This is a genomic window from uncultured Microbulbifer sp. (assembly GCF_947489355.1).
In the GTDB taxonomy this organism is placed as follows: domain Bacteria; phylum Pseudomonadota; class Gammaproteobacteria; order Pseudomonadales; family Cellvibrionaceae; genus Microbulbifer.
The window spans coordinates 1-165,261 of sequence record NZ_CANLDD010000003.1; the positions used below are offsets into that span (position 1 = coordinate 1).

106 protein-coding genes, 1 tRNA gene and 4 pseudogenes are annotated in these 165,261 nt (G+C 52.2%); 58 read left to right on the top strand and 53 right to left on the bottom strand.

What is annotated here, in order from left to right:
- Positions 1–638 precede the first annotated feature (638 nt).
- Complete coding sequence (locus Q1A48_RS02845; protein WP_299940915.1) at positions 639–1,091, top strand: hypothetical protein; 453 nt, start codon at positions 639–641, stop codon at positions 1,089–1,091.
- 189 nt (positions 1,092–1,280) lie between these two features.
- On the opposite strand, the gene csrA (Q1A48_RS02850) is transcribed toward Q1A48_RS02845, so the two are convergent.
- Positions 1,281–1,469, bottom strand: coding sequence for a carbon storage regulator CsrA (gene csrA / locus Q1A48_RS02850; protein ID WP_299940917.1), 189 nt, complete (start codon positions 1,467–1,469; stop codon positions 1,281–1,283).
- Between the two features lie 498 nt (positions 1,470–1,967).
- Between csrA (Q1A48_RS02850) and Q1A48_RS02855 the strand changes: the two genes are divergently transcribed.
- The gene (locus Q1A48_RS02855; protein WP_299940920.1) at positions 1,968–2,168 is read left to right on the top strand and encodes a hypothetical protein; all 201 of its coding nucleotides are present in this window, start codon (positions 1,968–1,970) and stop codon (positions 2,166–2,168) included.
- Positions 2,169–2,392: 224 nt separating this feature from the next.
- Here the strand turns inward: Q1A48_RS02855 and Q1A48_RS02860 are convergent, their stop codons facing one another.
- The gene (locus Q1A48_RS02860) at positions 2,393–3,472 is read right to left on the bottom strand and encodes an FAD-dependent oxidoreductase (protein ID WP_299940922.1); all 1,080 of its coding nucleotides are present in this window, start codon (positions 3,470–3,472) and stop codon (positions 2,393–2,395) included.
- Between the two features lie 156 nt (positions 3,473–3,628).
- Between Q1A48_RS02860 and Q1A48_RS02865 the strand changes: the two genes are divergently transcribed.
- Positions 3,629–4,507: a LysR family transcriptional regulator gene (locus Q1A48_RS02865; RefSeq protein WP_299940923.1), complete on the top strand. Its 879-nt coding sequence runs from the start codon at positions 3,629–3,631 to the stop codon at positions 4,505–4,507.
- 126 nt (positions 4,508–4,633) lie between these two features.
- On the opposite strand, the gene Q1A48_RS02870 is transcribed toward Q1A48_RS02865, so the two are convergent.
- On the bottom strand, positions 4,634–5,122 hold the full coding sequence (locus Q1A48_RS02870; protein WP_299940926.1) for a GFA family protein: 489 nt from the start codon (positions 5,120–5,122) through the stop codon (positions 4,634–4,636).
- Between the two features lie 654 nt (positions 5,123–5,776).
- On the opposite strand from Q1A48_RS02870, the gene Q1A48_RS02875 reads away from it, so the two are divergent.
- Positions 5,777–6,388 carry a hypothetical protein gene (locus Q1A48_RS02875; protein ID WP_299940929.1) on the top strand — a complete coding sequence of 204 codons (612 nt, stop codon included), beginning with the start codon at positions 5,777–5,779 and terminating at the stop codon, positions 6,386–6,388.
- 567 nt (positions 6,389–6,955) lie between these two features.
- On the opposite strand, the gene Q1A48_RS02880 is transcribed toward Q1A48_RS02875, so the two are convergent.
- The 7 genes from Q1A48_RS02880 to Q1A48_RS02910 form a co-directional block, all read right to left on the bottom strand.
- Complete coding sequence (locus tag Q1A48_RS02880) at positions 6,956–7,408, bottom strand: hypothetical protein (RefSeq protein WP_299940931.1); 453 nt, start codon at positions 7,406–7,408, stop codon at positions 6,956–6,958.
- 79 nt (positions 7,409–7,487) lie between these two features.
- Complete coding sequence (locus Q1A48_RS02885) at positions 7,488–9,221, bottom strand: sodium:solute symporter family protein (RefSeq protein ID WP_299940934.1); 1,734 nt, start codon at positions 9,219–9,221, stop codon at positions 7,488–7,490.
- Positions 9,222–9,224: 3 nt separating this feature from the next.
- A complete protein-coding gene (locus Q1A48_RS02890; RefSeq protein WP_299940937.1) occupies positions 9,225–9,485 on the bottom strand; it encodes a DUF4212 domain-containing protein in 261 nt (86 codons plus the stop codon).
- A gap of 276 nt (positions 9,486–9,761) precedes the next feature.
- Positions 9,762–10,067 (bottom strand): hypothetical protein, encoded by a 306-nt coding sequence (locus Q1A48_RS02895; protein ID WP_299940940.1) that lies wholly within the window; start codon positions 10,065–10,067, stop codon positions 9,762–9,764.
- 171 nt (positions 10,068–10,238) lie between these two features.
- Entirely contained in the window at positions 10,239–10,553 is a 315-nt protein-coding gene (locus tag Q1A48_RS02900) for a hypothetical protein (protein WP_299940943.1), read from the bottom strand.
- Between the two features lie 386 nt (positions 10,554–10,939).
- Complete coding sequence (locus tag Q1A48_RS02905) at positions 10,940–11,554, bottom strand: 3'-5' exonuclease (RefSeq protein WP_299940946.1); 615 nt, start codon at positions 11,552–11,554, stop codon at positions 10,940–10,942.
- 575 nt (positions 11,555–12,129) lie between these two features.
- Positions 12,130–12,216 (bottom strand) — tRNA-Leu (locus tag Q1A48_RS02910).
- Between the two features lie 246 nt (positions 12,217–12,462).
- Between Q1A48_RS02910 and rnr the strand changes: the two genes are divergently transcribed.
- Entirely contained in the window at positions 12,463–15,210 is a 2,748-nt protein-coding gene (gene rnr / locus Q1A48_RS02915) for a ribonuclease R (RefSeq protein ID WP_299940949.1), read from the top strand.
- Positions 15,211–15,222: 12 nt separating this feature from the next.
- Positions 15,223–15,996 carry a 23S rRNA (guanosine(2251)-2'-O)-methyltransferase RlmB gene (rlmB, locus tag Q1A48_RS02920; RefSeq protein WP_299940952.1) on the top strand — a complete coding sequence of 258 codons (774 nt, stop codon included), beginning with the start codon at positions 15,223–15,225 and terminating at the stop codon, positions 15,994–15,996.
- A 166-nt stretch (positions 15,997–16,162) separates the two neighbouring features.
- Here the strand turns inward: rlmB and Q1A48_RS02925 are convergent, their stop codons facing one another.
- The gene (locus tag Q1A48_RS02925; RefSeq protein WP_299940955.1) at positions 16,163–16,993 is read right to left on the bottom strand and encodes an alpha/beta fold hydrolase; all 831 of its coding nucleotides are present in this window, start codon (positions 16,991–16,993) and stop codon (positions 16,163–16,165) included.
- 258 nt (positions 16,994–17,251) lie between these two features.
- On the opposite strand from Q1A48_RS02925, the gene rpsF reads away from it, so the two are divergent.
- The 6 genes from rpsF to Q1A48_RS02955 all read left to right on the top strand — a co-directional run bounded on the left by rpsF (position 17,252) and on the right by Q1A48_RS02955 (position 22,008).
- Entirely contained in the window at positions 17,252–17,707 is a 456-nt protein-coding gene (gene rpsF / locus Q1A48_RS02930) for a 30S ribosomal protein S6 (protein WP_299940958.1), read from the top strand.
- A gap of 12 nt (positions 17,708–17,719) precedes the next feature.
- A complete protein-coding gene (rpsR, locus tag Q1A48_RS02935) occupies positions 17,720–17,950 on the top strand; it encodes a 30S ribosomal protein S18 (protein ID WP_067084304.1) in 231 nt (76 codons plus the stop codon).
- Between the two features lie 43 nt (positions 17,951–17,993).
- Positions 17,994–18,836 carry a hypothetical protein gene (locus tag Q1A48_RS02940; protein WP_299940969.1) on the top strand — a complete coding sequence of 281 codons (843 nt, stop codon included), beginning with the start codon at positions 17,994–17,996 and terminating at the stop codon, positions 18,834–18,836.
- A gap of 34 nt (positions 18,837–18,870) precedes the next feature.
- The gene (gene rplI, locus Q1A48_RS02945; RefSeq protein ID WP_299940972.1) at positions 18,871–19,317 is read left to right on the top strand and encodes a 50S ribosomal protein L9; all 447 of its coding nucleotides are present in this window, start codon (positions 18,871–18,873) and stop codon (positions 19,315–19,317) included.
- 109 nt (positions 19,318–19,426) lie between these two features.
- On the top strand, positions 19,427–20,869 hold the full coding sequence (dnaB, locus tag Q1A48_RS02950; RefSeq protein ID WP_299940974.1) for a replicative DNA helicase: 1,443 nt from the start codon (positions 19,427–19,429) through the stop codon (positions 20,867–20,869).
- 47 nt (positions 20,870–20,916) lie between these two features.
- A complete protein-coding gene (locus tag Q1A48_RS02955) occupies positions 20,917–22,008 on the top strand; it encodes a crosslink repair DNA glycosylase YcaQ family protein (RefSeq protein WP_299940976.1) in 1,092 nt (363 codons plus the stop codon).
- Here the strand turns inward: Q1A48_RS02955 and Q1A48_RS02960 are convergent.
- The 6 genes from Q1A48_RS02960 to Q1A48_RS02985 all read right to left on the bottom strand — a co-directional run bounded on the left by Q1A48_RS02960 (position 21,998) and on the right by Q1A48_RS02985 (position 29,097).
- The gene (locus Q1A48_RS02960; protein WP_299940978.1) at positions 21,998–22,648 is read right to left on the bottom strand and encodes a DUF6515 family protein; all 651 of its coding nucleotides are present in this window, start codon (positions 22,646–22,648) and stop codon (positions 21,998–22,000) included. The genes Q1A48_RS02955 and Q1A48_RS02960 overlap by 11 nt on opposite strands.
- A 107-nt stretch (positions 22,649–22,755) precedes the next feature.
- Positions 22,756–23,631 carry an agmatinase gene (gene speB / locus Q1A48_RS02965; RefSeq protein WP_299940981.1) on the bottom strand — a complete coding sequence of 292 codons (876 nt, stop codon included), beginning with the start codon at positions 23,629–23,631 and terminating at the stop codon, positions 22,756–22,758.
- A 68-nt stretch (positions 23,632–23,699) separates the two neighbouring features.
- Entirely contained in the window at positions 23,700–24,893 is a 1,194-nt protein-coding gene (gene nspC, locus Q1A48_RS02970; protein ID WP_299940984.1) for a carboxynorspermidine decarboxylase, read from the bottom strand.
- Positions 24,894–24,963: 70 nt separating this feature from the next.
- Positions 24,964–26,157, bottom strand: a complete 1,194-nt coding sequence (locus Q1A48_RS02975) for a saccharopine dehydrogenase family protein (protein WP_299940987.1) — start codon at positions 26,155–26,157, stop codon at positions 24,964–24,966.
- Positions 26,158–26,214: 57 nt separating this feature from the next.
- Complete coding sequence (gene speA / locus Q1A48_RS02980) at positions 26,215–28,137, bottom strand: biosynthetic arginine decarboxylase (protein ID WP_299940991.1); 1,923 nt, start codon at positions 28,135–28,137, stop codon at positions 26,215–26,217.
- A gap of 243 nt (positions 28,138–28,380) precedes the next feature.
- Complete coding sequence (locus Q1A48_RS02985) at positions 28,381–29,097, bottom strand: DUF6515 family protein (RefSeq protein ID WP_299940994.1); 717 nt, start codon at positions 29,095–29,097, stop codon at positions 28,381–28,383.
- Positions 29,098–29,385: 288 nt separating this feature from the next.
- Between Q1A48_RS02985 and panC the strand changes: the two genes are divergently transcribed.
- Together panC and panD are read left to right on the top strand one after the other, a co-directional pair.
- The gene (gene panC / locus Q1A48_RS02990) at positions 29,386–30,234 is read left to right on the top strand and encodes a pantoate--beta-alanine ligase (protein WP_299940996.1); all 849 of its coding nucleotides are present in this window, start codon (positions 29,386–29,388) and stop codon (positions 30,232–30,234) included.
- 14 nt (positions 30,235–30,248) lie between these two features.
- Positions 30,249–30,635 carry an aspartate 1-decarboxylase gene (gene panD, locus Q1A48_RS02995; protein ID WP_299940999.1) on the top strand — a complete coding sequence of 129 codons (387 nt, stop codon included), beginning with the start codon at positions 30,249–30,251 and terminating at the stop codon, positions 30,633–30,635.
- Positions 30,636–30,923: 288 nt separating this feature from the next.
- On the opposite strand, the gene Q1A48_RS03000 is transcribed toward panD, so the two are convergent.
- Complete coding sequence (locus Q1A48_RS03000; protein WP_299941001.1) at positions 30,924–31,241, bottom strand: heavy metal-binding domain-containing protein; 318 nt, start codon at positions 31,239–31,241, stop codon at positions 30,924–30,926.
- Between the two features lie 968 nt (positions 31,242–32,209).
- On the opposite strand from Q1A48_RS03000, the gene acs reads away from it, so the two are divergent.
- The 8 genes from acs to Q1A48_RS03040 all read left to right on the top strand — a co-directional run bounded on the left by acs (position 32,210) and on the right by Q1A48_RS03040 (position 40,733).
- Complete coding sequence (acs, locus tag Q1A48_RS03005; RefSeq protein WP_299941004.1) at positions 32,210–34,147, top strand: acetate--CoA ligase; 1,938 nt, start codon at positions 32,210–32,212, stop codon at positions 34,145–34,147.
- Positions 34,148–34,319: 172 nt separating this feature from the next.
- Positions 34,320–34,736: a hypothetical protein gene (locus tag Q1A48_RS03010; RefSeq protein ID WP_299941006.1), complete on the top strand. Its 417-nt coding sequence runs from the start codon at positions 34,320–34,322 to the stop codon at positions 34,734–34,736.
- 621 nt (positions 34,737–35,357) lie between these two features.
- Entirely contained in the window at positions 35,358–35,765 is a 408-nt protein-coding gene (locus Q1A48_RS03015; protein ID WP_299941023.1) for a DUF6632 domain-containing protein, read from the top strand.
- Positions 35,766–35,902: 137 nt separating this feature from the next.
- Entirely contained in the window at positions 35,903–37,402 is a 1,500-nt protein-coding gene (locus Q1A48_RS03020; RefSeq protein WP_299941025.1) for a catalase, read from the top strand.
- Positions 37,399–37,872, top strand: a complete 474-nt coding sequence (locus Q1A48_RS03025) for an ankyrin repeat domain-containing protein (RefSeq protein ID WP_299941027.1) — start codon at positions 37,399–37,401, stop codon at positions 37,870–37,872. The genes Q1A48_RS03020 and Q1A48_RS03025 overlap by 4 nt, the downstream gene beginning before the upstream one ends.
- A 164-nt stretch (positions 37,873–38,036) precedes the next feature.
- On the top strand, positions 38,037–39,023 hold the full coding sequence (locus Q1A48_RS03030) for a serine/threonine protein kinase (RefSeq protein ID WP_299941029.1): 987 nt from the start codon (positions 38,037–38,039) through the stop codon (positions 39,021–39,023).
- A gap of 1 nt (position 39,024) precedes the next feature.
- Entirely contained in the window at positions 39,025–39,852 is an 828-nt protein-coding gene (cysE, locus tag Q1A48_RS03035) for a serine O-acetyltransferase (RefSeq protein ID WP_299941031.1), read from the top strand.
- Between the two features lie 80 nt (positions 39,853–39,932).
- Positions 39,933–40,733: a GNAT family N-acetyltransferase gene (locus tag Q1A48_RS03040; protein ID WP_299941033.1), complete on the top strand. Its 801-nt coding sequence runs from the start codon at positions 39,933–39,935 to the stop codon at positions 40,731–40,733.
- Between the two features lie 12 nt (positions 40,734–40,745).
- On the opposite strand, the gene epmA is transcribed toward Q1A48_RS03040, so the two are convergent.
- The 7 genes from epmA to Q1A48_RS03075 form a co-directional block, all read right to left on the bottom strand.
- Positions 40,746–41,699 (bottom strand): EF-P lysine aminoacylase EpmA, encoded by a 954-nt coding sequence (epmA, locus tag Q1A48_RS03045; protein ID WP_299941035.1) that lies wholly within the window; start codon positions 41,697–41,699, stop codon positions 40,746–40,748.
- 54 nt (positions 41,700–41,753) lie between these two features.
- Positions 41,754–42,326 (bottom strand): elongation factor P, encoded by a 573-nt coding sequence (gene efp / locus Q1A48_RS03050; RefSeq protein WP_299941037.1) that lies wholly within the window; start codon positions 42,324–42,326, stop codon positions 41,754–41,756.
- A 306-nt stretch (positions 42,327–42,632) separates the two neighbouring features.
- Complete coding sequence (gene ppc / locus Q1A48_RS03055; protein WP_299941039.1) at positions 42,633–45,296, bottom strand: phosphoenolpyruvate carboxylase; 2,664 nt, start codon at positions 45,294–45,296, stop codon at positions 42,633–42,635.
- A 366-nt stretch (positions 45,297–45,662) separates the two neighbouring features.
- Entirely contained in the window at positions 45,663–46,016 is a 354-nt protein-coding gene (locus Q1A48_RS03060; protein ID WP_299941040.1) for a hypothetical protein, read from the bottom strand.
- A gap of 132 nt (positions 46,017–46,148) precedes the next feature.
- Complete coding sequence (locus tag Q1A48_RS03065) at positions 46,149–47,522, bottom strand: response regulator (RefSeq protein ID WP_299941042.1); 1,374 nt, start codon at positions 47,520–47,522, stop codon at positions 46,149–46,151.
- A 272-nt stretch (positions 47,523–47,794) separates the two neighbouring features.
- Positions 47,795–47,947: a hypothetical protein gene (locus Q1A48_RS03070; RefSeq protein WP_299941044.1), complete on the bottom strand. Its 153-nt coding sequence runs from the start codon at positions 47,945–47,947 to the stop codon at positions 47,795–47,797.
- A 1,231-nt stretch (positions 47,948–49,178) separates the two neighbouring features.
- Positions 49,179–49,442 (bottom strand): helix-turn-helix transcriptional regulator, encoded by a 264-nt coding sequence (locus tag Q1A48_RS03075; protein WP_299941046.1) that lies wholly within the window; start codon positions 49,440–49,442, stop codon positions 49,179–49,181.
- Between the two features lie 307 nt (positions 49,443–49,749).
- On the opposite strand from Q1A48_RS03075, the gene Q1A48_RS03080 reads away from it, so the two are divergent.
- The 6 genes from Q1A48_RS03080 to Q1A48_RS03105 all read left to right on the top strand — a co-directional run bounded on the left by Q1A48_RS03080 (position 49,750) and on the right by Q1A48_RS03105 (position 58,113).
- Positions 49,750–50,037 carry a hypothetical protein gene (locus Q1A48_RS03080; RefSeq protein WP_299941048.1) on the top strand — a complete coding sequence of 96 codons (288 nt, stop codon included), beginning with the start codon at positions 49,750–49,752 and terminating at the stop codon, positions 50,035–50,037.
- 654 nt (positions 50,038–50,691) lie between these two features.
- Positions 50,692–51,210, top strand: coding sequence for a sigma-70 family RNA polymerase sigma factor (locus tag Q1A48_RS03085; RefSeq protein ID WP_299941050.1), 519 nt, complete (start codon positions 50,692–50,694; stop codon positions 51,208–51,210).
- Positions 51,207–52,145, top strand: coding sequence for a FecR domain-containing protein (locus Q1A48_RS03090; RefSeq protein ID WP_299941052.1), 939 nt, complete (start codon positions 51,207–51,209; stop codon positions 52,143–52,145). The genes Q1A48_RS03085 and Q1A48_RS03090 overlap by 4 nt, the downstream gene beginning before the upstream one ends.
- Before the next feature lie 186 nt (positions 52,146–52,331).
- Positions 52,332–55,340, top strand: coding sequence for a TonB-dependent receptor (locus Q1A48_RS03095; RefSeq protein WP_299941054.1), 3,009 nt, complete (start codon positions 52,332–52,334; stop codon positions 55,338–55,340).
- A 412-nt stretch (positions 55,341–55,752) separates the two neighbouring features.
- Positions 55,753–56,484 (top strand): Slam-dependent surface lipoprotein, encoded by a 732-nt coding sequence (locus Q1A48_RS03100; RefSeq protein ID WP_299941056.1) that lies wholly within the window; start codon positions 55,753–55,755, stop codon positions 56,482–56,484.
- Between the two features lie 120 nt (positions 56,485–56,604).
- Positions 56,605–58,113, top strand: a complete 1,509-nt coding sequence (locus Q1A48_RS03105) for a surface lipoprotein assembly modifier (protein ID WP_299941058.1) — start codon at positions 56,605–56,607, stop codon at positions 58,111–58,113.
- 141 nt (positions 58,114–58,254) lie between these two features.
- Here Q1A48_RS03105 and Q1A48_RS03110 read toward each other — a convergent pair whose 3' ends face one another.
- Both Q1A48_RS03110 and Q1A48_RS03115 read right to left on the bottom strand, forming a co-directional pair.
- Positions 58,255–59,544: a S41 family peptidase gene (locus Q1A48_RS03110; RefSeq protein WP_299941060.1), complete on the bottom strand. Its 1,290-nt coding sequence runs from the start codon at positions 59,542–59,544 to the stop codon at positions 58,255–58,257.
- 164 nt (positions 59,545–59,708) lie between these two features.
- Positions 59,709–60,407, bottom strand: coding sequence for an aspartate/glutamate racemase family protein (locus Q1A48_RS03115; protein WP_299941062.1), 699 nt, complete (start codon positions 60,405–60,407; stop codon positions 59,709–59,711).
- A gap of 349 nt (positions 60,408–60,756) precedes the next feature.
- Here Q1A48_RS03115 and Q1A48_RS03120 point away from each other — a divergent pair, with 349 nt between their 5' ends.
- Positions 60,757–61,293, top strand: a complete 537-nt coding sequence (locus tag Q1A48_RS03120) for a PadR family transcriptional regulator (RefSeq protein WP_299941065.1) — start codon at positions 60,757–60,759, stop codon at positions 61,291–61,293.
- 511 nt (positions 61,294–61,804) lie between these two features.
- Here Q1A48_RS03120 and Q1A48_RS03125 read toward each other — a convergent pair.
- Positions 61,805–62,686 carry a LysR family transcriptional regulator gene (locus tag Q1A48_RS03125; protein ID WP_299941068.1) on the bottom strand — a complete coding sequence of 294 codons (882 nt, stop codon included), beginning with the start codon at positions 62,684–62,686 and terminating at the stop codon, positions 61,805–61,807.
- A gap of 124 nt (positions 62,687–62,810) precedes the next feature.
- On the opposite strand from Q1A48_RS03125, the gene Q1A48_RS03130 reads away from it, so the two are divergent.
- Together Q1A48_RS03130 and Q1A48_RS03135 are read left to right on the top strand one after the other, a co-directional pair.
- On the top strand, positions 62,811–63,587 hold the full coding sequence (locus Q1A48_RS03130) for a ferredoxin--NADP reductase (protein ID WP_299941070.1): 777 nt from the start codon (positions 62,811–62,813) through the stop codon (positions 63,585–63,587).
- A gap of 137 nt (positions 63,588–63,724) precedes the next feature.
- Entirely contained in the window at positions 63,725–64,276 is a 552-nt protein-coding gene (locus tag Q1A48_RS03135; RefSeq protein WP_299941073.1) for a lipocalin family protein, read from the top strand.
- Here Q1A48_RS03135 and Q1A48_RS03140 read toward each other — a convergent pair.
- The 10 genes from Q1A48_RS03140 to Q1A48_RS03185 form a co-directional block, all read right to left on the bottom strand.
- Complete coding sequence (locus Q1A48_RS03140; protein WP_299941074.1) at positions 64,265–65,956, bottom strand: hypothetical protein; 1,692 nt, start codon at positions 65,954–65,956, stop codon at positions 64,265–64,267. The two genes, Q1A48_RS03135 and Q1A48_RS03140, sit on opposite strands and share 12 nt — an antisense overlap.
- On the bottom strand, positions 65,953–68,172 hold the full coding sequence (locus Q1A48_RS03145) for a hypothetical protein (protein ID WP_299941077.1): 2,220 nt from the start codon (positions 68,170–68,172) through the stop codon (positions 65,953–65,955). The genes Q1A48_RS03140 and Q1A48_RS03145 overlap by 4 nt, the downstream gene beginning before the upstream one ends.
- Positions 68,165–69,355, bottom strand: coding sequence for a BatA domain-containing protein (locus tag Q1A48_RS03150; protein ID WP_299941080.1), 1,191 nt, complete (start codon positions 69,353–69,355; stop codon positions 68,165–68,167). Before Q1A48_RS03150 ends, Q1A48_RS03145 begins: the two co-directional genes overlap by 8 nt.
- A 1-nt stretch (position 69,356) precedes the next feature.
- Positions 69,357–70,259, bottom strand: coding sequence for a DUF58 domain-containing protein (locus Q1A48_RS03155; protein ID WP_299941083.1), 903 nt, complete (start codon positions 70,257–70,259; stop codon positions 69,357–69,359).
- A 5-nt stretch (positions 70,260–70,264) separates the two neighbouring features.
- Entirely contained in the window at positions 70,265–71,263 is a 999-nt protein-coding gene (locus tag Q1A48_RS03160) for a MoxR family ATPase (RefSeq protein WP_299941085.1), read from the bottom strand.
- Positions 71,264–71,265: 2 nt separating this feature from the next.
- Positions 71,266–71,991, bottom strand: coding sequence for a DUF4159 domain-containing protein (locus tag Q1A48_RS03165; RefSeq protein ID WP_299941087.1), 726 nt, complete (start codon positions 71,989–71,991; stop codon positions 71,266–71,268).
- 152 nt (positions 71,992–72,143) lie between these two features.
- On the bottom strand, positions 72,144–73,775 hold the full coding sequence (locus Q1A48_RS03170) for a TldD/PmbA family protein (protein WP_299941089.1): 1,632 nt from the start codon (positions 73,773–73,775) through the stop codon (positions 72,144–72,146).
- 27 nt (positions 73,776–73,802) lie between these two features.
- On the bottom strand, positions 73,803–75,134 hold the full coding sequence (locus tag Q1A48_RS03175) for a TldD/PmbA family protein (RefSeq protein ID WP_299941092.1): 1,332 nt from the start codon (positions 75,132–75,134) through the stop codon (positions 73,803–73,805).
- Positions 75,135–75,172: 38 nt separating this feature from the next.
- Positions 75,173–76,804, bottom strand: a complete 1,632-nt coding sequence (locus Q1A48_RS03180) for a TldD/PmbA family protein (RefSeq protein WP_299941094.1) — start codon at positions 76,802–76,804, stop codon at positions 75,173–75,175.
- Between the two features lie 229 nt (positions 76,805–77,033).
- Positions 77,034–78,416 (bottom strand): nicotinate phosphoribosyltransferase, encoded by a 1,383-nt coding sequence (locus tag Q1A48_RS03185; protein ID WP_299941096.1) that lies wholly within the window; start codon positions 78,414–78,416, stop codon positions 77,034–77,036.
- A gap of 290 nt (positions 78,417–78,706) precedes the next feature.
- On the opposite strand from Q1A48_RS03185, the gene Q1A48_RS03190 reads away from it, so the two are divergent.
- The 6 genes from Q1A48_RS03190 to Q1A48_RS03215 all read left to right on the top strand — a co-directional run bounded on the left by Q1A48_RS03190 (position 78,707) and on the right by Q1A48_RS03215 (position 84,469).
- Positions 78,707–79,162, top strand: a complete 456-nt coding sequence (locus tag Q1A48_RS03190; protein ID WP_299941099.1) for a hypothetical protein — start codon at positions 78,707–78,709, stop codon at positions 79,160–79,162.
- A 331-nt stretch (positions 79,163–79,493) separates the two neighbouring features.
- Positions 79,494–80,156, top strand: a complete 663-nt coding sequence (locus Q1A48_RS03195) for a PspA/IM30 family protein (protein WP_299941102.1) — start codon at positions 79,494–79,496, stop codon at positions 80,154–80,156.
- Entirely contained in the window at positions 80,156–80,809 is a 654-nt protein-coding gene (locus Q1A48_RS03200) for a YqiJ family protein (RefSeq protein ID WP_299941104.1), read from the top strand. Before Q1A48_RS03195 ends, Q1A48_RS03200 begins: the two co-directional genes overlap by 1 nt.
- 15 nt (positions 80,810–80,824) lie before the next feature.
- A complete protein-coding gene (locus Q1A48_RS03205) occupies positions 80,825–82,498 on the top strand; it encodes a flotillin domain-containing protein (RefSeq protein ID WP_299941106.1) in 1,674 nt (557 codons plus the stop codon).
- A gap of 280 nt (positions 82,499–82,778) precedes the next feature.
- Positions 82,779–83,147, top strand: coding sequence for a hypothetical protein (locus Q1A48_RS03210; RefSeq protein ID WP_299941108.1), 369 nt, complete (start codon positions 82,779–82,781; stop codon positions 83,145–83,147).
- 887 nt (positions 83,148–84,034) lie between these two features.
- On the top strand, positions 84,035–84,469 hold the full coding sequence (locus Q1A48_RS03215) for a DUF2214 family protein (protein ID WP_299941111.1): 435 nt from the start codon (positions 84,035–84,037) through the stop codon (positions 84,467–84,469).
- 140 nt (positions 84,470–84,609) lie between these two features.
- On the opposite strand, the gene Q1A48_RS03220 is transcribed toward Q1A48_RS03215, so the two are convergent.
- Entirely contained in the window at positions 84,610–84,948 is a 339-nt protein-coding gene (locus tag Q1A48_RS03220; protein ID WP_299941113.1) for a DNA-3-methyladenine glycosylase I, read from the bottom strand.
- Positions 84,949–85,043: 95 nt separating this feature from the next.
- Here Q1A48_RS03220 and Q1A48_RS03225 point away from each other — a divergent pair.
- From Q1A48_RS03225 to Q1A48_RS03235, 3 genes and pseudogenes are all read left to right on the top strand, one after another.
- Positions 85,044–85,733 (top strand): annotated as a pseudogene (locus Q1A48_RS03225) (transposase).
- A gap of 471 nt (positions 85,734–86,204) precedes the next feature.
- On the top strand, positions 86,205–86,870 hold the full coding sequence (locus tag Q1A48_RS03230) for an ATP-binding cassette domain-containing protein (protein ID WP_299941116.1): 666 nt from the start codon (positions 86,205–86,207) through the stop codon (positions 86,868–86,870).
- 23 nt (positions 86,871–86,893) lie between these two features.
- Positions 86,894–87,016 carry a class IIb bacteriocin, lactobin A/cerein 7B family gene (locus Q1A48_RS03235; protein ID WP_299941119.1) on the top strand — a complete coding sequence of 41 codons (123 nt, stop codon included), beginning with the start codon at positions 86,894–86,896 and terminating at the stop codon, positions 87,014–87,016.
- 1,058 nt (positions 87,017–88,074) lie between these two features.
- Here the strand turns inward: Q1A48_RS03235 and Q1A48_RS03240 are convergent.
- Positions 88,075–89,469 (bottom strand): IS4 family transposase, encoded by a 1,395-nt coding sequence (locus Q1A48_RS03240; protein WP_299941122.1) that lies wholly within the window; start codon positions 89,467–89,469, stop codon positions 88,075–88,077.
- A 493-nt stretch (positions 89,470–89,962) separates the two neighbouring features.
- Positions 89,963–90,511: a transposase gene (locus Q1A48_RS03245; protein ID WP_299941125.1), complete on the bottom strand. Its 549-nt coding sequence runs from the start codon at positions 90,509–90,511 to the stop codon at positions 89,963–89,965.
- 14 nt (positions 90,512–90,525) lie between these two features.
- Here Q1A48_RS03245 and Q1A48_RS21725 point away from each other — a divergent pair.
- A pseudogene (locus Q1A48_RS21725) lies at positions 90,526–90,708 on the top strand (hypothetical protein); the annotation flags it as partial.
- A gap of 268 nt (positions 90,709–90,976) precedes the next feature.
- On the opposite strand, the gene Q1A48_RS21730 reads toward Q1A48_RS21725, so the two are convergent.
- Together Q1A48_RS21730 and Q1A48_RS21735 are read right to left on the bottom strand one after the other, a co-directional pair.
- Positions 90,977–91,351 (bottom strand): transposase, encoded by a 375-nt coding sequence (locus Q1A48_RS21730; RefSeq protein ID WP_366523371.1) that lies wholly within the window; start codon positions 91,349–91,351, stop codon positions 90,977–90,979.
- A 59-nt stretch (positions 91,352–91,410) separates the two neighbouring features.
- Positions 91,411–91,737, bottom strand: coding sequence for a transposase (locus Q1A48_RS21735; protein WP_366523372.1), 327 nt, complete (start codon positions 91,735–91,737; stop codon positions 91,411–91,413).
- On the opposite strand from Q1A48_RS21735, the gene Q1A48_RS03250 reads away from it, so the two are divergent.
- The 4 genes from Q1A48_RS03250 (at position 91,702) to Q1A48_RS03265 (ending at position 95,352) form a co-directional block, all read left to right on the top strand.
- On the top strand, positions 91,702–92,067 hold the full coding sequence (locus tag Q1A48_RS03250) for a microviridin/marinostatin family tricyclic proteinase inhibitor (protein ID WP_299941128.1): 366 nt from the start codon (positions 91,702–91,704) through the stop codon (positions 92,065–92,067). The genes Q1A48_RS21735 and Q1A48_RS03250 overlap by 36 nt on opposite strands.
- Before the next feature lie 1,004 nt (positions 92,068–93,071).
- Complete coding sequence (locus tag Q1A48_RS03255) at positions 93,072–93,242, top strand: hypothetical protein (RefSeq protein WP_299941130.1); 171 nt, start codon at positions 93,072–93,074, stop codon at positions 93,240–93,242.
- Between the two features lie 77 nt (positions 93,243–93,319).
- The gene (locus tag Q1A48_RS03260) at positions 93,320–94,315 is read left to right on the top strand and encodes an MvdC/MvdD family ATP grasp protein (RefSeq protein ID WP_299941133.1); all 996 of its coding nucleotides are present in this window, start codon (positions 93,320–93,322) and stop codon (positions 94,313–94,315) included.
- Positions 94,315–95,352, top strand: a complete 1,038-nt coding sequence (locus Q1A48_RS03265) for an MvdC/MvdD family ATP grasp protein (protein ID WP_299941136.1) — start codon at positions 94,315–94,317, stop codon at positions 95,350–95,352. Before Q1A48_RS03260 ends, Q1A48_RS03265 begins: the two co-directional genes overlap by 1 nt.
- 494 nt (positions 95,353–95,846) lie before the next feature.
- Here the strand turns inward: Q1A48_RS03265 and Q1A48_RS03270 are convergent, their stop codons facing one another.
- The 3 genes from Q1A48_RS03270 to Q1A48_RS03280 form a co-directional block, all read right to left on the bottom strand.
- Positions 95,847–96,449 carry a DNA-3-methyladenine glycosylase I gene (locus Q1A48_RS03270; RefSeq protein WP_299941139.1) on the bottom strand — a complete coding sequence of 201 codons (603 nt, stop codon included), beginning with the start codon at positions 96,447–96,449 and terminating at the stop codon, positions 95,847–95,849.
- A gap of 214 nt (positions 96,450–96,663) precedes the next feature.
- Positions 96,664–97,653, bottom strand: coding sequence for an SDR family oxidoreductase (locus Q1A48_RS03275; protein WP_299941142.1), 990 nt, complete (start codon positions 97,651–97,653; stop codon positions 96,664–96,666).
- Between the two features lie 190 nt (positions 97,654–97,843).
- Complete coding sequence (locus Q1A48_RS03280) at positions 97,844–99,952, bottom strand: prolyl oligopeptidase family serine peptidase (RefSeq protein ID WP_299941145.1); 2,109 nt, start codon at positions 99,950–99,952, stop codon at positions 97,844–97,846.
- An 86-nt stretch (positions 99,953–100,038) separates the two neighbouring features.
- Here Q1A48_RS03280 and dtd point away from each other — a divergent pair, with 86 nt between their 5' ends.
- On the top strand, positions 100,039–100,479 hold the full coding sequence (gene dtd, locus Q1A48_RS03285) for a D-aminoacyl-tRNA deacylase (protein ID WP_299941147.1): 441 nt from the start codon (positions 100,039–100,041) through the stop codon (positions 100,477–100,479).
- Positions 100,480–100,645: 166 nt separating this feature from the next.
- Here dtd and typA read toward each other — a convergent pair whose 3' ends face one another.
- The 6 genes from typA to Q1A48_RS03315 form a co-directional block, all read right to left on the bottom strand.
- Positions 100,646–102,454: a translational GTPase TypA gene (gene typA / locus Q1A48_RS03290; RefSeq protein ID WP_299941196.1), complete on the bottom strand. Its 1,809-nt coding sequence runs from the start codon at positions 102,452–102,454 to the stop codon at positions 100,646–100,648.
- 145 nt (positions 102,455–102,599) lie between these two features.
- Complete coding sequence (locus Q1A48_RS03295; protein ID WP_299941149.1) at positions 102,600–102,725, bottom strand: hypothetical protein; 126 nt, start codon at positions 102,723–102,725, stop codon at positions 102,600–102,602.
- A gap of 235 nt (positions 102,726–102,960) precedes the next feature.
- A complete protein-coding gene (locus tag Q1A48_RS03300; RefSeq protein ID WP_299941152.1) occupies positions 102,961–103,095 on the bottom strand; it encodes a hypothetical protein in 135 nt (44 codons plus the stop codon).
- A gap of 334 nt (positions 103,096–103,429) precedes the next feature.
- A complete protein-coding gene (locus Q1A48_RS03305) occupies positions 103,430–104,653 on the bottom strand; it encodes a bifunctional alpha/beta hydrolase/OsmC family protein (protein WP_299941155.1) in 1,224 nt (407 codons plus the stop codon).
- A gap of 315 nt (positions 104,654–104,968) precedes the next feature.
- Complete coding sequence (locus Q1A48_RS03310; RefSeq protein ID WP_299941158.1) at positions 104,969–105,400, bottom strand: DUF6632 domain-containing protein; 432 nt, start codon at positions 105,398–105,400, stop codon at positions 104,969–104,971.
- Positions 105,401–106,318: 918 nt separating this feature from the next.
- Complete coding sequence (locus Q1A48_RS03315; RefSeq protein WP_299941161.1) at positions 106,319–106,588, bottom strand: TfoX/Sxy family DNA transformation protein; 270 nt, start codon at positions 106,586–106,588, stop codon at positions 106,319–106,321.
- A 644-nt stretch (positions 106,589–107,232) separates the two neighbouring features.
- On the opposite strand from Q1A48_RS03315, the gene csrA (Q1A48_RS03320) reads away from it, so the two are divergent.
- A complete protein-coding gene (gene csrA, locus Q1A48_RS03320) occupies positions 107,233–107,421 on the top strand; it encodes a carbon storage regulator CsrA (RefSeq protein ID WP_299941164.1) in 189 nt (62 codons plus the stop codon).
- A 294-nt stretch (positions 107,422–107,715) separates the two neighbouring features.
- On the opposite strand, the pseudogene Q1A48_RS21740 reads toward csrA (Q1A48_RS03320), so the two are convergent.
- Positions 107,716–107,895: pseudogene (locus Q1A48_RS21740) on the bottom strand (DUF433 domain-containing protein); the annotation flags it as partial.
- 320 nt (positions 107,896–108,215) lie between these two features.
- Between Q1A48_RS21740 and Q1A48_RS03325 the strand changes: the two are divergent.
- From Q1A48_RS03325 to Q1A48_RS03375, 11 genes and pseudogenes are all read left to right on the top strand, one after another.
- Positions 108,216–108,524 (top strand): annotated as a pseudogene (locus Q1A48_RS03325) (IS3 family transposase); the annotation flags it as partial.
- A gap of 611 nt (positions 108,525–109,135) precedes the next feature.
- Positions 109,136–109,753, top strand: a complete 618-nt coding sequence (locus tag Q1A48_RS03330; protein WP_299941167.1) for a hypothetical protein — start codon at positions 109,136–109,138, stop codon at positions 109,751–109,753.
- Positions 109,750–148,011, top strand: coding sequence for an Ig-like domain-containing protein (locus tag Q1A48_RS03335; RefSeq protein ID WP_299941170.1), 38,262 nt, complete (start codon positions 109,750–109,752; stop codon positions 148,009–148,011). Before Q1A48_RS03330 ends, Q1A48_RS03335 begins: the two co-directional genes overlap by 4 nt.
- Before the next feature lie 302 nt (positions 148,012–148,313).
- On the top strand, positions 148,314–149,168 hold the full coding sequence (locus tag Q1A48_RS03340; RefSeq protein WP_299941172.1) for a peptidylprolyl isomerase: 855 nt from the start codon (positions 148,314–148,316) through the stop codon (positions 149,166–149,168).
- 11 nt (positions 149,169–149,179) lie between these two features.
- Entirely contained in the window at positions 149,180–150,073 is an 894-nt protein-coding gene (locus Q1A48_RS03345) for a peptidylprolyl isomerase (RefSeq protein WP_299941175.1), read from the top strand.
- 68 nt (positions 150,074–150,141) lie between these two features.
- Positions 150,142–155,979, top strand: a complete 5,838-nt coding sequence (locus Q1A48_RS03350) for a hypothetical protein (RefSeq protein WP_299941179.1) — start codon at positions 150,142–150,144, stop codon at positions 155,977–155,979.
- A 415-nt stretch (positions 155,980–156,394) separates the two neighbouring features.
- Positions 156,395–162,850: a hypothetical protein gene (locus Q1A48_RS03355; protein WP_299941182.1), complete on the top strand. Its 6,456-nt coding sequence runs from the start codon at positions 156,395–156,397 to the stop codon at positions 162,848–162,850.
- Position 162,851: 1 nt separating this feature from the next.
- Entirely contained in the window at positions 162,852–163,652 is an 801-nt protein-coding gene (locus Q1A48_RS03360; RefSeq protein ID WP_299941185.1) for a hypothetical protein, read from the top strand.
- Between the two features lie 11 nt (positions 163,653–163,663).
- Positions 163,664–164,137 carry a hypothetical protein gene (locus Q1A48_RS03365; RefSeq protein ID WP_299941188.1) on the top strand — a complete coding sequence of 158 codons (474 nt, stop codon included), beginning with the start codon at positions 163,664–163,666 and terminating at the stop codon, positions 164,135–164,137.
- Between the two features lie 179 nt (positions 164,138–164,316).
- Positions 164,317–164,706, top strand: a complete 390-nt coding sequence (locus Q1A48_RS03370; RefSeq protein ID WP_299941190.1) for a hypothetical protein — start codon at positions 164,317–164,319, stop codon at positions 164,704–164,706.
- Position 164,707: 1 nt separating this feature from the next.
- The coding region (locus tag Q1A48_RS03375; RefSeq protein WP_299941193.1) for a hypothetical protein at positions 164,708–165,261 on the top strand (554 nt) is incomplete at its 3' end.

The following is a 165,261-nucleotide window of genomic DNA, read 5'->3' on the forward strand; positions in this document are numbered from 1 at the left end:
AACTGGGAGCGTCCCCATCAGCACAACGATGGTATACCACCTGCAAAGGCGGAAGAAAATCTTAACTTACTGTCCGGTAAAAGTTGACCACTACACTCTGCAAGAAACCGAAAAGCTGGTCGGTGTTGGAGTGTGAGTAGAGCAGCAAGTTGGCAGGTTAAGGCTGTATATTCACTCCCAGCTGATAGAGCAGCCCCCAATTAATACACCAATATTCAATTTTTATCCATAATGGCTGCCAGTGAGTTTTCAACTAATCCCTGAGTACTGGAAAACCCGCTACTGATCGCCCGCGAGACGTTGCGTGGCAGTAGGGATGCCCGTACCTCTCAATAATCTGGTTTTGGAAGGATCACCCTATCCTGCCCAAAAGTTGGCGTGCCCAATTGCTATGGCTGCAACGGTTGGCAAATGACCAATCACCCGGCAGCACTGCCCGCATTTACTGGCAACAACCGTGTAGTCCTGGCCAGAGTGATGGGGCAGAGGTTGAGGGCTTTGCATCGAGTCAGTTGGGAGGGCAACATAAATTGACAATAGGTGTCAAAGCCGGTAGAAACCACAGCAAGGTTTCAAAAACCTACAGTTGCTCAACCGTGCTTACTGGTGGTGTTCTCTCTTAAAAACCGGGAGTAAAAATGGACGAATATACGCATGTTGTGATAGATAAAAATAACGTTGGCCTGGATGTACTCAGGCAGCGGATCAGGGCGCGCGGTTTATTAACGGCAGAAGCCAGTGGCTATCAACTGGCAGATGGTTCCATTAAGCTAGAGCACCACCTGCATGTATTTTTGTGGGATAGCACTCCCGCTGGAGAAATAGGTCGCCGGGGGATTATTGTGAACAGTGAACCGGGCACAACTTTTAGGGTGATAGTAAGATGCCCGCACTTCACAAAGGATGGCATATTTTTTTCAGGGACATTACAGGGCGATAATGGCCATAATGGACCACCGAAAGGAATATCTACCAATGGCGCCTGGGGCTATAAAGGGAACATTGAGTCAAGATTTTGTTTTATCGAAGGCCTTCATACCCGTGATACACCGGGATATGAAGGCTGGGAAAGGGGGGATGGATGGCCGTAACCCGGGCACTGGCCACCCAGGCGGGCTACTGGGAAAATCCCATTTCAGCGTTGGGTTTTCGAGCCTAGCAGAATGCCTGTGGTGTATGCGTGTCTAATGGCAATTAGCGCCGCGCCACAGCGTATATCTCGGCCAGAATAATACCCACCACCGCACACTTTGGGCAGCAGCGGTGCCGAAATCCGCAGTTCAACGGGTTTCCGTGTCCTGCATTTGTTCCTTCTGGATACGCAGATACACTTCTTCCCGGTGTACCGGCAGGGATTTGGGGGCCGCGATGCCCACCCTGACCTGGTTACCGGTAATACTCAATACGGTGACGGAAACATTGGTTCCGATTCTGAGGTTCTCGCCGGGCCGGCGTTTTACAACCAACATAAGCCTTTCCTTCCGGGTTGCAAATCCCGGGATGACTTTTTTTATGATGGGAATACTGGGAAAGTAACCTGTGAAGACACTACAGGGAGGTGCACGGGAACGGTAGGCGGTAAAGCGAAACAGGCGCGTGCAACGCTTCCAGAGCCTGGGCAACCACCCCTGGCGTCTGATAATGTCCCACTTTATTGAAGACGAGCGGGTTTCTAGCGTATGATCCATAGAGCCACTTTGATAGTGATGTTATCAATTTGGTTAGCTGGCCCTTTGGTGTTGGCGCACCTTGGGTCAGCGCCTTTTACTTACGCTTAGGTCACGTACCGTTCTCCTGTTGTAGGGAAGGCTCTTTGAGAAAATGCCCGGGTTGGAAACTGCCTGGGCTTTTTGGGCCCCTTGCGCTACTGGCTCGCAAAAACCGGCCCAAATACTGATAGAAACCTTTGGATTCTACGCCGCTTTGACATGAAAGAAAACGGAATGCAATCCAATAAGATTATTTGGATGCCTATATTTATAACCCCAGGGGCTCGGGAAAACTGCCATTTCCTTTTTAAAAGTGCCGGTTACAGGGGTACGCTCTACCGCCGCTTACGCCAGAAGATCACTGGACAACATCACCATTTTTCGGGTGTCGAAATTGCCCTGGAGTCCAACGCTTCTATCTGTGATGCAAGCCTGGGCTTTATCCCTGGCGAGCGCTGATCTCTCAAGTACGCCAGATAGCAATTATTCCGTGTGCTGAACACTGTAACAAGTAGGCCCGGCGCCGCCCGCTAAGGCCGCGCCAAGTATGGACACAGGGGGGCATTTAATGGGGCAACTGGCAGTGCTGCTGCTGGCCAGGTTGCAGGAACGCTTTGATAACGAGCACGGCGTAAGGATGCATTTGGTTGGGTTGCTGGCGGGTTCTCAGTAGCCGCCAGGTGCTAGCTGGCATTGGGTGTTGTACCAAACCCTTTGTAGATTTTGTTAATAAACAGGTCTTTCTGCTTTAACCCCACTAAAAATCTCGCAGTAGTCACCGCAAAGGGTAATTGCACTACCCCCTGTTTTTGGCCCACGGGAATCAGGGCCATAAGCGGATTGCGCTTATAGGCTTTTACAGCCTTGCCTTTGAGCTTGTTAACGATCACCTTTGCAAGGTGTTTACCCTGCTCTACGGCAAGATAACCCAGCTTGGCCTCGCCGACATCGGCAATATCGCCTAGCGCATATAAGTTGCCCATGCCTTCAACCTGCAGTTTCTTATCGACTTTAACAAAGCCGTTTTCATTCAGGATATGGGCAAGTTCCGCTTTAAGGAAATCATTATTGGGCAATACGCCGGTTGCTTCATACACCAGGTCGGCATCACTGATGTGGCCTGTATTCTGGTCAATGTACTGATCATCCTGCTTCTGGTACCGGCGATTGAATTCAATCTCAACCCCCAGGCTTTTTAGTTGCTGTTGTGCCCTGGCTTGTGCCTTTTGTTTAAAGCCATTCAATAACACATCATTATTGTGCGCCAATACGAGCTTGATGTCCGGATGCGCATGGGCAATTTCTCCGGCCAACTCGACACCCACAACGCCACCACCAATGACCATTACTTTTCGCGCTTTTTTAAGCCGGGTATGCGCCGCCATCAGTTCATTATTGCGCGCCTGAAAACCCATGGACTCGTCTGTTTTGGCAATCGGTAAACTGGGGTAGCGGGTGCCCGAAGCTATGATGCCGTGCTTAAACTGGATCTCTGCGCCATCAGACAATACCGCACGCTGAGGGCCAAGGGTTTGAACGCGACTTTGAATAAAATGCCCTTGCAGGAAGTCCTTGTAATGCTTACGTGCCCGATTACCCGTCATGCCAGGATCAGCCAGATTTCTGAGGGTAGCGAACGTCACCTCAAAGTACTCTTTTTGGTCCACCAGGGTGGTGTGAATGCCCTGTTTCTCCAACGTCTGGGCCACAGAGACCCCGGCAAAGCCACCACCTACAATCAATACATCAGTTTGAATCGTCATTTCACTGCACCTGAACCTGCAATCCTACTCTGGAAGCCCTAGAATAGGCCGTTGCATTTATGTGGTAAATGCGCAAATATAAGACACTGATGTGCATATATGCACATTAGGTGTCAGGGAATACCAGTGCCAAAAGAAGGGTGAGCCAGGTGATGTATGGAGAAGTGGACTGAACTGCGTACGGCCTACAAACTGGCCAAACTCGGTACCTTAAGCGCCACCGCCCAGGCAATCGGCGTGCACAGGTCAACGGTGATGCGCCATATTGATGCCCTGGAAGAGAGCCTTGGTATCGTGCTTTTTCAACGCAACGATAAGGGGTATCTCCCAACCGAAGCGGGCCTGGAGATCATGCGTCTTGGGGAGGTGACCGATAACCAGTTCAACAATCTGTCTGACCGGCTGCAAAGCAGGGAGAAACCCCTGCAGGGCACATTGACCATCACCATGGTCAATGAAATGGCCAGTGTATTGATGCCCACCATCAATCAATACCAGGCCCAACACCCAGGCATGCGGATGAATATCATTGGGGATTTGCGCAATTTCAAGCTTGAATATGGAGAGGCAGACATTGCAATCCGCGGCGGCCCGAAGCCCGAAACCCCGGACAATATTGTTTTACCATTAACCACTGTTGAGATTGTGTTATGTGCCCATAAAAGCTATATAAAAAAGCACGGCCACCCGGCAAAAGCTAATCTGCAAAAGCACAGGTTTATCGCTTTGATTGAGCGCCCGATACACTTGCCATGGAATGACTGGATTTACAGCAACGTAGATGAGGACCGAATTATTTTAACCACGTCTGCAACCCAGATCCTAAGCCACGCGCTTTTTTCTGGTATTGGTATTGGCGGCATGCCAAAGACCCTGGTAACAACGAACCGGGATCTGGTTGAAATTCCTGTGGGTGAAGACTGGAAACTATCTCTCTGGACACTGGTCCATCGGGATATGATCAATATGCCCAAGATCAGGACATTTATTGACCTCCTGAAGCAACAAACCGATTGGGAGATTAATCCACTGTAGAAGCTGAAGTGATTCCGCAGTTTTTGCGATCAGTGAAAATCCTGGGTTGGTTATTCCCGAACAGGAATCAACACTGGCCCCCTCTCCATCTTTTAATACGGGGAGACGGTTAATGCCGGATCAGAACTATACACCGGGCTGATGGCGTTTATGCCATTGCGCCAGGGATTCCTGGGGGTATGTATCAAAGGTTTCATCGCTATTGCGGATATCAGGCTCAATCCAGGGCCTGGCATACTTTAGCATCATATGGGTGCGCTGGGGCGGTACGGGCAGTTCGGTATCTATGGCCGAGGCAAAAGGATGCACCAGCTCTGGCCAGCGCGGGTCCCAAACCCAAAGGGCACTGCCACACCTGCAACAGAAGGAGCGCTGCGCAGGGCTCTTATTGTTTTCTCCTGTAGCAGAATCCCTGATTTCTGCCTGGTAGATTGATAAAAACGCCTTACCTTCAATCTGCAACGAGTTGAAATCACCTCCCAGATTAATGGCATATCCCCCGCCCCCGGCGGTTTTTCTGCATATTGAGCAGTAACAGCGGTTAAAGGGATACGGTTGTTTCATATTTAAACTGAAGCGCACCGACTGGCAATGGCAGGAGCCCGTATATTTCATATTCAAATCCTGAGTATTTGCTCATCATTATAGAATCAATAAATTTCTGGTGTTTCTTTGTAACCAAAGCAACGGATAGTCTATCGCCATAGTTTAGTGTAATTGGGTCAGACGGATTGCACACCTTTAAAGGAGCACGATGACATCCTCCCATACATTTGTGACTACGCAGATTGAAAAGGGCAAACATCTATCCTGATAAAGTTACGCAACTGGTATCACAGCAATCTTTTGGCGTTCCGGAATGGAGTAACAGCGATGACTTTATCCGGATCGTGTTAACTGAACCAGGCTGTTGCGTTCGTAAAAATCAACAACCGATATAGCAATCCCATTACGCTCAGCGACTTCACCGCTGGTTAATGCCTCTACCACCTGAAGTTTTCTCAAGTCTTGCTTGATCACAACTTAAGTTGAGACGTTATAAGTCTGGACGCACCCTGATCGGGTACTGCGTTTCACAGCAGAGGGAGGTTGACGATATGAAAAAATTGGATATGGGAATGCACCTCTGGAAGTAATCCCCTGGTTTCACTGGAGATTGAACGTTCAGTATGTTAGACGTGCGGAGACAAAGACTGTTAATATATTGAATAACTGTAGTGGCTATAACAGTGACTATATCAATACCAGACTGAATTTAAGGCGATCGACTTGTCTTTACCTGATTACTACGAAAGAATTTTTAACGAATTAGAAAAGAATGATCCAATCCAGGCAAGTTTGGAAAACTTGGCTTTTTGGGCGGATGGGCGCAACCCTGACTTGCGTTGGCTTAAATTACCGGCGATGCTTGGGGCAGACGAACAGGAACTTGCCCAGGCTTGGTTTAGCGCAGAGGTTGCTAACATGGATAATATTCATTCTTTTTCTGTTCTATATTTTAGTTTGCGTGAATTTAAAGACATCGCTGGGCGGGAGTTTTCCGATGTAGGGTTGGTAGTATATCCAACAGCTTCAGACAGCTGGCCCTCCAGTCGAGACTGTTTGTATTCAAAATCTGATTTGAGTTCGAGATATTTGCGGAATATCGGTGCGGTATGTAACGGTAATTCGAGGCCGAACTATTTAAGCAGTGATGGCTATGTTGGGTTTAGTTTATGTTATGTTTCTTTATTGGCCAGGGAACTGTGTAAAAGCGAGCTGATTCTGCGATACAGCGACATAAATCCCATTAAAGTAGCAGTTGGTTATACTTCGGGCGATATTCTCGAGATTATGAATATATCCAGTGGTTCAATTTCTTATGTGCGACAGTATGCCTGACACTACAGTGAACCATACTTTGATTTTTTGGGCTTGTGTTGGACCTGCATTTTTTTTCTGCTGATTATAGTGGGGACGATCTGGCCGGGGTAGTGGAGTAGATACTTAGTGTGCTAGATGGGTTGTTTTGCGGAAGCAAGATAGATAGCGCGCCAAATGGTCGGGTGGTACTGAGAGGGGGGTAATTACGCTTCTCTCGCTCAATGATACACTGTCCCAACAATGCGTAGATAGGCACAAACTGTGTTTTTTGCTTAGATCAAAAAAGGGGAGAAATCAACGTCTATGCATATAGTTAAGAATCCTGTAACCAAAGCTGTGACTCAGACCAAGATGATCGACGGACGCCAAGTCAAAGTTGTTGATAAGGATCAGGCAAAAGCAATTAGCGAGCGTCTAATCACTAAGCTCGCCCGTGCCATGGAGATACTGAAGGACTGTTAAAGGGAGGGCCGTAATGGTCAAGGTGGACGGCCTGGCACAGATGAGTTGGATGCAGGGGCCGGTCTGGAAGACTTAGCTGAGGTGTCCGGTTTGGACTTGACCACAATAGCATTAACCGTATCGTTATCCTGAGCTTTTTGGTTGCATGAAGCGGGTGGTTGTTTCGCCGCTATAAAGGCTGTCTTTACTTTTAACGACGACCTGAATAGCGAGGGTATTAGCGGGTAAAATAATCGACCAGCGATGGCCGTCATCGCTGTGTAAGGCTTTTGGTTTTGGTGTGGGGTTGTCGTTGGTGACAAAGCCAATGAGCGCTTTTTGCAGTGGAAATTTACTGTCGATAATCATCGAACGGGTGGTACTTCCGGCGTGTAAGCGGATAGTGAAATTCCCATTTTCCATGTCACATAAACCGCTTTCGTAGCGGCAATTAGAGCGGCTAACGAGGGTGTAGTGTTGTCCGGCAACGGCAGTGCTTGGCTTTTCTTTGACTAAATAATCAACACCAAAATAAGCAATAAGCGCCAATATCGGGGTGACCAGTAGCGCGACAACAATATGCTTATTCAACATCATAACGAAAAACACTTTTCTGAATCGAGAAATAAAAATACTTGCCGGAGAGGGTGAGCCGGCAAGTATCCGGCCAGTTTAATTAATGATCGACGGCTTCACCAACCCCGTTGGGAGTCCGTATATAATCAATTAAATCGAGGACCTCTGGTGGCGGCTTTGCCGTCACGTGAGAGACTACAAAGGCCACGCTGAAGTTGACGATAGCGCCTACCACGCCAAAGGCGTTAGGTTCGATACCGAAGAACCAGTTCGCTGGCATTTCGCCCAGAAAGGCTGTGTCGGCAATGAACATAATGCCTTTATGTTGGAAAACATAGAGTAGGGTGACACTAATACCGGCGACCATGCCGGCGACAGCCCCTTGGTTGTTAATACTCTTGCTAAATATGCCCATCATTAGTGCCGGGAATATTGATGAGGCGGAAATACCAAAGGCCAGGGCGACGGTGCCCGCGGCAAAATCCGGTGGATCAAGCCCCAGATAACCGGCAAAACCAATCGCACTGGCCATCGATAAACGGCTGGCAAGGAGTTCGCGCTTTTCACTGATATTGGGCAACAATACCCCTTTGAGTAAGTCATGGGAAATCGCCGAAGAGATTGCCAATAACAGGCCAGCAGCGGTTGATAGGGCTGCGGCTAATCCGCCTGCGGCGATAAGCGCTATCACCCAGTTAGGCAGTTGAGCGATTTCCGGGTTGGCTAAGACGATAATATCCTGGTCAACTTTGACCATCTCGTTAGTGGTCTTGTCGGCACTATAATCGATTAAACCATCGTTGTTTTTATCCTCATAGGCCAATAACCCAGTCTTTTCCCAGTTCTTAAACCAGTCTGGACGTTTGTCGTAGGCGAGGTTGCCAGCGCTGTTGGCCGGTTGAATCGTCTCGATAAGATTAAGACGAGCCATCGCGGCAACTGCGGGAGCCGTGGTGTAGAGAATAGCGATAAAGGCCAAAGCCCAACCTGCCGAGGTGCGCGCATCTTGTACCTTTGGCACGGTGAAGAAGCGAATAATAACGTGGGGTAGGCCAGCGGTACCAATCATCAAAGACATGGTATAAGCAAACATATTTAATGTACTGAGTCTGGCCGTGGTAGTGTATTCGTTAAAGCCCAAGTCGGTCACTACCTGGTCGAGTCGATCAAGCAAGAAGGTTTCGCTGCCCGCTAAAGTGCTGCCGAGACCCAGTTGCGGAATAGGATTGCCGGTTAGAGTGAGGGAAATAAAGACAGCGGGAATAGTATAGGCCAGTATCAATACACAGAACTGTGCGATCTGTGTATAGGTAATGCCTTTCATACCACCGATAACCGCATAGAAAAATACAATCACCATGCCGATCATCAAACCGGTGCTGTAGCCGACTTCCAGGAAACGAGAAAAAGCCACGCCCACGCCTTTCATCTGACCAATAACATAGGTCACAGAGGCAATGATTAAGCAGATAACAGCAACAATACGGGCGGCACGGGAATAGAACCGGTCGCCGATAAATTCAGGGACGGTAAACTTACCGTATTTACGTAGATAAGGGGCGAGCAGTAAAGCCAGTAGCACGAAGCCGCCGGTCCAACCCATCAAAAAAACTGAGCCACCGTAGCCCATAAAAGCAATAAGCCCGGCCATTGATATAAACGATGCCGCACTCATCCAGTCCGCCGCTGTGGCCATACCGTTAGCAACAGGGTGGATGCCACCGCCGGCGACATAGAATTCTTTAGTTGATCCAGCGCGAGCCCATATGGCGATGCCCATATAAGTTAAAAACGTGGCGCCTACGACGATATACGTCAGTAATTGTAATTCCATAGACTACTCCTCGTCGAGGCCGTATTTTTTATCCAGTTTGGCCATCTTTTTTGCGTAGACAAAGATAAGAATGACGAAGGTATAGATCGACCCCTGCTGGGCAAACCACAAACCGAGCTTGTAGCCACCAAGACTATAAGCGTTGAGATCTTCGAAAAAAATAATGCCGGCAGCAAAGGAAACGGAAAACCAAATGGCGAGTAATACGGTGACTAATCGTAAGTTTTCCCGCCAATAGGCCTGGGCAAGTTGTTGTCTGGGCATAAAAATATACTCTTGTTATTTGTTGAGGGTGTTTAAAACTCTGCGTCACCCAACTAGCCCCAAAGCCTGTTATATTTATCCAGGTGATCACCGATATCCGTAGCGATGATATTGTGCGCGTATCTCACTCATACTCACTATCTCGTAATCAACTGCGGGATTGTTTGCGTGGACCGATCACTTTGTTGAACGAAGCCGCTACGCGACAAGCATACCTCCGCTGAAATAAAGATAATTCCTCTACGTGCTCACATCCGAGCACTGCTTGATTAAAAACTATGATTCGTCAGATATTCTTTCCCAAATTGAATCAAAGCCTTCCTCTTGCATCAGTACGCCTACTTCATAAGAGATGTCTGGCCCCATTGATGTATTATCAATACTGCCAAGAACAATATTCTTTTCTTCTCTATCTTTTGCCATTACATCCAGCATTTTCCATATAAAATGGCTGAAATGTTCGGCTTCACTCTCAGAGTTTAGTCCTTTTTCTAATATTGACAGCACAAGCTTATCGGACAATTTCTTTGCGTAGTATGAAACTAGCTCTCTGACGTGCGGATATCTTACTGTCAATATCATAATGCATCCTCCACTGAACGGATTACTGACATACGATCTGCTACCCATTTTAATTTATCAACCAAAGAACTGGTTTTCATTTTTTTGGTAACTGTTAATAGGTAATGGCCTTTCGCTGATTTAGAAACTCTTTGATCGGGTTGAAATGACATACCAATTGGAATGTCTGCTTCAGATAGTACCCAAAAAAATATCTACGGGTTTACCAAATATTCTTGATGCCATTTTGTGAGCATTCTCCAAATGCTGCCAAGTTGAAGAAAAAGATAGCCCCATTTGGCTATCAGGAAGAACCCACTGACCATCAGGTGACAATTTATAATCGCATACCCTAATGCCCATAACTGTCCGATAAGGTCCATCATCTCGATCAGCATATATTGTAGGATGAGTGCCGCGAGGCGTCGGCCTTGCAAAATAGCCGTCCAATTGGCTGATTACTTCCCTCAAATCTGTCAGGCAGTTAAACTGGAGAGCTTTACCCATATATATTCTTTTTATTCAGAAAATTTAATATGTATTTTGCTGGTTCTTTTTTTTGAAAAATATCTAAGGGATGAGCGCGATGGCTACCATTATCCTGATTGCACCTCCAGAAGTAAATTGGGGTTAGTGCCTTGTGTTGCTATTTAAAATTTATCGGCCACTGTTCTCTTGCACTAAGGTGCCATTTACGATGACCTGAGCTACTCCCCCAGAAGCAATCCGGCAATTGTGGTTTTGGGATGATTAGTGTATTAATTCGATATAGGCCACTTAAGCTTGCTAACTAATAGGAGTCTGGTACAACATACATCCTCCAATTCTAACTTCATTGCGGAGGTTGTTGCGTTTTGATGGGGAGTAACTTTTGTGCTGGTGAGTATGAATAGCTATTTTCGCAAGAGAGATGCAACTTTTTGCTTGGGCATTTTAGACAGTTTTTCAACATATTCAAATGACGGATTCACTATGCCATACTCAACCTCAAGATCCTCTAGCATTCTTAGCCACAAGTGAGCTGTCATTTCTGCATCAGCAAGGGCCCGATGAAAAACGCCGCTACTAGGTAAATTCTTTAGTCGAATGAGTGTTCCCAGCTTATGATCTTGGGCATTTTGATATATTCTTCTGGCTAAAAGCAGAGTGCAACTGAATTGCCCATTATAGGATTTTTTAGCTATAGCCATTTCGCTGTCGAGGAAACGTCGATCAAATGAGGCATTGTGAGCCACAAGGTTATTCTTACCGATAAACTCAACAAACTTCTTTATTACTTCTGATCCAATATCAGCATTGCGTAACATCGAGTTGGTAATGCCCGTATACTGCTGGATAAAAGAATTAATTTTAAATCCTGGATTCATCAGCTGCTGAAAGCGATCAGTTATTTTTCCTGCTTCTATTAAAACAGCCCCAATTTCTATTGCTCTGTCACCCATATCCGGAGACAAGCCAGAGGTTTCAAAGTCTAGTACCACTACGGTATCTGCATTATTTTTTTTCATGCTCAGGGATTATCTTTGTGACGCCTTCCATAATCGCAAAGGCTATCTTTAATTAGGGGTATTCAACGTCCTGCGTCAGTCAAATAGTTCTACAGGCTGATGTGTCGCTCCATTCGGGGTGAGTGGCTGATACCGATAGATTTGCTGCCGCAACACCAGCTCAACTTTCTGCCCTTGTGAGTTTCGTACCCGCTCTGGCGTCGATAAGCAGTTGATCCATTCGTTTTCGATCCGCTCATACCTCGGCCAGTAGTCGAAACTATTTGTCTCTACCTTCTCAAGGCGTACTTCCTTGGTACAGGGAAGTAGGGTCACGCTGAATTGCTTGGCTCTGCGGGCCAGTTCCTTTTCAGCCTGTCACTTGCCAGGCATCACCGGGTGGTTTACTCCTTTCCTCTTACTGGGGTGCGCTTTCCGGCTATATCGGGCCATCCAGGGATATTTTTGATGAAGGTGGATTGCGGCGACCTCTGCGGGGCGAGCGGGGATCAGAAAGGGTAAGAGGCAAGAGTTAATGCACTTTGCACCAGATTTGCACAAAATCACACGTAACTTTTTGGTTTATAAGAAATAGATGGTGCCCAGGAGAGGACTTGAACCTCCACGACCGTTAGGTCACTAGCACCTGAAGCTAGCGCGTCTACCAATTCCGCCACCTGGGCCAATCAACGCGTACTGCGTTGAGGACGCGAACTATAGAGTTCCGACAGGAGGGTGTCAACGGCGTGCGGCGCTTTTTTCTACACTTTCTGTTAAGGTCGGGAAGCGCCGTAAAATCGCTTATACTGCGTGCAATTGCAACGAAAATTAGTGAACTATTCCTTACTTTTCTACCGCCTGCTTTTGGCCGGACGATCCCCGGATGTCGCCAGTGGTTGGTGGCCCCTCCCCCAACAACGGATGCTGTTTTGACTCAAAAAAATACCCCAGACCCCCTCAACGTAGACCCCCATGCCCAGCGCGAGGCGGAGAAATACGAAAAACCGGTACCCAGCCGTGAATTCCTGCTGCAGCTGCTGGAGCAACAGGCCGGCCCTGTGTCCTGGGAGGATGTCGCGGAGCTGCTGGGGCTGCAGGATGAGGATCGACGCGAGGGGGTGCGCCGGCGCCTGATTGCCATGTCCCGCGATGGGCAGATCGCCAGCAATCGCGCCGGGGACTTCGGCGTGCTGGACAAAATGAGCCTGATTCGCGGGCGGGTGATCGGTCATCGCGATGGCTTTGGCTTTGTCATTCCCGGTGATGGCGGTCCGGATCTGTTTCTGTCCCATCGCCAGATGCGCAAGGTATTTGATGGTGATGAGGTGCTGGTGCGGGAAACGCCGGGCGGCTTTCGCGGCAAGCGCGAGGGCGCGGTGTTGCGGGTGATCAAGCATAACACCGAGCAGTTGGCCGGGCGCCTGTACCTGGAGAAGGGTATCTGTTTTGTGCGCCCGGACAACCCGCGCATCAATCTCGACATCATGGTGGCGGCGGAAGACACCGCGGGTGCCGGGCACGGCCAGTATGTGGTGGTGGGGATTGTCACCCAGCCCGGGCGCGACCGGGTGCCCCAGGGGAAAGTGGTTGAGGTGCTCGGTGACCACCTGGCACCGGGTATGGAAATTGAGGTTGCCATCCGCAACTACGGTGTTCCCCACAGCTGGTCCGACGCGCTGCAGGCCGAGGCGGCAGCGATCTCTGAAGAGGTCCTTGAAGAAGACAAGCGCGCACGGGTCGATCTGCGCCAGCTCCCCCTGGTGACCATCGACGGTGAGGATGCGCGGGATTTCGATGATGCGGTGTTCTGCGAGCTGTTGCCGAACGGGAACTGGAAGCTGCTGGTGGCTATTGCGGATGTCTCCCACTATGTGCGCCCGGGCAGTGCCCTGGATGAAGAGGCACACAAGCGTGGCAATTCGGTCTATTTCCCCGATTTTGTTGTCCCCATGCTGCCGGAAAAACTGTCCAACGGGCTCTGTTCGCTCAACCCCGAGGTGGACCGGTTGTGTATGGTGTGCGAGATGCAGACTGATCGTGCCGGTGACATTCTCGACTACCGCTTTTTTGAGGGTGTGATGCGCAGCCACGCGCGCCTTACCTATACCCAGGTGGGCCAGCTACTGGCCGCGCGCGACGACAAGCGCAACAACGGCCTGCGCAAACAGTTTGCGGCGCTGGCGCCGCACCTGGACAGGCTGCACGACCTCTACCTGGCACTGCGCGGTGCCCGCGATCGTCGCGGTGCCATCGACTTTGAGACCACCGAGACCCGTATCGTTTTTGATAGCAATCGCAAGATTGAGCGCATCGTGCCCGTTGTGCGCAACGATGCCCACAAGCTGATCGAGGAGTGCATGCTGGCGGCGAATGTCTGTGCTGCCAAGCTGATGGTGTTGTCGGAGTTGCCGTCGCTCTACCGTGTACACGATGTACCGAAAGAGGAAAAGCTCAGTAACCTGCGCGAGTATCTGGGTGAGCTGGGCCTGCGCCTGCCCGGTGGCACTGAGCCCCAGCCCAAGGATTTCCAGGCACTGTTGGAGCAGGTCGAGGGGCGTGCCGATGCTCATATCATTCAAATGATGCTGTTGCGCTCCATGAACCAGGCGGTATACCAGCCGGAAAACCGCGGGCACTTCGGCCTGGATTACCGTGCCTATGCGCACTTCACCTCCCCGATCCGCCGCTACCCGGATTTGCTCCTGCACCGCGCCTTGCGCTGGCTGATCCACAATGGCAGTGCCAACAAGCGCGCTGTGGCGCAAAAAGTCCACGCGGAACCCGGCGCCGGGCGCATCGAGCGCGGGGATATCCTGCCCTACGATATGCCGGCCATGGTGCAGTTGGGTGAGCAGTGTTCCATGACGGAGCGCCGCGCCGATGATGCCACTCGGGATGTGGTCGGCTGGCTCAAATGCGAGTATTTGCAGGACCACGTAGGCGATGTCTACTCGGGGGTGATCAGCGCGGTGACAGGCTTTGGCCTGTTTGTCGAGCTGGATGATTTATATGTGGAAGGGCTGATTCACGTTACGGCGCTGCCCAAGGATTACTACCGTTTCGAGCAGGCACATCAGCGCCTGATCGGCGAGCGCAGCGGCAAGCGTTACCATTTGGGCGATTCTGTCACGGTGCAGGTGGCGCGGGTCAACCTGGAAGAGCGCAAGGTCGATTTTATCCTGCAGGAGTTGGTATCGCGCACCCGCAAAAACAGAGCCAAGGGCGGGAGCAGCGAGACCGGAGCCACCAAAGTCAGTGCGCGTGCGATGGAAATGGCAGTGGATCACCAAGTGGATCGCGAGCGCCGCGGCAAACAGAAGAAGGATGCGCAGCGTACAACCGGGGGCGGTCCCTGGGGTGGGTCTGCAAAAACCGCCGTGGCAGTGCCTCCTTTCCGCAAGCGCAAAGTTGGGGCCAGCGAGGCGGTGCCGGTAGAGGCCTCTGAGGAACAGGAACAGTCCACCCGCAAAAAGGCGGCAAGCGAAGGGGCTGCAAAAAAGTCAGAGGAAGATGCCGCACCGAAGCGTCGCGGCGCCAGGCGCACACCGCCGCGCAAGGGCGGAAAACGCCCCGCCGTGGCTGCGCGTAAAGCGACGCAGAAGACGGGAAAAGGCAAGGCAAGTACCGTTAAAGCAAAAAAGAAGAAGGCTTCTTCCAACAACAAAAAGAAAAAATGACCGGGGGATAGATTGAAACAGGAAGTGGTATACGGCCTGCATGCGGTACAGGCACTGCTGAAAGGCACCCCGCAAAATGTGCAGGCGCTGATGTTACTGCGGGGGCGCAATGACCAGCGTCTGCAGAAGATTATCCAGCAGGCCGAAAAAAATGCGATTGCCCTGCAGTTTGTTGATCGCCGTACGCTGGATGAAAAAAGTGGAGACAATGCCAATCACCAGGGCGTTATTGCGCTCTGTGTCGGGGAAACCAGAGTCCATGATGAAAAGTACCTGCAGGAAATGCTGGAGCAACTCGCTCAGAAGGGCGAGGCGCCTTTCCTGCTGGTATTGGATGGGGTGACCGACCCGCACAACCTGGGAGCCTGCTTGCGTTCAGCAGAGGCTGCCGGTGTCCATGCGGTGATTGCCCCCAAGGATAAATCCGCCGGCCTGACCCCTACCGCTAGGAAAGTGGCCTGTGGTGCGGCGGAGGTACTGCCATTGATCACCGTGACCAACCTTGCCCGCACCTTGCGCCAGTTACAGCAGGCGGGCGTATGGATCTTTGGTGCGGCGGGTGAAGCCCCGCAGGGCCTCTACCAGAGCCAACTCACGGGGCCGCTGGCACTGGTACTGGGGGCCGAGGGCGGCGGCTTGCGCAGGCTCACCCGCGAGCACTGTGACCACCTGATGAAAATCCCCATGGCGGGGGAAGTCAGCAGTTTGAATGTGTCGGTCGCCGCCGGTGTCTGCCTGTTTGAGGCGGTGCGCCAGCGCAGTACCCACGCCCCCGGAAATCCTTAAACCCCCCCACAGACTGCGGAATAGCGCCCTTTGAATGACTGGTGCAAGTTGTGTGATTGCCTGTATACAAAGGGAGTAAAGGTGCCGGCCTTGGCGCCGCCCCGTGCAGGTTGGGCCGCTGTGGCGCGCCAGTTTGCAGCGGCTGTCATTAAGCGCCTGTTTCTGCTCAGCTTGAAACGGATTGCCGGGCCAGCCATTGGTCTACGGCGGCAACCACCGGGCGCGGGTTTTTGATCCAGCTCAGGTGTGGATTGCCGCTGGGATAGGTGGCCGCCATCTCCCGGGTCTCGCCACCGACAATGGCGGCCAGCTTACGTGCGGCCTGCACGGGGGCGAAAGTATCGCCGGCCAGGGCAATATGCAGGGTGGGTTGCGCCGTTTGCCGGCGCGCACCAAAGCACTTTTCCGGAGCGAAACGGCCAGTGTAGATAGCCCTGGCCCAATCCTTCATTAACCCGCGCGCCTCGCGCCAGCCAAAGCCCATGTGTGCACCGGGGAAGTAGCCCAGCAGGCTGGCGGTGAGGCTGGCGATCGGGGCAAAGGCGAGCAGGGCGTAGCGCTGGGGGCCGCGCCAGCAGCGGTAGTGGATATGGCCCGAGGCAATGCTCACAACCCGGGCGTCGCCGGTCAGGCCGGCCCTGGCTGCCAGGGTTCCGGTCTGCCCGCCGATACTGTGGCCGAGAATCAGCGCCGGTCCTTTTGTGTATTGTTGCTCCAAAAGCTGCAGCAATTGCGGAATAAACGCAAACACCAGCGCGTTATAGCCGTAGTCTGCGCCACGGTGCGGGCGCGGGCGGCTTTCGCCGGTGCCGGGCAGTTCGGTGATGGCGGTGCTGTAGCCCAGGCATTGCAGCTCCTTCTGCAGAAGCCGGTAGCGATTGGCGGGAACGCCCATGGCGGGGATAACCAGGGCCAGGGGGCTTTCTGCACCGTTGCGGGTGATGGTCACGGGGACCCGAAAGGGGCCAAAGGGCAGCGCGTGGATTTCCTGGGGCATGGTACTTCTCGCTTCAATCTGCGGGCACTATAGGCCAGTGTCCGCCTCCGGCCCATGACCAGACGGCACACCCTGCTGGCCCAATCCGCCAAGACACATGCCCGTGGATGCTGGCCGTAACACAAATCGGCGAACTTGCAAGCGGGGTCGCGAGTGCCTAGAATACGCCGCCCGCGGTGGGCCCGATCTCCCTGAGCCCATCGTACTCCTTGCCTTAACCGGAATTCCGGAAGGCTGTTTAACCCGTAAGGAGCAAAAATGCGTCATTACGAAATTGTATTCCTGGTTCACCCGGACCAGAGTGAACAGGTGCCTAGTATGGTGGAGCGCTATACCTCTACCATCAACGAGACTGGCGGACAGGTCCACCGCATGGAAGACTGGGGCCGCCGCCGTCTGGCATACCCGATCAATAAGATCCACAAGGCCCACTACATTCTCATGAATGTTGAGTGCACCGAAGAGGCTCTACAGGAACTGACCACCAACTTCCGCTACAACGATGCGGTCATTCGCAATCTGGTCATGCGGGAAGACGGGGCGATCACAGAAGAGAGCCCGATCATGAAGGCGGAAAAAGAGAGCCGTGAGCGCAAGGCGGCACGCACCGAGCGCACCGAGCGCCGCGAACGCCGCGAGCGCACCGAGGAAGACAAAGCTTCCTCCGACGCTGCGGAAGAAACCGCTTCCGATAACGCTGAAAGCGAAGAGTAAGGGGATTATCAGATGGCACGTTTTTTCCGTCGTCGCAAGTTCTGCCGTTTCACCGCTGAAGGTGTCAAGCGTATCGACTACAAAGACCTCGATACCCTGAAAGCCTATGTGTCCGAGACCGGCAAGATTGTTCCGAGCCGTATCACCGGTACCAAAGCCAAGTATCAGCGCCAGCTGGCCACCGCGGTCAAGCGCGCACGCTACCTGGCCCTGCTGCCGTACACGGACAGTCACGAAGCCTGAGCCGCAGTTTGTTTAGGCTCATTAATAGAGAAGCTATCTGAAAATGCGCGCCGTAGCTGAATTTATTATGCGCGGGCGCGTGCGGGCAGTCATTCTCACCATGCTGGGAATACCGCTTGTCAGCCCGGCGATTCTCGCTCTGGTGAGTTTGCGCCGCGGCAGCAGTGACGGCCTGATGGTATTGGCCTGGGCGCTGCTGCCGATTGTTGTCGCTGGTATGAGCGGCCATGTGCCACTTTTGGTGGCGGGCATATCCGCAGGCTATTTTGTCGCGGTGCTCTGCGGTGCTGTGGCGCTGCGCAGCCGCAGCTCATGGATTGCCGCCCTGTTGACCGTAATTGCCGTCTCGGCGGTGAGCATAGGGCTCACTTCCTACTTCAGCGGCGGTCTCCTGCAGGGCTTTCTGCAGGCAGTGGAGCGGGCTGCGGAACAGCCGAACAGCGTTCCCATGGAGGAGCTCAGGCAGGTGTTTTCAGGTGAGTTGCAGATCACCGGGTATCTCAGCCTGATATTGGCCATGAGTGCCACACTGGCCCTGATACTGGGGCGCTACTGGCAGGCGCTGCTGTACAATCCCGGCGGTTTCCGCCAGGAGTTTCATCAGCTGCGTCTGCCGCTGTGGCTGGCGGCGGCGAGCATGCTGCTGTGGGTGTTGGGCCTGGTCACGCCGGGCTACGCCTTCTGGGGAGCGGTGGTCGCCTTCCCCATGGTGGTGGCGGGTATCGCCCTGATTCACTGGCTGGTCGCCAGTCGCGGTTGGGGTATTGGCCCTCTGGTGGCGATGTATGTGATGCTGGTGATTGGTGGGCTGCCCCTGGCCGGATTCCTGTGCGGTCTGGCCCTGGTAGATAGCTGGATAGATATTCGCGGGCGCTTTGCCAAGTAGCGCACCGCACAATAGAGAAATTGAGGAAACCGAGATGGAAGTTATTCTGCTCGATAAAGTAGGCAAACTGGGTAACGTGGGAGATCGCGTTGACGTTAAAGCCGGTTTTGGCCGCAACTTCCTGCTGCCGACGGGTAAGGCAATTGCGGCTACCGCCGCCAATATTGCCGAGTTCGAAGCCAAGCGCGCTGAACTGGAAAGCGCCGCCGAAGGCAAGCTGGCAGAAGCCGAGAGCCGCGCCACCAAGCTGGCCGATCTGGTTGTCACCATCGCCGCCAACGCCGGCGACGAAGGCAAGTTGTTCGGTTCTATCGGTACCCGCGACATCGCCGAAGCGATCACCGCCGGTGGCGTTGCGGTCGCCAAGGCGGAAGTGCGGCTGCCACAGGGTACCCTGCGCGAAGTGGGCGAGTACGCGGTGGACGTACAGCTGCACTCCGATGTGACGGCTGTCGTAAAAGTTGTGATCGAAGCCGAATAGGTTTTTTCGGCCGGCGGTTGGTGTCTGGGATACCAGCCGCGCTACAATCGGGCGCTGCACCCTTTGCCGGGTCAGCGCCCGTTTTGTTTCTGCTATCCAATAGGTTTCAATGAACGACGAATACGCCCCGCCGGAACAGGAGGTGCACAGCGATGCGCATTCGCCACTGCCCCATTCGGTAGAGGCCGAACAGTCTGTGCTCGGTGGCCTGATGCTGGACCCGGGCCGCATCGATGCCGTTGCCGAGCAACTGGGGGAGGAGGATTTCTTCACCGCCAGTCATCGCAGGATCTTCGCGGTGATGCGCGAGCTGACCGAAGGCGGGCAGCCCCTGGATATCGTCACCCTCGCCGAGGCGCTCACCAGTCGCGACCTGCTCGGCGATGTGGGCGGCCCCGCCTACCTGGCGGAACTGGCCGAGAACACCCCCTCCTCGGCAAATATCGTCGCCTACGCCAGGATCGTGCGCGAGCGCGCCATGTTGCGCCAGCTGATCGCCGCCGCCGGTGAAATCAGCCGCACCAGCTTCAATCCCGGTGGGCTGGCCTCTGCCGATCTGCTGCAGATGGCGGAGCGCCGCGTGGCAGAGATCGCCGAGGGGCGCGCCAAAGAGGGCGGTTTCGTCGCTGTGGACGCGCTGCTGAAAAAGACGGTGGAGCGCATTGATGAGCTGTTCAAGACCGAGGGGGATATCACCGGCCTGAGCACCGGCCTTACCGAGCTGGACCAGCGCACCTCCGGCTGGCAGCCCGGCGAACTGATTGTCCTCGCCGCGCGCCCGTCCATGGGCAAAACCGCGCTGGCACTGAATTTTATTGAAAGCGCCATGCTCAGCCAGGAGCGCCCGTCACTGGTCTTCAGTATGGAGATGCCTTCGGACAGCCTGGTGATGCGGATGCTGTCGTCCATCGGCCGTATCGACCAGGGCAGGATCAGGAACGGCAAGCTGCAGGAGGAGGACTGGCCCAAGCTCTCCAGCGCTGTGCAGAAGATGAAAGGCAGGGCCCTGTATATCGACGATACCCCGGCGCTCAGTCCCAGTGAGGTGCGTGCGCGCACCAAGCGCACGGTGCGCGATCACATCAATAAGCTGATGCTCGCGCATCCCGAGCTGAGCCGCGAGGAGGCCGAGGCCAGGAGCCTGCCGGCGGTGGTTATGGTGGACTACCTGCAGCTGATGCAGGTGCAGGGGGCCAGCGAGGGGCGCACCCAGGAGATCTCCGAAATCTCCCGCTCCCTGAAGGCCCTGGCGAAGGAATACGACTGCCCGGTGATCGCCCTGTCGCAGCTCAACCGCGGCGTGGAGCAGCGTCCCAACAAGCGCCCCATGAATTCGGACCTGCGCGAATCCGGGGCCATTGAGCAGGATGCGGACGTGATCCTGTTTATCTACCGGGATGAATACTACAACGAGGACAGCCCGGACAAGGGTATGGCGGAGTTGATTATCGGCAAGCAGAGAAATGGGGAGACCGGCACCTGCCGGGCGGCTTTTGTCGGCAAGTTCACCCGCTTCGATAACCTGGCACCGGAATACTACCAGGGCGAGTAAGCCCGCCACGGCAGTTTCCCGCCAGCCGGGCCCGAGGGAGTCATAGTGTGTTATCTGACCAACAGATCCGCGCCCTGGTGCTGGAGTGCCAGTTTATCCACAACCCTTGGCCAGGGGATCTTTCCGCCCTGCTGAAACATCTGGGTGCGCTACAGCTCGACGCCATCCAGCGCATTACCCGCGCCCACCACCACCAGCTCTACAACCGCCTGCCCCATTATCGGGAAGCGCAACTGGCCGGGGCCGAGCGGCGCCGCGAGATCTTTGAGTACTGGTCCCATGCCGCCGCCTACCTGCCCATGGCGCACTATCCCTACGCCCGCGTGCGTATGGACCGTATCCGCGCCGGCCAGCGCCACTGGTATGAGAAAAATGCCAGGCTGTGTCGTTATGTGCTGGATCGCGTGCGTAAGGAGGGTCCGCTGCGTGCCAGCGACTTTGTGCGCACCAAAAGTGGCTGGTGGGACTGGTCCGATGAGAAAAAGGCCCTGGAACAACTGTTTCACGAAGGTGAGTTGATGGTCAGCCACCGCGACGGCTTCCAGAAAGTCTTTGATCTGCCCGAACGCCTACTGCCGGCAAAGGTGCCAACCAGCGCCGCCTCAGCGCTGGAATACGGCTGCCATCTGGTGCGTACCTTCCTGGGGTGCCAGGGCATTGGTCGCGCCGAAGAAGTTGCCTACCTGCGTCGGGAAGACAAGCCCCTGATACAGCAAGCAGTAGAGGCCATGCTGGCAAGCGGTGAGCTGTCGCCGCTGGGGAGGGAACTGATACTGACCGAGCAGCTGGAGAAGCGTCCTGCGCGCATGTCGCGCAAGGTGCGCCTGCTATCGCCTTTCGATCCACTGGTGTTGCAGCGCAAGCGCCTGCGCCGCCTGTTCGGTTTTGAATACCAGTTGGAATGCTATGTGCCCGCGGCCAAACGCCGTTTCGGCTATTTTTGTCTGCCGATTTTGTACGGTGATCAGTTTGTGGGTTTGGTGGATTTGAAAGCGGACAGGGAAGCGGGGGTGCTGCGTACAGAGGCGCTGCATTGGGTGAAAAGGCCCGGTGCATCGCTCGAGGCGAGCCTTCAGCGGGCCTTGCGGCAGTTTGCCCGTTTCCAGGCGCTGGAAGCCGGGGTGGCACTTACAGCTTGACCACCACATAGACTTCGTGGCCGTCGCGCTGGGTGGGCAAAAAGTGGTTGCCGCCGTAGCGGTAATACTGGATGCCGTTAATCACTTCGGCGGCGTAGCCGGTGGGCAGGGTTTCAACCACCTGGCCGGGTAGGAAGCCATTGGGGCCGGGGTTCGGGGTAGCGGGCGCGGGCGCAGGTGCGGGGGCCGGCACGACCGCTACCGGTGCGGGAGCCGGTACCGGCGGTGCCACCACCACATAGGTGCGGGTGGCCGGCACCCACTGGTAATAGGCGTTGCCGTACTGGTAGTAAGTCACGCCGCCCAACTGCACCTGTACGACGCTGGCTGGCAGGGTCACCACAGAGGCGCCCAGGGGTGCGGCAACCACCACATAGCCCCTGGGACCGTGGCGGTAGAAGTGACCGCCATGGTAATAATAAGGGCGCCCGCCGACGGCAACACGCACGTGTCCCAGGGGTAATGCCGGTGCGACAAAGCCGATGGAAACACGGGGGCCGCGGTAGTAGCCGCCGCGGTGGTGGTGATGGTCTCCCCCGCGCTCATAGCCGCTCGCATCCGCAGAGGGGCTAAAGGCGAAGGCGAATGTGGCCAGTGCCAGGAATGCACTGGCGCCAAGTATACTGTTCAGCAGTTTCACGGTTTCTCCAGCGAAGTGGTCACTCACATCCAGGATGCTACCTCGTATCGTGGTAGTAAAGACAGGTTATTCGGTTAAGAATTGTCAATCATCTCATGATGGGCTGCTCAGGAACGATTGCGCTGAATAATCCCCATCAGCCGGTACAACAGCTGCGCAGCGGCGAAATCATAGGCGTGGAAGCCCTCGATCGGCGCAAATTCCAGTAGATCGAAGCCTATGATTTGCCTTTGTCGTGCGACGGACTCGAATAGGTTGAGGGTCTGGTACCAACCCAGGCCGCCCGGTACCGGGGTACCGGTGGCAGGGAATACCGAGGGGTCCAAGCCGTCCACATCCAGGGTGAAGAAGACTTTGCTGGGGAAGTTTTCCGGCAACTGGAAGGTCTGCACGTTGTTGGGCACCAGTTGGTGGGCGTCCAGGTAGCCTACCTTGTAGTCCCTGCGCGCCTGCACTTCCTCTTCACAATAGGCGCGGATACCCAACTGGAACAGCGGTACGCCGGCCTCCACCACCAGGCGCATCACGCTGGCGTGGCTGTGCCTGTGACCCTCGTAGCGGTCACGCAGGTCCGCGTGGGCGTCGATCTGCACCACGCCGAAGTCGGTCTCACCGGCGTCGAGCAGGCCCTGGATAATGCCCCAGGTCACCGAGTGCTCACCGCCGATACCCACAGGCATCTTGCCTAAATCCAGCACCGCTTTGGTGGCCGCGGCAATATTGCCCATCACCTGCTCCGCAGGACCGGACACCGATACCGGTGAGCGGGTGTAGATGCCCAATTCGCAGGGGGAGGAAAAGTTGTCGAAAGTCTCCAGCTGCCAGGAGGCCTCCAGGATGGAAGCCGGGCCCCTGCCTGTGCCACCCCCATAGGAAACGGTCTCTTCATAGGGAATGGGTATGATATGGAAAAAGGCATCTTCCGGCTTCGGCTGTTCGATTTCGGAGCCGAGAAAAATGGGGTAATCCCTTTCTGACAGCATGTGTAGTTCCTCTGGCGGCAGGTTGCGCTTGTGAGTGGGGGCTGTTGGGCCATTTCCCGCTGGGGTGCTTAGGAGAGGCGCTCTTTGAAATCCCGGTAGCTGAATTCTTTGATCATTTGCAATTTGTCGGTATCGGAGTTCCACAGGGCGATGGCCGGCAGGGGAATGCCGTTAAAGGTATTGGTTTTGACCATGGTGTAATAGGCCATCTCCTCGAATACCAGACGGTCGCCGGCCTTCAGGGGGTCCTGAAAACTGTACTCGCCGATACTGTCGCCGGCCAGGCAGCTCTGTCCCCCCAGGCAGTAAGTGTGGGGCAGTTCGCCGGGCCGCGCTGCGCCGGTAATCTCCGGGCGGTAGGGCATCTCCAGTACGTCGGGCATATGGCAGGTGGCGGAGGTGTCGAGGATGGCCTGGTTCTGGCCGTTCCAGCCGGTGTCCACCACCTCGGATACCAGGATGCCGGAAAACAGGGAGATGGCTTCGCCGGGCTCCAGGTACACCTGTACAGCGTATTTTGCCGAGAAGGCGCGCACCGCCGACACCAGCGCCTCCACCTGATAGTCGCGGCGGGTGATATGGTGGCCGCCGCCGAAGTTGATCCATTCCATCTGCGGGATCAGGTCGCCAAACTTCTCTTCCACCGCGGCAATCGTGCGCTCCAGGGGTTCGAAGTCCTGCTCACACAGGGTGTGGAAGTGCAGGCCGCTGATGCCTTCGAGGGACTCGCCGTCAAACAGCGCGCGCACGATGCCCAGGCGCGAACAGGGTGCGCAGGGATCGTAGAGATCGGTGTGGCCCTCGGAATGCTCGGGATTGATGCGCAGGCCGAAGCGCAATTGCGGGCGCTGCTTTTGCATATCCAGGCACAGTGCCCGGTAGCGCTGCCACTGGGAGAAGGAGTTGAAGATCACATGGTGGGCGAATGCCAGTACCTCGCGCAGCTCGCCCTCCTTGTAACCGGCACTGAACACATGGACTTCCTTGCCCCGGTCTCGACCGCCGTATTCCTCAAACCCCAGTTTGGCCTCATACAGGCCACTGGCGCAGGTGCCGGACAGGTATTCGGCGACGATGGGGCCGGTGCTGAACATGGCGAAGGCTTTGAGGGCGGCGAGTACCTTGGCACCGCTGCGCGCCTGTACATCGGCGAGTACCGCCAAATTATCGCGCAGGGCGATCTCGTCGATCACAAAACAGGGGGAGGGTACGCGATAGGGATCGAAACTGCCGAAGTAGTCTATGCGGGGAGTGAGGTCCATGGGGGCGCTGTATCCTGGTGCGGCGGACAGGCCCCTGGCCCGCCCGGGGGATTTGCGGGGGGGTGCGAATTTACTGGAAGGGTTTGTCCAGCCAGGTTTCCTGCCAGGGCAGGCCATACCTGTTCAGGTCGTGCATAAAGGGGTCCGGGTCCATCTGCTCCATATTCCACACGCCCGGTTTCATCCACTTGCCTTCCAGCATCATCTTGGCGCCGATCATGGCGGGTACACCGGTAGTGTAGGAGATGGCCTGGGACTGCACTTCTTTGTAGCAATCCTGGTGGTCACAGGTGTTGTAGAGGTAGTAGATCTTCTCTTCGCCGTCTTTGGTGCCGCGGATTATATTGCCGATGCAGGTCTTGCCCTTGGTCAGCGGGCCCAGGCTGGCGGGGTCCGGCAGCAGCTCTTTTAGGAACTGGATAGGCACAATCTGCTGGCCCTGGAATTCCACCGGTTCAATGCCGGTCATGCCCACATTCTGCAGGACTTCCAGGTGCTTCAGGTAGCTCTCGCCAAAGGTCATCCAAAAACGCGCGCGCTCGATCTCCGGGAAGTGCTTGGACAGGGACTCCAGCTCTTCGTGATACAGCAGGTAGATATCCTTGTCGCCGATGCCTTCGGGAAAGTGGAAGACGCGCTTCTCTTCCATGGGCTTGGTGGTTACCCACTGGCCGTTTTCCCAGTAGCGGCCGTTGGCGGTGATCTCGCGGAGATTGATTTCCGGGTTGAAATTGGTGGCGAACGGCAGGCCGTGGTCACCGGCGTTGCAGTCGAGGATATCCAGGGTGTGGATACGATCGAAGTGGTGCTTTTTGGCGTAGGCGGTAAATACGCTGGTGACACCGGGATCGAAGCCGCTGCCCAGCAGTGCCATCAGGCCGGCCTTCTCGAACCGGTCCTGGTAGGCCCACTGCCACTTGTACTCGAATTTGGCCTCTTCCGGCGGTTCGTAGTTGGCGGTGTCCAGGTAATGCACGCCGGTCTCCAGGCAGGCATCCATGATGTGCAGGTCCTGGTAGGGCAGGGCCACATTGATGAGCAGGTCCGGCTGCACTTTCTCGATCAGTTTGACCAGCTCCGGTACGTTGTCCGCGTCCACTTCGGCGGTGTCGATTTTGCGCGGCAGCTTCGCTGCAATCTTGTCGCACTTGCGTTTGGTGCGGCTGGCGAGGGTGATATTTTCAAATACCTCCTCAACCTGCGCGCATTTGTGCGCAACCACCTGGCCGACGCCGCCGGCGCCGATGATCAGTACCTTGGCCATCATGATCTCCTGTATCTGCGGCGTTGGCCGCCGCTATCATCTCAAAGGCGTTGGGCCTTATTTTTCAAAGTAGGTGTATCCGCTCATGCTGGCGGTGTACGTGTGCAGAATCTGTTTGCGCTGGGCGGCGGTAATCAACCCCTTTTTCACCGCGCGTTCGGCCAGTCGGCGAAAACGCTCGAACAGCGCCTTGGGCTGGTATTCTACGTAACTGAGTACATCGGAAATACTATCGCCGTGAATTTCGCGGCTGAAATCGATGCTGCCGTCCTCCTGGATACGCACGCTCACTACATGGGTATCGCCGAACAGGTTGTGCAGGTCGCCGAGGGTTTCCTGATAGGCGCCGATTAAGAAAGTGCCGAGGATATAGTCCTCCCCTTCTTTTAGCGCGTGTAGGGGCAGGGTTTTCTGCTCTTTCTCGCGGCCGATAAAGCGGTCGATCTTGCCGTCGCAGTCGCAGGTGATATCGGCGAGGATGGCCGAGCGCGTCGGCGCCTCGTCCAGGCGGTGGATCGGCAGCAGCGGGAACACCTGGTCGATTGCCCAGATATCCGGCAGCGACTGGAATACGCTCATATTTGCGTAGTAGATATCCGACAGCACCTCCGGCAGTGCCTGTAAGTCTGCTGGAATTTCCTCCGCCTCATCGAGAAGCTTGCGAATTTCCTGGGCGCCTTGCAGGAACAGGTTTTCCGCATTGGCGCGCTCGCGCAGGCTCACCTGACCGTGCAGGTACAGAGAGCGCACCTCGTCGCGATAGTAGAGGGTGTCGTTGTAGCTCTCCTGCAGGTTTTTGGGGGTGATATTGCGCACCGCGTCCTGCAGGTTCATCAGCATCTGGTGATCCCCCTCGCTGATTCTGGTGTGCGCCAGCTCCACCGGTTCGAAACGGGTGGTGTCGAGAATGTCGAACAATAGCACCGAGGAGTAGGCCACGGTGGCGCGGCCGGATTCGGTGATGATGACCGGGTGTGCCACGCCCTCGCTATCGAGGGTGCCCATAATGGCCTCGACCACATCCACGCAGTACTCGTCGAGGGAATAATTCTTGGAATGAATATAGTTGGTTTTGGCGCCGTTGTAGTCCACCGCCAGGCCGCCGCCCAGGTCCAGGTAACCCATGGGTGCCCCCTCTTCCACCAGGTCGGCGTAATAGCGGCAGGCTTCCAGCACACCGGTGCGGATATCGCGGATATTGGGCACCTGCGAGCCCAGATGGTAGTGCAGCAGCTTGAGACAATCGAGCATCTTGTGTTTGCGCAGTTGGTCGACCATGGCGATCAGATCGTTACTGCCGAGGCCGAAAATGCTGCGATCACCACTGGTGGCATTCCAGTAGCCACCCACTTTGGAGGCGAGTTTCAGCCGCGCGCCGATATTGGGGCGCACCTGCTCCCGCTCGGCACAGCGGATAATGGTTTCCACTTCCGAGGGGGTTTCCACTACGAAGAAAACCTGCACGCCCAAACGCTGCGCCTGCAGGCCCAGATTGATAAATTCCTCGTCCTTGTAGCCGTTGCAAACAATCAGGGACTCGGTGTTGTCCAGGATGGAGAGTGCCGCAATCAGCTCCGCTTTGCTGCCGGCCTCCAGGCCATGGTTGAAGGGGCGGCCGGCACTGGCGATTTCCTCGATCACCTGGCACTGCTGATTGACCTTGATGGGGAAGACGCCGCGGTACACATTGTTATAGCCGCAGCAGGATATAGCGCGGGCAAAGGAGGTATTGATCCGGGCGATCTGTGCATCGAGCAGGTTTTCGATACGCAGTAACAGCGGCATGCCAAGGCCGCGCTCGGTGGCGCCGCGGGCGATGTCCATCAGGGAAACGCTGTGGGCTTTCCCGTTGGGGCCCTCCACCTGAACCGAAACCTCCCCTTTTGCATTTAAATCAAAATAACCGGCGCCCCAGTTGCGGATACCGTAGAGATCGGACGAATCCTCACAGGTCCAATCCTTAATTTGTTGCTGTTTCATGGCACCGTTCTGTTGAGCCTTGGCGGGCGCGAATCTTGGGCCCAGCAGCGCTGGAAAGCAATAACTATAGATAAAAAAACGCTATTTTTTACCGGTGCAGAAGCAACGGTATATCCGGGCTGCCCAGGTGCTATTTTAACGCTGTGACAACACCGGGAGTTTGTTCAAAGTTGGCGGGTATCAGGGCAGGAGACAATAAAAAGGCGGCCCAAAGGCCGCAGGCGTGGGGGGATGGTATCAGGGTTAAAGCAGGCCGGGCCTGGGGACCACCCGGTAGCCGCGTTGCACGTCGTCCCAGAGGTAATAGGTATCGTAAGCGACGTAGTAGTTGTGGCCGCCGACCACTACTGTGAGGGCGGAAGCTGGCAGGCTGTGTATTACGGCTCCATGGGGGGCATGGGTAACCACATAACCGTGAGATGCCGGACGGTAAAAGATACCGTCGCTAAAATAGAAGCCCGCGGCGCCAATACTGAGGCTGACGAAGTTGTGCGGCAGGTGGCGCCAGCGATATCCGTATCCATAGTGTGCCGGACGCCAGTGGGGGCGGTGCCCGTGGTAGCCGTGACGGTAGTAGGGCCTGTAGGCGGCGCGAAAGGCGCGCCTGTGCCCTTTTCGATGTCCCTTCCTGTAGCCTTTGTTGTAACCGGATTTATAGGCGTGGCGCACTTCGCGGCGGTGTTGGCGCTTTTCCTTACGCTGCTGCCTGCGTTTTTCCTTCTTGCGCTCCTGCTTGCGGCGTTTCTTTTCCTGCTGGTGGTTGTGGTGCTTGTTGTGGTGCTTTTTCTCACGGTGTTTGTCGTGGCTGCGCTTTATATGGCGCTGTTCGCGCTGAGCTCTTCCCTGCCCGTGTTGATCGAGGTCCATTGCGCGCTGGAACCCCCTGGGAACTTCGGACAGTGCGGGGGTTGCTATCAGCAGCAGGCCCGCGATGGCGATGGCGGTAGCGAGGTGTCTCATGGCTGCACTCCCGAGCGCGGATGGCTCTTTTATGTGGTTTGCGGTCTTTTGTGTATCATGGCGGGAAGTTTGCCTTGACGGGTCTGAACACTTCCTGAACTGCTGTGATTTACACTCGGGGAGGGGCAAAGTGGCATGACTGGTGGTCCAGCTAGTGAGGTTTTCCCCGTGCGGGGCGTTGGACTGTACGTTGGGGGGAAACCCGGAAATAACGCCAGTTTTGCCTTATTGAGACACTTGGTCGCGGCGAGTATGATGCCGCGCTGATCCCCAGTGAGCAGGAGAGAGATGCAAGTCTTCCACCACGTAGCAAGCCTGCGAGAGGCGCTGGCCAGGGCCCGCAGGGACGGCAAAACCGTCGGGTTCGTGCCCACAATGGGCAATCTGCACGATGCCCATGTTGAACTGGTCAGGGTGGCCCGGCAGCACTGCGACCTGGTAGTGGTATCTATTTTTGTCAACCGCCTGCAATTTGGCCTGAACGAGGACTGGGACAAGTATCCGCGCACCATGGAGCGGGATATGGCCAGGCTGCGTGATGTCGAGTGTGATTGCCTGTTCCACCCGGATGAGAGTGAAATCTATCCCAACGGGATGGACCAGCAGACCCGTGTGGTCTGTCCGGCCATGACCGATGTGCTGTGTGGCGACAGTCGCCCCGGTCACTTTGAAGGGGTAACCACCGTGGTGGCCAAGCTGTTCAATATTGTGCAGCCGGACAAGGCGGTGTTTGGCATTAAGGATTTCCAGCAGCTGGCCGTTGTTCGCCGTATGGTAGAGGACCTGTGCCTACCCGTGGAAATCCTTGCGGCACCGGTACATCGCGAGGCGGATGGCCTCGCGATGAGTTCCCGCAACGCGTACATCACCGCGGAGGAACGGTCCAGGGTGGCGGTCTTGAATCAATCGCTGAACTGGGTCAGAGATGAGATACTGGCGGGACGCAGGGATTTCGCCGCCCTTGAAACAGAGGCGCGCAAACGTCTGGAAGACAGCGGGTTTCGTGCCGACTACTTCTCCATCTGTCACAGCAGGGATTTGCAGCCGGCCGCAGATGACGACAAACAGATTACGATTCTGGGTGCGATGTATACCCGCGCAGCGCGCCTGATCGACAATGTATCCCTGGAGCTCTGAGGGGGCACCTGAGCATGCAATTCGAAATGCTGAAAGGCAAACTGCATATGGCCGCAGTCACCCAGGCCGAACTCTGGTACGACGGTTCCTGCGCAATTGATCAGGATCTGGTGGAGCTGGCCGGTCTGCGTGAGTTCGAAAAGATCGATATCTACAACGTGAGTAATGGCGAACGCTTTCACACCTACGTGATCCTGGCCGAGCGCGGCTCTGGCATTATTTCCATGAACGGCGCTGCAGCGCGCCGCGTACAGGTGGGCGATAGAATCATTATTGCCTCCTATGCACAGATGTCGGAGAAAGAGGCAGATACTTTCAAGCCCAGGCTGGTTTACCTGGATGAAAAAAATCAGGTGGCGCGTAGCACCAATACTATCCCGGTGCAGCTCGCTGAGGTCTGAGTTTTCTGCTGAGCGTACTAAGCGCACTAGATGGCACTTGGCATTTACTTATTATCTGAAAGCAACACAACCTCTTGCTGAAATCTCTGATCAAGGTAGGACTCTTTCAGGGTATAGCAGGCTGCTGAAAAAGTCATTTCAACCCAATTGTCAGTAGTCTGTATTCTATATGGTTGTAAATTAAAAACTCTATAAAACAAGAATTTTTGAAATATTTTTCTTAAGAGTGGAAGCGAATTTTGGCTAAAGTCAGGGTTTTTATCAGCCTGCTAGCCCACAGTTATTAGATTATCTGCCTAGCTTAACAGCTGTACCAAAAGCCAATATTTCTGATGATCCTTCCGTAATTGAACTCGTGGTAAACCGAATTCCTACTACAGCATCTGCTCCCAGTTCCTTCGCTTTTGATAGCAAGCGTTTTATCGCAATACTTCTAGCCTCTGTCAGCATTTCTGTATAACCTTTTAATTCCCCGCCAACAATTCCCTTTAACCCAGCCATAATGTCTCGACCAACATGTTTCGATTGAACGACATTACCGCTAACGACTTCTAGAATTTCTGTGATTTCATGATTGGGAACAGTCTCGGTTGTAGTGTAAATCATCGGTTTTCCTCAATAAAATAATGCTGTGTCTAATGATAAATTGGGGGTTTGGGTGTGGCTTTTCTATCAAAGTGCTTTTCCTATACCCAGCCTGAGCAAGAGGGAATGCGTTGCAAGTTATTTAAGAATGGATTGGCTACTATCTTTCGATGATCATAACGCCTGACCGATAAAAAGTACAACCGATACAATGCGTTTGGGCCAGAAGAGAGTGTTCTCGCTAGAAAGACGAAGGTGATAGCCCGGATACAGGGGATAAGTTTATATCGGGCCCACAACTGGTGCTTCATCACTATCAGCAGTAGAGCATTTGATACAGGGTCGATCAGGTTTTTGTTCGTTGACCTCGCAAAGTCACCGCAGATATCAATGATTACCGGTTTAAGCTTGGAAAAACTGGGAGAAGTCACTTGGTTTGGCTACCTGGATAACGAAGGATTTTCATTGTGATTTCCAGGTATACGGAAATTGAGTTTTGCGATGGCAAGTAGTATTGGGGTAAAAAGATAGGTATAAAATCACCAGTGGTATCGAGCACAAGCATATGCCGGAGCTATATGAATTTTTACGGATGGAGCTGCACAGGCTGGTGGATATTAAAGGAGTTGGTGGCGAGTTGGCCGCTGACTTTGCCCGGTTTTTTCCATCCTGAAGTTTGCTATATAAAAACCAAAATTTCCAAATAACTTACTGCTGGGTTTATTCAACATTTCTTGACTGTAAATCACGGTGATTGGAATGCCTCGAGCATAAATGCTCTATACCTACTAAAGACCTGACATAGCTTGCCGGACAGCCTCGCAAGAATTACACTCGCCATATAATTGATACTGTGCCCATGGGGTTTGGGTCATGTAGTGGTGATTATTTAAGGGTTGCAATGCTATAAAGGGGCATGAAAAAAGCTTCTTGAAAAGTTCAGGCTCACCGGGGCGACAAACGCCGCGCCCATAATAAAGGAGAAGATAATGTCAGAAGTACATACCCGCCCCATACCTACAGAATGTGCTGAAAATGCGCTCATCGGCGCCGATGACTATGAGAGGATGTACCGTCAGTCGGTAGAGAATCCGGAGGCATTCTGGGCCCAGCAGGCCAAGGATTTCCTGCACTGGAAGCAGCCCTTTACCCAGGTATTCAATGAGGATTTGTCGCGCGGTCACACTGCCTGGTTTGCGGATGGGACCCTGAATGTCACTGTCAATTGTATTGACCGCCACCTGACCAACCGTGCGGACCAGACAGCAATCCTGTGGGAGGGGGATGATCCGGCGGATAGCCAGGCGATCAGCTATCGCACCCTGCACGAAAAGGTGTGCCGGCTGGCCAACCTGCTGAAGGCGCAGGGGGTTAAGAAGGGAGACCGGGTCTGTCTCTATATGCCGATGATCCCGGAGGCCGCCTATGCGATGCTCGCCTGTGCCCGTATCGGTGCGGTGCACTCTGTGGTGTTTGGCGGTTTCTCGCCGGCTTCCCTGAAAGACCGTATTCTCGACGCCGACTGCCGCCTGGTAATAACCGCGGATGAAGGGATCAGAGGGGGGAAACACATTCCCCTCAAGGCCAATGTGGATCGCGCTCTGAGCGACTGTCCCAATGTGCACAGGGTGATCGTAGTGAAGCGCACCGGTGTCCCGGTAGACTGGGACAGCAAGCGCGATATCTGGTATGCGGAGTCCGTTGCCGGGATGGACAGCGAGTGCGCGCCGGAAATTGTGCATGCTGAAGACCCGCTGTTTATCCTCTATACCTCTGGCTCCACCGGCAAACCCAAAGGGGTGTTGCACACGACAGCCGGTTACCTGCTGATGGCCACCATGACCTTCAAATATGTATTCGATTACAAGGAGGGAGAGGTATTCTGGTGTACTGCCGATGTCGGTTGGGTTACCGGCCATAGCTACATCGTCTATGGCCCCCTCTGTGCCGGTGCCACCACCCTGATGTTTGAGGGTGTGCCTACTTACCCGGATGCCTCGCGGTTCTGGCAGGTTGTGGATAAGCACAAGGTCAATGCATTTTATACGGCGCCCACGGCCATTCGCGCCCTGATGGGAGCCGGTGATGAGTTTGTCACGAAGACCGACCGCAGCTCTCTCAGGCTGTTGGGTAGCGTGGGTGAGCCCATCAACCCGGAGGCCTGGGAGTGGTATTACACCGTGGTCGGTGATGCGCGCTGCCCAATTGTGGATACCTGGTGGCAGACGGAAACCGGTGCCCTTATGATTTCTCCGCTGCCGGGCGCCATGGCGTTGAAGCCCGGTTCCGCTGCCAGACCTTTTTTCGGTGTCCAGCCCGCACTGCTGGATGGCGAAGGTAAAGAGATTGAGGGGCAGGGCGAGGGCACACTGGTCATCAAACGCAGCTGGCCTTCGATGATCCGTGGCATTTACGGTGATCGCCAGCGCATGATTGATACGTATTTCTCTATCTACCCCGGTTATTACTTTACCGGTGACGGCGCACGCAGGGATGGGGATGGCTACTACTGGATTACCGGGCGTATTGACGATGTGCTGAATATTTCCGGTCACAGGCTCGGCACAGCGGAAATTGAAAGCGCACTGGTTCTCCACGAAGATACCGCTGAGGCGGCGGTGGTAGGCTATCCCCATCCTGTTAAAGGGCAGGGTATCTATGCATTTGTCACCTTGAAGTCGGGACACCAGCCCAGTCAGGCCCTGCGCCAGGCGCTGATTGATCTGTGCGCTATGGAGATAGGTCCTATCGCCAAGCCCGACATTATCCAGTGGGCGCCGGGCCTGCCCAAAACACGCTCGGGCAAGATTATGCGGCGTATTTTGCGCAAGATAGCCTGCAGTGCGCTGGATAACCTGGGGGATACTTCCACCCTTGCGGACCCCTCGGTTGTTGACGAACTGATTGCACATCGAGAAAATCGCTGACCGCGTTTGCTACACAGTCACTAGCAAAGGCCGGGCATCGCCCGGTCTTTTCGCAGGTTACCGCGTAAAGATTTGTCAGCCACTCGGGGGCAAAAGACGTTGGTGAATTGCACATCACAATAACAAGCCTGGTGCTATCCGGGTCAGTGCTTCGCAATGAAGGAGAAACAGCTTGGATCAGGGACAGTACCTTTGCGAACACTACCGCTTCGCCGCCGACCAGCGCCTGAAAGTGTTCAACTTTTTTGTCGTTTTGACCATGTTTGTCGAGGGGGGCATTTTTACCGCAGTGGAAAAAGATTTTCACCCTTTGATACTGGCCCTGTTGGGGGGGCTTGTCATTATTGTGGTGACGGTGTTCTGGCTAATGGATATACGCAGCAGGCAACTGCTCAAGCTTGCCGTACCTGCGTTAAAAAGACTGGAACAGGAATACCCGGAAGAGGCCAGAATTTTTTCCAACGATGCTGTGCGCAGGGGAGATGTGGCCCGCTACACATTCGCATTTCGCGTTCTCCTGGTCGGCCAGCTGCTTTTCGGCCTGTGTGTCGCCACCTATGGTCTGCACCACTGGTTTATCACTCCCTGAAGGGCTGTGGATTGCATTCCTTCACAGGGGCTTTGCGCACCTGAGTACAGGTAAAATTTGATCCACCAGATTCGGTGTACACATAAGGGCATAGCAATCTGCCTGCTACTTTCTGCAGAGCGCTTGTGAGTACCCAAAAGGCCACCGGGGGTGGGTTTGCGCGCAGTCGTTGTTTCCATCTGCTGTTTCTTTGTGTATGTGCAGGGGTGTAGCCTGATTCTGCGTCGGTAGTACCCGCCTGGCGTTTAATCCTTTAATGCAGACGCTTGCCAGGCCGGGCGGAACCCCGGCCTTTCTGTATTGCGGGAGGGGCGCGATACCATCCCCTGTACTATCTTGCACAATACGGTGAGGCGGGCTAAACCATGTTACCGCCAGGAGCCAGTGTACAGGCACTTATTGCCTTTCGCGCCAATGACTGCGAGTTGCTACGCGGAGTTTACCGGACTGCTGCACAGGCTGCTGGCACGGGCGATAACGTAGCAGGTGTCTGACGGAATCACTCCCACTTTCTTACGTCGCTATTTTCAAGCTAGACAGCAGCAATACCATGGGGATTTGTTCCCTGCCCGATGGGAGATGGTAACGGTCCGTGCCCCTGAATTGACAGCGGAGAAAAAGATGAATGGAGCAGCAAGAGCCAAGTACCTTTCCATTGCCCTGGTTGTCATTGGCCTGATTTTTATCTTCGCTGTCTATCCCATGATGACGTGGATATCGCCCTCGGGTTGGCGCTGGATGCCGCCGCAGCCTGAATATGAACAGATCTTAATGGGAACCTACGCAACGCTGGGCATATTCCTGATTCGGGCTGCAAAAAATCCCACCGCCAATGCGAGCCTGATCTGGTTCACGATCTGGTCAAACCTGGTGCATGCCACCATTATGTTGTTACAAGTGCTGGCCGACCCAACCGAGCGGGCTCACCTGGTTGGCAATATCCCGACTTTTTATGTGGTAGCGGGCGTTCTCTGGTATTTGATGCCCAGCCGTGGCTTGAAAAATCAACAGGTCAGCGACAATCCCTGAGAAGCAGTGATCTCTTGATTATACGCGACAATTGATTCGCGCTATAAGACCGATAACAAGGTCTAATTTCCCGTTGATGGTGTACCCCGATACGCTTTGTTTTCGTAACAGAGAACACCGGCGGGGTAAGCGATCCAATGAAATATCTTCCTTTATTTGCATTTACTATCGGTCTGATAGGGGGTGCCAATGCAGAGACACTCACCCGTGATAATGGCGCTCCTGTGGGCGATAACCAGAACGCGCAGACAGCGGGGGAAAATGGCGGCAACCTGCTACAGGATGTGCAGCTCATACAAAAATTGCAGCGTTTTGCCCGTGAAAGAATTCCGGAGCGGGTCGTTCATGCGCGCGGTACCGGGGTCCATGGTGAGTTTGTGCCGACGGCGGATATCAGTAACCTGACTCGCGCAGCGGTATTTGCACCCGGTAGCAAAACCCCGGTGTTTGTGCGCTTCTCCACCGTTATCCATTCGAAAGGATCCCCGGAAACCCTGCGTGATCCGCGTGGTTTCGCCACTAAATTTTATACCGAAGAAGGAAACTGGGATCTGGTCGGTAATAATCTGCCGGTATTTTTTATTCGCGACGCGATTAAGTTCCCGGATATGGTCCACTCACTAAAACCCTCACCGGTCACCAACCAGCAGGACCCCAATCGCTTTTTTGATTTCTTCCGTCATGTTCCGGAAGCCACTCATATGCTGAGCTGGGTATATTCCGATTACGGAACTCCGGCAAACCTGCGCCAGATGGACGGTTGGGGGGTGCATGCTTACAAGCTTGTGAATGAGAAGGGCGAGGTTCACTATGTAAAATTTCACTGGAAATCCCGCCAGGGCATCAACAACCTGACCGCTGAGGAGGCAACGGAAATCCAGGCGAAAGATTTCAGTCACGCTACTTCCGATATGTACACGGCGATTGAAAAAGGCGATTTCCCCCAGTGGGACCTGTACATAAAAGTATTGAACCCCGCGCAATTGGAGGACTTTAATTACAATCCGCTGGATGCCACCAAAATGTGGTTGGATGTGCCAGAGACCCAGGTTGGCACCATGACCCTGAACCGAATGCCCACAAACTTCTTCCAGGAAACTGAGCAGTCTGCTTTTGCCCCGGCCAATACAATACCGGGTATCGAGCCCTCTGAAGACCGCCTGCTACAGGGACGTGTTTTTTCCTACTCCGATACGCAGATGTATCGACTCGGCACAAATCATCAACAGTTGCCGATCAACCGCCCCCGTGTGGTAGTGCAGAACTGGAATCAGGATGGTGCGGGCAATTACGGTCAGCAAACGTCGGAGGTGAATTACCAGCCGAGCCGTATTGACGCACGAAAGGAAGATTCTAAAGGTCTTTACAGCAGCAAGCCACTGACCGCTAGCACACAGCAAAAAGCAATTGAGAAAAAGCTTCCCTTTGCCCAAGCCGGCGTTTTTTATCGCGGCCTAAGTCCGAAGGAGCGTCAAAACCTGATTGAAAACCTCGCGGGAGATCTCGGCAAAGTGCGCGATGACAACACCAAACACATCATGCTGAGTTATTTTTACCGGGCCGATAGGGACTACGGCGAGCGTCTGACCAAAGCTGTGGGCGGCGACTTGGATCAGGTCAGGAAAGTGGAGCCATGAGATCGGTTTTTCTCATCGTCTTTTTTGTCGCTTTAGGGGCTTTTGCGCAGGAACCGGCTGATAAAGATGCTGGCTTTGCCCAGCTTTCCCAATACTACTTTGCCGCAGCCCGTATCGGTGATACCGATGTGTTGCGGGAATTCTCCCGGGCGGGTTTCCCTCTGGACCTGAAAAACGCCAAAGGCTACACGGCGTTGATGATTGCCACCTATAACGGCAACGGGCCGGCGGTGGACTACCTTTTGGCGCGAGGTGCGGATGCCTGTGTGAAGGACCGCCGGGGCAACACTGCCCTGATGGCCGCAATATTTCGCGGGGAGTTCGCCATTGCCCGCACCTTGCTTAAGCAGGATTGCGATACCGCACAGGCCAATAAAGCCGGCCATAGCGCAGAGGATTTTGCCCGCGTGTTTGGGCGCGAGCGGGTGGCGCAGTTACTCGAACAGCGCCGCATGACACCTGAGGGCTGACCAATGACGCGCCGACTAATCGTATTCTCCCAAGGTGCCAAAAGCGTCTCCTCAAGGAGATTCAGTGGAGCCTGTTACATCAACAGATGACTGCTCAATCAGTGTTTGTCCCCGCCCCCGCCCCCGCGTTAGCATAGCCAACTGCAATTCAGCTGGTACCCGTTATGCCCCAGAACCCCCATCCCTACGAAGCGCTGACACCGGATGTGGTCATTGACTGTGTGGAGCGCAGCGGGCTGATTTCCGATGCGCGGATTTTCCCTCTCAACAGCTACGAGAATCGTGTTTACCAGGTGGGCATTGAGGACAATGAACCGCTCATTGCCAAATTCTACCGCCCCGGCCGCTGGAGCGACGCACAGATACTGGAGGAGCACCAGTTCACCCTGGAGTTGGCGGCAGCGGAGATTCCCGTAGTGGCGCCGCTGCAATTTGATGGGCATACCCTGCTTGAGTTCGCCGGATTCCGCTTCGCCCTGTTCCCCCGCCGCGGGGGGCGCCAGTTGGAACTGGACAACTTCGATCACCTGGTGCAGGTGGGAACCATGCTCGGGCGCCTCCATGCGACCGGCAGTGCAACGCCATTTATCCATCGCCCCGCCCTGACCCTGCAGCACTTCGCCATTGACAGCCGCGAATTTATCCTGCGTGGAGACTTTTTACCCCCGGAAAACCGCGAGGCCTACGCCACAGTGACCGGTCATATCATCGAGCAGGTGGCACCGCTGTTTGAGCGCGACTGGGACCTGTTGCGCCTGCACGGTGACTGCCACAGCGGCAACTTTTTGTGGCGCGATGACATCCCCTGGTTTGTGGATCTGGATGACTGCCTGATGGGCCCGGCCATCCAGGATATCTGGATGCTAATCTCTGGTAATCGCGCCGAGCAGACTGCCTATCTGGATGTGGTGCTGGAAGGCTACGAAACCTTTTATCATTTTGATCCCCAGCAATTACAACTGGTGGAGCCGTTGCGCTGCCTGCGCCAGATGCACCACGCCGCCTGGCTCGCGCGGCGCTGGCGGGACCCGGCGTTTCCCCAGGCATTTCCCTGGTTTAATACCCCCCGCTACTGGGCGGAGCATATACTGGCGCTGCGCGAGCAGCAGTCGGCGTTGCTGGAGCCGCCACTGACACTGGGAGCGGTCTAATATGGAAAAACCCCCTATGGACGCTATTTGCGCTGAGACTGACACGGACCTGTTGTGGGAGAGGATTCGCACCGAGGTGGCGCTGCAGGTCGAGCGGGAGCCGATTCTGGCCAGTTTCCTGCACGCCACCATTTTAAATCACAGTACCCTGGAGGCCGCGCTCAGCTTTCACCTGGCCAACAAGCTGGATAATGCCGTGGCGCCGGCGCTGTTGATCCGCGAGGTGATCGATGAGGCCCTGGCCGCGGACCCCGGTATTGGCACCGCCGCGCGCGCAGACCTGAAGGCCACCTATCTGCGCGATTCCGCCTGCCATTCCCCTTGCGAGCCCTTACTGTATTTCAAGGGGTTTCACGCCCTGCAGGTGTATCGGGTAGCCCACTGGCTGTGGCAACAACAGCGCCGCTCGCTGGCGATGTTCCTGCAGCACCGGGTGTCAGTGGTTTTCGGTGTCGATATTCACCCGGCCGCGCAGATGGGGGAGGGCATACTGCTGGACCATGCCACCGGCATCGTAATCGGCGAAACCGCGGTGGTGGAGCACAATGTCTCCATCATGCAGTCAGTGACCCTGGGGGGTACCGGTAAGGAGACTGGCGACCGCCATCCGAAAATCCGCTGCGGAGTCCTGATCGGCGCCGGCAGCAAGGTGCTCGGCAATATCGAAGTGGGAGCCTGTGCCCAAGTGGCCTCTGGCAGTGTGGTGCTGAAGCCAGTGCCGGAGAAAACTCTGGTGGCGGGTGTACCGGCCGGGATAGTAGGGCCGGCGACCTGCGCTCAGCCGGCCATGTCGATGGATCAGTGCGCGCTTTCGGCAGCGGAAAAATAGCAGATTTACGCCCGTTTACATATTGCGCAGGGGGCTTTCTGCTTCTGGGGAAGTGATTAATTGGAACTATCCTTGTATCCATGAAATACAGTCTCAGCGCCAAAAACCTCGTTTGCCGGAACCTTGAAACCTATGCCAGCTATAAAGCGGGCCTGATCAGCCCCGACCACACGCGGGAAATTACCGGCATAGTGCGCAGTGACAGTGGACTGTTGTCGGACAGGCTCAACCAGGTGGTCTCCAACACGGTGATGCCACCGCGCATCCTGCAGCGTTTTGCGGTGGACTACTTTGCGGAGCGCCACAGTCCCTTCACACTCTGGCACAGTGCCACCAAGCCACTCGATGAGCGTGCGCTGGTACAGTTGGGTCTGCACAGAGAGCCATCCCAGGTGGCGATGGCGGCGGAGGTACAGTTCCTCACACCGGATTCGGCCTTGGCGCCGGAACTGCGCGAGCAGTTAACCTTCTCCCAAGCGAAAAAGGAAGGCCTGTGCGACTATGCCCAGGTGCAGGCGGCGGAGTGCGGCAGTACCCGGGAGGCGGCGCAACTGAAAAAGTTTTATGGCGCGCTGGTGGATATCCCCGAGCAGAGGCGCGCGCGCTTGCGGTTTTTTTTGGCCCGGCTGGATGGCTGTGCGGCAGCGGCGGGTTGTCTGTTTGCCTCTGCCGATGCCCTGGGTCTGTACGACCTGGTGACCCTGGAGGACTACCGGGGGCGGGGGATCGGCCGCGCGCTTTTCTGCCATCTGCTGGAACAGGCCCAGGCCAGCCACCACCGCAGCCTGGTGGCACTGGTGCCGGCCGACCGGCAGCAGCTGCCGCTGGATTGTGGCTTTTTTGCCGTAGGGGAGGTGGCGTGCTATTTGTACAGGCCCTAGTGCCTTGGGAAATCAGGCGCGCGCTATGGGGAAGGCGATCACTTCCTCGATAGACCCGTAGCCTCCCGCCAGCATCATTAGGCGATCCACACCCAGTGCGACGCCGGCACACTCCGGCATCCCCGCCTGCAGGGCCAATAGCAGGCGTTCGTCGAATGGGGGTGTGGGGCGGCCGCGGGTCCGCCGGTACTGGAGGTCCGCTTGAAAACGGCGCAGTTGCTCGGCACTGTCGGTCAGTTCCCAGTAGCCATTGGCCAGTTCCAACCCACCCACATAGGCCTCGAAACGGCGCGCCACAGGGGTGCCCTGTTCGTCGGCAACCACCTTGGCCAGCGCGGCCTGGTGTGCGGGAAAGTCATGCAGCAGGGTGATGCCCTCACCCATGGCGGGCTCCAGGCGGTGGCTCATCAACAGGTCCAGGCACTCGGCCCGATCCGCCGGTATAAAGGACAGCGCGATTGTCCGCCTGACGCAGGCGGCCAGTTCTTTGTCACTGGCGCTGTGGGGGTCCAGTTGCAGCTCGCGCAGAAACAGCGCGCGATAGCTCAGGGTTTGCACCCGGGATATACCCAGTAGCAGGCCCAATAATTCGGCTACCTCTAGCATCAGCCTGCGATCATCCCAGCCGCAACGGTACCACTCCAGCAGAGTGAATTCCGGGTTGTGGCGACGGCCGGCCTCGCCCTGGCGGAATGCCTTGCCCAGGGAGTAGCAGTCACCCATGCCTGCGGCCAGCAGGCGCTTGAGGCCAAACTCCGGGCTGGTGGCCAGGTAGGTGGAGACACCGCTGTACTCCGCAGTGATGGATTCGATATGGGGGTCGCTGGTGGCGCGCTGGGACAGTACCGGCACCTCGACTTCCAGCACCCGACGCTGGTAGAAGAAATGGCGGATTTTGGCCAGAAGTGCGGCGCGTTGGCGCAGAGCCTCGATAGTGGCGCTGGGGTGCCAGTGGTCTGCAGTCATAGAAACGGCTCTGACAGCGAGCGGTTGGCACCGCTCACAACGGGTGGAGGGAGCTTACTCTTCTTTGGCACGGCCCAGGTATTCACCGGTGCGGGTATCCACCTTGATGGTTTCACCAATTTCCAGAAAAAGGGGTACCTTGACCACGGCGCCGGTTGCCAGGGTGGCTGGCTTGGTGCCGCCCTGGGCAGTGTCACCGCGCACGCCCGGATCGGTATCGGTGATTTTCAGGATCACATGGTTGGGCGGGGTGACTGCCAGGGGCGCGCCGTTGTACAGGGTTACGGTGTACAGGTCCTGCTCTTTGAGCCACTTGGCCGCATCGCCTACGGCGTCGCTGCTGGCCTGGTGCTGCTCAAACGTTTCCGGCTCCATGAAGTGAAAGAACTCGCCGTCGTTATACAGGTATTGCATCTCGCGATCCATGACGTCGGCGGCTTCCAGGCTTTCCCCGGAGCGGAAGGTGCGCTCCCACACACGACCGGTTTTCAGGTTGCGCAGCTTCACCCGGTTGAATGCCTGGCCCTTACCGGGTTTGACGAATTCGTTTTCCACAATAGAGCAGGGATCGCCGTCCAGCATTACCTTGAGACCGCCCTTGAATTCGTTGGTGGAGTAACTAGCCATATATGATCGAGCCTTTTAGAAGTCTATAGCGAATAGTTTTGTTGTGATTTAACCGTATTCCGGCAGTCTCGCGTCAGCAGGGAAGCTGCAAGTCCCAGGCAAGTCAACGCTTTCGGGAAAACGCTTCAATTCTGGGCAGGGTAAAAACAGGGTCTGCCCGTGTAGTTGATCGGGGATTATACAGCAGCGATAGACGTTGAACGAATCCATAAGGCTGCGAGGCCGATGGTTTTCTGCGCTTGGTGCGGGTAACGGGCTGTGCGCTGTGGTCACGACAGGGTGCATTGCCGCTAGCTTCAATTGTTATTATCCCGTATTGCGCATTCCCGCCGCGATGCCGGCGATGGTGACCATCAGTGCGCTCTCCAGTACCGGGTCGCTTTCGCGATCGCGCAGGCGCGCCATCAATTCCGCCTGCAGCAGGTGGAGCGGATCTGTATAGGGGTCGCGCACGCGAATCGACCAGCGCATCACCGGGTTGTTGTCCAGCAGACTCTCGCGGCCGGTGAGCTGCTGCAGAGCGCGCACGGTACGGGACAGGCGCTGGCGCAGTTTTCCCCCGAGGCGGACCAGCGCTGCTTCCTGCGTAAGCCGCTCTTCGTACCAGCAGGCGACGCGGATGTCGGATTTGGCCAGTACCATCTCCAGCATATCCACCACGCCCTGAAAGAAGGGCCATTGCCGGTTCATAGTGCGCAGTAGGTCAATTTCGTCAGCGTGCTTCAGCGCGTTTTCCAGGGCCGTACCGGTACCCAGCCAGGCCGGCAGCATCAGACGTATTTGGGTCCAGGCGAAGACCCAGGGAATAGCGCGCAGGGTCTCCACACCGCCGTCCGGTTTGCGCCGCGCCGGTCGGCTGCCCAGTGCCAGGCGGCTGAGCTCGGTTTCCGGAGTGACTGTGCGCAGATAGGCCACCAGTGCGGGGTCGTCGCGCACCACCTCGCGGTAGCTGCGCACGGAACCCTCTGTCAGGCGATCCATTTGCCCGCGCCACTCCGGACGCGGTTCCGCCGGCGGCATCAGGGTGGCTTCCAGGGTGGCGGCGACATATTGTTCCAGGTTGTAGGCCGCCACGGACGGACGGCCGTATTTAAAGCGGATCATCTCGCCCTGTTCGGTGACGCGGATGCGCCCGGCCACTGAACCCGGCGGCTGGGATAGCAGCGCTGTGCGGGTGGGGGAGCCGCCGCGGGAAATGGAACCGCCGCGGCCGTGGAACAACGTCAGGGGGATGCCGTGGTTGCGGAAAATACCGCTGAGGGCTTCCTGGGCGCGGAACTGCGCCCAGGCCGCGCCCAGGAAACCGGCATCCTTGGCGGAATCGGAGTAGCCGATCATCACTTCCTGGCCCTTGAGCACGCGCTGCTTGTACGGCGCAATATTGAGCAGGGTGGCCATGGTGGCGGCGGCGTTGTTGAGGTCGTCGAGGGTTTCAAACAACGGCACAACGCGCATCGGCCGATGCACATTGGCGATCTTCTGCAACAGCATCACCGCCAGAACGTCTGAGGGCATTTTCGCCATGGAAATCACATAGGCACCGAGCCCCTCCGGCCCCTGCTCGGCTATCACCTTGCAAGTATCCAGCACTTCACGCACACCTTCGTCACAGAAATCCGTGTGATAGAAGGCCTCGTCCACCAGCGGTCGGCGGTTGTCCAGTTCGCAGAGCAGGAACTGCACCTTGCGGTCCTCCTCCCAGTTGGCGTAGTTGCCTAGGCCCAGATAGCGGGTGAGCGCATCCAGTGCATCAGTGTGGCGGGTGGATTCCTGGCGGATGTCCAGGCGCAATAGGGTGATGCCGAAGCAGTTGAGACGGCGCAGGGTGTCCCTAAGCTGCCCGTCGGCGATGGCGGAGAGGCCCACCGAGCGCAGGGAGCGGTCGATCAGGCTCAGCGCCTCAAACAGCTGCCGGCTGTTGTCGAAGCCCTCCCCCGCCGGTTGTGGGCGGCGTTTGAGGCGGGCCTCCACCTGTGCCCGGGTGGTGCGCAGGCGGTTGCGCACCCGGCGCAGCACCAGGCGATAGGGTTCGTGGCTGGGACCGGTGTGGGCCAGCAACTCTGTGCTGGCTTTGTGCATCGACAGGTCGGCGAGCAGGTTTTCCACGTCCCGCAGGTACAGGTCTGCGGCCATCCAGCGGGCCAGTAGTAACACTTCACGGGTCACGGCCGCGGTGACGTTGGGATTGCCGTCGCGATCCCCACCCATCCACGAAGCCAGGCTGATGGGCACCCAGTCCACTGGCATGAACGCCAGTCCCGCCAGGGCCAACTCCTCATCAATGGTACGCATAGCCTGTGGAACTGCTTGCCAAAGGGATTGTTCGATAGTGGCAAAGCCCCACTTGGCTTCGTCCACCGGTGTGGGTCTTGCGCGACGAATTTCATCCGTGTTCCAGGCGGAGAGAATCTGTTCGTGCAGGTGGCGGCGGAGTTCCTGTATTTCTGTTGGGGTGAGGTCCGGCCGGTCCAGGGCAGCGAGCAGGTCCGCAACGCGATCATACTTGCGTATCAGGGTGCGGCGAGTGACCTCTGTGGGGTGGGCGGTGAGGACCAACTCGACCGAGAGCTCCTGTAGTGTGGTGTGAATCTCCCTTTGGGTTATGCCGGTGTTTTTCAGTTCTGCGAGCACCTGGCGCAGGCTCTGGTCGGAATCCGGGTCGCCGGAGAAGCGCTGGTGCTGCCGGTGCAGGCGCTCGCGCTGGCGCTGCTCGGCGATATTGGCCAGGTTCAGGAACTGACTGAAGGCACGGGCAACTTCCAGCAGGGTTTCATCGTCAAGGGTGTCCAGCAGTTGGCGCAAACGGTCAACCTGCATTTCCCCTGTGCGGCGGCTTTCTACCGCCGCCTGTCGAACCGCTTCCACGGTCTCAAACAGCGCCTCGCCCGCCTGCTCCCGCAGCACCCGACCGAGTTCTTCGCCGAGGAGGCGGACGTCCTCCCGCAGTGGGCTATTTTGATCCTGGTTCACAAGTCTGTTTCTCCCTGACGAAATGCGGCGAATATCTTCGCATACTTTGGTCTTAATACGTCGGTACGGGCAATCGAGCGGGAACCGCTACTGTTTGTAACCCCCGGATTCTGTGTTTCAAGGGTTTCGGTTTGCAGACAGCGGTGACAAAAATGATTCGGGAGCAGGATAGGGAGGTTATGGGCTATAGCCAATAGGCGGTATTGGCTTTGTATTTTTCACCGGTACCGGTAGTACCTGGTTTCTGCCGGTTTCAGGATCGACAATGGAGCAGCGGCAAGGGCGTCACGCAACTGTATTCATAGGAGCACAACGGCCCTGCAGCCTATTCGGCGGCCGGGCCAATCAATACATGCAGGGCTTGGATTAATAGGCCGGTCGGCGATCCACCAATACCAGCCAGCCGCGGATCACGCGGTAGACTACCCAGATCCAGTTAATGGCGAGGATCACATAGCCCAGACCCAAAACCCACAGGGTGCAAACACCGACAATGGTCCACAGCAACCAGAACCAAAAGGTGCGGATCTGCCAACGGAAGTGGGACTCCGCCAGAGTACCGCGCACATCGCTGCGTTTAAAGTAGTTGATCAATACGCCGATAAATATTGGTACGGCAGTAAACAGGCTGATGGCCTGGATCAGATAAACCATGATGGCCAGATCGCGACCGCTCTGCTCACGGGCCTCCTGGGATCGTGTTGGGTACTGCTCGGACATGACATTGTTCTCTTTGAGGTTCAGAAAATATAGTGCGGCTTGCGAGGAACTTTTCAACCTAGCTGCGCTGGAGTGGCATTTTTGCGCGATGGCCGGATGTCGCTCTGCCCGACAGCAACTTGGAGAAGTGGACTATTTCAGTGCCTGCTCGGTGCGTATATTGCGCTCTCGCCAAGCCTTCAGCTGGCGCACGGACTCGCGCATAAGCTGCAACAACTCGGTGCGCTGCTGACGGCAGTGCTCGCGCTCGCTGTCGATAGACAGCTTGGCGGCAAGGCCGCGCAGGCGCGCGGCTACATTTTCCAGACCCACCTCGGCGGCTGCTTGAGCCAAATCCTGCGCCTGCTTTTCCGCATCGGGCCAGCGGCGCCCGGTCAGTGCACTGGTCAGGGATGTGATACGTTTGGGCAGGGCGGCTGTGCGATCACTGAGCAGTTCGCTAACAGTGGCAGGATTCAGGGTGTCCCGGTGACGGAACAGGATATTGGTGTTGAGCAGCCGCGCTGGCCGTGGTGCCGGCCTTACTCCCGAGGATTGATGGCATTGATGAGCCAATTTGGTCAATTGTTCCAGCTGGCTGTGGGGGACCGGGTGGGTCAGTACATCGGTAAAGCCACGGGCCTGGTAGTGCTCTTTATCACCGGAGTTGACACTTTGCAAGAGGGCAAAAATAGGCAATGTCGTGCCGCACTCGCGACGAATTTCCTTCACGGCCTCCACCCCGTCCACCACTGGCAGATGGATATCAATGAGGATCAGGTCAAATTTTTTCTGCCGAACGGCGTTACTGCCGTCGAGGCCATTGCACTCCCGTTGTACACAGTGGCCCATGGCCACCAACGCGGCCTGCAGGGATTCGTGCCGGCTGTTTTCCAACAACAGCACGGACAGACGTGTGTCGGTGCTGCCGGGGATTTCCCTGGGCAGCTCGAGTTCTACTGTTTCAACCTTGCCCAGCTTGCGCAAGTCATCCAGGGATTTTAGTGCAGTGCTCAATTGTCGTCTGCCGACTTCCACCAGGGCTTTGGTATTCTGGTCTTCACTGCTTGCCAACAGGTTCAGGGTGCCCTGTAAGGTGTCCAGCGGGTGCTGTAAATGGTGGCGGGCAATGGTGAGTAGGTCGGATTTTTCCTGGTGCAGTAACTCCAGGTCTTCGCGCGCTTCTGCCAGATGTCTTTTCAGGGTGGTAGATTCGCTTTTGCGGCTGCGGACCAGCTGCGAAAGTTGACGGTTTTGTGCGTTGAGCGTGGCGACGTGTTCCCGGTTTTCTCGCCTTAATCTGCGCAGTCTTAACATCCTGGAGATTGTAATAACACAAACCAGTAAAAGGGCCGTTGCCAGTGCGGCAAGCCACAGAATGGGCACCTGCTGATCGAGGGAGGGCAGTTCATAGGCCTGTGCACTGCCTGAGATCAATACCAGGCCGTAGCGTACTAAGTGAACCCGCGACATGGGCAGTAAAAAACACCAGGAGAAGGACCCCCGGTGAGAAACAGTTTTTTGCATCCTTGTAATCACTTTTGTCAGGGCGGGCTAAATCCTGCAGCCCGCAAGCTATTTTTCTCGAAATAGTTTGAACAACACCCCAAAAATACCAGACTGCTTGATACTGTAATATTGTGCAGAGCACAAGAAAATTTTTTGTACCAATAAGTGCAGTGGCAATAAAAGCACATAACTCTGCACAAACGCACTCTGTGATCCGCTGAATATTGTATCCCGATGTCTGTCCCTTGCGTTGTTGGCCGGGCAGGGATAAGTATCGTCTTAATCCCATTTCACGCCATCGGTTCTGTCGCTGTTTCAGGGATGGCACAAGAAGAAACCCCGAAGAGCATTGATGGATTGCGAAGTATTTTAATTTTCGGGCAATACTGCCAGGTCGGAAGGAAAGCAACCGCCTCTCCCTGTACGCTGTCATCGGCATCCATGCCTTATACGATCCTGGCAGAGTGGGTTTCTTCCCTCTGCCTTACTCACATGCATAGATCCTGATCGCGCTAGGGTTTACGGGGTTGGGCGCTATCCATGGAATGTTGGCAGATAAAACTACTTTGAGTCAGCGTCCCGTTGCCCCCTCATGGGCGTGCACTCGTGCAATGGCCCCTGCTGAAAGACTGTTTGGTAGAGCGAACCGCCACCTTTTATGCAAAAGCACGATAGGCAGATAAGACCAGTTTTGGTAGGAAAATTTCAGTCTTGTACGGACTGTACAGCAAGTTCGAAAAAAGTATTTGTCACTCCGGCTTCCCCGTGCTTTCAATGGGTGGCATTCATTTGAAAAAGCTGAGGTTGAAGGAATTTATCGCAGTTTTTATCGCCGGGTTGCTCATGTATTTTCAGTAGAGGATTGGCTCGGGAAAGCCAAGTGATGCCATCCAGTTAGGCTTTGATAGTGTACTCGTGGGAGGTTCAGTATCACAAAAATTTGTCAGTGGAATGCGCCCGGTTGTTCAAGGGCGCAATTTCTTTCTTAAAACCGCTATTTGCCACGTTAACGTAGATGCATTAAAAAATCCTGTTTCTTTCTGGATGTGTCACAAAAGTGCCAACTTAGATTACCGGTGGGATCCAGGCTGGAGCGACAGTTACCGAGAAATGGATCTTTGCTACTGCGCCCTGCCCGCAGCTTTCTATGGGCCTGGGCGTCAATAGAATCATCCGCTTGGCATTCTCCATGGTGTTCCCGATTCGGACTTCTGTATAGCTGAATTGTGCACTGAAAAATTTCAATTCTTTGTGGTAGATCTGGCGGTACTTGCACAGGTTGTTACTGCCAGAATAATTTGCCAAAAAAAGAGAAGCGGGATGAGCTAGCTCTGTGAGGGCGGTGCTCTGTATTTTTTACAGACCAGAGTGTCTGACAGTCGTAAAACGAGGGTAAGAAAAATAAGATTTCGAACCCGGTGCCAGGCGTCTGCACAAGTTTGTGGAGCTTCCGGGGAGGGCTGCCGACTTGTGCAGGGTCCCTGGAAAGTTGCGATCGGCAATGTCTATCGGTTATTTCCCGGCCTGCTGGTGCAGGAATTGATGTCCGGGTTTTTAGGGGATGTGGGTTGGTCAGGGGATTATTCACCATGGCCGCATCACAAGGCGGTATGCGCTTTGAGTGTTGTTTGTGCCATTGCCTTGCCGTCATGGGACGGTTTGTGCCTGTTAAATTCATTGCCTTTCCTTCCTTTTTTCGCGTTTCAGACAGTTGGTCAGAATTGTCAACCCTTCGTGCGGGTCTGCTCCCAGTGCCACGCAGTATTCGACAAACTCCACCAGGTCGATTTTGCGATCCTGCTCCATTTTTCCCAGCACCGAATGGTGCCGGCCCACGATTTTTGCCGTAGCGCGCAGAGAGAGACCCCGTTGTTCCCGCTGGTTTTTTAGCCAGCTACGGAGTTGGTCGTAAGCGGGTGAGTAGACAGAGGCTTTCATTGTCTCGATAGTAGAGACAATGGTAGAGTGTCGCGAATTTCGAGACGAACAGTGTGATAGCGCCGACAGTCAAGCGCTGTGAAAGGGCTCAATAAGCAGAGTGAGTCTCGGGACCTTGCCACGGTTCCCCCTGTGGCTGCGGCGGGCACTGTAACCGGGGTCAGCCGTAAAAGAGACGGATAACACACAAGGGGGGCCGGCGGCCCAGGCTTGAGAGGCCGGTGACGGAGCAGCACAAACCGGTTTGCGCATGGATAAGCCCTGAATGACCCTGTCCGGGACAGCAGGGGCGCCAAGGAGGCATACTATGCAATCCATTGCTCGACAAATTGAGCAATTGCCATACCCGCTGGACAAAATTTTACTGGTCGCCCAGGACCTGCTCAGTGCCGGGGTCACGGGTCCGCTCACCAAGGAGCAGGTAGCCGCTGCGTTTGTGTTGGCGCGTGTGGAGTTTCTGCCCCAGGGGTGCGATGTGGTTGAGGCGTGGGAGCACCTGGATATTGAGTGGCGGCTTTATGTCCGCCATCTGCGGCAGGACTACCGGCACCTGATCGAGGCACTGGAAATGGGCGCAGTACACCAGAAGGATTAAAGGCCCTCTGCGATAGCCTTCCAAAAAATACAGTTTTACTTGCACGGTGTGCGGCTTTCCCTGTCCGCCACAGGCCCCTCATTGCCCGATCACTGTACGGCCGAATTTTGTCGAATTGAATCTGTCGCAAAATGGATGGCCCAATAATATGGATCAGGCCTGTTAGAGCGCCTGCCGATTGATATGTCCATTCATGTGGATAGCAAAACTGCCTCGACGGTATATCACGTCGATAAACTCCCCTCAATTGTGTTGGCCCCGGTCTCTCCCTGGAGCAGGATACTCATGGATGCAATCCACCCGGTACAGATCGGACAGTTTGAACAGTAGGGAACAGGGTACCTATTCAGAAAAGCCGCACCTTCCCTGTGGCTGGTATTTTGGATTTGTGGCGCGCTGCAGCCCGAAACCGGTCTGTGCGCATCCTGGGGTGGTGCTCGGGTTTTGAAACCTCACTTTGGCATAGCTATTTCCCCATCCCCGCCTACCGGCTGATGCATAAGGGTGGAAACGGGCTTTTTTGCGTAGCCTGTGTAGGCACTTTCGACAGAGGTGTATTGCGCCCGACCAATCAATATATGATAATGATTATCATTAATCTTTAAGCCGGTTGCCCGGTGCTCTATTAACAGGACGGCAAAGGAGGCAGCGTCAATGGAGGTAACGGGTTCGGCAAAATCGGGACAAATCCGCGCGCTTTACCGGGAGCACCGGCGCTGGTTAACACTGTTTGTCCAGCGACGCCTGGGCTGTCCCCATAGCACCGCTGACCTGGTACACGACACCTATCTTCGGATTCTTGCCAGTGGCGTACTGCCCGATAGTGGCGACTCGCGCAGGTACCTGGCGCACATCGCCAAGGGGCTGGTTGTCGACCGATATCGCAGACACCGTATAGAAAGCACTTATCTGGAGTATCTCCGACAACAGCCGGAGGAGCTGTTTCCCTCACCTGAAAACCAGGTACAGACGATAGAAGCCCTGGTGGAGGTGAGTTTATTGCTGCAAAGGCTGCCGGAAAAAGTCCGTCTGGCGCTGCTCTTGCGTCAGCTGGAGGGGCTGAGCTATCGCGATATTGCCGGGCGCCTGCAGGTTTCCGTATCCTCGGTTGAAAAATATGTTGCGCGGGCGCTGCAGGGTTGCATGCTGGCGGCCTTGGGAGAGCGGCATTGAAATCGAAAGGGCTCTCTACCGAGACCATTCGCCAGGCATCCGACTGGATGGCACGACTGTGGGCCGATGAAGTAGCAGAAAGCGAGCGCAGGGCTTTTCAGCACTGGCTGGAGCAACACCAGGACAATAAAAAGGCCTGGCTGCAGTTGCAGCAATTGCAGGAGAAATTCAAGCAATTGCCCGACCCGGAGGCCGGGCGGGCGGTCCTGATGCCCACCGCGCAGCGCAATCGCCGGCTGCTGCTATGGGCCGGGCTTTCCCTGGGTGTCACCACCTTATTTGGTAGCAGAAATGCCACTCAACACCCCAGTGTCACGCAAACGTACTTTACTGAAACCGGCCAGATCAAACCGGTTATCCTGTCCGATGGCACCGAACTCATCCTCAATACCAATACCCGGGTATACGCCCGTATCGATTACCATCGGCGGCAGCTGTACCTCGGCAAGGGGGAGGTGATGATCACTACCGCTACGGGTTCCCGCCCCTTTTTGGTGGCTAGCCATGAGGGCCATATCAGTCCGCTGGGCACGCGGTTTTCGGTGCGTCAGTTGAACAAACAGACACAGGTGCGCGTCTACAAGGGGCGTGTGGCACTGCGCCTCGCACAAGCGGCCGGTGTGCGGGAGATCGACGCCGGTCACAGCGCTGTTTTTTCCGCGAATGCGGTATTTTCAGTGCCATCGCAAAACGGCGATCACGCCTGGACCCACCGGCGACTGGTTGCCACGCGAATGCCATTGCCCCAGTTTGCCCGCGAGCTGTCAAGGTATCGCAACGGTATCATGAGAGTTCACCCGCAGTTACAGGGCCTTGTGGTCACGGGCGTTTTTTCTTTGGAGAATACTGACCAGGCATTACACAATCTCAGCCAGGTGCTGCCGCTTAAAGTGCGCTATCTGACCCCTTATTGGGTGTCGTTAACCCCATCCTGATTCACCACAATTCAATACCAAAAAGTTTCCCTTATTTACAGGGTCGACTGCCCGGCTCCCGCGCTGGTTGCTGAAATCTATAAAAAAAATAAAAATAATTATTATTTTTATTGAGGTTTTTGAGTGTTGGTTCGGTATACCCACCGACACCATCAGAAACAGAAGGGGGATAGGGTGGTTTTTCCTTTGCGATCCAAAATCAGGCCGCTGGTTGCAGTCTGCCTGACAGGGCTGATCCTGCTGATGGCGACGGCAACGCCGCAGTCCCGAGCCAATACAGCCCGTGCCCAACAATTTGATATTCCGGCTGGTGGGCTGGATCAGGTGCTTAATCGGTTTGCCCTGGCCGCCGGGGTTCGCCTGCACCTCAATGCGGCACTTTCCCGGGATATGCGCAGCCAGGGCCTGGAGGGCCACTACACGGTGGAGCAGGGCTTTTCCCGCTTGTTGGCAAATACCGGTCTTCGCGCTGAACGGCAGTCCGATGGCGCCTACCGCTTGGCTGTGGCGGCAGGGCAAGGGGTGATGCAGATCCCTGTGATTGAAGTGGCCGGCAGTGGCGAACGGGGTAGCGATGGGGATCGGGCCGGCTATGACGCCGTATACGATGATGATCTGTCCACTGCCTTCAACGGTCGCGAGGAAATCGAGCGCTACAAGGGCAAGGATTCGGCGGATATTTTCAAAGGCATGCTCAATATCTACAGCGGTGACGCGCGCAATGGTGGTGGTTTGGACCCCAGCATTCGCGGTATCCAGGGGCCGGGCCGGGTGCCGCTTTCCATCGACGGCACCGAACAGGCACTGACCGTCTGGCGGGGCTACCGGGGTATTTCCAACCGCAACTATATCGATCCCAACCTGATTGCCAGCGTGCAGGTTATCAAGGGCCCCGCCATCAGGGCCGATGTGCACACATCGGTCGGGGGAGGTATTGCCGTCAATACACTTTCCGCCAGCGACGTGCTCGAGTCCGGCGACACCTTCGGGGGCACATTCAAAGTGGAAGCCAGTGATAATGCCGTTGCCCCCCGAACACCCACCCTGCTTACCGGTCAGGACTACCGGGATGTTGGTGGTTTTCCCCAGGATACCCCGAACTTTCCCTACGGCGATCCCTCTCTCTGGAAAAAGATGGATGACAGTAAAAATGAGAACCTCTTTTCCGGAGAGGACTATGCCTACCGCCTGGCGCTGGCAACCCGCGGGGCGGGCTATGAATTGCTCGGTGCCTATGCCTATCGCAACAAAGGCAACTACTACTCTGGCAGCCGCCGCGCAGATTTTTATTCCGAGCCCGATGGGCCGGAGTTTTCCGAAACGCGCATCAATCCCCGCACACTGGCACACCGGCAGCGCCCCGGTCACGAAGTGCCCAACACTTCCAGCGAGATGGCGTCGGTACTGCTCAAGGGCAAAGCCCAATTTACCGGGGGGCAGAGCCTGGAGCTGGGTATTCGCCATACGGATGCCCGGTATGGGGAGATCATGTCCAGCCGTGCCGGCAGCCTGGTTGACAATACCATGGCGCAATGGCCCCTCAGCCAGGTGGATGCACGGGCCTATCACCTGAACTACCAGTGGCAACCAGGCAGCAAGTGGATCAATGTGCAGTCCCGCCTGTGGGCCACCGATACGGTCAGCGACACCAATAGCGCCGGCGGATTCCCCAATTTTGCCAATCCGGTGGAGTCACCGCTGCCGGACGCCAGCCCGATTCTGCGCAATACGGCAGCCTCAAATGCCGCAGAGCACCGCGTAGGGGTTGATATCAATAATGCGATGACACTTACCGATTCCCTGGCCTTTAATTTGTCAGGTACCTATCAGTACCAAAAGTTGCGCTCCGATGACCAGTACAATGGCATTGTGGATGGCTGGCGACAGTGGCCACGGGCCGGGCGACGGGAGGAGATCAATTTCAGTCTAAAACTGGATTGGCTGGCAACGGAGTATCTGCGCTTAAACGCCGCTATGCGCTACGTGAACTACTGGGCCTTCGACGATTTCCTCGACAGCCGTATCAAGGCGGGTGATGAGCGCATTTCCACCATGTCTAGAGCCAATAAGGGCAAGTACCTCAACTACGATACGCTGGAGCAATACACCGAGGAAGAGATTCAGGAAAACATTGCGATTGTTGAAGAACGGATAGCAAATGATCCACTCTGGGTAATTATATTCCCCGACCTCAAACCGCTTACTGAAGAACAGAAAAAGGCCATGCGCGAACAGGCCAGGGAGACAACCTATGCTGAGAAAAGACGGACAATATGGCTGCACGACGGCCAGGGAAAATACAGCCGGGCGGGAAATCCCTGTACCAATGGTCAACTAGCAGCAACTCTGATCGCCGGCACCTGCCGTATCGGCAACCAGTTCGAAAGTTATGACGTGCCCATTGTGGCGGAAAAACACCGTGGTCGCGGCTGGGTGCCCGCGCTCGTCGCCACGGTGTTTATCTCCGACAACAGCCGTGTCTATGTGCGTTATACAGAGGCGCTGCGCTACCCGAGCCTGTTTGAAAGCACATTGGGGTTTTCAAGCACGTTCAACCCCTACACTGATTTAAAGCCGGAGCACGCCTACAATTACGAATTGGCCTATATACACAATTTCGAAAATTCTGACTTAAAACTCAGCTATTACCATCACCGCACCGAAGACATTATCGAGCGGGCCGGGATCTCGGCCCTGCAGTTTTACAATATTGAGCAACAGACCCTGCGGGGGCTGGAATTCAGTGGGCGCTATGACGGCGGGCGCTTCTTTACCGATCTCAGTCTGGCCTACAACCTGGAAAATACCGTTTGCGATGAGAGTCTGGCCATACAACAGGACCCAAACGGCGCTCTGGAGGATTGCCAGTACGGCGGCTTCTCCGGCGGATACCTGGTAGATCAGGTTGTGCCCAAGTTGTCCGCCAACTGGAATCTGGGCGGGCGCTTTTTCAACAACCGCCTGGAAACGGGTGTCCGTATGGTGTATCTGTCGGGCAGCGAGCGCGAAGAAACACTGGAGCGCGCCTCGGCAACCACCTTCGACGCCTATCTAAGCTACCGCGCAAAGGGCAATCTGAACTTTGAACTGGTGGGCACCAATCTGACAGATATCTACTACACCGATCCTCTGGTGCGCTCAAGCGTGCCCGCTCCGGGACGGATCCTGAAGCTGGTAATGGGCGTAAATTTTTAATTCTGGCGAACAATAAGGAGGCAGCAACCGGGCCCAACATTCCCGGGCCCGAATCAAAATGGCTTGGCTGAACGGGCGGCTCAGGGACAGGCCGCAACTGGCCAAGCGCCGGTGCAACCCCGCGCGATTGTGCTGGCAATTTAAGGAGCGCAAACCCGCCGGTCAGAAATGATCGGTTCAATGGTGAAACCCAAACGCAACAGCCGAAGGGCTTGTCGAGTCAATGCGGTACAGGAAAGTGTAGCAGCCGGCTACAGGTCGGCCAATGTCTCGAAATACTGGCGACTTCGCACAGCTGTCGCGGTATTTCCGGGCGGCGATCAAAGCGGTCAGGGAAGACCCGTTTGATGACTGGCATCAATGCAAGCCTTTCGGCAACCAACAACGTGTTATTTTAATGAGGAGATTCACAATGAAAAAGTTCACCCTGGCGGCATGCACTGCCGGTACCCTATTGCTCAGTAGTGTCGGCCACGCCGGCTTTGATGGAACGCAAAGTTACAATGTGGATATCGAAGTGGGCGAGTCCGTGATTAACGGCGGTCCCCATACAGCCGGCAAGGCGGGTATCGGCGCTGCGGCTTTCGGCTCCACGCAGTCCAAAGTGGATTTTCAGGGGCTCGCTCTCTCCAGTAGCCAGAGCAACGGCATATATACCCTGGCCTCCGGCCATGGCGGCCTGGGCGCTTTCAATTTTGCCCAAGTGGGTGCTGGAGATGTCTGGTTTGGGGAATGGGCCGAGGATATCACCGGTGGCGGCACCAATGATGGTAAGCGCGCAGTTTATTACATTGGCGATGATCAGGGGGCTACGGTACCCACCAGTGGCACTGCGACCTATTCCGTTAAAGGGATCAACCACTACAGTAGCACCCAAAATAACCAGCTCAGCGGCACTTTCACTGCCGATTTTGGCGCCCAGACGCTGAACGGCGCACTGTCAAACGGCACCTTGGTAATTGGTATCGATACCAATATCGACCTCGCCACGGCCGAGTTTAGCGGTACAGCAACCTCTCCGCTTGTCAACGGCACGGCCACAGGCCATTTTTTTGGTGCTGATGCCGCAGTCCTGGCCGGGATTGCCCAGTTCCCCGGTGTCGCCCGTGGACTGGACACCGCCTTCGGTGGCACCAAAGACTAGGCGAAATACGGCTGCGGAAAGATCCCGGTTTATTTTTCCCATAGACAAATAAAAATGTACGACTTTTGGCGGTGGCTTACCCGGTGAGCCCCGCCTTTGTGTTATCGGAATAAGTTAGTTATGGCGCTTTTGGGACAGGTAGCGGGTTTTTATCAAGGATATCGCCCGCAGTGGGCAGTCACACTTTTATGGCTTTTTTTGGGTTTGCCACCTGCCAATGCCGATGAAGATACTGAATTAAGGCTGCGGGAAAGAAATGCACTCACCGAGCAGAGGCGGGAAGCCTCCCTGCTGGAGATGCCTGGGGAAGAGAAAGAGTTCCAGGCGCGAGAGGGTGTTGAGGGAGGGATTGAACCGGTGGGGAATACGGTGCAGGAACTCAGTTATGCCTTGTACCGGTCGCTGCAACACCAGCAGTGGGATGCTGTCGATCACTTACTGCAGCGCTATCTTGCGCTGCCCGATCACGACCGGATGCTGGTGTATTATGCCCGTGGCGCTCTGGCCCGCAGACAAGGGGACTTCACCCAGGCGGAGAGCGAATATCGCGCATTGCTGTCATTGCAGCCTGAATTTCTGCCGGGCCAACTGGAGTTGGCCCGGGTTTTGTTTGAGAACCATAAGAATGGCGATGCCATTCGCCTGTTTCGCAGGATAGAAAAAACCATCCCAGAGGCTGAGGCGATGGCACAAGGGGTGCGCAACAAGGTTGCTCTTTTTATCCGGGGGCTCGAAGACCGGGATTCCTGGCGGGGATCAATGGCGATTGGCCCAAGCTATGTCGATAATCTGAATCAGTCCTCAAAAAGCTCTCGTTGTTTTCTGCGCGCACCCGATAACCGCTGCCTGATCGAGCGTCGGGCACCTGAGGCGATTTCTACCAAGGGCTTGAATTATGATGCTGCATTCGATAGGCACCTTTCTTTCGACAGCCATCACGGCCTGCAGCTCAATACCCTGCTGTACGGGAAAAAGTATACTGGGCACCAGGCGTTCAATGAGAGTACCGTTGCGATAAAATCGGGCTACAGCTACCGCAGCGCAAGGAATCAGTACCTGGCGGCCCCCCTGTACGAGTATCGGACACTTGGCGACAATACCCTTTACTCCGCCTGGGGCGGCAACCTGCAATGGACGCACCACTTGTCCAGCAAGACCGCCTTGAAACTGGAGACATCTTTCAGGGAGGAGGAATACGAGAAAGACGTTTATGCTTTTGAGTCGGGCGGGCGCGCTTCCATCTATGCCACCGCCTGGCATCAGCCTTTTGACCGGTGGTTACTGTTTGCGGGACTCGATTACATCTCCAAACACACTGCCGAGCCGGTGAATGCCCATGTTTTCCGGGGCTTGCGCTTTGGTGCATCGCAAACACTGCAATGGGGAATTGAGTCAACACTGTTTTGCGCTTTTCGCGAGCGTAAATACGGTGCCTTCAGCGACTCCTTTGGTGCCAGGAGAATGGATCGGGAGCAAAATTACAACTTGTTGATCAGGGTGCCAGGAGTCCATTTTTACGGCCTGGCGCCCGGTATCAGCCTGCAATACAGTCGGGTTAAAAGCAATGTGGACTGGCTCTACAGCTATGAAAAGACTTCGGTCGATATAGTGTTGGAAAAGCGCTTTTAAAGCCCCGTTGGCCAGAGAATCGGGATTGTTCCGGTTGCTCAAAGTAGTAAGCTTGGCGCTATCTGGTGCCGGTTACAAGATCCTTTGGTTGGGATTGCATCGACAGCCTCGAAAGGGTATGACGATAGTACTTGCCATAAATCAGAGAGACAACAGAATCTCCATGCCCCAGTCTTGCTGTTCTAACAACTGCTTATCACATCCATAAGGGACAGTAAGAGAAACCGGGATTCCGTTTCTTTCAAACCATTCCCCCTCCATGGTTAAATAACGCTCATTGGAGACCCCGAATTTAATGCCACAAGGTAATTGTTTTTCAAGAATGTCGGATAATATGCCCTGGGAAGGTTCACCAATCAGTGTTGCCTGTGGCAATTGCCGCAACATCATTGCCAATAGCTCACCCGCACTTAAAGTGGATGCACTGGTTAATACGCTAATGCGTTCAGGTAGCAAGAGATTATTTTCAGCCGGTTTCAGCGAGTATATTTCAATCTCATTTCCTACCTGCTTTTTGTAAAGCGAGGCTTCAGATGCTATAAAATGTGTCATTAATAGCTGGCTAATCTGGTCAAACCCTCCAGTATTATGGCGAAGATCAATGGCAATATGGGAGCAGTCTGACAGGGCCTGATACACTTCTGGGAATACTTTGACTATCGCGTTCAAGTCAGCTGTTAGCTGGGTATCTTCATCAATAAAATCAGATTGAGTAAAATCTTCCATTTCATCAATAATCAATACGCCGATTTCTGGTGAGATTCTAAAGCAGTGAATCTTCCCATTTGCCAGTTGTAATAATGGGTAGTCGACATGAGCATACTGTTTTTTGATGGTAGTCAATCTGTCCACTTGATCAAATACAAAAGTCCACTGCTCATCTGCCTCTTGAATGCCCTGATCGATAGCCAAAATTCTATATCGATCCCAAATGGTTTCAGCATTTACATATTCAATATCTTCTTCCCCCTCCCACTCCAGTACTACATGAGCATCCTGTAAAGGAGCAATTCTTTGGGAGAGCACCTGAAAAAAATTCTGCTCGGATACGACTTTTGATAATTTTGGATATACAGTCTCGCAGACGCTTTTCCAGTCAATTTCACGCAGGGAAAAGGCGCAATAGTAATTGGTAAATGTCTCACGAAAAAAGTCGAATTCCAGGTTTGAATTAAAGATATACCCGATATCACCGCGTTTTAAAAGCCTCTTTCGGGTTTCGATAAATGTAGTGAAGCAACCTTTTTCGTACGGCTCATATCGATAATTAATACCGTGCTCAGAATTCACTCTTCTTAGATGTAAGCCGTCTACAGAAACTAACCACCCGTTTTTTAAAAAGGAGGTCAAAGAGAAAGACTGGCACTGGATGATCAGGTAATAATTTTCTGTGTAGTCAATATGCTGTACGGTATGATTTTCAATCAGCATGGCCTTTCCATAGTGGTGACTAAGCCAAAATCCATTCAACTTCATGTTTATACCTTTAAATGTTGGTGTTCCAAACGCTTGCCTGCGGAGTGCCCTGGGACGGAGGGATTCTTTTCAGATTGTTGGTTTCTATGATGTCATGCGGGTAAAGGAAGGCAACACGATTAAGCCGACTTGGTGGGCAGATGTGCTTGCAACAGCTGCAACATGCGCTCCGAGGGCAGGAACAGGCGGATACCGTCACAGTGCGCAAGCAGCTCCCTATAAAAGTAATCAAAGTGCGTACAGCCCAAGATCAGGATCTGTACACCGCTTTTTACCAGAGCTGCCACCAAGTCGTCGAGGGCGTGCTGTTTTATGATCACCTCCGGGGCGAGGTTGTCCTCGATATCCTCAACAATCTGCAGATTGCCGATGCCTATGACCTTGGCAGTTTTATTACGCTCGAGAATTTCCCTCTCGATATTGGCACAACTCTGGCAGTTGGCGGCCAGCAACCCGAAATTTCGGTAGCGCTCGGTCAGCTCTGTATACACCTCCAGGGGGGAGACTACTTCGATCGGGGCGGCAGCCTTTACCGCCGCCAGGTCCACGGCGCCAGAGAGGGAGTTGCAGTAGATCATAGCGGCCTGGGCCCCGGCCTGACACAGTTGCTCAATGGCGGCGATCAGCTGCTCGGTAAGGGTGTGGCGGTCGAGGGCCTGCAACTGGGTCTGTGCCTGCGGCGAGGATGATAGGGACAGGCCGATCCCGCGCAGCTGGCGTACTGTGAGGAAGTCCAACCCGAAGCGAGTGTCTGTGGGAGTCCCTGCGATCACACCAACCGTTGGCGAATTCTGTTCGATAGCGTTGTAGGTCAACACGGCAGTTTTCCTCTGTCAAAATATTGCGCGCGCGATGGGGTATTTGTTCAGGTGGCATACCCGGCCGGATAGATTCCCTAGGGGGTGCGGTGCCCGTAGTGGATGGCGTTGGTGCAGGGGCGGGCAGGCAGCTGAGAAGCGCGTAGATGCCGGGCCCGCAGGAGATTATATCTATTTTTCATATAAAATCCAGCTTACCCTATCGGGATGCTGGGCTTTTTAAGATATATGTCCTAAAAAGTTGTATTCCTTGATATAAAGGTTTAGCTTAGCCTTTTGGCAGCGTTTGGTCAGTGGGCTGCGGAGCTTCTATGATGCAGTGCTCTGCATAACAGAAATCGGGGTGCCTATGTCTCTGCGCTATGCCGTTCTCACGCTTTTGGACATTGAGCCCGGTAGTGGTTACGACCTGAAGTGCCGCTTCGAGCGCAGAGTGTCGCATTTCTGGAGTGCCAGTCACCAGCAGATGTACCGGGAGCTGCACAAGCTGCACCAGGAAGGCTTGCTGGACTGTGTGGAACAGCCTCAGGAGGGAAAGCCGGATAAAAAAGTCTACAGTCTTACCGGTAAGGGGCGCGCCGAGTTGCGTCATTGGGTCACTCAACCAACCGCACCGCAAAAAATTCGCGAACCTTTCTTGATGCGGATGTTTGCCGGCCACCACCTGGATCGCGACGATTTACACAGCGCGCTGGACGCCCAGCTGCAGCTGCACAGGGAGGTGCTGAAAAATTACCGGGAGCAAAATGAAAGGGTGCTAAACAGTGATACTGCCCTGCAAAAGCGCTACTGGCTCGCCCACAAGACCCTGCTGTTGGGGATTGAGGCAGAAAAGACCTGGATCACCTGGCTGGAAAACCTGCGTCAAGAAGCAGACACGAAATAATGTCAGCAGTTCTCTCATAGCAATTTAAATCCGGATTGTTTGTTATGCTCTGATGCTGGTTTGTCTGCCTAAAAGGTTCATCAGGTAATTGATGAAAAAGACCATGTTGATGTTGCAAAAGTGATTGGCAATGCAGTTTGATGTTTATTGGCATCCATGCCTCATACGAACCTGGCAGAGGCGTATTCTTCTCTCCTACCTTACTAGTTTGTCAAGACATTGGGCCAATCCCCTGTGCGTCCAGCCGGCCGGAAAGCATGGGGGCGATGCCGGCTTAGCCAGCAATTGACCCTGAAATACAATCGGCTGGTTTCGCCCCGATATACCGGAATACCCATTGGGTAGTCGGGGGTATTGCTGGATCAATATTAGGGTTATTTTGAGGGTATTGCCCCCCGATTGCCATCAACGGAGACCGGAATTGTGTAATGGGTATACGGCCGGCGTGGGTGCCCCGGCAGCTGTGGGTCATTTTAGGCTGGGCGGTTGCAGGTAGGTTTTACCCTTTACCTTACAAAACCTGCCGGCACAGTTCCAGCCAGCGCTCAATGCCTGCGCTGCGGTATTTCTGTCGGTGCAGGGCAAAATAGAACTCCCGTCCGAGGTCCCGCTGGGGCACGGGCAGTTCCACCAGGGAACCGCGCTTAAATGCATCCGTCAAAGAAACCCTGGACAGGCAGCTGATGCCGAGGCCAGTTTCCACAGCCCGCTTGATGGCTTCTGTGTGTTGCAACTCCAACAGAATATGAAGATTGGGAAGTAACCCCGCCATTGCCCGTTCAAAAGTCTGACGGGTGCCGGAGCCGGGTTCCCGGGTGATCCAGGTGGCTGTGAGTAGATCCTTGTCCGTTAGGTGTTTGCGCTTGGCCAGGGAGTGGGAAGGCGCACAAAACACGACCAGTTCGTCGCTGCGCCAGGGGATCATTTCCAGGTCCGGGTGGTTGAGTTCCCCCTCGATCAGTCCCAGGTCCAGGTCAAAGCCGAGCACCCGCTCGGCGATCACCGAGGTGTTGGCGACTTCCAGTTCCACCCGGGTGCCCGGCTGCTCTTCCATATAGCGTGCCATTACACTGGCGGCCAGGTAGTTGCCGATGGTGAGAGTGGCGCCTATTTTCAGGCGCCCCAGATCGCGATGGCTGGCGAGGGTCTGCTCCAGTTCCCGAGCCCGCTCCAGCAGCTGCTCGGCCCTGGGCCAGAGTTGGCGGCCCAACTCGTTGAGGCGCAGGCGCTTGCCCGTGCGCTCAAACAGGCGCAGGGCAAACTGTTGCTCGAAGTCCTTGAGAGCGGTGGAGGCGGCAGACTGCGACATACTCAGGCTCGCCGCTGCGCGACTCACATTCTCGTGGTGGGCGCAGGCGAGGAACACCTCCAGCTGGCGCAGCGTATAGCGCAAAGGGGCATCTCCGGTAAATCGCTAAATTAGATAAGGAATATCGAAATATCCCACTTTGCCAATAGATCTTCCAGGGCTAAAATTCAACTATCAAGATAATCGTGGAATAACTGGTTCTAAGTTTATGTCCAAATTGAATATAGAGAAGGTGTTGGATGTCCATCACTGGAACGACACACTGTTTAGCTTCAAGACCACCCGGGATTCGGGTTTTCGCTTTGAAAATGGACATTTCACGATGATCGGTTTGCAGAAGGACAATGGTCGCCCGCTGCTGCGCGCCTATTCTATTGCCAGTGCCAACTACGAAGATGAGCTGGAATTCTTCAGCATCAAGGTGCCGGATGGCCCCCTGACTTCCCGGTTGCAGAAGATTGAGCCGGGCGATGAGATCTATGTGAGCCAAAAGCCCACCGGTACCCTGGTGGCGGATCATCTGCTACCGGGCAAGCGCCTGTGGCTGCTGGCCACGGGCACCGGCCTGGCCCCTTTCCTCAGCATTATCAAAGACCCGTCCGTATATGAGCGTTTTGACCAGGTGATCCTCACACACGGCGTACGCTATGTTTCCGAACTGGCTTATCAGGAGCAGATCGAGAATGAGCTGCCAGAACACGAATACTTTGGTGAGATGGTGCGCGAGCAGCTGCTCTACTATCCGACGGTGACCCGCGAGCCCTACCGCAATAACGGCCGCCTGACCGATCTGATGCTGTCCGGCAAGTTGTTCTCCGATCTGAACGTACCCAAGCCCAAGGTCGAGGAAGACCGCTTTATGCTGTGCGGCAGTCCGGCAATGCTGAAAGATCTCAGCAAAATCCTCAATGACCGGGGATTCAAGGAAACCCGCGCGGGTGTGCCCCGCGAGTATGTAATCGAACGCGCTTTCGTGGAAAAATAAGTTGTGAACCCAACAATAGGAAAACCACCTTCAGAGTGGTGTTTATAGGTGAAATAGCCATTGTGGAAGCTATCCTGACCTTGTGAGACATCCCCCTTCCCTTTGGGTTGGGAAGAGAGATTGCCGGGAGTGTTAAGGTGAAGTGGTTTTCGCTGGCTGTGTTGCTGTTTTCCTTTCCCTGGCTTGGGGCCTGTACGCGGGTACCTGAAGGGGTTGAGCCGGTACAGAATTTCCAGCTGCAGCGCTATCTGGGCCACTGGTATGAGATCGCCCGCCTGGACCACGCTTTTGAGCGGGGCCTGACCTTGGTAACCGCTGACTACAGCCTCAACCCCGATGGCTCTGTCGCCGTGGTCAATACCGGTTATTCGAAAGGGCGAGATGCCTGGCAACTGGCGCGGGGGCGGGCTGAATTTGTCGGGCCCAGGGATGTCGGCCATCTGAAAGTCTCTTTCCTCGGGCCCTTTTATTCCTCTTACATCGTGATTGCCCTGACAGATGACTACAAATACGCGATGGTGTCCGGCTATGACAAGTCCTACCTGTGGATATTGTCCCGCACCCCGATCCTGCCTCAGGATGTGCTGGAGCAGTTTCTGCAGAAGGCCAGGGCTTTGGGCTACCCTGTTGAGCAACTGATCTTTCCCAGGCAGGAGGCCCAAGCGGGCAACAAACCCTCAGCGCAATAAGGCGCGCTCGCGCCACCAGCTTATGCACACCAGTAACAGCAGAATCAGGGCCGGCCACTGGCGTTCGATAGGCACCTTAGCTGAGTGGGTATTATCTATCGGCCCCAGGCGTGCGGTAGCCATCTGTTGGGCTTCTCCATCGCTTAGGGATTGCTGCCAGAGGGGCCAGTCCTCTTTGGCAAAGATATAAAAATCAAATACCGGGCCCCCGTCATTTTCGGTTTTTAGCTGGTGCCAGCCAGCATTTCTCGGCCAGAAAGTGTGGCATTGGCCCTGGGCGTTGGTGCCAGCATGGCCGCCGCTTATGGGCTGGGATTTATTCCGAGAATCCAACAGCTGTGGGCTGGCGCCGGAAAATTGTGAGCTGCACAGGGTGATACGCTCCTGCGCACGGGGCAATGCACCGGAGGGCGTTATCGGCTGTTGTGTTCCCAGGTGTTTCAACTGGTAATCGAAAATGGATTTCCACAGACTGGCGAACTCTGAGGCAAAGCCACTGGTGAGCCAGCGGTGACTGTCGCTAAACAGGATAAATCCCAGGTGCTGGGTTCCTCTCGAGCGCCCCCAGAAGAGTGGATTTCCCCGGTTGCCAATGAGGAAATCACTGGAGGTCGGTTGCGCCACTTGAAAGCCGTGCGTGCGTAGGGAGAGGGTAGCAGTGCTGTTTGCTCCTTGGTAGCTAAACTCGGTGGAGTTGCGTATATCAGGCTCTGTACTTCCTGTCTTTTGCAGGGGCATGGATTGGGTGGCACTGTATTGGACAAAGTCTTCAGCGGCATCGCCGCTCACCAACCACAACAGCGATTTGTTTGAGGCCAGTGAGTCAAGCTGCTGCTTCTGTTGCGAGCTAAGTTGTGGCCACAAGGCGCTATCGAGGACCAGTAGATCGAATGGGTTTGTCTCTGCCAGTAGATTTTGTGGCTCGGTAAGTTGCAGCCCGTTAAGGGTTTCCTTTCTTGTAATTTCAGGTGCTAACTGGGTCATTACCTGTGCCGCAACACCGGATTGGCGCAGCCAGCGGGACAGGGCGGCCGACTCGAAAGCGGGACGTGCGAGCCACAGTAATACCTTCGGCTGGCGCGGCTCTAGCACCACGATTGGCAGTGGTTCGAAACGGCTTTCGCCCGTAGCATTTTCAATCTGCACCCGGTAGAGCTGGGGGCCAGTAAGTTTAGGGAGGGCACCGAGTTGTGCCTGCGCTTTCTCCCCGGCTTTCAGCTCAATGCTTTGTTCGATATCGCCGTAGGGATTTAACAGGTTAAGCCGCGAACGCTCTGCCAGTGGTTGATTGCTGTGAATCTGTAATTGCAGCGTTTCCCCCAGGGTGATTTGTCGCTGCCAGTGGAATCTCCAGCCAGCGTTGGAAATCTGGGCATTCGACAGGTCCAGGCGCACCGGGGCCAGATCCCGCAGGGCGTCGCGGCCAGGAGGCAACCCGTGCAGCGAGATATTTTTCACTCCGGTGAGATTGACCGGTAACGCACCAGCCAGATCCTCACGGTTGAGATCAGCATGGCGCCCGGCTGTGACGATTGCGGGTGGTTGCCAGAGCATCCAGGCACTGAGCCAGATGGCCAGTTGCAGAGCATAGTCGAGTGGTCTGTGGCGACGGCGTCGCAACAGAAGCATTGAGACGATGCAGGCCAGCAGGCACAGGCCGGGTATCACAAACTCAATCACTGTTGGCTCTCCCCCTGTCGGTGCTGCCAACGGCTGAAATGGCTATTTTCCTCAGTCTGCACAGGCAATGAAGGGGCGGCCTTGGGGGCGGGTAGCAGCTGATAGAGCAGCCGGTTGAGGGATTGCCGGCAGTCGGTACAATTCGGTTGCTGCTGGTAAAGGCGTAGTTGTTTGGAAAGTTCTAATCCGAGATCCGCCGCCTGGGTTGTGGCGAGTTCACTGACTTGTTTGTGGAGATCGGTGTCAAGGTCGGCACCCGTGCGTACCTGTTCCATCAGCGCCAGCACCTGCGCCCTTTGCGCCTGATCAAATTCACTGCTGACGGTTTCCGGAACCACTGCTTCCCGTTCTCCACTGAGGCGGCGGCTTTCGTCCAGCGGCGGTGCCTCGAAGCCGACTCTCTGTAAATAAATACGCGAGGCCTGCTGCACTTCCTTGATATAGCGCAGGGCCCGGTGTTGATGGGGCAGGGAGGCCTGGGGCTCGATTACCGAGAGATCGCGCCAGGAACTCCACATGGCATTCAGCGCATTGCGCAGCAGCTCCTTGGTCTGTGGATCAAACAGGGTGGCATGCTCCGAGTTGTCGTGCAGGTGGCCGGCGGAAGCGGCTATACGTTTTGCCTGTTCGAAGTGGGAGTCACCTTGTAAAAATGGTGCGGCGGCTTCACGGTTGTGCGATTTGTATTCGCCCTGTTCCGAATGATGGTGAGCATCGCCGTGTCCTGCTTCCTCTTCGCCGCTGTGTTGCTCGTCTCCACGCTCGGTGTGTTCTGCTTCCGAGTCCTCCTCACCGAGGAAGCGGCCGTAACGCATACGCAGCAGGTTTTGCTCATAGGCCAAGCCCTCGGAGCGCGTGCGGAACGCCTCCTGTTGCAGCTGCTCCCGCTCGGCCAGCAAAGCTTCGGTATCAATAATCAGTTGGCGCTGGCTGCGGAAATACTCCGGCAATACCTTGATCGCCATACCCGCACTGTCGCTGAGACCAAAGATCTCTTCCTGTGGCCAACGCAGGATAAAGTGCTGGCTCTTGGCCACATTGGCGCTGGGCTCACGGTTATCCCTGGCTTCCAGGTACCAGTAGAGCTCGTCGCCGGCCTCCATGGAAAACTGATCGATGGGCAGGGTGAAATCGTAGTGAACTTCTTTGCCATTTGTTGTGGGGTTTGTTGTTGGGGGGGGTGACTGCAAGCTGGTGAGCGCAATACGCTCCTCGCGAAAGCGCAAATTTTCCCCGGTGCCGCTGGCAAGTGTTATCAGCAGGTCTGCCGAGTGTACCTGGTAATCGTCATTCATCATGACTTTTACGGGGATGCCTTTGGTACTGCCATAAAGCGTGTCTACACGCAGGCTCGGTGCTTCGAAGGCAAACTCCGGGGCGCTGTCTTTTTTTACCTGGATATTGTGAATTTCCGGCAACAGCTTGCGAGTGCTCGAGATCTGCACAGAGAGCTGGTAAAAATCCGCCTTATTCACAGTGCGCTGCAACTGCCATTGTTTGCTGGGCACTTCCCCTTCCGGGATAAAGGCAAAGTTCTCCGTTTCGGCCAGCATTTCCAGGCCATCTACTGCCGTATTGAATTCAATATGCCATTGCACCTGGGCCTGCTCCGGCGCATCGACTTGGAGGGTTTGGCGGGAGGGTGCGAGGCCGGTGTAGGCGGGTGGCTGTATGCGGGTTTCCGCGTGCACGATGGAGAGCTTTTCCGTTGTGGAAATAGCGGTCTTTTGTTCAGCGATACCGGTTTCGTTTGTTGCAAAAATAGTGTCGCCAAGAATAAATAACAAAAGTCCCAGGCAGGCACCCAAGGCGTGTGCCAGGGGACTGCGCAAGCGGGGCGGACCTGGCGGTGTTTTATTGGGTATTTGCAGTAATTGCTGCAGTTCTTTATGGATACGATTGCGCTGCAGTTGCTGCACGGGACTCAGGTCGGATTCCCGCTGCCAAAGTAACTGACTGCTGTCCTGCAGTGGGGGGCATTGCCGATCCAACTGGCAGCATAAATATGCCCGAGTTGGGCGCCAGCTGCGATCCAACAGTAGCGCCGCCATCACAATGCCAAGCCAGGCGGGTAACAGCCACTGGGGCCAATCGAATAGGAAAACTCCCAGGCCGGCCAGCAGGCTGAGCCCGGTGCCGAGCCAGAGGTAAGGCCGCAAGGCTGCCAGTTGCCAGCGCCTGCGCACAACGTTCATGGTTTGCAGGCCCTTATCCATGGCGCGTCTCCCCGGCTCTCCTGCTTGGAGATCGGGACAGGGCAAGCAGTCGCTCAAGCGTCAGCAGCATCAATAGGGCGGCTATCAGCCAGGGTTGCAGTTGTTCCGCGCGGCGGTTTCCCACCGCACTGTCTACCACAGGGATGCCCATAGGGTTCATGCCCGACCACTGGCCGCGGTTGCGGTGTTGCAGTGGCCAGTCCTGCGCCGACCACTGTTGCCATAAATAGTCGGGTAGCTCCGCTCGTTGATAAAATTCTGCGCTGTGCCAGTCGATTCCATAGCGAAGCCAGCTTCCCCGTCCCATGGGAGCCGCCTGAACGGGATAGCTTTGATCTACAGTGACAAAGTCCAAGTGGTCAGGGGGCTGAATACTTTTGTCGGTGATCAACAGGCCACCGTCGGCAACAAAATCCATTACTGTCTGGGGCAGGGGCGCGGGGCCTGCGTAAACCAGCCAATCCGTTTCTTGGGCACTGAGTGCCGCTTCCTGTTCCAGAGTTTGTACCAATAACTCCGGCATGGCGCCACGCCAGTCTTCCAATACCGGTGCCCACCAATTGGGCACCTTGCCCATCACGGCGACCCTCGGTAATACCGGACCCTTTGTTGTGGCGGGCTTATCGAGGCTGTGCCACTGCCAGTGGGGACTGGTGCGAAGTGCCCGATGGGATGCTGGGAATGCGTTGTTAATCAGCAGGATATAAGCCCGACGCAAATCGGCACGGCGGGACAATAGTGTTAAAGTTTTCCACAGGTCGATATTTTGCGGTGGAGGTGAGGTTACAGCAGTTGTTTCTGGGGATAACCACAGTACTTTGTGATCGGCCTCGGCAAGTTGCGGCAGAGAACGGTGGATAAAGGCATTCGCGTCGATTGCCTCAATCCTGGGATCTACCAGTACCACCGCCTCTTGGGGATAAATATTCCTTTTGATCAATGGCTGACCCAGTAAAAGTGCCAGCAGGGTGACAACCAACAGACGCAATAACAGCAACCATTTGTTATCCACAACCGGCTGGCGTGCGCGACTCTGTGCATATCTTTGTACCCACTGCAGCGCGGCAAAGGGGATCTGCTGTGGATTACTGCGTCGCAGTAGATGGATGGCAATGGGAATGGCCAGGGCGGCAAACAGCCACAGCCACTGTGGGGACTGGAAAAAGGCATTTATCCACAGCATCTCAGCACAACCTGCCGTGGCGCTGGATAAACTGGCGCAGGGACTTTTCCACAGGCTGCTCGATCAGATCACTCTGCAATATACACTCCTGGGCGGCAAAGCGTGCTTTGAGCGCACTCTGCGCACGAGCAAAAGCGTCCAGGTAAGACTGGCGTTGCCGCTCGGCGTCAACTTCCAAGGCTGCTGGGGTATTGGGGTTCGCTTCCGGATTGAGCAGCTTCAGCTCCCCGCCAAAGGGAAAAGTCTGCTCCGCCTCGATCAACAATTGCAGCGGCAGGCAGGGGCGACCGGCGGCGTGCAGGTGTGCGGCGAAATTGCTGATCTCATTCTCCTGTTCAAAAAAATCACTCAGTAATATCACTTGGCAGGGGCGCTCGAAGTACTGCCACAGGGGGGCCAGTTGGGATTGATCCGGCCAGTGGTTACAGGCATTGAGCTGCTGCAACTGAAGTGCGATCTGGCGCTGGTGACTTTCGCCCTGGCCTTCGGGCACATGGACAGTCTGTTGGCTGTTGATGGCCAACAGGGAAAAACTGTCACCCTGGGCGTTGAGCAGCCAGCACAAGCTGGCAATCCAGCATTTGGCGTAATGCAGTTTATTCAGGCTGGACTCGACAAAACTCGCCTGGCCCAGGGAGGCGCTGGTATCGAGCACAAAGCACACATGCATGCGGCTCTCCTGCTCGGTCTCGCGCACATAGTAGCGATCGCTGCGGGCAAACAATTTCCAGTCGATATGGCGGATCGAATCCCCCGCTTGATAGCCGCGGTACTGGTGAAACGCCAGGCCGGTGCCGCGGCGCTGGCTGTGCTGAACGCCGAGCATCACGCCCTCGGCGATATGCCGTGACAGCCACACCAGATCGCGACAGCTGGCCAGGGTTTTGGGGGACAGCAATGACACGGTGATCAGTCCCGGCCGGGTTCCGGCACCGCAGCCAATAGTTCGTCGATCAGCTGTGGCATCTGGATGCCATCGGCCTGGGCCTGGAAACTGAGCAGTACCCGATGGCGCAGCACCGGCAGCAGCAGGCAGCGGATATCCTCGCGGGTAACGGCGAGGCGCCGCTGCAACAGGGCGCGGGCCTTGGCGGCGAGAATCAGCGCCTGGCCAGCGCGGGGGCCTGCGCCCCACTTGATCCACTGGTCCAGGGTAGTGCTGCCACGGGTGTCGGCGCGGGTGGCGCGCACCAGCGCCGACACGTAGCGGTACAGGTCGTCGCTCACATGAATTTCCCGCACCAGTTTCTGCATTTCGCGCAGTTGCTCGGCGTCCAGACTGGGGCTTGGCCTGATTCTGGCGGTACCGGTGGTGGAGCGCAGGATTTCCACCTCATCCCGCGCATCCGGATAGTCGATAAGGATATTCAGCAGGAAGCGGTCCAATTGTGCCTCAGGCAGGGGATAGGTGCCGGCCTGTTCGATGGGGTTTTGTGTGGCCAGTACGAAATAGGGGTCGGGCAATGCCAATGTTTTGCCACCCACGGTGACCGAGCCCTCCTGCATGGATTCCAGCAGGGCCGCCTGGGTTTTGGGTGGGGTGCGGTTAATTTCATCCGCGAGCAGAATATGGGTAAATACCGGGCCGCGCTGGAATTTAAAAAAGCGCTTGCCGGTGCTGTGGTCCTCTTCGAGGATCTCACTGCCGAGAATATCTCCGGGCATCAAATCCGGGGTGAACTGTACCCGTTTGAAATCCAATGCGCTGGCATCGGCGAGGGTTTTTACCAACAGGGTTTTACCCAGCCCCGGCACCCCCTCAAGCAGGGCATGGCCAGCGGCCAGCAGGCAGATCAGCATCTGTTCCACCACCGGCTTCTGACCGACAATCACCCGCGCAATCTCCTGCTGCAGGTTGTCCAGGCTGTGCAGTTGTTCTTCGATGGTATTTTCCAGGGTGGTCAGCATAGTCAGCTCGTGAGTGCGTAAATAACAATGTTTACCGCAAATTTTGTATTGTCGATGGCGAGCCAGCGCTTGTTGCGGTAGTCGTAGTCCCATTCACAGCCAAAATCCTTATTGCTGTAGAGTACGGCGATGCGCCCGTTGACGACGATGGCTTTCAGGTAATCGTGTACCAGGTCGTCGCCCCAGCCATTTAACTCGAAACTGGTTACCGGCAGTTCGTCGAACTGGAAAAAGCAGCGGTAGAGGTCGTGATCGTGCGGGAGTTTTTGCAGGCAGCCGTTGCCAAACAGCTCGGTCATTTGCGTTTCGAAGGATTTGGCAAAGAGGCCGTCGATATCGTGGTTGCAGTCGTCCACAAATACAAAGCCGCCGCGATTAACGTAATCGCGAAAATTCCTCACCTCCTCCGGGGTGAACTGCACCAGTTTGTGTCCGGCCAGGTAGCAGAAAGGAGCCAGCAGCATTTTCTTGTCGGCCAATGGCACTATGTGCTCTTTGGGGTCGACTTTCAGGTTGGTGTACTCCACCAGCGAGTTAAGCAGGTTGGAGGGCATGCGCTGATCCACATCCCAGTCACCGGATTCGTACATCAGGCGGGTGAAATAAAAATCGTAGTGTTCCCGTGCGCTACCCGCTTCTGTATTTTGCGCACGTCCACCCAGTGGCAGCGCTGCGGCGCAACTGCCCAGGATCAGGTGCTGAAGAAAAGCCTTGCGGGTGAGGGACACGGGATAACTCTATTACGGCATTGGTTGAATTATGGGTTTATTGTTGAAATGATTCTGGGAAAGACAAAGGCAAGGGTCGTACCAGCTACACATTCAGTCTGTAACAGATAGATGCCGGTTTTCACCGGCTTGACCCTTGCACGCATAAATAATCAGCCCAGCTTGCGCTTGGTGTTGATCACATTGATACCGTCAAAACGCGCGGTGGAACTACCATGGGACACGGCACTTATCTGGCTTGGTTGCCCCTTGCCATCGAAGAAGGACCCGCCCAGTCGGTAGTCGCGCTTGTCGCACACCTGCGAGCAGGCATTCCAGAATTCCTGGGTGTTGGACTGGTAAGCGACATCCTCTACCATGCCGGTGATCTTGCCGTTTTCGATTTCGTAGAACAGCTGGCCGCCGAACTGGAAATTGTAGCGCTGCTGGTCGATGGAAAAGGAGCCGGCACCGACAATATAAATACCTTTCTCCACATCCTTGACCATATCGTCGACGCTCAACTCTTCCTTGCCCGGTGACAGTGAAACGTTGGACATGCGCTGGAATTGCACGCTGGACCAGCTGTCGGCGTAACAGCAGCCATGGGATTCCTTCTGCCCCAGCATATGTACCTGGTCGCGAATGGCTTGGTAGTTCACCAGAACACCGTCTTTTACCAGATCCCAGTTGCCGGTCTTCACGCCCTCGTCGTCATAGCCGACTGCACCGAGAGAGCCGGGCTGTACTTTATCGGCATACAGGTTGACCCTGTCGCTGCCGTACTGGAATTTGCCACTGCGCCATTTATCCAGGGTGGCGAAAGAGGTACCGGCAAAGTTGGCCTCATAGCCGAGCACGCGGTCCAGTTCCAGCGGGTGTCCGACGGATTCGTGAATAGTGAGCCACAGATGGCTGGGGTCCAGCACCAGATCGTATTTACCCGGTTTTACCGATTTGGCCGTGAGCTTTTCCTGGGCTTGCTGTGCCGCCAGGCGCGCGTCTTCGGTCATATCGTAGGAATCGCGGTAAAGCACTGTCTGCGATTGGATTTTGTCTTGGGTGCGACCGTCCAGGTATTCAAAGCCGCGGCCCACCGGCTGGCTCAGGCCCTGGCGGGTGCGGAAGCCGCCGGTTTTCTTGTTCACCGCCGTTACCGAGAAGGGCGCCCACAATCGGTGGACATCCTGTTCGATGTAAGAGCCGTCGGTGGAGGCAAAATATTTCTGCTCGTTCACCAGGTACAGCATGGAGTTGATATAGCTGGCACCGGCATCCAGCGCAGACTTATTCACCTCCATCAACAGGTCTACCTTCTCCGCGATGGGGATTTGCATGGCATTTTTTTGAATTGGCGTCTGCCAGCTGACCTCGCCGTGGCCTTTCACCGGGGCCAGCTGCACCGGTTCTTGCTGGTATTTGGCATTGGCTTTGGCGGTGGCTACCGCCTGACGGGTAGCGCGGGCGACGCCATCGGTGGTCAGATCATTGGTGGCGGCAAAGCCCCAGGTGCCGTTGGCGATCACCCGGATACCCATACCGATGGATTCGGTATTCACCACATTTTGTACCTTCATTTCGCGGGTGACCACGTATTGGTTCAGGTAGCGGCCAATGCGCACATCCGCATAACTGGCGCCGAGTTTTCTGGCACTGTTCAGGACCACATCCGCAAACTCTTTTTTTACGGCGAGATCAATACCGCTCTGGGTGAGTTTGCTCTCGGCTACCAGGTTGCCGGAAAGCGGCAACATGGAGACGCCCAGGCCGGCACCGCTGAGCTGGAGAAATTTTCTTCTGTCCATTTCGTCATCCTCAATGGGGGCGGGCCGTTATACGGCGTCGGAAAGGCTGCTGAAGGTAAAGTCGCGTACTTTCAGTGCGGGCACCATAGCGGACATCCCCCACATGCCCACGCGCTCCGGTATACCCATATCCTCGATATTGTTGAGCATGATCACCGGACTTTCATTGAAACGGAAGTTCTTCACCGGGTATTGGATCTTGCCGTTCTCGATATAGAAGGTGCCGTCGCGGGTGAGGCCGGTGAGCAGCAGGGATTGTGGATCGACCATGCGGATATACCAGGTGCGGGTCACCAGGATGCCGCGGCGGGTGTTCTTGATCAGCTCTTCGGTGGATTTGTCGCCGCCGACCATAATCAGGTTGTTGGGTTCCGGCACCGATTCGCTCTTGCTCTGTTTGGCCCAGTAGCGGCTGCGCGTCAGGTTTTTCACCACCCCGTCCTTGACCCAATCGATGCGCTCTTGCGGCATAAAGTCGGAGTTGGCCCAGGGCTGTGCCGGTACATTGAGGTTGGCGGGATCGGAGTAGATATGTACGCGCTTGTCGAACATCTTTTCGCCGATGCGGTTGCCACCGCCTTTCTTACTCATAAAACTGCGGCCCTCGTCGGCACTGCGTGCGTTGAAACCGCTCAGCATATAGCCCATCAGGCCGGAGACCGCATTGGGTTCCAGGACCACGGTGTACTTGCCCGGCTCCAGGGCACGGGCTTTCTGGGACAGCAGGGCCTTGTCGATGGCCACAGAGGAGGAGCTGCCGGTATTCATGCTGGCGAAGTCAGTGACATCGCTCTCCGCCCAGCCGGAACCCAGGCCATTCTGCGTGCGCATGGTGACGGTGAAGTTGGCGGAGGTGGCGGCGTGATAGCCGAACAGCCCCTTGGAGGTGGCGACTGCGGCAAAGGCGCGTTCATCTTCCAGGTAGCCGGCGGCAACCACTTTCTTTTCCTTAGCCGCGATAATGGAGTCCGCTGCGGCCTTGGCGCGCTGGTCCGGAGTGATATCCGCGGTGGATTTGGCGAAGCCGTCCACACTCATATATTTCTGCGGGCCCAGAATAGGCATGGATTCCGGGTTTTCCGGCGAGAGCTTGGCCAACTCCTCGGCGCGGCGCATTACTTTTTCCAGGGAAGCATCGCTGAATTCATTGATGGTGGCCACACCGGATTTCTTGCCAAAGCGCGCTTCCACTGCCAGTTCGGTGTTATTGACGATACCGCTGGTGGAGACACTGTTGCGCGCATAGCGAATATTGCCGGTCTCGCCTCCGCCCAGCTGTGCGCTGGCCTCATCGGCGCGGCTGTACTTTAAAACCTTGTCGAGAATACGCTTTGCTTCACTTCTGCTGAGAATTGCCATTGCCTTTTCTCCAATTACTTATTTTTGTGCGCAGCCGGTCAGGCAATCTTGCGCTTGGTATTGATAACGTTGACTTTGTCGAATCGGGTAGTGGAACAGCCGTGGGAAACCGCACTTACCTGGCTGGGCTGGCCCTTGCCGTCAAAGAAGGTACCGCCCAGGCGGTAGTCTCTGCTGTCACAAATGGCTGAGCAGGCGTTCCAGAATTCCTGGGTGTTGGACTGGTAGGCAACGTCCTCCACCTGGCCGACAATCTCACCGTTGTTGATTTCGTAGAACAGCTGCCCACCGAACTGGAAGTTGTAACGCTGCTGGTCAATGGAGAAGGAGCCGCGACCGACGATATAAATCCCTTTTTCCACATCGCGGATCATATCTTTTGCCGCGTATTTTTTCTCACCCGGTGCCAGGGAGACATTGGGCATACGCTGGAATTGCACACTGGACCAGCTATCCCCATAACTGCAGCCGTGGGATTCCTTCTGGTCGATCCTATGCACCTGGTCGCGGGTGGCCTGGTAGTTTACCAGGATGCCGTCTTTTACCAGGTTCCAGCGCTTGGTTTTCACCCCCTCGTCGTCGTAGGCGACCGCACCGAGGGAACCGGGCTGTACCTTGTCGGCAAACAGGGTGACCTTGTCACTGCCGTACTGGAACTTGCCGCTGCGCCATTTATCCAGGGTGGCAAAGGAGGTACCGGCATAGTTGGCCTCATAGCCGAGCACACGGTCCAGTTCCAGCGGATGGCCGACGGATTCGTGGATGGTCAGGCACAGGTGAGACGGCTCCAGCACCAGGTCGTACTTGCCGGGCTCGATGGACTTGGCCGACAGTTTTGCCTGGGCCTGCTCGGCAGCCAGCACCGCATCTTCGGCCATATCGTAGGAGGTTTTGTAGAGCGTGGTCTGGCCGCGGATTTTGTCTTTCTCGTGACCGGCCAGGTATTCATAGCCTCTGCCCACCGGGTCGCTGAGGCCGTTGCGGGTTTTAAAGGCACCACTTTTCTTATCCACGGCCGTAACCTGCATAGGCGCCCACAGGCGGTGGATATCCTGGTCGATATAGGAGCCATCACTGGAGGCGAAGTACTTCTGCTCGTTCACCAGGTACAGGGAGGAGCGGATATAGCTGGCGCCGGCCTTGAGTGCACTGTTGTTGACGGCCATCAGGTAGTCAACCTTCTCGCTGATGGGCACTTCCAGGGCATTTTGCTGGATGGGCGTCTGCCAGGAGACTTCGCCCACCCCTTTAACCGGCGCCAGGTGCACGGGCTCTGTCTGGTATCTGGCGTTGGCCACAGCCACAGCCACAGCCTGGCGCGCGGCTCTGGCGACACCGTCGGAAGTCAGGTCATTGGTGGCGGCGAAGCCCCAGGTGCCGCTGGCGATCACGCGGATGCCAGCGCCGAGGGATTCCGTATTGATGATATTCTCGACATTGGTTTCGCGGGTCAGTACGTACTGGTTGAGATAGCGGCCGATACGCACATCCGCATAGCTGGCGCCGGCTTTGCGGGCCGTGTTCAGGACCACATCCGCCAGTTGCCTCTTGTCTGAGGTGTGCATCCCTTCATTGAGCAGTTGCTCGGCACTGACCTGTATCCCCTGTAGGGGCAATAATAGACCGCCGGTGCCGACGCCGGCGATTTTGAGAAATTGTCTTCTTTCCATTGGCTACCTTGTATCCCCAACGCAGCGGTTTGCCCGCTTGGGGTGCGTTTATTGTTATGGGCCCGGTCATTGCGCGGGGCTCTTTCGGGCATAGAGTCCGTACCAGGTTTGCACCTAGAAGGATGTACAACTATCAGGCTTCACGCCCTCTTGTAAAGTGGCACCTCGGTGAAGTGAGGCCTGGTGGGGGCAGGTGGATAGTTGGCGGAGGAGAATAGAGGGGGCCCACTTAAATCGATGCGCGTTGGCGTACCTGATCAAAGGTGGCATCGATCAGCAGCTCGCCATTGCGATATACCGGTCTCAGCAGGTTGCGGCGCTGGCCAAGTGACTCCAGGCGAACGGTCTGCAGTGCACCATTGTCCTGCTGAACCAAGGCCAGGCGCCCGCGTCTGGATGCCTTTTCGGGACCGGTGCGCGGGTTCTTGTACACATCCCGCCAAGTGCCGAAGATGCGCACGGCACTGGCTTTCATGGCGAAGCTCATCAGGTCGCGGTCCACTTTCTGCAACAGTTCTCCCCCCATCCCGAAGGTGATGTTGTCAGCGCTTTGGTGCTGCTCCTTCATTGCCTGCAGAATTTTTGGAATAGAAAAACGCGATACGCTGTCGCCCTGGATCAGGCGGATATAATCCGGCAGCACCCGATAGCCTTTGCGATTGGTCTCGGCGCCGAAAATTGTCATTAACCGTTCGATACACTCGACCACAATCTGTACCGGATTGCCGGAATCGGGGCGAATAACCACAGTGCCGGGTGTATTGATCACAGCGTCTCTCAGGGTTTTACCCCAGATATGCTCCACCGCATTCCACAAATCATAGCTGTCGCTCACCACCGCAAAGCGTTTATGTTTACCAGAAAATTGTTCCATCATATTCTGATAGGCGGATACTTCGTGTTCGCGGCCCCAGGCAGTAATGGTGCTGTGTTCTGCGGCAGGTATGGAAAATCCCGGCATGCCGGCACGATAAAATTTCCTTGCCGCCATAACCCCGGAAAGCGTATCGGTTCCGTGAAAATTCACCAGGTGCGCCATGCCGCCAAGCATGGCACTCTCAAAGCTGCTGGTTCCGCGGGCACCAAAGTCATGTAATTTAAAGGGCAGGCCCTCCTGGGAATCCGCGGTTTCTCTTAAATAGTGGGCGATGATTTTTTTGATTTCCCGACTCTGGGTGGCCACCGTGGAGGGGTACCAGATAGCGCGCACCAGCGCGGTTTCAATATAGCTGGTCAGCCAGAAACAGGCGGGGCAGGTGTTGACCACCTGTGTCGTGACGTTGTGCAGGGGAATGACAGAACCCTCTTCGACAGCGCTGACTTCCAGCGGCAAGAGGCCCCCGTGTCTCAGCACTATATGTTCCCAGCCCGCACGGTGGAAAGGCAGGCCGTGGCATTGCAGTATATCTACCGCTTCCTCGATATGCTCTTGCGTCACCGGTTTGCACAAATATTCCTTGAGGAATGCCTGCAATCCAAACACGACTGTCTGGGTGAATTCCCCTCCGCGACACTCAATATAGCTGCTGACATACTCTGTGCCTGGCGGGTATTGCAGGTAGTGACTCGCCTTGTAGCTGTCCACATTGAGGATCGGATTTTCTGTTGGCATGGCTATTTCAGCTGAGTTTGGCAGAAGGCATTACCTGTGTCGCAAATTGCCTGTTAGAGCGCCCCGTTTTTGCTGGGGAAACGCCCGGTGTAAGTGCGTGTAATTTTCCTTCGTGTGACATTCTGGATACACACCCCGGCGAAAGCACGCCTGAATAATAGATAGCACAGCGCAACGCGGTATTTTTCTCCTGTCATTTGGATCACCTGTCCAAATTAATCCGATCCATAGTGGTTGATCTTTTGTATATAGATGTGTACTTTTGTATACATGGCAAGCAAGGGAACAACATGCTCAATAAATCTCAATCCATTTCGACGCGTTTATCAGCGGATGACTATGCCTATCTGATGTCCATCGATCGCAATGGCGCAGTCACGCAAAGTGAAAAAGTGCGTGAAGTCATCGCCATGGCGAGGGAGTCGGTGGGGGTGCAGAGTCTGGCGCGCGCCTACCTCGCTTCGGCAGGCGCCGTACTTGCGGTCAAGGCCCGCTATATAGAGGAAAACCAGCGCAGTTTACTGGTGGAAGCCGTACTGGAATTGCTGGCAGAAAGTGTGGCAATCGTGCAGAACAGTGCTACCTGTGAAGTGATGGCACCACCTTTGGAAAAGGGCCTCGTACCTGTTGTGGATGCCTTTTTGGAAAAAATGCTATTGCTGGCACAGCAGGAGAATCCGCGCAGTCTTCACCGCGAGTCGGCACCAACCATTCGCCAGCGGTTGGAGGGTGCCCTGACCGAATAAAACCCCTTACCGGATGGGATTTATTCAGTTTCAAAATGCCACCAATTACAAGTTTTCTGGGTTGGTAGGGCCGGCAAGGCACGCCAATAAAAGCAATTGCAGCCAGGTATCCCTTATTGTCGAGATGGCAATCCATCAGGGTATGCAAGATCCGTTTAACTGTCGGTCTTTTCATTGTGGTGGTAAAGGGATACGTCACAACCGGCCTGGTGCCGGAAAAATTCACAGACAGTTGAATCCCGTCACTCGGACAGGGTCTGTGGGCAACCGTCGGGTGTTGATGGATCGCATATGGCTTTGGGAAATTTTAAAACAACAGAGGGTAATACTCATGAGAGAAGGATTGATCAAGCGTATCTCGCGATTAATTTCAGCATCCGCCAATGCACTGGTGGATTCAGTGGAAAACGCAACACCGCAATTGGTGATGGAACAGGCAACCCGTGAGATAGATGAGGCCATTGCCGATGTGCGGGAACAATTGGGTAAGGCGGAAGCTGCCAAATATCTCAACGCCAAGGCACTCAACGATGAGAACAGCCGTCACAGTGCCCTGGTGGAGCAGATTGATGTTGCGGTCAAGGCCGGGCGCGATGACCTGGCTGAAGCCGCCATTGCCAAGCAGATGGATATTGAGGCACAACTGCCGGTGCTGGAAAAAGCGATTGTAGAGAACGATGCGGAGATGCAGGAACTGAATGCCTACATCAATGCCCTGCAGGGCAAGAAACGTGAAATGCGCGAGCAGCTCAGAGAGTATGCCAAGGCCAGCGAGCATGTGGTCAATGGTGTCAGCGGGGATGGCCGCGGTACCAGCCGCAGCACGGAAAACCAGGTGGAACAGGCCACCGAGGCCTTTAACCGGGTACTGGAGCGGGCGGGTGTACCCACCTCCAGATCCTGTGAGGATGCAAACAAGCTGGCGGAACTTGAGGAACTGGCACGCAATAACCGCATTCAGGAGCGTTTGGCCAAGCTTAAGTCGGGGGCCTGATGGTATTTCTGTTACAGGACCAGAATCTGATCTTTACCGGCGCACTGATATTAATGTTAATGATCGCGCTGCTCGAGGGTGTGATGACACTGATCGGCGTTGCGATTTCGGATTTGCTCGATAATCTGCTGCCGAATTTTGATTTGGAGGTACCGGATACCGGCTTGTCCGGTGGGCTGACCAAGGTCCTCGGTTGGTTGCGCTTTGGCGAGGTGCCGGCGTTAATCCTGCTGGTGGCCTTTCTGACCGGCTTTGGTGCAACAGGCCTGCTGTTACAGAGCTTGGTCGAGTCCACTTTTGGTTTGCTGTTGCCCGGTGGTCTTGCGGCCCTGGGTGTCTTTTTCCTGACCCTGCCACAGGTGCGCTTTGTGGGGAACCTGCTGCGGCGCTTTGCGCTCGGTGATGAGAGTGAGGCGCTGGAACGCGACGCCTTCGTGGGCCGGGTGGCGACCATCACGATCGGTGTGGCCGAGACGGGATCTCCTGCAGAAGCGCGTTTCAGGGATGAATATGGCACGACCCATTATGTGATGGTGGAGCCGGACGAAAGTGAAACCTTTCAGCAAGGGGAAAAAGTGTTGCTGGTGGAGGCGCTAGGAGCACATTTTCGCGTGACACGTCCCACCAGCCAACATCTGATTAAAAACAATTAAATGGAGAACCACTCAGTGATTGAAAATTTTTCTAGCATCCTTTTTATTGCCGGTGCAGTACTGGTAGCTTTGATTGTGATCGGAGCGATTTTTGCGCGCCTCTACACCCGCGCTTCCAAAGAGCGCTCCTTTGTACGCACCGGATTGGGGGGGCAAAAAGTCATTATGAACGGTGGTGCCCTGGTACTGCCGGTATTGCATGAAATTATCCCGGTCAATATGAATACCTTGAGGCTCGCGGTATCGCGCAAGGAACAGCAGGCCCTGATCACCAAGGACCGCATGCGCGTGGATGTGCTCGCCGAATTCTATCTGCGTGTGAAACCGGATACCGATGCCATTGCCAATGCGGCGCAGACCCTGGGTTTGCGCACTCTGGACCCCGAGGCTTTGAAGGACATGATCGAGGGTAAGTTTGTGGATGCCCTGCGCTCTGTGGCTGCTGAAATGGAAATGGCCGAGCTGCATGAACAGCGCAGCCAGTTTGTGCAAAAAGTACAGCAGGTGGTTTCTGAAGATTTGCTGAAAAACGGCTTGGAGCTTGAATCCGTGTCGCTGACAGGACTGGACCAGACCCACAAGGAGTTTTTCAACCAGGACAATGTGTTCGACGCAGAGGGTCTCGCCAGCATGACCCGTTCTATTGAGGCGCGACGCAAAGAAGTCAATGATGTCGAGCAGGAAACCATGGTGCAGATCGAGAAGAAAAATCTCGAGGCAGAGCGCCAGAAGCTGGAAATAGACAAGGAAAAACGCTACGCCCACCTGGAGCAGCAGCGCGAACTGGAAAATCGCGAGGCCGCACAACAGGCCGATATCACCCGCGAACAGGCCGCGCAGGAGCGCGCCGCCCGCCAGGCAGAGATTGAAGCCCAGCGTGAAGTGAGCCAGTCGCAGATCGCTGCGGAACAGGCCACCAAGCTGCTGGAAATTGAGAAGGAACGGCGCCTGCAGGAACAGGAAATTGATCGCGAGCGATTCCTGGAAGAGCAGCGTATTTCCAAACAGAAATCCGTGGAGATTGCCGAGCAGGAGCGCGCCATTGCCATCGCGGAAAAATCCAAGGAGCAGTCTCTTGCCGATCAGCAGGCCAACGTAGCCCTGGCCGAGGCGGTGAAAGCCGAGGAGCAGGTGCACACGGCCAAGGATGTGGAGATTGCGGAGCGGGATAAGCGTATCGAGATTATCGAGGCGCAAAAAGTTGCCGAACGCCAGGCCACCGCAATCAAGGTGGCGGCCGAGGCGGAAAAAGCCGCGGCGGAAGACCGCGCCGAAGCGCTGCGCCTGCAAGCCGGTGCGGAGGCGGAAGCTGTACGTATTAAGGTGGACGCAGACCGCGAAAAATACGCCGTGGATGCCGAGGGCCAACGCCTTATGAACGAGGCCTTCAACAGTCTCAACGAAGCGCAGATCGCCCTCAAGAAAGTCCTCAGTTTGCACGAGAATCTACCAAATATTATCCGCGAGAGTGTCAAGCCGCTGGAGGCTATTGAGGGGATGAAAATTATCTCTGTGGAAGGGCTGAATGGTATGGATGGTCGCACCGGTAGTGGTATTCTCGACGGCGATGCGCAAGCCAAAGGACAAAGCCTGCCGGAAGCCCTGGTAGGCAGCGCGCTCAAACACCGTGCTATGGCGCCATTGGTGGATTCCTTGCTGAAAGAAGCGGGTGTCGGAGATCTCAGCTAGACTGTCGAGACAAAAGCGTAAGAGTGGACATTGGTTTTCTCTGAAAACTCGCAGAGTACTCGCTACTGACGGGTACCGGTAGAGTTTATTGATTGAAATCCTGGTAGTTTGCCCGAGATAAGCATCTAATTTCTAAAAACACATTTTTTGTTAACCCGACCACATTTTACCGTGGTCGGGTTTTTTTATAGGTAGGAAAGTGCTAATGCCAGTGATAAGCTGGCAACGATCGCTGTATATATAGCGATATCAATGGATTTGAAATTATAAGGTCAGGATTATGTTTACCAAAAAAATACTATTAGCATCTTTGTTTGTGGTCGGCTCCTTTACCGCACTCCCCGCCCTCTCTGCCGATCTTGTATGTACGCTCAATGTGCAATCAGGCGGGAATGTCTTTGGCAACGGGACTTCCCATTGTGAGGGGATAGATTTCAGTTTTGGCAATTCCACTTCGGGAAGCTGGGCAATCACCAACATTACCAAGTCGATTGATCGAATTAACTGGATAAAAGGCTGTAATTCAGGGCTGTCCTGTACTGTGACCGTGCGTGCCTATGCACCGAACCAAGCGGAGGCCTATATCCATTACGACGATGGCACTATCGAGTATGTGGAGGCCAGTATGCATTACGAAACCGGTTTTTAACCTCCGAGGTTGGCGCCGATGCAACAATCGGCGCTAGCGATAGGGTTTGTGGGTGTCCCATTTAGCGCTACAGAGCCCTAATTAAGCCTTTTCCGCTATATTCCGTTGGTATAGAGGCGGTATAGTTTGAAAGTATCAAAAGTATTTCACATACCTTTCCAACATGCGGTTTCGATATTGAAGTCGACACCATTTATACTGCCAAATATGTCAAGCCATCTTGTCGACTGAGCTTCAAAACCGGACTTTTCCCCAAGCGCATATTGAATGTCCGCTACCTCTCTGTGTTGATCTAATTTGTGTTAAATTTAAGCACTCGTATCTTTCAGGGAAGATAAATGTAAGAGAACATTTGTCTTCTGGTGCAAATCACACTTCCAATAACCATAAAAGTTCGTGAAGTTAAGCTTTTGTACCAAGTATTTCAATATTTTTTCTGTAGCGAGCCAACAGATTAACATTGTCCGCGCTAATGGAGCGTAATGTCGCTACATACGGCTTCAGTAGTACTATAATGGCACCTTGTGAGCCGGAATTTGGGAGAAGGCCTGGTGCAAAGCTACAAAATGGTACAGAAGTCCCACATATCCGCTGAGACCTAATCGGTTTAATGCCACTACCTAGGCTGGCTTGGTTTCAAGGGCCTGTTAAACTATTTCCAGCTTATCATTTTTTCTTTGATCGCGGACTGGCATGCACTCGTAAAATATTAACAATACCGTATAGTTATGCCAGCATCTCAGGGGGTTACGGAGTGGCTGTTTGAATATCGGGTAAATAGTATGCGTGTATAATACAAGCAAAACTACATTTGAGGAACCGGATGCGGCAGTCTGTAACAATGACGGACTTATTGTGGCTGCGAAATCGTATTCGATGAGACAATCATGAACGACACATTTATTAGATATGGCCATTTTCTAGGCATTATCCTGCTTGCTTCCATGTTGATCTCTGAAAACATCCTGTTTTCAAAAACATTGGTCATTGAAATGCGTAAAAAATTAGCATTTATCGACCTTGTATATGGTATCTCAGCCGTTTTAACCTTAACTGCTGGTTTATTTCTGTGGCTTTATGTTGGAAAGCCCAAAGAATTCTATTCTGACAATCCCGTATTTCACGCAAAGCTTGGTCTTTTTTTAGTCATTGCCCTGATCTCAGTGATTCCAACCGTTTTTTTACTCAAAAACCGCAACAGTGCCAAACCGGTGTTGGATGTTCCAACACATATTATTGCCATTAAGCGCCTTGAGCTATTATTACTGTTAATGCTCCCCTATCTTGGTGTATTAATCTCCAGAGGCACCGGGTACCTATAAAAACCACTTGGTATGTGATCTGTAGCTTTCACACGATACCCATGAGCGACGATATTGTCGCGGCTGAATCCGCCACCGAGAGAGATTTACCTGGCAGCCAGACAGGCTTTGGGTAAGATATACCGCAATGCGTTGCCGGCCTATAACCACCTAAACAGGCCCGTTGCCTGTGCCGCATCTACGCAGCGCTGGACAGCTGCGCAAATGTCTTTGACCAAGCCGCTAGCCTGCATATGGGCATACATAATGATTGAGCCAACAAAACTAAAGTTGGCTTTTTTTAATGCCTTGCTCATGACATCGGGCTCGGGGGTGCTGACCGACGCTTGTCGAAGAGAAACGGGGCGGTTTACGATCACCTGGCCACCGGTAAATTGCCAGAGAAACTGCGATAGGAATAGCCCCTTATCCCGCAGGGCCAGAGTCGCGCGGGCATTTTTCACCGCAGATTCCACTTTGAGGGCACCTCTAAAAATCACCTAATTTTTGTTAGAATCGATCCGATCTCTCTCAATTGGAGGTTGTGCAAAAAATGTAGCCGAGCTTCTTAGATCTCGAAGACCGACATCGCAAACTGAACGAGCGTGACCCGCTGATTACTCTGCGAGAGCTGATTGATTGGGAAGACTTTCGGAACACTTTGAATAAAATTCGCACAAAACCGCGAAAAAGCAATGCAGGACGAAAACCCTTCGATGTGATTCTAATGTTCAAAGCGCTGGTATTGCAGCATTTGTACAACTTATCAGACGATGAACTGGAGTATCAGATACGCGACCGCTTTACATTTTGCCGGTTTTTCAACCTGAATTCTGAAGACAGAACACCGGACGTCAAGACGATCTAGCTGTTTCGCGAACAATTAGTAAACGCCGAGCTTATGAAGCCTCGCCGAAGTGCACGACTCGCAGGTGTTCTATGAACTGCTGAGCGATAACACTTCCAAGGATGTTTGGGCAGATAGTGCTTACTACAGTGAAGAAAGCGAGATCAGGCTGGAAGCGATGGTACACCACAGCTATGTGCATAAGAAAGGGAACCGGGGTAAGACTCTCAGCAAGCGAGACACGGAGGAGAACCGTCGCAAGTCCAGAGTTCGAGTTAGAGTCGAGCATGAATTTGGGTCAATGGAAAATGAGCAGGGGTTATGCTCGTGCGGACTATTGGGATTTGGTGCGCTGCGGTTAAGGTTGGCATGATGAATTTGGTGAACAACATGCGTCGATTTGTAAGCTTACAGAGTCGACGTGCGCCCGCTGCATGAGGAATAAGGAAGAAGCTTCCTCAGAACAGGCTGAAATAGCTCTAAAACCCATCAAATATCTTTTTTTGTGGCTTTTAATGAAATTATGGTTGATAAAAAATGGAATCACCGAGTGTACTGAATTTTGCAGTTTAATGTGAATTTATAGAGGTGCCATAGAATAGGATTGTCTGGGGTGAATGGGTTTGAATGGTGATGACATTGGATAGCCATTCTTGTCAAATTTTAAAAAGTGGAGCACCTAACCAGTTGCCGCTTAAGGTTTACTGGCGACATAATTTTTACTCTCCCATCGGGTTTTCTTATTCGCATCAAATGAATGCGGTTTTTATACAAATTGATATTTTTTTGTCACTTAGTGGTGCTGGAACAGCCACTGTAATGATTTGTAATTTGATCCCGTTGACTACACTGCCGCGAAATGATAAAAAATACGCCATAATATAAATAAGCTGTAGTGAGGAAGTTGTAGTGAGAGGGTTGTTCCGCCAGCAAGCCATGGAAAAACAAGCAGATCGCCTGCACGGTGAGATTCTGCCCCTACCACATCTTTCACACACCATTATTTTATCATTGCTACTAGCCTGGGTGGTTGTTGTCGTTATCTGGCTCGCTGGTAGCCACTATGCCCGCAAGGAAAGCGTAACAGGTTGGCTGGAACCGACCGAAGGGGAAATCCTGATCGATGGCCAACCCCTGAAGCAACTGCCAAATTATCGCAGCCAGATTGCCGGTTTTATGCAGGACGATCAATTGCTCGCTGGAGCTGTCGGTGACAATATCGCCTGTTTCGAGCTTCAGGTGGATCTCCAATACATAGTCCACTGCGCGCAGTTGGCGTGTATCCATGAAGAAATTATGTATATGCCCATGCAATACAAAACCCTCGTTGGTGATATGGGCATCAGTCTTAGCGGAGGTCAGAAGCAAAGAATTGTGATGGCACGCGCCTTATATCGCGCATCTCGCATCCTGTTCATGGATGAAGCAACCAGTCATCTGGATATGGCGAATGAATCGCTGGTTAACCAGCATATTCAGCAACTTGCCATTACCTGGATACTGGTTGCCCATCGACCGGAAACGGTAAAATCTGCAGGGAGGCAGATAAATCTAGCTGACAATAAGTTGGCATAACCCTTAATTTAGAGGAAAATAAAATGCAAGAACTAACTATGAATGAAGTTGAGCAAGTGAATGGTGGATTGGCCCCCTTAGTAGTAATTGGGGTTAGGGTTGCTATAGCAATAATTTCGATCCGCAACTCACCAAAAGCTTATTAAGATTTGTTTCAGGCTCCTCTAAATTAGGAGCTCTCTATCAAGCCACTTACAAAATTACTTTGTGAGTGGCTTTTTGTGATGAGGGGAATTATAGTGGGAAATTTTTTAAAAAAAAATTCAGAATTCGCTTTGTCGGAAAAATTATTTATAGCATCACTCTCTTTCATTATATGTGGCTTCTCATCCTATTATGCTCTTATTTTTTTATTAGCAGAATTTTCTTACCATAAGGCATTGAGCATAATTACCAGCTTTCTTTTAAGCTGCAGTATTTTTTATCTTTCATTCCGTTTTCCAAAATATATTAGCCTTTTTATTTTTGCACTACCTTTGATGCTTTTGGGTAGTTAGCATTTACCCAAAAATACATGAGAAGTCTAAAATATGGAATTATTAACCTTATGGTGGTCTCTCATGAGGTGAGGTGTCAACGCCTCATCTCTCTCACAGAGCAATACGCACCGGTTTCGTATGCCAATCGCTATATTCTTAAGGAATAAATTTCGCAATACAACTCAGAACATGCGAATCTGTGAGCCAGAGATAGAGGTTTCTTAACATGCGGTTAACCTAACAATATCTAGAGCTTCTTTCACAAATTAAGCTAGCAATCTAATCGTATGATGGCTGCTAAAGCGAGTCCTTTTTGTAAATATTTTCTGAAGGAATGGCCTTAGGTTATATCAGTTTCTAATTGCGGTTACGATCCTTCTCAAGTAAATCGATCTTTTCCTTTGCTACCAGTGCCGCCGAAAGTAAAACATTGTAGAGACGGTACGCTGATCGGAAATGACATCGTGCTTCTCAGGAATATTATCCTTATTGATTACAATAATGCCACTTTCCCGGAGCCGTGCTTCCACAAGAAATGGCAGCAAGGTAAGCTGGTGGTGCAAAATCCGGGCTAGCGGAATTTATAGCATCTGGTTATGATATGAGTAGGCCAACTTCTTGCCTCGTCTGAGATGCTGGAAGCCAAAGTGGCAAGGGAGGTCTAGTTTATATTGAGTCATTATTAGGATTCACTTAAGCTGTTTCGTAAGCGATCAAGTAACCATTCAATTACCCACATCTAAGGCGAGTTCGAAGCCCGCACGCAATTCATACAGTTTGTTCATGCCTCTCCAAATGACGGTATTGCCTGGTGGCGGATCACTTGCCCGCGCTAAGTATCCACCCAATCTCGCTAATCGATCGATATAATCCTGTAAAGTTGAAGGCACCACTATTTTCTGAAAATACTGAATCAATATTTTCCTTTCAATATCATCAAAAGCCAAGTTTGGAGACAACCGCTTGTCTTCTCTATTTAACATTGTCAGCCAATGTATTCTCCACGCCAGAATGCAACAAATGGAAATCAACCTTGTTAGCCTGGCGGCTGTTCTTAGTTTTGATTCCTCAAGCTTTAGCTCAGATTTCAATATTTTAAAATAGGTTTCTATTTTCCAAGGTTGCTTGTACCAATTCAGTACCGTTAGTGCGTTTTCCTTCTTCTTTACTGGTGAGTTTGTGAGAAATGTCCATTTAATACGCTCTCTGCCAACAGGCTCTTGGGCTTCAAGAGCAGAAACAACGGTAACTCGCAAATCGGGATAATTCGCTTCTTTTCCAATAGGAGGATGAAGGGCGAGTGTTTTTACCTTGATATTCATTGCCGTATTAACGGTATTTCCATCGCTATCTGTGAAATTGATCACATGTTTGTAATAAGCTTTACTCGTTGCCACCTCTTCAGCAAGAGTTGTTTCATTGGCTAAGCGATCCACACAGCTGCGCACCACAAAATAAGACCCAAGTCCCTGGCACTGACATAGATATTCGTAGATGTCATTTTCCCTATCGCCGATATGAACGAGCTTTGCAGGGCTATCCGAAACTCGTTCATTCGAGGACTTAAGGTTTTCAAGCCACTTTATACTCTCTTTTTCTGATATAGGTACTCGTGTTGGATTGATCTTACTCTTCAGTTTGGTGGTATTCTTGAACGCTTCTCGTGACCAAAATTTAATAGCAGTCAATCCCAGAGGTAACCCTTCGGCCGTTATTGCCATACTTGCATGCATCAATATCCCACAGGCTTTGTGCTGTTGCCCAAATGCTTTAGCTATTCGATCAGGTGTAGGTAATTTTCGAGTATGTCCAATGGCTTTAGGCGATTCCCTCTTATATGAAAATTCAGTGGTATCGTGCAAAATTAGGATTGGGCCGCGAGTTGCTCCAATGCGATTCTTGGTCTGATCATAGTGACCAGCAAGAATATCATCATTATCAACTCTGTCATTTGATAGAAAGCGGTAGGTTGCCTTCGCCATCGACCACTCTTCACAAACTTGTGGGATTGATTTTCCACATCCCTTTGATAGGGTTTTGATTATTGTTTTAAAGCGCTCGGTAAGCCTTTTGTCCTTGAAAATACAACTGGAAAGCTCTTTATCTAACCAGGAGTCCATGGTGTGCCCTCAGCACAGCGGATGTACTGAAAGGTAACAAATAGCTGGTAAGCAATCAAATTGGTGCCGAATTTGTGGGTAATTGAATGTCAAGTAACCCCATCTGAAAGACCGAGTAGTTTTTCTCTAACCTCCTGATTTTTAAAGATCAGGAGATTTACTGCCGGGTCGGAAAGAAAGAATACCTCTCCCGGGACACGCTGTGGATACATTCCTGTACGCTTGTAATCAGTATCCATGCCTCATACGAACCTGGGAGAGGGGTATTCTTCACTCCTGTCTTGCTAGTAAATGGCCACTCAGAGTAAATTCGATTTCTGGCAGCAGCACATCGATGCCTGGAAGAACAGCGATCTATCCCAGTGGGCATTCAGATTCTGTATATCGCAAAACGTTTGGGTTGTCCTGAAATCCTTGTGGTATCTTAACTTCTTTGATTTCCTTGTTTTCTTCACACGTATTACGCTGTGTTGGAGCCTCAACAAGACTGTCATCAACGATTTGTTCCTTTTTGGCATTGTAACCACTGGCATCCAATTTTCAGGTCAAGGTTTCGAAACAAAGCTGCTGTCAAGCCTGCAGTGATCAATCGCTGCCGGAATAGCCAAATAATTTTTGCATCCCGTGTCTTACCCTCGGAATTAACTCCGGGAAAACGACAGAAGCTATAGTGATCCTGAATTTGAAACTCCGGTTCGTCATCCGGCAAGTTGTACAGTCTTTGTAGTATCAGGACCTTAAACATCAACAACGCATCGAATGGTTTTCTGCCAGCACTGCTCTTACGTTTCGTTGTGCGAACTTTGCTCAAAATGGTACGAGAGTCTCCCCAATCAACCAGTCTGTTTAGTTCAGTGAGTGGGTCGCGTTCATTCAGCTTGTGATGACGATTTTTGAAATCAAAAAAACTGGGTTGCATTGCGTTACGACTTTGGATTTTATCTGTACGGTAGTACTCTATCATAAAGTTGTTATTTTTATAGATCCCTTTTACACTACCGAACTCATTCAACGAAGAAATATTATTATGAATAATAACCAACCTTTTTTACACAATTTATGCAATCGCAAGAGTTAACCGCGGAACAAACTGGCCAGGTTGCCGGAGGTGAGCTAAAAAAGCTGCCTATAGATGACTGGCCCGATCTGAGACCTGTCACCATGAAAGCCCCTTCCGATGATGATGAGGGTTGCAATATCCCGGTACTTGCGGACCTTTGCTTAAAGGCGGGGCATTAACCCCAGAATAAATCGGTCAGGTTGCCGGTGGTGAGCTTGTAAAAAAGACGGCTATAGAAGACTGGCCCGATCTGAGACCTGTCACCATGAAAGCCCCTTCCAATGATGGTGGGGCATCAACATATTGGATCTCAGCTTGCCTTAAGCGGTTCTTTAACCTTGATAGGGGAGCATTTAGACTTTTTTCGGTTTGCTTCCTTCTCCCGTTCACTCAGCGACCTGTTGCGGCAACTTTTCTTGTGAGCATGGTTTCGATGACCCATGGCATTCAAAGTAATTTCACTGTCTTCGTTGTAGCAGTCTCTGTCAACTCTAACACCCTGAGAGCTATTCTCAACCAGCAGCTCATGGATACATTGGAGTCGTGAACTGCAGCTGAAGTCACTGCATAGCTTCGTAACAGTTTATGCTGGCTGTCTAGGCAGAGCTGGTTCTTATAGCCGTAGTGTGTTTCGTTATTATTCTTAGTCCAGCGGGCATTCAGATTCTTTATATCGCAAAACGTTTGGATTGTCCTGAAATCCTTGTGGTATCTTAACTTCCTTGATCCCCTTGTTTTTTTCACACGTATTACGCTGCGTTGGAGCCTCAACAAGACTGTCATCAACGATTTGTTCCTTCTTGGCATTGTAGCCACTGGCATCCAATTTTCAGGTCAAGGTTTCTAAACAAAGCTGCTATCAAGCCTGCAGTGATCAATCGCTACCGGAATAGCCAAATAATTTTCGCATCCCGTGTCTTACCCTCGGAATTGATTCCGGGAAAACGACAGAAGCTATAGTGATCCTGAATTTGAAACTCCGGTTCGTCATCCGGCAAGTTGTACAGTCTTTGTAGTATCAGGGTCTTAAACATCAACAACGCATCGAATGGTTTTCTGCCAGCACTGCTCTTACGTTTCTTTGTGCGAACTTTGCTCAAAATGGTACGAGAGTCTCCCCAATCAACCAGTCTGTTTAGCTCAGTGAGAGGATCGCGTTCATTCAGCTTGTGATGACGATTTTTGAAATCAAAAAAATTGGGTTGCATTGCGCTACGACTTTGGATTTTATCTGTACGGTAGTACTCTATCAGAAAGTTGTTATTTTTATAGATCCCTTTTACACTACCGAACTCATTCAACGAGGAAATATTATTATGAATAATAACCAACCTTTTTTCACACAATTTATGCAATCACAAGAGTTGACCGCGGAACAAACTGACCAGGTTGCTGGTGGTGATCCTGTAACAAGGACGCCTTTTCCGTCTTTTCCGCCGTTCCCTCCCGAAAATGTCACCATGAAAGCCCCTTCCGATGATGATGAGGGTTGCAATATCCCGGTACTTGCGGACCTTTGTGCCAAGGGGGAGCATTAACCCCGGAACAAACCGGTCAGGTTGCCCGTGGTGAGCTTGTAAAAAAGACAGCTATAGAAGACTGGCCCGATCTGAGACCTGTCACCATGAAAGCCCCTCCAATGATGGTGGGGCATCAACATATTGGCTCTCATCTTGCCTTAAGCGGTTCTTTAACCTTGATAGGGGAGCATTGATGGCTCCATTTTTCTATGAACTCGCAGTCCTCCGTCAAGAATAAGGTGAAAAAATCCATTTTAAGTCTGCCGCACTCAGGCGACTGCTATACCATAGATAAGGTCAGGCATGTGCTGGAAGGAATCGGTTATCGTGCTTTAAGACTACGCTATGATCAGTTTCTCGGACCGTTTTACGATTTTATGCGTCATTAATTCTGAGATGCGAATCAAGGTGATACTGGCTATCTTGGTCAGTATATGAATGTTAGGCATCTATGTTCATGGTAATGAATCAGCACAAGTGATCGTTATGATTGAAACACAAGAAACTTACTAAGATCGTCTCAGGATGGTAATGGCTAGAGAGATAATTTTATATTCATTCAGGTGGCGAAGCCGGCAGTGCTGGTTGTATGGCTCTTGCCCATAATATGATTAATTTCCAAATAAACTTAAGGGGTGTCTAAAAGTTACTTCTTTGGTACCCATTGGCTATCCCAGATTTTAAACTCCAGCTCGTTATCCGGCAAGTTGTGCAGCATTTGTAATGCTAGGGTCTTCAATTTTTCAACACGTCGAATGGTTTTTTGTTGGTATTTTTCTTACGATACTTGATGTGAGCTTTACCCAAAGAGATACGAAATTTTCGCGATCAACCGGTTTTTTATATCGACTAAAAGGTCGCGTTTATTTAATTTTAGATGACGATCTTCGAAATCAAAAAAGCCAGGTTGCATTACGCTATGGCCTTGGATTTTGCCTGGATGGTAGTCACCTACCAAGAAGTTGTAAAACTTAGAGATACCTTTTACACTCTCTGAGCTCATTCAACGAGGAAATATAATTATGAATAATAACCAACCTTTTTTCACGCAATTTATGCAGGCTCAAGAGTTAACCGCGGAGCAAACTGGTCAGGTTGCCGGTGGTGGGGCCGATATATGGGATTTCAAAGAGCCAGTCCTGAAATACTGGCTAGATGATGATGAATTGAGCAGGGACAACCTAGAGCGCTAAGTGGTTCTTTAGCTTTGATAAGGGGGCATTGATTGCTCCCTTTTTCTATGAACTCGCAGCCATCTGTTAAGAGCAAGATGAAAAAAGTTATTTTAAGCTTGACGCACTCAGGCGACTACTACACCATAGATAAGGTCAATTATGCACTGGAAGAACTCGGTTATCGTGCGGTAAGGCTGAACTGTGATCAATTTCCCACCCAGTTTCAGTTATCTTTTTCCACAAGCGGAAACCATGGGCTTGTCATCCAGCACCCCGATGGCGAGTTTAAACAAGCGAATATCGCCGGCGTCTGGATGCGTAAAAACCACCTTCCTGTCATTGAAGACACGCTAGACACGCCTATAAGGCAACAGTGCATCAGGGAGTCTGAGGAAGCCAAAAATATATTACTTGCCACTGTCCATACTCCCTGGATCGACCGGCTTGATGCAATGATGCGTGCAGAAGACAAGCTGCTGCAACTGCGGCTTGCCGCACAGTTTGGATTAAAAATACCCTCGACACTAATATCTAATTCACCTCAGGAGGTACGCCACTTTTATCATCAGCATGAAGGGAATGTTGTGGTAAAAATGCTAACGCCGGCTAGTCAATCTATGGGTCGCCCACCGCATTTTGTGTATACCCGCGAACTTAAACCTGAGCAGATCGAGAACCTGGATGGCCTTAGTCTGAGTCCCATGGTATTCCAGCAAAAAATTGATAAAGAATACGAACTGCGTATAGTCTATGTTGGCGGGCAATGTTTCTGCGGTAAACTCACAACCAACACCGCATCGCCACTGACCCAAGTTGATTGGCGTCAGGCGCGTGTCGGCGAGCTTGTATGGCAAGATGCCGAGCTGCCTCCGTCGCTTTGTCATAAAATTGGCGCATTAATGCAGCAATTAGAGTTAACCTTTGGGGCCATAGATATTATCAAGTCCTCTTCCGGCTATATATTTCTTGAAGTGAACCCAAGTGGTGAATGGGGCATGCTAGAGAAATGTCTTGAGCTACCTATCGCGAAACATATTGCGCTCGCATTGCATGATAAAATCGTCGCAGCCAAAATCAGGAATTCTGCCTAATGACTCCAAATACCATACTTATTGTTACACACTCCAATGACAATTTGGCCATAGACAAGGTTACGGCTGCACTTATTCGTAAGGGGCATAATGTTGTCAGGCTCAATACCGATTTGTATCCATACCAGGTCCGTCTGGAGGTGCTCTACTCTTCATCCTGTCCAGGCCATAAATTGACCACAGAGACGGGAGACACCCTGTTTGACAAAGACATTCATGCAGTATGGTACCGTCGCTTTGACCCGGGGGCGGCTCTGCCCAAAGACATGGATAAACAGCAAAGGATGGCCTGTAAGGAGGAAACGAAAAGAACTCTGCTTGGTTACTTGCAATCCCTGGATTGTTTTGTTATGGATGATTACTGGCAAGTGCGCAAAGCATCCAACAAAGAGTATCAGCAGAAACTGGCCCTTGAGCTAGGGCTGAATATGCCCGCCACCCTGATCACCAACCAGCCAGCTGCTGTGACGAAGTTCCATCAGGCTTATTCCGGTAAGATGATCACCAAAATGCAAACCGCCTTTTCCTGTATTCAAGACAACCGAGAGCAAGTTGTTTATACCAGCAGAGTTGAAGAGCAGCACCTGCAACAACTGGATGGTCTAGCACTATGCCCTATGGTGTTTCAGGAAAACATCCAAAAGCAACTGGAGCTAAGGGTGACACTGGTGGGTGATAGGGTATTTTGCGCTGCGATAGACTCCAACGAGCATGCAGAGATGCGAGACGACTGGCGAAAGAAAGGCGCCATCACTATGCATGAATGGTTTGACTATTCGTTACCCGAAGACATCTCTTGTAAGCTGCAAGCTCTCAGAAGAAGACTGTCGCTAAACTATGGCGCAGCTGACATTATTCTCACCCCGGAAGGTCAATATTACTTTCTTGAGCTAAACCCATGTGGTGAGTTTTATTGGCTGGATCACTACACCCAGGCAGACATCTGCGAGGCCATCGCCGAGCATCTTCATGAACAGGGGGCGAAAAAACAAATGATGGGGGTCACGAAACAGCAGATTATCGAAAAGTCTGGTTGAAAGCGATTGGCACCCGGGCAATTGCACTACAATAGCCGCATAATAGACAGGTTTAGAGGAAAATTGCTGTAAATACTGATTTCCCCTTAAGGGCCTCTCTTAAATTGAGTTTTCATTCATTTTATCGCCCCGGGGCCCGCATTATTCGATGCTTATGGGCACCAAAAAAGTAATTTTTAGAGGTGCCCTTATTATTAAGCGTCCTAAAATAGCGCAAGATACTACCGCAATTAGATTTTGACGGTAAAGTATCCGGTGCTCTTGTTCACAATAAATTTTGTAACAGACTAAGAACATCTTCTATTTTTGTGATAATTGGAGTATAGGAATTATAAACCACCTATTTGTCTTTGACCCGAAGAGTTCCACTCGAAATCCCTCAGATCGTTTACCGTTCAAATCCCCAGTTTTTAGCTTGAGGGTGCCCGAATCAGTCATTCCTTTTCAGCTTGCCTGAATAATTCTGATTAACGGTCCGCTGGGCATGAGTCGCTTTATCGGCCCGTTGTCAGGCCCGCTGCCTGCGCCGCATCCACACAGCGCTGGTGCGCCGGGCAGGTGTGTAAGTGGTCATTGACCATGCCGGTGGCCTGCATATGGGCATACATTATGGTTGAGCCAACAAAACTAAAACCGGCCTTTTTCAATGCCTTGCTCATGGCGTCGGACTCGGGGGTGCTGGCCGGCACCTGTCCGAGAGAAGCGGGGCGGTTTACAATTACCCGGCCATCGGTAAATTGCCAGAGAAACTGCGATAGGGATAGCCCCTTATCCCGCAGGGCCAGAGTGGCGCGGGCATTTTTCAGCGCGGACTCCACCTTGAGTCGGTTGCGGATAATGCCCGGATTCTGCAGCAGTTTTTCTACTTTTTTTGGCGTATAGCGCGCGATCTTTTCCACCGAAAAATCATCGAAGAGGCGCCGGTAATTTTCCCGCTTGTTCAACACAGTAATCCAGGACAGGCCCGCCTGGGCTCCCTCCAGCAACAGAAACTCGAATAGCGTCTTGTCATCTGTCACCGGGCGCCCCCACTCGTCGTCGTGATAACGCCGATAAAGTGGTGTAGACAGGCACCAGCTGCAGCGCTCCTCTTTCATTGTTGGCTCCTTAGGGGGTGTTCAGTGGCCGAGTTGTGTAGCGGTGCGATTGCAGTGCGAAACATCACCATTCGCACACCCTGGCGGTTCGGGCCAACACCACACGGCTTGAGGGAATGGCAGACTATTTACTGCGCACCGGAAAAGAAATAGTGCTGGATTAATTGCAGAATCAATAGGAGAGCAACCAGGATAAAAATAATATTACTGCGATTCACTTTGGCTCCAATAACTTTTGCTGTACCAACCAGTCGTGACATTCGCACAACATGGTCTCCAGTGCCACCCCCGATTGATAGTCCAGTTCCCGCTCTGCCTTGGCACTGCTCGCCACGACCTGACCCGTAACCAAAGTGGCCTTTTGTGGGGTAATCACGGGTTCGCGTCTGCTCACCCGCGACCAGAGGTCTGAACACCAGGCAACAGAATGTATGACAAACGCCGGTGAGGTGCGTTTGGGCACCGGCTTGTGCCGCAGTTCGGCAATTTTACCGAAGAATTCCAGGAAACTGGCATCGGTGCCGGCAAGGATATAGTTTTCGCCACAGCGGCCCTTCTCTACGGCATCAATATGCGCCCGTGCGACCGCGCCGGCATGGCAGAAAGACCCGTAACCGGGCGGTACGCCCGGCAACTGGCCTTGATCGATCAAAAAAAAGGTTTGCGCCCAGTTGTGGGTATCGTATTTCCCCACAATGGCACAGGGATTTAAGAAGACGGCATCCAGCCCCAGTGCAATCTCCCTCTGCACAGCGAGTTCCCCGCGCTTTTTGGTGTACAGGTAGTGGTGGTGGGGGTTATCTGCCCGCTTTTCACTGTTTTCGGTGATGATTTCACTATGGTAGCCATAGGCGGCGATGGAACTGGTAACGATCAAGCGCCCAACATTTTTCTCCCTGGCCACCCGGGCGATATTGGCCGAGCCCGTTACATTATCCCGCCATTGCTGGGCATTGCCACCGCGCCACAGACTGGTATTGGCGGCGATATGGAAGAGGACATCGACATTTTTCGGAATCGCGGTACGCAGTGAATCGGGATCCTCCAGGTAGCCCTCCACCAGCGCGACCCCCATAGAGCGGAGCCTGCGGGTATCGGTTGTATGCCGGTGCATGGCGGTTACCTGCCAGCCATCCGCACAGAGTTGTTCAACCAGATTGGTGCCGAGAAAGCCGCTAGCACCGGTTACAAATGCATGTTTCATGATGCCACCGGACGTGATTGAATATTATGCCTACCCAGTGACCGTTTCTGTGGTTGGCTCTGCCCGGCACCATTGGAGCCAACCGGCAGTCCTACCGGGTAACACAGGTTGGGTGTATCGCCCGAGTAATAAAAGCGCAATCCGCGACGGGAGCCGCCGGCTACAGCCGGCAGCCACCTGCGAAAAAAGATTACTTGATCTCCATACCCAGTTGGTCGGCGAGGAAGCTCCATTGATTGGCATAGTCCTCCACCTGCATCCACACGGGCTTGCCGGCACCGTGGCCCGCGCGGGTTTCCACTGCCAGCCACACGGGATTGTCGCAACCCTGATCCTGCTGCAGTGCTGCGGCAAACTTGTAACTGTGCCAGGGTACCACGCGGTCGTCACGGTCGGCCGTGGTAATCAGGGTGGCCGGGTAGCAGGTGCCCTCGCGGGTATTGTGCACGGGGGAATAGGCGTGGAGGGCGTTAAATTCTTCGCGGTTTTCACTCAATCCGTAATCGCTGGACCACTGTCGCGCGTTGGCGGAGGCGGTGTGGTAGCGCAGCATATCCAGTACGCCCACTGCCGGCAGGGCCGCAGCAAACAAATCCGGGCGCTGTACCAGGGTAGCGCCCACAAGCAGGCCGCCGTTCGAGCGCCCATTGATGCCGAGCTTTGCAGGAGAGGTGATTTTTTCCGCGATCAGCCATTCCGCCGCAGCGATAAAATCATCGAAAACATTTTGTTTTTGCGTCTTGGTGCCCGCCTGGTGCCAGGCTTCGCCGTACTCGCTGCCACCCCGCAAATTCACCAGAGCAAGGGTGCCCCCCATATCCAACCAGCCTGCGAAATGGTTGTAGAAACGCGGCAGGATCGAGACGTTAAAGCCGCCATACCCATACAGCAGTGTCGGGTTGGCACCATCGTGTTTCATGCCCTTCCTGTGTACCAGGAACAGGGGCACGCGGGTGCCGTCCTCGCTCTTGAAAAAGTGCTGACTTACCGTCAGATCGGAGAAATCAGCGGCATACTCGGGCTGCTTGAACAGCTCGGTTTCCCCGCTTTGCACATTCAGGTGATAAATGCTCGGCGGCGTAATAAAGTTGCTGAACGAGAAGAAGGTTTCCACTTCATCCGCTTCACCATAGAAGCCGGTCACCGAACCCACGCCGGGGAGTTTCAACTCGTACTGCTGCTTGCCATTGGTGTCGGTCACCAGCACCCGTGATTTGGCATCTTTCAGATAATGTAATACGAAGCGGTCGCCAATAAAACTTGCGCTCTGAAGGACGCTGTCTCCTTCCGGTACCAGATTGCGCCAGTTCTTGCGCTGTGGCTTGTCGAGGTCGATGGCGATCACCCGCCCCAAAGGCGCTCCCGCGCTGGTCTCGAAGAAAAAGGTTTTACCCTTGTTACCGAGGAACTGGTAGAGGCCATCCCAGTTATCCAGCAGCTTTACCACCTCATTACTGTCGTCGCGCAGATCCCGATAATAAAAGCCGTTGGAATCGTAACCGTCAAAGATGTTCAACAGCAGGTAATGGCCGTCGTCGCTCACCGAGGCATCGGGGTTGCGGGTGGGATGATCGGTAATCTGGTATACCAACTGGTCGCGTTCCTGCGGTTCACCCAGGCGATGGAAATAGACCGCTACCTGTTTGCTGTCATCGGCACGGCCCGTTTTGTTGAGCGGGTAGCGGCTGTAGTAAAAGCCGGATTCATCGGCTGCCCAACTGGCACCGCTGAACTTGATACCGGTGAGCAGATCCTTGAGGTCTTTGCCGGTGCGCAGATCGCGAATATGGTAGTCGGTCCAGTCGGTCCCTCCATCGGAGGTCCCGTAGGCCAGGAAATGGCCCTTGGGGCTGACCGTGAGGCGCTTGGCCGCGATGGTTCCGTCCTCGCTCAGGCTGCGTGGGTCCAGTATGGGTTTGCCTTCCCGGGCCAGGTCTCCGGCACGGTAAAAGATATTCTGGTCCCAGTCACCGCTGTTGTAGCCGTAATAGTAACTATCCCCTTTCTTGTAGGGCACCCCATAGCGTTCATAGCGCCACAGCTTGGTGAGACGGTCATTGATTTTCTGCCAGCCTGGCAATTGCTTCAGGCGCGGCAGGGCGTGAGCGTTTTGCACGGTCACCCAGTCCTTGACCTCCCCCGTGGCCGTATTTTCGAGCCAGCGATAGGGGTCCTCGACTTTGGTATCGAAGTACATATCCTGTTGCGAGACGGTCTTACTGTCCGGATAGCCGTCCGCTGCGTGCACAGTCACTGCGGTCACAGCTCCGGCCAGCAGCACGGTTAATTGTTTTCTCATACCCTACTCTCGGTTTCTCTACGCGAATCAGTCCGCTAATCTAGGGCATTTGTGCACAGGGTTCCAGAGAGGGGAAGAGGTGTGAGATGAAAGGATTGATTCAACGGGTGAGTCGCGCCCGGGTGGATGTTGCCGGGAAATCGGTCGGCGCTATTGATCGCGGCCTGCTGCTACTGTTGGGCGTAGAGGCCCGGGACACTTGTGAGGGCGCGGACAAACTGCTGCATAAAGTATTGAACTACCGGGTATTCCCCGATGACAGTGGCAGAATGAACCGGAATCTACAGCAGGCTGGCGGGGGGCTGCTGGTGGTCAGCCAGTTTACCCTGGTGGCGGAAACCGGGCGCGGTCTGCGCCCCAGTTTCAGCCGCGGCGCCAGCCCCGGGCAGGCCGAAGCGCTCTACAACTACTTTGTCGCGCAGGCGCAAGCCCGGTTTGCGCCGGTGGCCTGTGGTGTATTTGCACAGGATATGCAGATTTCCCTGGTCAACGATGGTCCCGTCACTTTCCTGCTGGAAGCCGGTTAACCCGGCAGGCAAACCGGCCTTGGACTCTATTGGGCACAGTCAGCCGGCGTGCATCCCCGGGATAAAACGACACCGCGGGGTTGTGTTGGCAATGCAGAGGCACCAGGCGAGCAGGCCGTGAATTGGGCCGAGGAGCCTCTTCATTTTTCAAACAAAACGCCCCTGTTCACTTCTTCGCCCGCTTGCGCATATTCTCCTGCAGGATTTTCTTGCGCAGGCGGATATGATTGGGGGTTACCTCTACCAGTTCGTCCTCTTCGATAAACTCCAGGGCCTGTTCCAGCGTGTGGCGGATCGGCGGGGAGAGGGTGAGGGCCTCGTCCGTGCCGGCGGCGCGGATATTGGTGAGCTGCTTGGCCTTGGTGGGATTTACCGCCAGGTCATTGCCGCGTGAGTGGATGCCGACGACCTGGCCCTCGTAGATGTCTTCTCCGTGGCCAAGAAACAGGCGGCCACGGTCCTGCAGGGTGTAAAGGGCGTAGGCGAGGGTTTTGCCGTTGACCATGGAGACCAGCACGCCATTGGTGCGCTTGCCTACTTCACCCTGTTTTACCGGGCCGTAGTGGTCGAAAATACTGGTCATAATACCGGAGCCGCTGGTGAGGGTGAGGAACTGGCTGCGAAAGCCAATCATACCGCGGGAGGGCACGGTAAAAGTCAGGCGCACGCGGCCTTTACCGTCCGGTTCCATATTGGTCAACTCGGCCTTGCGCAGGCCCAGTTCTTCCATAATCGAACCCTGGTGCTGGTCCTCAACGTCGATGACCACTGCCTCGTAGGGCTCGTGGACGTCGCCGTCCACAGCCTTCTGCACCACCTCCGGGCGGGATACGCCCAGTTCAAAACCCTCCCGGCGCATGGTCTCGATCAGGACGGACAAATGCAGTTCGCCACGGCCCGAGACCTTGAATTTGTCCGGGGAATCGCCCTGCTCGACCCGCAGGGCCACGTTGTGGATCAGTTCCTGCTCCAGGCGCTCCCGGATGTTGCGCGAGGTGACGAACTTGCCGTCCTGACCGGCGAAAGGGGAGTCGTTCACCTGGAAGGTCATGCTCACGGTGGGTTCGTCCACACTCAGGGCGGGCAGGGCTTCCGGGGTGTCCGGGTCACACAGGGTGTCGGAGATATTCAGCGCGCCCACACCGGTGATACACACGATATCGCCGGCGCTGGCCTGCTCCACTTCAGTACGCTCAAGCCCCAGATAGCCCATCACCTGCAGCACCTTGGCCTTGCGCGCCTTGCCATCGCGGTCCAGTACCACCACCGGCTGGTTCGGCTTGAGGGTGCCGCGGGTAATGCGGCCTACGCCGATCACACCCACGTAGCTGGAGTAGTCCAGGGCCGAGATCTGCATCTGGAAAGGGCCGTTGAGGTCCACTTTGGGGGGGGGCACCTTATCCAGAATCATCTGGAACAGCGGGGCCATATCGTCCGCCATAGCGGTGTCATCAAGGCCCGCAATGCCATTTAGGGCGGAGGTGTAAACCACCGGGAAGTCGAGCTGTTCGTCGCTGGCACCGAGATTGTCAAACAGGTCAAATACCTGGTCCATCACCCAGTCGGGGCGCGCGCCGGGGCGGTCGATTTTGTTGATCACCACAATGGGCTTGAGGCCCTGCTCGAAAGCTTTCTGGGTGACGAAGCGGGTCTGTGGCATGGGGCCGTCAACGGCATCCACCAGCAGCAGAACCGAGTCCACCATGGACAGCACGCGCTCCACCTCGCCACCGAAGTCGGCGTGCCCGGGGGTGTCAACAATATTGATACGGTAATCACGCCAGCGGATGGCGGTATTTTTGGCCAGTATGGTGATGCCGCGCTCACGCTCCTGGTCGTTCGAGTCCATCACCCGCTCCGCATCGGCGTCGCGGCGGTCCAGAGTGCCGGACTGCTGCAACAGCTTGTCCACCAGCGTGGTTTTGCCGTGGTCTACGTGGGCAATAATGGCTACATTTCTTAAATTGTTGATAATATTGGACATTTACTGCATAACACCTTAAATAAAACAGAATTTGTACACAGCAATGTACATATCCGTAACGCGATCTCCTTCAGGAGCCAATCGGAAAAAAGTTGCCAATTATAGCTTCAACTTTCGATAACGTAAGGGGCGGCTTTTAAGCGCGGTTTTGCCGCGCCTCGGCAAGGGCGTGTTCACAGGTAGCGCCAAGCGCCATCAGGTATCCCTGGTGAATGGGAACACTGGGTCTGGCATTGTGATAGTGGCTATCTGCAGCAGGCACTCCTTTACTGCCCAGGGTTCAGGATGGTCCGAAATAGTTGCCAAGGGTATCCCCCAGGGCTAAGAGTGCCGAGATCACGGAACTGTGGGGGAGTGCCGGGCAGGCAGAGTCCAGGCCCCGAGAGCGAAAGAGTGACCCCGCGTAACTGCATCTGGATGCCACCGGACAATGCCAGCTCAGCCAAAGCCTCTAAAGCGGGTATGGGCACTGGCATCAACTTGGGCCGGGGCTTGCGCTATATGGTGCTCCAATAGGTGATGGTGCTGAGCCTCAGCGCATGCTGCTGGCAGTAGGCTGCCTGGGATAGATCCCTGTTCCTCCAGGCACTGACGTGCTGCTGCCAGAAATCGGATTTACTCTGCATGGCCATTTAAATCTCCTGATCGTTAAAAACAGGAGAGTAGAGAAAATTTGACAGGTCCTTCAGTTGGGGTTACTTGATCGCCTACGGTTAAAGGCCACTCATTTAATGGCGGGCCAGAAGTCTCGCTGCACCACCAGTTATACTGCGCCTGACCTTGAAAGCACTCCCTGAAGCACCGGTAACTGTCGCAACAGGTTCGAACTATTGCAAGATAGGACCGGGTCGGAGGGAAAGAATGCCCCTCTCCCAGGACACGCAGTACAACCATCCCCGTACGCTCGTAATCGGGATCCATGCCGCATACGATCCTGGCAAAGGGGTATTCTTCCCTCCTGCCTTGCTAGTCAGCTAGTTTTGTGACGATACTGAGATCACTGTGCAGGGTCTGATGGACCGGGCATCGGTCAGCAATTTGTAATAAACGATTGCGCACCTCATCGGACAAATCGCCGACCAGGGTGACCACTCTGTTGATCACTTCAATTTTCTGTGGGCTGGATTCGCAATCCTCGCAGTCACGGGCATGTTCACGGTTATGACTCAGGTGTACCGAGACGTCCTGTAGTGGAATTTTTTTGTGCCTGGCGTACATGCGAATTGTCATTGATGTGCAGGTGCCGAGTGCCGCCAATAAGTGTTCATAAGGGTCGGGGCCAAGGTCGCTGCCACCCATTGCCGTGGGTTCGTCGGCCAGCCATTCATGGGAATCACTGATCACTGTGCGGGTAAACTGTCTGTTCTTTTCTTTAACCAGCACATGCCCGCTGGGTATGGCAGAGGCTTTTTGCTCGATATTTTCCGGTTCCTCAATATATCGTGTCGCCCAGGCGGCAATCGTAGTCGCAACATAGTCGGCATCCCTGGCCCGGGTCAGTAAATGATCGGCGTTATCCAGGCTGATAAAACTCTTTGGGTGTTTGGCGCTGCGGAAAATTTTTTCAGCTTCATGAATCGATACTGTGGCATCTACTGGAGAGTGAAATATCAGCAGAGGTTTTTTCAATGTTGCAATTTTTTCTGACTGATATTGATTTTCCAGGTCATCCAGAAATTGTTTTTTAATAGTAAAGCGCCTGCCAGCTAAGGCTACCTCCGCCACGCCCCGGGTATTGATCTCATCAAGCTTGCAACCAAACTGCTTCACGACATGTTGCGGGTCTGCCGGGGCACCGATGGTCACTACCCCTCTGACCTCCGGCATCGAATGGGCTGCTGCCAAAGCCGCAGCGCCCCCCAGGCTATGGCCAATCAATAAAGAAGGTGCGCGATAATGATCACGCAGGAAATTGGCAGCCATTACCAGGTCATTGATGTTCGAGGAAAAGTTGGAATTGGCGAAATCCCCATCGCTGCCACCGAGCCCGGTAAAATCAAATCGCAATACGGCATAACCTCGGGCAACCAGTGCGCGCGCAATGCGTGAGGCCGACACCACTTCCTTACCGCAGGTAAAACAATGGGCAAACAGGGCAAAGGAATGCGGATTGACATCTGGCGTCTCCAATAGACCCGCCACCCTCAATCCATCCGTAGCAGCAAACTCCAGTTTGATGCGTTTGCCCATGGTACTTTCCCTCTTTATCTGTTAGAAGACCGTATTCTACAGTACCGCCGCAGGCTTTTACTAGAGAACAGCATGGCGCATCTGCAGCCATTCCAGTCTAGTCGAGCCGGATACCCCCGCGAGGCAACACGCTGTAGCCCTAAATGCTTTGACAGTAAGGCGCAGTTTCAGGCATTTTTCGACATATTTGCGAAAGGGTTTGAATAAGTATCGTCCTCTGCCAATCTATAGCGCAAGGATAAGCTTGGGTTTACAGGCATCAAAAACACCCAGGGAATCCCACGGCGCCATACGGTAAACAATCCCGAGGATATTCTAGTCGCTAGCATTCTTTTTCTTTCTAAAATTGTGTGTGGGCATCAAATACCAGAGAACACCGGCTATTAAATATTGCACCGGGATATTACCGATCAAATTTGCCTGTTCTGTTCGATCAGCCAACACCATCAAAAGCATAATGGTGGCATAGACCAGGTTCAACCAAATGGTGAACCAAATCAGGCTGACGTTGGCGGCAGGATTCTCTGCGGCGAGGAACAGAAAAACACCCAGTGTTGCGAATATGCCCATCACAATCTGTTCATATTCAGGCTGCGGTGGCGTCCATCCCCATCCGGTGGGCCATATCCATACCATCATCGGGTAAATGGCAAAGATAAAAAACAAGCCTATAATCTTTAGCGCAATGGGGAGATACTTTACCCGGGTTATATCATCCATAGGCTCTCCGGTGTAGTTAAAAATCACTGAATATTCCGATTACACCCACAGGATACTTTCAGTCTCTTCCTGTGTTGGCCGACATATGAAAAAATGCTAATACACATGTCACCGGCATCGCCAGCAAAACGATGTATGAAGTTTCCCGCCCGGTAGAATCCTGTAATTTGACCATGCAGCTACTGATGCCCTCGCACACACTATTGATGGACGTAATATGCGAATTCATGGATTAGTTTATAGTCTTGCGCTCCAGGATCAAAAAATTGATTAAATCCACAATCTATAACAGTCAGTTAGAGCGTCCACCAGATAGAGGTCTACCTGCAAACTTGTCTTGACCAAGTATCCATGCACCTATATCAGTATCGTTCGATACTGTGGCGCCCTCCGGGTCGGGATCACCGCATAATAAAAAGTGTTTTCTGTTGAATACCACCGAGCTGATATTTTTGGTTTGGGCCCCAAGAGTGCGACTTCTGACGATACTGTGATATAGCCAGTAGTTTTCTAGGTGTTTGCAGCGGTTGCAACCAATGCGGTCATGCAGATTAAGTGTGGTAGGCCAAAAGGGACTGCCTCCCGCTATAACAATGGCGAGTTACTGGTAAGACAGAAGAAGAGAGTAGTCCTCTGCCAGGATCGGAGGCATGGGTGCCGATTACGAGCGTACAGGGCTCTATTCGTCGTGCGTCCTGGGAGAGGAGTATTCTTTCCTTCCGGCCCGTTAGTAAGTAGACGCATTACCAGCCCCCCTAGGTAAAACGCCAGGTGCGCGGACCTTGTCTGAAAAATGCCAAGATCAATGTAGGATCACTTCATCGGGCCCTGACCCAACAGGGCCTCAAGGATTGGCAAAGATCAACGCGGTGCAGGTCCGCTGATGTGAGAGGGGGCTCTCTGAAACTTGTCGCTACTCCAGTGCATTGTAGAGTTGGAGCTTGTTTATTCCGCGAATCCTGCCGACAGCCTCAGCTCTGTTTTCTCATTTTCAGAAAACGCATCCCAATGTCTGTCCTGGATTGCGCCCTCCAGAGAATACAAGCAATAACAAACGGGAAGCTGTTTTTCCGTGTTTTTCTCAAGGAGCAATTGGTAGGCTTTGGCCGCACCGAGTTTTCTCAATTCGACCTCATTGGTGCCACCAATTTGATACAGTTTGGATGCCACGGTTTTTCCAATATTTTTTAATTCTAAAAGTGCTCTATTAGGCATTGTTCTATTCTTGTACCGCTTCGTCACTCTAAAAATTACCGGGGTTAATAGTTACATACTACCGTGAGCGGCGCTGAAGAGCGCCAATTGAGCGTGCGCTTTTTAAGGGGTAACTGGGGTTTTCCCAGCGCATGCGTCTAGAAATATAGGCGCAAAAATAATCTTATTGGATTGCATTCGGTTTTCTTTAGGGTTAAAGCGGCGTAAAATCCACAGATATTTATCAGTATTTGGGCCCTGATTGGGCCAGTTTCTGCGCACCAATAGTGCAAGCGGCCCCAAAAGCCCAGGCAGTTTCTCAAAGCGCCATCCCTTCAACAGGAGAACGGTAATCTGACCAAAGCGTAAATAAAAGGCGCTGGCCCAAGGTGCACGAACACCAAGAGCCAGCTAACCAAATTGATAAGAGTGCTATCAAAATGGCTTTATGGATAATACGCTAGAAACCCGCTTGTCTTCAATAAAGTGGGGCATATTCAGATGCTTGGGACGGTTTCCCAGACTCTGGGAGCGTTGCGTCCGCCTGTTCTGCTTTTACGCCTACCGTTCCCGCGCACCGCCTTGTGTTTCCTTCCAACGTTACTATCTCAGCTTTCCCATCGCGGGAAGTCAGTTCAGGGTTTGCGATCCAGAAGGAAAGGTCTATGTTGATTTTAAAACGCCGGCCAGGCGAGAATCTCAGAATTGGAACCCATGTTTCCGTCACCGTATTGGGTATTTCGGGTAACCAGGTCAGGGTAGGTATAGAAGCCCCCAAATCCCTACCCGTGCACCGGGAAGAAGTGTATGTGCGCATCCAAAAAGAGCGGGCGCTGAACAATGGAAATCGTTGAGAAAGGGGTTCTCCCGGCAGGGAGGGTTCGCTATGGACCGCAACTGCCCTGTGAGGCCGCAATCATGAATCGGGCAAAGACCGGAAACCCTCCATAGTATTCACAGGAACCGCACAAAATCCATTGCCAGTATCTGCTTTTGCGTACGCACCGGCCGAATGCCAAACCAGATAATACGCATATTTCCAGGCATCTGAGCTTTTTCCCGAGCAGTCCTTGCGGGAATGACCCGCAGAAAAGTAGCATTTAATCGAGGAGCGAGCCTGAAAGAAAGGGGCTCTTCCAGAAGGGCAATTATGCAGCTGTCCCCTTTCTTTGTCGAGCTGCTGCGTAACTCATTGCAGCCCGTACTTTGGTTGAATTGAGGTCGGGGAAGCCATCAATGATCTCGCTAAACAGCATCCCGCCACCCAGCATATCCAAAATATTTGCGGCGGCAATCCTTGTTCCTTTAGTGCACGCTTTGCCGGCCCTTCTCTGGGGGGTTTACCTCAATATACTAATAAGATCATAGGCATTCAGGCGCAAATACATTACGAACGCCAAGCAGCGTGCTCATTACCGGGGAGCGAAGAAAAGATACTGGAGAGCTGAAATCAGCCGGAATCCCGAAGCCTGTCATCGTCACAGATAGTGCCGTTACTCGCGGACCAACGGATTTACATTGTCTCTGAGCCTGGATTCTATCGGGTTTTGCACGAAGCGGATCAACTACATCGGCGTAGAGAAGCCGAAGCACCACGCAAAGTCGCCAAACCCGAGGAACGCCGTGCCGGGCAGATGGTGCCAATCAGGTTTGGAGTTGGGATGCCACGTTTCTGGCGTCCGGTGTGCGTGACGACTTCTATGAGCTGCATCTGATTCTGGATGTCTTCAGCCGCAAGATTGTTGGCTGGGAGGTGCATGCCGAGGAGCCCGCCGCTCATGCCAGCAGCACCCTGACCCGCAACTTGTGGAGCGTATCACAAAGCGCGGACTGGTTCGACACCAGACAATGGTGGGCCGATGAAAGGCGCCGCTTGGTCGGCGACCTTGCAATGCTTGCTGTGGTAGCGTCGTTCAGCCAGCTTTCGGTGAGTAATGACAACCCCTTGAAAGTCTGATCAGAGCCTTGAACTGCGAGTCAAGTTACCCGAGCAAGCCGTTTGAAACTATCGAGGCTGCAACGAAGCGGGTACAGGGATCTGCGCAATGGGTCAACAACGAACATCGCCACTGAGAGAGAGTCGATGACGGCATAACCAGTGATCGTGACAACTTCGTAGACAAACACCGAAGCAGAGTGAACATATAACAGTGCCGAAAAAATGGTCTTCTTCTTGAGCCTCAACCGGAAGGGTTAACTGGTGCTGAGAGCTGATAGCTGATTTACGTGATCGTAGATTGAGACAGGCTAACTAAAGCATGAATGACAAGTTATACAATTATGGATGCCTGTCTTAGATAAAAATTCTAAAATATATTGAAATATAAGCATTTTTTTGCAATAGTTGCGCCGTCATTTTTGTGCTGCTATTGCTGCTATTGCTGCTATTGCTGCTATTGCTGCTAGAAAGCGGGATTGACATTTAAAAAAATGTAATGGGTGCATGGAAGTTGGAGTTTCTGGAATGGGTTCAGTTTCCATACCAGGGAATTCAGTGAGATGCTTGGTATCTGTCTTTAATTGCCAATGTTCAATCTTCAGGTGGAGCATGGCAGGTGTTTAGACTAAATGAATAAGGATGTTGCTGTTTCGGTCGCTTGGCTTCGTATGGCTCTGATGGCTTGGGTGGTGTTATTCGGGTTGGGCTTTGTGGTATACAGTCCACACACCGTTGCTGATATCGATATCAGAGCCTCTAGGCCAATAAGTTCGGGAAATTCGGCCAGCTTTAATGTCCATATCAAGGATTGCCGTGAACGGGTCTCTGTGGATGTCGGTCGCGAAGGGGAGCTTACCCGCTACTCCCCCGCAAACATGAATCGAAATCTTGCCGATCCTCTTTCCTGTGAAATCTCATTTCAGCTTGATTCCGCTGCTTCACTGGAAGCATTAGTTGTTTTAAATTTTCTTGATGACAGCACCCAGTCATATACCGAAACTTTCTTTTCGAAGCGTGTCGGCCCTAAAGTAAGCCTGTTTAAGGTTTCTTTTCAGACAGAAACCGAGCGCCAGTTTCTGGATATTTTACTTAATGCCCAAGATGATCAGGATATTGCTTATCTGCCTGCTCGCGTACAAGGTTTCCGGGCCTCTGTATTGAGATCGGTTGGTGGTGTCCTTTCTGAGGCTTGGGATCTGCTTTTCTGCGCACAGATAGTTGGTTGTGGAAGGGAAAACTTTCGATGAATATAATAGGAAAGGGACGCTGGGTTAAGTCAGTTGCTTTTATTTTAGCATTGACATCGATGAGCTTTACAGCGTGGAGTGCCCAGCCAGCGTTGGATTTTCGCAGTAATAAAAATCTTTCAAATCAGGGAGTAGCTTCCTACACACTGGCTGTAGACAATTGTAGTCAGCTGGCCGAGCTTCAGTACAGTTCTGGGGCGCAGAGTGTTTCACTGACAGCCAGTGATGCCAATCCTAATCCACAATCACCCCTCGGTTGTCAGTTCCCCATCGAATTGTCCGGAGCGCAAAAATTAAATCCCAGTGTTTCTGTAACATTGATTGACGGCGCAGAGTTTAGTTACCAAGAACAATTTATCGCCGAAGATACTCGTCCGGACCTTCAGTTTCACGAAGTTGCTATTGAATCCACACCGCAGGGCCAGTATCTGATTACATCAGTTGTAGCCTCTGACGATACGGATATAAGTTATATCGGCTTTTCCGTCTCCGGTATACGTGCGTCGGATTTGCGCAACGCCGGTGGCATTGTCAATAAAGCTAAACAAAGTGCGTTTGCGCGAACCGATGGGGTCGAACGTGTATACCCCGTGGCTGACAATCAGTCAGTTTTTTCTCTCTCCCTGCCTTTGCAAGGTATCCTCAACGATGCAGAAATCGCGCGAGATGCCTTGGTGCTGGCTGATGTTTACGCGGTAGATGCGTTTGGCAATCAAACCAGTTTTTCAAAGATTGCTTTTACCGGAGACTCGATTGAAGAGCAGGTGCTGGGTATTTCCGCAATGCCGGAAAACATCATCTTTAGTAACCCTCTGGAGACCGCCGTTGTAGTGCCCACTGTGAGTTTTGAGTTTAGAGGGCTGGTGCCTTTGCCGGGTGTGGGTACCGGTGTTAATTACAGTTCTTCCCACCCCGATTTGGTCGCGGTGACACCTGGTGGAGTGGTTTATCCTCTGCGAGAAACGGGACAGGCGTCTGTCAATATATTGGTGAGCTACCGGGACCTCGATCCTCTCACCATTCCGGTGGAAGTGGATTTTACGAAAACGATTGTCAGCCTGAAAGCTAAAGATATTGCCGAAGGCCAGCCGCTTGCTCTACAGGCACTTAATACACCTGTGAACTTTCCGGAATTTCTCGCCGTTTTTAATGATGGCTCCGAGGCTGATGTTGGTCAGCAGCTAGCGCTTCAAACAATTATCAGTGATGATTTAAAAGATATTATACACGTGGATGGTTTTCGTAAAACCATCAAATCACAAGCTGTTATTCCCGAAGATGCCCCTGCCTCAATTGAGGTAAGACTCAAAGACCTTCCAGAAATTTCTCTAAACCTCAATATCACGGCAAAAGATGCAGTACCGGATGTAAAACTGAATTTGCCTGCGCGGATCAGTGTTGGAGATTCCCTGATTGTTAAAGCGCTGGCCAAAGATGATGTAGGTATCGAGGGTGTGCGCTTCTACCTCAATGGCTCTGTGCTCGGTGAAAGAGAGACAACCCCCTATGAGATAACTTTGCCGATTAATGAAGCCATGACAGGGCAAATGTTTACCCTGTACGCTGAGGCTATTGATACGGTTGGTCAAAAAGGTGTCAGCCAGTCTCAATCAGTGACGGTTTCTAGGGAGTACAAAGGGAATATTCCTGCCTATGAGTTCGAATACCCGGTAAACAACCAGCGATTTGTAGAAAAAAGTCGCATATTATATCAAATCTCTCATCGCCTGGGGATTTTAACTGAACTGTATGGCAATACTCGCTCAGGCATTGAACGAATTGAGTACTTCTCTGACGATTTAAAAGTTGCAGAAAGTCTGTTTGCAGGTTTTGAAATCCGAGAGGAGCTGATTGTTGGTAAAACAGAAAAAGTGCTCTATGAAGTGTGGCGGGCTGAAGGTGATGTCAAAGATATTGCCGTGGAGGAAACTTCGACTGCTATCACCGCGACAATCCATGTGCACAACAACACTGCAAATGCACCCTCAAAACTGATTCGGATCGTCGCCAACCAAGAACCCAGTGTCAGAATTATTGCGCCCGTAGTGGGTGGTATTGCTACCGTTAAAAATGAACTGCCCATTCGTGTAGAGGTCACTGACGATACACTGGATGCAGGCACCACCATAGAGGTGTATGTCGACGGTGAGCGTGTTGACTCAGTCTACCATCGCGAGAGTGAAGTTGGTCGGGATGTGGATATTTCCACCGAAAGTGTACAACAGGACTTTACTTACTTTGTCGCCGCCGAATTATTAGGAGAGACTCTCGATATCGAGGCTCGCGCCATTGATTACCATCAGGAAATAGGTGTTTCTCAAAATCTGCGTATTCCAGTAAAAGCCGATCAGCTGCCAACGGTGGCAATTTCCCATCCAACAGAAGGTGCCTCTTTTGTCTCCGGCTTACCCATGGAGCTGCGAGCTTCTGCAAGCGACGACATCAATGTAGGAAAAGTAGATTTCTATGTAGATGAGGTTTTTGTGGGTGCCGATACCAAGGCGCCTTTCTCTGTTGTCTACGAAACACCCATTGTGGAGCATGGTGAGCGCCAGTTAAGTATCCATGCGGTTGCTTTTGACTCTATAGAGCAGTCTGCAACCAGTCAGACAATTCAGGTGACTCTGGGACAAGATGAAGAGCGTCCCGTTGTCAATGTGGTCTCTCCAGTGCTGAAAAACCTTGATGGACAGCAGGCAATTGCCACAGTTTCTGAGCAGACCGAAGTGGTCTTTAAGGTGGCGGGCTATGACAATGTGGCGGTCACTGAGCTTGAGCTAAAAGGCTTTCGACTCGAAGGCGAGCGTTTAATATTAACGGGTAAAGACACTGATATCGTACCTGGAGAAAGCTTTAAGCCAGAAGCTATACCCGGTGGATTTAACGGCTTCAGTGCATTTCGGATCACCGATATTCCGGCATTTTTGGCCAGCCAGAATTCTGAATTTGACGATTACACCGTCTCAGTTGCAGCACTGGATGAAGTGGGCAACAAAAGTGAAGCGTTGGTTACTTTCCGGGTAATTCCCGATGGCAAGCCCCTTGTTAAACAGGTTGATTTTGACAGTGCTTTGTATTACGTGCGCGATCAAGTCAATATCAATGTATTTGCCGAAGACGATAAAATTGTCGACCGGGTGGAAGTAGAATTTGATTTACCGGGGCAGACCATCACTAAGCAGACCAACGATGCAGTTAAAAGTGCTTTGGTGGATGCTGACTTTACTCTGGATCTCGCCGCGCTCAATCTCGCCAATGTTGAACAGACGTTGACCCTGACCATTACTGCCTATGACAGCCTTAACCAGGCTTCAGACAGCGTGGTCAAGCAAGTCGTCATCAGCAAAGATGAAAAACCCCCTGTAGTGGTTATCGATGACCCGAGTGTCGGGCAGACTTTATACCAAGGGGCAAAGGTTAACTTCAGTGCAACGGCTCGCGATAATACCTATCTGCAAAGTGCTGTCGTAAAAATCAATGGCGAGTCAGTAGCAACGCCGGCGGTAGACAGTAAGGTTGAGACACTGGGCTTTTCTCACACCGTTGCCACTGATGTGACTGACGTGGCTGTGGAGATCACCCTGACTGATGAGTTCTCCAACCAGACGGTAGAGGTATTTACCTATGATGTAGAGGCGGAGCAACCACCGCAGGTAGTAATACGCACACCGACACCTGGCTCAAGATTGTATGAAGGTGAACAATTCAGCATTGCCGCATTTATTGAAGATGATAAGCAGCTTACTAACGTCGATTTTTATGCGAAACAAGCCGATACAGAAATTAATCTGCAAAACTACAGTGGTCTGGCGCTCCAAAATATCAATGTTACAGGCGGCCACACCTTCAGCATCAACACTCGCGTACCTAATCTCAATGCGAACGAGCCCTGGGAACTTGGTGTCAGAGCTACTGACAATACAAACTTAACGACTACCGAAGTGGTGGAGCTGGATATTCTCGATGATGAGGAAGCCCCCTTTGTGACAATGGAAAAACCCGATCAACCATTGTCGGTGTTGCCAAGTTATAGTTTTGAAGTCAAAGGTGAGGCCAACGATAATTTTTATATCGATGAGTTAATGCCGGTACTGATTGCCGAGGGTGGTGAAGAGATTGCCCTCAGCTGGGAAAATCTGATTCGCGAAGATCGCATCGAAAGTATAGAAATCCCCGATCCCATCACCGTTGGCAAAATAATCGTCGCTGAGCGTTTCTATACCAATTTTGAAGGTAAGGTAGTTGTCGATGAATCCTTGATCGCGCGCACTGGTGAGACATTTAGGTTTTTGATCAGAGCTGCTGACAAGGGTATTAATGAGACTGATTCCAATGCCCAGAATCTCACCATCGAAGCCGATGCCAATAAGCCGGAGATTAACTTTTTAAGCCCCTTAAAAGATCTGGTGGAGCGCCAGAGTGTTGCTGTTATAGCGGAGCTCAACGATGAGCTTGGTGTTGAAAGCTACAACCTCTATGTGGCTGGCAATGAAGGATCACCCCTGGCCAGTGCTTCGGCATTGAATGCGCGCAATCTGACTGTTGGGCGCGCTCCAGATACCGACTCAATTATGCTGGACCTGTCTCAGTTTACTGATATTCCCGCCGAAGGGTTGTCGGTAAGTTTGGTGTTGGAAGCTACTGATATTTCAGGAAACGAAGCGGTGGCAACCCATGTGTTGCGTATCTTGCCTGATCAATCCCCATTAGTGGGAGTACAAAACTTATCGCCAGCTGAATGGTTGCGTGGTGGAGCAGGTTTCCATCAGTTTATTCTAAGCGATGATTTTATTACCCATAGCTCTGATCTAAATTTCTTAGCCGTCTACACGAGCTTTTCCCAGATGACACCCACGGATCAGCCTGCTGAACGTGCTCCGCGTATGGAGGTGGAAAATCTTAGTGCTGGGCACAATCGTCCGTATTTAAAATTTAATTACCCGGAAGCTCAGGGTGTCAACGGTAAGATCACCATTGATGGGGATGTATTGCTCGAGATAAAAGACGATGCTATCGAAGTAAATGGGCTTGCTCACTATTACATTAATGTTGACGGTGACGACAACAAACTTAAACTGGACTTTGGCACCGACGTCAATGTCAGCTACAAAATTACCGGTTACAGTGATGACGCTTGCATTGAGCCCGTGTTGGAGACGACCTGGGATAATGCCACTTTGCCGCTCTACACCGTGCTTGCGCCCAATGTCATGGTCTTGGAAATAACACCAATATTTTCCAGCGATACCACGGTGCTGCCTAATTATGTAAAAAAAATTCGTGTCGATCTTAATAACCAGAAAGATAGTAGAAGCTATAAGTCTGTATCCGAAACCTCCCACAGTGTTACTACCGATACGTTCCGGGTTTCAACTTATCTGAGTGATTACAATAGCAGCGAAGGCCAAAGTTATATCGCCACAGGACGGCGCTATCGCTCCAGTAATTCAGGTAACAACACCGATGGTAATACCGCGTTTAACACAGAATTTGGCAGCTTGTTGTTGGTACCCGATGCACGAGATATCGAAGCGACGTTAATTTTCGGTTTAGCTGCTGACAGATTCTCTAATGAGCGTGATCCACAAACATTGATACCGCTGGCATTGCGCGCTCATAGTGATGACACTATCGCGCCTGTGGTTGAGATTGAATCTCCCACCATCGGTGAGAATGTGGTACCCGCCCAGCGTCTGGAGGTGGATTTCACTGCTACAGATAACAGCGAATATATCAAGCGCGCGTCACTGCTGATCAACGGTCAGATTGTTCATACCATAGGTGGTGCAGTGGGAACATCCGATTACCGTTTGATCTATGATGTGCCCCAATATTTTAACTCCGGCAGTGATTTTGAGCTCTCCGTGGTTGTGGAAGACGCAATGGGTAACACCCACAGCGACAGCCGTATGTTGCTGGTAGATACCAATGAAGTGCCCACCTCTCAATTGACGGAGTTCACTTCCGGTGGCCGCTCAATTACCGACCAGGAGCGATTGAGTTTTGCCGAGTTCTGGGTGCGCTCTAACTCTTCCATGGTCTTTGAATCGATCCTCGGAGATGACGCAGGATTAAAGTCCTATCAGTTCGTGCAGGTACTACCCAATGGTGAACGTTCGGTAATTTATGAAAAACTCTACAACCAGGCCTGCCCCAGTATTCATATTTTGCGTGACAGTGTCTCTGTCAGCCATGTTTTTGATTCTGGTGTGCCCGTTGAGTATGAATCCATTGTAACCGACACCCTGAATCAGAAAACGGTACGCCGATTTTTAGTACACCCTCAGCAAAATGTTACACCAGCGGTGCGCATTACTTCACCAGCAGATAACCAATCCATTGTTGCGGGTACCTTTACGCTTGCGGTAGGAATCGTACAGGCCGATGATCGTCCGTTGCCGAACTCCTCCGTAGAGTTTTACGCTAACAACATCAAGCTCAGCAGCTATTTGCGCGGCAATGTCAGTGGCCTGGGTGGCAGCCCGGAAGCAAGAGAGCAGGCTTTCAATTCAATTTATGATGAGTTCGAGAAAAAATACGGGCAAGTGGTGGCGAGAGAGTTTGCCTATGACAGAGCGCCCAATAGCATAAACTCAACCTGGCAGTTGAAATTCCCAACCAGCCTGATTGATGTGGACGGCCGCGTTTCTCTGGTAGCTAAAGTTACTGATGCCGATGGAGCAGTTGGCACTCACAAAATCTCAGTGATCGGTGTGGCCGATACCATTTATCCGGAGGTGTTGGTAACAGAACCTGAAGTTTCTTATTCGCCGATTGAAGCGGCCAGGTTTGATGTGCACTACCGCGGCTACGACAATGTGAAGGTGGACAACATCGCCTTGTTTACCACCTATGGCGCCCGCAAAGACGACGGCAAATATGTAAAACTTCCCTACGGCGATCCGGTAAAACGCAATCAATCCATTGCTGATCTGGATCATGAGATCATTACCACGGTCAATATTGATACACCGATTTATAAAACCCATATCTCTGTGGACAGGCTCGGCGAAATAGCCGCGCAGTTTGTGGGCCAGCGGCTGGAAGAAAACCCCGGCTTTGATATCTGGCTGAAGGTTGTCGTCCAGGATGCTCAGGGTCTTGAAAACGTGCGTGAAGTTAAATACCGCATTCGAGAAGACGAGCGCCCGGTCGTGGATATTGTCAAACCTCTCGACGGTGACAATGTGGTGGAAAACAATCAGATACCCATTCAGGTTACGGCTTTCGATGATGTGGGTATCCAGCAGGTGAGACTGATTGCCCGCAATGCCAATAATGTTGAGCTGACCAACGTTAAACTCAACCAGGCGCCCTACAACTTTGCCGTTACATTGCCCGACTACCAACCCGGTGGCGATAACCGCATTACTATTACTGTGGAAGCCATGGACACCTATGGTGCCGTCTATGGTGACCTTGATGTGCACCAGGCTGAAGAAACCATTACCGTCAATGTAGTCGAAGATCAACCGCCGGTTATCAGCATCGCCTTACCCACCGATGGCGAAGAACGAATCGAAGGCGAAAAAATATTGGTGCAGGTCAATGCAATCGATGATGTAGGCATTGAACGGGTAATTCTCAACGCTAATGGTCTGATCAGCGGTGATAAGAGTTTCTCTGATTCGCGTGCACCTTTTGAATTTATTCTCGACCTGCCTTACGGCCAGGCCGGAAAAGATATTACCTTGAGCGCGACGGTAACCGAGTACCGTTTAGAAGGTGAGCCCCGTGTGATCAGCACGGTTAAACCTGTTACGGTTCATGTGCTGCAAGATACGATAGCTCCAGAGTTAGTGGTTAACGCCCCTTTGAGCGGTGCGACAATTGTTGAAAAACGGATTTTGCCCTTTAGCATCAATGCTGAAGATAATGTCAGTGTCAATCATGTGCGTGTGGCCTTGGGGTATGATCGCAACCAGAACACAGTTCTGGAAACCAGCGAAATTATTAATGATCAGTACCTGATGAGTGCCCCTTACACGGGTGTGCTCGCGCTGGGTACACTTGAGACCTACCTCGGTGTTGAAGCAGCTAATGACAGCGAAATTGATCTTAAGCTCTTAGTCTCTGCGTTTGATGGTGCAGGCAATGTAAGCACTGAAACCCTGCCGGTAACCCTCAGGCGCAACGCACCACCTACCGTCAATAGTATCCGTATTCTCGATCGCAAGGGCAACTTGCTGGTTGATCAAAGCTCTGTCACGCAAGGCCGGGAGATTCTGGTTGAAGTGATTGCCAGTGACGATGAAGCGGGCGTGGAGATGGCCAGCCTTTACCAGGCTGTCGATGTGGGTTCAGGCAATGCAGACAATTATCAACTGCACAGCCAGGACGGCGCTTCGCCATTCCAGTTTGTATTGCGAGCACCGCAACAGGTGGGTGCCCAGGTCAAACTGAAAGCAAAAGCGACAGACGTAGACGGCTATCAAGGTGCACTTTCGGATTTAACCCAGCTGTTGGAAGTGGTGGCAGACCTGCCACCTGAAGTCGCCATCGTGCAACCGGCCAACGATGAGTCGGTAATTATCGACGGTGAACCCATCGAAGTATTTGTAGAAGCCATCGATGATCTTGGTGAGCAGGGTATAGATCGCGTGGTGGTTTATGTAAACTCTCAACCTATGGCCACACTGTATAGCCCTTACAGTGAAACCGACGGTGCCTTTGGGCAAGAATCTATTTATCACGCGGTAATTTATCCACCGGCCGGGGTCAGTGGATTTTTAGTGCAGGCGGTAGGTTACGACATTGCCGGGCACAGTGCCTCTTCACAGGTGGTACGCATTGGTAAAATTGAAGATACCGTACGACCCAAGCTGCGTGTGCTGAAACCTTTCAATCGGGAAATCCTAACCACCGCAGAAACGGTACTCAGTGCTGTCAGCATTGAAGACATTGGCGATGAAGCCGAACGCAGTGTTACCCAGACCTGGTATCGCGAGTATCAGACTGATAACGGTGAGTACGCCGTATTGGCTCAATTTAATGGAAACTTGTTTAAAGATGAAGCCCGTGATGAAAGCACGGCAAGTCTGCCTCTGAGCGAGCCAGACAATCACTATTACATCTACTGGGCGAAGGTTACTGAAGGCAGTATTTTACAACGCACCACCGCACGCAACGAGCGGGTGCGCATTGTTACTACGGTGACAACTCAAAGCCATGAAGTGAGTGAAGAGACCATCTACGAGATTGGTCTGCCTATTGCTGAAAGCCGTTTCTGGTCGGCCACCGCTACCCCTTCTTCTTCCGATGAGTCAGTTTACTTTTCATCGATACAGCGCTATCAAAGCAACACCCGCGAAGGGGCGATGGTAGGTGCCTGGTCTGTGCACAGTCCGTTCTTACCAGAGGGCATTGCCACGGATCCATGGGCGGCCCTTTACACAGGATATACCGGAATTTTTCTCGCCGATGCGGTGGATGAAACCGAACCCACCAGTGATGGTAAACGTTATATTTTCTCTTCACTGTTAAACGGTGCGGCAGAAATTTTTCGGGGCACCATCACTGATATACACGCCGACGGCGATTTTGTCTTAGCTTCTAAAGCCAGCTCGCCCTGTTTAACAGAGTGCGATGAACAGTCTGTGTATGTTAATAAATTGCGCGGGACGATTGCCAGCAATTCTGATACCGGTACCGTTTATGAAGAAGAGGGCGCAGAGCTGCTGCTGTTTAGTAAGCGCAATGAAGAAGGTGAGTTTGGTTTGCCTTATATGCTCAGCGGCCGCTTCAGTCTGCCTTATCCTGAAGCCTTAGGTGTTGCCCGAAAAGACAATCTCGCCTTTATTGCCAACGGGCGTGGTGGTGTACAGGTTGTTGACATCAGTGATCTTAACGCACCTTATCGCGTGGCTTACATTAAGCCCAATGGCGAAGCCCGCGATGTGCTGGTGGACGGAGATTATGCCTATATCGCCGCAGGTCTCGAAGGTGTTGTGGTCGTTGACATTAAAGATCCCGCGATGCCCATTGTGGGGCGTGTTGATACTTTTGGTATCGCCAATCGTATGGCCAAACAAGGCAATCAATTATGGGTGGCAAACCTCGCGCATAATTCTCTCGGTGCAACAGGGGCAGAAGTCACTGCCATTGATGTTACCAACCCCTTGGGCCCTGTGGTGCAAACCTCTCTGGAACTCACACCTAACCGCGGTGACAGAAACAATGCTGGAGTCTTTGATGTATCTATTATTGGTAATAAGGTTTACGCCAATGTTTACTACGTCGACGAAGAGGGCAAAGCCACTGACGGTATTATTGAAATTATCGACACAGCTGCCATAGACAGCGGTGATGACTTTACCGTACCTGTGGTTACCCATCGCCCGGCTAGTGAAAAATTACCCGGCGGCAGAGACTTACTCGTTGCTCGAGGCCAGTTACATACTGCCGGAGGGCAACAAGGTCTCCAGGCCATAGATTTCCCGGTGCTGACTGTGATTGGTCACACACCTGTGGCTGACAGTATTCAAATCAGCACAGACACTGCCAAAATAGAAGTGGAACTCTCTGCAGCGTTGGATCCTGCAGGTGTGCTCGGTGATTACTTCGCCGTTTATAAAGGCTTCACCCAGGCTGGTGCCGAAGTGATCATGGGTGAAGATGTAAGCAGTGAATTCACCATCCACTTTGCCACTCGCAACGATCAGCCACACCACCGTATTGTAGAGCTGGTGTCCAACAGTGAACTTGCCCAGAACAGCACTTATATTGTGGAAGTGAAGAAAGGGCTGCAGCCCTTGACTGGCTACGGTCTGGTAAATGATTACCGGTTTGAATTTTCAACGGTTGTCATTGCCGGAACAGAAGCTCCTGTTTACCACTCGATTACACCAAATACTGGGGACATCGCCGGTGGAACACAGGTGGTTATTCGTGGTGAGCATCTGGGTAACACGCCACAGGTTTATCTCGGTGGTCAGCTGATCAATGTATTGACGGTGGAAGCGGCGACACCTGAAGATCCCCATGAGAAAATTATTGCGCGTACCGTGCCCAACTATGCAGGTCCTGCGGCGTTGACAGTGATCAACGATGCGAGGCTTTCTACAAACGCCATCGGTGTCTTCACTTATATCGATCAACTGCAGCTTTCATTTGTCACACCGGGTGTAGTGGATGTTTCCCAACGAGGTGAGAACGATCAGGTTGATATTATCGGCTACGGCTTTAATCCTGAGATCACCCTTCGCGCCTACCCAACCGGCAGTCGTGAGCAATGGGTCAGTGACAGTGTTGACGATGATCGCCTGGTGCTGCACAGCGCTGAGCGAATGAGCTGGACCACGGCCGACTTCGGTTCTTATCGCGGTTTTGTGGATCTGGAAATTGAAGACCAGCGCGGTGAAGTGGCCATACTCCCCCGGGCACTGTTCTACGGTCAGCTTTCTTTCGATCGCCAGATACCCACGGCTGCTCGGGCTGGTAATTACATTCCCGATCCAGGTACCTTACCGCCAGGTAATATTATCGACCTTTTTGTCGACAGCTCTCGTCAGTTGATTTACGTATTGGGTGAAGCGAAAGACAGCTCGCAAGCGCGTGCGACAATGTTCAGTCGTGATCAAATACAATCCTCCATGGCTCCGGCGTGGATGAGTTTGATCAGCTACGATCGAAATGATCTGTCAAACGCTGCCCCGATGCACCAACTGGGCTACTACAACCTGCCACAGGATGTCACCGCCCGCGGCTTCTGGCTTAGTGACACTCACGTTTATGTGAGTGTTATCGGTGAACACTTCCCCAACGTGGAAACCGATTACGAAGATAAAACCTGGTTGTTTATTTATGATCGAGAAACCCGTGACCCGGATTCGGTTAGCGAAAAAGATCGCGGTATTATCGCCCAGTTGCCCATGCCTTTCGTTAAAGCGCCCAGCTTTATTTTGGGTCGTGATAACTTTTTGATCGTCGCTTCTCGCGATGAAGGGGTAGCACTGTTTGATATCAGTGTACCCACCGCTCCGCAAATGGTAGCGCGCGTTACAGATGTAGTGATAAATGGCACTGTTGAACAACCCAAGATTGTTGATTTATCACTGCGTAATTCGCAATTGCACTGGGTCCAACAAACCAATGGCTTCAGTGGCTACAGCTACGCCCGGGTTATACTTGATCTCACCGAGCCGACGCTCGCACAAATTGCTCAGTACGGCCATGACCCCTTTACTGATAACACTCTGACCAATGATATCGTCACGGCCAAACAGCCACAGAGCCTGGCGCTTTGGACCCAAACTAACAGTGATAACCTGATTAATCTGGGCAATTGGTCAGCGAATGGATTTGATCTGCGCGGTGGTAACTACAGCCTGATGGCTCAAGGTACGCTCGCAGTAAGCCACCTTAACTTCCAGACGCAATATGAGTGTGAAAACTACTGGCCTATCTTTGATGTCAGTCGGGCGGACAATATCTATTTACTCGATGTGATCAGCAGTAATTGTAGTTCTTACAGAGCTATGCCCGAGGGCTCCAGCAATAAACAAACCTTGCTCAGCGACGATGGTATTTTGCTGACCGTAGAAAACGGCCTGGATTCTAACAGCTACAACTCACGTTTAACGTTGACCGATGTGCTGACCCTCGATCTGGTTGACACACAACCGCTACCCGGTGATAAACAGGTCTCTACGGATACAATCTTAACGCTTACCTTTAATAAACCTCTGACGATCCCTGTCAATGAGACTGAGCAATCCTACCTCGAGACCTATCTGAAACTGATCGAAGAAAACGGCTCTGACGAAGGCATTGAAAAAGCATTTAGTATATCTATCGATCAGGCTGATCTGAAAAAAATCGTTATTACACCGACACAGTCTTTGACCCAAAATACGTCATATCGCATTGAGCTTAGCGATGTGCGCGACAGCCGACGTACCCAGGGTCTGGTCAACGCCACCATTCCCTTTACCACTGCGGGCTCAGGCTTGCCGATTGAAATTGTCGATATTTCTCCAAACACGGTGAGTATCAATGGTGAACAGGTCGATGTCAGCTTGAAAGAAGCTGTAGATCCGCAATTTACAATTTCAGGAAAGGCTGCAGTTAAAATCAGCAGTGAAACCGTTGGCGATGTAACCACCTATCGCATTCTGGCTCCGGCCAATACCGCCGGACCGGCTACCTTGAGCGTTACGGATTCACGGGCCTTTAAAGCAGAGAAAATTGCTGCCATTCGTTATGTAGAGCCACTGACTTTAGTGGGGGTTACACCAAATAGAGGACCTGCCGGGGGTGGCAACAGAGTCCGCCTCGAAGGTTATGGTTTCTACGGGCAGTCAGACACCGTGAGGGTAACGGTCGGTGATGTGTTGCTCGAATCGCAAGCCATACAGGTTATCGATAGTAACACTCTTGATCTGACTATGCCTGCCGGACGCATTGGTAAAATTGATATTCAGGTAGAGCTGGCCGATGGCAAAGTAGGCGTACTTAATGATGTCTATGAATATTTACAACCTAATCAATCAGAGATAGCGCTTGATGCGAATAAGTTTGATCGTATCAACGATGCGGTACTCGACCCAAGCGGGCGCTACCTATTTGCCGCACAGGGTTCCTCTGGCGTGGTGGTATACAATATCGATGCCTCCACCTGGACTAACGGCCAGAGCGGTGAACAAAGTCAGCTCGACCCCGAAGATCTATTACAGTTAATTGATTTTAACAATGATGGGCTAGATGATCGTGTGCTGGTTAGAGTTGAACTGCCCAATGATTACCACGCCCTCGGTATCGACAGTTATTTCGAGCAGAGTAATGATCGCGTATTTGTCAGTGCGGCGAAAAAGGATTCCAGTGGTCGCACTAAAGAAGGTACGGCAAGACTGTTTGTGATTTCATTCGATGATTTTGATATCACCGAAACCACCATCGTTAATCAACTGGAACTGCCTGCCGACTTTGCCCGCGGAATTGAAGCGGTGAATAAAAAAGTTGTGATGGCACTGGGTGAAACAGGTTTGGGATTGGTCGATGCCCACCTGCATACCAAGCTCTATCTGGCGGAAAACCGGGAAGTTGAATCACTTGAAGGTGGTAATGACAGTGTCATCGATGTAATTGAACTTGCAAACGGAAGTATAGGCACCGGTGCAGAAGCTTACGCGGTGGCCAGTGGCGAATATAATTTCAGTGATCTAAGCCTTGAGCCAGATAGTAGTAAGGGCAGCATTGCTATTATCGAACGAACCAGTAGTGGCCTTACCGTTATGGGGCGTGTTGACCAGCGGGCTTCCAAACTGCAACACAAAGACGGTATTGTCTATGCTGCAGCGGGTGAGCAGGGACTTCTGGTAATCGATATCAGCGACAGAACCAATCCGCAAATTCGGCAGCGCATTACTAGTCTGGGTAGTGTTTATGATATCGCAGCCCAGGGGCACATGCTCTATGCAGTACGCGGGCGCGAAGGTATCAGCGCCATTGATATCAGTGACGCTGCTAACCCCTTAGTGATCGAAGGCTTTGGCGTTAACCAGAATTACCACCTGGATCAGGCCATCGCCACACCCTACGGCGTTGTGGGTATTGGTTATCACACCGACAGCCAGGTGCGAGTGATACAGGTCTTCCCCGATGCGGTATTGAAAATCCACAGCGTCGATCCTGTAGACAGCATCGTTTCTCTCGATAGCAACGGCGAGAGAAAAATTCGTCTGCGTTTTAACAAAGCTATCGATCAGTGGCCTGACAATCTCAATTATTTTGATATCAGGGATGTCAATCACCAGCGCTTGGATTTCAGTACCGAGATTATTAATAACGACGCCATTCTCACGCTGACAAATCCTGCGCAATTGAATAACGGTTCTCAAATTTTTGTCACCGTACGCAAAGGGCTGGCTAACGTAAAACAACTCACCAGCAACGTGCACACAGTGCTCTATGAATTAGCACGGGATGTAGCCCTGAATTTTGCTTACCGCGAAACCGATGAACAGATTGCTAGGCTTGATAGCGTTGTTCCCCGTCGTATACAGATCAATGAACCACAAATACTCACCCTCTCGGGTATCGGCCTGGTGGAAAATGTCGATCAGCTGCGTGTCTACGTAGGTCATTACGAAGCGCAGATCGAAAGTATCCAAGCTGATCCCAGTGATGCCCGTGTGGCGATTTTGTATATCAATGTGCCTGGAATCAGCACACCTGGATTGCTGGATGTTCGCGTTGAAGTGAGCCAGGGCACTGTTACCCAGTACGCCAGTATCCGCGGCGCTGTGGTGGTTGATGCACCTATTACAATTGCCGAGAGTACTCCGCTGTGGGGGCCGGTAAGGGGTGGCACTGTGCTGACAATCAGCGGCAGTGGTTTTGAGCCTGGTAATACTGTTATGGACGGCACCCAGGTATTTATTGGCGATGCGCCGGCCAGAGATGTTGAAATTTTATCCACTGAATTGATGCGGGTAATCACTCCAGCAGGTATTTCGGGACGTCACACTCTGCGCGTGGATAACCGTTACGGCGAGAAGTCGGAGCTGTCCAAAGAAAATGGTTTCGGTTACGGCATGAAACTATTGGGTCAAACCAGAGCCGATACGGTTGCGCCAACAGATATCGAAATTGATTACAGCACCGGTGTGGCGCTCACCAGCGGTGGTTATTTCTTTGATACCTTTGACACCATCAGCTATCAAAACGAAATTTTGCCGGAATCTAATCGCGCAGCTAGTTTTGATATTCAGGAAGCGGCCAACCCTCTGCTGGTGGGTGGTGCCCCAGCGTTGCTGTCTGGTCCCGCGGCAGAAAGCACTTATAAAGATCTTCCGCTCTATCTGCGTTTGAGCCGTCTGGAGTTCCGCACTGTAGAAGAGCAGGAGTTACTCGACTCGCTCAGCGATCAGGTGATCCCCAACAGCCTTGATTCTTTGCAGGTTAAACTACTGACAGAAAAAGAAGGCCTGGATATACAAAACCTGGTTGAACGCAAACGCCTCTATGTAGCCAATGGTCTCGACGGTGTGGCGCGACTCAATGTGGACGAACAAAACGGTCTGCAATTGTTGTCTACCGCATTTGAAGAAGATGAGTTAATTACCCGCTTTATCAAATCCGGTAATGCGCTTTATGCAATCGCCGGTGAGGGTGTGGCGGATTTGAATCTGGAAGCTCCCTGTGACCATGGCAATTCCAAAACTGGTGAGAGTGCCTTAAAGCTTGCCTACTGGGGAGATTACAGTGATCCCATTACACTGGAACCCAAATTTGAACTGCAGGGTGCCTACGGATTCTATCGCGATGATCAATGGCTCTACGCTGGTGGTGATTACCGCGGCCACCAATGGGTCGCAGCGGAAGAGTGCAAAAACTTCTCGCCATTGACCGCTGGAAGGCCCTATGACTCGGGGCCCAGTAAAATCAAGGCGCAACACCTGTTTGATTCGGCGTTAACCCGTGAATACGCCTTTGACCACAACGTGATGGATATTGCCAGCTTCGGTGATTACTTGATCGTGGCTTTGAACAACGGTGGTGTAATTATTTTGCACAAGTCCTACCCTGAGGAACGTGCTCATATCGCCATTGATGAAAATATTCAGTCCAATGCCATTACACCCTATAACGTTGATGTCTTTGGTTCGACCTTGTTTGTTTCAGGTTACAACGGCGGTGTGCTGGTTTATGACATTTCTGAGCCGCTCAATCCGCAATTGATTTCAGCTGGTAACCGCGAGCGCATTGAAGCACTCAGTTATTATAAAGAAAGGCTGGTGGCTGCCTCTGGTCGATCCGGTTTGACCACACTCGAGTTACCCGGTGCCATCGTGGTGAAAAGCTCCGTTGAACGCGGCGGATTTGTGCTGCCCAATGAAAATGTCTCGGTCACTTTTAATGAATCCATGGCTGCCGACTCTCTCTCAACGCCCGGAGCTGTGGTAGTAACCCGTCTGTCCGATCAATCTCAGGAAGCGGTTACCGTCACCCCTGTAGGTGAGCAAAATAACGGTAATGTTGAGTTTGAAATCAGTTTTAACAAGGCCGCCGGTGAACGCTATCAATTGAGTGTGTTCAGTGCCGATAACCTCCGCGGCGGTAGCTTGTGGGCACCATTCAATGTGGTTTTCGGTGTGGCAGAAGCCGCAACTTTGCGCCCGCAGATTGAGACACTGACGGGGGGAGCTTTCCACCGCAACAGCGACGCTGTGGTAACAATAAAAGGCTCTGGCTTTGATAGCACCAATGCCAAGGTGTATGTGGATGATTTCCAGGTACCCTACACCTGGATTGATAACAGCACATTGACAGTTTCCACAGTATCTATTGGACAACTACCCATCGATGCGGGCATGTATAGCCTGCGTGTGGAGTCTGGAGAGTTTACCGACAGTTACCTGGGCGCTATTTACTTAGCCGATACCCTCGACAACGCTACACGCTTTACCTTGAGCGAAGAGTCTGGCCCTGCTACTGGAGGCGCAAGGCTGAAAATCTCTTCCAATGCCAATGTAATGTTGCCTGGCGCGAAAGTATTGATGCGCTCGAAAAACAACTACGAATTGTCTACTCAGCGGATCGATGAAATTACTTACAGCTTGAATCTTTTTGACAATGTTGTCTCGCCCCAAGAGTTTGAGTTCCGGGTGCCAGGTATTGTCAATTCCAACCTGTTGGACAACAACGATTTATTGTTTGATGTCTATATGGTGATGGACGGCCAGGAAGTCCCGGTGGGGCAGTACGTCTATGTTTATGACCTTGGCCACCAGGCAGATCTTCCCAACTATCCACCCATGGTAATGGGCGCGATGCAGGCTCAGGGTGAGACATTGTTTATCGGTGTGCGCGAAGGTATCGATGGTCCTTACACCATGCGTTACGGGCTGGATATTTTAGACACCCATGTGCTAGATAATGTTGATCGTCTGGGTTACCTGCGTCTCAGCTCACCGGTATTTGGTTTAGAGCTGCAAGACCAGCTTGCTTATCTCGCTAATGGCGAGAGCGGACTGACCATCGTTGATATCGCCGATAAGTCTGCGCCCTTTGCCGTACAAAGTATTGCGTTGACAGGGTATTCCGCCAACGATGTGACTTTGGACCGCGCCGCCAATGTATTGGCTGTTGCCGCTGCCAGTGAACTCGGCGATGGTTTTATCCGTTTCTTTGATGTGGCAACACCGACGTTCACACAGCCTGAAGGCTACGCCACCCTTGTCTTTAGTGAAGGCGACCTCGAAGGTAAACCTATACAGGTCAGCTTCTGGAATGAAAAACTCTACGTAGTATTTGCTCGCGGCCAGCAATTGATGCTTGCGGTATTTGACGATCCTAAAGACAGTTCGCAATACCATGTGCAGATCATTGATCGAGGTGTGAGTGAGGATATTTACAGTGTGTCCTTACTGGTACAGCAAGATCAAATTCTGCTGACCACTGATCGAGAGTACCTGATGCTGCAGGCCGATCAGAATGGACACTACCAGACCAGCTATTGGCAGAAAGTTGAGGCCGATACAGTGTTGTCTGTGCTCGATGGTGGTGTCATGTTTGGCGATAGCCAGGGCCTGACTCGCGTAAGCTCCGGTAACTTGACGGTTGCAGATATCAGACCGGGCAGTGGCGCCAAGGTATCTGCCAATGAGCAAATTGAAATTATCTTTAACGATCATATCAATACCGATGCTGTGTCCTTGAGTGATATCAGTGTGAAAGACAGCAGTGATACTGAATGGTCGACAGAGCTGCAGCTGGAGGCAATCAATACCATTACCGGCGGTAAGATAATTCTGACCCTGCCTGGAGAAGGTGTGATTGGTGCTGGTGAGCTGACCTTGAGTGTCGACAATATTGTCGGGCTCAGTGGTCGCACGATGATCTCGGCTTACACCACACGACTAGAAATGCTCGCCAGCGTCAAGCCAAGTATTGACGAGGTTTCGCGTCTGTCCTTGGCCGATGAATTAATGGGCCGCTATATCCACGGTGATGGCAGTGAGCGTGCAAAAATAATCGGTGCAGGCTTTGGTACGCTTAAGGCAGATCTGCAAATCTCCATGGGTGGGCACCCTCTGGCGACAGAAGATATTCTCACCCTAAGCGATACGGAAGTCACCGTTAAGATCCCGGCACTCTTTACCGGGGCTACAGTGGCGCCTCTTAGTGTGACCGTCACCCGCGCTCAGGCGAAGGGACAACTGATCGGTGCACTGGTGATACTGCCTCGCGCGGAAGTTGACGACATCTATCCGCTGATTGGTTCACCGGCCGGTGGCAATACCGTAGATATTTTCGGCTACGGCTTTAACCCCACCACAAAAGTTTATGTCGACGGTTTGCTGGCTAATGACATCGATGTGATCGCATCCCACAAAATCACAGTGAAGATGCCTTCCGGTGATTTCGGTTATGCACGCGTGACGGTTGTCAACGAGCAGTTCCTGGATGAAGTGGCTATCTCGCCGGTGGAATATTTCTATGCCGGTCAGCCTACAGGAGAGCTGGCACTGGACAACGAGTCGGCAAGCCCGGTTTCGGCGCTTGCTTTACACACTGAGGATCAGGAACAATCTGATCAGAGTGGTACGCAATTGCTCTACATTGCCACTGGTGGCGAGTATGAAGCCTTCGATGTGAAGGGTAATGTCAAAGGCAATCTAAGCACATCCACGGCGAAGTTGATGGTAGTGGATGTTTCTGATCCGGTTAATCCCATTGCGGTTGAGAAAACTACCGACAACGGTGACTTCCCGTACTTCTATAAATCTACCGTTAACCCGGCAGGCTTCAGTGATCTTGAAATTGACGGCAACCACCTGCTGGTCGCCGGCGGCGAACGCATAATGCATTTTGATATCAGTCTGGCCAGTGATCCGTTCCTGCTTGAGACTTACTTAATGCAGCACGCAGTCATTGCCATGACTGCGGAGCGAGGCCTGCTCTACGTGGCTCACACTGATGGCATTACCATTTACCGTTACGATGCCCAGCAAACTCTGGAGGCACTACACACCATCGACACTGCTGAGCTGGGTGGACAGATTCAGCAACTGCGTGTGGACGGGCAACATCTGTGGACGATTAATAACGAGACCCACGAGATACTGGCTGTTGAGTTGACCAGTGGTCGCTTCGTCATTGATCAGCGCATTGCCTTGCAAGATGCGGGAGCAAACACCGTTGACGGTGAAGACCTTCTGGTAATTGATAATTACCTCCTGGTTTCCACAGGCAGTAACGCCACTGTGCAGGTTTACGACCTGCGTGAAGCAAGGCCTCGAGCCCGCGCTGATCTGCGTCTGATGTACCTGCAGAAAAACGGTAACAGCTTCGCAGGCAACATGATGCTCTTCGGACAGACACTTTATGTTTCCGGTGGCCACGGCGATGTGCAAATATTTGATATTTCTCCCTGGTTGCACGGGCAGTTCAACCAGCCGGTCGATATCGATCACTATTTCTCCGTAACAGGTGCGGTAACCGATCTCGCTTTTGAAGGCAGCGCGCTTTATGCCGGTACAGGGTTTGTTTATGTCGATGAGGAACCTGCGGAAAGTCCGCTTAATACTGATGAGGCTTTCACCGGTCCTGGAGGCGGGGTTAATACCATCGTTAACGATCGTGTAACGATTGTAGACCACCTGCCAAGTGCCAATGGCTTGCTGCCGTTTGGTCAAAATGTCGAAGTGCAATTCAATCGGATTTTGGATTCCGGACAAATACAGTCTCTCGGTGAGCAATTACTCGAAGTGTCCATCGGTGGTGTCAAACTCAGCGGCAGTGTTTCCTCCACGATCAATAACCAAGGTACGCGCCTGCGCTTTATCAGCGACAGTGCATTGGTTGACGGTGAGACCTATTGGGTGAGATTGTCTACAGGTATTCGCGATATCCACGGTGAAATTCTAGGCAGTGAATACCGCTATCGATTTATTGCCACCGATGATATCGCACCACAAATTACTCATATTGAGCCAAGCATAGGTTCCTGGCGTGGTGGTGCCGAGGTTACTGTCTTGGGTAGCGGTTTTGCTGGAGACACTCTGGTCAAACTCGGCGGTGTGCCGGTAACACAACTTAATGTGCTTAATGACGGCGAACTGAGCTTTATAGTACCAGCGCTCGCTGTGCAGCCCGAAAGTAATCTGGCGGCGGCCATTGAAGTCAGAAATGGTAGCTTAAGTGATTTCTGGCCTGCGCAGTTTACATTTGTGGCCGACCCGCGCATCGACAATATCGGTGCTTACGACCACTTAAATAACCAATACCAGTTGAGCCAGAAACACTTTCACTTCAACAGTGATGCCTTTATTGCCATCGAAGGTAAGGGGCTTAACCGATTCACGAAGGTAGAAATAAACGGCGAAAGTGCTATTGACCTTCGTCTGCTCGATGATCGTCATCTGGGTCTGCGTTTACCCGCTAATACTGTCGGGCCTCTGACAGTGGAAGTTTACAACGATCCCAAGCGTGCAGATGTGGTAATCGATCAGTCGCTGTCAGTGGGATTGAATTCCGCAGTGCAATGGAACGGTGTAGGAGCTGTGGCACAAGCCGAGGATTTCCAGGCTCTAATCAATGGAAACGTTTTGACCTTGTTGTTGGCCAGTAACAGTGCGCAGCCCACAAAACTTGCCACCCTGGATCTGCTGAAAGAAGCAACTGGAGTTGCCATCAGCGATCAATTTATTGCCGTACTGCACAGGGATGGTGATATCACGATTGTCGATTACACCAATCCCTATCAACTGCAGGAAGTCAATCGAATTCGAAACGCCGAGCGTCGCGATTATAGTGCTCTGGTGTTGAGCAATGATGTACTGGTAGTTACCGATGGAGACGTTGATAGTAGTGGCAGCGTGTACACCGGGCAGGTTTTCGCATCACAACTCAGTGATAGTGGTGTCAGCGCAGATACCATCGCAGCCTATCGCCACCTCGTCTTTGTGTTGAACAGCACTGATTTATCTGTCTATAACGGCAAAGACTTCGCAGCAGTGCTAGCCAGCGCGACTACGCTAAGTGATGCAGACAAACTGGTAGTGGCCGATCAGCGATTGCTGGTGGCCAGCCAATCCCATGTGCAGGCCTTGAGCTTCAGTGGTAATAAACAATTTGCCTCGCTGGCAAGTCTTGGCGTTGCTGAATTTGCTGGTGCCTTGGATGCAACATTGGGTACTGTGCGGGCACTGGCTGTCAGCGGCGAGCTTATGGCTATCTTTGCTGATGAAAACCATATTGTTGACCTGGGCAGTGCAAGTAATGATGAGTTGTCCTTGCGACCCATCGCAGCCTTTACTGGAGGTTCGAACCTATCGGCTGAAACTGTAATCTTCCGTGGAGAACAGCTGAGCTGGATTGAAAATAATTCCCTGGTTAATACCGTTGTACCTATGGCAAACCTATGGGCACTGGAACCGGGTATTGTTTTACAAAACCAGAGTCTGGTACAGGGACGAGTCAGCGGAGAGTTGGAAGCTTGGCGCAATGTTGTCTTTACCGTTACAGACAGTGTTAGCCAGGAGTTGGACGGTTACACTCAGCTCAATGGCGATAACTTGCTTTACCAGGTTACCGGTAGCGGATATGCGATGGCTGCTGAGTACGACATCGCACTGTTTAATGAGCCGAGAAAATCGGTAGACGGCGGGCGGGTTATTTTTGATTTACCCTGGCGACTTGCTAGTGCGCCTTTCTTCGACAGTGAAAATACAGAACTGAGTCGTCTGTCGCCGTCCCACGTGGTGGCAGGTGTTAGTCAGGAGTTTGTTCTCTATGGCCAACAACTCAATCGAATCAGCGAAATCAAACTCGGCTCCCTCACTTTGTCCCCCGTTGATTGGACCCTTAACAGCACCAATAGTGAGCTGAGCTTTTCTGCAAACCTTACTCAAGCAGGCGTTTATAACTTAATTGTCACTATCGGTTCGGGAGATAACACCGAGGTGCAGCAGCTGCCCGGTGCCATTCTGGCAACGCCGGCACTGCTGATTAACAATCTCACAAGTGACAACCCCACAGGACCAGCGTTTGTCAGCGACAGTGGCCAGGACATTATTTCGGTTACCGGTATCGGTCTAACCGGCCAAATTAATGTTCATTTCTTTGAGGCAAATGCAGGATATGTGGCCGATGCAAGTAATCGTTTGGACTACGAATTAATTGCTGATGGAGTGTCCTTTGTCAGCCCGACAACTCAGCCGGGAAGGCAATATCAGGTAGTGGTGGTATCAACGGGTTCTGGAGAGTCTGTGGCTGCGACTCAATTGTTGAGTTCCGTGGATGATACTCGTCCCCAATTGACAAATACCCAAGCCCTGAGCGAAAGCCAAGACCTGGTTCTGCGCTTTAATGAAAATATTGCCGTGGGCGGTTATCAGGTTACTGCCAAAGATAAATCCTATCAGGCGCAACCCGATAGTGATGTCAGTAGCCAGTTTGATGTTGTGGTTGTTGAAAACTCACTGCGCTTGGGTTTCAAACCGGGCTTTGGTTTTGTCGACAACAGTCAATTTGAAATAACACTTTTTGGTCTGGCCGATGTGGCGGGCAATCAGGTTATTGATAGCGGAGCCATTGCCGCTGGCATGTACAGTCAGCAATTGAGCACTCCGGATACTTTGGAGCCGCGAAACATTGCAATTACACGACTGAGTGATAACCAAGTACTGAGTGGTGCCAGTCAGTTGGTGCGCGGTAAAACCTATCAGGTCAGCATTGATGCCGAAGACAACACAGATGAAAATCTGAAGTACCGTGTACGCGTCTCGCTGGATGGTGGTGCCAGCTTTACCAGTTGGAATTCTGTCCATAGTCAGTATCAGTTCAATGTGGCTGAAACTGCTGACAGTACGCTCGTCATTCGTACAGAAGTTACCGATAGCGCTAACAATGCCATCACTGAAGACCTGAGCGTCGCGGTGGTAGACCCCGTACTGAATGTCTCGCGCATCTCACCTCTCGTAGCAGAAGAGATAGCGTCTACGGAAATGAGCTTTACCATCAGTGGTGAGGTGGACTTAATTACCGGCGCTAAGATCAATATCAATAATCAGTGGCTCGATGCCGCAACGCAGTTGACTGATTCCCAGACGCTGAAGGTCAGCACTCAGTACTTGCAGCCTAAGTTAAGCGATATTGCTCCGAGCACCAGCATCGATGTGCAGTTGCGCTTAACCTACGCACAAACTGGTATTAAGTTAATTGATGACAGCTATGATCTGACCCAGGATGTAACCAAGCCCGAGGTCAGTATTGTCTCGCCCCAGGACGGTGACACCATTGTCTTGAATGAAGAGACACGAGTGGCAATCCAGAGCTTCGATCGCTTTGGTATCAAGAGTGTCTCGGTATCCCGTGATGGCGGTGCTTTTGAGTTGCTGACAAATGTTGCTGAATACCGATTTACGGCAACTACTGAAAACCCTGTCACTCTGCAGGCTAAAGCCGTTGACCAGAATGACAACGAGCAGCTCTCAAGTTTGGTTACGCTCAAGCCCTACGATCCCGAAGGCGAAGAGCCGCGTTTAGTGATACTGAATCCGGTTCAGGGTGCAACCCTGCGCGAGAATCAAACGCTTGAGTTTGAAGTCTTGATGCAGCGCGTCAACGACGCCTACCTGCACCTTGAACTTGGTGGCCAGGCTGACAGCTCTCCTGTGCATCTCACGCGGGGTGACAATGATCCTGAACGCTTCAGTGTTGCAGTGACACTGCCGCAGGTCACCACCGACAGCGTCGTACTGCTGAAACTTACCGACGGTACACTGGTTCATCGCTCGCTGATTAATGTGCAAAATGACACGGGCATTGATGAAAATATCCAGCTTGCTATCAGTCCGGCTACTTCGGTTCTTTCTGGCACAGGTATCTGGGTTGAGGCTTATCAACCGGAGCAGATGCAAGACTTTGATCTGTCTTCTCAGGTAAGTGTTACTGACGGTGCAGATACCACTGTTCTACCTATGGCAGAGACTTCGGCAAGGGTAGCGATTAACAGTGCTGATAACTCTGTTGATGTCACCGCCGACTTGGTGGACCTGTCTCAAAATGTTAAGCAGATTGTCGAGTCGTTGAGCAAGCGACCTTACCTGACCGGCACTTCCACAACGTTGGTGTCTACCAATAGCGTCGATGAACGCATTGTTGATACAGCTCTGTGGCCTGGGCGTGGATTGGTAGTTGCCATTAACCAGCCGCAAGGTTTCCGCCTGGCGACTGCTACTGAAATACTGCTAACCCAAGGCTCCGGTTACCTGGAATCACTGGACTACACCGGTAGTGGGCTTGTAGCTGTAATTGTTGAATCAGGCAATCGTTATCTTCACTTCTGGGATCACGCACTGACCCCGGCAACACCGACGCGTTTGTGGGGGGATTACCTGGGAGCAAACGGTCGCGATGTATTTGTGCAAATGGGGCAGAGCTTCTCGGTGTCCCGTTTGGAGCAGGGGCAGTGGCACAGTGTCATGGGCGCTAGCCACGGTGAACCTGTGCTTGCCGCCCGTGTACAGGATAACCGCTTGTTTGTTCTTTCAAACAGTGGTTTGACCCTGTATGAGAACACGCAAAACCTTGATGCCCGCTTGTTGAAAGTGACAATGACGGCAGTGAGTGCCGATGATTTTGCGGTTAACGGTGAGCAGATTATTTACTGGAAAAACCGCGACCTCACGTTTGGCCGTTGGTTATCTGATAATAATCTCGCCATCGATCATCACTACCCAGAGTTTGGTGAAATTGAACAACTCAATACGGCCGGCGCTATTAGTGATGATTCTCGAGTATTGGTGAAACTGTCTAAGCAAGGGCAGGGACAATACTGGGCTGTATTCGAAAATGGACAGCTGGGCGGCTGGCTCAGTGGAGAGTCTGTCGAGGGTAAATCCCTCGAGATGCGCTCGGCGCTGGATGGTTTGCTGTCCATTCATTCTGACCGGGTGGATGCACATTCCTTTGCCGATCTACAAACCAGTGTGACTCGCAATGCAACCCTCACTGAACACCCGGGTGTACTGCTGATTGAAGTGGGTAATATGCTCGAAGATCACCACTTCCGCGCGGTGAGAATCTACGACGAGAACAGCAATCCAGTTGAGTTCTCCAGGCGTTGGGTTGACGGTAAACAACTGCTTGCGGTTGAGCGCCGAAACCTCACAGCCACGACTCTGACCATCGAGGTGATGACACCGTCAGCAAATTACACGACTAATGTTGCTGTACCTGCGGCAGCTATTGCGATGCCTTTGGTTACGCCGGAGTCCAATATCGCCGTGGTCAAAGGTGCGCTGATACCGATGACGGCAAGTTGGGCTGAGGCAATGACTGCGCGAGTAACGTCAGCGGATCTCGACTCTAACCCTCTGGTATTACGCGCCACCGATAAGGGGCTGGCGGGATGGCTGACTCTGCCGGAAGCAACATCGTTAAGTGTGCTGACTACGACGGTGGAAAGTGAAACACCGCTGCTAAGCAGTCTTAACCTGGTGGATAATGATTTCACTCAGGGAAGCCTGACCATTGTTTCGCCGCAAAATAACCAGCAGTTCTTTGAAGGTGAAACCCTAAGAGTAGATTTCCACGCGTTATTTACCCAGCCTCAGATCACAGATGACTTTAACTACACTGAAGTTGCGCTGTTTGATTTCGATGGCAACCTGGTGACTCGCACTCTGCTGCAAAACGCCGCCGGTCAACTTGATCTGCGACTCTTTGCCGTGGCTGAGCAGGATAACTACACCTTGCGAGTGCGCGCATACTGGGGTGATCGATTCGATTATGTCGAGGATGAGATCGGCCTGCGAATCCTGCCGAAAGAAGTCAGCCTGCCCTTGACCCTGAGTGGTATGGGGCCAACGGTTCTAGGTGGTGCTCAACTAAATCTGCGTATTGTTAGTGACATTGCTCTCGGCGCAAGCACAGAAATCAATGTTTACGATCACAACCAGGTATTGATTGCGAGCGGGAGCGAGAGCCTCGAGTTTACAGTGCCTCAAAGTGCTGAAAGCCTAACCGTGAAAGCGGCTATCGATGACGGTCTGGGTAATTCCACCGCTGTTGAGCAAAAGGCTGTAGTTGTAACCCCCGCACAATTTAGTTTGGGTGGTGTTGACCAGAGCTTTGATCTGTTCTTAAACGGAGTGGGTCGTAGCTACTACACGCGCAATCATCAGCTCTTTGATCAGAGTGGCGCACTGGTGAAGCAGTTTGATGCCAAAGTGACGGCCATTAGCTTTATCGATGATCGTATACTGGTTGCCCTCGACAATATCGGTGTGATGTTTGTTGATCCGGAGCAAAACTTTATTCGACTCGGCGATCACGCTATTACTGGGCACATTGATCACTTGGCTTACTTTGCCGATCAACTGATCGCAGTGCAGGGCAATCGTGTGACACTCTTTGAAGTCACAGGCAATGCACTGGAAGCTATAACCGATACGGTGGTTTCCGGGGATATTGTGGATGTGGTTAATCGCGATGGTCACTGGTATGTGTTGAGTGATGCTGAGCTGGTTTCCTTTACCAGCAGTCTCAGCACCCATAAAACCTGGCTGCGCAATCATTCCCTCAGTGCTATGGCTGTTACACCCCAGGGTATTTATATCGCCGAGCAAGCCGGACAATTGTGGCTGGTGAACGATGGGAATATTGAAAAAGTTGGTGAGCTGGAAGCAAGTGCTTTACCTGTCGATCGCCTTTTGGGGCTGCCGAATCAGTTATTGGCGCTTTCAACGGCGGATCAGTCCATCCAGTGGATTGATAATACCAAACCGCAACAGGCCTATGTCTTAGGTAAAACCCACCATGCACTGGGCTCTCAGTTGCAACACAGCGTGCTGCATGCAGGACAATTGCGCCTTGCGGAAGCTGATGATTTGTTGCTCTCGACGGCGACTAAGCCTGCTTACAGTTATTATGCGCCGACCTTAAAAGGTGGTCGTGTAGTAGATGTCGGTATCTACAAAGGTATGTTTAGTGCTGGTGCTGAAGATTATGGATTAATCTGGGGAGCTGAACTCAACAATAGTACGGTTGAGTCTGTTTATCCGTCGCCCTATGTGGCTAACACCACAAAAACACAGTGGTATAACGGAAAGCTTTACGCGTTGCAGGCTTCGCAAAAACGTATTATCGAAGTGCAGCCTGAGATTGATCAATCCGCTCGTTTGGTACAGCCCAAAACGCTGTTTAGCGGTGCTGAATTCGATCAATTTATTGTGGCGCAAGATATTATTGTCGCTTCCAGCGGTGAGTCTATTTTCTGGCGCGCCCTGGACAGTGGTTCTTCTCAATCAATGGCGGTGGGTGAAGGGGATACCGTTACTGCGCTTGCCCTGATTAATGACAATTTATTTGTTGCCACCAGTGGTGGGCGTTTGCTGCAGTTAGCTGGGTTTAACCAGACAGTCAACGCTGTTGATCTTGAGCCGGAGACTCGTTTGAGCACCGCTTCAGAATTGCGTTTACTGGCGGCTAATGAAGATTATCTTGTCTATGCGGTAGCCAGTGAGCTTTATCGCTATGATCTGGGTCGCAATCAGACCGTGCAGTTGAGTGCGCCTGCCGCCATTCAGGCCCTGGCAGTGGAAGGTGATCGAGTCTTTATTTCCCATGGTGTAACTGTGGCAGAAGTTTCTCTGTCACAGTGGCAATCAATCACTACCATTGCGACTCTACCATTCAATATCACCGCGATGGCGGTGAACAATCAACAGATGATTGTGGGCATGGAGCGTAATGGTTATCAGTTGTTGCAACTCGATAATCGTTATCCGTGGAGTTCTCCGGCGGTGGTAACCCCACAACACAATGGTGTATTTGAGCCAGGGGATAAATTAAATATTGCCCTTGCTGATACCCGAGGTGTCAGTGCAGTTGCCTTTACCATTAATGGGGAATTGGTAGCGGAAGTTAATGAAGCACCATTTAATGCCAATATTCTGGTTCCGGCCAACCTGCCTAATGGTAATGCCTTCGAATTGCTAGCGCAGATTGAGACTTATTCCGGACAGATAGTAAGTTCGGCGGTACGTACTTTGTGGCTGCAGGGAACCGATATTCCTGTTAACAGTTTCTTCGCTGAAATCGAAGCCGATGAAATCTCCTTTGTACCCAAGCCTCTGACTATCCGCGCCCATGTGCGGGGCAGTGACCACCCGGTGCAGCAAGTGGAGTTTTATCAGTCTTCCAACTACGACCCGCAGTCACCGGAGACTGCGCAGTTTGAGTTGATCGGCAAGCACTACGGCCCAGACTATGTCATCTACAAGAACTATCAGGCAGAAGACTCTGGATTGCATTTAAAAATTCGTGCTGTTGATGTGTTCGGCAATAAAACAGAATCCAACGTGGTGGAAATGAAACGCTTCGTGGATGAATTGCCGCCGAGTGTCTCTATGGATATCGAAGGCGAGTGGCTGGCCGAGAATATTGTGCCACCCGCACGACCTGTCACTGTGCGCTTGAGTGTTGCTGATTCAGGTAGTGGAATCGACTTCGTCACACTTACACGCGATGGTTATGTTGTTGCTGCGCAGTTCGAAGCCGGAGAGCTGGTTTATACCGAAGCTTCTCCTGCGCTGAACACAACCTATGTGTTTGAAGCAGTGGCTACAGATAATGTGGGTCGAACAGAGGTTGTGCAGAAATCCATTTCCACAACCCTGGATACGAAACCAGTAATGGATAATCTGGTCACGCCCACACAACTCGTTGAACGAGCTGATCTCGATCTTACTGTGGCCGCCAACGATGACCTGGGAATATCAGCCGTTGAAGTTGAGTTGGAAGGTTCCTTCAAACGCTTTGAGTTTGACGGAGTCACCGCTATCAATGAGCAATTGACGGTATCCACACAATCGGCTGTGACACGATTGAGCCAATCTTTGGCAACCGATGTAAAAGTGACGTTGGTAGACAGCTTTGATCAGCGCACGACTATCACCCGTCCAATTACGCTGTTACCTGATACAGCCCCGGTATTGGACGGCCTCAACGTTGTTGTTGCGGATAACTCTTTCTACGGCGATTTGTTAAAGCTGTCTCTCAACAGATTAGAGACAGTGGATGATCGTGGTTTGTACGGACTGCAGGTTGACCTGATGGTTCGTGGCAACGGTGGTGATCAATGGCAAAATCTGTGCAGAGAAGGCTTCAACCAACAGTGCCCGACGCAACTTAACCATGTGGTTGAAGTACCTAGTCTGGCTCTGCCGAACGATATTTTGTTCCTCAAACTTCGTGTTACCGATGCGATGGGACAAAGTGCTGAAGGTGAATTAATCTCTGTTGTGCTGACACAGCAACCGAACCTACTGGTGTTTGATAATTCGGGTACAACCCATATCAACCCCAGTGTGTTCAGTCTGCAAGAGGGAGCCACTCACCAGGTGCGTGTTGAAGACGCGGCAGGCAGACCTGTAAGCGGGCAATCAGTGGTGTGGACAATTAACACCACCGACGGTGAGTCTATTACTGCGGATACTGTGATTACAGATGCACAGGGCCTTGCACCTTTCTCCTGGTATGGTTTCACCAAGTCCGGGCAGGTTGAATTGCAGGCAAGCCTGCAGGATCACACTTATATCAGTGCTGCCCGCCAATGGGTGGAAGTTCTGGCTGCCGATGCCCACTACCTGGATGTGGATTATCTGCCGCCGGTTCAGGCATCTGACCTATTTGATATCAGGCTTACTGCGCGAGATACCTACGGCAATATCGTTGCCCACGACAATGAGCGTCAAGTGCGTGTACACCTCCCGGGAGATGGTTTCCACTTTGCCATTGCTGAAGGTGTTACGGTGGAAAGCTGGCTCGATAGTGATAACAACTTCCTCGGCGAACAGGCCACGGTAACGCTTTATCACGGTCGATCTACGCTGGAAGTGAGCGCCGGTATTAGCGCTGGAACTTACCCGGCTCAATTGAGCTACCCCCAAGACGATCGCATTGCACTGACCAGTCGTTACGATCACGACGCCAATGAGGCCAGCGATCCCGTGGTGATCAACAGTGTGCCTGTCATCGTGATTAACGGTGAAGCAACTGCGTGGAGATTCGTACAGGTCGGTGTGGAAGATATCTACAACGGTTATATGGATAAGCTTGAGCAGGGCGAAAAAGCGATTGTGCGCTTGGAACTGGTGGATAGTTACGGTAACCGTGTGCCCACACTGGATGTTAATAACACGACCGTAGCAGCCAGCTACAAAGTTGCTGTAACAGTTGATGGTTCAGCAGCCTTTGCCAACAGCACCCAGAGTATGGAGTTGGATGTCGTTAATGGTGTGGCTGAATTCACCTTGAGTGATGCTATCGCTGAAACGGTTACCCTGACTATGGGCGCTATTACACCGGCGGACACTCAACCGGCGGCAGCCTTCGCTGTGGAAACCTATGATGTGGTCTTCGCCAGAACACCGCCGCATATTGTTGCCAGTGAGTTTGAGAAGGTGCACGAGTCCCTCGATATTCCTCTGGTGATGAGCCTGAGCGAAGAGATGGAGGCAACCAACCGCAGCAAGTTTGCGTTGACCTTACTCGACGCACAAACCCGTGCGGTAGTCAGTGGGCAGGCATTGCTGGAGGAGCCGGGCCGTATTGTGTTCTACGCGCAAGGCCCGCTGAGCTTTAACCACTGCTATATCATCGACTCTAATGACTCAAACCTTGAGCGTATCGATGACGGCGCAGTGTTGTTGCCGCGTGAAGAAATCATTTGTACACCGCATATCGCTATGGATGAGTTCGATCAGAGCTATGCCATGGAAGACAGTCTGGTGGAACTCAACCTGTTGCCGTCAAGCAGCGAGTTTGACTACCAGCAGATTACCGACGGCTTTGTACAAATTGATGATGATACCTTTGTACTGGATTACCTGAAGCCCTCGATGGTTATGCCTCACCATTCCGATACGGGGCTTGATGATGGCACTTACGTCCTGATCCAACTGGGTGGTACTTTGCCTGAAGGCGACCTGAAAGTTGCCAATACACGCGCTATTCAAGTGTTGCAGTACGGCAAAGACTACGACCAGGATGGTATTGCCAACGAGATCGAAGCTGGTATCAATGGTCTCGACCCACTGTTGAGCGATTCGGATAACGATGGCACACCGGACGGAGCAGAAGATTACGATAGAGACGGCTTAGACAATGCGACTGAAGCAAGCCTTGGTACTGACCTTGAGCTTAAAGACAGCGACGGTGATGGTATCGAAGATGGTCAGGAAGTCAGCGACGGCACTGATCCCACTCTGTGGGACAGTGACGGCGATGGCATATCTGACCTAGCGGAAAAGAACGCAGGCAGTGACCCCAATGACAGTACATCCCGGGCTCTCAATGCCGATGATATTTCCGGGCTGCGCTTTGCCAGCAGTGAACTGCGCATTGACCTGAATGCACCAGTGTCTGCACCACAGTATCAACTGGAGGCCACTTTCTATATTGGTGGTGAGCTGAAAAGTGTTGATATTACGGATGTAGCCTTGTTCGGTATTGACTTGAGTATCGCCGATGAAATGGTTGCAGTTGTCAATAGTGGTGTTGTGAGCCCAGTCAGTGTGGGTAATACCCAAATGACTGCGACCTTCGGCTCTCGCTCTGCATCAATAGATATCCTTGTCTACAACGTAGTGGATATGGGCGATATCGTTTGGGAGAACGAAACCGTTAATCTCACCACGGCGATCATTGCCGACAGCATCACCATCCTCGGCAATGTGACTGTCGACAGTACCTTTGATATTTATGTTGATGGCAATGTCTCCATTCAGGGCACTAACAATACGCTGGAGGCCAATGAGCTTGCGATCACGGGTGACCTGAGTATTGCCGGTGCGCCAGAGGACAGCGATACCGATTTTAATCTCTCGCTCGGATTGCAAGAGCCACTGATGGTGGGAGGTAATATCGATCTCACTCAGGCGACGCTCACTGTGCCCAATACGGATACCAATCCGGCCAGCGACAGAGAAGACTATCCGCTGTTGTTAGAGGTTCTAGGAGAAATCAATGTCGATGCTGATTCTCTGATCAATCTCACTGGCAAGGGGTGGGATGGCTACAAGTCCGGTCGCGGTTCCTACGGTTGTTACGGTGGTATGAGCTCCATACGTCTGGCCTCCATGATCAGCGACAGTGACGATAAAGGTCATGATTGTATTCAGGGTTCTTACTCTGATGTGAATCTTCCTGGAATTGGTTACGACCAGGGTGACGGTGGTGGCTTTATCAGCATCAATGCTGCAACCCTGAACCTTGCCGGTCGTATTGAAGCCAATGGTCGCACCTTCAATGACTATCGCGATCAACCAGGCTCCGGTGGTGGTATCCGCATTGAAGTGGCAACACTGAGCGGCACAGGAACACTGTCGGTACAAGGCGGTGTTAATACCTACTCCGATATCAACAAGCATCACAGTGGTGCCGGTGGTCGTATCGCCATCTTCAGTGCCAACACCGCAAGTTTTGTCAGCGATGTGAGCCAGTGGGCAACAAGAGCTCAACTTGGCAGTGGGGCTGAAGGTCATATTGCCGGTGCGGGAACCCTTTATATCGCCAGCGATGCCAACCCGGATACTCACGGGGTATTGATTACCGATAACGGTGGTCGCGAAGTGATTCTGCCCTCTACGCCCATGAATGCTATCGGTGAACACGAGATTGACCAGGTCACGATTGATACCGATAAACCTGTGGAATTTGTGGATACCCAGGCAATCAATCATTGGGTAATCAAGCTGAAAAATACCACTATCGAATTTTCCGGATTTGAAGGGCGTTGGATCAGCCTGGAGCCGGAAAACGATAGTGCGACGCTGTACAAAATTGTCGAGCACACTTCCAAATCCATTACCGTGGCTACCAGTACCCACTTGTCACGCTGGTTTGCCAACCGGGCGCTGGATCAGCGTCGCCTGGTGGGTGTACACAGTTTTGACAGTGTGCGGGTAACCGGCGGTGCGCACCTGGATTTTGCCGACGATAAGATTCGCGTTAACAATTTGGCTGATGCGTTTGTCGATGAAATCAGTGCAATTACTTTATCGCCACGCTCTTTAGGGATTGTTGCTGCGTTTAATAATGTCAACGATCAAAATCATCGCGGCAGTGTGTTGCTGAATGATGCTGGAGCCCAGTATCTCTCAGGCATAAACCTGATAATCGACGGGGATCTCACAGTTAATGGCGATACGCAGTTGGTCTTGAGTGCCTACGAGAGTGTTACGGTCAACGGTAATGTAAGCGTTGGTAGCGGTGCTTCACTGAATACAGCCGTTCGTGGTCCTTGGCAAATCAATGGTGATCTCATCATTGCCAACGGTGCAGTACTCAGTGCAGAACCCGCCGATCAAAACAGTTCCCACCGTTATGTGTTTGGGTTGGACTTGACAGTCTCCGGTAAAGTCACTGTTGAGACTGGCGGTTTGATTGATCTCGAAGGTAAAGGTGCCCCTGCGTCCTTTAACTTCCAGATGTCTGGTTCTGCTAATCGCTACAGTCACGGCGGTGTGAATAACGCTGGCACCGATACGGGTTACGGACGTTTTGAACGAGCAACACAGCCTGGCAGCGGTGGTGAAGGCAGTGCCTCGAGTGCGACTCTGGAAAGCGCCGGTGGTGGCCTGCTCACTTTGAGTGCGGCGGAGATGACCTTAAATGGTGTGATCAACGCTAATGGTAAAGCCTCAAGTTCGGCGAGCTATCTCGGCGGCGCTGGCGGCGGTGTGCACATTGATGTGCCGGTAATTTCCGGAACAGGTTCCATTGAGGCCAAGGGGGCAGGTTTCGATCTCAACTCCCTGTCCAATGAAATCTCCGGCGGTGGCCGTATCAGTATCTGGACCAATGATTCCACTGTGATTAATTGGCAGCAGCCGGGTAGTGGAATTTTTGTCTCCACTACCAGTGACTATGCCAACAATAGTGCAGTGGTTGCCGGTGCCGGTACGGTATTTATCAAAATACCGGCAGAAAGTTATGGACACTTGATTGTCGATAACGGAAGTACCCGCACTCCTAAACCCGGCACCTATGTCCGCTCTGTAGGTGAGGCAACTATTACCGCTGTCGATGCAGTCAATGGTGAAGACAATACGTGGAAAATCAGTGTTGATTCCTCCGATTGGAATACAGATTCCCACGATGACTTCTGGACCTTCTCCATTGCGGGAACCTATGTGACTCTTGATGCCGATGATGCAGATGCACCGGTGTATCGTATTCTGCGCGGTGAGTATCGCAGCCTTGTGATTGAATCCACCGATGATCTTTCTGCACTGAATTTAAGTGGCAAGCGCCTGTTAGGTGTGCGCCGCCTGGATCGCTTAAGTGTGGTTAACGGAGCTTATGTGAGCTTTGGCGATGATCGACTGGAAATTCTCGATACCGCCAATTCGGTCCTGGACGAGTTAAGCGGTATTGACGCTTCGGTGCGTTCAACGGCAACAGAACTTTGGTTACAGGCCAATCCTTATGTGTATACCTACAATGGGTTGACCTATGCCGGTGCTATTACTGTTCCTGAAAATGGCAGCGGGTCTCTATCGGTACAGGGCATCGATGTCGATGGCGATATCGCCATTGGCTCCAATGCCACCTACGAAATACTGGGTGAGCAGGCGCTGCACATTAACGGTGATTTAACCTTAAGCCCGGCTTCAACACTGACGCTCATTGGTGAGAGCGTCGTTATCGCCGGTGATCTCACTGTGAGCGATGCCAGCCTGCGTCTCGGTATAAATACAACGATTGTTGTACAGGGTAATTTGTTGCTTGAAGGCAATGCCACCCTGACCACACCCACGGAGCCAAATCCGCTGTCTTCTTATCTGGAGGCTTACCCACTTCGCATTACCGTTACGGGTACAGTTACTATTGGTGAGAATGCGGTAGTGAACCTGGCTGGGCTCGGCAACGACTCCAGTGGTTTCGATTACGGTCGTGAAGGCTGTCACGCCGGGGCGCGCTCCAATGTAGAAACTGTGACCTGCAGTTATGGCTCTTACGAGTACGCCGCGCAACCCGGTGCCGGATACAGTGGTGCTCGTGGCGGCGGTGTACTGACACTGCACGCCCCATCGGTACTGATCGATGGTTTGGTTACTGTCGATGGTGAACAGGCAACTTACACTTATAATCCCGGTGGCGCCGGTGGTTCGGTGCACATTGAAACGGCTTCACTTCAAGGTAAAGGGCGTATTACAGCGAGAGGTACGGGTTACTCATTGAACTCGACCACCAACCAGATTTCTGGCGGTGGACGTGTTTCAATCATTACGCCGTTTACTGATGCGGTGACGCTGGACCAAGCTGATACCAGTCGTATCATTTTAGATGTGGCCAGCCAATACCAGGGTAGCGTTGGTGGTGCGGGTACGGTGTTTGTGAAATCACCAGCCCAAAGCACCGGACACCTGTGGGTGGACAATGGTGGACATTTGCAAACTGGAAAGCGTGTGGCAAATACTGCTGTGCCATCTGTTGGTGAGCATGAGATTGTAACCGTTGAAAAACTGAGTGAAGACAATCGCTACCGCATCACTGTCGCTAACTCCCCGTGGTCAAGTGCCAATGCCGAAATTGACGCGGGTATTGTTGGGCGTCTGGTGAGTTTGGATGCTGAAGATGCCCAAGCGCCTTTATTGCGTATCTTGACCAACACCAGCTCAAGTTTTGATGTGGAGAGTGTTGATGACTTAACTCAGGCCAATCTGGTGGGTAATAAGTTGATCGGGGTGCACAATCTAGCCACGCTCAATATCGTTGGTGGCGGACACCTCTCGTTTGGTGATGATTTAGTCAATGTGGATGATCTTCCAGGTTCTTTATTTGATGATTCAACCGGTATTGCTCTGTCTGAACGTTCTGCGGTCATCATCGATCATCTGGAAAGCATTAGTGATTGGGTTGTTATAAACGGCCTGCTCTATACACCTGAATTGAGTTTCACCGATGCGCAGACTCATGCCTTGCATGCAGAGGGTATTGTGATCACCGGTGACCTTGATATTGGTGGCACAAGTACATCGCTGACGCTTGAAGCCGATGACACAATTACCGTGCTTGGACGACTCTATGTTGCAGATAACGCAAAGTTGGACTTGATTGGCCAGAGTGTTCATATCGAAGCCAACCTGGAAGCGGTTGTCGGAGCTGAAATACGTGCGGGCATTGAAGATACGCTCTTTGTGGGTGGTGATTTAATCCTTTCTGGTGATAGCCATCTGCGTTCCCGCGATGACACGAATTGGAATGCGTTGCGCTTAAACGTCACAGGTGATGTGTCCATCGACAATACCTCCAGTATTGATGTGCAGGCACTTGGCCATCTCTACAGGGATGCTGGGCCCTACGGTTACTACGACAGTAACCGGTTTGGCTGTCACGGCGGTATGTCATCGGGGCTGACGGTGGATTGCACCTATGGTGACTACCGCTACGCCTTATTTGCGGGATCAGCTTCTACTTCCTCAAATTCTCGCGGTGGGGGGGCATTCTCATTGGTGGCCAATAAGCTCACTCTCGATGGTGTGATCAACGCTGATGCAAAAGCGACCAATGACTCTGCCGGCGGTAGTATCCATCTTGATGTTAAACATTTCGATGGTGCTGCCACAGGGGAACTGCGTATTCGAGGTGGAGCTAGTGACCTTGTCAATGACAACACGGCAGTGGGTGGTGGTGGCCGTGCCAGTATTTACGTCAGCGATAGTTTCACTTTTCAAGGCGCTTACCTGACAGGCAGTGTATTCCCTGGTGATGTTTCCGGAGCGGGGGGTGTGTATCTCAAAAAGCCCGGTGACCAGTATGGCGACCTGATCGTCGATAACGAAAATAAAATAGATGATAGCGGACGCACGCCGATTCGCAGTGTGGGCTATTTCGAGATTACTGATGTAGTCGCCCTGAATACCACTCCGGGCTCCAAGGAGTGGGAGCTGCATGTCAGCGGCGCAAATTGGATAGCCACAGATGACGATCTCGCTTTTGGTTTACAAGGTATTGAAGTGGTGTTGGATGCCGATGAATTTATCGACCAGGATAACCAATCAGTGCCGCGATTATTGGTAGAGAGAAATAGCCAGAATATGATAGTGGTGAAATCTGAACTGGATCTGACGGCTTACCTCAATAAGAAATTGGTTGGTTTGCATCATTTTAACCAGATAAGTATTACCAAAGGCGCACACGTGAGCTTCGGTAATGATGTGGTCATTGTGCATGACAATGGTGGTTTATCTGTGGATGCTAATAGTCAGTTAACAGCGAAGAAAATAATCACGCAATGATGGAGAGAAAGTTAAGTGGTTGATCTCTTAATATGATTTTAGACCTCAAGGACGAGGGTGCTGAGAAAATTAAGTAATGTTCAGTGGGGTAAGAGATGTTTTCAAAAAATAAGTGTATTAAATCAGTAATTGTGTACAAAGTATTGATTATTCACGCTGTAATTTTACACTGCCCACCAAAGCAAAATCTGAGCAGTCCATTTTTACACGCGAAGAAGCTTTAATTGAAATAATTTGGCTGCCATGGCGTGGCTGTTTATTAGATTACACAGTGCTTTATAGATAGAATATGGAGTAGGAAAATGAATAGACTTGTCTGGTCCTCGGCGCTTAAAAAATGTGCATTGTTTGCCCTGGTTATTGCAACGGCAAGCTGTAGCCAGGATGACTCTGGTGTCGTAATTGCAACCGTGGGAGATAAAAAAATTACCCAACAGCAATTTGATGATTACCTGGTCTTAAAGCGAATTGATAAGAACCGCATGGATGTGGTGGAGCGTCATAAGGAAGAGTTTTTGCGCCGCGAAGCATTGGCACTGGCCATTGAGCAGCATGCGGCGGCAGGAAAAAATAACCTGGATATGAAAAAAATTAATGCGGAACTGAATGAGTCTCGCAAAGATGTATTAATGGGTAGATATTTTGAGCAATACCTTAATGAGCAGGTCAGTGAAGAGGCAGTGGGTAATTACTACACCGCCAATGCTGAAAAATATGAGAGTAAAAAAGTACAGGTATCTCATATCCTGGTCCGCGTAAAAGCGCAAGCTACAGAGCAGGAGCGCCAGGCTAAATACACACTCGCTCACCAAATTCACAGTGAGTTGCAGAGCGGAGAGAGCTTTGAGTCTCTGGTGGAAAAATACTCCGAAGATGCAATTTCTAAGAAGCGGGCGGGAGGCTTGGGTTGGATTTCCGAGGGCGCTATTGGCCCTGAGTTTGCCAAACAAGCCTTTGAGGTTTTAAAAGCGGGGCAGACCAGTGAACCGGTGATGACGCAATTTGGCTACCACTTGGTTCGGCTCGATGAAGGTCCGGCTGTCATCAAAAGTCACTTTAATAAAGTTAAAGGTGATATTCGCTACCAGCTGCGCAAAAACGCCAAAGACGCTGAAATAGAGCGCCTGTTAAAAGCTACCCCTGTTGCGCAGAAATGAGTAAAGATGTAATGAAAAAAACTGTTATTGCCTCAGCGCTTTCATTGAGCCTGTTGTCAGGCTGTGGTGACGAAGTAGAAAAAACCAAAGTGGAAAAAGCTATCGTCGCAAGTCCAGATGTCTTGGTCAACGTGGAAGGTAACCCCATTTCCGCACTGGATCTGGACTTAGCCGTTGAGCGTACTACGGGCAGTGCCGGGATTTTTCAAATAGACGAAAAGGCGCGTGGAAAAATACTTGAGAGCCTGGTGATGTCCAAGGCGCTTGGACTCACTAAAGAAAATGAACTCAGTGAGCAAGAGCTGGCCAGCTTGAATCGCCAGGTGGCAGCTTACCGGGATGAGCTGCTGGCGAAGAAATATTTACAAGAAAACATCACTCCCGAGCCAGTCACCGAGGCAATGGTGGAAGCCTACTATCAGAACAATCAGGATCAGTACGGTGCGCAAGTTCAAAAGCGTTACGAGATTCTAAGAGCTAAAGGCAATATCAGCAGTGCCGAGCGCACCCGTATCATGGCCCAGCTCAATCTCGCGGCAAGCCGTGATAAAGAAACACATGACTGGCAGGCTCTTGCAAGGTTATTGGAGGCAAAGAAACTCCCGGTAGCCTATTCGGCGGGCGCCTTTGTACAGGGCACTATGGCAGCGGAGTTTGAACGTGTAATTAACCCGCTTTCTGAGGGGGATGTATCCAAAGTCTTTTTTATGCGCAAAGCGCCTGCAGTCGTGAGGGTGACTGAAGTGGTTACGAGCAAACCTAAGCCCCTCGCGCAGGTTAGAAGTGGCATAAGAAAGCAATTAGCCCCGGTACAACTGCGCAAGGCTATCAAAAAAGCGGCTGAGGAAGTCATGGCAAAGATGGAGATTCAATATCAAACATCGGTCGGCGAACAAAATCAATAGCGGATATAGCAACCCGGTCTGCTGTGACCCGGATTATTTTTCTTTAGGGTATTTTTGTGGATACGTTCATGCGTCGCAATAAACAAATAGGAATACTGCTGGGGTTACTTTGTTGTATGTTTGCTTCAGCTCTAGCGCTTGATGCTGAGGCAGCAAAATATAAGTATCACTACTATGAAGGAAGTTACACCGACGTCCCAGACTTATCCAGCCTGGCTCCAAAAAAAATTGGAATGCTCGATGCTCTATCCTTGTCATCGAAAGAAGTGACACAAGATTACGCATATCTTTTCAAAACAGAGGTGGTTCTTGATTCTTCTGAGGCCTATCGCTTTCAGATTGGGCTGAGGGGAAAGGCACGAGTTACTGTGTCGAACTATGCTCACTCTATTGTTGTTGAGGGCACTGATGTAAATACACTGCACGATATTTTTAGCAGTAGTTACTCAAGCTTTCCTGCAAATTTAAAACTCACTATTGAATACTTGGATAACGTGGGCAATGGTGATATCAAATTGGTTTATTCCAGTTACTATGGTGGACACAACCAGGCATCGATGGATAATCTTGCCTTCCATGAAGACGAATTTCCCGGTGTTAAATACCAGTACTTTGAATATACACCTTCCCAAACGCTGCCCGATTTAGATAGCTTAACGCCCCATACGAGCGGCGATCTTACAACCGTTGAAGTGCCACCGGGTGCCACCGCTGACGGGTTCGGTATTCGCTATCAAGGGTATCTTTCCATCACTGAAGCGGGTAACTACCAGATTGTGACAAACTTTGAGGGCTATAAAACCCGTGAAGTCTGGGCCAGTTACCAGTTTAACCCTGTGCAAAGTAATAATGCTGCCGTTTCATATACTAGTAGTGCCCTGCCACTTGGTTACGGAACCCACGCCTTTATCATAGACCTGCACAAAACCAGCGCGAATCCGTCTATCGATATCCAGGTGATTACCCCTTCGGGTACTAAGCCCCTGGCTGATTTATTGCTTCAAGGGTCGACAAACCCCGACCCGGACCCCGACCCCGATCCAGACCCTGAAGCTGATTCTGATAATGATGGGGTGCCGGATGTGGATGATGATTTTCCCAACGATCCCAATGAAACCACAGACTCTGATAACGATGGTGTTGGTGACAATGCCGATGTTTATCCTAACGATCCATATCGCACAGAGTTAGAATCGGTAACAAACATCAGTGCCAAACTGAGTGCAGGCTCCGTTGAATTATCGTGGACAGTGGTTCCAGCCTCCGACACCTTGGTGACAACCTACAATATTTTCAGCGGTATTCCTGCCAATGGCTTCATAAACTACAGGCTGCTTCAAAATATTGATCGTGGGACTCCGGGTTATACCGATACCTCGGCCACACCGGGCAGTACCTATAGCTATTTAATCGAGTCGGTCATGGCCGACGGCACTCGTGCACCCACGGCACCGGCTATTGCGGTCAATATCCCGGCAAATTTTCCAAATATTAGTAATCTCGATGGCACAAGCGATCAAAACGGTGTGAGTTTGAGCTGGAGTGCGGCCAATATTGTTTCGGGCAGCCAGTTTGTTATTTCCCGATCCTTAGAGGGTGGAGCCTATGAAACTATTGCCACGGTCGCCAGCACTGAAAGTACTTATCTCGATACCGTCGCACCAGCCAATGCCAGCGTAGATTATCAAGTGTTTAACGCTGAAAATTTGAGTGACGGTAATTCCGGTAGCACTTATCAAATTCTCAGCAATATCGAAACCGTCAACGTCATTACCACCGATACCACTCCAGAACCTCAAAGCGGTGTAGTGGATTACAAATATTACGAAGGCAGCTTTACGCCTTTCCCCGATTTTTCTTCGCTGGTACCATTAAACATCGGCAAGATAAATAACCTGGATTTAACACCGGCCCCCGACATCAACAGCGCTAACTACGGCATTACTTACAGCGGTACTTTTCATATCAACGAGGCGGGTGTCTATCTGATATATACCCAGGTGCGCCACATTGACATGCGCATGACCGTGACAAAAAACAATGTCAGCGATGAGCTGTTCAATCTCACTGGTCTTGATCAAAACACGACCTATAACTCTGGTCAGGGCAGATATTGGACCCCCGGTGAATATCAGTTTGAAATTGAGATGATCGCCGGGCGCTCTAACCCGACAATGAGTTTCTCCTATGAGTTCGACGATGGCCCATCACAACCAATTACTAACCTGCTCGGACTTGACTCTGATGAAGACGGTGTAATCGATGCGCTGGATGCCTACCCCAATGATCCCGATCGCACCGAACTTGAAAAACTGACAAATTTAATTGCGCAGGTCGCGGATGAAGCTATTGTCATTGATTGGACAGCTGTGGATATTGTCACGAGCAATGTCGACACCATAGAGCTGCTGCGTCGGGAGTACGGCAGCGGAACTTATACAACGCTTACGAGCTTGCCTGCTACAGCCACTGAATACACAGATTCTTCAGTGCTCAATGGAAAAGCCTATGAATATATAGCCGTCAACCAAACAGCTACGGGTATTACCAGTGCGCAGTCAGATAACAGTGCAGTGTTTATTGCCTATAACAGCAACTCCGTGGATTCTTTCAGCGCCGTTCAGGAGCCTTCCGGTGTACGCTTGAACTGGAACTCTTCCCACAACGGAGAATTTGTGGTCTTACGTGGACTTACCGGTGGGGCGTTAAATGAGTTAACCGTCACCACAGATAAAACGTATTTTGACAACACCGTGCAATCGGGCAGCTCATATGATTACGCAACCCAGGCACGTTTAGTCTTTAGTAACCCCATTACCTCGGCACAGGTTACAGTGGACGGCCCGAGCACTGCACGGGCAACCATTGTCATGCCCAATGCTCTGGTGATGAGTTTAACAAACATGCCTGAGATAGGTGAAGGGCAGTACCAAATACTCAGTGGGCCAAATGCGGCTCCCTCGATTGTGGTTGAAGGCAGTTTCGAAAACGCTCTGGGTAGTGTGACGGTCAAGGCGGTGCTGGACACCCAGGAAATAGCCGCCGATGTAGACGGGCAGAATTTTACGGTGACCCTGCCTCGGCCCACAGAGGCTAGTGCCTGGCAAATTATTGGCAGTGCTGTCAGTGGAAATATTCAACAGCAAGCAGCGCTGACTCTTGAACTCTTGTGGGATGATCAATCTCCTTCTATTGTGATCAACGGAGACAATCCACTGGTTACCGCTGAGGATTTAATTACTGTCACAGGTACAGTAAGTGATGCCCAGGGTGTGCAATCAGTGGTGGTGTCTACTGATCGTCATTCGGGACAAAGCTTCAATGTTTTTGTTGATCAGGACGGAAGCTTTAGTGCTAGTGTACCCATCGAATTCGACGAAAACCGTGTGAAGGTGAGCGCAACGGACAGCGTTGATAACACGGATTACAAAGTGCTTGTCGTACAGCGGGCAAATATCAACCGCCCGGTTATTTCAATCTCCAGTCATATCAATGGACAGCTTGTTAATGTTGACAGGGCGAGTCTGACAGGAGAGCTGACTACTGCACTGAGCCTGGGGGAGACTTCCTTGTACATCAACGGTCAACCGATTGCTCTGACAGAGCAAGCCCAGGGACGCTATAGTTTTGTACTTGCCGATGTGAGCCTGGTAGAAGGTAACAATAAATTCAACTTCGTGGCCAGTGCCGGAGGCGAGCAATCCGAGCTTGCTTTTACATTGCGATATGAAAAGGACGGTGTGCTCAGTCCTCCGGTGCTAGAGTCCTTGACCCCCACACCAGGTGCGACAATTAGCAGCGACTCCTTTATGGTCGCCGGTGCCGTCAGTGCCGATTATCCGTTGACCAATGTGAGTGTTAATGGGCAGCCTGTGCCCATTTATGAAGGCGCGACCTATGTTAACTTCAGCGACCTGATCAATTTCTCCGGTCAGTCTTCTGTGGATGTGGTGATTGAAGCACAATCATTAACAGGACAAAGTCTTATCGAATCCAATACCTACTATTTTGATGACCAGGCGCCGGTCATTGAAACCAGTCTGACAGAAGGTGTTATATGGAATGTGTTTGATAACCCTTATGAGTTAGCCGGTGTGGTTACCGATACCAATTTCTCAACACTTACCGTTAACGGTCAGGTAGTGGATGTTTATCCCGGTGAACAAGAAAATCAATTTATCTTTCAGGCGATTTTAAATCTATCCACGCAAAATCCAGGCGACTTAACCCCCATCGAAGTCAAAGCGTTTGATCAGGCGGGCAATATCTCGGTTAAAAATTATCTGTTGAAACCCCTGCGTGATACAGAAATTGACATAATCGCCCCGCGTATCAACAGTGAGTTTTTAGTCGATGATACACGTTATGATCTGCAGATTCTAGCGCGGGTAAAAAATCTTCCCGATGATCCCTATGTGTTTGGCCGCGTGCGCAAAGTCTCGGAGATGAGCCAGGATGAAATTACTCAACCCGTGGTCACTATACTCTGGAACGATGTGACCACTATGACTCTGCATGACAATGGTGTGGTCACTGGTGAAATTACAATACCTGCAGATTCTGCAAGTTATGTTTTACAGCTTTTTGTTTCTTCTGGATTTCAAAGCATTGACTCCATAAGTTTTGCTAACCGAGGCTTTGTAGTTGAAAACCGTTATACCGCACCTCTTGAGTTGTTACGCACAGAGCCCGTTAATCTCGCTACCGGTATAGAGCCCAACGAACCGGTTGTGCTTTATTTCAACAAAGGTTTTAACCCTGAAAAAATGACGGTAACTGTTACAGAGACGGCCCATGGGAAAACCTATGTCAATAACGATCCTCTAGGAACCAATTTCCTTATGGCCAAAGGGTCTGTTCTTGAAGAGATTCATCGCCAACAATCAATTGTACCTGGCGGACTTTCCCAGTTGCCTGGCGATAATATCTATGCGTTTTACCCCGAGCGCGACTTTGCCTATGACGGCCAGGTGCAAGTGGAGGTGAAGTATCGTGGTGTAGATATTTATGGAGAAGATGAAGAGGAAAAAATCAATCAGTTCCGGTTCCAGATCAGACCACTGCCCACCATGATTGAAGGCGTGGTTGTCGATCAGTTTGGTCAGTCTGTAGAAAATGTGAAGGTCAGTATTGATCAACTAGATCGCGACACGTTCACAGACAACGAGGGCGCGTTTAGCTTCGGATATGGTGATAATGCGACCAATACTATAAAGGGCGGGCTCTATCGATTAAGTATTAATCCCAATTTAACCAATCCCCGTTTTGGTGAAATTAGCAAGCAGGTTAACGTTGCCAATGGCGAGTTAAACAGCGCCGGAGTTATTAAACTTGCCGTACTCAACAAAGCGATGCCGTTTCAGAATCTTGCCAGTGGCAGTTCGGCGGTACTGGCTAACGGGGAGTTGACCATGGACTTAACCAATACTTCTCTCAGATTCCCAAATGGTGCTGAGGAGGGTGGTGTACATGTGAATATGTTACGTGCCCAGGATCTTACGATGCGTGCCATCAGTGGTCTGCAACCTAACTGGGCCTTTGGCCTACAACCGCAAGGTATAACCATAAATGGTAAGTTGGGGCTAAGTATTAAAGCGCCTTCGCTCAATGGCAGCTATGACTACTTGCCGGAGGATGGAAAACTGGTGTTGTTGATGGCGAAAGATCGCGATCAAGACATGATGATCCCAGTGGGTGTTGGCCAAATCAATAATAAGACGATTGAAAGTCTCGCGCCAATTAATGTCCCTGTGCTTGACTACCTGGCCTATGTGCTCGTGCCGGACTCGGCACAAGAGATGTTACAAAGGTATGCCGACGGCGAAATCAGCTACACCGTATTGGTCACTTTGTTGCAGACAGATAACTCACAAAGTGGAACGGTAACCCAGGAGCCAGGTCAGTGATCGCTTCGTTGATATTATGCTCAGCCTCAGCAGAATACGAATTCTTGCAGGGGACAGGCACCCAGGAAATTTATTGTAATTTCTTTGCCAGTGGCATGCCTGAGCCCAACATCGAAGAATTGCCGGACGGTTATTGTTTGACAAAGAAACAAAAAAAGACGCATTCAATAGACAAATCATTTGATCGGTTTTCACCTCGTACCATGCCCAGGTTGGTATTTGCTTTTCCCTGAAACGAGAGTCAGCTTCAGCAGAAAATGCTAGTAACGGCACCACAGAGAACCGAGAGTTAACAGGAGCAAGTAGGGTAATGTTTGCAGGAAGTGATCACAAGCCTAGAATAATCAAAGCGAAAAGAAACTGGCATTATACGCTGTTAACTCTTGTGTTAACTCTTGTGTTTACTCTGGGGTGTATGCCCAACGCTAACGGCTTTATCGGACTCAACCCCTATTGGGCACTCGGTGGCTGGGATATTGTGCGCTGGCGCTCGGGCCATGTGATGGCTCGCGCGGTGATTCTCACAGACAATGGTTTTCCCACTTACGTGGAGTTCGATGAGGCAGGGGAGGAGGCGCGGGAGATTGCCGAGGCCTCCGGTGCTTATCTCGATGCGAGCCTGATGTCTGGGTACCGCTATCGCGATATTGTAAATAACTTTAACCAGGTGGATGAAGACTATGGGGAGACCATCGCGCGCGGTGCCTACGTACTCAGTCGTGATGCGTATCAATCCATGCAATTTACCACTCGCGATGGAAAACCCCTGGGTAATGTACCCCAGTTGCAGGAGTCGACTCTGTCGGTCTTGGTGCGTCATAAAGATCAGATTTTGATTGAAGATATCAATCCGGTTTTATTTGAGGCACCCATCGATTTGACTGATCCTCAGGATGTACCAGAAGATATTAATTCACTGCTGATCAGCAAAGACGGCCGTGTACTGGACCAGGCCGAGGGTACCATCGGGTTTAAGTCTGGCTTTTTTAAAGGTGATGAAGACGGAGTTGGTGCTTACTGGTCAAAATCCCTCAAGGACGATGAGGTCTACGACGGTATTCCGAATGTAGAAATTGAAATCCCCGCAGGAAATATCCACGGCCATGGTGTAACTGATGAAGACGGTTTTTATCACTCTGTCTTTTTATTGGTGCCGTGTCCTGGTTTTTACTTCTCTTATACTGTGCCTATTTACGCAAAGATGCGCTATCGTATGTTCAATCCACGCTCGGCCCGCCATAACACCTTTCATATGGTGGCACCAAGCTATGACGCCTGCAATGGTTATAGCCTGGTGGGTCGCACATCTTTCCCAAACACTAGAACTAATTTTTTAGTGGATACCGCTATGTTGTCGGGGCAGGGTTACCTGGCCAACCCGGCCCCGGGCACTATCCATACCGAAGGAGCCCGAATACCTATTGATAGTAATACAGCCTATGAATTTGAGGAGCCGGAACTGGAAAAAGCTGCCCAGAAAAATTATGATTTTGACGGTGATGATGAACCTGACCGCAGCGTTCTGGGCAAACTCGAAGATGTACAGGTGCCAGACGGGGAGGGTGGTTATACCACCGAGGAGCGGTTTGTTCGTGATGAAGAAGGTTCTCTGCAAGGGGTGTATTTAAGTTCTGGTAATAACAACCCGGATCTACCGGTAACCGATGAGAAAAGCCAGCCGGATTTTGTACGCCTGGCTGATCGGGAAGCAGATTATAACCACCAGGGTCTTCTGCAAACCATTTCCGAAGAAGATTACAAAGACACTGATCTCTATGTATTCCGTCAGTCCAATGGCATGTTGGTAACCCACCGGCGTGGTCTGCGAGACAGCGAGTTTGCGATTCGCAGTAATGACGGCGTGGATACAGATGAAGGAAAAATATTTTATCAAATGCTAGTGCGTGGACCAAAAACACGCACGGGCTCTTTGTCCCTGGGCTTTAGTGATTTCCAAAGTCGTGCGGATATGAACCCAAAGCTTCACGAGCGCGAAGCAGATCACCTGCGCCCAGAAGAGCCCATTTCCATCATCGCGATCAATCGCAAGACCGGTTATATCGGGCGAGTGGAAACTGCGTTTATGGATTACAGTATTCCAGGATTGATTTCTGTGGATATCGATAATCTGGTGATGCGCCCGCCCAATCTTAAAGTGAAAGCCGAGCGGGAGTACACCGTCGATGCGGGTCTGACCAAAAGCGAGGACAAAGACTACCTTATTGGCTATGAAGGCGCCGCGACTACCAGCGATACCATTATCACTATAACGACTGAATGGTTTGATCACGATGGCTCGCCTTTACCGGAAGAGCTTGGTGAGTATGGCTACACGGGCCGGCTTGCAAAGATCACAGGAGATAGAACAGTTTCCACCGATGGGGGGCAGTTGGCTCAGTTTCCGATTAAGCCCGGCCAGCATTTGCAAACTGTGCGCCTAAAAGGGGATTACGCCTCCTCTGAACATTTTTATGTTCAGATTAATGGAGAGCCGGAGAACGAGAATCCTGATTTCAGCACCACCGGTGCCGCCGAAGACGGGCCTTTAATGTATCGGCCCAAACACTATGTGCCCTTCCTTGTGCCGATTTTGGATGAAGATTCCACTATTCGTCAGTACAACGCATATCGTAAACTAAAGCGCGACGAAAATGTCGATAATAGTACACTCGTCGAGCAGGAGCCCATTTATAAGTGGTTCTATCGCCCGGAGATGCAGTTCAGTTTATACGACTTGGAGATGGAAAATATTTATCGTGTCGCCGATGAAGAAAGCAGCGATGGGATTGATATTCTTCCTGAGGAAGCTCCCACGATTACCAGTGGTGATGATCTCGTGAGGCTTGCCTACAATATGGTAGCCCAACAGTTTGAAGCGATGCCATTTTTAGGCGCTGGTCAGCAGTTGGTCTTTGCCTTTGGAGAGGGAGAAATCGAAGCGACCCTCGATAGTAACGCCAATCTTGTGTTTACCAATCTGGAGCATTTTGCCTCCCTTGAGCCCGAAGACTTCTTAAGTATTCGGCTTTACTCCAATAATGATTCGGCGAATATTCTTTGGGAGTATGCCTTTGAGTATTTGATACTAGACACTCAATTAGCCGAATATAACCCGGCTTCTGGAGAAACGCTTTACGTGAGCGCAGATGATCCTGTCGTGCCGCTTCAAGCCTTTGTTTTGGGCTTTGCTAACCGGGATCAAGACCTCAAAGATAAAAATCCGGCACGAATTCGATGGGAGAAAACCGGTTCGGGCAGCTTTACAGACACTGCCGTTGAGACTGATACAGACCTGGGTGTCTTTTTTAACGAGATCACCTTGCCTCCCACAACGGGTGCCACCGCGCAGGTGCGCGCCATACTCAATGATGCCCGGGATTTGCCGGCTGAACTGCCACCATTTGTGGTGGTACCGGGCGTGCCCGCCCAAGCTAACTCTTCCATCAATGTGTCGGGTGATGTGCATATTGCCAAAGCCTCCTCGGCGACTGTGTCTGTCACAATACGTGATAAAAACAACAACCTGGTGGCCGATGGCACAGGTGTGAGCTTTTTGGTAGATGGTGCTCTGGAGTTGGTCTCCAGTGAAGGTGCCACCACCAATGGCGTGGCCACAGCTGTGATTACCGGCAGTGATTATGTAGGTGATGCCGCGATTCAAGTGGTCGCTGGCGATGCCACTTTGACCCACCCGGTAGAGGTGAAGCCACTGAACGTGGCCATGAATGTGGACACACGTTTAGAGCCGGGCGAAAGCAGTAGCTTTAGTTTCACTGTCACAGACTCTTCCGGTAGTGCCGTTTCCGGCGTGGATGTGGAGCTGGGCTCCAATTATGGTTTTGTGAGTGAATCGGTAGTGACTACCGATGCCGCCGGTCAAGCAAGCATCATCTTTACTGCGCCCTTAGGGGAGGGCACCGGTAGTGTGACCGCACAGGTAGGGTTACAAGCGGCAGTCACTGAAGCGGTAGAGGTGAGCTACAGTGGCGCCAGCGACTTGGATGTGAAACACGCGGCCATTATCGGTGACCAGGTCACAGCCGGTAGCTTTGGCCATACCCGCTATGACAATACCCTCATTAATATTCCATTCCCCACAAGTTATGAGATACAGGCCAAAGGGGTTGCAGGTGACCAAGTCAGCGTAACTCTGGGTGATGCCTTTGACCCCAATTACCCTGTTATTGCTGCCTATTATATGAACCTGATTGATGTGGATCAGGTAGCAGATGATACAGGGAAAACCGCATTAACCTCGACTGGCGTATTGCGTGTGCCGGGCACCCGTTTAGGGGCGGGGCATAGCTTTACATTCGATGGTAGCGCTAAATTAGAAGCCAGTAGTGTGCCAGCTCTGGCAGGAGATACCGGCCTGGGTTTCAGTATTGAAGCCAAGCGCATTTCAACAGTCACTGCGGATATTGTGGACCTTGGCAATGGTGCCCTTAGGCTGAAACAAGCCGGTGGCTTTTTAGAGGCCAGCGTTACCACTGATGCCGGTAGTGCCAGTGTCAGCCTGGCCATGCCCCTATTGGAGTGGGTGCAAGCGGCAGTGCACTACCACAATGACACCCTCACACTGTATTTGAATGACCAGAAGGTCAGCACGGCCATTAGCGGTAACCTGAGTGGTGGTACAGCGTTGGTGGTGGGTGATAACTTTATCGGGCAGCTTAATAGCCTTAAATGGTACAACCTAAACGCCAGCCCGGTAATCACCTTTGATGATGGCAGTATCCAAAAGACCGCCACTATAGGCGCCGATGGCACAGCCCCCTTAACGATTGTCAGCACCGGCAGAATGCACACGGCAGGCAGCAGCCTGCCATTGCAGCGCGTGTCAGTGCACTCGCCTTTAATTAAAGAGTACGCGAGTCTTGTGTCCACCGAGGCCTTTGGCCAAATGGCCGGCCTTTATATCGATGCTGTAGCCCCTAGCGCTAGTGTACCGGCCGATAATTTTGCTGCCATGATGCAAATGGGCCAGCCACAATCGCTACTGGCCCAGGCTGGGGTAAACGTCACCCTTTTCCCGCAAGCTCACGCGAGTTTTGCGGGGGACTTCCTCTGGGAGGCAGTAAATTTTATTCTGCCTATTGAGAGTTTTGGCATTGTCTTTGAGCAATTGGGTTACCTTACCGGGTTAAAGGAAGGGGAGTTTGACCCGGTAGAATTTGGTGTGGCGCTGGTGGATGTTCTTACCATCTTTCCACCAGCGGCGCCCTTAAAGGCCGTAGTCAAACCCTTGCAGGCACTGCTAAAAGTCAGCAAAAGGGTTAACCCCAAATTTGCCCGCTACTTTGGGGTAGCCATTAGCCGGGCGTTGCGCAGAGCCAAAACAGGGGACTTGGATACCCTTTGGAACCTGCTGCCGTTTATGGTGCTCGCCGCCGAGCTCTACTTTGACCCGGATGCCCGCGAGGGGCTGGAGTTCTTAATGAGCACGGTCAATAGTGGCGACGATCTGTTAAGCTGGGTGGATTACTTAGCCCTGCCGGCCGATGGATGGGCTGGTGACGGCGAGCCGCCGGCAGTAGACCCTTTCTCAAGCGAAGAAGTTGCGCAGTTTTCACCTTTAAGCTTTTTTATTCCTGCGGCACATGCAAATGCTAGGGGAGTACGCATTGCAATTGGGAAATTAGCGGATGTATTGAAAAGTGCAAAAGGGAAAATAGCACGCAAAGATTTAACCAATTTACCGGATGGCTTGGCGGTCTTAACCCGATTAGCTAAAGATGGTACTTTGCGCAGCCTGCGTAAACATGTGCATAGTGCGGAACTTATGGGGCTGTTTACGCGCTTAAGTGCGCGAGCCTCGGCAAAAGGCATTGGCTCTTTACTAAGCGGTAAAGGCAAACGCCATCACCCCTTAACCATTGCCGCTGCCTTGGCGTATATTGAGTATGAGTTGACCTGTGGGCAGCTACTTGAGGCCGAAGCAGACCCGGATGCGAATATCCCTGAGGGCGAATCCACGCCCAGCGAGGATTTATCATGCAATAATATCGGTTTGGAGTCGGAAAACCGCCAGCAATACTACAAATTACTCACCATGGCCGCCCGGGAAAGCGTCGGTGCACCCGACGGTGCCGTCTACCAGTTGATACACCTGGCCAAATACCTGGCTGCACATAGGGCTGCACCAGGTAGTGCACCAAAAGTTAAACGCATTGAAGCGAGCCGTATGGTGCCGTTTTATCAGGATAATAAAGATATCATTAGTGATATAAATTTTACTAATGGTCAAGGGGTATATCTTCTTGAGAAGAATGACGAGGATAATAAGTTTATGTTTATGCGGCATAGAGTTGTGGATCTTGTCTTAGCAGATAGTAACGGCGTAGAAACCTGGGTGGAATTTAAAAGCTTTGCCCGTAAATCCGATACACAGGCCACGACAGTAAAAACAAATAACCTTAAAACCTGGAAGTTAACCGGCGGCCTTGATGGTGGCAATAATACTAAGGACCACCGACAATTTGTGATTGACCGTGAAGCGGAGATGACTGGCCTTAGTTGGAATTATTATAAAAACGAATCAGAAAACAATGTACGGAATCTCGCCTTTGCGATAGAGAATTTTGAATGGTGCTTTGATAAATTCAAAGCCAAAAACAAAAATGGCAGTATTAAAGAGCAAAATGTAGAGTTGGGCAGTGCCAGCCAAAAAAATACAGTGCTGTGGTATTTAGACAAGGGGCCGAAAGAAGGCAACTTTAGAAAAGTGGGTGAATTGCTTGAAAAAAGTGGTCAGGTAAATGTTGCCAGTAAAACCGGCCACTGCAGTTTTGAGGCCGTTAGAGGTGCACTTGAGGGTGTGGGCTCTGAATTAATAAATGATGCATCTGAAGAATTTATCTTGGAGGTCTAAAATGTTCGAGAATTACCAGTTTAAAACCGATAGAAATGCTCAGTGGGACAGAATTGAGGCCTCTGAGCGGGAAGATGGAAGAGCAGAAGTTTATAATCAAAAAGATAAGGCGTTTTTCTATAACGGATTTGATGAAACTGATTGGCGTAAGGTTGAACCTCATCATGTTGGTAACCTTGCGCTGTATCCAAAGAAAACGATTGCCGGTTGGGAAGACTACTTTAGTTATTTTAAAGACAATCCATTAAAGCCTCACCAAGTTACTGACTTGCAACAAGCACTGTTAGTAGGAAGGGTTGGACGATTGCACCCTCAAGATGATGCCTATTATGTTTGGAACCTTTGGGGTGAAGTCTGGCTCCCAGATTCAATTATAAAAATTGAGATTCCTACAGAAGAACCGATAGCTCCGCTTGACGCAAACTCTGCTTATAGTTGTACTCTGCAAAACCTCACTTACTGGTTAAGAGATGCGGACAATAACAATATCGGAAGCTATTTAGAATATCTACCGCGCTTTATGGATGCCATGCCGCCATTATTGGACGCCCGGTTATTTGATTTCGAGCACTATAAACTCAGGCAGACACTATCTCCTGAGTCGCCAGTGCGCATTGCTATAGGCAAGTCCCGGATGAAACAATTAATCCGTAATGCCCATGGTCTGATAGACCCGGATGATAAAAAACGCAGCCATAAAGTAGCTGTGGCTAAAAACTTTTTTGACGTATTTGATGCTCATAGTGACAAGCTGGGTGAAGATTTCCCGCGCTTTATCGCTGAAGCCTTGGAAGAAGAGTAGGGGACTGGATAATGGAAGCTGATGGAACTCTCTTACTACTGAACCCGAAAGTGGTTTTCCCCAAGCTATTGGTGACTTTTAACTGCATTAGCTGGTCGGCGCTGACCGAGCTTTATCAATTAGCGGGGTTTAAGGAGCCTTTAGAAGAATTAGACTATTCCCTTCTCGTTAATGAAGCCCTACCTACGCAAGGCACCGAAGAGGCTTTGGGTGGTGTAGTGATTTATAGCCTGTCCGATGCCTGGATGTATTTTGCTAAAAAGCTAGTGGAGCAGGGTAGAGATATAGAGCTTTATGGCGTGATTGATCGGGATGGCGGCAATATTGAATACTATGCCGTGCGAGATGGCCTGCGTTTTGTGGGGGAGTTTAGCCGGGAAGGGGATGAGGACAATACCGCTTTAACCGAATGGTTAGCTGTATTGCCAAATGACGTACGGGAATATTTTTTAACCCAGGTTTCGGTGGGGTATGAGGAAGACTAATGCCAGGTTTTATGGAGTGAAGTGATCAGTAATATAGCCAGCATCGGGTTTGTTGAAGTTACTGGTGTGGCCGTAAATCCGATACGCAATCTACGATATTAAAAACAAATAACCTAAAAACCTGGAAGTTAACTGGCGGCCTTGATGGTGGCAATAATACTAAGGACCGCCGGCAGTTTGTGATTGACCGTGAAGCGGAGATGACTGGTCTGAGTTGGAATTACTATAAAGCTGAGTCACCACGCAATGACCGGGATATCGCCTTTGAAATAGAAGATTTTGAATGGTGCTTTGATAAATTCAAAGCCAAAAACAAAAATGGTAGTATTAAAGAGCAAAATGTAGAGTTGGGCAGTGCCAGCCAAAAAAATACAGTGCTATGGTATTTAGATAAGGGGCCGAAAGAAGGCAACTTTAGAAAAGTGGGTGAATTGCTTGAAAAAAGTGGTCAGGTAAATGTTGCCAGTAAAACCGGCCACTGCAGTTTTGATGCCGTTCAAGGGGCGCTTGAAGACGTAGGCTCTGAATTAATAAAACAAGCATCTGAAGAATTTATCTTAGAGGGCTAAAATGTTCGAGAATTACCAGTTTAAAACCGATAGAAATGCTCAGTGGGACAGAATTGAGGCGGATGAGCGGGAAGATGGAAGAGCAGAAGTTTACAATCAAAAAGATAAGGCGCTTTTCTATAATGGATTTAATGAAACTGATTGGCGTAAAAGTGGGCACAACCATGTGGATGGTCTTGGGATGTACCCAAAGAAAACGATTGCCGGCTGGGAAGACTACTTTAGTTATTTTAAAGACAATCCATTAAAGCCTCACCAAGTTACTAGCCTGCAACAAGCGTTGTTGGAAGGAAGGGTTGGACAATTTGCTCACCCTCATGACGATGCCTATTATGTGTGGAACCTTTGGGGAGATACCTGGCTCCCAGAGTCAATTATAAAAATTGAAATTCCTACAGAAGAACCGATAGTTCCGCTTGACGCAAGCTTTGCTTATAGCTGTGCTATGCAAAATCTCACGAACTGGTTAAGAGATGCAGAAAATAACAATATCGGAAGCTATTTAGAATATCTACCGCGTTTTATGGATGCCATGCCGCCATTATTGGACGCCCG

What these genes read in the sequence shown, in the direction of transcription:
- Q1A48_RS03195 (WP_299941102.1), top strand. Translation starts at nt 79,494, where the DNA reads ATGAGAGAAGGATTGATCAAGCGTATCTCGCGATTAATTTCAGCATCC.
- Q1A48_RS03250 (WP_299941128.1), top strand. Translation starts at nt 91,702, where the DNA reads ATGACGATTTTTGAAATCAAAAAAATTGGGTTGCATTGCGCTACGACT.
- Q1A48_RS03130 (WP_299941070.1), top strand. Translation starts at nt 62,811, where the DNA reads ATGTCCAAATTGAATATAGAGAAGGTGTTGGATGTCCATCACTGGAAC.
- Q1A48_RS03315 (WP_299941161.1), bottom strand. Translation starts at nt 106,588, where the DNA reads ATGCCTAATAGAGCACTTTTAGAATTAAAAAATATTGGAAAAACCGTG.
- speA (WP_299940991.1), bottom strand. Translation starts at nt 28,137, where the DNA reads ATGAAACAGCAACAAATTAAGGATTGGACCTGTGAGGATTCGTCCGAT.
- Q1A48_RS02985 (WP_299940994.1), bottom strand. Translation starts at nt 29,097, where the DNA reads ATGAGACACCTCGCTACCGCCATCGCCATCGCGGGCCTGCTGCTGATA.
- Q1A48_RS03160 (WP_299941085.1), bottom strand. Translation starts at nt 71,263, where the DNA reads ATGCTGACCACCCTGGAAAATACCATCGAAGAACAACTGCACAGCCTG.
- Q1A48_RS03215 (WP_299941111.1), top strand. Translation starts at nt 84,035, where the DNA reads ATGAACGACACATTTATTAGATATGGCCATTTTCTAGGCATTATCCTG.
- Q1A48_RS02880 (WP_299940931.1), bottom strand. Translation starts at nt 7,408, where the DNA reads ATGATGTTGAATAAGCATATTGTTGTCGCGCTACTGGTCACCCCGATA.
- csrA (WP_299940917.1), bottom strand. Translation starts at nt 1,469, where the DNA reads ATGTTGGTTGTAAAACGCCGGCCCGGCGAGAACCTCAGAATCGGAACC.
- csrA (WP_299941164.1), top strand. Translation starts at nt 107,233, where the DNA reads ATGTTGATTTTAAAACGCCGGCCAGGCGAGAATCTCAGAATTGGAACC.
- Q1A48_RS03180 (WP_299941094.1), bottom strand. Translation starts at nt 76,804, where the DNA reads ATGGAAAGAAGACAATTTCTCAAAATCGCCGGCGTCGGCACCGGCGGT.
- Q1A48_RS03170 (WP_299941089.1), bottom strand. Translation starts at nt 73,775, where the DNA reads ATGGACAGAAGAAAATTTCTCCAGCTCAGCGGTGCCGGCCTGGGCGTC.
- Q1A48_RS03200 (WP_299941104.1), top strand. Translation starts at nt 80,156, where the DNA reads ATGGTATTTCTGTTACAGGACCAGAATCTGATCTTTACCGGCGCACTG.
- cysE (WP_299941031.1), top strand. Translation starts at nt 39,025, where the DNA reads ATGGAAAAACCCCCTATGGACGCTATTTGCGCTGAGACTGACACGGAC.
- acs (WP_299941004.1), top strand. Translation starts at nt 32,210, where the DNA reads ATGTCAGAAGTACATACCCGCCCCATACCTACAGAATGTGCTGAAAAT.
- Q1A48_RS03260 (WP_299941133.1), top strand. Translation starts at nt 93,320, where the DNA reads ATGAAAAAAGTTATTTTAAGCTTGACGCACTCAGGCGACTACTACACC.
- Q1A48_RS02870 (WP_299940926.1), bottom strand. Translation starts at nt 5,122, where the DNA reads ATGAAATATACGGGCTCCTGCCATTGCCAGTCGGTGCGCTTCAGTTTA.
- Q1A48_RS03145 (WP_299941077.1), bottom strand. Translation starts at nt 68,172, where the DNA reads ATGGATAAGGGCCTGCAAACCATGAACGTTGTGCGCAGGCGCTGGCAA.
- Q1A48_RS03235 (WP_299941119.1), top strand. Translation starts at nt 86,894, where the DNA reads ATGCAAGAACTAACTATGAATGAAGTTGAGCAAGTGAATGGTGGATTG.
- Q1A48_RS03000 (WP_299941001.1), bottom strand. Translation starts at nt 31,241, where the DNA reads ATGATTTACACTACAACCGAGACTGTTCCCAATCATGAAATCACAGAA.
- Q1A48_RS02860 (WP_299940922.1), bottom strand. Translation starts at nt 3,472, where the DNA reads ATGACGATTCAAACTGATGTATTGATTGTAGGTGGTGGCTTTGCCGGG.
- Q1A48_RS02975 (WP_299940987.1), bottom strand. Translation starts at nt 26,157, where the DNA reads ATGGCCAAGGTACTGATCATCGGCGCCGGCGGCGTCGGCCAGGTGGTT.
- panD (WP_299940999.1), top strand. Translation starts at nt 30,249, where the DNA reads ATGCAATTCGAAATGCTGAAAGGCAAACTGCATATGGCCGCAGTCACC.
- Q1A48_RS03080 (WP_299941048.1), top strand. Translation starts at nt 49,750, where the DNA reads ATGCAATCCATTGCTCGACAAATTGAGCAATTGCCATACCCGCTGGAC.
- Q1A48_RS02865 (WP_299940923.1), top strand. Translation starts at nt 3,629, where the DNA reads ATGGAGAAGTGGACTGAACTGCGTACGGCCTACAAACTGGCCAAACTC.
- efp (WP_299941037.1), bottom strand. Translation starts at nt 42,326, where the DNA reads ATGGCTAGTTACTCCACCAACGAATTCAAGGGCGGTCTCAAGGTAATG.
- Q1A48_RS03340 (WP_299941172.1), top strand. Translation starts at nt 148,314, where the DNA reads ATGAATAGACTTGTCTGGTCCTCGGCGCTTAAAAAATGTGCATTGTTT.
- Q1A48_RS03305 (WP_299941155.1), bottom strand. Translation starts at nt 104,653, where the DNA reads ATGGGCAAACGCATCAAACTGGAGTTTGCTGCTACGGATGGATTGAGG.
- Q1A48_RS03110 (WP_299941060.1), bottom strand. Translation starts at nt 59,544, where the DNA reads ATGCTGATTGAAAATCATACCGTACAGCATATTGACTACACAGAAAAT.
- Q1A48_RS03355 (WP_299941182.1), top strand. Translation starts at nt 156,395, where the DNA reads ATGCCCAACGCTAACGGCTTTATCGGACTCAACCCCTATTGGGCACTC.
- epmA (WP_299941035.1), bottom strand. Translation starts at nt 41,699, where the DNA reads ATGACTGCAGACCACTGGCACCCCAGCGCCACTATCGAGGCTCTGCGC.
- Q1A48_RS02940 (WP_299940969.1), top strand. Translation starts at nt 17,994, where the DNA reads ATGCGCGCCGTAGCTGAATTTATTATGCGCGGGCGCGTGCGGGCAGTC.
- dnaB (WP_299940974.1), top strand. Translation starts at nt 19,427, where the DNA reads ATGAACGACGAATACGCCCCGCCGGAACAGGAGGTGCACAGCGATGCG.
- Q1A48_RS02895 (WP_299940940.1), bottom strand. Translation starts at nt 10,067, where the DNA reads ATGATATTGACAGTAAGATATCCGCACGTCAGAGAGCTAGTTTCATAC.
- Q1A48_RS03280 (WP_299941145.1), bottom strand. Translation starts at nt 99,952, where the DNA reads ATGAGAAAACAATTAACCGTGCTGCTGGCCGGAGCTGTGACCGCAGTG.
- Q1A48_RS03300 (WP_299941152.1), bottom strand. Translation starts at nt 103,095, where the DNA reads ATGGCCATGCAGAGTAAATCCGATTTCTGGCAGCAGCACGTCAGTGCC.
- Q1A48_RS03060 (WP_299941040.1), bottom strand. Translation starts at nt 46,016, where the DNA reads ATGTCCGAGCAGTACCCAACACGATCCCAGGAGGCCCGTGAGCAGAGC.
- Q1A48_RS03025 (WP_299941027.1), top strand. Translation starts at nt 37,399, where the DNA reads ATGAGATCGGTTTTTCTCATCGTCTTTTTTGTCGCTTTAGGGGCTTTT.
- Q1A48_RS02925 (WP_299940955.1), bottom strand. Translation starts at nt 16,993, where the DNA reads ATGCCCCAGGAAATCCACGCGCTGCCCTTTGGCCCCTTTCGGGTCCCC.
- Q1A48_RS03100 (WP_299941056.1), top strand. Translation starts at nt 55,753, where the DNA reads ATGAAAAAGTTCACCCTGGCGGCATGCACTGCCGGTACCCTATTGCTC.
- Q1A48_RS03065 (WP_299941042.1), bottom strand. Translation starts at nt 47,522, where the DNA reads ATGCAAAAAACTGTTTCTCACCGGGGGTCCTTCTCCTGGTGTTTTTTA.
- Q1A48_RS03070 (WP_299941044.1), bottom strand. Translation starts at nt 47,947, where the DNA reads ATGGATGCCGATGACAGCGTACAGGGAGAGGCGGTTGCTTTCCTTCCG.
- Q1A48_RS03350 (WP_299941179.1), top strand. Translation starts at nt 150,142, where the DNA reads ATGCGTCGCAATAAACAAATAGGAATACTGCTGGGGTTACTTTGTTGT.
- Q1A48_RS03150 (WP_299941080.1), bottom strand. Translation starts at nt 69,355, where the DNA reads ATGCTGTGGATAAATGCCTTTTTCCAGTCCCCACAGTGGCTGTGGCTG.
- Q1A48_RS03020 (WP_299941025.1), top strand. Translation starts at nt 35,903, where the DNA reads ATGAAATATCTTCCTTTATTTGCATTTACTATCGGTCTGATAGGGGGT.
- Q1A48_RS03240 (WP_299941122.1), bottom strand. Translation starts at nt 89,469, where the DNA reads ATGGACTCCTGGTTAGATAAAGAGCTTTCCAGTTGTATTTTCAAGGAC.
- Q1A48_RS03185 (WP_299941096.1), bottom strand. Translation starts at nt 78,416, where the DNA reads ATGCCAACAGAAAATCCGATCCTCAATGTGGACAGCTACAAGGCGAGT.
- Q1A48_RS03360 (WP_299941185.1), top strand. Translation starts at nt 162,852, where the DNA reads ATGTTCGAGAATTACCAGTTTAAAACCGATAGAAATGCTCAGTGGGAC.
- Q1A48_RS03330 (WP_299941167.1), top strand. Translation starts at nt 109,136, where the DNA reads ATGAATAAGGATGTTGCTGTTTCGGTCGCTTGGCTTCGTATGGCTCTG.
- rpsF (WP_299940958.1), top strand. Translation starts at nt 17,252, where the DNA reads ATGCGTCATTACGAAATTGTATTCCTGGTTCACCCGGACCAGAGTGAA.
- Q1A48_RS03175 (WP_299941092.1), bottom strand. Translation starts at nt 75,134, where the DNA reads ATGGCAATTCTCAGCAGAAGTGAAGCAAAGCGTATTCTCGACAAGGTT.
- Q1A48_RS03015 (WP_299941023.1), top strand. Translation starts at nt 35,358, where the DNA reads ATGAATGGAGCAGCAAGAGCCAAGTACCTTTCCATTGCCCTGGTTGTC.
- Q1A48_RS03335 (WP_299941170.1), top strand. Translation starts at nt 109,750, where the DNA reads ATGAATATAATAGGAAAGGGACGCTGGGTTAAGTCAGTTGCTTTTATT.
- Q1A48_RS02905 (WP_299940946.1), bottom strand. Translation starts at nt 11,554, where the DNA reads ATGAAAAAAAATAATGCAGATACCGTAGTGGTACTAGACTTTGAAACC.
- speB (WP_299940981.1), bottom strand. Translation starts at nt 23,631, where the DNA reads ATGCTGTCAGAAAGGGATTACCCCATTTTTCTCGGCTCCGAAATCGAA.
- Q1A48_RS21735 (WP_366523372.1), bottom strand. Translation starts at nt 91,737, where the DNA reads ATGCAACCCAATTTTTTTGATTTCAAAAATCGTCATCACAAGCTGAAT.
- Q1A48_RS03275 (WP_299941142.1), bottom strand. Translation starts at nt 97,653, where the DNA reads ATGAAACATGCATTTGTAACCGGTGCTAGCGGCTTTCTCGGCACCAAT.
- Q1A48_RS03345 (WP_299941175.1), top strand. Translation starts at nt 149,180, where the DNA reads ATGAAAAAAACTGTTATTGCCTCAGCGCTTTCATTGAGCCTGTTGTCA.
- Q1A48_RS02890 (WP_299940937.1), bottom strand. Translation starts at nt 9,485, where the DNA reads ATGCCCAGACAACAACTTGCCCAGGCCTATTGGCGGGAAAACTTACGA.
- Q1A48_RS03210 (WP_299941108.1), top strand. Translation starts at nt 82,779, where the DNA reads ATGTTTACCAAAAAAATACTATTAGCATCTTTGTTTGTGGTCGGCTCC.
- Q1A48_RS02855 (WP_299940920.1), top strand. Translation starts at nt 1,968, where the DNA reads ATGCCTATATTTATAACCCCAGGGGCTCGGGAAAACTGCCATTTCCTT.
- Q1A48_RS03030 (WP_299941029.1), top strand. Translation starts at nt 38,037, where the DNA reads ATGCCCCAGAACCCCCATCCCTACGAAGCGCTGACACCGGATGTGGTC.
- rplI (WP_299940972.1), top strand. Translation starts at nt 18,871, where the DNA reads ATGGAAGTTATTCTGCTCGATAAAGTAGGCAAACTGGGTAACGTGGGA.
- Q1A48_RS03365 (WP_299941188.1), top strand. Translation starts at nt 163,664, where the DNA reads ATGGAAGCTGATGGAACTCTCTTACTACTGAACCCGAAAGTGGTTTTC.
- panC (WP_299940996.1), top strand. Translation starts at nt 29,386, where the DNA reads ATGCAAGTCTTCCACCACGTAGCAAGCCTGCGAGAGGCGCTGGCCAGG.
- Q1A48_RS21730 (WP_366523371.1), bottom strand. Translation starts at nt 91,351, where the DNA reads ATGCCAGTGGCTACAATGCCAAGAAGGAACAAATCGTTGATGACAGTC.
- Q1A48_RS03085 (WP_299941050.1), top strand. Translation starts at nt 50,692, where the DNA reads ATGGAGGTAACGGGTTCGGCAAAATCGGGACAAATCCGCGCGCTTTAC.
- rpsR (WP_067084304.1), top strand. Translation starts at nt 17,720, where the DNA reads ATGGCACGTTTTTTCCGTCGTCGCAAGTTCTGCCGTTTCACCGCTGAA.
- Q1A48_RS02845 (WP_299940915.1), top strand. Translation starts at nt 639, where the DNA reads ATGGACGAATATACGCATGTTGTGATAGATAAAAATAACGTTGGCCTG.
- dtd (WP_299941147.1), top strand. Translation starts at nt 100,039, where the DNA reads ATGAAAGGATTGATTCAACGGGTGAGTCGCGCCCGGGTGGATGTTGCC.
- Q1A48_RS03270 (WP_299941139.1), bottom strand. Translation starts at nt 96,449, where the DNA reads ATGAAAGAGGAGCGCTGCAGCTGGTGCCTGTCTACACCACTTTATCGG.
- Q1A48_RS03265 (WP_299941136.1), top strand. Translation starts at nt 94,315, where the DNA reads ATGACTCCAAATACCATACTTATTGTTACACACTCCAATGACAATTTG.
- Q1A48_RS03075 (WP_299941046.1), bottom strand. Translation starts at nt 49,442, where the DNA reads ATGAAAGCCTCTGTCTACTCACCCGCTTACGACCAACTCCGTAGCTGG.
- Q1A48_RS03255 (WP_299941130.1), top strand. Translation starts at nt 93,072, where the DNA reads ATGAATAATAACCAACCTTTTTTCACGCAATTTATGCAGGCTCAAGAG.
- Q1A48_RS03040 (WP_299941033.1), top strand. Translation starts at nt 39,933, where the DNA reads ATGAAATACAGTCTCAGCGCCAAAAACCTCGTTTGCCGGAACCTTGAA.
- Q1A48_RS02885 (WP_299940934.1), bottom strand. Translation starts at nt 9,221, where the DNA reads ATGGAATTACAATTACTGACGTATATCGTCGTAGGCGCCACGTTTTTA.
- nspC (WP_299940984.1), bottom strand. Translation starts at nt 24,893, where the DNA reads ATGGACCTCACTCCCCGCATAGACTACTTCGGCAGTTTCGATCCCTAT.
- Q1A48_RS03190 (WP_299941099.1), top strand. Translation starts at nt 78,707, where the DNA reads ATGCTCAATAAATCTCAATCCATTTCGACGCGTTTATCAGCGGATGAC.
- Q1A48_RS03105 (WP_299941058.1), top strand. Translation starts at nt 56,605, where the DNA reads ATGGCGCTTTTGGGACAGGTAGCGGGTTTTTATCAAGGATATCGCCCG.
- Q1A48_RS02900 (WP_299940943.1), bottom strand. Translation starts at nt 10,553, where the DNA reads ATGGGTAAAGCTCTCCAGTTTAACTGCCTGACAGATTTGAGGGAAGTA.
- Q1A48_RS03120 (WP_299941065.1), top strand. Translation starts at nt 60,757, where the DNA reads ATGTCTCTGCGCTATGCCGTTCTCACGCTTTTGGACATTGAGCCCGGT.